Origin of the sequence: Pseudomonas kitaguniensis, assembly GCF_049199985.1 — a bacterium.
In the GTDB taxonomy this organism is placed as follows: domain Bacteria; phylum Pseudomonadota; class Gammaproteobacteria; order Pseudomonadales; family Pseudomonadaceae; genus Aquipseudomonas; species Aquipseudomonas kitaguniensis.
On the sequence record NZ_JBLZPT010000002.1, the window covers coordinates 113,769 to 278,418 of the forward strand.

The 164,650-nt window shown below is 59.1% G+C and carries 148 protein-coding genes, 5 tRNA genes and 1 pseudogene (1 of these 154 running past the window's edge); 87 read left to right on the forward strand and 67 right to left on the reverse strand.

Features of this window, described 5'->3' with window-relative positions:
• The 6 genes from murJ to ispH all read left to right on the forward strand — a co-directional run.
• On the forward strand, positions 1-171 hold the 3' portion of the coding sequence (gene murJ / locus ACOZK9_RS04430; protein WP_058412779.1) for a murein biosynthesis integral membrane protein MurJ. 1,368 nt of this gene lie to the left of the window's left edge; 171 of the gene's 1,539 nt are visible here — the last part of the coding sequence; its start codon lies off the left edge, out of view; it ends in the stop codon at positions 169-171.
• 119 nt (positions 172-290) lie between these two features.
• Positions 291-1,229 carry a bifunctional riboflavin kinase/FAD synthetase gene (ribF, locus tag ACOZK9_RS04435; protein ID WP_058412778.1) on the forward strand — a complete coding sequence of 313 codons (939 nt, stop codon included), beginning with the start codon at positions 291-293 and terminating at the stop codon, positions 1,227-1,229.
• Positions 1,230-1,243: 14 nt separating this feature from the next.
• Positions 1,244-4,075: an isoleucine--tRNA ligase gene (gene ileS, locus ACOZK9_RS04440; protein WP_421555351.1), complete on the forward strand. Its 2,832-nt coding sequence runs from the start codon at positions 1,244-1,246 to the stop codon at positions 4,073-4,075.
• Complete coding sequence (gene lspA, locus ACOZK9_RS04445; RefSeq protein ID WP_064450637.1) at positions 4,068-4,580, forward strand: signal peptidase II; 513 nt, start codon at positions 4,068-4,070, stop codon at positions 4,578-4,580. The genes ileS and lspA overlap by 8 nt, the downstream gene beginning before the upstream one ends.
• A gap of 7 nt (positions 4,581-4,587) precedes the next feature.
• On the forward strand, positions 4,588-5,025 hold the full coding sequence (locus tag ACOZK9_RS04450; protein ID WP_172979809.1) for an FKBP-type peptidyl-prolyl cis-trans isomerase: 438 nt from the start codon (positions 4,588-4,590) through the stop codon (positions 5,023-5,025).
• 59 nt (positions 5,026-5,084) lie between these two features.
• Positions 5,085-6,032, forward strand: coding sequence for a 4-hydroxy-3-methylbut-2-enyl diphosphate reductase (gene ispH, locus ACOZK9_RS04455; protein WP_058412774.1), 948 nt, complete (start codon positions 5,085-5,087; stop codon positions 6,030-6,032).
• Here ispH and ACOZK9_RS04460 read toward each other — a convergent pair.
• Entirely contained in the window at positions 5,986-6,567 is a 582-nt protein-coding gene (locus ACOZK9_RS04460) for a GspH/FimT family pseudopilin (RefSeq protein ID WP_421555352.1), read from the reverse strand. The genes ispH and ACOZK9_RS04460 overlap by 47 nt on opposite strands.
• 206 nt (positions 6,568-6,773) lie before the next feature.
• On the opposite strand from ACOZK9_RS04460, the gene pilV reads away from it, so the two are divergent.
• The 5 genes from pilV to thiO all read left to right on the forward strand — a co-directional run bounded on the left by pilV (position 6,774) and on the right by thiO (position 10,086).
• Positions 6,774-7,259, forward strand: a complete 486-nt coding sequence (gene pilV / locus ACOZK9_RS04465; protein WP_421555353.1) for a type IV pilus modification protein PilV — start codon at positions 6,774-6,776, stop codon at positions 7,257-7,259.
• The gene (locus tag ACOZK9_RS04470) at positions 7,256-7,963 is read left to right on the forward strand and encodes a PilW family protein (protein ID WP_421555354.1); all 708 of its coding nucleotides are present in this window, start codon (positions 7,256-7,258) and stop codon (positions 7,961-7,963) included. Before pilV ends, ACOZK9_RS04470 begins: the two co-directional genes overlap by 4 nt.
• 7 nt (positions 7,964-7,970) lie before the next feature.
• A complete protein-coding gene (locus ACOZK9_RS04475) occupies positions 7,971-8,501 on the forward strand; it encodes a pilus assembly PilX family protein (RefSeq protein WP_421555355.1) in 531 nt (176 codons plus the stop codon).
• An 11-nt stretch (positions 8,502-8,512) separates the two neighbouring features.
• On the forward strand, positions 8,513-8,914 hold the full coding sequence (locus ACOZK9_RS04480; RefSeq protein WP_058412769.1) for a type IV pilin protein: 402 nt from the start codon (positions 8,513-8,515) through the stop codon (positions 8,912-8,914).
• Between the two features lie 62 nt (positions 8,915-8,976).
• The gene (thiO, locus tag ACOZK9_RS04485) at positions 8,977-10,086 is read left to right on the forward strand and encodes a glycine oxidase ThiO (protein ID WP_421555356.1); all 1,110 of its coding nucleotides are present in this window, start codon (positions 8,977-8,979) and stop codon (positions 10,084-10,086) included.
• On the opposite strand, the gene ACOZK9_RS04490 is transcribed toward thiO, so the two are convergent.
• Both ACOZK9_RS04490 and ACOZK9_RS04495 read right to left on the reverse strand, forming a co-directional pair.
• The gene (locus tag ACOZK9_RS04490; RefSeq protein ID WP_421555357.1) at positions 10,073-10,306 is read right to left on the reverse strand and encodes a PP0621 family protein; all 234 of its coding nucleotides are present in this window, start codon (positions 10,304-10,306) and stop codon (positions 10,073-10,075) included. The two genes, thiO and ACOZK9_RS04490, sit on opposite strands and share 14 nt — an antisense overlap.
• A gap of 123 nt (positions 10,307-10,429) precedes the next feature.
• Positions 10,430-11,455 carry an outer membrane protein assembly factor BamD gene (locus ACOZK9_RS04495; RefSeq protein ID WP_058412767.1) on the reverse strand — a complete coding sequence of 342 codons (1,026 nt, stop codon included), beginning with the start codon at positions 11,453-11,455 and terminating at the stop codon, positions 10,430-10,432.
• A gap of 149 nt (positions 11,456-11,604) precedes the next feature.
• Here ACOZK9_RS04495 and rluD point away from each other — a divergent pair, with 149 nt between their 5' ends.
• The 9 genes from rluD (at position 11,605) to ACOZK9_RS04540 (ending at position 18,523) form a co-directional block, all read left to right on the forward strand.
• On the forward strand, positions 11,605-12,567 hold the full coding sequence (gene rluD, locus ACOZK9_RS04500; RefSeq protein WP_058412766.1) for a 23S rRNA pseudouridine(1911/1915/1917) synthase RluD: 963 nt from the start codon (positions 11,605-11,607) through the stop codon (positions 12,565-12,567).
• Positions 12,564-13,289 (forward strand): peptidoglycan editing factor PgeF, encoded by a 726-nt coding sequence (gene pgeF, locus ACOZK9_RS04505; RefSeq protein WP_421555358.1) that lies wholly within the window; start codon positions 12,564-12,566, stop codon positions 13,287-13,289. Before rluD ends, pgeF begins: the two co-directional genes overlap by 4 nt.
• Before the next feature lie 131 nt (positions 13,290-13,420).
• Positions 13,421-15,985 (forward strand): ATP-dependent chaperone ClpB, encoded by a 2,565-nt coding sequence (gene clpB, locus ACOZK9_RS04510; RefSeq protein ID WP_058412764.1) that lies wholly within the window; start codon positions 13,421-13,423, stop codon positions 15,983-15,985.
• A 303-nt stretch (positions 15,986-16,288) separates the two neighbouring features.
• Positions 16,289-16,364 (forward strand) — tRNA-Asn (locus ACOZK9_RS04515).
• Positions 16,365-16,373: 9 nt separating this feature from the next.
• Positions 16,374-16,450, forward strand: a tRNA-Pro gene (locus tag ACOZK9_RS04520).
• A 5-nt stretch (positions 16,451-16,455) separates the two neighbouring features.
• Positions 16,456-16,531: transfer RNA gene (locus tag ACOZK9_RS04525), tRNA-Lys, on the forward strand.
• A gap of 94 nt (positions 16,532-16,625) precedes the next feature.
• Positions 16,626-16,702, forward strand: a tRNA-Pro gene (locus ACOZK9_RS04530).
• A 167-nt stretch (positions 16,703-16,869) separates the two neighbouring features.
• Positions 16,870-17,604 (forward strand): cysteine hydrolase family protein, encoded by a 735-nt coding sequence (locus ACOZK9_RS04535; RefSeq protein WP_058412763.1) that lies wholly within the window; start codon positions 16,870-16,872, stop codon positions 17,602-17,604.
• Between the two features lie 31 nt (positions 17,605-17,635).
• Positions 17,636-18,523, forward strand: a complete 888-nt coding sequence (locus tag ACOZK9_RS04540; protein ID WP_421555359.1) for a LysR family transcriptional regulator — start codon at positions 17,636-17,638, stop codon at positions 18,521-18,523.
• A gap of 68 nt (positions 18,524-18,591) precedes the next feature.
• Here ACOZK9_RS04540 and ACOZK9_RS04545 read toward each other — a convergent pair whose 3' ends face one another.
• The 14 genes from ACOZK9_RS04545 to ACOZK9_RS04610 form a co-directional block, all read right to left on the reverse strand.
• Positions 18,592-19,890, reverse strand: a complete 1,299-nt coding sequence (locus ACOZK9_RS04545) for an NAD(P)/FAD-dependent oxidoreductase (protein ID WP_058412761.1) — start codon at positions 19,888-19,890, stop codon at positions 18,592-18,594.
• Between the two features lie 60 nt (positions 19,891-19,950).
• On the reverse strand, positions 19,951-20,124 hold the full coding sequence (locus ACOZK9_RS04550) for a DUF3094 family protein (RefSeq protein ID WP_122251887.1): 174 nt from the start codon (positions 20,122-20,124) through the stop codon (positions 19,951-19,953).
• Between the two features lie 90 nt (positions 20,125-20,214).
• Positions 20,215-20,844 carry a DUF1780 domain-containing protein gene (locus ACOZK9_RS04555; protein ID WP_099235419.1) on the reverse strand — a complete coding sequence of 210 codons (630 nt, stop codon included), beginning with the start codon at positions 20,842-20,844 and terminating at the stop codon, positions 20,215-20,217.
• A gap of 26 nt (positions 20,845-20,870) precedes the next feature.
• A complete protein-coding gene (locus ACOZK9_RS04560; RefSeq protein WP_421555360.1) occupies positions 20,871-22,481 on the reverse strand; it encodes an ABC transporter ATP-binding protein in 1,611 nt (536 codons plus the stop codon).
• 1 nt (position 22,482) lies between these two features.
• A complete protein-coding gene (locus ACOZK9_RS04565) occupies positions 22,483-23,505 on the reverse strand; it encodes an ABC transporter permease (RefSeq protein ID WP_122250743.1) in 1,023 nt (340 codons plus the stop codon).
• The gene (locus ACOZK9_RS04570) at positions 23,505-24,575 is read right to left on the reverse strand and encodes a microcin C ABC transporter permease YejB (protein ID WP_058412756.1); all 1,071 of its coding nucleotides are present in this window, start codon (positions 24,573-24,575) and stop codon (positions 23,505-23,507) included. The genes ACOZK9_RS04565 and ACOZK9_RS04570 overlap by 1 nt, the downstream gene beginning before the upstream one ends.
• A 1-nt stretch (position 24,576) precedes the next feature.
• The gene (locus ACOZK9_RS04575; RefSeq protein WP_421555361.1) at positions 24,577-26,451 is read right to left on the reverse strand and encodes an extracellular solute-binding protein; all 1,875 of its coding nucleotides are present in this window, start codon (positions 26,449-26,451) and stop codon (positions 24,577-24,579) included.
• Between the two features lie 139 nt (positions 26,452-26,590).
• Positions 26,591-29,281 carry a TonB-dependent receptor gene (locus ACOZK9_RS04580; protein ID WP_421555362.1) on the reverse strand — a complete coding sequence of 897 codons (2,691 nt, stop codon included), beginning with the start codon at positions 29,279-29,281 and terminating at the stop codon, positions 26,591-26,593.
• A 212-nt stretch (positions 29,282-29,493) separates the two neighbouring features.
• Positions 29,494-29,895: an ExbD/TolR family protein gene (locus tag ACOZK9_RS04585; RefSeq protein WP_058412753.1), complete on the reverse strand. Its 402-nt coding sequence runs from the start codon at positions 29,893-29,895 to the stop codon at positions 29,494-29,496.
• Positions 29,895-30,599, reverse strand: coding sequence for a MotA/TolQ/ExbB proton channel family protein (locus ACOZK9_RS04590; protein WP_099235424.1), 705 nt, complete (start codon positions 30,597-30,599; stop codon positions 29,895-29,897). The genes ACOZK9_RS04585 and ACOZK9_RS04590 overlap by 1 nt, the downstream gene beginning before the upstream one ends.
• Before the next feature lie 61 nt (positions 30,600-30,660).
• The gene (locus tag ACOZK9_RS04595; RefSeq protein ID WP_058412751.1) at positions 30,661-31,494 is read right to left on the reverse strand and encodes an energy transducer TonB; all 834 of its coding nucleotides are present in this window, start codon (positions 31,492-31,494) and stop codon (positions 30,661-30,663) included.
• 480 nt (positions 31,495-31,974) lie between these two features.
• Positions 31,975-33,312: a metallopeptidase TldD-related protein gene (locus tag ACOZK9_RS04600; RefSeq protein ID WP_421555408.1), complete on the reverse strand. Its 1,338-nt coding sequence runs from the start codon at positions 33,310-33,312 to the stop codon at positions 31,975-31,977.
• On the reverse strand, positions 33,312-34,745 hold the full coding sequence (locus ACOZK9_RS04605; RefSeq protein WP_421555363.1) for a TldD/PmbA family protein: 1,434 nt from the start codon (positions 34,743-34,745) through the stop codon (positions 33,312-33,314). Before ACOZK9_RS04605 ends, ACOZK9_RS04600 begins: the two co-directional genes overlap by 1 nt.
• Positions 34,746-34,869: 124 nt before the next feature.
• The gene (locus tag ACOZK9_RS04610; protein ID WP_152748933.1) at positions 34,870-36,684 is read right to left on the reverse strand and encodes an ABC transporter ATP-binding protein; all 1,815 of its coding nucleotides are present in this window, start codon (positions 36,682-36,684) and stop codon (positions 34,870-34,872) included.
• A 536-nt stretch (positions 36,685-37,220) separates the two neighbouring features.
• Here ACOZK9_RS04610 and ACOZK9_RS04615 point away from each other — a divergent pair.
• Positions 37,221-37,436 carry a hypothetical protein gene (locus tag ACOZK9_RS04615; protein WP_003171680.1) on the forward strand — a complete coding sequence of 72 codons (216 nt, stop codon included), beginning with the start codon at positions 37,221-37,223 and terminating at the stop codon, positions 37,434-37,436.
• Here the strand turns inward: ACOZK9_RS04615 and yacG are convergent.
• From yacG to ACOZK9_RS04635, 4 genes are read right to left on the reverse strand one after another with little or no spacing between them, the layout of a single operon-like run.
• Positions 37,433-37,633 (reverse strand): DNA gyrase inhibitor YacG, encoded by a 201-nt coding sequence (yacG, locus tag ACOZK9_RS04620; RefSeq protein ID WP_005784677.1) that lies wholly within the window; start codon positions 37,631-37,633, stop codon positions 37,433-37,435. The two genes, ACOZK9_RS04615 and yacG, sit on opposite strands and share 4 nt — an antisense overlap.
• Complete coding sequence (gene coaE / locus ACOZK9_RS04625) at positions 37,630-38,253, reverse strand: dephospho-CoA kinase (RefSeq protein ID WP_058412748.1); 624 nt, start codon at positions 38,251-38,253, stop codon at positions 37,630-37,632. Before coaE ends, yacG begins: the two co-directional genes overlap by 4 nt.
• The gene (locus ACOZK9_RS04630) at positions 38,250-39,116 is read right to left on the reverse strand and encodes a prepilin peptidase (protein WP_152748934.1); all 867 of its coding nucleotides are present in this window, start codon (positions 39,114-39,116) and stop codon (positions 38,250-38,252) included. The genes coaE and ACOZK9_RS04630 overlap by 4 nt, the downstream gene beginning before the upstream one ends.
• Complete coding sequence (locus ACOZK9_RS04635; protein WP_058412746.1) at positions 39,113-40,321, reverse strand: type II secretion system F family protein; 1,209 nt, start codon at positions 40,319-40,321, stop codon at positions 39,113-39,115. The genes ACOZK9_RS04630 and ACOZK9_RS04635 overlap by 4 nt, the downstream gene beginning before the upstream one ends.
• Positions 40,322-40,520: 199 nt before the next feature.
• Here ACOZK9_RS04635 and ACOZK9_RS04640 point away from each other — a divergent pair, with 199 nt between their 5' ends.
• The 3 genes from ACOZK9_RS04640 to ACOZK9_RS04650 all read left to right on the forward strand — a co-directional run bounded on the left by ACOZK9_RS04640 (position 40,521) and on the right by ACOZK9_RS04650 (position 41,528).
• Positions 40,521-40,934: a pilin gene (locus ACOZK9_RS04640; RefSeq protein ID WP_122251210.1), complete on the forward strand. Its 414-nt coding sequence runs from the start codon at positions 40,521-40,523 to the stop codon at positions 40,932-40,934.
• Between the two features lie 64 nt (positions 40,935-40,998).
• Positions 40,999-41,071, forward strand: a tRNA-Thr gene (locus ACOZK9_RS04645).
• Between the two features lie 151 nt (positions 41,072-41,222).
• Positions 41,223-41,528: a DUF6388 family protein gene (locus ACOZK9_RS04650; RefSeq protein ID WP_099235433.1), complete on the forward strand. Its 306-nt coding sequence runs from the start codon at positions 41,223-41,225 to the stop codon at positions 41,526-41,528.
• 164 nt (positions 41,529-41,692) lie between these two features.
• On the opposite strand, the gene nadC is transcribed toward ACOZK9_RS04650, so the two are convergent.
• Positions 41,693-42,541, reverse strand: a complete 849-nt coding sequence (gene nadC, locus ACOZK9_RS04655; protein WP_421555364.1) for a carboxylating nicotinate-nucleotide diphosphorylase — start codon at positions 42,539-42,541, stop codon at positions 41,693-41,695.
• Positions 42,542-42,786: 245 nt separating this feature from the next.
• Here nadC and ACOZK9_RS04660 point away from each other — a divergent pair, with 245 nt between their 5' ends.
• From ACOZK9_RS04660 to ampE, 3 genes are all read left to right on the forward strand, one after another.
• The gene (locus ACOZK9_RS04660) at positions 42,787-44,940 is read left to right on the forward strand and encodes a DUF1631 domain-containing protein (protein WP_152748936.1); all 2,154 of its coding nucleotides are present in this window, start codon (positions 42,787-42,789) and stop codon (positions 44,938-44,940) included.
• Between the two features lie 61 nt (positions 44,941-45,001).
• Positions 45,002-45,565 carry a 1,6-anhydro-N-acetylmuramyl-L-alanine amidase AmpD gene (gene ampD / locus ACOZK9_RS04665; protein WP_122251203.1) on the forward strand — a complete coding sequence of 188 codons (564 nt, stop codon included), beginning with the start codon at positions 45,002-45,004 and terminating at the stop codon, positions 45,563-45,565.
• Positions 45,562-46,398 (forward strand): regulatory signaling modulator protein AmpE, encoded by an 837-nt coding sequence (gene ampE / locus ACOZK9_RS04670; protein WP_152748937.1) that lies wholly within the window; start codon positions 45,562-45,564, stop codon positions 46,396-46,398. The genes ampD and ampE overlap by 4 nt, the downstream gene beginning before the upstream one ends.
• Positions 46,399-46,409: 11 nt before the next feature.
• On the opposite strand, the gene ACOZK9_RS04675 is transcribed toward ampE, so the two are convergent.
• Both ACOZK9_RS04675 and cra read right to left on the reverse strand, forming a co-directional pair.
• Positions 46,410-47,186 (reverse strand): TatD family hydrolase, encoded by a 777-nt coding sequence (locus tag ACOZK9_RS04675; RefSeq protein WP_421555365.1) that lies wholly within the window; start codon positions 47,184-47,186, stop codon positions 46,410-46,412.
• 2 nt (positions 47,187-47,188) lie between these two features.
• On the reverse strand, positions 47,189-48,184 hold the full coding sequence (gene cra / locus ACOZK9_RS04680; protein ID WP_058412740.1) for a catabolite repressor/activator: 996 nt from the start codon (positions 48,182-48,184) through the stop codon (positions 47,189-47,191).
• Positions 48,185-48,476: 292 nt separating this feature from the next.
• Between cra and ptsP the strand changes: the two genes are divergently transcribed.
• From ptsP to ACOZK9_RS04700, 4 genes are all read left to right on the forward strand, one after another.
• Complete coding sequence (ptsP, locus tag ACOZK9_RS04685; RefSeq protein WP_421555366.1) at positions 48,477-51,341, forward strand: phosphoenolpyruvate--protein phosphotransferase; 2,865 nt, start codon at positions 48,477-48,479, stop codon at positions 51,339-51,341.
• On the forward strand, positions 51,342-52,283 hold the full coding sequence (gene pfkB, locus ACOZK9_RS04690) for a 1-phosphofructokinase (RefSeq protein ID WP_421555367.1): 942 nt from the start codon (positions 51,342-51,344) through the stop codon (positions 52,281-52,283).
• 11 nt (positions 52,284-52,294) lie between these two features.
• Positions 52,295-54,016, forward strand: coding sequence for a fructose-specific PTS transporter subunit EIIC (locus ACOZK9_RS04695; protein ID WP_152748939.1), 1,722 nt, complete (start codon positions 52,295-52,297; stop codon positions 54,014-54,016).
• 260 nt (positions 54,017-54,276) lie between these two features.
• Positions 54,277-55,818: an alkaline phosphatase D family protein gene (locus ACOZK9_RS04700; RefSeq protein WP_421555368.1), complete on the forward strand. Its 1,542-nt coding sequence runs from the start codon at positions 54,277-54,279 to the stop codon at positions 55,816-55,818.
• A gap of 47 nt (positions 55,819-55,865) precedes the next feature.
• Here ACOZK9_RS04700 and ACOZK9_RS04705 read toward each other — a convergent pair whose 3' ends face one another.
• A complete protein-coding gene (locus ACOZK9_RS04705) occupies positions 55,866-58,391 on the reverse strand; it encodes a PepSY domain-containing protein (protein ID WP_421555369.1) in 2,526 nt (841 codons plus the stop codon).
• 355 nt (positions 58,392-58,746) lie between these two features.
• Between ACOZK9_RS04705 and ACOZK9_RS04710 the strand changes: the two genes are divergently transcribed.
• Complete coding sequence (locus ACOZK9_RS04710) at positions 58,747-60,228, forward strand: M10 family metallopeptidase C-terminal domain-containing protein (RefSeq protein WP_421555370.1); 1,482 nt, start codon at positions 58,747-58,749, stop codon at positions 60,226-60,228.
• A gap of 44 nt (positions 60,229-60,272) precedes the next feature.
• Here the strand turns inward: ACOZK9_RS04710 and ACOZK9_RS04715 are convergent, their stop codons facing one another.
• From ACOZK9_RS04715 to ACOZK9_RS04735, 5 genes are all read right to left on the reverse strand, one after another.
• Positions 60,273-61,436: a type III PLP-dependent enzyme gene (locus tag ACOZK9_RS04715; RefSeq protein WP_058412733.1), complete on the reverse strand. Its 1,164-nt coding sequence runs from the start codon at positions 61,434-61,436 to the stop codon at positions 60,273-60,275.
• A 421-nt stretch (positions 61,437-61,857) separates the two neighbouring features.
• Entirely contained in the window at positions 61,858-63,015 is a 1,158-nt protein-coding gene (locus ACOZK9_RS04720; protein WP_053131666.1) for an osmoprotectant ABC transporter ATP-binding protein OsmV, read from the reverse strand.
• Positions 63,012-63,665 (reverse strand): ABC transporter permease, encoded by a 654-nt coding sequence (locus ACOZK9_RS04725; RefSeq protein WP_058412732.1) that lies wholly within the window; start codon positions 63,663-63,665, stop codon positions 63,012-63,014. Before ACOZK9_RS04725 ends, ACOZK9_RS04720 begins: the two co-directional genes overlap by 4 nt.
• 11 nt (positions 63,666-63,676) lie before the next feature.
• Positions 63,677-64,570, reverse strand: coding sequence for a glycine betaine ABC transporter substrate-binding protein (locus tag ACOZK9_RS04730; RefSeq protein ID WP_058412731.1), 894 nt, complete (start codon positions 64,568-64,570; stop codon positions 63,677-63,679).
• Between the two features lie 20 nt (positions 64,571-64,590).
• Positions 64,591-65,307 (reverse strand): ABC transporter permease, encoded by a 717-nt coding sequence (locus ACOZK9_RS04735; RefSeq protein WP_421555371.1) that lies wholly within the window; start codon positions 65,305-65,307, stop codon positions 64,591-64,593.
• A 331-nt stretch (positions 65,308-65,638) separates the two neighbouring features.
• Here ACOZK9_RS04735 and ACOZK9_RS04740 point away from each other — a divergent pair, with 331 nt between their 5' ends.
• The 9 genes from ACOZK9_RS04740 (at position 65,639) to ACOZK9_RS04780 (ending at position 78,232) form a co-directional block, all read left to right on the forward strand.
• A complete protein-coding gene (locus ACOZK9_RS04740; protein WP_058412730.1) occupies positions 65,639-67,222 on the forward strand; it encodes a peptide chain release factor 3 in 1,584 nt (527 codons plus the stop codon).
• A 592-nt stretch (positions 67,223-67,814) separates the two neighbouring features.
• Positions 67,815-68,333, forward strand: a complete 519-nt coding sequence (locus tag ACOZK9_RS04745) for an Hcp family type VI secretion system effector (RefSeq protein ID WP_058414387.1) — start codon at positions 67,815-67,817, stop codon at positions 68,331-68,333.
• An 80-nt stretch (positions 68,334-68,413) separates the two neighbouring features.
• Positions 68,414-70,468: a type VI secretion system Vgr family protein gene (locus ACOZK9_RS04750; protein ID WP_421555372.1), complete on the forward strand. Its 2,055-nt coding sequence runs from the start codon at positions 68,414-68,416 to the stop codon at positions 70,466-70,468.
• The gene (locus tag ACOZK9_RS04755) at positions 70,465-71,343 is read left to right on the forward strand and encodes a DUF4123 domain-containing protein (RefSeq protein WP_421555373.1); all 879 of its coding nucleotides are present in this window, start codon (positions 70,465-70,467) and stop codon (positions 71,341-71,343) included. Before ACOZK9_RS04750 ends, ACOZK9_RS04755 begins: the two co-directional genes overlap by 4 nt.
• The gene (locus ACOZK9_RS04760) at positions 71,343-74,822 is read left to right on the forward strand and encodes a T6SS effector BTH_I2691 family protein (protein WP_421555374.1); all 3,480 of its coding nucleotides are present in this window, start codon (positions 71,343-71,345) and stop codon (positions 74,820-74,822) included. Before ACOZK9_RS04755 ends, ACOZK9_RS04760 begins: the two co-directional genes overlap by 1 nt.
• 20 nt (positions 74,823-74,842) lie before the next feature.
• Positions 74,843-75,586 carry a hypothetical protein gene (locus tag ACOZK9_RS04765; protein WP_421555375.1) on the forward strand — a complete coding sequence of 248 codons (744 nt, stop codon included), beginning with the start codon at positions 74,843-74,845 and terminating at the stop codon, positions 75,584-75,586.
• A gap of 298 nt (positions 75,587-75,884) precedes the next feature.
• Complete coding sequence (locus ACOZK9_RS04770; protein ID WP_421555409.1) at positions 75,885-76,634, forward strand: hypothetical protein; 750 nt, start codon at positions 75,885-75,887, stop codon at positions 76,632-76,634.
• Between the two features lie 255 nt (positions 76,635-76,889).
• A complete protein-coding gene (locus ACOZK9_RS04775) occupies positions 76,890-77,468 on the forward strand; it encodes a hypothetical protein (protein ID WP_421555376.1) in 579 nt (192 codons plus the stop codon).
• Between the two features lie 20 nt (positions 77,469-77,488).
• Positions 77,489-78,232: a hypothetical protein gene (locus ACOZK9_RS04780; RefSeq protein WP_421555377.1), complete on the forward strand. Its 744-nt coding sequence runs from the start codon at positions 77,489-77,491 to the stop codon at positions 78,230-78,232.
• A 74-nt stretch (positions 78,233-78,306) separates the two neighbouring features.
• On the opposite strand, the gene ACOZK9_RS04785 is transcribed toward ACOZK9_RS04780, so the two are convergent.
• Positions 78,307-78,657, reverse strand: coding sequence for a hypothetical protein (locus ACOZK9_RS04785; RefSeq protein WP_421555378.1), 351 nt, complete (start codon positions 78,655-78,657; stop codon positions 78,307-78,309).
• A 63-nt stretch (positions 78,658-78,720) separates the two neighbouring features.
• On the opposite strand from ACOZK9_RS04785, the gene ACOZK9_RS04790 reads away from it, so the two are divergent.
• Positions 78,721-78,978 (forward strand): hypothetical protein, encoded by a 258-nt coding sequence (locus ACOZK9_RS04790; protein ID WP_122250508.1) that lies wholly within the window; start codon positions 78,721-78,723, stop codon positions 78,976-78,978.
• Between the two features lie 96 nt (positions 78,979-79,074).
• Positions 79,075-79,332, forward strand: a complete 258-nt coding sequence (locus ACOZK9_RS04795; RefSeq protein WP_421555379.1) for a hypothetical protein — start codon at positions 79,075-79,077, stop codon at positions 79,330-79,332.
• An 87-nt stretch (positions 79,333-79,419) separates the two neighbouring features.
• On the opposite strand, the gene ACOZK9_RS04800 is transcribed toward ACOZK9_RS04795, so the two are convergent.
• The 12 genes from ACOZK9_RS04800 to ACOZK9_RS04855 form a co-directional block, all read right to left on the reverse strand.
• Entirely contained in the window at positions 79,420-80,556 is a 1,137-nt protein-coding gene (locus ACOZK9_RS04800; RefSeq protein WP_421555380.1) for a hypothetical protein, read from the reverse strand.
• Between the two features lie 244 nt (positions 80,557-80,800).
• The gene (locus ACOZK9_RS04805; protein WP_058414375.1) at positions 80,801-81,772 is read right to left on the reverse strand and encodes a peptide ABC transporter ATP-binding protein; all 972 of its coding nucleotides are present in this window, start codon (positions 81,770-81,772) and stop codon (positions 80,801-80,803) included.
• Positions 81,772-82,740: an ABC transporter ATP-binding protein gene (locus tag ACOZK9_RS04810; RefSeq protein WP_058414374.1), complete on the reverse strand. Its 969-nt coding sequence runs from the start codon at positions 82,738-82,740 to the stop codon at positions 81,772-81,774. The genes ACOZK9_RS04805 and ACOZK9_RS04810 overlap by 1 nt, the downstream gene beginning before the upstream one ends.
• Before the next feature lie 10 nt (positions 82,741-82,750).
• Entirely contained in the window at positions 82,751-83,662 is a 912-nt protein-coding gene (locus tag ACOZK9_RS04815) for an ABC transporter permease subunit (protein ID WP_152746228.1), read from the reverse strand.
• A 10-nt stretch (positions 83,663-83,672) separates the two neighbouring features.
• The gene (locus tag ACOZK9_RS04820; protein WP_058414409.1) at positions 83,673-84,683 is read right to left on the reverse strand and encodes an ABC transporter permease subunit; all 1,011 of its coding nucleotides are present in this window, start codon (positions 84,681-84,683) and stop codon (positions 83,673-83,675) included.
• A gap of 73 nt (positions 84,684-84,756) precedes the next feature.
• Entirely contained in the window at positions 84,757-86,355 is a 1,599-nt protein-coding gene (locus tag ACOZK9_RS04825) for an ABC transporter substrate-binding protein (protein WP_421555381.1), read from the reverse strand.
• 80 nt (positions 86,356-86,435) lie between these two features.
• Positions 86,436-87,833, reverse strand: a complete 1,398-nt coding sequence (locus tag ACOZK9_RS04830) for an OprD family porin (protein WP_058414371.1) — start codon at positions 87,831-87,833, stop codon at positions 86,436-86,438.
• A 170-nt stretch (positions 87,834-88,003) separates the two neighbouring features.
• Positions 88,004-89,608, reverse strand: coding sequence for an ABC transporter substrate-binding protein (locus tag ACOZK9_RS04835; protein WP_058414370.1), 1,605 nt, complete (start codon positions 89,606-89,608; stop codon positions 88,004-88,006).
• A gap of 306 nt (positions 89,609-89,914) precedes the next feature.
• Complete coding sequence (locus ACOZK9_RS04840; protein WP_058414369.1) at positions 89,915-91,543, reverse strand: ABC transporter substrate-binding protein; 1,629 nt, start codon at positions 91,541-91,543, stop codon at positions 89,915-89,917.
• Positions 91,544-91,801: 258 nt separating this feature from the next.
• A complete protein-coding gene (locus tag ACOZK9_RS04845) occupies positions 91,802-93,403 on the reverse strand; it encodes an ABC transporter substrate-binding protein (RefSeq protein ID WP_421555382.1) in 1,602 nt (533 codons plus the stop codon).
• Between the two features lie 94 nt (positions 93,404-93,497).
• On the reverse strand, positions 93,498-96,035 hold the full coding sequence (locus tag ACOZK9_RS04850) for a hypothetical protein (protein ID WP_421555383.1): 2,538 nt from the start codon (positions 96,033-96,035) through the stop codon (positions 93,498-93,500).
• 796 nt (positions 96,036-96,831) lie between these two features.
• On the reverse strand, positions 96,832-97,542 hold the full coding sequence (locus ACOZK9_RS04855) for an SIMPL domain-containing protein (protein WP_058414367.1): 711 nt from the start codon (positions 97,540-97,542) through the stop codon (positions 96,832-96,834).
• Between the two features lie 204 nt (positions 97,543-97,746).
• Here ACOZK9_RS04855 and ACOZK9_RS04860 point away from each other — a divergent pair, with 204 nt between their 5' ends.
• The 3 genes from ACOZK9_RS04860 to ACOZK9_RS04870 all read left to right on the forward strand — a co-directional run bounded on the left by ACOZK9_RS04860 (position 97,747) and on the right by ACOZK9_RS04870 (position 101,370).
• Positions 97,747-99,009: an ATP-binding protein gene (locus tag ACOZK9_RS04860; protein WP_058414366.1), complete on the forward strand. Its 1,263-nt coding sequence runs from the start codon at positions 97,747-97,749 to the stop codon at positions 99,007-99,009.
• The gene (locus ACOZK9_RS04865) at positions 99,002-99,562 is read left to right on the forward strand and encodes a response regulator transcription factor (protein WP_003171731.1); all 561 of its coding nucleotides are present in this window, start codon (positions 99,002-99,004) and stop codon (positions 99,560-99,562) included. The genes ACOZK9_RS04860 and ACOZK9_RS04865 overlap by 8 nt, the downstream gene beginning before the upstream one ends.
• A 98-nt stretch (positions 99,563-99,660) precedes the next feature.
• A complete protein-coding gene (locus ACOZK9_RS04870; protein ID WP_421555384.1) occupies positions 99,661-101,370 on the forward strand; it encodes an ABC transporter ATP-binding protein/permease in 1,710 nt (569 codons plus the stop codon).
• 565 nt (positions 101,371-101,935) lie between these two features.
• Here the strand turns inward: ACOZK9_RS04870 and ACOZK9_RS04875 are convergent.
• Entirely contained in the window at positions 101,936-102,373 is a 438-nt protein-coding gene (locus tag ACOZK9_RS04875) for a Z-ring associated ZapG family protein (protein WP_004372274.1), read from the reverse strand.
• 147 nt (positions 102,374-102,520) lie between these two features.
• On the opposite strand from ACOZK9_RS04875, the gene ACOZK9_RS04880 reads away from it, so the two are divergent.
• The 3 genes from ACOZK9_RS04880 (at position 102,521) to zapE (ending at position 105,704) form a co-directional block, all read left to right on the forward strand.
• Positions 102,521-103,150 (forward strand): alpha/beta hydrolase, encoded by a 630-nt coding sequence (locus ACOZK9_RS04880; RefSeq protein ID WP_058414364.1) that lies wholly within the window; start codon positions 102,521-102,523, stop codon positions 103,148-103,150.
• Positions 103,151-103,174: 24 nt separating this feature from the next.
• Positions 103,175-104,530 (forward strand): tryptophan--tRNA ligase, encoded by a 1,356-nt coding sequence (locus ACOZK9_RS04885; RefSeq protein WP_058414363.1) that lies wholly within the window; start codon positions 103,175-103,177, stop codon positions 104,528-104,530.
• 79 nt (positions 104,531-104,609) lie between these two features.
• Positions 104,610-105,704, forward strand: a complete 1,095-nt coding sequence (gene zapE / locus ACOZK9_RS04890; RefSeq protein ID WP_122250501.1) for a cell division protein ZapE — start codon at positions 104,610-104,612, stop codon at positions 105,702-105,704.
• Positions 105,705-105,755: 51 nt separating this feature from the next.
• On the opposite strand, the gene ACOZK9_RS04895 is transcribed toward zapE, so the two are convergent.
• Both ACOZK9_RS04895 and ACOZK9_RS04900 read right to left on the reverse strand, forming a co-directional pair.
• On the reverse strand, positions 105,756-106,652 hold the full coding sequence (locus ACOZK9_RS04895) for a GlxA family transcriptional regulator (RefSeq protein ID WP_421555410.1): 897 nt from the start codon (positions 106,650-106,652) through the stop codon (positions 105,756-105,758).
• A gap of 246 nt (positions 106,653-106,898) precedes the next feature.
• The gene (locus ACOZK9_RS04900; protein WP_058414361.1) at positions 106,899-107,939 is read right to left on the reverse strand and encodes an NADP(H)-dependent aldo-keto reductase; all 1,041 of its coding nucleotides are present in this window, start codon (positions 107,937-107,939) and stop codon (positions 106,899-106,901) included.
• A gap of 248 nt (positions 107,940-108,187) precedes the next feature.
• On the opposite strand from ACOZK9_RS04900, the gene rplM reads away from it, so the two are divergent.
• From rplM to ACOZK9_RS04965, 13 genes are all read left to right on the forward strand, one after another.
• Positions 108,188-108,616 carry a 50S ribosomal protein L13 gene (gene rplM, locus ACOZK9_RS04905; protein WP_058414360.1) on the forward strand — a complete coding sequence of 143 codons (429 nt, stop codon included), beginning with the start codon at positions 108,188-108,190 and terminating at the stop codon, positions 108,614-108,616.
• 14 nt (positions 108,617-108,630) lie between these two features.
• Positions 108,631-109,023: a 30S ribosomal protein S9 gene (gene rpsI, locus ACOZK9_RS04910; RefSeq protein ID WP_003216038.1), complete on the forward strand. Its 393-nt coding sequence runs from the start codon at positions 108,631-108,633 to the stop codon at positions 109,021-109,023.
• Positions 109,024-109,289: 266 nt separating this feature from the next.
• Positions 109,290-109,886, forward strand: coding sequence for a ubiquinol-cytochrome c reductase iron-sulfur subunit (gene petA / locus ACOZK9_RS04915; RefSeq protein WP_058414359.1), 597 nt, complete (start codon positions 109,290-109,292; stop codon positions 109,884-109,886).
• Complete coding sequence (locus tag ACOZK9_RS04920; protein ID WP_058414358.1) at positions 109,886-111,097, forward strand: cytochrome b; 1,212 nt, start codon at positions 109,886-109,888, stop codon at positions 111,095-111,097. Before petA ends, ACOZK9_RS04920 begins: the two co-directional genes overlap by 1 nt.
• Complete coding sequence (locus tag ACOZK9_RS04925; RefSeq protein ID WP_058414357.1) at positions 111,097-111,876, forward strand: cytochrome c1; 780 nt, start codon at positions 111,097-111,099, stop codon at positions 111,874-111,876. The genes ACOZK9_RS04920 and ACOZK9_RS04925 overlap by 1 nt, the downstream gene beginning before the upstream one ends.
• A gap of 149 nt (positions 111,877-112,025) precedes the next feature.
• On the forward strand, positions 112,026-112,643 hold the full coding sequence (locus ACOZK9_RS04930; protein WP_058414356.1) for a glutathione S-transferase N-terminal domain-containing protein: 618 nt from the start codon (positions 112,026-112,028) through the stop codon (positions 112,641-112,643).
• Between the two features lie 17 nt (positions 112,644-112,660).
• Positions 112,661-113,080 carry a ClpXP protease specificity-enhancing factor gene (locus ACOZK9_RS04935; RefSeq protein WP_421555385.1) on the forward strand — a complete coding sequence of 140 codons (420 nt, stop codon included), beginning with the start codon at positions 112,661-112,663 and terminating at the stop codon, positions 113,078-113,080.
• 158 nt (positions 113,081-113,238) lie between these two features.
• Positions 113,239-113,988, forward strand: coding sequence for a FadR/GntR family transcriptional regulator (locus ACOZK9_RS04940; protein ID WP_058414354.1), 750 nt, complete (start codon positions 113,239-113,241; stop codon positions 113,986-113,988).
• A 314-nt stretch (positions 113,989-114,302) separates the two neighbouring features.
• The gene (kdgD, locus tag ACOZK9_RS04945) at positions 114,303-115,214 is read left to right on the forward strand and encodes a 5-dehydro-4-deoxyglucarate dehydratase (protein ID WP_058414353.1); all 912 of its coding nucleotides are present in this window, start codon (positions 114,303-114,305) and stop codon (positions 115,212-115,214) included.
• Between the two features lie 54 nt (positions 115,215-115,268).
• Positions 115,269-116,714 (forward strand): aldehyde dehydrogenase family protein, encoded by a 1,446-nt coding sequence (locus tag ACOZK9_RS04950; protein ID WP_421555386.1) that lies wholly within the window; start codon positions 115,269-115,271, stop codon positions 116,712-116,714.
• Positions 116,715-116,834: 120 nt separating this feature from the next.
• A complete protein-coding gene (locus tag ACOZK9_RS04955) occupies positions 116,835-118,202 on the forward strand; it encodes an MFS transporter (RefSeq protein WP_152746218.1) in 1,368 nt (455 codons plus the stop codon).
• Positions 118,203-118,213: 11 nt separating this feature from the next.
• Entirely contained in the window at positions 118,214-119,767 is a 1,554-nt protein-coding gene (garD, locus tag ACOZK9_RS04960) for a galactarate dehydratase (protein ID WP_122250499.1), read from the forward strand.
• Positions 119,768-119,956: 189 nt separating this feature from the next.
• Positions 119,957-120,898: an AEC family transporter gene (locus tag ACOZK9_RS04965; protein ID WP_058414349.1), complete on the forward strand. Its 942-nt coding sequence runs from the start codon at positions 119,957-119,959 to the stop codon at positions 120,896-120,898.
• A gap of 109 nt (positions 120,899-121,007) precedes the next feature.
• Here the strand turns inward: ACOZK9_RS04965 and ACOZK9_RS04970 are convergent, their stop codons facing one another.
• The 6 genes from ACOZK9_RS04970 to gatC all read right to left on the reverse strand — a co-directional run bounded on the left by ACOZK9_RS04970 (position 121,008) and on the right by gatC (position 126,234).
• Complete coding sequence (locus ACOZK9_RS04970) at positions 121,008-121,391, reverse strand: carboxymuconolactone decarboxylase family protein (RefSeq protein WP_099236991.1); 384 nt, start codon at positions 121,389-121,391, stop codon at positions 121,008-121,010.
• A complete protein-coding gene (locus ACOZK9_RS04975) occupies positions 121,388-122,434 on the reverse strand; it encodes a calcium/sodium antiporter (RefSeq protein ID WP_152750690.1) in 1,047 nt (348 codons plus the stop codon). Before ACOZK9_RS04975 ends, ACOZK9_RS04970 begins: the two co-directional genes overlap by 4 nt.
• Positions 122,435-122,492: 58 nt before the next feature.
• Complete coding sequence (locus ACOZK9_RS04980; protein WP_152750688.1) at positions 122,493-122,864, reverse strand: septal ring lytic transglycosylase RlpA family protein; 372 nt, start codon at positions 122,862-122,864, stop codon at positions 122,493-122,495.
• Positions 122,865-123,001: 137 nt separating this feature from the next.
• Positions 123,002-124,468, reverse strand: a complete 1,467-nt coding sequence (gene gatB, locus ACOZK9_RS04985) for an Asp-tRNA(Asn)/Glu-tRNA(Gln) amidotransferase subunit GatB (protein ID WP_152746215.1) — start codon at positions 124,466-124,468, stop codon at positions 123,002-123,004.
• A 10-nt stretch (positions 124,469-124,478) separates the two neighbouring features.
• Positions 124,479-125,930: an Asp-tRNA(Asn)/Glu-tRNA(Gln) amidotransferase subunit GatA gene (gene gatA / locus ACOZK9_RS04990; RefSeq protein ID WP_421555387.1), complete on the reverse strand. Its 1,452-nt coding sequence runs from the start codon at positions 125,928-125,930 to the stop codon at positions 124,479-124,481.
• A 16-nt stretch (positions 125,931-125,946) separates the two neighbouring features.
• On the reverse strand, positions 125,947-126,234 hold the full coding sequence (gatC, locus tag ACOZK9_RS04995) for an Asp-tRNA(Asn)/Glu-tRNA(Gln) amidotransferase subunit GatC (RefSeq protein ID WP_058414343.1): 288 nt from the start codon (positions 126,232-126,234) through the stop codon (positions 125,947-125,949).
• A 210-nt stretch (positions 126,235-126,444) separates the two neighbouring features.
• Between gatC and mreB the strand changes: the two genes are divergently transcribed.
• The 8 genes from mreB to tldD all read left to right on the forward strand — a co-directional run bounded on the left by mreB (position 126,445) and on the right by tldD (position 137,679).
• A complete protein-coding gene (gene mreB, locus ACOZK9_RS05000; RefSeq protein ID WP_002555108.1) occupies positions 126,445-127,482 on the forward strand; it encodes a rod shape-determining protein MreB in 1,038 nt (345 codons plus the stop codon).
• A gap of 139 nt (positions 127,483-127,621) precedes the next feature.
• On the forward strand, positions 127,622-128,767 hold the full coding sequence (gene mreC, locus ACOZK9_RS05005; RefSeq protein ID WP_122250496.1) for a rod shape-determining protein MreC: 1,146 nt from the start codon (positions 127,622-127,624) through the stop codon (positions 128,765-128,767).
• Complete coding sequence (gene mreD, locus ACOZK9_RS05010; protein ID WP_058414341.1) at positions 128,767-129,255, forward strand: rod shape-determining protein MreD; 489 nt, start codon at positions 128,767-128,769, stop codon at positions 129,253-129,255. The genes mreC and mreD overlap by 1 nt, the downstream gene beginning before the upstream one ends.
• A 51-nt stretch (positions 129,256-129,306) precedes the next feature.
• Positions 129,307-129,903, forward strand: a complete 597-nt coding sequence (locus ACOZK9_RS05015) for a Maf family protein (protein WP_058414340.1) — start codon at positions 129,307-129,309, stop codon at positions 129,901-129,903.
• A gap of 70 nt (positions 129,904-129,973) precedes the next feature.
• Positions 129,974-131,431 (forward strand): ribonuclease G, encoded by a 1,458-nt coding sequence (gene rng, locus ACOZK9_RS05020; RefSeq protein WP_058414339.1) that lies wholly within the window; start codon positions 129,974-129,976, stop codon positions 131,429-131,431.
• Positions 131,432-131,507: 76 nt separating this feature from the next.
• On the forward strand, positions 131,508-135,323 hold the full coding sequence (locus ACOZK9_RS05025; protein ID WP_421555388.1) for a YhdP family protein: 3,816 nt from the start codon (positions 131,508-131,510) through the stop codon (positions 135,321-135,323).
• 48 nt (positions 135,324-135,371) lie between these two features.
• On the forward strand, positions 135,372-136,220 hold the full coding sequence (locus tag ACOZK9_RS05030; RefSeq protein WP_421555389.1) for a carbon-nitrogen hydrolase family protein: 849 nt from the start codon (positions 135,372-135,374) through the stop codon (positions 136,218-136,220).
• Between the two features lie 16 nt (positions 136,221-136,236).
• Positions 136,237-137,679, forward strand: a complete 1,443-nt coding sequence (gene tldD, locus ACOZK9_RS05035; protein WP_058414336.1) for a metalloprotease TldD — start codon at positions 136,237-136,239, stop codon at positions 137,677-137,679.
• Positions 137,680-137,724: 45 nt separating this feature from the next.
• Here the strand turns inward: tldD and yjgA are convergent, their stop codons facing one another.
• A complete protein-coding gene (gene yjgA / locus ACOZK9_RS05040) occupies positions 137,725-138,246 on the reverse strand; it encodes a ribosome biogenesis factor YjgA (protein WP_058414335.1) in 522 nt (173 codons plus the stop codon).
• Positions 138,247-138,354: 108 nt separating this feature from the next.
• Between yjgA and pmbA the strand changes: the two genes are divergently transcribed.
• The 6 genes from pmbA to ACOZK9_RS05070 all read left to right on the forward strand — a co-directional run bounded on the left by pmbA (position 138,355) and on the right by ACOZK9_RS05070 (position 143,622).
• Complete coding sequence (gene pmbA, locus ACOZK9_RS05045) at positions 138,355-139,701, forward strand: metalloprotease PmbA (RefSeq protein WP_122250493.1); 1,347 nt, start codon at positions 138,355-138,357, stop codon at positions 139,699-139,701.
• A gap of 147 nt (positions 139,702-139,848) precedes the next feature.
• Positions 139,849-140,244, forward strand: a complete 396-nt coding sequence (locus tag ACOZK9_RS05050) for a hypothetical protein (protein ID WP_058414333.1) — start codon at positions 139,849-139,851, stop codon at positions 140,242-140,244.
• A complete protein-coding gene (locus tag ACOZK9_RS05055) occupies positions 140,237-141,613 on the forward strand; it encodes a class II fumarate hydratase (protein WP_421555390.1) in 1,377 nt (458 codons plus the stop codon). The genes ACOZK9_RS05050 and ACOZK9_RS05055 overlap by 8 nt, the downstream gene beginning before the upstream one ends.
• Before the next feature lie 27 nt (positions 141,614-141,640).
• Positions 141,641-142,084, forward strand: coding sequence for a hypothetical protein (locus ACOZK9_RS05060; protein ID WP_058414331.1), 444 nt, complete (start codon positions 141,641-141,643; stop codon positions 142,082-142,084).
• Between the two features lies 1 nt (position 142,085).
• Entirely contained in the window at positions 142,086-142,697 is a 612-nt protein-coding gene (locus ACOZK9_RS05065; RefSeq protein WP_122250491.1) for a superoxide dismutase, read from the forward strand.
• A gap of 31 nt (positions 142,698-142,728) precedes the next feature.
• On the forward strand, positions 142,729-143,622 hold the full coding sequence (locus ACOZK9_RS05070; RefSeq protein ID WP_421555391.1) for a ZIP family metal transporter: 894 nt from the start codon (positions 142,729-142,731) through the stop codon (positions 143,620-143,622).
• A 37-nt stretch (positions 143,623-143,659) separates the two neighbouring features.
• Here ACOZK9_RS05070 and ACOZK9_RS05075 read toward each other — a convergent pair whose 3' ends face one another.
• From ACOZK9_RS05075 to ACOZK9_RS05120, 10 genes are all read right to left on the reverse strand, one after another.
• Positions 143,660-143,932 (reverse strand): HPr family phosphocarrier protein, encoded by a 273-nt coding sequence (locus tag ACOZK9_RS05075; protein WP_058414328.1) that lies wholly within the window; start codon positions 143,930-143,932, stop codon positions 143,660-143,662.
• A gap of 16 nt (positions 143,933-143,948) precedes the next feature.
• A complete protein-coding gene (rapZ, locus tag ACOZK9_RS05080) occupies positions 143,949-144,806 on the reverse strand; it encodes an RNase adapter RapZ (RefSeq protein WP_058414327.1) in 858 nt (285 codons plus the stop codon).
• A gap of 2 nt (positions 144,807-144,808) precedes the next feature.
• Positions 144,809-145,273, reverse strand: a complete 465-nt coding sequence (gene ptsN / locus ACOZK9_RS05085) for a PTS IIA-like nitrogen regulatory protein PtsN (RefSeq protein WP_058414326.1) — start codon at positions 145,271-145,273, stop codon at positions 144,809-144,811.
• Between the two features lie 10 nt (positions 145,274-145,283).
• A complete protein-coding gene (hpf, locus tag ACOZK9_RS05090) occupies positions 145,284-145,589 on the reverse strand; it encodes a ribosome hibernation-promoting factor, HPF/YfiA family (RefSeq protein ID WP_058414325.1) in 306 nt (101 codons plus the stop codon).
• Between the two features lie 75 nt (positions 145,590-145,664).
• Entirely contained in the window at positions 145,665-147,158 is a 1,494-nt protein-coding gene (locus tag ACOZK9_RS05095) for an RNA polymerase factor sigma-54 (RefSeq protein ID WP_421555392.1), read from the reverse strand.
• A gap of 184 nt (positions 147,159-147,342) precedes the next feature.
• Positions 147,343-148,068, reverse strand: coding sequence for an LPS export ABC transporter ATP-binding protein (gene lptB / locus ACOZK9_RS05100; protein ID WP_004372092.1), 726 nt, complete (start codon positions 148,066-148,068; stop codon positions 147,343-147,345).
• A complete protein-coding gene (lptA, locus tag ACOZK9_RS05105) occupies positions 148,068-148,640 on the reverse strand; it encodes a lipopolysaccharide transport periplasmic protein LptA (protein ID WP_058414323.1) in 573 nt (190 codons plus the stop codon). The genes lptB and lptA overlap by 1 nt, the downstream gene beginning before the upstream one ends.
• On the reverse strand, positions 148,627-149,199 hold the full coding sequence (gene lptC / locus ACOZK9_RS05110) for an LPS export ABC transporter periplasmic protein LptC (RefSeq protein ID WP_058414322.1): 573 nt from the start codon (positions 149,197-149,199) through the stop codon (positions 148,627-148,629). The genes lptA and lptC overlap by 14 nt, the downstream gene beginning before the upstream one ends.
• A gap of 8 nt (positions 149,200-149,207) precedes the next feature.
• Positions 149,208-149,732 carry a KdsC family phosphatase gene (locus ACOZK9_RS05115; RefSeq protein WP_058414321.1) on the reverse strand — a complete coding sequence of 175 codons (525 nt, stop codon included), beginning with the start codon at positions 149,730-149,732 and terminating at the stop codon, positions 149,208-149,210.
• The gene (locus ACOZK9_RS05120) at positions 149,733-150,707 is read right to left on the reverse strand and encodes a KpsF/GutQ family sugar-phosphate isomerase (protein WP_058414320.1); all 975 of its coding nucleotides are present in this window, start codon (positions 150,705-150,707) and stop codon (positions 149,733-149,735) included.
• Positions 150,708-151,003: 296 nt separating this feature from the next.
• Here ACOZK9_RS05120 and ACOZK9_RS05125 point away from each other — a divergent pair, with 296 nt between their 5' ends.
• The 7 genes from ACOZK9_RS05125 (at position 151,004) to murA (ending at position 155,699) form a co-directional block, all read left to right on the forward strand.
• Positions 151,004-151,813 carry an ATP-binding cassette domain-containing protein gene (locus ACOZK9_RS05125; RefSeq protein ID WP_058414319.1) on the forward strand — a complete coding sequence of 270 codons (810 nt, stop codon included), beginning with the start codon at positions 151,004-151,006 and terminating at the stop codon, positions 151,811-151,813.
• Positions 151,813-152,610 (forward strand): lipid asymmetry maintenance ABC transporter permease subunit MlaE, encoded by a 798-nt coding sequence (mlaE, locus tag ACOZK9_RS05130; RefSeq protein WP_058414318.1) that lies wholly within the window; start codon positions 151,813-151,815, stop codon positions 152,608-152,610. Before ACOZK9_RS05125 ends, mlaE begins: the two co-directional genes overlap by 1 nt.
• Positions 152,610-153,077, forward strand: coding sequence for an outer membrane lipid asymmetry maintenance protein MlaD (gene mlaD / locus ACOZK9_RS05135; protein ID WP_058414317.1), 468 nt, complete (start codon positions 152,610-152,612; stop codon positions 153,075-153,077). Before mlaE ends, mlaD begins: the two co-directional genes overlap by 1 nt.
• A gap of 11 nt (positions 153,078-153,088) precedes the next feature.
• Positions 153,089-153,739, forward strand: a complete 651-nt coding sequence (locus ACOZK9_RS05140; protein WP_058414316.1) for an MlaC/ttg2D family ABC transporter substrate-binding protein — start codon at positions 153,089-153,091, stop codon at positions 153,737-153,739.
• Positions 153,736-154,041 carry an STAS domain-containing protein gene (locus tag ACOZK9_RS05145; RefSeq protein ID WP_058414315.1) on the forward strand — a complete coding sequence of 102 codons (306 nt, stop codon included), beginning with the start codon at positions 153,736-153,738 and terminating at the stop codon, positions 154,039-154,041. The genes ACOZK9_RS05140 and ACOZK9_RS05145 overlap by 4 nt, the downstream gene beginning before the upstream one ends.
• 114 nt (positions 154,042-154,155) lie before the next feature.
• Positions 154,156-154,410: a BolA family protein gene (locus tag ACOZK9_RS05150; RefSeq protein WP_058414314.1), complete on the forward strand. Its 255-nt coding sequence runs from the start codon at positions 154,156-154,158 to the stop codon at positions 154,408-154,410.
• A gap of 23 nt (positions 154,411-154,433) precedes the next feature.
• Entirely contained in the window at positions 154,434-155,699 is a 1,266-nt protein-coding gene (gene murA, locus ACOZK9_RS05155) for a UDP-N-acetylglucosamine 1-carboxyvinyltransferase (protein ID WP_058414313.1), read from the forward strand.
• An 80-nt stretch (positions 155,700-155,779) separates the two neighbouring features.
• On the opposite strand, the gene ACOZK9_RS05160 is transcribed toward murA, so the two are convergent.
• Positions 155,780-157,183 carry an MFS transporter gene (locus ACOZK9_RS05160; protein ID WP_058411191.1) on the reverse strand — a complete coding sequence of 468 codons (1,404 nt, stop codon included), beginning with the start codon at positions 157,181-157,183 and terminating at the stop codon, positions 155,780-155,782.
• 144 nt (positions 157,184-157,327) lie between these two features.
• Entirely contained in the window at positions 157,328-157,858 is a 531-nt protein-coding gene (locus tag ACOZK9_RS05165; protein WP_421555393.1) for a GNAT family N-acetyltransferase, read from the reverse strand.
• Positions 157,859-158,011: 153 nt separating this feature from the next.
• Here ACOZK9_RS05165 and proP point away from each other — a divergent pair, with 153 nt between their 5' ends.
• The gene (gene proP / locus ACOZK9_RS05170) at positions 158,012-159,514 is read left to right on the forward strand and encodes a glycine betaine/L-proline transporter ProP (protein ID WP_058411193.1); all 1,503 of its coding nucleotides are present in this window, start codon (positions 158,012-158,014) and stop codon (positions 159,512-159,514) included.
• Positions 159,515-159,566: 52 nt separating this feature from the next.
• Positions 159,567-160,073 (forward strand): GAF domain-containing protein, encoded by a 507-nt coding sequence (locus tag ACOZK9_RS05175; RefSeq protein ID WP_122250125.1) that lies wholly within the window; start codon positions 159,567-159,569, stop codon positions 160,071-160,073.
• 33 nt (positions 160,074-160,106) lie between these two features.
• Here ACOZK9_RS05175 and ACOZK9_RS05180 read toward each other — a convergent pair.
• Positions 160,107-160,903, reverse strand: a pseudogene (locus tag ACOZK9_RS05180) (AraC family transcriptional regulator).
• Between the two features lie 97 nt (positions 160,904-161,000).
• Between ACOZK9_RS05180 and ACOZK9_RS05185 the strand changes: the two are divergent.
• Positions 161,001-162,212: an MFS transporter gene (locus ACOZK9_RS05185; protein ID WP_421555394.1), complete on the forward strand. Its 1,212-nt coding sequence runs from the start codon at positions 161,001-161,003 to the stop codon at positions 162,210-162,212.
• Between the two features lie 66 nt (positions 162,213-162,278).
• On the opposite strand, the gene ACOZK9_RS05190 is transcribed toward ACOZK9_RS05185, so the two are convergent.
• The gene (locus ACOZK9_RS05190) at positions 162,279-162,599 is read right to left on the reverse strand and encodes a DUF2834 domain-containing protein (protein WP_122250123.1); all 321 of its coding nucleotides are present in this window, start codon (positions 162,597-162,599) and stop codon (positions 162,279-162,281) included.
• Positions 162,600-162,796: 197 nt separating this feature from the next.
• Between ACOZK9_RS05190 and ACOZK9_RS05195 the strand changes: the two genes are divergently transcribed.
• Positions 162,797-164,506 carry an amidase gene (locus tag ACOZK9_RS05195; RefSeq protein WP_421555395.1) on the forward strand — a complete coding sequence of 570 codons (1,710 nt, stop codon included), beginning with the start codon at positions 162,797-162,799 and terminating at the stop codon, positions 164,504-164,506.
• Positions 164,507-164,650: the final 144 nt, after the last annotated feature.

A 164,650-nucleotide genomic window follows, 5' to 3' on the forward strand; every position in this document is an offset into this window, starting at 1 on the left:
GCGGTCTTGCTGGTGCTGATGCATTTTATGCCCGCGTGGGATGAAGGCCACATGCTTGAGCGCTTCATGCGCCTTGGCGTATTGGTGGTTGCGGGTGTGGTGGTGTACTTCGGGATGCTGCTGCTGCAAGGTTTTCGCCTGCGCGATTTCAATCGCAAGTCGCTGAGTTAGCCACTTTGCCGCGATAAAACGGTTGTTTTATCGATTCGATCGATTTGGCCTGCGCTGTTGCCTGTCGTCCGAGGCCGGGTGTGGTTATAATCGACCACTTTATGAGCAAGAAGCGCGTTATGCAGCTGGTTCGAGGTCTCCACAACCTGCGCCCCCAGCATCGGGGCTGCGTCGCCACTATTGGCAACTTTGACGGTGTTCACCGTGGCCACCAGGCTATTCTGGCCCGGTTGCGCGAACGAGCGGTCGAGTTGGGTGTGCCCAGCTGCGTGGTGATTTTTGAGCCACAGCCGCGGGAATTTTTCACCCCGCAAACGGCGCCGGCGCGGCTGGCCCGCCTGCGGGACAAGCTGCAACTGCTGGCTGAAGAGGGCGTGGACCGTGTCCTGTGCCTGGCCTTTAACCAGCGTTTGCAAAGCCTCAGCGCCGCCGAGTTCGTCGACCGTATCCTGGTCGATGGCCTGGGCGTGCAGCACCTGGAAGTCGGCGACGACTTCCGTTTTGGTTGCGACCGCGTTGGCGATTTCGATTTCCTGCAACACGCCGGCGTCAACCAGGGTTTTACCGTCGAAGCCGCGCAAACCGTCGAACTGGACGGCCTGCGCGTGAGCAGCACCCAGGTGCGTAACGCCCTGGCCGCCGCCGACTTCGCCTTGGCCGAGCGTTTGCTCGGTCGCCCGTTCCGCATTGCCGGGCGGGTACTGCACGGCCAGAAGCTGGCGCGCCAATTGGGCACGCCAACCGCCAACGTGCAACTCAAGCGCCGCCGTGTGCCACTGACCGGGGTTTACCTGGTGAGTGTCGACATCGACGGCCAGCCGTGGCCGGGAGTCGCCAACATAGGCGTCAGGCCCACGGTTGCAGGTGATGGCAAGGCCCACCTGGAAGTTCACCTTTTGGATTTTGCCGGTGACTTGTATGACCGGCGTTTGACGGTGGTTTTCCACCAGAAGCTGCGTGAAGAGCAGCGTTTCGCCTCGCTTGAGGCGTTGAAAACGGCGATCAATGCGGATGTCGCCGCCGCCCGTGCACTAGCCGCACCTAGCGCCCATCGCTAACCGAAGAGCCTTAAATGACCGACTATAAAGCCACGCTAAACCTTCCGGACACCGCCTTCCCAATGAAGGCCGGCCTGCCACAGCGCGAACCGCAGATCCTGCAGCGCTGGGACAGTATTGGCCTGTACGGAAAGTTGCGCGAAATTGGCAAGGATCGTCCGAAATTCGTGCTGCACGACGGCCCTCCTTATGCCAACGGCACGATTCACATCGGTCATGCGCTGAACAAAATTCTCAAGGACATGATCCTGCGCTCCAAAACCCTGTCGGGTTTTGACGCGCCGTATGTGCCGGGTTGGGACTGCCACGGCCTGCCGATCGAACACAAGGTCGAAGTGACCTACGGCAAGAACCTGGGCGCGGATAAAACCCGCGAACTGTGCCGTGCCTACGCCACCGAGCAGATCGAAGGGCAGAAGTCCGAGTTCATCCGCCTGGGCGTGTTGGGCGAGTGGGACAATCCGTACAAGACCATGAACTTTACCAACGAGGCCGGTGAAATCCGCGCCTTGGCCGAAATCGTCAAAGGCGGTTTTGTGTTCAAAGGCCTCAAGCCTGTGAACTGGTGTTTCGATTGCGGTTCGGCATTGGCTGAAGCGGAAGTCGAGTACGAAGACAAAAAGTCCTCGACCATCGACGTGGCCTTCCCGATCGCCGACGACGCCAAGCTGGCCGAGGCCTTTGGCCTGGCAAGCCTGAGCAAACCGGCGGCCATCGTGATCTGGACCACCACCCCGTGGACCATCCCAGCCAACCAGGCGCTGAACGTGCACCCGGAATTCACCTACGCGCTGGTAGACGTCGGTGATCGCCTGCTGGTGCTGGCCGAGGAAATGGTCGAAGCCTGCCTGGCGCGCTACGAACTGCAAGGTTCGGTGATCGCCACCACCACCGGCACGGCGCTGGAACTGATCAACTTCCGTCACCCGTTCTATGACCGCCTGTCACCGGTGTACCTGGCTGACTACGTTGAGCTGGGTTCCGGCACCGGTGTGGTTCACTGCTCGCCCGCGTATGGCGTGGACGACTTTGTGATCTGCAAGAAGTACGGCCTGGTCAACGACGACATCATCAACCCGGTGCAAAGCAACGGCGTTTATGTGCCGTCGCTGGAGTTCTTCGGCGGGCAGTTCATCTTCAAGGCTGACCCTGCGATCATCGAAAAGCTGCGTGAAGTCGGTGCGCTGATGCAAACCGCCACCATCCAGCACAGCTACATGCATTGCTGGCGCCACAAGAGCCCGCTGATCTATCGCGCGACTGCGCAGTGGTTTATCGGCATGGACAAAGAGCCGGCCAGCGGCGAAACCCTGCGTAACCGTGCGATCAAAGCCATCGAAGACACCAAGTTCGTGCCAGCCTGGGGCCAGGCGCGCCTGCACTCGATGATCGCCAACCGCCCGGACTGGTGCATCTCGCGCCAGCGCAACTGGGGCGTGCCGATCCCGTTCTTCCTGAACAAGGAAAGCGGCGAGCTGCACCCGCGTACCGTCGAACTGATGGAAGTGGTGGCCCAGCGCGTTGAACAGGAAGGCATCGAAGCCTGGTTCAAGCTGGACGCCGCCGAGCTGCTGGGCGACGAAGCGCCGCTGTACGACAAGATCAGCGACACCCTCGACGTGTGGTTTGACTCGGGCACCACCCATTGGCACGTGCTGCGCGGTTCGCACCCGATGGGCCACCAGACCGGCCCGCGTGCCGACCTGTACCTGGAAGGCTCCGACCAACACCGTGGCTGGTTCCACTCGTCGTTGCTGACCGGTTGCGCCATCGACGACCACGCGCCGTACCGCGAACTGCTGACCCACGGTTTTACCGTCGACGAGACGGGCCGCAAAATGTCGAAGTCGCTGAAAAACGTGATCGAGCCGAAAAAGATCAACGACACCTTGGGCGCCGACATCATGCGTCTGTGGGTGGCTTCGACCGATTACTCAGGCGAAATCGCCGTGTCGGACCAGATCCTCGCGCGCAGTGCCGACGCCTACCGTCGAATCCGTAATACCGCACGCTTCATGCTGTCGAACCTGACCGGTTTCAACCCGGCCACCGATATCCTGCCGGCCGAGGACATGCTCGCCCTCGACCGTTGGGCCGTGGACCGTACCCTGTTGCTGCAGCGCGAGTTGCAGGAACACTACGGCGAATACCGCTTCTGGAACGTTTACTCGAAGATCCACAACTTCTGTGTGCAGGAGCTGGGTGGTTTCTACCTCGACATCATCAAGGATCGCCAGTACACCACCGCCGCCAACAGCAAGGCACGCCGCTCGGCGCAAACCGCGCTGTACCACATCAGCGAAGCGCTGGTGCGCTGGATCGCGCCGATCCTGGCCTTCACCGCTGACGAACTGTGGGAATACCTGCCGGGCGAGCGTAACGAATCGGTGATGCTCAACACCTGGTACGAAGGCCTGACCGAACTGCCGGCTGACTTCGAACTGGGCCGCGAGTACTGGGAAGGCGTTATGGCCGTGAAAGTGGCAGTGAACAAGGAGCTGGAAGTTCAGCGCGCGGCCAAGGCCGTGGGTGGCAACCTCCAGGCCGAAGTCACGCTGTTTGCCGAAGAAGGCCTGACTGCCGACCTGGCCAAGCTGAGCAACGAACTGCGCTTTGTGCTGATTACTTCCACCGCCAGCCTGGCACCGTTTGCCCAGGCCCCAGCGGATGCCGTGGCGACCGAAGTACCGGGTCTCAAGCTCCAAGTGGTCAAGTCGGCCTTCCCCAAGTGCGCCCGTTGCTGGCACTGCCGTGAAGACGTTGGCGTGAACCCTGAGCATCCGGAAATCTGCGGTCGTTGCGTCGACAACATCAGCGGTGCCGGTGAGGTTCGCCACTATGCCTAACGCTTCCAGCCGTTTCGGACGTCTGGGCTGGCTCGTACTGAGCGTGCTGGTGCTGGTCATTGACCAGCTCAGCAAGGCTCACTTCGAAGGCGCCTTACAGATGTACCAGCAGATTGTGGTCATACCTGACTACTTCAGCTGGACCCTGGCCTACAACACCGGCGCCGCTTTCAGCTTCCTCGCTGATGGCGGCGGCTGGCAGCGCTGGCTGTTCGCCTTGATCGCTGTGGTGGTCAGTGCGGTGCTGGTGGTCTGGCTCAAACGCCTGGGCCGCGATGACACCTGGCTGGCCATCGCCTTGGCACTGGTGCTGGGCGGCGCGCTGGGCAACTTGTACGACCGCATCGCCTTGGGCCATGTGATCGACTTTATCCTGGTGCATTGGCAAAACCGCTGGTACTTCCCGGCGTTCAACTTTGCCGACAGCGCCATCACCGTCGGTGCAATCATGCTGGCGTTGGACATGTTCAAAAGCAAGAAAACCGGAGAGACCGTCAATGACTGATCAGGTATTGGCTGAGCAACGCATCGGCCAGAACACGGAAGTCACTTTGCACTTCGCATTGCGCCTGGAGAATGGCGACACGGTCGACAGTACGTTCGACAAAGCCCCGGCGACCTTCAAGGTCGGCGATGGCAACCTGCTGCCGGGTTTTGAAGCGGCGCTGTTCGGTTTCAAGGCGGGCGACAAGCGTACCCTGCAGATTCTGCCCGAAAACGCCTTTGGCCAGCCTAACCCGCAAAACGTGCAGATCATCCCGCGTTCGCAGTTCCAGGGCATGGAGCTGTCGGAAGGCTTGCTGGTGATTTTCAACGATGCGGCGAATACTGAACTGCCGGGAGTGGTTAAAACCTTCGATGACGCGCAAGTGACCATCGACTTCAACCACCCGTTGGCCGGTAAAACCTTGACGTTTGACGTTGAAATCTTCGACGTTAAAGCGCTCTGATTGACGCCACCGGCTCCTGCACGATCCAATTTCCAGCCCTGCAAGGCACGAGGCACAGCATGCAAATCAAACTCGCCAACCCCCGTGGCTTCTGCGCCGGTGTGGACCGGGCGATTGAAATCGTCAACCGCGCCCTGGAAGTTTTCGGGCCGCCGATTTACGTGCGCCACGAAGTCGTCCACAACAAGTTTGTGGTCGAAGACCTGCGCGCGCGCGGCGCGATTTTTGTAGAAGAACTCGAGCAAGTGCCAGACGACGTTATCGTCATCTTCAGCGCCCACGGTGTTTCCCAGGCCGTGCGTACCGAAGCGGCCGGCCGTGGCCTCAAAGTATTCGACGCCACCTGCCCGCTGGTGACCAAGGTGCACATCGAAGTCGCGCGTTACAGCCGCGACGGCCGTGAATGTATCCTGATCGGCCATGCCGGCCACCCGGAAGTCGAAGGCACCATGGGCCAGTATGACGGCACCAATGGCGGCGCCATCTACTTGGTCGAAGACGAAAAAGACGTCGCCGCCTTGCAGGTGCATAACCCTGAGCGGTTGGCCTTCGTAACGCAGACCACCTTGTCGATGGACGACACCAGCCGCGTGATCGATGCGCTGCGCACACGCTTTCCGGCGATTGGCGGCCCGCGTAAAGACGACATCTGCTACGCCACGCAAAACCGTCAAGACGCCGTCAAGCAACTGGCCAACGAATGCGACGTGGTGTTGGTGGTCGGCAGCCCTAACAGCTCCAACTCCAACCGCCTGCGCGAATTGGCTGAACGCATGGCCACCCCGGCGTACTTGATCGACGGTGCCGAAGACCTGCAACGCAGCTGGTTTGACGGTGTTGAGCGTATCGGCATTACCGCCGGCGCTTCGGCCCCGGAAGTGCTGGTACGCGGCGTTATCCAACAATTGCAGGCGTGGGGCGCCACCGGCGCGGATGAGTTGGCCGGTCGTGAAGAGAACATCACGTTCTCGATGCCCAAAGAGCTGCGGGTTCGTTCGTTGCTGTAAGCCCTGCGGTGCCGGCAGAACCCCGGCACAACGCCTGCTCGGTTATTTCACTGCGCAGGCTGATGCGCCCGCTGGGCGCAAGCACCACCTGGAAGCGGCTTTGCGCCTGGCCCGCGTCACACACATGCACAGTGCCTGCGCGAAAACCGCCTGCGTTAAATATCGGCTCGCCCAACCCGCTGAAGCGCACTTGGCTCTTGACCGGCCCGTTACCCACAATCGGCACTCGCCCGCTGTCCTGACGCTCCAGCAGTACCGGGTTGTCGTCGTCCAAGTGGCCGCGCCCGCTTACGTCGAGTATCACTCGCCATCCCAGGCTCCAGTCCTCCTCCAGCGCATGAATGACCACTGCGCGATTGCGTGTAATGGCCTCGGTGCGAGCGTAACGCAGCCCACCGGCCAGCGCTTGGGCGGCAATCTGGCGCTGTTGCGAATCGAGCAGGCCTCTAAAATTCGGCACCGCCAAGTGCGCCAGGATGCTGCTCAAGACCAGGCTGAGTAGCAGTTCTATCAGGGTAAAACCTCGTTGCGTCATATGCTGTCCCTCCGTGGACGTGGTGAGTGTTTCGGGTGGCAGCCATAGGTATAGCTCGCGCCTTCCAGGCCTGAGTGATGGCCTTTATGTCCAAAGTATTTCCCTTTGTTCCGGGAGCAGCGCGAGTCAAAAACCGGCGCTAGTCTTGGGTCGCACAGCAGGGTTTGCCTGCTTTTTTTCGGCCTTCGACATGGATGACGACGGTAATGCCTGCTTGCCAGAACCTGAATTCCCCGCGCTTCTTGAACCGCCCGCAATCCGGCATGACCCTGATCGAGGTGCTGGTCGCCGTGCTGATTCTGGCGGTGGGCCTGCTGGGCGCGGCGTTGATCCAGCTCAACGCGCTCAAGTTCACCGACAGCTCAAGGATGATCAGCCAGGCCAGTTTCATTGCCTACGACATGCTCGACCGGGTTCGCGCCAACGCAGGCGCCGATTATTCATGGGGCCGAACCGAGCACGCGCCGCCCGGTAACGCGACCGCCAGCGTGCGCGACCTCGACCTGCATGATTTTGAAGCGAATATCCTCGGGTTTGCCGGGGAGGGCGGTAAAGGCGCCGTGGTGATCAGCGGCAGCGAGGTGACCGTCAGTATCAGTTGGGACGATGCCCGGGGCACCCACACCGAAGGCGCAAGGGAAACCTTCACCCTCACCAGTCGCATTGCCAGCGAGACAGGGGCGGTGCGATGAAGCGCTGTGCGCGTGGGTTCAGTTTGCTGGAGTTGTTGCTCGCATTGGCCGTCGGCTGGGTGCTGATACTCGGTGTCAGCCAGGTGGCAATCAGCGCTCGAACCACACAAGCCAGCCAGCAGGCCGCCATGTTGCTGCAGGATGATGCGCGGTTTGTACTGGGCAAGATGATTCAGGATATTCGCCAGGCGGGCATGTTTGGCTGCCTGTCGACGGCCTACATCGAAAACGCCCCGGCGGCCTTTGATCGGCCTGTCAGCGCCAGTGCTGCAGGCGGCTCCAGGTCACTGACGCTGGTGACTGTTGATGGTGCGGGCGAGGGTGGCAAGCCTGACTGGACGGTACTGTCCGACTGCACGGGCAGCGCTCAAGCCTATGTGGGCCGCTCGCCACCGGCCGCGCCTGGGCAGACGCTTTTTGCAATACGCCAGCTCACTTATACCTTTGAAACGCAGCAGTTGAAGGTCAGCACGCCTGCAGCGCCGGCAAAGACCGTGCTGGTGGATAACGTGCAGGCGTTTGACATCAGTTTCGGTGTGGCGGCCCGGCAAGGCTCGACGCGCGTGGTGCGCTACGACGCCAGCCCCGCTGACGAATCGCTGATACGCAGTGTGCGTATCCAGATGACGCTGCTGGACTCGACCGGGCGCGTGAAAAACCAAGCCTACAGCGTCGTGGCGGCGCTGCGTAACCGGTTGGGGTAGGGCGACCATGGCACGTTTTGGCGGTTATTACCTGCGGCAGACAGGCATGGTCCTAGTGATCAGCCTGGTGTTTCTGTTGGTGTTATCACTGATCGGTCTGGCATCGATGCAAGGGGCGGTGTCCCAGCAAAAGATCGCCGGAAGCCTATGGCATCGAAATCAATCATTTCAAAGCGCCGAGAGCGCTCTGAGGCTTGGCGAGTCGATTGTTCATCGGGCGGGAGGCGCGTTGCCTGTGTGCTCGTCGGTGAGCCTGTGTGCGCCGCCGCTGGAATCGTCTTCGGTGGCGGGTGCCGGGGCAAACCCTGTGTCAGCAGTGACGTGGGTTAGCTCGAAGGATGGCCTGTATGGCGTGCAATCGCTGGGTTTGGCGGTGGGGCTGGCGGGTTTGCCAGCTGAAACAAGTGCAACGGTTTACCGCGTGACGGCGGTGGGGCTCAGTGGTCAGTCGCGCACGGTGCTGGAAACGCTGTACGCACGGGTGGAGGAAGGTGAAGGCCTGATATTTCGTCGGGTTTTATGGCGGCAACTTCAATAAGGAACGTATCAATGGGCAAGGATTGCCAAGCTTTTACCCTGATCGAGTTGTTGATGGCTGTCGCGATTATCGCGTTTCTGGCCGGGATCGCTTATCCGGCATATACCGGTCAGGTAAAAAAGGTGTATCGCGCAGAAATCGTTGCGTTATTGATCGAGCAAGCTCAGTACCTCGAGCGTTTTTACACGCGCAACGGCACTTTTATTGATGCAACCGGCGTCAGTGCGGGCACTGATCGCTATAGAATCAGCGCTGCATTGAACCTTCAGGCATTTAGCCTGGTGGCTACGCCCGTCGTCGGCTCAGTCATGGCGGACGACCTGTGCGGTGAATTCAGCCTGACCAGCGCAGGCGTACGCAGCAACCTCGGCGCCGCGCCCGACATGTCGCGCAAAGCGTGTTGGGGGCAATGATGAGCGTGCTGCATGCGTGGGCGCCGGGTGCGCTTTTCCCTTTTTATCGGCTGGATCAAATGATGGCTAAGCAACAGCAAGTGGTGATTGTCGGTGGTGGCGTAATCGGGCTGTTGACCGCGTTCAACCTTGCCACACAAGGGCAGGCCGTCGTGCTGCTGGAGCGTTCAGGGCTTGGGCAGGAGTCTTCCTGGGCGGGCGGCGGGATTGTTTCGCCGTTGTACCCGTGGCGCTACAGCCCGGCGGTTACCGCGCTGGCTCATTGGTCGCAGGATTTTTACCCGCAACTGGCTGAGCGGTTATTCGCCGCCACCGGCGTGGACCCGCAAGTGCATACCACGGGCTTGTACTGGCTGGACCTGGCTGACGAAGCCGAGGCATTGGCGTGGGCTGCCCGCGAGGGGCGGCCATTGAGCAAAGTCGATGTGTGCGCCGTGCATGATGCGGTGCCGGTGCTGGGTGGCGGGTATTCCCAGGCTATCTACATGGCCGGCGTGGCCAATGTGCGTAACCCGCGCTTGGTCAAGGCGCTTAAAGCCGCGTTGTTGGCGCTGCCCGGCGTAACCGTTCATGAGCAGTGCGAGGTGAACGGGTTTGTTCTCGACGGTGACAGCGTGGTGGGCGTGCGCACGGCGGCAGGGCCGGTGCTGGGTGAGCATATCGTGTTGGCTGCCGGTGCCTGGAGTGGGGAATTGCTCGGCACGCTGGGTTTGTCGTTGCCGGTTGAGCCGGTCAAGGGCCAAATGATTTTGTACAAATGTGCGGCGGATTTTTTATCGAGCATGGTCCTGGCCAAAGGGCGCTATGCGATCCCGCGGCGTGACGGGCACATTCTGATCGGCAGCACGTTGGAGCATGAAGGGTTCGACAAGACGCCAACCGAGTCGGCACTGCAAAGCCTCAAGGCTTCAGCCGAGGCGTTGATTCCCGCGTTGGCGGGCGCCGACGTGGTAGGCCATTGGGCCGGCTTGCGGCCCGGCTCGCCGGAGGGCATTCCCTACATCGGCGAGGTCCAGGGCTTCAAAGGGCTGTGGCTCAATTGCGGGCATTACCGCAATGGCCTGGTACTGGCACCGGCCTCCTGCCAGTTATTTGCCGACTTGTTGCTGGGGCGTACACCGATCATCGACCCGGCGCCTTATGCGCCGCAAGGCCGGGTCAACGCTCGATAGACTTCGGGCCTTGTTCCAGGTGCGCCTGCGTGCAGTACCACCCTTGGCGCGAGCTGAGTGCGCGGTTCTGCGGCAAGTGCACGCCGCAGTGGGCGCAGCGCACCATCAAGGCGGCCTCGGATTCGCCGGAGCGTTGCTGTGTTGCGCCAGGGCTTTTGAATTTGCGCCACAACCATACTGCGGCGGCAATAACGGCAATCCAGAACAGTAGACGAACCATGATGGGAGTTTCTCGACAAGGAATGCGCCAGTTTAGCCAAGGTCTGGGCAGGCGCACAGCGCAATAATACCGGCCATGAAAAAGGGAGCCTCGCGGGGCTCCCTTTTACGTAGCGTCGAACGATCAGTCGAACACGCCGAAGGTCATGTAGCTGAACCACGAGCGGTCTTCGTTGTTGCCAAGGGCCTGTGGCGCCTCTTCTTCAATCACGTCGCCGTTTTCGTCATGCGGCTTGAGGTCCGAAGGAATCGCTTCTTTGGCGTCCTGGTACTGCTTCATCACGTCCTGGTTGGCGCGGGTTTCGCCCGGCGGCAACGGTGGGCGCGACTCGATCAGGCCCAAGGTGTACTTGCTCAGCCACGAACGGTTGTCGGCTTCAGCAACCTGAGGCACGAACTGGCCGTCTTTCAGGCTTGGGTGATCGGGGTAGTTGAGCTTCAGGGTTTCCAGGCTGGTGGTCGCCAGGGCGTCCAGGTGCAGGCGCTGGTAAGCCTCGGTCATCACCGCCAGGCCGTCACCCACGGAAGGGGTTTCCTGGAAGTTTTCTACCACATAGCGCCCACGGTTGGCGGCAGCGACGTAGGCCTGACGGGTCAGGTAGTAGTGGGCCACGTGAATCTCGTAGGACGCCAGCAGGTTGCGCAAGTAGATCATGCGCTGCTTGGCGTCCGGCGCGTAGCGGCTGTTGGGGTAGCGGCTGGTCAGCTGGGCGAACTCGTTGTAGGAGTCGCGGGCAGCGCCCGGGTCACGCTTGGTCATGTCCAGCGGCAGGAAGCGCGCCAGCAGGCCCACGTCCTGGTCGAACGAGGTCAGGCCCTTCATGTAGTAGGCGTAGTCGACGTTCGGGTGCTGCGGGTGCAGGCGGATAAAACGCTCGGCGGCGGACTTGGCAGCTTCCGGCTCGGCATTTTTGTAGTTGGCGTAGATCAGCTCAAGCTGTGCCTGGTCGGCATAGCGCCCGAACGGATAACGTGACTCCAGGGCCTTCAGCTTCGCTGTGGCGCTGGTGTAGCTATTATTGTCCAAGTCTTTTTGAGCTAATTGATACAGCTCGACTTCGCTCAGGTTTTCGTCGACGACTTCCTTTGTTGACGAGCAAGCAGCAGTCATGGCGAGGATGGCGATCAGCAGCAGGTGTTTCACTTGCATGGCGGCTTGCGTCCCTATGACGGCCGCTGTCTTGGGCGGGGCCGTCCTGTTATGATGAGCGCCCCGTTGAAAGCCTCGGGGCAAAAGACGCCGTATTTAACCACAAGCGCGCAGCCGAAACCAAAGGCTGTGCCACGCCTAGTCTGAGCATGTCCGATAAAATTGAACTTCGCGCAGAGGTGCCGTCCGAATTGGGCGGCCAACGCCTCGATCAAGTCGCCGCACAATTATTCGCTGAGCACTCGCGCTCGCGCCTTTCCGCCTGGATCAAAGACGGCCGCCTGACTGTGGATGGAGCGGTTATCCGCCCGCGAGACATAGTGCATGGCGGTACGATTCTTGAGCTGACCGCCGAGCAGGAAGCTCAGGGAGAATGGGTCGCTCAGGACATCGAGCTGGACATCGTCTATGAAGACGACGACATCCTGGTCATCAATAAACCCGCAGGCCTGGTGGTTCACCCGGCTGCCGGTCACGCTGATGGCACTTTGCTCAATGCCTTGTTGCACCACGTGCCGGACATCATCAATGTCCCGCGCTGCGGCATCGTGCACCGCCTGGACAAGGACACCACCGGCCTTATGGTGGTGGCCAAGACTATCCAGGCGCAGACGCAGCTGGTCACACAATTGCAGAGCCGCAGCGTCAGCCGCATCTACGAATGCATCGTGATCGGTGTGGTGGTGGCAGGTGGCAAGATCAACGCGCCTATCGGTCGCCACGGCCAGCAGCGCCAGCGTATGGCGGTGATGGAAGGCGGCAAGCAGGCCGTCAGCCACTACCGTGTGCTGGAGCGTTTCCGCTCCCACACGCATGTGCGGGTCAAGCTGGAAACCGGCCGTACGCACCAGATTCGCGTGCACATGGCGCACATTAACTTCCCGTTGGTCGGGGACCCGGCCTACGGTGGCCGCTTCCGTATTCCGCCGGCGGCCAGTGTGACCATGGTTGAATCGCTGAAATCCTTCCCGCGCCAGGCACTGCATGCACGTTTCCTGGAACTGGATCATCCGACGAGCGGTAAGCGGATGAGCTGGGAATCGCCTCTGCCAGACGATTTGGTCTGGTTGTTGTCGCTACTCAAGCAGGATCGCGAGGCGTTTATCGGATGAGTGACTGGCTGATGCCTGACTGGCCCGCGCCGGCTCAGGTTAAAGCCTGCGTCACCACCCGTGCGGGCGGCGTCAGTCTGGCGCCGTTCGACAGCCTCAATCTGGGCGATCATGTCGAGGACGACCTTGAGGCCGTCCTTGAAAATCGTCGCCGTCTTGGCCACGCCTTCACTATTCAGCCGGCCTGGTTACGCCAGGTTCACGGGGTAACCGTGGTCGAGGCTGACCCGTCGCGCATCGCCGAAGCCGATGGCAGTTGGACCAGCACGCCGGGTATTGCCTGCACGTCGATGACGGCTGATTGCTTGCCCGCACTGTTCTGCAACCGTGCCGGCACGCGCGTGGCCGCAGCGCATGCCGGTTGGCGTGGGCTGGCGGCGGGCGTGCTCGAAGCGGCCTTCGAAAGCCTGAATGCCGAGCCTGCCGACGTTTTGGTCTGGCTCGGCCCGGCGATTGGCCCGCAAGCCTTTGAAGTCGGCCCGGAAGTGCGTGAGGCGTTCGTTCAGCAACTGCCGGTCACTGCCCAAGCGTTTGTGCCAAGTCACAACCCCGGCAAGTACCTTGCCGACATCTACCAACTGGCGCGCCTGCGCCTTGCGGCACGCGGCATCACTGCCGTCTACGGTGGCGGTTTGTGTACCGTGACCGACCCACGATTCTTTTCTTATCGCCGCAGCCCACGCACCGGTCGATTCGCCTCACTTATCTGGCTTGAACGCTAGACTCTGCTGACTCACATCAACGTTTGCGCGCTTGAATCTTGCAGAATCCACCCCATCTATAGGGCTATCTGGCAGGTTTCTTTATTCAGGATGTGTTTGTAGCTCCGGCCTGCTCAAAAGGAAGGTGACTCATGCGTATTGATCGTTTAACCAGCAAATTGCAGTTGGCATTATCAGATTCTCAATCGTTGGCGGTCGGCCTCGACCACCCGGCCATCGAGCCTGCGCACTTGATGCAGGCACTCCTGGAACAGCAAGGTGGTTCTATCAAGCCCTTGCTGATGCAGGTGGGCTTTGACATCAACAGCCTGCGCAAGGAGTTGAGCAAAGAGCTCGACCAACTGCCGAAAATCCAAAACCCTACCGGCGACGTGAACATGTCGCAGGAGCTGGCGCGCCTGCTCAACCAGGCGGATCGGCTGGCTCAGCAGAAAGGTGACCAGTTCATCTCCAGCGAACTGGTGCTGCTCGCCGCGATGGACGAGAACAGCAAGCTCGGCAAGTTGTTGCTGGGCCAGGGCGTGAGCAAAAAAGCCCTGGAAAACGCCATCAACAACCTGCGTGGCGGTGACGCGGTGAATGACCCCAACCATGAGGAGTCGCGCCAAGCCTTGGACAAGTACACCGTCGACCTGACCAAGCGCGCCGAAGAAGGCAAGCTGGACCCGGTGATCGGCCGTGACGACGAGATTCGTCGCACCATCCAGGTGTTGCAACGCCGCACCAAAAACAACCCGGTGCTGATCGGTGAGCCTGGCGTGGGTAAAACCGCAATCGCCGAAGGCCTTGCCCAGCGCATCATCAATGGTGAAGTGCCGGACGGCCTTAAAGGCAAGCGCCTGTTATCGCTGGACATGGGCTCGCTGATCGCCGGTGCCAAGTTCCGTGGCGAGTTCGAGGAGCGTCTGAAATCCCTGCTTAACGAGCTGTCGAAGCAGGACGGGCAGATCATCCTGTTTATCGACGAACTGCACACCATGGTCGGCGCCGGTAAAGGCGAGGGCTCGATGGACGCTGGCAACATGCTCAAGCCAGCCTTGGCGCGCGGTGAGTTGCATTGCGTCGGCGCGACCACGCTTAACGAATACCGCCAGTACATTGAAAAGGACGCCGCCCTGGAGCGCCGCTTTCAAAAAGTGCTGGTGGAGGAACCGAGCGAAGAAGACACCATCGCCATTCTGCGTGGCCTGAAAGAGCGTTATGAGGTTCACCACAAGGTGGCGATCACTGACGGCGCGATCATTGCGGCGGCCAAATTGAGCCATCGCTATATCACCGACCGTCAGTTGCCGGACAAGGCCATCGATTTGATCGACGAAGCCGCCAGCCGTATTCGCATGGAGATCGACTCCAAGCCGGAAGTGCTCGACCGTCTTGATCGGCGCCTGATTCAACTGAAGGTCGAATCTCAGGCGCTGAAAAAAGAAGAGGACGACGCGGCCAAGAAGCGTCTGGAAAAGCTTCAGGAAGAAATCCTGCGTCTGGAGCGCGAGTACGCCGACCTCGAGGAAATCTGGACCTCGGAAAAAGCCGAAGTGCAGGGTTCTGCGCAGATCCAGCAAAAAATCGAGCAGTCGCGTCAGGAGCTCGAAGCGGCGCGGCGTAAAGGCGACCTGAACCGCATGGCCGAGTTGCAATACGGGGTCATCCCGGACCTGGAGCGCAGCCTGCAAATGGTCGACCAGCACGGCAAGAGCGAGAACCAGTTGCTGCGCAGCAAGGTAACCGAGGAAGAAATTGCCGAAGTGGTTTCCAAGTGGACCGGTATTCCGGTGTCGAAAATGCTCGAAGGCGAGCGCGACAAGTTGCTGAAGATGGAAAGCCTGCTGCATCAACGCGTGATCGGCCAGGAAGAGGCGGTGGTGGCGGTGTCCAATGCCGTGCGGCGCTCGCGTGCCGGCTTGTCCGACCCGAACCGTCCGAGCGGCTCGTTCATGTTCCTCGGCCCAACCGGCGTGGGCAAGACCGAGCTGTGCAAGGCCTTGGCCGAGTTTCTCTTCGACACTGAAGAGGCCATGGTGCGCATCGATATGTCCGAGTTCATGGAGAAACATTCCGTGGCGCGCTTGATCGGTGCCCCGCCAGGCTACGTGGGCTACGAGGAGGGCGGTTACCTGACCGAAGCTGTGCGGCGTAAGCCTTACTCGGTGATTCTGCTGGACGAGGTCGAGAAGGCTCACCCGGATGTGTTCAACATCTTGCTGCAGGTGCTCGAAGACGGCCGCTTGACCGACAGCCACGGGCGCACCGTGGACTTCCGTAATACGGTGATCGTGATGACCTCTAACCTGGGCTCGGCACAGATCCAGGAACTGGTTGGCGATCGTGAAGGCCAGCGCGCCGCTGTGATGGACGCACTGACCACGCACTTCCGCCCGGAATTTATCAACCGGGTGGATGAAGTGGTGATCTTCGAGCCGTTGGCGCGTGATCAGATTGCCGGTATTACCGAGATCCAGTTGGGGCGTCTGCGCAGCCGCCTGGCTGAGCGTGAGTTGTCGCTGGAGCTGAGCCGCGAAGCATTGGACAAGCTGATCGCGGTCGGTTACGACCCGGTGTATGGCGCGCGGCCACTGAAACGCGCGATTCAGCGCTGGATCGAAAACCCGCTGGCGCAGTTGATCCTGTCGGGCAGCTTTATGCCGGGCACCAGCGTCACGGCCACGGTGGCAAACGACGAAATCGTCTTCAATTAAACCCAAGCCGTATGGCTTGCCGGAGAAGGCCTCGCGTTGCGGGGCCTTTTTTTTCGATAGGGCGTTGAACTGTAAGGCAAAGGCTTGTAAAGTGCGCCCCGCAGCAACGTCAGCCCACGGGTTTCTTCTCCCCAAGGAGAAATCAGAAAGAAGCGCAAATCATTGTCTTAAAAGCAATTTAAAGGGTTGACAGGGGTTTTTAAGATTGTAGAATAGCGCGCCTCGGAGGCACGAACGTAGCGATACGGACGGACTGAAGAGAAGGTTTTACCGCAGTAAAAGTTGTACTTTGAAATATGTAGTTCCGTGATAGCTCAGTCGGTAGAGCAAATGACTGTTAATCATTGGGTCCCAGGTTCGAGTCCTGGTCACGGAGCCAATTTCAAACCGGGGTATAGCGCAGTCCGGTAGCGCGCCTGCTTTGGGAGCAGGATGTCAGGAGTTCGAATCCCCTTACCCCGACCATATTTGGGTCGTTAGCTCAGTTGGTAGAGCAGTTGGCTTTTAACCAATTGGTCGTAGGTTCGAATCCCACACGACCCACCATTTTTGAGACCAGTTAACGCTGGAATCGAATCTTAAGATCAGACGCCAAAAGCGCCGATCGAAGAAGGCGATCGCAAGGTCGCCTTTTGTTTACCGGGGTATAGCGCAGTCCGGTAGCGCGCCTGCTTTGGGAGCAGGATGTCAGGAGTTCGAATCCCCTTACCCCGACCATATTAAAAATCCTCGTATCGAAAGATACGGGGATTTTTTTTGCCTGTTTTTTCATCTGTCTTGTGCGGTTTTCGAACAAATATTGTGCTGATGGGTGCGTTGGTGCACACGAAGCGGCCTTCTAGACTCGGCGGCTCCAGCTGTTCACTCCAACAGGAACTCGCACCATGACCCTCACCGCTACCGCTCACCCCGTCCGCTCGTTGCCTGCCTTGCTCAAGTCCACGCTTGTCGGCCTCGGCATGCTGATGGGGCTCGGGCAATGTGCCGTCGCCGCCGAAACCTCAGCGAATCAGCAGCCGACCCTGCGCGCCATATTGGGCGCCAAGCCGACCGACCGCCTGGACCCGAAAACCACTGCACTGGTGGTGATCGACTTTCAGAATGAATACTTCACCGGCCGCTTGCCCATACCCGATGGCATGCACGCCTTGAAGAACACCCAGCGCCTGATTACGTTTGCCGACCAACACAACATCCGGGTCATTCATGTACAGCACATCGCCCCGGACGGCGCAGCGCTGTTCGCCAAGAATGGCAAAAGCGTTGATTTTCACCCGCTGATGCAGCCGCGCGTGCAAGACACGCTCGTGCAGAAGACCACGGTGAGCGTGTTTGCCAGCACTGATCTGGATGCGCAATTGACCAAGGCCGGCGTCAAAACCCTGATTATCACCGGCCTGATGACCCACGCCTGTGTTGCCGGCGCTGCCCGGGATGCCGCGCCGTTGGGCTATGACGTTGTGGTAGCATCCGATGCCTCCGCGACGCGGGCGATTACCCGTGCCGATGGCCGTTCGGTAACCAAAGATGAGCTGCACGACTCAGCGTTGGCTGAAATTGAAGACACGTTCGGTTCGGTGCTGACCACCTCGCAAATCATCGCTCTGCCGGTTAACTGATTTCACTGACACGCTTGGGATAGGCTGCTTCATGAACCAGTTATCCGCCATGCGCGCCTTTCGGTGCATCGTTGAAGCCAAGGGCTTTTCTGCAGCGGCAGAGCGCCTCGACACCACTCATTCGACGATTTCCCGACAGTTGCAGCAGTTGGAGATTGAGCTGGGTGCGCAACTGATCAACCGCAATACGCGGCGTTTCAGCCTGACGTGCGCAGGGGAGCAGTACTACGTGGCGTGCGTCGATATCCTTGAGCGTGTCGACGCCGCGTCCCAAGTCATTGCCCACGGCCATCAACGGCCTGAAGGCTTGCTGAGGGTGAGTGTGCCGCTGGTGGTCGGTACTCTGGATCTGCCGCATTGGTTGCCGGGCTTTCAGCTTGGCTACCCGAATATTGAGCTTGAGCTGTGTTGTGATGACCAGTTCGTCGACGTCGTTGCCGACAAATTTGATGTTGCAATCCGAATCGCCGGCGCCCTGGCGGACAGTTCATTGATTGCGCGCACATTAACTATTTCCCGGCAGGTACTGGTGGCTTCGCCGGGGTACATCGGCCGCTTCGGTCTGCCGCGCTCGGCGCAGGAGCTCGACAAACATCGCTTGCTGAGCTTCATGGGGGCCTCTTCGGTTTGGGCACTGAGCACGGCCCGTGGCGGGGAACTCAAGGTCACGCCATCGGGGCGTTTCAGGACCAATACCATCAGCGCGCTGCATGCGGCCACCTTGGCTGGCGCCGGCATTGCGTGTTTCACCCAGGCCACTGTGCACAACGATCTGGTGCAGGGGTTGCTGGTGCACGTCCTGCCCAATTATTCACTAGGCGAGCGCCACTATTACGCCCTCTACCCACAGTCCCGGCACCTGGCGCCGAAGGTGCGTGCGTTTGTCGACTATATGGCCGAGTTCTACCAAAAGAGCTGATTATCGTCCGCCCATAAAAAATCCCCCTGTCGAGCGACAGGAGGATTTTTTTGTGGCGGCGCAGTCGATCAGTGCAGCTTGAGCCTAGGCTCTGTGCCGCGCCCGATCCGGCTGCCCAGCATCAGCATGGCTGTGCGGAAGAACCCGTACAGCGCCATCTGGTGCATGCGGTACAGCGACACATAAAACATCCGTGCCAGCCAGCCTTCGAGCATCACACTGCCAGTCAGGTTGCCCATCAGGTTGCCCACTGCCGAGAACCGCGACAGCGAGATCAACGAGCCGTAATCGGTGTAGGTGTACGACGGCAAGTCCTTGCCCTCAATCCGCAGTTTCAGCGACTTGGCCAGCAACGAAGCCTGCTGGTGAGCCGCCTGTGCGCGTGGTGGCACGTTGCGGTCGGTGCCCGGTTGCGGGCAGGCGGCGCAGTCACCGAAGGCGAAGATGTTTTCGTCACGGGTGGTTTGCAGCGTCGGCAGCACTTGCAGTTGATTGATGCGGTTGGTTTCCAGGCCATCAATGTCCTTGAGGAAACCCGGTGCGCGAATACCCGCAGCCCAGACCTTGAGGCTGGCGGGAATCACTTGCCCGTTGCTGGTGATCAAGGCGTCGGCCGTGACTTCGCTGACTGCGGAGTTGGTCAACACGGTCACCCCGAGTTTCTCCAGGGTTTTATGCACAGGCCCGCCGATCCGCTCGGGCAGCGCTGGCAATACCCGTGGGCCGGCTTCGATCAAGGTGATGTGCATGTTTTCCGGCTTGATGCGGTCCAGGCCATACGCTGCCAGTTCATGCGCGGCGTTGTGCAGTTCGGCGGCCAGCTCGACACCGGTGGCACCGGCGCCGACGATGGCGACGCTGATTTTCTCTTCCACATCGGTCTGCCCGGCATGCGCGCGCAGGTAGTGGTTGAGCAACTGCTGGTGGAAGCGCTCGGCCTGTTTGCGGGTGTCGAGGAACAGGCAGTGCTGCGCCGCGCCTTCGGTGCCGAAATCGTTGGTGGTGCTACCGACCGCGATCACCAGGCTGTCATAGCCCAGCACGCGCGCGGGCACCAGCTCGCGGCCTTCTTCGTCGAGGGTCGCAGCCAGTTGAATTTTCTGCTGTTCACGGTCAAGCCCGCTCATGCGCCCCAGTTGGAACTCGAAGTGGTTCCATTTGGCCTGGGCGACATAATTCAGTTCGTCTTCCGAAGAGTTCAGCGAACCGGCCGCGACTTCGTGCAGCAGTGGCTTCCAGATATGGGTCAGGTTGGTGTCGACCAGCGTGATGCTGGCGGTACCGCGCTTACCCAGAGTCTTACCCAAGCGGGTAGCCAACTCCAGGCCGCCGGCGCCGCCGCCGACGATAATAATACGATGGGTCATGGGAGTATCTCGCAAGGCTAAAAGAAATCGGAGCAGTTACCCCCGCGAGCGCCAGGCAGCTCATAGCGTCAGGTAACTCAAAAGGCGGCTCAGCAGACCGAGCCCGATCACCACTACCAGCACCACACCAAGGAGCAGCCACGGCCTGAAAGGCTTGCGCTCGACCTGGTTTCGGGAGCGTTGCAGGTACTCTTCGACACGCTGTTGGTCATCGGGTTTCAGGCGGCTGGTCATACAAGCCTCGTCAGGTAGACGTTGCAAAAGGGCGCCACGTTACAGTCAGGGCATTTGGTGGCAGCGCCACAGGCTTGGCCGGTGGCCACGTCACAGGCTGATGCCGACGTCGAACACTATGCTGCGGCCCAGGTTGTTGCGCAAGAAATCCGGTGCTTGCGGGTGGGCGAACAGCACGCGGGCAAAGGTCGGCCCTACCAGTGACAGCGAGCGCCAGCCTTGGCGCAGGTATTCGGTGGGTGGCGGGAAATGGCTGTTGAGGTCGAGCACTTCGCGCTTGAGGCTGGTGAACGCGATGAGGTCCAGCTCGCTCAGGTCGATGCCGCGTTCTTTGTAGTTATGCGCTTTTTTGCGCAAGGTCGGTGCCAGGCGCAGCAAAAATGCATGCGCGGGAATACGCCGTGGCTTGGCTTCACGACGCACCAGTTGGCTCAACGAAAACGCACTGCGCCGGCGCAGCAATTCATCGCGCCATTCGTCGTTGAGGCGCCGGCCTTCATCCAGCACAAAAAACACCTCGAAACTGGCGTCGCGAAACAGCACGTCCGGCGGCTCTTGCCCGGCAGCGTGAAACTCTTCAGCCCGGTAGGGCACATTCAAGCCTTGCAGCAGGCGCTGGCAGACCCAACGCTCACGCTCCCATTTGCGGGCATTGGAGAGGAACGCGTTGGCTTGTTCGGCCGCTACGGTGAGCAGGCGTAAATAGTCTGAGTCATCCATGCGCCTAGCTTAGCGCTCAAATGTGATTATAAGAATAGAGCCTGCGGGGTTGCCGGCGCTCGTTTCAAGCTACTCGCGTGCAGCAGCTCGCGTGTGTACGGATGCTGCGGGTCGTCGAATATCGACTGCGCCGAGCCTTGCTCAACCACTTTGCCGTCCTTGATCACAATCATGTCGTGGGCCAGGGCGTGGACCACGGCCAAGTCGTGGCTGATAAACAGGTAAGTCAGCCCGTGCCTGGCCTGAAGCTCGCGCAGCAAGTCCACCACTTGTTTTTGCACGGTGCGGTCGAGTGCCGAGGTGGGTTCGTCGAGCAATATCAGCGCCGGTTCCATGATCAGCGCACGCGCGATGGAGATGCGCTGGCGCTGGCCTCCGGAAAACTCATGCGGGTAACGGTGGCGGCTTTCCGGGTCCAGCCCGACTTCTTGCAGCACCCGAATCACCGCGTCCTCACGCTCCTGTTCGGTACCGATGGCATGTGCCAGCAAGCCTTCGGCGATGATTTGTTGCACCGACATGCGCGGGCTGAGGCTGCCAAACGGGTCCTGAAAAACCACCTGCATCTGGCGCCGCAGCGGGCGCAGCAGGTCTTGGTTGAGCAGGCTCAGGTGTTTGTTGCCGAAGCGAATCTCGCCCTCGGAATCCACCAGTCGCAAAATCGCCTGGCCAAGTGTCGACTTGCCCGAACCGGACTCGCCGACAATGCCCAAGGTCCTGCCCTTTTTCAGCTCGAAGCTGACCCCGTCCACGGCTTTGATGTAGTGCCGCTCGCGGCTGAACAGCGGTTTTGGCAAGGGAAACCAGACCTTCAGGTTGTCGACTTCCAACAGGTTGTGCCGATAGTCGCAAGGCACCGGGCTGCCGTCGGGCTCGGCTTCGATCAATTTGCGGCTGTAAGGGTGTTGCGGGTTTCTGAACAGCGCGTCGCAACTGGCTTGCTCGACGATCTCGCCGCCGCGCATCACGCACACGTGCTGGGCAATTTTGCGTACCAGGTTAAGGTCGTGGCTGATCAGCAGCAGCGACATGCCCAAGCGCTGTTGCAGCTCGATCAGCAGTTCGAGGATTTTTTGCTGCACCGTCACGTCCAGCGCCGTGGTCGGTTCATCGGCGATCAGCAGTTCAGGTTCGTTGGCCAGCGCCATGGCGATCATTACCCGTTGCCGCTGCCCACCGGAGAGTTGATGCGGGTAGGCGTTCAGGCGTTTGTGCGGTTCACGAATGCCCACCAGCTCCAGCAGCTCAAGGGTGCGCGCACGCGCGGCGCGGTTTTTCAGGCCTTTGTGCGTGATGAGTATTTCGCTGATCTGCTTTTGCACGGTGTGCAGCGGGTTGAGCGAGGTCATCGGCTCTTGGAAGATCATCGCGATGCGGTTGCCACGCAAACTGCGCAATTGGCTGTCGCTGGCATTGATCAGGTCGATGCCGTCGTAGCGGATGCTGCCTTGCGTCTGCACGTCTTTGCCGGGCAGCAAGCGCAGGATCGAGTGCGCCGTCACCGACTTGCCCGAGCCGGACTCGCCGACCAGCGCCAGGCACTCGCCACGGCGAATGTCGAGGTTGACCCCGTGCACCACTTCCCGGCCGCCGAACGCCACGCGCAGGTCACGTATTTCTATCAATGTGTTGGTCATCTCAACTCCGGGGGTCGAAAGCATCACGGCAGGCTTCGCCGATAAACACGAGCAGCGACAAAATCAACGCCAGTGCACAGAACGCCGTGAGGCCCAGCCAGGGCGCTTGCAGGTTGCGCTTGGCCTGGCCGATCAACTCGCCTAATGAGGCGGTGCCCGGTGGCATGCCGAAGCCCAGAAAATCCAGCGCGGTCAGGGTCGAAATGGCGCCGGTCAAAATGAACGGCAGGTAAGTGAGGGTCGAGGTCATGGCATTCGGCAGAATGTGCCGGCGCATCAGCGCACCGTCGGTCAGGCCCAATGCCCGCGCCGCTTTGACGTATTCCAGGTTGCGCCCGCGCAGGAACTCCGCGCGCACCACGTCCACCAGCGCCAGCCAGCTGAATAACGCCATGATGCCCAGCAGCCACCAGAAACTCGGTGCCACGAACCCGGACAAAATGATCAGCAGGTACAGCACCGGCAGCCCGGCCCAGACCTCCTGCACGCGTTGGCCGATCAAGTCGGCCAGCCCGCCATAAAAGCCCTGCAAGGCCCCTGCGGTAATGCCTATCAAGGCGCTGACGGCGGTCAGAATCAGCGCAAACAGGATCGAGATCCGCGCCCCAAAAATCACCCGCGCCAAGACGTCGCGCGCTTGTTCGTCGGTGCCCAGCCAGTTATGCGTGGTGGGTGGGCTGGGCGAGGGTTCGCTGAGGTCGTAGTTGACCGTGTCGTAGCTGAACGGAATGGGCGCGAACAGCATCCAGCCGCCTTGATCGGCGATCAGTTTGCGCACGTAGTCGCTGCGGTAATCGGGCTCGAAGGGCAACTCGCCGCCAAAGTCGGTCTCGATGTATTCAGCCACAATCGGAAAATACCAATGGTCTTTGTAGTGAATCGCCAGCGGCTTGTCGTTGGCGATCAGCTCACCGCCCAGGCACAGCACAAACAGGCCGACAAATAGCCACAAAGACCACCAGCCACGGCGGTTGGCCCTGAAGTGGGCGAGGCGTCGACGGCCCAAGGGAGACAGGGTGAACATCAGGCAGTCCTCGCCGAAAAGTCGATACGGGGGTCGAGCAGGGTGTAGCAGAGGTCGCCAATCAATTTGATCAACAGCCCGAACAGGGTGAACAGAAACAGCGTGCCGAACACCACCGGGTAGTCGCGGGACACGGCGGCTTCGTAGCTCATGCGGCCAATGCCATCGAGGTTGAAGATGGTTTCGATCAGCAGCGAGCCGGCAAAAAACACCTCGATCAGCGCCTGGGGAATCCCGGCCACCACCAGCAACATGGCGTTGCGCAACACATGGCCGTAGAGCACGCGCTGTTCGGTCAAGCCCTTGGCCCGCGCCGTCACCACGTACTGGCGGCTTATTTCGTTGAGGAAGCTGTTTTTGGTGAGGATGGTCAGGGTGGCGAAACCGCCGATCACCAAGGCGCTGACCGGCAGCACCATGTGCCACAGGTAATCGCCGATTTTGCCGAAAAAGCTCAGGCTGTCGAAGTTGTCCGAGACCAGCCCCTGAATCGGGAACCAACTGACATAACTGCCGCCGGCGAATACCACGATCAGCAAGATCGCAAACAGAAACGCGGGCATGGCGTAGCCAATGATGATGGCGGTGCTGGTCCACATATCAAAGGTGCTGCCGTTGTGGATCGCTTTGCGAATGCCCAGCGGGATCGACACCAGGTAGGTGATTAAAGTGGCCCAGAGCCCAAGCGAGATAGTCACCGGCAGCTTTTGCAGGATCAGGTCGGTGACCTTGGCGCCGCGAAAGAAACTGCTGCCGAAATCCAGTTGGGCGTAGTTCTTGAGCATCAGCCACAAGCGCTCATGCAGCGGTTTGTCGAAACCGTAGTGCTTGGTGATTTCTTCGATCAGCGCCGGGTCAAGGCCTCGGCTACTGCGGCTGGCACCGGCATTCGCGGCGGCCATTTCGCCGCCGCCACCGCCCACGGCCGCGCCGCTGAAACCTTGCAAACGGGCGATGGCCTGATCCACCGGGCCGCCGGGAGCCGCTTGCACAATCAAAAAATTGACCACCAGAATGCACAGCAGGGTGGGGATGATCAGCAGTAAACGTCGACTGATGTAATGCAGCATCTCAATGCCCCTCCGACGGTGCGTTGGCCTTGCTGAAGTCGGCAGTGGTCAGCGCGGTTTTGCTGACTTCCCACCAGCTGTCCAGGCCCTCGTCAAACTTGGGCTCACGCGCAGGCCGACCGAAACGGTTGAGGTACACGGTGGGCGTGCCGACCGAGTAATAGTTGGGAATCATGTAGTAGCCCCATTGCAGCACTCGGTCGAGTGCGCGGGCGTAATGCACCATGTCGTCGCGATTATTCGCCTGCACCAAGCCGTCAATCAGCGTGTCGACGGCGGGGTCGCGCAGTACAAAGGCGTTGGAGGCACCCACTTGGGTGGCGCTGCCTGAGCCGTACATGTCATACATTTCGCGGCCCGGCGAAACGATGGGTTGGCCGCCGCGCGGGAACTGCACCACGATCATGTCGTAGTCGCGGGCGTTGACCCGGTTGATGTACTGCGCCGAGTCGATCTTGCGGATGTCCATGTTGATGCCGATCTGTGCCAGCGTACGTTTGAACGGCAGGATCATGCGGTCGAAACCGCCTTGACCGTCCAGAAAGGTAAACCTCAACTGTTGGCCCTGGTCATTCACCAGCTTATTGCCTTTGGGCTGCCAGCCAGCGGCCTTGAGCAGCGCCAGTGCCTGCAGTTGTTTGTCGCGGATATAACCGCTGCCATCGGTTTTGGGTGCCTGGTAAACCTGGTTGAACACCTCGTCCGGCACTTTGCCGCGCAACGGTTCGAGAATCTCCAGCTCGCGGGCGTCGGGCAGCTCGGTGGCGGCCATTTCGCTTTTGGGGAAGTAGCTTTGCTGGCGCACATAAAAATTGCGCATCATCTGTTTATTGGTCCACTCAAAGTCCCACAGCAGGCTGATCGCCTGGCGTACCCTGCGGTCCTGGAAAAACGGGTTGAGCAAATTGAACGCAAAACCTTGAGCGGTGCCGGGTTTTTCTTTCGCAAAAACGCCGCGTTGCAAGCGCCCGTCGGCCAGCGCCGGGCCGTCATAGCCAATGCTGAAGCCGGTGGCCGAAAACTCGCGGTTATAGTCAAACGCGCCGGCCTTGAGCAGTTGCCGGGCAATGTCGGTGTCGGCATAGAAGTTCACGGTCAAGCGGTCGAAGTTGTACAAGCCCTTGCTGACCGGCAAATCTTTGGCCCACCAGTTTTTGTTGCGCTCAAAACTGATGCTGCGCCCGGGGTCTACCTGGCTGACCGAATACGGCCCGCTGCCCAGCGGCGGTTCAAAGCCGCCGCCGGTGGCGAAGTCGCGCGTCTTCCAGCCGTGTTCCGGCAGAATGCGCATGCTCGCCAAATCCAGGGCCAGCGTGCGGTTCTGGTTGTTCTTGAAGTCAAAGCGAATTTGCAGCGGGTTTTCCACCACCATGTCTTTGACCTCGCCATACAGCATGCGAAAACTCAGGCTGCCTTTGGTCATCAGGGTGGTGTAGGTGAACGCTACGTCGTTCGCAGTGATCGGCGTGTCGTCGGCGAAACGCGCTTTGGGGTTCACGTAAAAACGTACCCACAGGCCGTCAGGGTCGCGCTCCATCTTCTGCGCGATCAAGCCATAGACGGTGTAGGGCTCGTCGAGTGAGCGAAACGCCAAGGGCGAATACACCCATTGATCAACCTGGATGACGCCGGTGCCCTGGTCGATGTACGGCACGATGTAATTGAATTGGCCGATTTCCATGGACGCTCGACTCAACGAACCGCCTTTGGGCGCGTTGGGATTGACGTAATCGAAGTGCTGGAAATTGTCCGGGTATTTGGGTGCTTCGCCATACACCGTCATGGCTTGGCTGGGTGCAGCATTCACGCTCATGCACACGCAAAACAACGCAGGCACCAGCAAAAAACGCAGCAGGGGCAGGATTAACGAACACATGATGGAGTTTCCTTGTACCGCGTGTTGAACCGTCGAGTGCGTGGAAAAATCCCCGGCGCTGCGTGTCGAAAAGCGCCGGGGTTTGCGAGCTCGCAATTTGCACCGGTACAGGCAGGAGTGGACCTGCACCGGTGTTCACTCAGAAGTGGTACGTCGCACGGGCAAAGAACGTACGGCCCATCGGGTCGCTGTAACGTGGGTCGTAGCCGCTCTGGAAGTTATAAGCCTGGTTGGAGAACGGCGGGTTGCGGTCAAACATGTTTTTAACCCCTACATCCAGGTCCACGGTTTTGTTGAAGGTGTAGCCACCGGACAGGTCCCACAGGGTGTAAGAGGCAACACGCGAGTGGGTCTCGGGGTCGGCGTCGTCGTAGCCGCTGGTAAAGCGGTTGACCAGCGAGGCACGGTAAGCGCCCAGGTTCCAGGTGCCGCTCAGTACGTGTTTCCAGCGCGCGATCATGCCCTTGCCTTCGAACGCGCCGACGTTGTCGGTGTAACTGCCGCCAATCGTGGTCTGGTAGTCATAACGCGACACGTAAGTGCCTTGCAGGCCCAGGCCGAACTGGCCGAACGGGGTGTTTGGGAACTTGTAGTCCAGCGACACATCGACGCCGCTGGTTTTGACTGCACCCAGGTTAGCCAGCCCGGTTTGCACGTAGTTGAGAGTGCCATCGGCGTTGCGGATGAAACGATCGGCGTAAGCGTTCGGGTCGTCAAACACGGTGGATTCAGGGAACTCGGCGATCTGGTTGGCGATGTGAATCCACCAGAAGTCCAGGCCCATCGACAAGTTGCGTACCGGTTGATAGACGAACCCCACCGTCACGTTACGGGCTTTTTCAGGCGACAGATTGGTGTTGCCGCCCGTGCGGTTATGGAACTGCTGACCACAATCGCGACCGGCGTTACCGCCCGCTTGCACCACACCGCCGGTGCACAGGTTCGGGTCGTTGTAATAACCCTGAGTGAAGGTGGTGTATTGCGGGTTGTACAGCTCATACAGCGACGGGGCGCGGAAGCCTTCGCTGTACGCGCCACGCACCACCACTTCTTTGAACGGCTGGTAGCGGAACGAGTATTTCGGGTTGGTGGTGCTGCCGAAGTCGCTGTATTTGTCGTGACGCACGGCGGCCGACAACTCCAGGCTGTCGAATACCGGCACGTTCAGCTCGGTGTACACCGCCTTGACGGTGCGGTCGCCCTCGACGCTGCCGTTGGGGTCGACGCCCAGGCTGGAAATGTCCGCAGCAAAGGCCTCGTAACTTTGATGGAATTTTTCCTGGCGGAACTCGCCACCAATCGCCAGGCCAGCAGGCCCGGCACCAAACCAGTCACCCACTTCACGGCTCATCCGGCCATCCAGCCCGGTCACGCGGCCCACAGAGGATGAGTACTGGCCATGGTATTGGTTGGCGTCAATCAGCGCCTGCCCGGCAGCGCTTTGCGGACCAAACGGGTTGATGATGCCGTCCGCGATGCCATTGATCATCGCCGCGTCACTGACATACCCGCCGGTGACGCTGGAAAGCACCTGGTTCTGGTTGTACGAGGCGCCAACGTTGTAATCCCAGCCCTTGGCCACGCCGTCAAAGCTCAGGACCAGACGCTGGCTGGTGTTCTGGTCTTTGGATTGGCGCCCGCCGGCTGCGGTTTCGCGCCAGTTAAGGTCGACCGGTTGGGTTGCGTCGAACGAGGCGTTGGTCGACGCAGGGGTGATGCCGTTGCCGGGAAAGTATGGCGAGGTCGGGTCCATGCTCAGGCCGGTCAAAGGTGCCGGGGCTATGCCGACTGCGTTGTTGTTGCGCGCCCAGAAGTATTCGAGGCTGACGCTGTCTTCATCGGTGATCTTGCCGGTGGCCTTGCCGAAGAAGGAGGTTTTTTCGGTCTCGGGCAACAAGTCCAGATAGTCGGTGGTGTTGAAGCGGCACACACCCTGGCGTGACACCAGGTTAGGCCCGTTACAGTTGCCGCTGGACAGCGGGTTAGTGGTCACACCGCCCTGGCTGTAGTTGGCCGGAAAAGAAGTGCCCGAGGTCTGGTCCAGACCACGGCCGGGTGCGTACGAGGTGGCAAAGGTGCGGTCCTTGGCCCTGAGGCTGTCTTGCTTGTTGTAGTTCATCACCGCCATCAGGTTGAAACGGTCTTGCTCCAGGTCACCAAAGCCCCAGCTTGCGCTCACGTCGTGACTGTTGCCGCCACCGCTGGCATCGGCGCCTTCGCCGCCCAGCGAAAGCGTGCCGTCGGTCATGGATTTTTTGGTGATGAAGTTGATCACGCCGCCAATCGCGTCAGTGCCGTACAAAGCCGATGCGCCGTCGCGCAACACTTCAACACGGTCAATGGCGGCGAAAGGGATGGTGTTCAGGTCAACCGAAGCGCCGTCGATGGCGTTGTTGCCCAAGCGCCGGCCATTAAGCAGTACCAGGGTTTTGTTGGAACCAATGCCGCGCATGTCGGCAAAGCTGGAGCCACCGGTGGACTGGCCCACGGAGCTGGCCGAGTTGCGCAGCGACTGGTTGCCCGTGACCCGCTGCATGATTTCAGCGGTGGTGGTCACGCCCTCACTGCGTAACTGTTCGGTGCGCAGAATGGTGATGGGCACCGCGGTTTCAGCATCGACCCGGCGAATCGCCGAACCGGTCACTTCCACGCGGTCAAGTTGCGTGGTGGTGGGGGCGGGCGCCGCTGTGTCGGTGCTCACGGTGGCTTCTGCGGCCTGCAACTGGCCTGCGGTGATCCCCATGGCAACCAGGTACAAGGGCACAAAACGATGCCGCCGAACACTTGCAACGAGCGGTTTGAGGGTGAAACCTGAACTCTTCATCTGCATGGTTGATTCCGACTTTATTGGATGTTTGTTGGAATGGTCTCGTGGACCTTCATGATTCCGTTTGGGCTTTGTCGACCCGGCGCAAAACACTTTCTTCAAGCAAGCCGTTCCCCTGCGGGGGCAAAAGTGCCCTTGCATGGCTTGTTACAGCGGGCTACGCAGTTCCTGCGGTAGCGCACATGCGCGCTACCGCAGGGGCGTGAAGTTGAGCGTTACCTTGCGGTCATCACCGAAATTTTGGTGATGCCGGAGCGCTCAATCGAGGCCATCGCCTTGGCGACCTGGCCGTAATTGACCGAAGCGTCGGCCTGCAACTGAACCCGCACTTCCGGGTCCTGGGCCTTCACGTCCTGCAGGCTTTTTTCCAGAAGTTCGGGGGCCACTTCGTTTTTGGCCAGGAAAAACTTGCCGTCCTGGTCGACGCTGACCACCACCGGGTCTTTCTTTTTCTCGGTGGCGACCGCATCGGTCTTGGGCAAGTTGATCTTGATGGCGTTGGTCATCATCGGCGTGGTCACGATGAACACCACCAGCAACACCAACATCACGTCGACCAACGGCGTGACGTTCATTTCGCTGAGCACTTCATCGCTGTCTTGGGTTGAGAACGACATCAGCTTGCCTCCCGCACGGGCGAGCGCTTGGCGGAGATGGCCTGGCGGTCGATGGCAAAGTCGCTGCGTTGGGCGAGGGCGTCAAAGTCATGCGCGAAATCGTCCATGTTGGCCGATGCGAGTTTCAGGCGACGCAGGAAGAAGTTGTAAATCAGCACCGCAGGCACGGCGACGGCAATGCCCACGCCGGTCGCGATCAGCGCGTGACCGATCGGCCCGGCGACGGTTTCAAGGCTGGCGGAGCCGCTGGCGCCGATGCTTTGCAGGGCTTCCATGATGCCCCAGACCGTGCCGAACAGGCCGATAAACGGCGCGGTGCTGCCGATACTGGCGAGAATCGCCTGGCCACTTTCCAGCGCGCGGCGTTCTTTTTGAATCTGCTGGCGCAGGTTGCGCTCCAGGCGGTCGGCGCGGTTGATGGTGTGGGCCAACTGCTGTGTATTGCGCGGCGTGTCATCGATAATCATCGCTTCAAAACCGCTGTTGGCGATGCGCGCCAGCGAGCCTGGGTATTGGCTGGCGTGTTCAGCGGCAGTCAACAGATCCGGCGCGGCCCAGAAGACCTTGGTGAACTGGTTGTTCTGGGATTTCTGACGCAAGTATTGCGATGACTTGATGAGCAACAGCGCCCAACTGATCACCGAAAACAGCACCAATGCCCAAAGTACCCCCGGGACAATCATGGAAGACAGAGACTCGTTCATGGCTATACCTCGCACTGCGGTTTAATAACGCGGCTTAAATGAATGTCGGCACTCGACTGGGTTATTCCGGTAACTTGAAAGCGATTGTCTGCGTCGCAAACCCTTCTATCGGGGTATCCCCGCGTTTGGCCGGCACAAACTTCCAATTGCGTACAGCCTCAACGGCGGCGTCATCCAGGGCTTGTTTGCCGCTGGACTTGATCACCTCCACAGAACCTGCGCGGCCGTTGGGCAGCACTTTGATGCGTAGCCCCACCGACCCTTCCCAGTTGCGCCGTAATGCCAGGGACGGGTATTCCGGTGGCGGGTTGCCGAGGCTGGCCAACCCGGACACCGCGGCGGTTTCCTTGACCGGCCCGGGTGCCGCCGCGGGTGCTGCAGGCGCCGGTGTGGGCGCAGCTGCGGGCGCTGCCGGAGCGGCCGGTGCCGGTGGCGCGGGCTTGACCGGCTGCGGTTTTGGCAGCGGCTTTGGCTTGACCACAGGCTTGGGTTTCTCGATAGGCTTGGGTTTCTCCACCGGTTTTGGCGGTGGTTCCTTTACCGCATCTTCATCTTCCTGCGGCGTCTCCGGTTCGGGCGGCGGTGGCGGCGGTGGAGGTGGAGGGGGTGGCGGCTCTTCTACAGGCGGTGCCGGTGGCGCCGGGCTGGTGAGTTCGACCGTCATCTCCGGGATCTCGGGCGGCGTCACCAATGGGGCTGCCTTGGCCTGCTGAAAAAACCACCAAGCACCGCCGTGCAACAGCGCAACCACGGCGATCAACAGCAACATGTACGGCTTGCTCAGCCCGCCCGGTTGCGACGCGTTAGGCACATGCCTGATACGCATCCACTGCTGCATCCGCTCGGCGCCGATGAGTGGCTCAGGCCGCTCTTTGTGTTTTACCTCGTCACTCATTAAGAGTCCCTCGACTAAAAGAAGGGCAATAAGGCTCCGTTCGCCCTTGCACGCAGGGACGAGAACTAATCATTTCATTTAACAGTTATAAAAATGGGCGCCTGTACAAGTGATAACTCACCGGTGCAATGCATTGGCCACTATGGCGAGAGAGTAATCATTACAGCTCCTTTCTTGTTGTGAATTGGATCCAGTAATAGTGGGTGTATTACGCTTGTTACATTGTTCATAGCAACAGCTATGCCAAAAATGCCGATTCAGGTTTTTTGTAAGTGTTTCTATATAAACGGCCAGTGATTTTTTCAGGCATGCGTTGATTACAAGTTTCAAGGCTATTGAAGTTGTATGTTTTGACAGTCTTGGCGGGGCCATTAAACACGTGACTGTCCTACAATCCGCTCATGTTCTCGGAAACGCTCAAGGCAGTGCACCATCCTTACAACGCACTGCCATTTAGTAGTGCGGTGCGCGGCGCGTTATTTATAAAGTCAGTGTCAGGTGCTCTAAAAGAGCACCCGGAACAATGCGGCTGCCGAGTTGCCTGCGCGCGTAAGTTGCGGCGTCGATGCACAAGACCTGTTCGCGGGTCAGCGCCAATAAATTAGCCCCCAGCAGGTTGTACACCGTGTCATCAAACCGCATGGTTTCAACCGGGCCGGCGATGTGCCCGTTCTCTACCCAAAAGGTGGCGAAGCGCGTCATCCCGGTGAGCCTCGCGGCCCCGCTGTCTGAGTAGTTCAAATACCACAGGTTGCTGATGTACAAGCCGGTGCCCAGCTCGCGCAACACCTGCGCAGTCGCCAGCTCGCCGGGCGCCATCACTAATGAATGCGGCATTTCTTGCTCGCCTGCACCGTTGCCGTGCAGCGCATATTCGGCAGCCGAGCGCGAGTTGGCCAATTGGCCGACCAACTGCCCTGCTTCAATCAAATTGACGTCTTCGGCCAGTACGCCGTCGTGGCTGAAACCCGGCTCAAAGCCGGTGGACGATTGTTGGCGCAGGCTGACCCGTGTCGAGAGCTGTTGCTTGCCTAACTGCAACTGTTGCAGTGGGCTTTGTCGGGTCGCGAGCGCCTTGGCCGAAAACGCGCCGTAACTGAGCATGCCGAGTATTTCATCGACTGCCGCCGGGGCGAGGTAGGCACGGTATTGGCCGGGTTCGAGCTTGATTCGCGGCTTGTTCAGGTGTTCCAACTGCTCGCGAGCGTGCCCAAATAAATCGGTTAATGCCTGGGTATCCCACTGCGCCGAACCGTAGGTGGTTTTGACCGCTTCACCGCTGGCATTGAACAGGCTCCAGTCAAACAACGCGTTGGCGCATTGATGCCAGCCATACGCGCCCCAACTGCTGGCGAACCCGCGGTACAACGTGCCCGCGGCGTAAATGCCGACCATGTCGAGGCCTTGGCTGAGCCGGTAGATCGTGTCGATCACCTGTTGCATCGGCGGCACAAAACCCGGCACATGGCGCTCGGATTGCCAGTCCTGAGTGTTGAGCAATAAATAAGGGTCGGCGGGCAGCACGTCGAGTACATCGCGCAATTGCTGCAGGGTTTCGCCCAACTGCGCGACATCGTGTTCGAACGCGCCGCTGAGGTTTATTTGTGTGCTGCTGTGTCGTTCGTTGCGGATCACGCGAAGCGTCAATTCGATTTGCAGCACAGGGTAGGCCTGGCGCACTTTGCCGTGATTGAAACGTACAAACTGGCTGTCTTCAGCCTCGTACTGCAGGGTGAAATGTTCATCGGCGCGCAACTGGCGCGTGAGCCACTGTTGCAGCGCCTTGAACTCAACGGCGAATGGGCACTTGTTATTCATCATGCCTGGCCTCCGAACACATCAATTTCGCTGAACACGCAGGCCGGCGACGCATGGCCCACGGTGACCGCCTGGTTGGGTTCGCCTTTGCCGCAGTTGGCCGTGCCCATCACCCGAAGGGTCGATGCATCGCCCACGGCGCGTAAATTGCGCCAGAACTGTGATGACACGCCGCGATAATTGGGGTTTTTGACGACCGCTCCCAACTCACCGTTTTCGATCAATTGGCCCCATTCGCAGCCGAACTGGAACTTGTTGCGCGCGTCGTCGATCGACCACGACCGGTTGGTGGCCATGAGAATGCCGTGTTCGATGCCGCCAATCAGTTGCTGCATGCTTTGATCGCCAGGCTCGATGTTGAGGTTGGCCATGCGGTCAATCGGAGCGCGGTTCCAATTGCACGCGCGGCTGTTGGCAACGCCCGGCAAGTCACTGCGGGCCTGCGACAGCGCGCCGCCCATGGGCCGTTGCAAAATCCCCTGCTCGATCAACAGGTGTTTTTCGGCCTTAAGGCCCTCATCGTCATGGCTGTAACTGACCAGTTCGCCGGTCACATTCGGGTCGAAGCTGACATTCAGCAGTTCCGAGCCATAGCGGTAATGGCCGAACATATCCGGCGTGACAAAGCTGGTGCCAGCATAGTTGCGCTCATCCCCCAGAATACGGTCCAGCTCCAGCGGGTGACCGATGGACTCGTGGATTTGCAGGATCATTTGGTCCGGCATCAGCAGCGCGTCGCGCACGCCGTTCGGGGTGTTGGGGGCCATCAGCAGTTGCAAGGCCTGGTCCGCCACGCGCTGCGCTTGCTCCGTAAAACCTGACTCGGTGACCAGGCGCGCACTGCCTTGCTGCGCCAATTGATAGGAGCGGTGCTGGCTCTCGTGGCCATCAAATGCAGTGACGGCCAGTGCCGGAAACAGTTGTTGTTGTGTGCGCTGAATGTCGTTGCCCTGGTTATCCAGGTACAGCTGTTGTTCGCGCACCACGCGCACACTGCAGGACCACTGCACCAGTCGCGGGTCCTTCGGCACTTGCTGCGAGGTTTGCATTAACAGTGCCAGCCACTCGGCAGTGTTGGGGAGCGGCGTGTCCAGTTCGGGCGAGCGGTAATGGGCGTGCACGCCTTGCACGTACGCCGTGGTGTATTTCAACAAGCCGCGACCGCGCAGTGCCTGGGCCGTTTGGGTGGCGCGATCCAGTGCGTAGCGCAATCCGGATTGGCTGATGTCACTGGTGGCGGCAAAACCCTGTTGGCCATCAACGTGCACACACACCATTACCCCGCATTCATTGCGTTGGGCGGGTGGCTCAATAATGTTTCGGGTCACAGCCAAAGACTGCGATTGTTGTTCAACCAGGCGCAGTGAAATAAAGCCAGGTACATGCTCACACTGTTGCATAAATCGCCTGAGTGAAGACTGGGCGGTACTCATCAATTGACGGTCCTTCTTCAGCGCAAGACCTTGAACTTAGTCCAGGGTCTTATCAGTTAGTTAACATCTATACACATAAAGTTATAAAGGGTGCCGCGCGAACCGCCGCACTGCAGGGTGTTTATCAGGTGACTAACACGTCATGTTCTGGCGCATCGGTTTGGCTCAACAAGCCGTCCGATTGATGCTGCCATAGCCGGTAATACAAACCGCGAAGTTCAAGTAGTTGATGATGGCTGCCGTCTTCAACAATCAAACCGTTGTCCAGCACAATAATGCGGTCCAAGTGAGCGATAGTTGACAGTCGGTGCGCCACGACCACGACAGTTTTGCCGGCCATGATGTCGTCCAGGCTGCTTTGAATCAGGCTTTCGGTTTCTGAATCGAGGCTGGCGGTGGCTTCATCGAGTACCAGAATAGGCGCGTTCTTGAGCAACGCACGTGCAATGGCAATGCGTTGGCGTTGGCCGCCCGAGAGTTTCACCCCGCGTTCGCCGATCAATGCGTCGTAGCCGTCCTGCATATTCAGGATGAACTCATGTGCATGCGCACGCCGGGCTGCCTGCACGATTTGCGCTTCGCTGGCGAGTACGTCGCCGTAGCCAATGTTTTCGCGCAGGGTGCGGTGGAACAGGCCGGGTTCCTGTGGGATCAAGCCAATTTGGCTGTGCAGCGATTGCTGGGTCATCTGCTGAATATTGGTGCCGTCGATTTCGACGGTGCCAGCTTGCGGGTCGTATGAACGCAGCAGCAGGTTGAGCAGTGTCGACTTGCCTGAACCGGAAAGGCCGACCAGGCCTACCCGCTGGCCGGGGCGAATATGCAGGTTGAAGTGTTTGAATATCGGTTTGCCAGGGCCGTAGGCGAAGTTCACGTCGCGAAACTGAATCGAGCCTTTTTGCACAGTGGTCGGCAGGGCGCTCGCCTGGTCCGGCATTTCGTGCGATTGCAACAAGGTATCGAGGCTGTTTTCGATATTGCCGGTGCACTCGAAGAAGTGCATGAACTGCATGCTCAGGAAGCTGCATTGGGCCACGATCATCAGGCCCAGTGTCGCCACCATCACGAACTGCCCTACATCGATTTTGCCCACATGCCACAAGTACAGCGCCAAGGCGACCAGGCCGACGCGCAGCACAACCGACAGACTGTCCTGCAACAAGCGGATTTTTTCCTGATAGAAAAACGAGCGTTGCGCCGCCTGTTTTTCACGGGTCTGGTAACGGCTCAGGTAGCCGAGCTCAAAGTCCTGGCGGGCGAACAGGCGGATGCTGCTCAAGTTGCTCACCGCGTCGACGATCTTGCCGGTGGTGATACTGCGTGCCTGAGCATGCGTGGCCGCCAACACCTGAGCCTTGCGTGAAAGCACAAACGCCAACAGCGTGTACGCCACTATCCATACCAGCAAGCCCAGGCCCAGCCAGGGTGACGCCTGTGTCAGCAGCGCCAGGCTGGTGAGCAACACGACTAAAATCGGCAGCATCTCGATTGCCAGCGACCAGGTAATTTCCAGCAGGCCAATACTGCCTTCACCGATGCGATGCGCCAGGCTGCCGGCAAAGTGCTCGCCGAAATAGCGCGCCGAATGGCGCTGCAAGTAGGCAAACAAGTCACGCACGATGCGAATTTTCTGATCCGGCCGCATCATGATCATGCACAGCGTGGCGCCCCGTGCGCAGAGCATTTGGGCCACGGCGAGCCCGCACAACAACCCCAGTGAGGGCAGGCTGGCGGTTAACAGGTCAGCCTGCTCCCACGCACCCTCGCTCACCGCGCTGGTGATGCGGCCAATCGAATAGGGCATCAGCGTTGCGAACAGGGCCGCGCCCACCTGCAACACCACGATTGCCCAGTGCCAGCGCGGATACAGCCGTATGTAATGCCACACAAAGGCCCACGGCCGTTTGGGAGGAACGGTGATAGCGTCAAATTCCGACATGACAGACCTTTTTTCAAAGCAAAGCTATCCGCGTCGGCTGCGCGAGAAGTCGCAGCCAAGTGAGGGCACTCAAAAAGGACGGGTGCGTCTATCCAGCACCCATGCAAACGCAGGGCGCGGCGACGCAGTTGAGGCTATGTGTCGGTGCCTGAAGGGGCAGGCATATCGCAGGAGGGCAAATACAGGCCAAACGCGAGGGGCAAAAGGCGGAGTTCTGTTAAGCGCGTGCGTACATCGGACATCGTTCTAATTCCTTTAAAACAGCCAATCATTGACATGACTTTTGGTCAGTCTTTGCACTGAAGGTGGACGGCGTTTACGTCTTTGCTTGCAATTGGTGCGGGTTGCGCACTCTGGAAGGCGTGATTCCAGCAAAAGAACTGCTCGCGCGGTTTTATAAGAAAAATGTATGCCAAGTTGTGTCGAGGCTGACAAAGAAACGTAGAAAGGCCGACGATTCGCGGCGTTGACCCAGATCAAATCCCGCGCAGCCGCGCAGGCTCATGCTCTGCAAAATTTTTCCGGGAGCACGGATCATGAGTGTTTACGAATGGGCGCGGCAGGAGTTGCGCAGAAGCCAGGACGCCGCACAGGAAATCGGCTTTGACCCAGGCTTGACCCTGCGCGCGATGCTCAGTGCAGTGGTGCAGCAGAGCAAAGGCGTGCGCAGTTTCGAGGACCTGGCCGACGAGCTGCAATACCTTGCAGAAAACCTCGACGACCAGCAGGAATACGCCTTTATGCGGCCTTAATGGCGCGGCGGCAGGTCTTCGGAGAACAGTTCGTCTTCGGCATCCGGGGCCACCGGAATCTTGTGTTCCTCGGCCGCCCAGGCGCCGAGGTCGATGAGTTTGCAGCGGTCCGAGCAGAACGGCCGGTTGAGGTTGGCCGCTTTCCATTCCACGGGTGCACCGCAGGTTGGGCAGTCGACGGTCAAGGGTTGGCTCATGATCGGCCTCCACGCAAAGTAAGGTAAAAGTGGTGCAGTCGCTCGACCTCGCTGTGCAGCCAGGCAAGGTCCTGGTCATTGACCAGTACGTCATCGGCATGGTTCAGGCGGTCTTCGCGGCTGGACTGCGCCTGCAAAATCGCCTGCACCTGGTGTTCGCTGATGCCGTCGCGCAGCAGGGTACGCTGAATCTGCAGTGATTGGGGCGCGTCGATCACCAGAATGCGCTGGGTCATGCTGTGCTGGCCCGACTCGACCAGCAGCGGCGACACCAGAATCGCGTAGGGTGACCGCGCGCGCGCCAAGTGGCTGCGAATCTCCTCGCCAATCAGCGGGTGCAGCAAGGCTTCCAGCCAGCGCCGCTGTTGGGGTACTTCAAAGATCAGTGTGCGCAACGCAGCGCGGTCCAGCGTGCCGTCAGGCCGCAGCACGCCTGCACCAAAGTGCTCGGCGATGCGCGCCAGCGCCGGGCGGCCAGGCTCGACCACCCAGCGCGCCGCATGGTCGGCGTCGACCAGGTCAATGCCCAAGTCGATAAAGTGCTGGGCGGCAGCGCTTTTACCGCTGCCGATGCCGCCTGTAAGGCCAAGGATCCAGGGTGTTGCAACAGAAGTGGTCATCTGAAACCGACAGACTGCAAATAGAAGTCGGTTATTTGACCACCCCAGAGCAATGCAATCCAGCCGCCAATTGCCAGGCATGGACCAAACGGCATCGGCGTCGACGCCTTCGACTTGCGCAAACGCATCAGGATCAAGCCTGCTGCTACCCCGAGCAGTGACGACATCAGCAACGTCATCGGCAGAATCTGCCAGCCTCCCCAGGCACCGAGCAACGCCAATAACTTGAAGTCGCCATAGCCCATGCCGTCCTTGCCGGTGATCAGCTTGAACAGCCAGAACACCGTCCACAGGCTTAAGTACCCGAGCACCGCGCCCCACAGTGCTTCGTGCAACGGCACCAGCCCATCCAGGCCATTGACGATCAGCCCCAGCCACAACAGCGGTAATACCAGCACATCGGGCAATAGTTGATGGTCGATGTCGATCAGGCTCATCGCCAGCAAGCCCCAGCTCAGCAGCAACACCGCGCCGGCTTGCCAGCCGAAGCCGAAATGCCAGGCGACTGTCGCCGAGATCAGCGCGCAGGCCAACTCGGTGAACGGGTAACGCGCACTGATCGGTTTATGGCACTGCGCGCAACGCCCGCGCAGAATCACGTAGCTGAGCAGTGGGATGTTTTCCCACGGGCGAATCGGTTGGCTGCAATGCGGGCAGCAGGAGTGGGGGTACATCAGGTTATAAGTCGGTTGCGCAGGATCAGCCGGCAAACCGAGCACTTCCAGGGCTTGGGCGCGCCAGTCGCGTTCGAGCATTTTCGGCAGGCGCCACACCAGCACATTGAGGAAGCTGCCGACGATCAAGCCGAGCACCAGCGCGATTGCGACAAACAACCAGGGGTGTTCACTCAGCAGCAGGCTCAAAATGCCGACCCCAATTGGAAGACCGGCAGGTACATGGCGATGACCAATGCGCCGACAATGCCGCCCAATACCACCATGATCAGTGGCTCCATCAAGCTGGTGAGGTTATCCACCAGGTTCTCCACATCGGCCTCGTAATGATTGGCGACTTTTTCGAGCATGCTATCCAGCGTGCCCGATTCTTCACCAATCGCCGTCATCTGGATCGCCATGCCTGGGAACAGCCCGCTGGTGGCCATGCAGTGGTGTAACTGCATGCCTGTGGATACATCGTGACGCATATGTTCGATCGCCTGTTTGAACAACCCATTACCGACTGCCCCCGCCACGGAATCCAGCGCCTGCACCAACGGCACGCCCGCTGCAAACGTGGTCGAGAGGGTGCGGGCAAAGCGCGCGACGGCAGTTTTTTTCAGCAGTGTGCCTGCCAAGGGCGTATTCAACAAACCGGCGTCTACCGCGTGACGCAAAACGGGCGATTGCCGATACGCCTGGCGCAGCGCGGCCGCTGTCGCGCCCAAGCCAAGCAGGAGCATCCACCAGGCGTATTGCAGGAATTCGGACAAGGCAATCACACTCAAGGTAAACCCGGGCAGTTCGCCGTCGACCCCGGCAAACAGGCTCTGAAATTGCGGCACCACGTAGACCAGCAAGATCGTGCTGACCACGCAGGCGACCACTATCACCGCGATAGGGTAGGTCATGGCCTTTTTGATGCGCGCCTTGAGCAACTGGCTTTTTTCCAGATGAATTGCCACGCGCTCCAACAGGGTTTCCAGGGCACCTGCCTGTTCGCCGGCGGCTATCAGGTTGCAATACAGGTCATCGAAATAGCGCGGTTGCTTGCGCAGTGCTGCCGCCAGGTTATTGCCCGCAGCAATCTCCTGTTTCAAGCCGTTCACCAGCGCGCGCATCAGCCGGTTGTCGAAGCCTTCGCGAATAATATCGAACGCTTGCAGCAGCGGTATGCCCGCCCGTAACAAGGTCGCGAGCTGGCGAGTAAACAGGGCAATATCAGCGGGCTTAATGGGCGGGGCGAAGCTTGGCAGGCGCGCGTGCTGCTTGCGCACACGGCCGGGGCAAATCCCTTGCTGGCGCAGTTGCGCCTTGATCAACGCCAGGTCATGCCCCACGGTTTGCCCGCACACTCTGCGCCCTTTGCGGTTAATGCCTTCCCAGGCGTAGATCGTTGCAGCGTCATTCATGTCACGTTCCGCACACAGGTAGTCGAAGCCTCAGCGTAGTCAGGTAGCGGCTGCGAGCAGGCAACTGATGCAGGTTAAAATGTCAGATTGTGCGTCTTGCACGCGATAGGCCGTTCGCGGATGAGTACACTGGCGCCGTTGTAAAATGCGGGGCGCAGGACGCGCCTTGTTATGGGTTTTATTCTGGAGAGTGAATGTGATACGTCATAAAGGCTTTACCTTGATCGAGTTGTTGATCGTCGTGGCGATCATCGGCATTTTGGCCACCATCGGTTTGCCCATGTATACCAAGCACCAGGCCAAAGCCAAGTTCACGGCGGGGTTGGCCGAAATCAGCGCGCTGAAGGCAGGCTACGAAGACACCCTCAACCAAGGCAGCGTACCCACCCTGGCCTTGATCGGTGGCACCAGCCCCACCGCCAACTGCAAGATCGAGGTGACAGGCGATGTCGCGAGCGGTGCCGGTGCCATCAGCTGTGAAATCCTTGATGCACCCGCGCCCGTACTGGGCAAGACCATCACCTTGACGCGCAGCGCCACTACGGGCTGGAAGTGTGCCACCACGGCCGACGCGCAATACGTTGCCAAAGGCTGCGGCGCCGACGCACCGTAGCGCCTGTCGGGCGGTGGGCGAGTTAGTTGCCGCATGCCCAATGCGGTGCTAGCTTTAGCCCACAGCCCGTGTAGCTCAGCCGGTAGAGCAGCGCACTCGTAACGCGAAGGTCGCAGGTTCGATTCCTGTCTCGGGCACACAGGCAAGACTGTTTCAAAGGCAACGTTTTCAGATGATCCCAGAATGGTTCTGAAGGCCAGACGAGCCGGTATTTGCACCCGCTCTTCAGTATCTGCGCAACCTTGATGACCCAGATGCATCCCCATTCCTTGATCTAAAGAGAACAACATGACCACGACTGAATTGACCCAAGAAGCACGGCACCAACAAGCTCTCGACAAATACCTCGATGAGTCGCCGCATCTGAAAGAAGAGATCAAGGACCTGAGTGCTGACGACCAGCGCGACCAAGTCCAGTGGGCCTTCGAGGATGAGGCGGAAAGCCAGGGTTATCAGCCTTGGGAACTGAGCCTCAAGTACACCTCGACACCGGAAGAATTCGAAGCCGCACGGCTGGCCTTGCACAAAGAGGCAGCCGAGGTACTGGGTGTCGAATGGGATGAGTATTGCGAGATGAATAACCTGATTGTCTAAGCGCCAAACCCGCAGCCCGCTCGCTGTGGCGCGCGGGCTCGCTCGCGCTGGGCTGCGCAGTGGCCCCAATACAGGCACCGCGCAGTTTCAGTTAAACCAGGTTGTTTGGTTCAGGGCCACTTCGTGCCCCAACGCGAACAAGCCCGCGCGCCATAACCAGCCTCTCAAAGGCTAAGGCGCATCGACAAATCCACCGCCTTCACATCCTTGGTCATCGCGCCGATGGAAATATAATCCACCCCGGTTTCAGCGATAGGCAGCAGCGTGGTTTCATTGATCCCGCCACTGGCCTCCAGCTTGGCCTTGCCGGCATTCAAGCGCACGGCCTCACGCATGTCATCCAGGCTCAGTTCATCGAGCATGATGATGTCGGCGCCCGCCGCCAGTGCTTCGCGCAATTCACTCAGGCTTTCCACTTCGATTTCCACCGGCTTGCCCGGCGCAATTTTGTGCGCGGCGGTAATCGCCTGCGCAATACCGCCGCACGCAGCGATATGGTTTTCCTTGATCAAAAACGCGTCGTACAAACCAATGCGGTGGTTATGGCAGCCACCACAGGTCACCGCGTACTTTTGGGCCAAGCGCAGGCCCGGCAGGGTTTTGCGGGTGTCCAGCAGTTGGACCTTGGTGCTGGCGACAACGTCCGCCAGAAACCGCGCGCGTGTGGCGACGCCTGACAAGGTCTGCAAAAAGTTCAGCGCGCAGCGCTCGCCACTCAGCAGTGAACGTGCCGGACCTTCGAGGTGAAACAGCGCCTGGTTGGGGCTGACACGCTCACCGTCCGCCACCTGCCAATGCACTGCCACGCGTGGGTCGAGCTGGCGGAATACCGCGTCTACCCAAGCCGTACCGGCGATAACAGCCGCCTCGCGCGTGATGATGGTGGCTTTGGCCAGCCGTTCAGCGGGGATCAGTTGCGCGGTGATGTCGCCGCTGCCGATGTCTTCCTGAAGTGCGCGGCGCACGTTGGCTTCGATTTCGGCGGTGAGGTCGGCAAGACGCAGATTCGGCATAACAGGCTCCACAAACAAAGTGCCAGGAGTATAGAGGCAGAGTGCCTTTGAACCCATACCACCCATTCATTTGCAGCCCAATGGCAGAGTTTGCTGGCACAACTGCACTCATTTGCAAGATAATCTCGCGCCTTGCAATTGGCGTCATAGCTTTGACGTCTTGGTGGTAGCCGGTTTTTTGCAGTGCCCAATGGGCGCTGCTTCCGATCTTCCCCCGAACAACACCGCCGTTTCAGGAGGCCAGGATGCAATTTGTCGGAAAGGTGGTGCCCATCAACACAGCACAGGCCACGCCATCGCCGCTCGCGCGCCTGCCGGTGGTGTTGCTGCAAGTTCGCGACAAGGCTGCCCAACAGTTGCAGCAAGGTTTGCAGGACCTGTTCGATAACGCCGACGACACCCTGTTCGAAATGGCCGACAAGGCGCGCAGTAACGTCGACCATCACATTTTTTTTGAAGCCATGCGTGACCTGCGCCTCAAACGCAAGAGTTTCGAGCGCGTGTTCATGGAGCAACTGTTTGCCGCGTTCGCCAGCCTGGGCCAGAGCGGGCAGGGTGAGCCGCACCTGGTGCCGGTGGTGTCTTACGAAGCGACGCCCGGCAATTCAAGGGACGATCTGGAAAAAGCCACAGCGTTGCAGGCCATGCTCGGTCGAGTGCGACATCGCGATGGCTTGGCGTTGGGGCAGTTGACCGCGCGCTTGAGTGCGCTGCTTGGCAAACCCCTGGACGAGCGCGATAACCCGTTGGGCCCGGCGCTGCTGTGTGAATTTTTTTTGCGCGCGGGGCGCAGCCTGGGGGTGGAGATTCGCGTCAAGCTGATCATGCTCAAGCTGTTTGAAAAATACGTGCTCAGTGACGCCGGCCCGTTGTACTTCGAAGCCAACCAACTGCTGGTCGCCACCGGCGTTTTGCCTGAACTCAAGGCGGTGCCATCACGCCGCTGCGGCGGGCGTGCGGCCCGCGAGCGGCGTGAGGGCAGCGTGCCGAGCGTCGACCCGCCGCATGATGAAAACGGCCAGGCTGCCTTCGCCGCGTTGCAGAAACTGCTCGCCGCCGTGCGTGGCAGCGTCGCGCCCACCCTGGAAGCCAGCGCCGAACGGCAGCCGATTGCCACGCGCGACCTGCTGCGCCTGCTGTCGCATTTGCAGCAATATGTGCCGGGGCCCGAAGCCGAAGACGATTTTGACCTGCGCAACCAGCTTGGGCAGTTGTTGACCCGCGTCAGTGTCAAGAGTGGCAAGTCGCGCGTGGTGGAAGACGCCGATGAAGACGTGATCAACCTGATCGCCCTGCTGTTCGAATTCATCCTCAACGACCACACGGTGCCTGAGGCCTTCAAGGGCTTGATCGCCCGCTTGCAGATCCCGATATTGAAAGTGGTGGTGCTGGACAAGAGTTTTTTCAGCCATGCCAACCACCCGGCGCGGCGCTTGCTCAACGACATTGCCGCCGCCGCCATGGCCTGGAGCCCGCACGCTGACTACCAGCGCGACAGCCTGTACCTGCATATCGAGCGGGTGGTGCAGTGTTTGCTGAATGAATTCGTCGAAGACCTGACGATTTTTACCCCGTTGTTGGCACAATTCAGCGCCTTTATGGCCGATGAGCGGCGACGCAGCGAATTGCTTGAACAACACACCTATGAGGCTGAGGTTGGGCATGTGCGCACGCATACCGCCCGTCAGCATGTAGCCGATGTGCTCAACCGGCGGTTGCTGGGCAAGGTGCTGCCGCAGTTCGTGCTGCAGTTTGTTCAACAGGCCTGGAGCCAAGTCTTGTTGCTGGCCTGCCTTAATCACGGCGAAGCATCGGTGCAGTGGCAGGCGGCGGTGCGCACCCTGGACGAGTTGGTCTGGAGCGTCGGCCTGCACAAAGACGCCGAGGCTGCCCGGCGCCTGTTGGAGCAACTGCCGGGGTTGCTCACGGCATTGCGCAACGGCTTGAGCAACGCGGCGTTCGATTCCGTCAGTACCCGCGGGTTTTTTGTCCGATTGCAAGCCCTGCATATTCAGTCATTCGACGGCGAGAACCCCGACACCCGGGTCAAGGTACGCGAGCCGTTTTCACTCAGCCCCGGTTTGCCGGCGCCGCTACACAGCCTGTCGAGTGATGACCCGGACCTGCTCAAGGCCCACCGGATGCGGGTCGGCGGCTGGTTTGAGTTCCAGCAAGCCCCCGCGGGCCTGGTGCGCTGCAAGCTGCTGGCGATCATGGCGCCGGCCAACCGCTATATTTTTGTCAGCCGCTCAGGGCTTAAAGTCCTTGAGAAAGACGCCGGCCAATTGGCCCTCGCGTTTAAGCGTGGCGCACTGCGCGCGCTGGACGATGGCCTGCTGTTCGACCGCGCGCTGGCGTCGGTGATGGGCAACTTGAGGCAACTCAATCGCGGCAAGTGATCGCAACCGCAGGGCTGAACGCGGCATACTGGTAACACCTCGTCTCATTAAAGGAACCCGTATGCAGTTGGACCCCGCCAGCGGTTGGTGCCAGGGCATTCGTCATTGCCCTTCACCCAACTTCAACGAGCGCCCCGCAGGCGAAATCTCACTGTTGGTGGTGCATAACATCAGCTTGCCCCCGGCGCAGTTTGCCACCGGCAAGGTGCAGGCGTTTTTCCAGAACCGCCTGGATGTCACGGAGCATCCCTACTTTGAAGGGATTGCCGACCTACGTGTGTCTGCGCATTTTCTGATTGAGCGCGACGGCACGGTGACGCAATTTGTGTCGTGCCTGGATCGCGCCTGGCATGCCGGCGTTTCGAGCTTTGAGGGGCGTGAAGTGTGCAATGACTTCTCCTTGGGGATCGAGCTGGAGGGCACGGACGAGCTAGCCTTTACCGATGCGCAATATGTGTCGCTGATCGACCTGACGCGCCAGTTGCTGGTGGCCTACCCGAGCATTACCCAGCAGCGTATTTGTGGCCACAGTGATATCGCCCCGGGGCGCAAGACCGACCCGGGCCCGGCTTTTGATTGGGCGCGCTTTCGCAGCGCCTTGCAGGATGGAGGACAACCACGATGAGTTTTTTGGTGTTGGTGTTGGCGGTGTGGGTTGAGAAATTTTCGGCCTTGCGTCGGCGGTTGCAGCGCGACGGCGGCTGGTTGCGTGAGCTGGCCAAGCTGGAATCGAGCCCGCGCATGGGCAAACAGCCTTGGTTGATTCTGATGCTGCTGGTGTTGTTGCCGGTGGCCTTGCTGGCGCTCTTGCTATTGGTGCTGGAGCCGGTGGCTTATGGCTTGCTGGCGCTGCCGGTGCACTTGCTGGTGGTGATTTACAGCCTGGGGCGTGGCGATTTATTGGCCGGGCTCGGGCCGTTTCGCGATGCGTGGCGACGTGGCGACCTGCAAGCCGCCGAGCATGTGGCCGAGCGCGACCTGCAGATTGCCGCCGAGAATGGCGAGCAACTGCTGGAGCGCGTTCAAGCGCACGTGTTGTGGCAGGCTTACCAAAGCTTTTTCGCGGTGATTTTCTGGTACTTCCTGCTCGGCCCGGTCGCCGCGCTGGCCTATCGCCTGCTGGCGCTTGCGAGTGAACACAGCCAGAACCTGTTGGTCGCCGAGCGTGCCGGGCAATTGCGCCACGCGTTTGACTGGGTGCCGGTACGCCTGCTGGCGGCGAGTTTTGCCCTGGTGGGTAACTTTGTCGCGGTCGGCCGGGTGATGCTGCATGAACTGCTGAGCTGGGACATCAGCGCCGCACAACTGGTGGAAAAAGTCGGCTTGGTGGCGGCTGAAATTCCGCCGCCGGTGGTGGGTGCCGACGGCATCAACAGTCTTGATCGCCTGTGGGAATTGCTGCTGCGTGCGGCAGTGCTGTGGTATGCAGGCTTTGCGATCTGGACCGTACTGCCCTGATGCCTTTCACTTTACCAATTGAACAGCGCGCGCGCCGTGCGCGTACTCGTCTCGGCCAGCAATAAGGGGCTGATGCGCATACGCTCGGCCAAGACGGTGCAGATGTCCGGCAGGTGTTGCGGGCTGTTGCGCTGGCCGGGGTACATGGCGGGCGCCATGTCCGGTGAGTCGGTTTCCAGCACCACGGCGTCCAGCGGCAGTTGCGGCAGCACTGTGTGCATGCGCAACGCCTGAGGCCAGGTCGCCGCACCGCCCAGGCCCAGTTTGAAGCCGAGCTTGATGTACTCGCGGGCTTCCTCAACGCTGCCGGCGAACGCATGGACAATACCGCCGCGTGGCACGCGGATGCGCTTGAGCGTGGCGATCACCACCGCGTGGCTGCGGCGCACGTGCAGCAGTGCCGGGAGCTGAAAGTCCACCGCCAGTTTCAGTTGGGCTTCAAACAGGCTTTGCTGGTGCTCGCGATCGAGGTGTTCAACAAGGTAATCCAGGCCAATCTCGCCCACTGCGCAGAGTTGGCGGTGACCGCTCAGGCGGGTCAGCCACTCGCCCAGTTGCGTCAGGTCGGCGGCGCGATGCTCATCGAGGAACACCGGGTGCAAGCCAAAGGCTGCGAATAAACCTTCATCCGCCTGCACCACGTCCCACAGCCGCTGCCAGTGTTGCTGCGACACGCCCAACACCACCATGCGCTGCACCCCGAGTTGGCGGCTGCGGGCAAGGACTTCACCGCGATCACTGTCAAAATCCGCGAAGTCCAAGTGGGTGTGGGTGTCGATCAGCTCCACGCTCAGGCCTCGTGAATTCGCTGCTTGAAGGTTCGGCCGATGGCCTGCACGCCTGGCGTGTACTGTTCTTCCTCAATGGCAGCCAGGGCCAGGCGCAGGGCGGTGTCGGCGATCAGCTGATGTTGCTGAGCCATGGCGTTTACCGGCAATGGCAGAAAATCGAGTAGTTGAGTGTCACCGAACGTGCCCAGGCGCAGTGGCTGCGACTTGAGCGGAAAGTCATGCAGCGCATCGAACACGCCTTGCAGCAGCACGTAGGAAGTGGTCACCAGCGCGTCAGGCAAATGCCCCAGTTGCTCCAGCAGTTTTTCCATCAGCTGTCGGCCGCAGTCGCGACTGAACGCCTCGCCTTGTTCGACGATGATTTCGCCGCTGAAGTCGTGCAGCGCTTCGCGAAAACCTGCGGCGCGTTCCTGGCTGATGCTCAGCTCGGGGCGCGCACCGATCAGCGCGATCTGCTTGGGCAGCGGTTGCAACAGGCTGCTGGTCAGTTGCTGGCAAGCCTGGCGGTCGTCGCTGACCACTGAACAAAACTGCTCAGGCTCCATGACCCGGTCGATGGCAATCACCGGCAGGCCTTTGGCTTGCAGTTCGCGGTAGCTGTCATCGCCGGCCGGCAAGCAACTGGCAACAAACAGCGCGTCGCAGCGCCGAGCGCGAAACAGTTGCAGCAGTTGGCGCTCGCTGTCCGCCTCGTCGTCGGAGCTGGCGATCAATAACTGGTAACCTCGCGCCCGCGCACCTTGCTCCAGGAGCTTGGCGATGCGTGCGTAACTGGGGTTTTCGAGGTCCGGCAGGATGAAGCCCAAGGTGCGCGTATGCCGACTGCGCAGCCCCGCCGCTTGAGGGTTTGGGGTAAAACCATGAGCTTGAACCACCGCGCGCACCCGCTCGACGGTTGCGCTGCTGATGCGTTGCTGTTCGGCTTTGCCATTGATGACATAGCTGGCGGTGGTCACGGACACACCGGCGAGACGTGCAATATCACTGAGTTTCAAACCGGGATTTCCTTGTTTTTTAGAGCCAGCCCCGACATTTTGTCCAATCGTAACCGATTACGGCACACGACCAATGGGCAGGCTCAAGCGCCGAGTGGTCCTTCAAGCTTGCATAATTAACGCGTAACCTGCCATAAATTCTAGATTAAACGTTTCAGCCAGCGTATTTTTACGACGTTCGCGACTGACTGGCTACTGCCAACTGACCAATCAGTCATTTACTTTGAACGCCTTGTGCGGATTTATTCAAAACAATACCTAGTGCGCCCATCGCACTAACTAGGAGAACGGCATGCTTGAGCTCACTGTAGAGCAGATATCCATGGGCCAGGTGGCTGTGGACAAATCTGCTGCCTTGCACCTGCTCGCTGACACACTGGTGGCCGATGGCCTGGTCGCCGAGGGCTACCTCAGCGGCTTGCAAGCCCGTGAAGCCCAAGGCTCGACCTTTCTCGGCCAAGGTATCGCCATCCCGCATGGCACCCCGGAAACCCGCGACCAGGTATTTTCGACCGGCGTGCGCCTGCTGCAATTCCCCGAAGGCGTGGATTGGGGTGATGGCCAGATCGTCTACCTGGCCATCGGCATTGCCGCCAAGTCCGATGAACACCTGCGCCTGCTGCAGCTGCTGACCCGCGCGCTGGGTGAGACCGACCTCGGCCAGGCGCTGCGCCGTGCCGGTTCCGCCGACGCCTTGCTGAAACTGCTGCAAGGCGCGCCGCAGGAACTGGCGCTGGATGCGCAGATGATCAGCCTCGGCGTGTCCGCCGATGATTTTGAAGAACTGGTATGGCGCGGCGCACGCTTGCTGCGCCAGGCCGACTGTGTGAGCAACGGCTTTGCCGCCGTGTTGCAACAGGTTGACGCACTGCCACTGGGCGATGGCCTGTGGTGGCTGCACAGCGAGCAGACGGTGAAGCGCCCCGGCCTGGCATTCGTCACCCCGGACAAACCCATGCGTTACCTCGGCCAGCCGCTCAATGGCCTGTTTTGCCTGGCCAGCCTCGGTGAAGCGCACCAGGCTTTGTTGGAGCGTTTGTGTGCCTTGCTGATTGAAGGTCGCGGCCAGGAATTGGGGCGTGCCACCAGCAGCCGCGCGGTGCTTGAAGTGCTCGGCGGCGAACTGCCGCCTGACTGGCCGAGCGCGCGCATTACCCTGGCCAACGCGCATGGCCTGCACGCGCGGCCGGCGAAAATCCTCGCGCAATTGGCGAAGAGTTTTGACGGCGATATTCGCCTGCGGATCATTGATGGCCCGGTGGGCGCTGTGTCGGTGAAAAGCCTGAGCAAGTTGCTAAGCCTCGGCGCTCGTCGCGGCCAAGTGCTGGAATTTGTGGCCGAGCCGACGATTGCCGGCGATGCCTTGCCCGCCTTGCTGGCGGCGGTAGAAGCAGGCCTGGGCGAAGACGTCGAGCCGCTGCCGACCGTGAGTGCGCAACCTGCAACGGTGGAGGTCGAACCACAACCGGTGATCAGCGCGCCGCAGGCCGGCAGCCAACTCCAGGCCATCGCCGCCGCGCCCGGCATCGCTATCGGCCCGGCACATATCCAGACGCAACAGGTGTTCGATTACCCCTTGCGCGGCGAGTCCTCCGCCATCGAGCGCCAGCGCTTGCAGGATGCGCTGAGCGACGTGCGCCGCGATATTCAGGGCCTGATCGAGCGCAGCCAAGCCAAAGCCATTCGCGAAATTTTCATCACTCACCAGGAAATGCTCGACGACCCGGAGCTGACGGACGAAGTCGACACCCGCCTCAAGCAAGGCGAAAGCGCTGAAGCGGCGTGGATGAGCGTGATCGAAGCCGCCGCCAAGCAGCAAGAGTCGTTGCAGGACGCCTTGCTCGCCGAGCGCGCCGCAGATTTGCGTGACGTTGGCCGCCGCGTGCTGGCACAACTGTGTGGCCTGGAAACCGCGCAAGAGCCGAGCGAACCTTACATTCTGGTGATGGACGAAGTCGGCCCTTCGGACGTTGCACGCCTGGACCCAGCCCGCGTTGCTGGCATCCTCACTGCGCGTGGCGGCGCCACGGCGCACAGTGCAATCGTTGCGCGTGCCTTGGGCATTCCCGCTTTGGTCGGCGCAGGCGCGGCGGTGCTGCTGCTGGCTTCCGGCACGCCGTTGTTGCTCGACGGCCAGCGCGGCCGCCTGCATGTGGCCCCTGATGCGGCCACGCTGCAACGCGCGACCGTGGAGCGCGACACCCGTGAGCAACGCCTGCAAGCCGCCTCGGCGCAGCGCCATCAACCGGCGTTGACGCGTGACGGCCACGCCGTGGAAGTGTTCGCCAACATTGGCGAAAGCGCCGGTGTTGCCGCAGCGGTAGAGCAGGGCGCCGAAGGCATCGGTTTGCTGCGCACCGAATTGATTTTCATGGCGCACCCGCAGGCGCCGGATGAAGCCACTCAGGAAGCCGAATACCGCCGCGTACTCGACGGCCTTGGAGGTCGCCCGCTGGTAGTGCGCACCCTCGACGTGGGCGGCGACAAACCGCTGCCTTATTGGCCGATTGCCCAAGAAGAAAACCCGTTCCTCGGCGTGCGCGGTATTCGCCTGACCTTGCAACGCCCGCAGATCATGGAAGCGCAACTGCGCGCGCTGCTGCGCTCGGCGGATAACCGCCCGCTGCGCATCATGTTCCCCATGGTTGGCAGCGTCGATGAGTGGCGTGCAGCGCGTGATATGACCGAGCGCTTGCGCCTGGAAATTCCGGTGGCCGACTTGCAACTCGGGATCATGATCGAAGTACCTTCCGCTGCGTTGCTCGCGCCGGTCTTGGCCAAGGAAGTCGACTTTTTCAGCGTCGGCACCAATGACCTGACCCAGTACACGCTGGCCATCGACCGTGGCCACCCAACCCTGTCGGCGCAGGCCGATGGCTTGCACCCGGCGGTGCTGCAACTGATCGACATCACCGTGCGCGCCGCGCATGCCCATGGCAAATGGGTGGGCGTGTGCGGCGAATTGGCGGCGGACCCGCTGGCCGTGCCGGTGCTGATCGGGCTGGGTGTGGATGAGTTGAGTGTGTCGGCCCGCAGCATTCCTGAAGTGAAGGCGCGGGTGCGTGAATTCAGTCTGAGCGAGGCCCAGGGCCTGGCGCAAAAAGCGCTGTTGGTGGGTTCGCCCGCTGAAGTGCGTGCCCTTGTGGAGGCCGTGTAAATGGCGAAGATTTTATGCCTGACGCTGAACCCGGCGTTGGACCTTACGGTACGCCTGGCGCGGCTGGAGCCGGGTGCAGTCAACCGTAGCGAAACCGTGCTCACGCATGCCGCCGGCAAGGGTGTGAACGTGGCGCAGGTGTTGGCCGACTTGGGCCATAACGTGAGCGTGGGTGGGTTTCTTGGCGCGGCCAACCCCGAGGCGTTTGATGCATTGATCGCCAGCCGTGGGTTTGGCGATGCGTTTATCCGCGTGCCGGGTGAAACCCGCAGCAATATCAAGATTGCCGAACAGGATGGCCGGGTTACCGACATCAATGCGCCGGGGCCAGAGGTCAGTGAACAGGCGCAAGAGGCGTTGCTCAAACTGCTCAAGGTGGTCGGCCCGGCGTTCGACGCGGTGGTAGTCGCCGGCAGCTTGCCGCGTGGCATCAGCCCGCAGTGGTTTCAGGGCTTGCTTGCGCAACTTAAAGCACTGGGTTTGAAAGTCGCCCTGGACACCAGCGGTGAAGCGCTGCGCGCCGGTTTGAAGGCTGGCCCGTGGTTGATCAAACCCAACACCGAAGAACTCACCGACGCGCTGGATTGCCCCACCGATTCGATCGTGCAACAGGCCGAGGCCGCCGAGCGTTTGCACGCCCAAGGCGTGGAGCATGTGGTGGTGTCGCACGGTGCCGACGGCGTCAACTGGTTCAGCCCGGGCACCGCGCTGCATGCCACGCCGCCCAAGGTCAGCGTGGCCAGCACGGTCGGCGCCGGCGACTCGTTGCTGGCCGGGATGCTGCACGGCTTGCTGAGTGTTGATCTGCCGGAAACCACCCTGCGCCGCGCCACGGCGATTGCCGCGATGGCTGTGACGCAGATCGGTTTTGGCATCAGCGATGACGCGCAGTTGGCGCATCTCGAAAGCGGCGTCCATGTGCGCGCGCTGACAGAACAATAAGAGGGTTTGTGATGAAATTAGCCATTGTTACTGCCTGCCCGAACGGCATGGTCACCAGTGTGCTGTGTGCGCGTTTGCTGGACGCCGCCGCGCAACGCATGGGCTTGCGCACCAGCGTTGAAGTGGTGGACGTGCAGCGGCCCGAGCGCCAGTTGTCGCAGGCCACGCTCGACGACGCCGAATGGGTGTTGCTGGTCAGCAGCACACCGTTGGACATGCAGCGTTTTGTCGGCAAGCGGGTGTTCCAGAGTACGCCCGCGCAGGCGTTGGCGGATGTCGACGGCGTGCTGCGTCGGGGCGCCGAAGAGGCGCAAATCTACGTCGCCAGCCAAGCCCCGGCGGCGGCTGCGAACGCCCCGCGTATCGTCGCGATTACCGCATGCCCGACCGGCGTGGCCCACACCTTCATGGCCGCCGAAGCCTTGCAGCAAACGGCCAAGCGCCTGGGCTATGACTTGCAGGTCGAAACCCAAGGTTCGGTCGGCGCACGCACGCCGTTGAGCCCGCAAGCGATTGCCGATGCCGACGTGGTATTGCTGGCGGCAGACATCGAAGTCGCCACCGAGCGCTTCGCCGGCAAGAAGATTTACCGTTGCGGCACCGGCATTGCCCTCAAGCAATCTGAAGCCACGCTCAACAAAGCCCTCGCCGAAGGCGCGGTAGAAAGTGCGGCCAACGGCGCGGTGGCCAAGAAGTCGGAAAAAACCGGCGTCTACAAACACCTGCTCACCGGCGTGTCGTTCATGTTGCCAATGGTGGTGGCAGGCGGCTTGTTGATCGCTTTGTCGTTTGTGTTCGGCATTCATGCCTTTGAAGAAAAAGGCACCTTGGCGGCGGCACTCAAAACCGTCGGCGACCAGGCCTTTATGCTGATGGTGCCGCTGCTGGCGGGCTACATTGCCTACTCGATCGCCGACCGCCCCGGCATTGCGCCCGGCATGATTGGCGGGTTGCTGGCGGGTACGCTGGGCGCCGGTTTTATCGGCGGTATTTTTGCGGGTTTCCTTGCTGGCTACTGCGTTAAATTTATCTCGCGCGCGGTGCGCTTGCCGCAAAGCCTTGAGGCACTCAAGCCGATCCTGATCATCCCGTTGCTGGCAAGCCTGATCACCGGCCTGGCGATGGTCTACCTGATCGGCCCTCCGGTTGCACGGTTGCTGACCGGCCTGACTGATTTTCTCAGCACCATGGGCACCACCAACGCGGTGCTGCTGGGCATTTTGCTGGGCGGCATGATGTGTGTTGACTTGGGCGGGCCGATCAACAAGGCCGCGTATGCGTTTTCGGTCGGCTTGCTGGCGGCGTCCAGCGGTGCACCGATGGCGGCTACCATGGCTGCGGGTATGGTGCCGCCGATTGGCATGGGCATAGCGACCTTGCTGGCGCGCCGCAAGTTTGCCCAGACCGAGCGTGAGGCGGGCAAAGCGGCGATGATTCTGGGCATGTGCTTTATCTCTGAGGGCGCGATTCCGTTTGCGGCCAAAGACCCGCTGCGGGTGATCCCGGCGAGCATCGCCGGTGGCGCGTTGACCGGCGCTCTGTCGATGTACTTCGGCTGCAAGCTGGCGGCGCCACACGGCGGCTTGTTTGTGCTGATCATTCCTAACGCGATGAACCACGCGCTGCTGTATTTGCTGGCGATTGTGGCCGGCAGTGTGCTGACGGGGTTGGTGTATGCGCTGACCAAGCGCCCTGAGGCGGTCGAGTTGGTGGTGGCTCCGGCGCAGGTCTGAGGCGCTTGCCCCACGAATCCGAGCCCGCGTGCGGCCATCGAGGTTTAACCGGGCGCTTCTCAGATCAAAGGCAGATTTGCTTTTTGTGGGAGCGGGCTTGCTCGCGATGCAGGCACCTCGGTACATCAGCAATACCCAGTGGATGCCATCGCGAACAAGCCCGCTCCCACAGTTGATTTGCATCGGCCTGTAATCAGTGTCACATCCGCTTCATGCGCCCGTGCTTAAGTGGCCCTTTTGATACTCAAGAGGGCACCTGCATGAGCCACTTCGACCTCGGCCGTCGCCGCGTGATGCAAGCCGTTGGCGCCGGTCTGTTGTTGCCGGGCCTGGCACCTGCGGTGATTGCCTCGGTGAAAGACCGGCCGCAACTCACCGACGGCGTGCAGTCCGGCGATTTGCTCGGCGACCGCGCGATGATCTGGAGCCGCAGTGACCGCCCCGCGAAAATGGTCGTGGAGTGGGACACCCGCAGCGTGTTCAGCAACCCGCGCAAATTCATCTCGCCGCTGGCCGACAGTCGCACCGACTTTACCGCGCGCGTCGAACTCACCGGGTTGCCCGTCGACCAAGCGATTTTCTACCGCGTGCACTTTGAAGACGCCCAGACCGGCGTCGCCAGCGAGCCGTGGTTCGGCCACCTGCGCAGCGTGCCGCAACAACGCCGCGACATTCGCTTTGTGTGGAGCGGCGACACCGTTGGCCAAGGCTTCGGCATCAACCCGGACATCGGCGGCATGCGTATTTACGAAGCCATGCGCTTGCGCTTGCCGGATTTTTTTATCCACAGTGGCGACACGATCTACGCCGACGGCCCGGTGCCTGCACAACTCACCGTGGAAGACGGCCGCGTCTGGCGCAATATCACCACCGAAGCCAAGAGCAAAGTCGCCGAAACCCTCGACGAATACCGCGGCAATTATCGCTATAACTTGCTCGATGAAAACGTGCGCCGCTTTAACGCCGAGGTGCCGCAGATCTGGCAGTGGGACGACCACGAGGTGATCAACAACTGGTCGCCGAGCAAGCAACTCGATGAGCGCTACACCACCCGCGACATCAATACCTTGGTCGGCCGCGCGCGCCAGGCGTGGCTGGAGTATTCACCGATGCGCCGGCAGAGCGCCGACGGCGGCGGGCGCATTTATCGCAAACTCAGTTACGGCCCGTTACTGGATGTGTTCGTGCTCGACATGCGCAGCTATCGCGGCCCCAACGACGACAACCTGGGCGGTGAAAAACCGTTCATGGGCCGTGAGCAACTGGACTGGCTCAAGCGTGAGCTCAAGGCCTCTCAGGCGCAGTGGAAGGTCATCGCCGCCGACATGCCCATTGGCCTCGGCGTGCCCGACGGTGAAGTCAGCCCCGGCGTGCCGCGCTGGGAAGCCATCGCCAACGGCGACCCCGGCCCGGCGCAAGGCCGTGAGCTGGAAATTGCCGAGTTGTTGGGTTTTTTGCGTGCGCAGAAGGTGCGCAACCATGTGTGGCTGACGGCCGACGTGCACTACTGTGCGGCGCATCATTACCACCCGGACCGCGCGGCGTTTCAGGATTTCGAAGCGTTCTGGGAGTTCGTCGCGGGGCCCTTGAACGCCGGGAGTTTCGGGCCTAACCCGCTGGATAAAACCTTTGGCCCGGAAGTGGTATTCGAGAAGGCGCCCCCTGCGCAGAACACATCGCCGTTTGCCGGCTTTCAGTTTTTTGGCGAAGTACACATTGATGGGCAGACGGCCGAGTTGACCGTGACCTTGCGTGACCTGGACGGGGTCTCGGTGTTCGAGCAAACGCTGCAACCTGCCTAACATGATCGTTCCTTACGCGCAGCGTGGGAACGATCATTTGAGGTGGCTCAGTACACATCGCGGCGATAGCGGCCTTGCTCAATCAAGCGCTCCACCGCTTCGCTGCCCAGCACCTCGCGCAGCACTTGATCGACGCCCGTCGCCATCCCTTGCAAGCTGCCGCACACATAAATGGCGGCGCCGTCCGCCAGCCATCTGCGCAGCACATCCGCCGATTCGCGCAGGCGGTCCTGTACGTAGATTTTCTCGGCTTGGTCGCGGGAAAACGCCAGGTCCAGCAGCGCCAGATCACCGCTCGCCAGCCAGCCTTGAAGCTCATGCTGGCACAGGTAGTCGTGGGCAATATTGCGCTCGCCGAAGAGTAACCAGTTGCGTTGCCGGCCCTCGGCAATGCGCGCTTTGAGCAAGCTGCGCAGCCCCGCGAGGCCGGTGCCGTTGCCCAACAGTATCAGCGGCACCGGTGCTTGCGGCAGGTGGAAACCACTGTTGCTGCGCAGGCGCAAGCTGATGCCTGAACCGATGGCGGCGTGTTCGGTCAGCCAGCCGGAGCCCAGGCCCAGGCTGCCATCGGGGTGACGTTCCTGGCGCACGATCAACTGCAACACGCCGTCACTCGCGATCGAGGCGATCGAGTATTCGCGCAGGCCCAGCGGCACCAATGCATTGACCAAAGCTTGTGCGTGCAGGCCGACCAAGTGCGCGCGGTTGTGCGGCAGTTGGCGGGCGGCGAGGGCTTGGCTGAGCGTTTGCGCCGTGCCGTCGATCAGCACGCCGTCACTGCCCTCCAGGCCCAAGCCTGCGAGGAAGTGCTCGATGGCCGCTGCGCTGTTGCGTGGCAGCACGTCCACCAGGTCGCCGGCCGACCAGCTGTGCGGCGACGGCGGTGTGAGGCTGAGCAAGTAGATGGCTGCACCGACGCTGTCGCGGTTGAGCAGGGCGCGCGCGCTCAGGGTCCAGTGTTCGAACGGTGCCGTTTGCCAGGCCGCCGCCGGGGCGTGGCCGGTGAGTTGGCCCAGTTGCTGTTGCCAGGTCAGCAAGGCTTGTGTGTCGCCGCTGTCGACTTCCACCGGGGCGAACAGCGGGTTGCCGCCCTGGTGGGTCAGCCAGAAGTGCAGGCGCCGCGCAAAGCCGCAGAAGTGTTGGTACTGGCGATCACCCAGCGCCAGTACCGCGTAGTTCAGGCCTTTGAGGGACAGGTCCTGACCGAGCACACTGCGTTCGAAACCACGGGCGCTGTCAGGCGCTTCGCCGTCGCCGAAGGTGCTGACCACAAACAGCGCATTGTGCGACTCGCGCAGCGCATCCTGGCTGATGCTAGCCAAGGGCTGCACGTTTACCGGCAGCCCGGCCGCCTGCAGTTGCCCGGCAGTTTGCCACGCAAGCTGCTCGGCGAAGCCGCTCTGGCTGGCAAAGCCGATCAACCAAGCCGGGGCGTCGCTGTGGTTGGCACCAAGGCCTTTGCGCGCATCCCGTACCTGGCGTTTTTTGCGGCGACGGTCGAGGTACAGCAGCCAGCCGGTGATAAAGAACAGCGGCATGCACAGCGCGCTGACGGTGAGGATGATGCGCCCCGCCAGGCCGAAATAACTGCCGGTGTGCAGCGCATAAATACTCGTCAGCAGTTGCGACTTGAGGGTTTTGCTGGCGTAGCGGTCGTGGCGTTGCAGCTCGCCAGTGGCCGGGTCGAGGGTGATCTGGTTGGTGGCGCGGTCATGCGGCGATGATTTGAGCAAGTAATACACGGTAGCCGGTTGCCCGGCGACGGCCGGCATACGAATGTTGTAAGCGCTCAGTTCAGGCCCTGCGTTGCTGTAGATGCTGCTCCAGATAGCGTCGTAATTGGCCACCGGCGCCGGGCCTTCGGGTGCCGGGCCGCGCTTGCGCATGCGTTCATTGTTCGGTGCGTCGGAGAGCAGTTTGGTCAGCCCCTGGTTGTACCAATCGTAGGACCAGGACAGGCCCGTCAACGCTGCCAACAGATAGAACAGCAGGCACCATGTGCCGAATACCGAGTGCAAATCCCAGTTGAAACTGCGGCCCTTTTTACGCCAGTCGAGTGTCAGCCAGGCACGCCAGCTCGCCACTTGGCGCGGCCAGCGCAGGTACAGGCCGGAGAGGCAGAAGAACAGCAGGATCAGCGTGCAGGCGCCAGTGATTTGCCGCCCGGTTTCGCCCATGGCGAGGAAGCGGTGCAACTGCAGCACAAAGCCGAAGAAGTCCTGCCCGACGGCGTCGCCCATGTAATCGCCGGTGTACGGGTCGAAGTAGCGCATCTGGCCACGGCGCTCGCCCGGCGGCGCGCTGAAAAGCACGCGCGCGGCGTTGCCGCTGTCGCTTTCCACCCACAGCATCGCCACGTTTTTGCCTTCGGTCGCCTGCAGCTTGCGCACCAGTTCGGCAGGCGGCAGCACGCCGGCTTCACGCTTTTGCACGCTGAGTACCGTGGGGTTAAGCGCCCGTAGAATTTCATCCTGAAACGACACCGCCGCCCCGGTGATCCCCATCAACGCCAACACCAGCCCGGCGGTAATGCCGAAGAACCAGTGCAACTGGAACAGGGTTTTCTTCAACACGTCTGACGGCCTCGCTGAGCGATTAGTAGGTTACGGCGCGCATTATGCCGTGGGTTATCGAGAAATATTCTGTTTTGCGCACAAATGCTCCACGCAATGGCCCGTGGGCCACGAAATCGGCGCGGCGATACTCAATTGTTTGTGAGAAGGCACCGTTCATATCCGCAACGCTACAGCTACTGCCTATTCCTCCTACGGTCACGAACGCCGGTGAGCTACAGCAGAAGTTGGCCGTATCGAATACGTTTGCGGACAACGCTGATAAGCCCGTGGCGGTACTCGTGGCACGCTCGTGCCTCGTTTCCAAAATGGATTGCACGTTGCCCTCAAGGCACGCCAGGAGTATCTCTTTATCATGCGAATCAATCAGGCGCCGGTTTCTACCGGATATGACGTTGTTCAACGAGCTCACGAAGAAAATAAACGCGGCGGTGAAAAAAGGTCTGAAGATGAGGACCCATCGCTGACCAGCGCACAGGCTGCAGATCGGCTTAACCGCGCCGGCAGCCGCTGGCGTGACAGCAACCGGAATGGCAAGACTGAGCTTTCATTTGAATTTACCACTGCACCGCCACGCGGCTTCAGAGAATTCAAGCGTATAAACAGCAAGTCCGGGATCGACAAAGTCTTGCCGCTGAGCTTGTTGCACAAAGCACTTATCAACAAGGCGCATCAAGAGTATGCCGATGTTGCCAATCTGACTTTCACCGAACAAGCACGCGGCGCCAGTGAGGGGCATCTGACCTACAGAGGTTTCGGCATTGGCAACAACGCCTCGACCATTTTGGGCTCTGCTCAAAAACCGAACCCGCGCTACCCAGAGGCACAGGGCGCGGTCTGGCTACGTCTTGCAGAGCAGACGAGCGGACCGCGCAACCCGGCTAACGCTGATAAAAATGACATGATTAACGAAAAATGGCGTTCAGTCATGATCCATGAGCTAGGGCACGGCCTTGGTTTGGATCATCCGCACGGTGATGAAAATGAAAGGCTTGAGCCGCAGTATTATGCGGAGGATTTGAGAACCTACACGGTCATGAGCTACGCCACGCCCTTTCTGAACGACGCTGAGGAGAGTGTCCACCCCGTCAGCCTGATGATGGATGACATGCGGGCAATCCAGGCAAAATATGGTGCCAACTACGCCACGCGCAACGGTAATACCACTTACGGTTTCAACTCCAATACCGATCGTGACCAGTACAGCCTGAAAACGGCCCAGGACAAACCATTGTTCAGCGTGTGGGATGGCGGTGGCTGGGATACCCTCGATTTTTCCGGGTTCAGCCAAGATCAAACGATCAACCTCAATGCGGGCTCGTTTTCTTCAGTGGCAGGGTTGCAGGGTAACGTCGGTATCGCCCATGGTGTGACGATTGAAGAGGCCAGAGGTGGCCAAGGCAAGAATACGTTGATCGGTAATGCGGCCTTCAATGTCCTGCGGGGCGGCCGCAGCGACGACATTGTTTATGGCGGCAGTGGCGGGGCGCAGATGTGGGGCGGGGCGGGTGCCAATACCTTTGTGTTTGATGCCACGTCCAGTGGTAAGCCTAATCTGGTCATGGACTTCGTCAGCGGCAAGGACAAACTCGACCTGTCTGGCGTGAGCCGACAATCAGGTCCGCTGAACTTTGTTTCCAGGCTGCCGATTGATCGCAGAAAACAACAAGACCCGAACAACCCGACGTTTATGACTAAACCGGGTGATGTGCTGGTGAACTACGACCCCAGGGTTCAGCGAACGCTTTTAAGGATGGACACCACGGGGGATGGCAGGCTGGACCTGCAGATTTTTGTCACCGGCAAAGTAGATGTCCGCAAGGATATTTTTGTATAAAAAAAGCCCATGACACGTCATGGGCTTTTTGCTGGCGGTGCTGCTTACACGTAGAACGACTTCAGCGGCGGAAAGCCGTTGAACTCAACCGCGCTGTAGCTGGTGGTGTAGGCACCGGTCGACAACCAGTACATACGGTCACCAATTGCCAGGTTCAGCGGCAGGCCGTATTTGTAGTTTTCGTACATGATGTCGGCGCTGTCGCAGGTTGGGCCGGCGATCACCACTTCTTCCATCTCGCCTTTTTTCTCGGTCCAGATCGGGAACTTGATGGCTTCGTCCATGGTTTCGATCAGGCCCGAGAACTTGCCCACATCCGTGTACACCCAGCGCTCGACGGCGGTGCGCGATTTGCGCGCAACCAGCACCACTTCGCTGACCAGGATGCCAGCGTTGGCGATCAACGAGCGGCCGGGTTCCAGGATGATTTCCGGCAGGTCATCGCCGAAGTCTTCCTTGAGGAAGCGGATGATTTCTTCGGCGTAGGTTTCCAGGCTGTTGGTGCGGGTGATGTAGTTGGCCGGGAAGCCACCGCCCATGTTGATCAGTTTCAGCTGAATGCCGTCTTCTTCTTTCAAGCGTTCGAAGATTACTTTGACCTTGGCGATGGCGGCGTCCCATACGCTGATGTCGCGCTGTTGCGAACCGACGTGGAACGAGATGCCATAAGGCACCAGGCCGAGGTCACGCGCAAGAATCAGCAGGTCCATGGCCATGTCGGTCTGGCAGCCGAATTTGCGCGACAAAGGCCAGTCAGCCGTGGTCGAGCCTTCGGTGAGGATGCGCACGTAGACTTTCGAGCCCGGTGCGGCCTTGGCAATGTTGCGCAGGTCGGCTTCGGAGTCGGTCGAGAACAGGCGCACGCCTTTATCGAAGAAGTAGCGAATGTCTTTGGATTTCTTGATGGTGTTGCCGTAGCTGATACGGTCGGGGCTGACGCCACGGTCCATGACCTTGTCCAGCTCGTAGATCGAGGCGATGTCGAAGCTCGAGCCTTTGTCTTTGAGCAGGTCGATGATCTCGACGGCCGGGTTGGCCTTGACGGCGTAATAGACTTTGGCAAATTCGAAACCGGCGCGCAGGTCATCGTAGGCCTGGCTGATCATCGCGGTGTCGATCACCACGAACGGGGTTTCCTGTTTGTCGGCGAACGCCTTCATTTTGTCAAAGGTGGCGCGCGCGAAATAATCTTCGACGTTGATCGACATGCTGGGAACTCCTAAGGGCAAACTGGTTTGATCAATGGGTGCAAATGAACGTCCTCCGTATCCCCACTTTGGTTCGCCTACTTCCCAAGGCATGTCGCCGAAAGCAAAAAGGCCATGGGAGTAACCGCTCCCTTGGCCTTGCTGTCTCGTCGTCAGTACTTGAGCCGGATGGATCGTTTCCAGCATGGACGTTCGGCGCGAACTTTAGGACGTGAGAGACCATAGATCAACTAAAAATGTCGCGTTTTTGCACGCGTTCGTCGCGCAGCGACGTTCAGCTACTTATGTAACCGACAGGTATGACGAATTGATGTTCCCCGAATGGGTTAAATCCACGGTATTTCGCTGACATACCAGAGAGCAAAATGTGGGAGGGAGCAAGCCCCCTCCCACATTTTGATCCCTGGTGTGTCAGTTCAGATCAAGCCAGAGCTGTTTCGGCTGGCGAAACAATGCTGGTCTTGCCGCCACGCGATTTACCCGAACTCAAGTACTCGGCAATCGACTCTTGAGTCACTTCACCGAGGAACACGCGTTCGGCATCCATCACCGGCAGCCACGAGCGGTTGAACTCGTACATGCGCGACAGCAGGATGCGCAAGTGTTCGTCGTACGCCGCGGTGGCATTGAACTCGCGCAAGTACTGGCCGCAGGTGCCGGTTTGACGGTGCAGGTCGCGACGTCGTACATAGCCCAGTGCCTTGTTCTCGGCGCAGGTCACCACCACGTAACGGCGGTCGGTTTCGTCCATTAATTCCAGTGCCTCGGCCACCGGGGTTTCCGGGCTCACCGACGGTGCGTTGTCCGCTGCGTCCTCGGCTTTCACCAGCAGCAGGCGCTTGAGGGTGCTGTCCTGGCCGACAAAGTTGCTGACGAATTCGTCAGCCGGGTGCGCCAGCAGCGTGTCCGGGTGGTCGATCTGCAGCAGCTTGCCGGCGCGGAAGATTGCGATTTTGTCGCCCAGCTTGATGGCTTCGTCGATGTCGTGGCTGACCATGATCACAGTCTTGTTCAGCGCGCGCTGCATCTCGAAGAACTCATTCTGGATCATCTCGCGGTTGATCGGGTCGACCGCGCCGAACGGCTCGTCCATCAGCAGCAACGGCGCATCCGCCGCCAGCGCACGAATCACGCCGATACGTTGCTGCTGGCCGCCCGACAGTTCACGCGGGTAGCGATGCAGGTACTGCTTGGGCTCCAGCTTGATCATGCTCATCAACTCACGGGCGCGGTCGTGGCATTTCTGTTTGTCCCAGCCCAACAGCTTGGGCACGACCACGATGTTTTCCTCGATGGTCATGTTCGGGAACAGGCCGATTTGCTGGATCACGTAACCGATGTTGCGACGCAGGGTCACTTCGTCGAGGTCGGTGGTGTCTTCGCCGTTGATCAAAATCTTGCCCGAGGTGGGCTTGATCAGGCGGTTGATCATTTTCAGCGTGGTGCTCTTGCCGCAGCCCGACGGGCCGAGGAATACGCAAATCTCGCCTTCGTTGACGGTCAGGCTTACGTCGTTCACGGCAGACACTGTTTTGCCGTTGCTTTGAAAAGTCTTGGTCAGGTTTTGAAGTTCGATCATTTGAGCAGTCCTTTTGGAGTCAGCGAGCGTTGCAGCCATTGCAAAAGCAGGTCGGCGAAGATGGCCAGAAGACTGACCAGTACGGCGCCGACAACCAGCATCGACATGTCGCTACGGCTGATGGAAGCCAGAATCAGTACACCCAGGCCACCGGCGCCGATGGTGGCGGCGATGGTCATCACGCCAATGTTCATCACCACGGCGGTGCGCACACCGGCGAGGATCACCGGCACCGCGATGGGCAATTCGACCATGCGCAGGCGCTGGGCGAAGGTCATGCCGATGCCTTTGGCGGCTTCGCGAATGCCCGGTTCCACGCCGGTCAGGGCCAGGTAGGTGTTACGCATGATCGGCAGCAGGGAGTAGAGGAACACCGCGGTAATAGCCGGCATTGGCCCCAGGCCCTGGCCGAATTTGGAGTAGAACGGCAGCAGCAGGCCGAACAGCGCAATCGACGGTACGGTGAGCAGCACCGTAGCGCTGGCTTGCAAGGGCCCCGCGAGCGTCGGGAAGCGCGTCATCAACACGCCCAGCGGCACGCCAATAAAGATCGCCAGCAGCACCGCGATGCCGACCAAGGTGATGTGCTGCAAGGTCAGGTGCAGGACTTGTGCCCAGTCAAGATGGGAAAAGGCGTTTAAAAATTCCATGTCTTCTCCTCTTAGTTGATCGGGTGTTGGCGCAGGAAATCGGCGGCAACAGCGGACGGGCTTTCATGGTCGACGTCGACCCGCGCGTTCAACTGGCGCATGGTTGCGTCGTCGAACAGCGCGGCCAGCGGCGCAAGGTCGGCGGCCAGTTGTGGGTGAGCATCCAGGTACACCTGACGCACCACCGGGGCTGCGGTGTAGTCCGGGAAGTAATGCTTGTCGTCTTCCAGCAGCTTCAATTTGAAGGCGTTCAGGCGACCGTCGGTGGTGTAGACCAAACCGGCAAATACCTGGCCATTACGCAGCGCGGTGTAGACCAGGCCGGCGTCCATCTGGCGCGTGTTTTCGCGCGTCAGGTTCATGCCGTACAGCTTGACCATGCCGCCCATGCCGTCGGAACGGTTGGCGAACTCGGTGTCCAGGGCGACCAGGCGTGTGCCTTTGGTTTTTTCGGCCAGGGCTTGGGTCAGGTCGCTCATGGTGTTGATCTGCGGGAATTCCTTGGCCACATTTTCCGGCAACGCTAACGCGTAGGTGTTGCTGAATTTCGACGGCGACAGCCAAACCAGGCCTTTTTTTGCGTCGAGTTCTTTGACTCGGGCGTAGGACTGTTGGCTGTCGAGCTTCTCGTCGACGTGGTTGTAGGCCACCAGCGAGACGCCGGTGTATTCCCAGATCAGGTCCAGTTGCCCGCTTTCCTGGGCACTGCGCGCCAGGTTGCTGCCCAGGCCACCGGTTACTTGGGTGTCATAGCCCTTGGTGCGCAGGTACTGGGAGGTGATTTCGGCGAGCAGGGTTTGTTCGGTGAACACCCGGGCGCCGATGCGAATGACGGGTTTTTCTGCGGCTTGCGCAAAACCTGCAAACAGCAGGACGCAGCTCAGTATCAGTGTCAGTTTTTTCATATCAATTCCTTTGCCGAGCCTTAAGACGGACGCAACCCGCGTTCCAGCCAGAGGCGGCTGGCCATGGTCACCAGACCGTCAAGCAGCAATGCCAGCAACGCGGTGCACGCGGCGCCGAGTAGCAATTGCGGCTGATTGTTCAAGGCGATGCCGGGGAAGATCAGGCTGCCCAGGCTGTTGGCACCAATCAGGAACGCCAGCGGTGCGGTGCCCACGTTGATCGCCAGGGCCACGCGTACGCCGCCGATGATGATCGGCACGGCGCTGGGTAATTCCACGCGAAACAGCACTTGGCGCGGCGTCATGCCGATGCCGGTGGCGGCTTCTTTCAGTGAACCCTGTACGTTTTTCAGGCCTTCGTAAGTGTTACGCACGATAGGCAGGAGGGAGGCGAGGAACAGCGCGAAGATGGCCGGGCCACTGCCAATGCCGAGGACGCCGAGGGCGATGGCCAGTACGGCCAGGGGCGGGACGGTGTTGCCGATGTTGAAGATCTGCATGAAGCGTTCTGCGCGCCCGACCATGTTCGGTCGGCTGAGCAGGATACCGGCGGGGATGCCCACAATCAGGGCGGCCAGCATGGAGACCAGGACGAGAATCAAATGAGCTTGCAGGTAAAACAACAAATCGTCGCGGTACAGTTCGATCGTGTTGATGCCGATCCAGTGGACCAGCAGGGCCAAGAGGGCGACGACAACCGCTCCTCCTATCAGCCCTTTGCCATAGCGAATAGCCACAGGCGGACTCCTTTTTTCTTTTGTCGGCGAACACATTTCCGAGCGGCAATGCCATGCATGGCTGCCTATGAATGAGTTCGCGAAAAGCAGCTCGCCGATACCGGCAACGCGGTATGCGATCGAGCCATGAGCGCAGCCTCGTCAGGCTAACTTGCTGATTTATCAGCCCCTGTTCCGAGTGCGGTAGCAGGGGAGTGGACGTCTCTACCTTTTAAAAGGTTCCACAGTTGGCAGCATTTAGCCACCCCCAATGGGCTGAACGGTGGTCTGGCCCCTGGGGTTTGCGCTATACTCGCCGCCCTTTTTTGACTCACCTGCCAGGCGATTTCCCATGACCCACCAGGCCGCCGAAGTCGCGAAACGCCGCACTTTCGCCATTATTTCCCACCCCGATGCCGGTAAAACCACCATCACCGAGAAGCTCCTGCTGATGGGCAAGGCAATCGCAGTGGCCGGCACGGTGAAATCCCGCAAATCCGACCGCCATGCGACCTCCGACTGGATGGAAATGGAAAAACAACGGGGTATTTCCATTACCACGTCGGTCATGCAGTTCCCGTATCGCGACCACATGGTCAACCTGCTCGACACCCCGGGCCACGAAGACTTCTCCGAAGACACCTACCGCACCCTGACCGCGGTGGACTCGGCCTTGATGGTCCTCGACGGCGGTAAGGGCGTTGAGCCACGTACCATTGCGCTGATGGACGTGTGCCGCCTGCGTGACACGCCAATCGTCAGCTTCATCAACAAACTCGACCGCGATATTCGCGACCCGATCGAGTTGCTCGATGAAATCGAAGCGGTCCTGAAGATCAAGGCCGCGCCGATCACTTGGCCAATTGGTTGCTACCGCGACTTCAAGGGCGTGTACCACCTGGCCGACGACTACATCATTGTCTACACCGCCGGCCATGGCCACGAACGTACCGATGTAAAAATCATCGAGAAGCTCGACTCCGACGAAGCCCGCGCCCATTTGGGTGACGAGTACGACCGGTTTGTCGACCAGTTGGAATTGGTGCAGGGCGCCTGCCATGCGTTCAACCAGCAGGAATTTCTCGACGGCCAACTGACCCCGGTGTTCTTCGGTACGGCCTTGGGCAACTTCGGTGTCGACCACGTGCTCGACGCCGTGGTGAACTGGGCGCCGAAGCCTCTTGCGCGCGTGGCCAACGAGCGCACCGTGGAACCGGTCGAAGAAAAATTCACCGGCTTCGTGTTCAAGATCCAGGCGAACATGGACCCCAAACACCGCGACCGTATCGCCTTCATGCGCATCTGCTCCGGCAAATACGACAAAGGCATGAAGATGCGCCATGTGCGCACCGGCAAGGATGTGCGCATCGGCGACGCCCTGACGTTCTTCTCCTCCGAGCGTGAACAGCTTGAAGAAGCGTTCGCCGGCGACATCATCGGTTTGCACAACCACGGCACCATCCAGATCGGCGACACCTTCACCGAAGGCGAAACGCTGGGCTTTACCGGTATCCCGCACTTCGCCCCGGAACTGTTCCGCCGCGTACGCCTGCGTGACCCGCTCAAGTCCAAGCAACTGCGCCAAGGCCTGCAGCAGCTCGCGGAGGAGGGCGCCACCCAGGTGTTCTTCCCGGAGCGCAGCAACGACATCATCCTCGGCGCCGTCGGTGTGCTGCAGTTCGACGTGGTCGCCAGCCGCTTGAAAGAGGAATACAAGGTTGAGTGCTCGTATGAGCCAATCACCGTGTACTCCGCGCGCTGGATCGATTGCAGCGACAAGAAGAAGTTGGAGGAATTCTCCAATAAGGCTGTGGAAAACCTGGCGATCGACGGCGGTGGTCACCTGACCTACCTGGCCCCGACACGGGTTAACCTGGCGTTGATGGAAGAGCGCTGGCCGGACGTGAAATTCCGTGCGACGCGCGAACACCATTAAGGTCTGAGCGCTACGAGGAAGGGCGAAGCTGTGATGGCTTCGCCTTTTTTATTGAGCGAGAGTGATGTTTAACGCTTTCATTTGCATTAACGCGCGTGCTGCACTTGCGGTGTTAATAGGAAATAGAGCTTCTTGAATTTGGAAATAAAAGATTTATTAATTATGTGTCGTAATGTTTCATAAGTTCGGTGGCTTGAGCGACAAGCTGCATTGTTCGTGCGTGAATATCTTGGTGCTGACTGATCTGCAAGCATCGCTTATGCTCTCCCTCTTAGTTGGAGGCATGATCAAAAAGTCAGGCAACTAGTTGCGCAGTAGTCTGTGGAAAAACCTGTGGATAGATCCCTGCAGGCTTTATACATAAAGGCGCATAGGCGAGTGCGCAGGAAGTTGCGCACCACTGCGCAAGAAGTTGCTCAACATTCACGGTTTTCTCTACGCAACTTGTCCGCACATGCCGCTAACACGTCCACGGCACCCCCGGGTTATATACGAAATAATTAACGTGGCACGGTATTTGATACGTGCTTAGTTACCCACCGGGCGATTTCGCCTCCCGGGCATTCTTATTTATCCAGCAAGGAGCATCTCCATGGCTACGCCAGCGTATATGTCCATCACGGGCACCAAACAAGGCCTGATCACCGCCGGTGCTTTCACCGCCGATTCGGTTGGCAACACCTACCAGGAAGGTCATGAAGACCAGGTCATGGTTCAGGGCTTCAGCCACGAAGTGATCATCCCGCGTGACCCGCAGTCCGGCCAGCCTACCGGCCAGCGCGTACACAAACCGGTCAAAATCACCAAGGTATTCGACAAGTCCTCGCCTCTGCTGCTGGCGGCGCTGACTTCCGGCGAGCGCCTGACCGAAATCACCATCCAGTGGTACCGCACCTCGGCTGCCGGCACCCAGGAACACTACTTCACCACCAAACTTGAAGACGCGATCATCGTCGACATCAAGGACTACATGCACAACTGCCAAGACCCGGCGAACTCGCACTTCACTCACCTGGAAGACGTCGAATTCACCTACCGCAAAATCACCTGGACCCACGAAGTATCCGGTACTTCGGGTTCCGATGACTGGCGTTCGCCGGTCGCTGGCTAAGCCTGGCTGACCGTTGCACACATCGGCCAGCACTGCTGGTCGATGTTGTTTTCAGCATTGCATGACACAAGGAACAAGGGATGTTCGCGCCGGCCAATCAGACTCACTTCAGCCTGACCATCGAGGGGCTGGCAAACGACCTTCAAGTTTTCAGCCTGAGCGGTCGCGAGGCGATCAGCCAACCGTTCGCGTTCGAGATTGAACTGGTCAGTGAACAGCCGTCCCTCGACCTCGAAAGCCTGCTGCACAAACCGGCCTTTTTGCAGTTGTCACCTGACGGCAGCGGCATTCACGGGCAAATCTACCGGGCCGCCCAGGGCGATTCCGGCAAGCGCCTGACGCGCTACGCCGTGACGCTGCGACCGCAGCTCTCCTACCTGGCGCACCGCATCAACCAGCGCATCTTCCAGAACCTCACGGTGCCGAAAATCATTGGCCAGGTCCTTGAAGAACATGGCATCCAAAGCAATGCCTATACCTTCCACCTCGGCACGATTTATCCCGAGCGCATTTACTGCGTTCAATACGATGAATCGGACCTGCATTTCATACAGCGCCTGTGCGAGGAAGAAGGTATTCACTACCACTTTCAGCACAGCGCCAGCGGCCACAAACTGGTGTTCGGCGATGACCAAACGGTGTTCCCGAAACTCGCGCCCGTGGCCTACCAGCAAGACTCCGGCCTGGTCGCAAACGACCCGGTCATCAAGCGTTTCGACCTGCGCCTGGAAACCCGCACCAGCCGCACCACACGTCGCGATTATGACTTTGAAAAACCGCACATCACCCTTGAGTCCGACAGCCGCGGCGACGCCCAGCCCGACCTGGAAGACTACGATTACCCCGGCCGTTTTATCGACCGCACCCGCGGCAGGCACCTGGCCAAACGCGGGCTGGAGCGGCACCGTGCGGACTACCAACTGGCCGAGGGTAAAAGCGACCAGCCATTGCTGGTCAGCGGCCACTTCCTGGCCCTGACCCAACACAGCAAAGCCCGCTGGAACGACCTCTGGCTGCTCACCGAAGTACTCCACGAAGGCAAACAGCCGCACGTGCTGGAAGAGTCGGTGACCAGCGACACCACCGCGCTCAAAGACGACTTCCATCAGGGCTATCGCAACCGCTTCCTGGCGACCCCGTGGGACGTGCCGAACCGGCCACCGTTGAAACACCCGAAACCGCGCATCCTCGGCAGCCAAAGCGCCGTGGTCACCGGCCCCAAAGGCGAAGAAATACACTGCGATCAATACGGTCGCGTCAAAGTGCAATTTCACTGGGACCGCGACGGCCAGGCCGACGATAAAACCAGCTGCTGGCTGCGCGTTTCGTCCGCCTGGGCTGGCGCGCATTACGGCGGCATCGCCATTCCGCGTATCGGCATGGAAGTGCTGGTGACGTTTCTTGAAGGCGACCCCGACCAGCCACTGATCAGCGGCTGCCTGTACCACAAGGAAAACGTCGTCCCCTACGACCTGCCCGCCAACAAGACACGCAGCACCTTCAAGACCCTGAGTTCGCCCGGCGGCAGCGGTTTTAACGAGCTGCGCATCGAAGACAAAAAAGGCCAGGAACAAATCTTCCTGCACGCCCAGCGCGACTGGGATGAAAACATCGAGCACGACCAAAAAATCAGAGTCGGCAACGAACGCCACGACACCGTTGAAGCCAACACCTACAGCGAATTCAAGACCGAGGAACACCACACCGTCTACGCCGACCGCAAAGTTGAAGCGCGCGCAGACGACCACCTGACGGTTGCGGTGAACCAACACGTCAAAATCGGCACCGGGCATTTCGTTGAGGCGGGCCAGGAGATTCACCTGAGCAGCGGCTTGAAGGTGGTGCTGGAAGCCGGCAGTGAGCTGACGCTCAAGGCCGGTGGCAGTTTTATCAAGATTGATGGCAGCGGCGTGGTGTTCAGCGGGCCGGTGGTGAATGTGAATACCGGTGGCAGCCCTGGCAGCGGCACACCGGCGGCGCCGTTGTTGCCGGGGCCGTTGAAACAGGCGGATGCGGATGTGCCGGGTCAACTGTTGGTGCCGGCGCAGCGGCAAGCGTTGATGCGTGCAACGCCGCGCTGTGAGATCTGCGAGCAGGCTGCGAAGGAACAAACCGAGAAGGACCGTGCGAAGTGACTAACCCTTCACCCGCCAACTTTGTGCTAATCGACGGTGTGTTGCGGCCCGACGCGATTAAACATTTGTACCAGCGCGGCGAACCACTTGAGATCGTGCCGCTGTACATCGGCACGCGCTGGCAAGAACTGCACGATGTAGGCCCCATTCTGGTATCGCTGCAAGGCTCATCCTCGCTCATCAATGACATTTGCCAAAGTGCCTTTCAGCAAGCCGACGCCAGCCTGCTTTACAGCCGCGCGCCTATGCCCAGTATTGCAGCGCACCTACGGCGTTTTATCGCGCCACCGGATGTGCTGGGGGGTAATGGGTTACTGCGGTTTGCTGACCCGTTGGTGACGCGTTACTGGTTGGGCAGTCATCAGGGCGAGCACCTGGATGCCGTCTTGGGACCGATTGAGGCGTGGCATATTCCCCAAATACCGCATTCATGGGAGCTTGCGCAGCCCTGTGAATGGCGAAGTGTATTGCGTGGTGCAACACCTCCTGAATGGGTGAATACCTACGCCCAGTTGGGAGAAGCTCAGTTGGCTGCACTCGACCAGGCTGCGCGCTGGCGATTTATGGAGCGCCTGAACCAAAGTTTCGAACAGAGCCACCCAGAACGGATAGCCAAGTTGGACCCGGTCAGCCGCACGCAGTGGTTCGATCAACGGCTGGATGAGGCCGACACCTGGGGCCTGTCCAGCGAGCGCAGCCTGGCCATCTGGGTCGAGTACAGCTTGCGCTGGGGCACCGGGTTTACGGTTCGCCCCAATTCGCCCTATCAGCAATGGCTTGCCAGCACCGCCGTAGCACTCAAGCTGGCTCCAGAGTTACGTATCCAGCAGATGGATAACGACTGCCTGGCCATCGAAATCGACGAGGAAGTGTGATGACGCAGCCCGCCACAGCCGCTCAACTGAAACAGGCCAACCGTAACCAGGCGTTCCAGAATACCTCGATGGCCAAGGGGCAGTGCCCGTTGATGCAAGGGGAAGTGGCGATTTTCCCGGTTCGATACGCCTTGGACGAATCACCAAAAAAAGGCAGTGCTCAGGGACCCAATCCGCTGCCGTCCAACTGGTCTGGCGGCACGCTGCCACCCTTGCAGAGCCGCAGCTACACCTTGCGCCAACTGCGCGATGGCTGGATTTATGTGTGGAACAGCACCGAAAAAACCTTCCATGAATATCAGGTCAAGGGCGAAATGCTCACGCGCCACACATGGACCGACGGCCAGCTGAATAAAGACGTCCGCAACAATCCGGGCACCACACAACCCTATCTGACATACCCCCGCAACAGCCAACTGCGCATCGCCTACTCACCTGTGCAATGGACCTGGCGCATGTGCGAGTTGATGCGCAGCCGCGCCACCGAGCAAACACAATGGATGCGCAAGGTCGATCTGCCGACGTACTGTACGCAGGCAAAAGTCAGCCACGGGGCAGCCATCACCGAGCTGGGCAAAAGCGTGGCGGACATTCTGGTTGCCGGCGAAAAAGCCCCGACCTTCACCAGCACTCTTCTGCCGACCCAAGCAACCGAGGCTGACGCACCGTTCAAGCCGGCCTTCGAGGAGGCACTGGTGCGCGGCAGAGTTCCGGCGCAGGACACGGCGCTCTTCGTTGCGCTGGATGACCCTCTGGCGCTGGTCGACGACCTGAACATGAACCTGATCGGGCGGCTGATGGAGCAGAGCCAGTTCGAAGCGCTGCACCAACACAAACTGCAAAGCGCATTTGCCGTGCAGAATTTATGTGGGCTGAATACCGACGCGCTGATTCCGTCATCAATCAAAGACCCGATTCAGCGGCAAGCCTATACCGACGATCTGTACGCGCTGCTCAGCACCAATGATCAAGTGGAACGCGGCAAGGACCTGGTGTCTGGCATTGAAGCACCCTTGGTAGAGATGGGCGCCGCCTCGATAATCAGCGCGTCGCAAACACTGTTCACCTCCAAATGGGGCAAACTGCCGGAACACACTGCCTGGCAAAGCGCTGTCGAGGAATGGAACGCCAAGCGCCTCTGGCGTGAGGATGTGCGGTTTGATGAGGTGCAACAGTACCTCAGCCAAACCACGCGTGAAGCCTTGCAGTTGCAGCAACATATTCAGCGTAGCGAAGCAGACTTGCTGACCTGGCTCGACCAACTGAGCCCGTCTGCCGAGGCCGTTTACCACGACACCTGCAACGAAGAGCAAGCGACTCAGTTGCTCGAAACCGCCCACGCCCTTTACACCGCATTGGGCAACGCGCAGGCCGGGCAAACGTGGTTGTGCGAGCAGGCGAAAAAACCGACCAAACTGTTCGGCCTTGCGCTGTTCAACTTCAACCCGCACGTTGCCAACTTGATCAAGCAGGTGACGCACAACTTCAGCACCACCGGCAACCTCGACGACCAGGGCCGCGAAGGCGATGGCGGTTCTGCCGCGCTGTCGCCCACGTCCGCAGGCGATGCCACCAGCCTCGCTACCCGCACGGGGGAAATCAAAGCGGTATTCGACCTGGAACTCGTCAAGAACAGCAAGCTTTACAAAGCTATGAGCGACGCGGCAAAAGCCGCCATGACCACCCTGATCAAAGTCGCCAATAACCAGGCCAAAGACGCTTGGCACGGGCTGAGCGGCCTGCTTTTACCGGCGATGAAGCAACAACTGGGCTTACTGCTCGCCGTGCCCCAAGTATTAATTTCTACCGAAATTTCCAGCGCGACCCAACTGGTGTTCAACCCGACCTACCAGCGCGACTTCCAGGCTTGGGCGCTGAAGGTTGCAACCCTGCAGAAAAAGATAGACGGCGACAAACGCATCGTCCATCGCCCCGGCACGCCGCATGATCAACGCTCCGCGCGCATTTCATTACAAGCCCACGAAGCCCAACTTAAAAACCTGATGCTGGAACGCCCCAATCAAATCGTCGCCAAGGCATCCGGCAGCACGCGCCTGAATGCAGGGCTGCCGACGATAAATCAATGGCTCGCCGACCTCGGACAATCAGAAGTCATCGCGCAATTGAAACTGACGGGAACCCATGCTTACCTGGACCGCACCCGGGCCTGGATGAACCAGAACCTGGGGAACGCCCTACCCGTTTTGCTGGTAGGCCTGAATGTGTGGAACGTGTTTAATAGTGCGAATAAGGCATACAACGATGGTCAGTTCTCAGCGGATGAGTGGCGTACGGTGGGTGCGAATGCTGGGTATGCGGCGAATGCGATAGCGGCGTTATGGGTGGGGCCGGCTTGGAGTCGGGCAGGGGGGATGATGGCTGAGGTGGGCCAAAAGACTCGCAGCTTGGCTCAATCGTCTTATAAAAGTTGGCTTTCAGAAGCAAAAGACGCTGCGGCTACCGGAAATAGCGCCAAAGCCACTGTTGCCAACGAAATGGCAGCGGCTTCGAAAGGTCTGATTTTGCGCACGGTGACGTGGGCTGCTTTGGGGGCCATTGCGGCGGGACTGGAGGCTTGGCAGATTTCCAAGGATGCCAGCGGCGCCACTAGTAAAGAAGAAAGCGCGTTACTTTGGGCGAAGTTTGGTGTTGTTTTCGGAATGTCCTTTATTGCAACAGGCCAACTAGTTGGCGCAGCCCTTGGCTCTTTTTTCGGATTTGCCTGGGTTATGTCTACACCGGTGACGATCATTTTGGCGATCTTAGGGATCGCATACTTGATGATCACAATGGTAGCCAACAGATACAAGCGCGAGGGGCTGCGTCTGTGGCTGTTCCGGTGCAGTTGGGGGCGTGAGACTGAATCAAAATGGCTGGGCGATGAGGGGCATCCCAAACAAATGCAAGCCTTATTGGAGACCTTGCAAAGGCCCAGCGTATTGGGACGAGCCTTATATTACGGCGGTGGCAGTACGCCAAGAACGTGGCTGGGCTTCTGGGTACAAATCCAAGTGCCCACAGCGTTGGTGGGTAAAGACATCACCTTGCAACCTGCGATGGTTGAGAAAAAGTACTTGTTTTCCGATAACAAACTGCAAACTACTGCAACAGGTTTTTATGAGCAGCTGCTCCACGGTAATTGGGTAGATCCTAAGCAACTTGGACTGCTACCCGATGGTCCTGGCGGCACAATTGGCCTGACAGATTTTGTATATAAGAACACAGAACAGCACCGTGTTTGGCAGGCATGGATTGGGACATCAACAGCCAGCCCAATTTTTGAGCTTGAGGTTAAATATCCTGCAGGCGTGCTTCAGCGTAATGATGGGCGGGGTTATTTATTTCGATTAGCGCTAGAGTGGGCCTCGAGCGAGGCGGATCGTGCTAACAATGCGTTCAGCGGCGAACTGACGGAAAAAGACGATATAGTACTGAGGCTGAATGGCACACAGCTACTGAAACTTCCCGTTCCTTCTTAAATTAATTAATGAGTCTTGCGATGTTGAACTTTAGCAAATCACTTGAACTTCCTCCCCAGCTTCAGTGGAGGTATGAGAATGAGCCAGAGTTGTTGGCGTGGACGATTCGGGCTCGAAATTATAATACATTTGTTGCTAATTTAATGTTTGCATTTATGGTTGCGCTTATATTCGGAGGCTCTCTAATTATGTATTCAGTCTATGAAGGGATGAGCCAGCCTTGGCGAACTCTATCCTGCATATTTTTCTTTATTTTTATATCATTTACAATTTCCTGCATGACTCACCAGCGAATGAATTTTGCGTATCGCTTTACTAAGTCGGGCTTAGAGTACTGTGAATGGAAAGATTTCCCTAAGTGGGCACTGACATTCTTAAAATGGTTTTCCGTGGTCACTGCAGTTATTTTTATCTACTTGGCAACCATCGATCCAACATTCTTGATTGGAGCGTTGGTCGGGCCCGGTGGTATGGGTTTGATATACCTCTCGATGGCAAGTTCCAAGAATTTTCAACGGATGCATACAGAATACCACCATTACTTCTTACATTGGAGAGAGCTTACAAAGTCCACAGAGGCCACCAATAGAGTTATGATAGAGCTTGAGTATAAAGTGCCGAAGAAAGACTCTATTTATATGACTATAGGGCGACAGTATGTTTTTTTTACGTCGAAACAAAAAGAGCAGGTTTGTCAGATTGTTAAAAGTAACCTGCTATCTAGCACTCCCTACGTCGTTGAGAAAGTAGACGTCTTAAATTAATTTTTATGCTAAATTTTTATTTTTTTGAAACGTGCTACTGAGCGGCACTATTTTTCGCTAAGTGCTGATTATTTAGCACAGGCGATCTGTATTAAATTTATATATGGCGGATGTGAGCTGGAGAACGGGCGTGGTTATCTATTCGATTAGCGCTAGAGTGGGCCTCGAGCGAGGCTGATCGTGTTAATAATGCTTTCAGTGGCGAGCTGACGGAAAAAGACGATATCGTGCTGAAGCTGAATGGCACCCAGCTATTGAAACTGAATGTTCCTTCTTGAGTTAATTGATGAATCTTACGATGTTTAACTTCAAAAAATCGCTTGATCTACCTCCTCAGCTTCATTGGAAGTATGCAAATGAGCCAGAACTGTTAGCCTGGACGATCCGGGCGCGCAACTACAATACCTTTGTGGCGAATGCAATGTTTTGGTTCTGTTTTATCGCTATAACAATTGGCTCTATTTTACTATATCGAGACGCGAAGAGTGATCTGTTGTTCAATGGAGTATTAACTATATCGTTTTTTGCAGTCGTAAACACCGCCTTAATATCAATTACACATCAGCGCATGAATTTTGCCTATCGCTTTACTAAGTCAGGAGTAGAGCATTGCGAATGGAAAGATTTTCCTAAGTGGGTACTGACGTTTTTAAAGTGGTTCTCCGGCATCACTGCAATTATCTTTATTTACCTGGCAACCATTGATCCGACTTTTTTGATCGGCGCACTCATAGGGCCAGGCGGCATGGGATTGATGTATTTGTCGATGGCACACTCCAAAAGCTACCAAGAGATGCATACTCAATACCATCACTACGCTTACAGGTGGGAGGAAATCACTCAGCTTGCCATTGCCACCAACAGAGAAGTAGTTGACTTAAAGTACAGTGTCACTCAAGAGGGAAATGATTTCAAAACTAATTGGAGTCTCAATATTTTTTGTAAGCGAAAACAAAAAGAAAGCATAGCAAATTTTATTAGGCCGTACTTGTCGCCAAACGTACCATTTATCAAAGCCAAGGTTAATGTACCTATGAGCACTGACTAGTAGTAAAACGCTATTTTTCAGGCGAAATGAATAATAAAGGAGGCAATTACTCTAATCTTCAAGATGGCTGGGTGTTGGTTTAGCTTAACATCGAGCGATGTCTACGCCGGTGGATATCTTAGGGGGCGCATATTTGATGATCACTATGGTTGCCAACCGCTAAAAACGCGAGGGCTGCGCTTGTGGCGTTTCCGGTACAGTTGGGGACGTGGGCCTGAGTCAAAATGGCTGGGCGATGAGGGGCATCCCAAACAAATGCAAGCCTTATTGGAGACCTTGCAAAGGCCCAGCGTATTGGGACGAACCTTATATTACGGCGGTGGCAGTACGCCAAGAACCTGGCTGGGCTTCTGGGTACAAATCCAAGTGCCCACAGCGTTGGTGGGTAAAGACATCACCTTGCAACCTGCGATGGTTGAGAAAAAGTACTTATTTTCCGATAACAAACTGCAAACTACTGCAACAGGTTTTTATGAGCAGCTGCTCCACGGTAATTGGGTAGATCCTAAGCAACTTGGACTGCTACCCGATGGTCCTGGCGGCAAAATTGGCCTGACAGATTTTGTATATAAGAACACAGAACAGCACCGTGTTTGGCAGGCATGGATTGGGACATCAACAGCCAGCCCAATTTTTGAGCTTGAGGTTAGATATCCTGCAGGCGTGCTTCAGCGTAATGACGGGCGTGGTTACCTATTTCGATTAGCGCTAGAGTGGGCTTCGAGCGAGGCTGATCGTGCTAATAATGCCTTCAGCGGCGAACTGACGGAAAAAGACGATATAGTACTAAGGCTGAGTGGCACACAGCTACTGAAGTTGCCGGTTCCTTCTTGAATTACTCAATGAGTCTTACGATGTTCAACTTCAGCAAGTCGATTGATCTTCCTTCTAAGCTCCAATGGAAGTATGAAAACGAACCAGAAATGTTAGGTTGGACAATTCGTGCGCGAAATTATAATACATTTGTTGCTAACTTAATGGTTTTGTTTTTGGCTGCGTTAATATTTGGGTGTTCACTAATTATGTATTCAGTGTATGAAGGAATGAGCCAGCCTTGGCGAATGCTGTCCTGCGTATTTTTCTTTTCTCTAATGATGTTAGTTCTTATGAGTGTCACGCATCAGCGAATGAATTTCGCTTATCGCTTTACAAAGTCTGGAGTGGAGTACTGCGAATGGAAAGATTTCCCTAAGTGGGCACTCACATTCTTAAAATGGTTTTCCGTAATCACTGCAATTATTTTCATCTACTTGGCAACCATCGATCCAGCATTCTTGATTGGCGCGTTGATCGGGCCCGGTGGTATGGGTTTGATGTACCTCTCGATGGCAAGCTCCAAGGGTTTTCAGCGGATGCATACAGAATATCATCATCACTTCTTACATTGGAGAGAGCTTACAAAGTCCACAGAGGCAACCAATAGAGTCATGATAGAGCTTGAGTATAAAGTGCCGGAGAAAGGCTCCATTTATATGACTATAGGGCGACAGTATGTTTTTTTTACGTCAAAACAAAGAGAGCAGGTTTGTCAGGTTATTAAAAGCAACCTGCTGCCTAGCACTCCCTACGTCGTTGGAAAAGTAGACGTCTTAAATTAATTTTTACGCTGGATTTGTTTGGTTTTTTTGCAACGCGCTACTGAACGACGCTGTTTTTCGCTAACGGCTGATGATTAAGCCAGGTCGATCTGCCGACGTACTGCACGCAGGCAGGAGTCAGCCACTGGGCAGCCATCACCGAGACGGCAAAAGCGTGGCCGATATTCTGGTGCCGGCGAAAAAGCCCCGACCTTCACCAACACTCTCATGCCGCCCCAAGCAACCGAGGCTGACGCATTGCTCAAACCGGCCTTCGATGAAACGTTGGTACGCGGCAGGGTTCCGGCGCGGTAAGCGGCTGATCTACGTGTTGAGCGAAGCCGCGATTGCAGCAACAACTGCTCCAAACCGCCCACGCGTTTTACACCGCCTTGCGCAACGCACAAGCCAACCACCAACAGCATCTGCGCAGTCAATTGGCGCAAACCCCACATCCGGTCTAGCGTTTCCCCTACCACACCCATTCACCGACGGAACAGGAGACCAGCGTGCGTATAACTCAACGCATCATCCATTTGATGCTTCTGGGAGCCTTGGGACTCTCCACCGGCTGGGCGCCCTCCGGGGCATTGGCAGCCGCAGGAGCGCCTGCCTGGAAAGACACCGGCCCGGTCACCAAGCGAAAGCAGAACGAGGTGAATTCCGGTGGCTGGCAACCGCAAGTTCAGCCTGCGCCCAAGGAGGATGCAGAAAACCCCTACAACGAGGGCGAAGACAGTGAAACGTATGACGACGGTGACACGTGAGGTCTGGCGCAATTCGGGCATTGGGGCTAGCGTTTAACCCGGCGACGGTAAACCGCTGTCGCGCGGGATTCATCTACTGACTGGGCGGAATCGACCATGAGTATTTTTCAACGGGTAGTGTTGTTGATGAAGGTGTTGGTGCTGTTGTCGTTGGGGATGTCGACGGCTTGGGCGCATAACCCGCCGCAGGGTAGCCAGGCGGGGTTCTCGGCGGCGCAGACGGTGCAGGGCAAAGGCCTGCAACTGGCGAAGTCGGAATCCGAGGCAGGCGACCAGGACCAGGGTGGCAGCAAGGACGACGACGATCAGCAGGCGCCGGATGACGATGCGGATCAAGGCGACAGCGATACGTAAGACCAATTGAAAACCGCCCTTCGCGCCAGGCTGTCATGTGTCCTGGCGGGAAGGGCGGGATAACGCGAATCTGCTGATGGCTATCAATCAGCTGATAGCGTCAAAGTAGTCGTAGCTCAGGATGTGTTCTGTCGAAAGCCCTGGCTCTGGGGTATAGCGGGTGCCTTTTGCTGCCGTAAATTTAATACCTGCGCTGCCGAGAGAGATGTCGCGCTCGCCGGCTGTTTCAGCATGGGTCGTGTAAACCGTGTTGCGCATCGTCACATACCCTTTCAAGTCGTTTTTCATTGCGCTGAGCGATTCATTTATTTGGGTAGGCGTGAGGTTGAGTTTCTTTTCCAGACGCACACCCCAGCGAGTCAGGCAAACTTCCGCAAAGTGGCGAACAATCTGGCCGGGTTGTGCATACACCTTCGATCCTTGATTGCCATTGGGGGCAGCGTTACCCACTAATGTTGCATGGCGCCCGGGCATTGGGTAAATGTGCATGTTGGTTGCGTTGTCACAGTCGGGCACCACGCATGCAAACCCCATGGAACGCTCATCCCTGGCGTAGAACGCCACGTACTCTTTCACGTTACTTCCGAGTTTTACCCGGCTCTGCTGGAAGTTCAAAGCCCCCGGAACAGGGTCGACCGCAAAGATATTAACCGGCACATTTTTTAATGCGTTGTCGTTGAGCATCGCATTGGCCAGCATATGGCAACTGATCCCTCCGCGGCTCCAACCCACCAGGTTGACTTGGGTGGGAATGATGCCGTCTTTTCGAAAGGTCTTGATGATTTGCTCTTGCAACTGCTGCTGCGTGACTTTGCGCGCGCCGTAATCATACGTGCGCCAGTACCAACTGCCGGTCACCTTGACGTCCTCAATCGGGATGCCGGCTTTTTGCAGTTGGTTGTAGTTTTCTTCGGTTAGTTTTTCTCGTTGCCAGGTGAAGCTTCCTTTCAGGATATTCATGGCGTGGGTCACGTTCTCCTCCCAGCCGTAACCCAGGGCAGCTCCCTTTACTTGGAGGTAGTTACCTGACGCTGTGAACAGCTCATCGGCTTGTAAATTGCCGCTGCCGGGCCCGTCGATAACAATCCATTCGGCGAACTCTTTACTGAGGCTTTGCGTATTTTGCGCGAGTGTTGAGATCAGTTCGCCGTTCCAGTAGCTGGCGTTGCTGTCATCAAATTTAGTTGAGCCGGTGCCGCAGAAAAAAACTGTGAAGGTGGTCATGAGCGCCTACCCATCCGTTGGATAAAAGTCGTGGGCTCATCAAAAGGCAGATAGGGTTTTACGGCTACTGTGAGAACTGACAGGTTGTTAGATTGCTTTCGAATAGTTAACGGTGTTTATCACTGGTAAACCGTGGTGATAGGCAAAAAAAGCCCCTCCCGCCAAGCTGATGCGCAACCTGACGGGAAGGGCTGTAGAGCACGTGTCATGCACCGGGTTTACCCCGGCGCATTTTTGTTACGGGTCAGGCCACAAATTGCTCCGCGTAGTGGCATGCCACCTGGCGGTTATCCAAGGCGCGCAACTGCGGCTCTTCGCTGCTGCAACGCGCGGTCGCGTACGGGCAGCGTTTGTGGAACGCGCAGCCAGACGGCGGGTTCAGCGGGTTGGGCAGTTCGCCGACGATCTTGATCTTTGGCTTGTTCGGGTCCGGGTGAATGGTCGGGGTGGCCGACAGCAACGCCTGCGTGTACGGGTGCAGCGGGCGCGCGTAGATGTCTTCCTTGGGGCCGACTTCCACCGGGCGGCCGAGGTACATCACCATCACGTCATCGGCGACGTGTTGTACCACCGCCAGGTTGTGTGAGATGAACACGTAGGCGGTGTTGAATTCCTGCTGCAGATCCATGAACAGGTTCAGCACCTGCGCCTGGATCGACACGTCGAGGGCCGAGGTCGGTTCATCCGCCACCAGCACTTTAGGTTGCAGCATCATCGCGCGGGCGAGGGCGATCCGCTGGCGCTGGCCACCGGAGAACATGTGCGGGTAGCGCTGATAATGCTCGGGGCGCAGGCCCACCTGCTTCATCATCGCCTGGACTTTCTCGCGGCGTTCGGCGGCGGACAGGTTGGTGTTGATCAACAGCGGCTCGCCGAGTTGGTCACCGACTTTCTGGCGTGGGTTCAACGAGGCGTACGGGCTTTGGAACACCATCTGCACGTCTTTGCGCAGTTGCTTGCGCTGGGCCTTGTCGGCGCCGGCAACTTCCTGGCCGGCGATTTTCAAGGAGCCCGAAGACGGCTCCTCAATCAACGTAAGCGCGCGCGCCAGGGTGGACTTGCCGCAACCCGACTCGCCCACCACGGCGAGGGTCTTGCCGGCTTCCAGTTCAAACGACACACCGTTAAGCGCGCGTACCAGAGCATGGCCCTTGAACAGGCCACGGGACACTTCGTAGTGACGGGTAAGGTCGCGGGCGGTAAGAACGACGGCCATTACGCCACCTCCTGGTTCAAGGGGTAGAAGCAGCGCGCAAGGCTGTGGCTTTTCGGATCAAGGCCGGGGCGCTGCGCACGGCAGGATTCCTGCACATACGGGCAGCGCGGCGACAGCAGGCAACCCTGCGGGCGGTCGTAACGACCGGGCACGATGCCCGGCAGCGTGGCCAGGCGCGTGGCGCCCAGGCTGTGCTCTGGAATCGCCTTGAGCAGCGCTTCGCTGTACGGGTGCGCCGGGATGTCGAACAACTGCGGCACCTGGCCGACTTCGACGGCTTGGCCAGCGTACATCACGCACACGCGCTGGGCGGTTTCAGCCACGACTGCGAGGTCGTGGGTGATCAGCACCAGGCCCATGTTTTGCTCTTTCTGCAGGGCCAGCAGCAGTTCCATGATCTGCGCCTGGATGGTCACGTCCAACGCAGTGGTCGGCTCATCCGCGATCAGCAGTTTCGGCTCGCCGGCAATCGCCATGGCGATTGCCACACGCTGGCTCATACCGCCGGATAATTGGTGCGGGTAGGCATCCATACGGCTGGCAGCGCCGGGGATTTCGACTTTTTCCAACAGTTCGATGGCACGTTTGCGCGCTTGCTTGCCGGACATTTTCAGGTGCAGGCGCAGCACTTCTTCAATCTGAAAGCCCACGGTGTAGCTGGGGTTCAGCGCGGTCATCGGGTCCTGGAACACCATCGCCAGGTCTTTGCCGACGATTTGGCGGCGCTGGCGGTTGCTCAGCTTGAGCATGTCCTTGCCGTCAAAGTTCAGCGCGTCGGCGGTGACGATGCCGGGGTGCTCGATCAGGCCCATCAGCGCCATCATGGTCACGGACTTACCCGAGCCAGACTCGCCAACAATCGCCAGTACTTCGCCTTTGTCGACGCTGATGTCGAGGCCATCGACCACCGGCACGGCGGTTTTGTCGCCGAAGCGCACATTGAGATTCTTGATTTCTAACAGTGACATGGGAATCTCCTCAGGCGGCGTTCTTGAGTTTCGGGTCCAGCGCATCGCGCAGGCCGTCACCCATCAAGTTGATTGCCAGCACGCTGAGCAAAATGGTCAAACCCGGCAAACTCACTACCCACCAGGCGCGTTCGATGTAGTCACGGGCCGACGCCAGCATGGTGCCCCACTCAGGGGTTGGCGGTTGTACGCCAAGGCCCAGGAAGCCCAGCGCCGCGGCATCGAGGATCGCCGAAGAGAAGCTCAAGGTAGCCTGAACGATCAGCGGCGCCATGCAGTTAGGCAGCACGGTGACGAACATCAGGCGTGGCAGGCCAGCGCCGGCGAGGCGGGCGGCCGTCACGTAGTCGCGGTTCAGTTCGCCCATCACCGCAGCACGGGTCAGACGCACATAGGACGGCAGGGAGACGATCGCGATAGCGATCACGGTGTTGATCAGGCCAGGGCCGAGGATCGCGACAATCGCAACCGCCAGCAGCAGCGACGGCAGGGCCAGCATGATGTCCATCAAACGCATGATGGTTGGGCCAAGCATGCGTGGGAAGAAGCCAGCGAACAGGCCTAGCAGGATGCCCGGAATCAGCGACATGACGACCGACGACAAGCCGATCAGCAACGACAGGCGCGAGCCCTGGATCAGGCGCGAGAGCAAGTCACGGCCGAGTTCATCGGTGCCGAGCAGAAACTGCATCTGCCCGCCTTCCAGCCACGACGGCGGGGTGAGCAGGAAGTCGCGGTATTGCTCGCTCGGGTTGTGCGGTGCAACCCAAGGGGCGAACAGTGCGCAAAACACGATGATGATCATGAATAACAGGCCGGCAACCGCGCCTTTGTTCTTCGAAAAGGCTTGCCAGAATTCTTTGTAAGGGGACGGGTACAGCAGGCTTTGATCGACTGCTACCGCTTGCGTAGGTGTGGTCATGGTTATGATCTCAGCGCTGGTGACGGATGCGTGGGTTGGCGAAGCCGTAGAGCACATCCACGACGAAGTTCACCAGGATCACCAGGCAGGCGATCAGCAGGATGCCGTTTTGCACCACCGGGTAGTCCCGCGCGCCAATCGCTTCGATCAGCCATTTGCCGATGCCGGGCCACGAGAAGATGGTTTCGGTCAGGACCGCACCGGCCAGCAGCGTGCCGACTTGCAGGCCGACCACGGTGAGCACCGGGATCAGCGCGTTACGCAGGCCGTGCACGAACACCACGCGCGCCGGCGACAGGCCTTTGGCCTTGGCGGTACGGATGTAGTCTTCACGCAGTACTTCGAGCATCGACGAACGGGTCATCCGCGCGATCACCGCCAGCGGGATGGTGCCGAGCACGATGGCGGGCAAAATCAGGTGGTGCAGGGCGTCAAAAAACGCGTCGGGCTCGTCAGCCAGCAGCGTGTCGATCAGCATGAAGCCAGTGCGCGGCTCAATGTCGTAGAGCAGGTCGATACGCCCGGAAACCGGGGTCCAGCCCAGGCTTACCGAGAAGAACATGATCAGGATCAGGCCCCACCAGAAGATTGGCATCGAATATCCCGCGAGGGAGATGCCCATCACCCCGTGGTCGAACAGGGATCCTCGTTTCAAGGCCGCGATCACCCCGGCCAACAGGCCCAGGATACCGGCGAACAACAGGGCGGCCATGGACAGTTCCAGGGTCGCCGGGAAGAGGGCGGTGAATTCGGTCCATACGCTGGTGCGGGTGCGCAGGGACTCACCGAGGTCGCCTTGGGCGAGCTTGCCTACATAGTCGAAGTATTGCGCATACAACGGCTTGTTAAGGCCAAGGCGTTCCATTGCCTGTGCGTGCATCTCGGGGTCGACGCGGCGTTCGCCCATCATCACTTCTACGGGGTCGCCAGGAATCATGCGAATTAACGCAAACGTCAGCAACGTGATGCCGAAAAACGTGGGGATCAATAACCCCAATCGGCGGGCAATAAAACTAAACATCGTGTTGTGTACCTCAATCAGCCGGTTAGGCAGGTTCGGCACCGTCAATGTCGACGGTGCCGAGCGTCTCTTATTACTTCACCTGGGTGGTGGCGAAGTTATTTGTAGTCAGAGGGCTTTGGGTAAAACCCTCGACGTTTTTGCGCATGGCGGTGAACATTTTCGGGTAAGCCATGGGAATCCATGGTTGGTCCTTGCCGAACACGTCGAGTGCTTGTTCATAGAGTGCAGCGCGCTGAGCGGGTTCAGCATTTGCGCGCGCTTTGTCGATCAGGTCCTGAAACTCTTTGTTACACCAGCGCGCGTAGTTTTCGCCGTTTTTCGCTGCATCGCAACTCAGGTTCGGCGTGAGGAAGTTATCCGGGTCCCCGTTATCCCCCGCCCAACCAGCGGAAACCATGTCGTGCTCGCCGTTTTTAGCACGCTTGAGCATCTCGCCCCATTCCATGACTTTGATATTCACCTTCAAGCCAATCTGCGCCAGATCCGCCTGCATGCGCTGGGCGCCGAGCATCGGGTTAGGGTTGGTTGGGCCGCCGCCGTTACGCGTGAACAGGGTGAACTCGGTACCTTCCGGTACGCCGGCTTCCTTGAGCAAGGCGCGCGCCTTGTCGAGGTCACGTGGCGGGTTTTTCAGCTTGTCGTTGAAGCCCAGCAGCGTTGGCGGGTAAGGGCCGGTGGCGTCGACCGCGTTGCCTTTGCCGTACAGCGAAGTGTTATAGCCGGACTTGTCGAACGCGATGTTGATTGCGTGGCGCACCCGCGCGTCGCTCATGTACTTGTGCGTGGTGTTCAAGGCGGTATAGGCGGTAGTCATTGCCGCCAGTTCCGCGACCTTCAGGTTCGGGTCGGCTTTTACGCTCGGCACGTCATCGGGTTTTGGGTACAGCGCGATCTGGCACTCGTTGGCCTTGAGCTTTTGCAGGCGCACGTTGTTGTCGGTGGTGATGGCCAAAATCAGCGGATCAGCCGGCGGCTTGCCACGGAAGTAGTCCGGATTGGCCTTGAAACGCACTTGGGCGTCTTTGGCGTAACGCGTAAAGATGAACGGCCCGGTGCCGATTGGCTTGGCGTTGAGGTCGTCGGTTTTGCCGGACTTGAGCAACTGGTCGGCGTATTCGGCGGAGTGGATCGAGGAAAACGCCATGGCCAGGTCGGACAAAAACGGTGCTTCAGGACGGCTCAGGGTGAAGACCACGGTGTGATCGTCGGTCTTGGTCACGCTTTTGAGCAGCTCCTTGAAGCCCATACTTTCAAAGTACGGGTAGCCCACGTTGGACTTGTTGTGCCAAGGGTGGTTTGGGTCCAGTTGGCGCTGGAAACTCCAAAGCACGTCATCAGCGTTCATGTTGCGCGTGGGTTTGAAGTAGTCGGTGGTGTGGAACTTGATGTCTTCTCGCAGGTGGAACGTATACGTCAGCCCATCAGCGCTGATTTCCGGCAGGTCTTTGGCCAACGCAGGCACCACTTCGGTGGTCCCGGGCTTGAAGTCGACCAAGCGGTTAAACATGGTTTCCGCAGCGGCGTCAGCGGTCACGGCCGTGGTGTACAGGACCGGGTCGAAACCCTCCGGGCTGGCTTCGGTGCAGACCACCAAGGGTTTGGCCGAAACGCCGATCGCCACGCTCAACAGCGCAGCGGCAATGGCAGCTTGTAACGGGAGCATTTTCATTCAGAGCCCTCTGCAATCGATGGGACCAGACAAACGTCAACGGCGGGCTCGTCCTGAGCCCGCCGTTTACCTGGTGCTAATTAAAGAATGTTGAACGGGATGGTGGTAACCAGACGGAACTCACGCAGGTTGCCGTCAGACTGGTTTTCGCTGGCGCGGTGCGTTACGTACGTTGCACGAACGGTGGTCGCTTTCAGCGGGCCGCTCTGGATCGCGTACGACGAACCTACGCCGTATTCCTGGTGCTTCTCGCCGTCCTGGGACTGGATACCGTCGTACCCTTTACCGACCACGCCGCCGTTGCCGGTGTAGTGAGTGCCGTCGATACCCCAGCCACGTGCCGAGTAGATGTTGAACTTCAGGCCTGGCACGCCGTATTCGGCCATGTTGATGCCGTAGGCAACCTGGAACGACTTCTCGTTCGGACCGTTGAAGTCAGACGTCAGGGAGTTGGCCAGGTAGATACCGTTGGTTTCGTGCAGGTAGTCGAAGTACTCGTTACCGTTCACGGCCTGGTACGAGAAGGTCAGGCTGTGAGCCTGGTGGGTCAGGCCGAACGACAGCGAGTAGGTGTCGTTGTCGATCTTGCCCATCAACTTTTTGCCTTCGTCGACGGTTTTGTAGTAGTTCAGGCCGGTGGTCAGGCTCAGCACTTGGCTATCGCCCAACTCGTGGGTAGCGCCGAAGTAGTACTGGTTCCAGAAGTCTTTGACTTGAGCGCCGAAGAAGCTGGTTTTCAGGCTTTTGAATGGCTGCCAGTTCACACCGCCGGTGTACACGTGGTCGGTTTCCACGCCGCTGCTGCTGTATTCACTGCGGAATTTAGACAGGCTTTGCTCGGTACGCGGCGATACGCGATCGAAGTAAGCGCCCTGGAACGACAGGTTGCTGAACTCTTCGCTGTTGAGCGCAAAACCTTCAAAGCTCGACGGCAGGGCACGGTTACCGATGGTGTCGATGATGCCGCTGCTGAAGTTCTGGCGACCGGCGGTCAAGGTGGTGTTCGACACACGGAACTTGACGTTGGCCAGGCCCAGTTTGCTCCACTGGCCTACGGCATCGCCGTCGGAGTCAGCCAGGGTACGGTTGGAACCGCCCTTGATGTCACGCTTGCTCTGGTCCAGCGCCACTACGTTGTAAGCCGCAACTTCGGTTGCCACGCCCACGGTGCCTTGGGTGAAGCCCGAGGAGTAGTTAAGGATGGTGCCCTGCAGCCAGTTGGTACGGTAGGCGTCAGTACGTGCTTCACCGTGTTTCTGGTAAGTGAACTTGCCGCCGCGGAATCGCTGTTCGTTGGAGAACCAGTTACGCGTCGTACCGCCCAGGCTTTGACCGTCGATAAAGCCTTTGGCTTCGCTTTGGGCGCTGCTGGCGGCCAAGGTGGTGGGTACGAAGTCCTGGCTCTGCGTTTCAGCGTAGGCAGTTGCCGTGATGGAGCTGATGGCCAGGGCCAGAAGCGCTTTGCTGCTCAGTTTCATGGGTGAAGCTCCTTTGGTTCTCTTTTTAATGCCGGTCTTATTAGGTGAACCGGCTATTGGGTGTGTAACTCGATCAAGCCTTTGCAAACGTTTGCCGTGGGAAATTTCCCAACAAATGGCTGCACGTTTGCAGGAGAGCTAACATCGCTCTCCACAATCCGGTTAATTTCTTAGGGTGTGATGCTGACGCCCGAGAACACATTGCGGCCGAAAGGGCTGACTTTAAAACCCTCTACTTTGGCGCTTAACGGCTGGTTAACCGTCGAGTGCGCGATAGGTGTAATCGGCACCTGTGCCTTAAGCAATTGTTGCGCCTGTTTGTACAAAACCGTCCGTTGTTCGCGATCGGTGACCACTTTGGCTTGCTTGACCAGCTTGTCGTACGCCGGGTCACACCACATTGAGTAGTTGTTCCCGCCGATGGCGTCGCAGCTGTAAAGCGTGCCCAGCCAGTTGTCCGGGTCACCGTTGTCGCCGGTCCAGCCAATCAGGCTCACATCGTGCTCACCGTTCTTGGTGCGCTTGATGTATTCGCCCCATTCGTAGCTGACGATCTTGACCTTGAGGCCGATTTTGGCCCAATCGCTTTGCAGCATCTCGGCCATCAGCTTGGCGTTGGGGTTATACGGCCGTTGCACCGGCATCGCCCACAGGGTGATCTCGGTGCCTTCTTTTACACCGGCAGCCTTGAGCAGTGCCTTGGCTTTTTCCGGGTTGTAGGCGGCGTCTTTGATGGTGTCATCGTAGGACCACTGCGTCGGTGGCATGGCATTCACCGCCAGTTGCCCCGCGCCTTGGTAAACAGCGTTGAGAATGCTCTGCTTGTTCACCGCCATGTCCAGCGCCTGGCGCACTTCGAGCTGGTCGAAGGGTTTGTGGCGCACGTTGTAGGCGATGTAGCCGAGGTTGAACCCAGGCTTGGTCAGCAGTTGCAGGTGCGGGTCGGCCTTTAGCGCGTCTACGTCGGCCGGGCGTGGGTGCAAGGTGATCTGGCACTCGCCGGCTTTGAGCTTTTGCACGCGCACCGACGCGTCCGTGTTGATCGCAAAAATCAGCTGGTCGAGCTTCACGCGGCTCGGGTCCCAGTACTGTTTGTTGCCCACGTAACGGATCTGCGAGTCTTTCTGGTAGCGCTGGAACACGAACGGCCCAGTGCCGATCGGCTTCTGGTTGATGTCGCTGGCTTTGCCTGCTTTCAACAATTGCTCGGCGTATTCGGCCGACAGAATCGAGGCGAAGCTCATGGCGATATTTTGCACAAACGCCGCGTCAACCGTGTTCAGGGTCATCACCACGGTGTACGGGTCGGTTTTCTCGACCTTGGCGATGTTCTTGTTCAGGCTCATCCCGTTGAAGTACGGAAACTCAGTGGGGTAGGCCTTGCGAAACGGGTGTTCCGGGTCAAGCATGCGGTTGAAGGTAAACAGCACGTCGTCGGCGTTGAAGTCGCGTGTGGGCTTGAACTCCTTGTTGCTGTGAAACTTCACCCCTTCGCGCAGATGGAAGGTGTAAGTCAGGCCGTCTGGCGAAATATCCCACTTGGTTGCCAGCCCAGGTACCACATTGGTCGCGCCTTTTTCGAATTCAACCAAGCGGTTGTACAACGGCTCGGCCGCGTCGTTATCGGTGGCGGTGGTGTACTGCGCAGTGTCAAAACCTGCCGGGCTGCCTTCGGAGCAGAACACCAGGCTCTGCTTGTCGGCGGCTTGGCCCATCGTGGCCGCAGCCAAAAGGCTGGTGCCAAAAATTGCGGATAGAACGGTGGTATGGCGCATGACGATCCCGATCCTTGTTTGTAGTTGTCACCAGCGAACAATCACCCTGTCATTCGCACAGGGTGACATCACTGATCCCACACACAGCAAGTGCCTTTCTCAGAATGAAGCCTCTGCTGTCCTACGACGTTATGGGTCGCGGAGCGTGCAGTAAATGCGTCAAAACTGACTGACTTTGTAGGTAATGGAGCCGCAAGCCGCAGTTCATTACTGTAGGAAAAGTAATGAACGGGGCTGTGGCCTTTTTCCTACGGCCTGGGCGGATGCAATAACGGCGACGTTATGAACCGTCGCCGTCAATGTTCCTTATTTGCCGCTTACGCTAACGCCATAGAAGGAGTTCAAGCCAAATGGGCTGATCTTGAAGTCCTGCACGGTATTGCGCATGGGTTGATACACCGTCGAGTGCGCGATAGGTGTCATCGGGACTGCATCTTTGAGGATATGTTGCGCCTGCTTGTACAGCTCGGTGCGTTTGGCGACATCCGACGTGGCCTTGGCTTCTTTCACGATGCCGTCGAATTTTTTGTCACACCATTTGGAGAAGTTGTTACCGGCCAGCGAGTCGCAGCCGAACAGCACGTTCAGCCAGTTGTCCGGGTCACCATTGTCGCCGCTCCAGCCAATGATCATGGCCTGGTTCTCACCACCTTTGGAGCGCTTGATGTACTCGCCCCACTCGTAGCTGGTGATTTTTACGTTCAGACCGATCTTCTTCCAGTCGTTTTGCAGCATTTCAGCCATCAGCTTGGCGTTCGGGTTGTACGGACGCTGAACCGGCATGGCCCACAAAACAATCTCGGTGCCTTCTTTGATGCCCGCTTCCTTGAGCAGCGCTTTGGCCTTCTCGGGGTCGAACTTGGCGTCTTTGATGGTGGTGTCATACGACCACTGGGTCGGCGGCATGGCGTTGACCGCCAGTTGGCCTGCGCCCTGATACACGGAGTCGATGATCTGCTGCTTGTTCACCGACATGTCGAGTGCCTGACGCACGCGCAGGTCAGCCAGCGGGTTAGGCTGGTCGCTGCCCTTGACCTTGTCCATGACGTTGTAAGCGATGTAGCCCAGGTTGAAACCAGCCTGATGCGGCAGTTTCAGGTCCTTGTCTTCGCCCAGCGCCTTAAGGTCGGCCGGACGCGGGAACAGGGTGACCTGGCATTCGTTTTTCTTGAGCTTCTGGATACGCACCGACGGGTCAGTGGTGATGGCGAAGATCAGGTTATCGATCTTCACGTCTTCAGGTTTCCAGTAATCCTTGTTGCCGGTGTAACGAATGTTCGAGTCTTTCTGGTAGCTCTTGAATACGAACGGGCCGGTACCGATTGGCTTCTGGTTGATATCGGCGGCTTTGCCTTCCTTCAACAGTTGGCCTGCGTATTCGGCGGACTGGATCGAGGCGAAGCTCATGGCCAGGTTCTGGATGAAAGCCGCGTCCACGGTGCCAAGGGTGAACTTGACGGTGTGGTCATCGACTTTCTCGATGTTCTTGATGTTGGTGTCCATCCCCATGTCCGTGAAGTACGGGAACTCGGTGGGGTAGGCTTTGCGAAACGGATCGTCCTTGTTGATCATGCGGTTGAACGTGAACAGCACGTCATCGGCATTGAAGGTACGGGTCGGTTTGAAGTACGCGGTGGTGTGGAACTTTACGCCGTCGCGCAGGTGGAAGGTGTACGTCAGGCCGTCCGGGGACACGTCCCAGTTGGTCGCCAGCCCAGGAATCACAGCGGTGCCGCCGCGTTCGAACTGGGTCAGACGGTTGAACATGGTTTCGGCCGAAGCATCGAAGTCTGTTCCGGTGGTGTACTGGCCTGGGTCAAAACCGGCCGGGCTCCCTTCGGAGCAGAACACCAGGTTAGTCGCCGCGTGGGCGAAAGGAGCGGCTGCCATAAGGCCAGCGCTCACTAAAAGCGGAAGGACTGCGTGTTTGAGCATGTTGGCCTCATGATTTGTTGTCATTTTTGATGGTGAGGGCGACCTCGTGAGTCGGCCTGCGGATACTTATGCAGGGGCCATACCCATTGCAAGATGCTGAACCGTTACGAGGCTTAAAGTGTGGTACGAACGTACAGGAATGTCGCATTTATGAAAGTTTGTACATAAATGCATATATATAGAGGTTTTTTTCGGTGCGTCAGGCGCACCGAAAAGGCCCAACCGAGGTCGTTTTCGCACTCGGTTGGGGCGTAGCTGTTACTTATCCAGACTGACACCGTAAAACGGCGTCAGTCCGAAGGGACTGATTTTGAAGTCGTGTACTTCCTTTCGAAGTGGCTGGAACACTGTGGAGTTCGCAATAGGCGTTATAGGTACCTGTTCCTTAAGAATTTTTTGCGCCTGTTGATACCACTTGATGCGCTGGTCGCGGTCGCTGCTGACTTTCGCTTGCTGTACCAGTTTGTCGTATTCAGGGTTACACCACTTGGCGTAGTTGCTGCCCTTGATTGCGGCACAACTGTAGAGCACGCCGAGCCAGTTATCCGGGTCACCGTTATCGCCGGTCCAGCCATAAATCATCGCGTCGTGCTCGCCGTTTTTGGCGCGCTTGATGTACTCACCCCACTCATAGCTGACGATGTTGGCTTTGATGCCGACTTTCGCCCAATCCTGCTGAATCATTTGTGCCGACATGCGTGCATTCGGGTTGGAAGCGCGCTGTACGGTCATCGCCCACAGGTTGATCGTGGTGCCGGGTGCAACGCCTGCTTCTTTCAGTAGCGCCCGCGCCTTGGTGGGGTCGTAGGGTGCGTCTTTTATCGTCGGGTCATAAGACCACTGCGCGGGTGGTAACGCGTTCTGCGCCAATTGCCCGGCGCTCTGGTAGACCGCCTTGATGATTGCCGGCTTGTCGATGGCCATGTCCAGCGCCTGGCGCACCTTGAGCTGATCGAGTGGCGGATGGGTCACGTTGTACGCCAGAAAGCCGAGGTTGAACCCGGCTTGTTGCATCACGCGCAGGTTCGGGTCTTGCTTCATTACGTCGATGTCGGCGGGGCGTGGGTAACCGCTGACCTGGCATTCGCCGGCCTTGAGTTTCTGCAAGCGCGAGGCGGCGTCCGGGGTGATCGCGAACACCAGGTTGTCGAGCTTCACATCGTCGGGTTTCCAATACTGTTTATTGGCGACGTAGCGAATCTGCGAGTCCTTCTGATAACGCTTGAACACAAATGGCCCGGTGCCCACGGGTTTTTGATTGATGTCCGAGGCGGCGCCTTCTTTTAACAGTTTGGCGGCGTATTCGGCGGATTGCACAGAGGCAAAACTCATCGCCAAATTTTGCACAAACGAGGCATCGACGTTGTTCAGGTTGAAACGCACGGTGTGCTCGTCAAGTTTTTCGACGCTTTTGATCGTGGTGTTCAAACCCATGTCGGTGAAGTACGGCGACTCGGACGGGTAGGCCTTGCGAAACGGGCTGTTGGCATCCAGCAGGCGATTGAAAGTGAACAGCACGTCATCCGCGTTGAAGTCGCGGGTAGGGGTGAAGTAGTCGGTGGTGTGGAACTTGACGCCATCACGCAAATGGAAGGTGTAGGTCAGGCCGTCGTTGGATACATCCCAGCGTGTGGCCAGGCCAGGTTCGACTTCGGTGCCGCCACGCTTGAACTGGGTCAGGCGGTTAAACACGGTTTCGGCCGAAGCATCGAAGTCAGTGCCGCTGGTGTACTGGCTGGGGTCGAAGCCGGCGGGGCTGGCTTCGGAACAGTAGACCAGGGTGCTGGCGGCCTGGGCCATTGGCATAAAGGCCATCAAGCCTGCGGTGAGGATGAGCGGTTTTAACGCGATTCTTTCCATGGAGACCCCTGAAATGGCAGGCCTATAAATGGCCTGAACAAAAACGACGGTCACCGAGGTTACCGCCGTTTAGGTGTGTCAGGTAGTCACGCGGTTATGCCAGGTTAGTAATAGTCGTAGTGCTCAGGTTGAAAGGCGCGTTTTTCTCGATGATGTACGGGTTTGATTGTCCGTCGATATGATTGCTTTCAACAATGTGGAAGGTTCTGCGCGCACGGACCTCTATGTCGGGAATAACCTCGGCATCTTTATCCAGATCGAGCAATATCATCACCGCCTCGTATTCGACCTGAGCTCCCTGGATCAGGGGGTCGTAGGTGATCACATAATGTGTGCCTGTGCCTTTGAAGCCAACATGATCTTGTAGTTGGTTAATTTTCAACTCAACCGAGGTCGGGGCGACACTGCCCTGATGAGCGACCTCGGAGATGCGTGAACGCAGGTTGGCGTCGGGTACAGCGTCTTCGAACTGCGAAAGGCGCTTGCGCAACGTTTCACCCTCAGCGGTGCCGGTGCCATCCAACTCCACAGTGGTATAACCATCCGGTTGCTTGATGCGGACAGTGTAGTGGTCACGGTTCAAATCTTTTATAAAGTTGGGCGAATAGCTCGTGGCGCTGTGCTCGTTGGGTTGCGCCGTTTCGCTTGGGTAAACCTCGAAGTTATTTTCTTCGACGGTCGAGGACACCGTGAGCTTTCTTTTTAAGACGCCCGCCTCTTCAAAGTTACTCACCGATTGTTCATAGGCCGTAGCGTTGTTGTAATTAAACACGGCATCAAACTTATCGGCGCCACTGGTTTTGGGATCGCCTAAAATTTCGAACGCGTCTGAAAATTTGGCGCCCGTCTTCAGGTCGTTACTTGGGGTGGGCGAGGGCGTGCGCACCCATGGCCACTTACCCCCATCGTTACTCGCTGCTTGCCACTGCCCATCACCCGTCGCGTGAGCCGTAAGCACAGGTTTGCGCGTTTTGGGGTCAATAATTTGAACGTACTGGTCACTGAGTTTGAAATCACTTCTGATCTCATACACCCTGTTGGAGCCCGTGTCGTCGGTATAGCGGATAAACCAGTGGTCTCCGGCATTCGTTGCATCTTTGATCTGGTAAATGCCTTGGGTGTTGGGCGTGGCATGTTCAATCAGTTGCTCGCCGTTCGGCACCGCGTACTCGCTGATATTTCTGGCCTGGCTGGGCTGCAGTCGATTAACGGTAGGCGGCGTGTCGTTTAACGTCGTGCCTATATCACTCTCGTTCGACGCCTTGGGCGCTCGCACTAAATTAAAATCGCTGGTCTGTTCATTAAATTTCCAGCCGTATTGCTGGGGCGTGGCGAGCTTAACGGCGGCCGGCAAATCACCCAGCCCCGTCTCTATTGCAGAGGGCGCAAGTTCGTGTGCCAGTTGCAAGCCTGATATGACCGCTGCCGCATTGCCGCCCACCCGGTCGTCGGCCGTCATCCCATTCAGGGAGTCATGAATGCCAAAGACGATATTGCCCGTGTTGCCCACGACAGGGACGTAACCGAAAGTGTTGCTCCACAGCTCTTTGGCGCCCTTCCAATTTTGCTGCGAGGAACCAAATACCTCAGTTTGGTCTGCCCACACGGCGTTTTTGGTGTTGACCGCCTGATAACTGGCAGCAATACCGGTGTTCAAGTTGCCGAAGTTTAAATAATAATCGGCATCGCGCGATTGGGTATAGTTGAAGGTTTCCCACACCGGTACATCTTTATCGGAGAGGGCACCGGAGCGCCCGCGGTAGGTGGCAAGGTTACCGATAATAAGGTTGTCGAGCACATCCGCAGCCTTTGGCCAGTGTGTGTTTTTGCTGCTTTGCCGGTCGCTGGCATTGAAACTACGCACTATTGCACTGCGGTTGTTTTTAGCCCAGTTGGCAAAGTCCTTATCATCGTGTATTTCATTCACCGTGCCATTCTTTAAATCAATCATCAGGCCTTTATTGGGGCGGTGATCGTAATCGCCGTGATAGTTGACCTCGGGCACAAAGGCATACCCGGCCATCGGGTAGCCGAATATATTGGGAATGACCACATTGCCGAGTTTATCAAGTGTGCGGTCGATTGCTTCCCGACTGCCAGGTGTCAGTTTTTCAAAGCTGGCCTTGTCGTCACGCAGGCTTTGCAAGGTGCCCCGCACTACATACGCGTCGGCTTTACCCGAGCGCTTTGCCAATGCACCCGACACATCCCGCAGGGGCTCGGATACCTCATTTTCCCAATGGTCCTGGAGCGTGCTGCCCACCGACTCCAGGTCCTCAATCCGGCGTTTGTCTTGTTGCTCGATATGCATGGAGTGGAAATTGATCGGACCGTCTCGCGGTGCTTTATCGTGCGCCAGCGCACCCGCGGCTATTTCCCATGCAAAGTAGCTACGTTTATCACTGTTGGTCAGCGTCGTCGGGCTCCCTACGCCGACATAGGTGTTGAACGTGACCGTGATTTTCTCCTGCGGGTCGAACCCTGCTGCCAATACCCCACCGCTGAAGTAACCCGCAGGCTGCAGGAACTGACGACTTTGCTGGAATTTGAGATTGCTTTCGCCTTCACTACCGCTTTCTATGTTGGCGAGCTGCTGCACGATACGACCCGCGTACGCGTCGGTCAGTTGCACTCGCTCTTTCTGCGTCAAGTTCGCGTTGGGCGGCGTTGCTGTGGTTGACCCATAAATGACGTTCTTGGCCGCATCGGACTCATGCGTGGGGCCAGTTGCTGAGGCGTCAATTGAGCGCGTGTGACGTGCAAAAGAGGGTGTTGAACTAGTTGAACGCGATTGCTCGGCGGTTGAAGGTGGCTGGGGTATTGCTAACGTGTGTAATAGGTAAGACGGACTTATATTCATGTTCAGCTCGTTCTACTCATGGGTATTATAAAGAGGGTCGGTCAGTGCACTGTAATAGTGACGGCCGCGACGGTTTTATAGCGCAGTGCGAAGGGTGATGTTTAGTGAGGGCCTCTCATGATCTCACCGTCACTTTATTAGTGTTCGCGCTGCGTTAATTTATATAAATGACAGGAGTAAGCGACTCTAGTGATTATGCGTTACTGACAGATGGGTGGCTGTGTGAATGCGACTGGTTCCACACCAGGCTGTAAAAAAATTCCATAAGTGCTGGCCTACAAACTTCGGAAAAAAACCTACGTTTAGTCGCGAACATCGGACATGCCGTTCAATGTTCAGTCGTACACTTAGTTAAACTCTCATGTGGCGACATCCGGCACTTTTAATGCGCTACGGCGCTTTTTTGTAGGTGCCGTGGTTATAAAAAGAGGACGTTGCAGAGTGCGTTGAAGGCGCTGGGGGATTAAAGGTGTCAGGCGGCGGTTCTGCCAAGTCCGTTCCACCAAACTGCGCACAAAAAAACGGCGCAAACCTTCAGGCCGCGCCGCTTTCGTGTCGCAAAAAAGCCTTATTGCAGCACTTCGATCACCCCGTCGGCGCTCATGCTCACTTGGCTGGTACCTGCCTCCACTTGCGGCGTCGGCGCCGAATCCATCATCGCCGCTTTCAGCATCATCCCGCCACGCGCGAATGGCTGTGGGTAGCCGTTGGTGTTGAAGTTCAGATTGACGATCTTGTAACCCTTTCCGCCCAGCGCATCGGTCGCCAATTGCGCGCGCGCCTTGAATGCGCCAACCGCTTCCTTGAGCAAGGCATCTTCGCTGGCCTTGCGTGTGGTGTCGGCGATCGCGAAGTCCATGTTTTCCATTTTCAGGGTATTCAGCAGCTCGCCGGTGAGCTTGGAGAGTGCCGGGAAGTCCGCGCTTTCCAGGCGCAGTTCGGCGCGTTCACGCCAGCCGGTGATCTTCTGGTTCTTGTTGTCGTAGATCGGGTAGCTGTTGCGGCTGCCCTGGCGCAGGGTCACGCCTTTGACTTCGCGGGCCTCGCCAAGCGCCTTGTTCATCGTAGTGGTGATTTCGGCGGCGAGCTTGGCCGGGTCGCTGTTCTGCGACTCGGTGTACAGCGTGACGATCATCTTGTCGCGGGCAACTTCTTGGCTGACCTCGGCGCGCAGGGAAATCTGGTTGTAATTCAATGCATCGGCGGCCATGGCCGGAAGGCTGGCCACGGCGCTTGCGCTGAGGGTCAGAACGGCTGCAGTGCGAGTGAAACGAGACATGGAAGCTCCTTGAGGAATGCGTAGTGGGTATGACTGTAGACGGGAGTGTCGGGTTCTTCGGGTTTACATATTCACTACAGGTTGTCGTGGCGCCGACGAGCGGTAGTTTGCCGGCCTGCGTCAAAGGGCCACACACCCAATGCCCGAGGCGGCGCTTCGTTTATACTCCTGCCGATCCGCCTGCAGCGCTCACCGGGAGAGCTCATGCTCGCCGCCGTAAAACTGACTTCCGCCACACGCCAGAATCTTTGGCGCCTGACGTTCATTCGCACCCTGGTACTGGCCGCACAGGCCGGCTCCGTCGGGCTCGCGTATTGGTTCGACCTGCTGGCGCTGCCGTGGCTTCCACTTGGCGTGACCCTCGGTTTCTCCACGGTGCTGTGTGTGTTCACGGCTATTCGGCTGCGTACCACATGGCCTGTGACCGAACTGGAATACGCCCTGCAACTGGCCTGCGATCTGTTTATTCACAGTGTGTTGCTTTATTTCTCAGGGGGTTCCACCAACCCCTTTGTTTCTTATTATCTGGTGCCGTTGACCATCGCTGCCGTGACCTTGCCGTGGCGCTATTCGGTGGTGCTGTCGGGCATCGCGCTGACCCTGTACACGCTGCTGCTGGCGCGTTTCTACCCGCTGCAAACGTTCCCCATCGCGCGCGAGAACCTGCAGATCTACGGGATGTGGCTGAGCTTTGCGCTGTCTGCTGCGGTCATCACCTTTTTCGCCGCGCGCATGGCCGAAGAGCTGCGCCGTCAGGAAGAGTTGCGCGCCATTCGCCGGGAAGAGGGCCTGCGTGACCAGCAACTGCTGGCTGTCGCCACCCAGGCTGCCGGCGCCGCGCATGAACTCGGCACGCCGCTGGCGACCATGAGCGTACTGCTCAAGGAAATGACCCAAGACCATCATGACCCGGCTCTGCAAGATGACCTCAGCGTGTTGCAGGAGCAGGTCAAGCAGTGCAAGCAGACCTTGCAGCAGTTGGTGCGCGCCGCCGAAGCCAACCGCCGCCTGGCAGTTGAGATGCAGGACGTGACCCGCTGGCTCGACGAGGCTTTGAACCGCTGGCACCTGATGCGCCCCGAGGCCAGTTACCGTTTCCACCTGCTGGGCCAGGGCAGCGTGCCGCGCATGGCGCCGCCGCCGGACCTGACTCAAGCGCTGCTCAACCTGTTGAACAACGCCGCCGACGCCTGCCCCGAAGGCCTCGGCGTTCAGCTCGACTGGGACGCGGAAAACGTCACCATCAGCATTCGTGACCACGGTGCGGGCGTGCCGTTGGCCATTGCCGAGCAGATCGGCAAGCCATTTTTTACCACCAAGGGCAAAGGCTTCGGCCTCGGCCTGTTTTTGAGCAAGGCCAGCGTGACCCGCGCGGGCGGCTCAGTGAAGCTCTATAGTCACGAGGAAGGCGGCACGCTCACCGAGCTGCGCCTGCCGCGTGTCGCACGAGGAGATATCGATGAGTGACGAGATCCAAGTCGAAGGCGAAGAACTGCCGCACCTGTTGCTGGTAGATGACGACGCCACCTTTACCCGCGTCATGGCGCGCGCCATGAGCCGTCGCGGCTTTCGCGTGAGCACCGCAGGCTCTGCCGAAGAAGGCCTGACTATCGCCCAGGCCGATCTGCCGGACTACGCCGCGCTCGACCTGAAAATGGACGGCGACTCCGGCCTGGTGTTGCTACCCAAGTTGCTGGAACTCGACCCGGAAATGCGTGTGGTAATCCTCACCGGTTATTCCAGCATTGCCACCGCCGTCGAAGCCATTAAGCGCGGCGCCTGCAACTACCTGTGCAAACCTGCGGATGCCGACGACGTGCTGGCGGCCTTGCTGTCCGAACACGCCGACCTCGACACGCTGGTGCCGGAAAACCCGATGTCGGTGGACCGCCTGCAGTGGGAGCACATCCAGCGCGTGTTGACCGAACACGAGGGCAATATCTCTGCCACCGCGCGCGCCCTCGGCATGCACCGGCGTACCCTGCAACGCAAGCTGCAGAAGCGCCCGGTACGTCGCTGAACGCCGGTTGAACGAACTGCTTCAGGCTGCACGGAGCCGTGAACCGATCGCTTAAGATCGGTTCCAACGCCTGTCATTTCCCCTATCGAGCCTGAAGAATGAATCAGAACGCTGAGTATTCCGCGGTCAATGACGCAGTGCGTGGGCAGTTTTTTCGCCGAACCTGGGCGATGATCACACCCTATTGGCGCAGCGAAGAGAAGGGCAAGGCCTGGTTGCTGCTGGCGGCCGTGATTGGCTTGTCATTGTTCAGTGTGGCGATCTCCGTGTGGATCAACCATTGGTACAAAGACTTCTACAACGCCCTGGAAAAAAAGGACACGGCCGCCTTCTGGCAGTTGATCGGCTATTTTGGCGGTATCGCGGCGGTGGCCATTTTGGGGGCGGTGTACCGTTTGTACCTGACCCAAATGCTGACGATCCGCTGGCGTGCCTGGCTCACCGAAAAGCACTTTGCGCGCTGGCTTGCCGACAAAAATTACTACCAGCTGGAGCAGGGCGGATACACCGATAACCCGGACCAGCGGATTTCCGAAGACCTCAATACTTTCACTTCCAGTACCTTGAGCCTTGGCCTGGGGCTGCTGCGCAACGTGGTCAGCCTGGTGTCGTTCTCGATCATCCTGTGGGGTGTATCGGGCAGCATCGAGGTATTTGGCATCACCATCCCCGGCTACATGTTCTGGTGCGCATTGCTCTACGCCGCCGTCGGCAGTTGGCTGACGCACCTGATTGGCCGTCGCCTGATCGGCCTGAGCAACCAACAACAACGCTTTGAAGCGGACTTGCGTTTCTCGATGGTGCGTGTGCGCGAGAACGCCGAGAGCATCGCCTTGTACAACGGCGAGCCGAATGAAAACCAGCGCCTGAGCGCGCGCTTCGGCAAGGTCTGGCACAACTTTTGGGACATCATGAAAGTGTCCAAGCGCCTGACCTTCTTCACCGCCGGCTACAGCCAGATCGCGATCATCTTCCCGTTCATCGTCGCCGCACCGCGTTACTTCACCGGCAAGATCGAGCTGGGCGAGCTGATGCAAATCAACTCGGCGTTCGGCAACGTGCAGGAGAATTTCAGCTGGTTTATCAGCGCGTACTCCGAGCTTGCCGGCTGGCGCGCGACCAGTGATCGTCTGCTCAGCTTCCAGCAGGCCATGCGCGAAAACGAGCAGCGCGCCCCGGCAATCGATGTGCGCCCCGAGGGCGAGCGCCTGGTGGTGAAAGACTTGGGCATGGACCTGGCCGATGGCCGCCACTTGCTCACAGACGCCGAGATGACCGTGGAGCCGGGCCAGCGGGTAATGCTCAGCGGGCGTTCCGGCAGCGGTAAAAGTACCTTGCTGCGCGCCATGGGCCATCTGTGGCCAGCGGGCCACGGCAGCATTCGCCTGCCGGCGGCACGTTACCTGTTCCTGCCGCAAAAGCCCTACTTGCCGATTGGTACGTTGAAGGCGGTGTTGAGTTATCCACAAGACGACAGCGTTTACCCGGCGCAACGTTATGCACAGGTGCTGGAAACCTGCCGCTTGCCGCATCTGGTCAGCCGTCTTGATGAGGCCAACCACTGGCAACGCATGCTTTCGCCAGGCGAGCAGCAGCGCCTGGCCTTCGCCCGCGCGTTACTGTTTGCACCTCAATGGCTCTACATGGACGAGGCCACGTCAGCGATGGATGAAGAGGATGAAGCAACTTTGTATCAAGCCTTGATTGATGAATTGCCGGGGCTGAGCATCGTCAGCGTCGGTCATCGCAGCAGCCTCAAGCGCTTCCATGGACGCCATGTGCGCATCGAGAGTGGCCAGCTTCAATAACAGCAACCCGCTTAAGGCCAGACATGCCAGTGTGGAAGTTTGAGACCCAATGAAGTGGCCTTATGTGAAGTGTTGATTGATGAGTTGCCTGGGTTGGGCACTGTCAGTGTGGGAGGGGGCTTGCTCCCGATGGCGGTGGATCAGTCAGCACATTTGTAGCTGACAGACCGCTATCGGGAGCAAGCCCCCTCCCACAGTAGCTCTTCGCTGTGCTTGCGACAGCGGCCCAATGAAGCGGCCTCATATGAAGTATTGATTGATGAGTTGCCAGGGTTGGGCACTGCCCGTGTGGGAGGGGGCTTGCTCCCGATGGCGGTGTATCAGTCAGCCTGTTTGTAGCTGACAGACCGCTATCGGGAGCAAGCCCCCTCCCACAGTGGATCTTCGCTGTGCTTGCGACAGCGGCCCAATGAAGTGGCCTCATATGAAGTGTTGATGGATGAGTTGCCTGGGTTGGGCGCTGCCCCCTCCCACAATGGATCTGCACAATGTTGGAGATTGTGGCCCAACAAAAAAGCCCGGCTGATCATCGATCAGCCGGGCTTTTTTGGTGCTTGAAAATGACTTACTTCTTCAAGCCGTAATGCTCATCCAGCATGCCTGGGGCGTTCGGCGTTTTTGGCGCGTAGTCCCGTGGTGGCTCCTGGTTTTCCCGCGGCGGGGTCAGGCGCTCGCGTGGAGCTTGCGGTGCATCGGAGTGCAACGCGGCCAGCAGACGCTGACGGGTGATGTCGTCGAGGGCCAGGCGGTTTGCGCCATCGGCGAGGTGATCCTGTACGTCCTGGTAGCTCTGAGTGAGCTTCTTGACCAGGGTTGCGGTGCTGTTGAAGTGGGTAACAACCTCGTTCTGATAACTGTCAAAACGTTCCTGAATGTCATCCAACTGACGCTGCGTGCGGTTAGGCGCGGCATTCGGCAGCAGGCGAGCAACCAGGAATCCAATGGCGACACCGGCAACCAGGGCAAGAGTCGGCAACAACCAAACTAAGAGCGAGTGTTCCACGAGTCCTTCCTCTATAAACGGCTTTGCTTTACGTTAACGGCTCGGACCTGCGCTGTATACCGCGATTAAGCTCGCAAGCATGCCATGCACAGACTTTTAGCTAGACGAGTCGACCCTTTGAGAGGTCACGGAGTTCATTCCTTGCTCATGCGTGAAACCCCCGTTCTGATCGATGGCCCGGTTGGCCAATTGGAAGCCCTGTACCTGGATCACCCCGAGCCACGTGGCCTGGCGCTGATCTGCCACCCTAACCCGGTGCAGGGTGGCACCATGCTGAATAAAGTTGTATCGACCCTGCAACGCACCGCCCGCGATGCTGGTTTGATTACTTTACGTTTCAATTACCGTGGCGTCGGTGCCAGCGCCGGCACGCACGACATGGCCACCGGGGAAGTCGACGATGCCGAAGCTGCCGTCACCTGGCTGCGCGAAAAACACCCGGAGTTGCCGATCACCTTGCTCGGGTTTTCCTTCGGCGGTTATGTGGCCGCCAGCCTCGGCGGGCGCCTGGAAGCCAAGGGTGAAAAACTGGCGCACCTGTTCATGGTCGCCGCTGCGGTGATGCGTCTGCGCGACAGCGACGTGCTGCCGCAAGGCTGCCCGTTGACGCTGATCCAGCCACAAACCGATGAAGTGGTCGACCCGCAGCTTGTCTACGACTGGTCTGCTGCCTTGAATCGCCCCCATGAGCTGCTGAAAGTGGCAGAATGCGGGCACTTTTTTCATGGCAAGCTGACCGATCTCAAGGATCTGGTGCTGCCGCGCCTTTCGAATTGATAGCTGCCTGATAAGCGATTACCCATGACCACTCGTACCCGTATTCTCACCGGCATTACCACCACCGGCACGCCGCACCTGGGCAACTACGCCGGTGCGATTCGCCCGGCTATCCTCGCCAGCCAGGACGCGAATGCCGACTCTTTTTACTTCCTGGCCGACTACCACGCCCTGATCAAATGTGATGACCCGCAGCGCATTCAGCGCTCGCGTATGGAAATCGCCGCGACCTGGCTGGCCGGTGGTCTGGATGTGAATCGGGTGACGTTCTACCGTCAGTCCGACATCCCTGAAATCCCCGAGCTGACCTGGCTGCTGACCTGCGTTGCCGCCAAGGGCCTGCTCAACCGCGCCCACGCCTACAAGGCCTCGGTGGACAAAAACGTCGAAACCGGCGAAGACCCGGACGCGGGCATCACCATGGGCCTGTACAGTTACCCGGTGCTGATGGCAGCGGACATTTTGATGTTCAACGCGCACAAAGTGCCGGTGGGCCGCGACCAGATCCAGCACGTGGAGATGGCCCGCGACATCGGCCAGCGCTTCAACCACCTGTTCGGCAAGGGCAAAGAATTTTTCACCATGCCCGAGGCGTTGATCGAAGAAAGCGTCGCCACCTTGCCGGGCCTCGACGGTCGCAAGATGTCGAAGAGCTACGACAACACCATCCCGTTGTTCACCAGCGCCAAGGAAATGAAAGACGCCATCTCGCGCATCGTCACCGATTCGCGCGCGCCCGGTGAAGCCAAAGACCCGGACACTTCGCACCTGTTCACCCTGTACCAGGCGTTTGCCAGCCAGGCGCAGGAACAAGAGTTCCGCGCTGAACTGCTGCAAGGCCTGGGCTGGGGCGAGGCGAAGAATCGCTTGTTCCAACTGCTCGACGGCCAGTTGGGCGAAGCGCGTGAGCGCTATCACGAACTGATGTCGCGCCCATCGGACATGGAAGACCTGCTGCTGGTCGGCGCCAAGAAGGCCCGCGCCGTGGCGGCGCCGTTCCTCGCCGAGCTGCGTGAGGCGGTGGGCCTGCGCACGTTCGTCGAGCCGGCGGCTGCGCCGGTCAGTGCTAAAAAGAAAGCCGCGAAAGCCGCACGGTTTGTGAGCTTTCGCGAAGACGACGGCAGCTTCCGTTTCCGTTTGCTGGCCGCCGATGGCGAGCAACTGCTGTTGTCACGCAACTTTGCCGACGGTAAAGCGGCTGGCGCAGTGACAAAGCAGTTGCAAAACGGCGACGCGCTGGACGTGCGCACAGAGGCCCAACGCTTCAGCGTATGGCTGGACGGCGCTGCGGTGGCCGACAGTGCCGCGTTCGCCGACGAAGCGTCGCGTGATACCGCCATTGCCGCGTTGCGCGTTGCGTTGACCCCAACCGAGGATTAACCCGACCAAGGGTTGATTGCCATTATCCAGGGCCGTCGTTACAGTGACGGCCCGTTTTTGTTGCCTTGCTAACGAAATTATGACGCCCCTAGAACGATATCAAGCTGATCTGAAACGCCCTGAATTCTTCCATGACGCTGCCCAGGAAAACGCGGTGCGGCATCTGCAGCGCCTGTACGACGACCTGGTCGCGGCTTCGCAGAACAAGCCAGGGTTGCTCGGCAAGCTGTTTGGCAAAAAAGACCACACGCCGGTCAAAGGCCTGTACTTCTGGGGTGGCGTCGGCCGCGGGAAGACCTACCTGGTAGACACCTTCTTCGAAGCGCTGCCATTCAAGGAAAAGGTGCGCACGCACTTTCACCGCTTCATGAAGCGTGTGCACGAAGAGATGAAAACCCTGCCGGGCGAGAAAAACCCGCTGACCATCATCGCCAAGCGGTTCTCCGACGAAGCGCGGGTGATCTGCTTCGATGAGTTTTTCGTCTCCGACATCACCGACGCCATGATCCTCGGCACCCTGATGGAAGAGCTGTTCAAGAACGGTGTGACCCTGGTTGCCACGTCGAACATCGTGCCCGACGGCCTGTACAAGGACGGCCTGCAACGTGCGCGCTTCCTGCCGGCCATCGCGCTGATCAAGCAGAACACCGAGATCGTCAACGTCGACAGTGGCGTCGACTATCGCCTGCGTCACCTTGAGCAGGCCGAACTGTTCCACTTCCCGCTGAATGAAGCAGCGCATGAAAGCCTGAAGAAAAGCTTCCGAGCGCTCACGCCGGAATGCACGCAGGCGGTGGAAAACGACAAGCTGATGATCGAGAACCGCGAAATTATCGCGCTGCGTACCTGCGATGACGTGGCCTGGTTCGAATTCCGTCAACTGTGCGACGGCCCGCGCAGCCAGAACGACTACATCGAATTGGGCAAGATCTTCCACGCGGTGATCTTGAGCGGCGTGGAGCAGATGAGCGTCACCACTGACGACATCGCGCGCCGTTTTATCAACATGGTCGACGAGTTCTACGACCGTAACGTCAAGTTGATTATTTCGGCGGAAGTCGAGCTCAAAGACCTCTACACCGGCGGTCGCTTGAATTTCGAATTCCAGCGCACGTTGAGCCGCTTGCTGGAAATGCAGTCCCACGAGTTCCTGTCGCGCGGGCACAAGCCGTAAACACGCCACCGTAAAAAATGGGGGAGGGAGCAATCCCCTCCCGCATTGGGTTCAGGCGGCCTGCTGGAACTGCTGGCGGTACTGGTTCGGCGATAGCTCGGTGTGTTGCCTGAACAGCCGCGCAAAAAAGCTCGCATCGTCATAACCCACCTCATAACTGATGGTCTTGATGCTTTTGCGGCTGCCCGAGAGCAGCCCTTTGGCCGTCTCGATACGCAGGCGTTGCAAGTAGTGCAGCGGCTTGTCACCCGTGGCGCTCTGGAAGCGGCGCATGAAGTTGCGGATGCTCATGCCGTGTTCGCGGGCGACGTCTTCGAAGCGAAACTTGTCGGCAAAATGCTCTTCAAGCCAGTGTTGAATTTGCAGGATGATCACGTCCTGATGCAGCTTCTGCCCACCAAAACCAATGCGCCCCGGCGCGTAGCTGCGCTGCACTTCGTAGAGAATGTCGCGGGCCACGGCCTGGGCGATGGTGGCGCCGCAGAAACGTTCGATCAGGTAGATGTAGAGGTCGCATGCCGAGGTGGTGCCGCCGGCGCAATACAGGTTGTCGGCGTCGGTCAGGTGTTTGTCCTGATTGAGCTGCACCTTGGGGAAGCGTTCGCTGAAGGCTTTGAAGAAGCGCCAGTAAGTGGTTGCCTCCTTGCCATCAAGCAGCCCGGCTTCGGCCAGCCAGAATACGCCAGTGGCTTCACCGCAGAGTACCGCGCCGCGGGCGTGTTGTTCGCGCAGCCAGGGCAGCACTTGCGGGTAGCGCGCGCACATGGCGTCGAAATCGTCCCAGAAGGCCGGTAGCACGATGATGTCGGCGTCTTCCAGGCCGCCGTCGACCGGCATGATCACGTCGCTGAAGCTGCGCACTGATTGGCCGTCGGGGCTGACAAGGCGCGTTTCGAACGCCGGGGTCAGGCCCAGGCCTTGCTGTTTGCCGTAACGCAGGCTGGCCAGGTGGAAGAAATCCTTGGCTTGCATCAGGGTTGAAGCGAATACCCGATCAATCGCCAAAATGCTGACGCGCCGTAACGGCGTGGAGATTTGGTTGGACATAATTTCATTTATTCTTATAGGGGAAAGTGGTCACCAGACGGCTGGATCGTCTTATTTTTTACCCCGTGTGTCCAGTGCCCCATGCTGTCATCGGGGCATCGGCTCCGTTTGATGAGGGTTCCCCGCCTGGGAACCCTCAGTTAGCGATTAAGGCGCAGGGTTTGGATGATCCTTCTGAATTGCCTCAATCCCCTCCAGCACCTCTTTGGAGAGTGTCAGGTCGGCACTGGCGATGTTGCTGTCCAGCTGCGCAAGGCTGGTTGCACCGATGATATTGCTGGTCACAAACGGCTGTTGCGTGACGAATGCCAGGGCCATTTGCGCCGGGTCCAGGCCGTGCTCGCGCGCCAGTGCCACGTAACGGCTGCACGCGGCTTCCGACTGCGGGTTGAAGTAGCGGCTGAAGCGGCTGTATTCAGTCAGGCGGGCTTTTGCCGGGCGGGCGCCGCCTTCGTACTTGCCGCTGAGCATGCCGAACGCCAGCGGCGAATACGCCAGCAAGCCGCATTGTTCGCGAATGGCGACTTCCGCCAGGCCCACTTCAAAGCTGCGGTTGAGCAGGTTGTAGGGGTTCTGGATCGACACGGCGCGGCTCCAGCCACGGGCTTCGGCCAGGGCCAGGAACTTCATGGTGCCCCACGGGGTTTCGTTGGACAGGCCAATGTGGCGGATCTTGCCGGCCTTTACCTGTTCGTCCAGCGCTTCGAGGGTTTCTTCCAGTGGCGTGAGGTCGTCTTCGTCCTTGTGTGTGTAGCTCAGTTGGCCGAAAAAGTTGGTGCTGCGCTCGGGCCAGTGCAACTGGTAGAGGTCGATCCAGTCGGTTTGCAGGCGCTTGAGGCTGGCGTCGAGGGCTTCGACGATGTGTTTACGGTTGTGGCGCAGGTAGCCATCGCGAATGTAGTCGATGGTATTGCCGGGGCCTGCGATCTTGCTGGCGAGCACCCAGTCGGCACGGTCACCGCGGCTTTTGAAGTAGTTGCCGATGTAACGCTCGGTGGTGGCATAGGTGTCGGCCTTGGGCGGCACCGGGTACATTTCCGCCGTGTCGAGGAAGTTGATCCCTGCGGCTTTGGCCCGCTCGATCTGTGCAAAGGCCTCTGCTTCGCTGTTCTGCTCGCCCCACGTCATGGTGCCCAGGGCAATCGCGCTTACGTTCAGATCGGTTCGGCCCAGCTGTCGATAATCCATCAGGTGCTCCTTCGGGGAAAACAATCATAAAAGCAGGTTGAAATTTTTTTCGCAATCTGCATAATTGCCCACCTCTTTCTGCAGTGGAAGTGATGCGCCGCCTGCCGAAGAATCTTGCCGTTGAACGGACGCGCCGACCCGAGCCCCCGATAGCGTCTGTATCCGGCTGCCTTTGACTTGTCAAAGTACGCACTATTCAGTAAGATCCGCCGTCTAATTTACAGGGCGGCCCCTGAGGCTATTAAAGAATGACAACTTTTACTGCAAAACCGGACACCGTCCAGCGCGACTGGTTTATCGTCGACGCCGCTGGTCAGACTCTGGGTCGTCTGGCCACTGAAGTCGCCAGCCGTCTGCGTGGCAAGCACAAGCCTGAGTACACCCCTCACGTTGATACCGGTGACTACATTGTCATCATCAACGCCGAGCAGGTACGTGTTACCGGCAACAAAGCGCAAGACAAAATGTACTACCGTCACTCCGGTTTCCCAGGCGGCATCAAGTCTTCCAACTTTGAAGGCCTGATCTCCAAGAAGCCTGAGGCCCCGATTGAAATCGCGGTTAAAGGTATGCTGCCGAAGGGCCCACTGGGTCGCGATATGTTTCGCAAGCTGAAAGTCTATGCGGGCGCTGTACACCCTCATGCTGCTCAGCAGCCCCAAGAACTGAAGTTTTAACGGAATAGTTCATTATGTCGGCGACTCAAAATTACGGCACTGGCCGTCGCAAAACCGCTACCGCACGTGTTTTCCTGCGTCCGGGTACTGGTAACATCTCGATCAACAACCGCACTCTGGAAAATTTCTTCGGTCGCGAAACTGCCCGCATGGTAGTTCGTCAGCCGCTGGAACTGACCGAGACAGTTGAAAAGTTCGACATCTACGTCACCGTTATCGGTGGCGGTGTAAGTGGTCAAGCTGGCGCAATCCGCCACGGTATCACTCGCGCTCTGATGCAGTACGACGAAACCCTGCGTGGCGCTCTGCGCAAAGCTGGCTTCGTAACTCGCGATGCTCGTGAAGTTGAACGTAAGAAAGTCGGTCTGCGTAAAGCGCGTAAGCGTCCGCAGTACTCGAAGCGTTAATTCGCTTTACGTTCCACAAAAACGCCCAGCCTCCTTACGGAGCTGGGCGTTTTTTATTGCCTGCGATTTGTGCATACCTTTGGCCGTGACAACGTGCCACATCCGTAGACCCCCTATACTGCAAGGCCTGGAGCCGCGCTGCGGGGTAATTCCCTTGTAAGTGTGTGGGCTTTTCATTACCATCCTGCAAAATTTTTATAAGTTCAGCGTTAATACTTAGTAGACGCCTGATTTAACAGGCCAAAAAGCTGATGGGAGAGGACTGAATGAGCAATGACGGCGTGAATGCAGGCCGGCGTCGCTTCTTGGTAGCCGCCACGTCCGTGGTGGGTGCTGCAGGAGCGGTGGGGGCTGCGGTCCCGTTCGTGGGGTCATGGTTTCCCAGTGCCAAGGCGAAAGCCGCAGGTGCACCGGTGAAGGTGAATGTCAGTAAGGTCGAGCCAGGTCAGCAAATGATTGCTGAGTGGCGCGGTCAGCCGGTTTTCATTGTTCGTCGTACTGAAGAAATCCTCGGGAATCTGAAGAAAATCGAAGGCCAGTTGTCTGACCCCGATTCAAAAAATTCCGACCAGCCCGCCTACGTTGATAAGGAAGTCCGTTCGATCAAACCAGAGATTCTGCTGCTGATCGGTATCTGCACCCACCTCGGCTGCTCGCCAACCTTCCGCCCTGAAGTTGCGCCTGCCGACCTCGGCAAAGACTGGGTCGGCGGTTACTTCTGCCCTTGCCACGGCTCCCACTACGACCTGGCCGGCCGCGTCTACAAGTCCCAACCTGCACCGTTGAACCTGCCGGTTCCGCCACATCATTACGAGACTGACAATGTCATTGTCATTGGCGTCGACGAGGGGGAGAAAGCCTGATGAGCAAGTTCATGGATTGGGTGGATGCACGCTTCCCGGCGACCAAAATGTGGGAAGACCACCTCAGCAAATATTACGCGCCAAAAAACTTCAACTTCTTCTACTTCTTCGGTTCACTGGCACTGCTGGTGCTGGTCAACCAGATCATTACCGGCGTGTGGTTGACGATGAGTTACACGCCCTCGGCGGAGGAGGCGTTCGCCTCTGTTGAGTACATCATGCGTGACGTCGAGTACGGCTCGATCCTGCGCTTGCTGCACTCTACCGGCGCGTCGGCGTTCTTTATTGTGGTTTACATGCACATGTTCCGTGGCTTGCTCTACGGTTCGTACCAGAAGCCGCGTGAGCTGGTGTGGGTGTTCGGCATGCTGATTTACCTGGCGCTGATGGCCGAAGCGTTCATGGGTTACTTGCTGCCGTGGGGCCAGATGTCGTACTGGGGCGCACAGGTGATCATCTCGCTGTTCGGTGCGATCCCGGTCATCGGCAACGACCTGACCCAGTGGATTCGGGGTGACTACCTGATCTCCGGCATCACCCTGAACCGCTTTTTTGCGCTGCACGTGGTGGCCCTGCCGATCGTGATTCTTGGCCTGGTGGTGCTGCACATCCTGGCGCTGCACGAGGTGGGCTCCAACAACCCGGACGGCGTCGACATCAAGAAGTACAAAGACGAAAACGGCATCCCGCTGGATGGCATTCCGTTCCACCCGTACTACACCGTGAAAGACATTGTGGGTGTGGTAGTGTTCTTGTTTGTGTTCTGCTCGATCGTGTTCTTTTTCCCGGAGATGGGCGGGTATTTCCTCGAGAAGCCCAACTTTGAGCAAGCCAACGCGTTCAAGACGCCTGAGCACATTGCCCCGGTCTGGTACTTCACGCCGTTCTACGCGATCTTGCGCGCGATTCCCGACAAGCTCATGGGCGTGATCGCCATGGGCGCCGCCATTGCGGTGTTGTTCGTGCTGCCGTGGCTCGACCGAAGCCCGGTCAAGTCGATGCGCTACAAGGGCTGGCTGAGCAAAATCTGGCTGTGGGTATTCTGCATTTCGTTCGTGATCCTGGGCGTGTTGGGCGTATTGGCGCCAACCCCCGAGCGTACATTGCTGTCGCAGGTCTGCACCTTCCTGTACTTCGCCTACTTCATTCTGATGCCGTTCTACACCCGGCTCGAGAAGACCAAACCGGTTCCGGAAAGGGTGACTGGCTGATGAAAAAATTATTGGTTGCACTCGTGTTTGCGGCGCTGCCGCTGCTGTCCTTCGCGGCCGAGCATGGCGCGGAACTCGAAAAAGTCGATATTGATGTGTCCGACAAGGCCGCCATGCAGGATGGTTTGCGTACCTTCACCAACTACTGCATGGGCTGCCACAGCGCCAAGTTCCAACGCTACGAGCGGGTTGCCGATGACTTGGGCATCCCGCATGACGTAATGCTCAGCCACGCGGTGTTCACCGGCGCAAAAATCGGCGACCACATGAGCATCGGCATGCAACCGGCAGACGCCAAGGCCTGGTTCGGTGCGGCACCGCCAGACCTGACCCTGGTGGCGCGTGTGCGCGGCACTGACTGGCTCTACGGTTACCTGAAATCGTTCTACGAAGACCCGGCGCGGCCGTATGGCGTGAACAACAAAGTCTTCCCGAATGTCGGTATGCCTAACGTTCTTGTCGGCCTGCAGGGTCGCCAAGTGGTAGGATGCAAGCAGGTTCAGGTCGTTGAAGACGGCAAGAAGCAATATGACCCGTTGACCGGCACGCCTCTGACACATGAAGCATGCGATCAACTGACTATATTGCCCAAGACCGGTACGCTGAACGCAGAGCAGTTTGACGAGAAGGTCAAGAATCTGGTGACCTTCCTGGCTTACTCGGCCAACCCGGTCAAACTGCAACATCAGCGCATCGGTACGTATGTGTTGCTCTACCTGGCCTTCTTCTTCGTATTCGCTTACCTGCTTAAACGCGAATACTGGAAGGATGTGCATTGATCCAACCGTAAGCAATTGCTGTTAATCTTGCGCGCCCAGCGGCATCTCTGAACACGTAGCGCTCTGGTTCAACCAGGCACTGCAGGGATGCTCTCTGGGCGCGCTCGTTTTTGAGCTTTCGATAATTTCAACAAGCGAGGAGGACCGCCATGGGCGTGACCAACCGGTTGGCCTGTTACTCCGACCCCGCCGACCACTATTCCCACCGAGTACGCATCGTGCTCGCAGAGAAGGGTGTCAGCGCCGAGATCATCAGTGTGGAGGTGGGTCGTCATCCGCCGAAACTGATCGAAGTGAACCCTTACGGCAGCTTGCCCACCCTGGTCGATCGTGACCTGGCGTTGTGGGAGTCAACCGTGGTGATGGAATACCTGGATGAGCGTTACCCGCATCCGCCTTTGCTGCCGGTGTATCCGGTGGCACGTGCCAACAGCCGCCTGCTGATCCATCGGATCCAGCGTGACTGGTGCGGGTTGGTGGATGTGATTCTGGATTCACGCAGTAAAGAAGCTGCCCGCGTCGTGGCGCGCAAGGAATTGCGCGAGAGCCTGACCGGTGTTTCACCGCTGTTCGCCGACAAACCTTTTTTCCTCAGTGAGGAACAAAGCCTGGTGGATTGCTGCCTACTCCCCATACTCTGGCGCTTGCCGATTATGGGTATTGAACTGCCGCGGCCAGCCAAGCCGCTGCTTGATTACATGGAGCGCCAGTTTGCGCGTGAGGCTTTCCAGGCGAGTCTGTCTGGTGTCGAACGCGATATGCGCTAAGGCTTAAGGAGCCGCTGATGAACTCCAGTCGACCGTACCTGGTCCGCGCGCTCTATGAGTGGATTGTGGACAACGATTGCACCCCGCACATGCTGGTCAACTCAGAATTTCCTGCGGTTCAGGTACCGCAGGGTTTTGCCAGTGATGGGCAGATTGTGCTGAACGTATCACCGAGTGCCGTGCGCCACCTGCACATGGACAACGAAGCGGTAAGCTTCGAAGGGCGTTTCGGCGGCGTGCCGCATACGCTGTTCGTGCCGATTGGCGCGATTCTCGGGATCTACGCCCGCGAGAATGGCCAAGGCATGGTGTTCGATCTGGAGTCGCCTTTCGAGGAAGACGAAGCGATCGAACGCGAGGGCAGTGATGAGGCGCCACCACCGGATTCCGAGCCGCCGCGCCCGACCGGTCGGCCGAGCCTCAAAGTGGTGAAGTGAACGGCTTTGCCTTCGGCTAAGTCTGAAAAATGCCTCGACCTGTGTCGGGGCATTTTTTTTACGTAAAGGATATGGATGAAAGTCGTGACGCAACGGTGATCGTACAACAGCCATGGGCTATGATGCGTACTCAAGTTCGCCGAGAAAGATGATCTGCCATGGAAAACCCCAACACCGCCCCGCGTCTTCCCCGCAAGCGCCGCAGCCTTGCCCAGGAATTGGTCACGGTGTTGTCCGAGCAGATCCGCGACGGCCAACTCAAACGTGGCGATAAATTGCCCACCGAGTCGGCAATCATGGAAGTCCATGGGGTCAGCCGCACGGTGGTGCGCGAAGCCATCTCGCGGTTGCAGGCCGCCGGGCAGGTCGAAACCCGCCACGGCATCGGCACCTTTGTGTTGGACACGCCAAGCCCGAGCGGTTTTCGGATTGACCCCGCCACCGTAGTGACCTTGCGTGACGTGCTGGCGATTCTGGAACTGCGTATCAGCCTTGAAGTGGAGTCTGCCGGCTTGGCGGCGTTACGCCGTAGCGACGAGCAACTGGCCGCCATGCGCGCGGCGCTCGACGCGCTGAATGAAAGTGCGGCACACGCAGGTGACGCGGTCGCGTCAGACTTCGCGTTCCACCTGGAAATTGCGCTGTCGACCGGCAACCGCTATTTCACCGACATCATGACCCACTTGGGCACCAGCATCATTCCGCGTACACGCCTGAATTCGGCGCGGCTGGCGCACGATGACCAGCAGCACTACATGAGCCGCTTGAGCCGTGAGCATGAAGAGATTTATGAGGCCATCGCGCGCCAGGATTCGGACGCCGCGCGAGCGGCCATGCGCCTGCACTTGACCAACAGCCGCGAGCGGCTGCGCCATGCCCATGAAGAGGCAGAAGCGCAGCGCAACTGAAAGCCGCAACAGATCTAATGTGGGCGCTGGCTTGTGTGGGAGCCGGCTTGCCCGCGATGGCATCACTTTGGTATGCCTGAAACACCGTCGCGCCTGCATCGCAGGCAAGCCAGCTCCCACATTTGATCCCCAGTGTCAGCACACTATTGAGTAGACCCCATTGGCGAGTGATTCGGGTGGAAGGCGCGTGCCTGAGATAAACCCCGATGAATTACAGTTGACGAATTATTTTATAGTTGTACGATGACGTACGACATCACCAAAAACCAACAATAACCTTTCGACAGAAAGTTTTCGCCCAGGGTGTTCGAATAATGAATCCACAAGAACTGAAGTCCATCCTCTCCCACGGTCTGCTGTCTTTCCCCGTGACCGATTTCAACGCGCAGGGTGACTTCCACCAGGCGGGCTACATCAAGCGTCTGGAATGGCTTGCCCCTTACGGCGCGACGGCCTTGTTCGCAGCTGGCGGCACCGGTGAGTTTTTCTCCCTGGCTGCCAGCGAATATTCGCAAGTGGTCAAGACCGCTGTTGATACCTGCGCCACCAGCGTGCCGATTCTCGCCGGTGTCGGCGGTTCGACCCGTCAAGCTATCGAGTACGCTCAGGAAGCTGAACGCCTCGGCGCCAAAGGCTTGCTGCTGCTGCCGCACTACCTGACCGAAGCCAGCCAGGACGGCGTTGCCGCCCACGTGGAAGCGGTGTGCAAGTCGGTCAAGATCGGCGTGGTTGTGTACAACCGCAACGTCTGCCGCCTGACTGCACCCCTGCTGGAACGCCTGGCTGAACGATGCCCGAACCTGATCGGCTACAAGGATGGCCTGGGTGACATCGAGTTGATGGTGTCGATCCGCCGTCGTCTTGGCGACCGTTTCAGCTACCTCGGCGGCTTGCCGACTGCAGAGGTTTACGCCGCTGCCTACAAGGCTTTGGGCGTACCGGTGTACTCCTCGGCGGTGTTCAACTTCATTCCAAAAACCGCGATGGACTTCTACCACGCGATCGCCAAAGACGATCACGTCACCGTGGCCAAGATCATCGACGACTTCTTCCTGCCTTACCTCGATATTCGCAACCGTAAATCCGGTTACGCCGTGAGCATCGTCAAAGCCGGTGCAAAAATCGCCGGCTATGACGCAGGCCCGGTCCGCACGCCGCTGACCGATCTGCTGCCGGAAGAATACGAAGCCCTGGCCGCGCTGATCGACAAGCAAGGTCCGCAGTAACTTATCTACAAGGCCGCTGAGTAATCAGCGGCCTTTTGCGTCAGGAGAAGATTTGTGTCCCAAGCCAAGCGTTTTGAAAACTACATCAACGGCGAGTGGGTGGCCGGTGCCGACTATTGCGTCAACCTCAACCCGTCGGAGTTGTCTGATGTCATTGGCGAATACGCCAAGGCTGACGTAGCCCAAGTCAACACCGCCATCGACGCCGCTCGCGCCGCGTTCCCGGCCTGGTCGACGTCCGGTATCCAGGCGCGTCACGATGCGCTGGATAAAGTCGGCAGCGAAATCCTCGCGCGCCGCGAAGAGCTCGGTACCCTGCTGGCGCGGGAAGAGGGCAAGACCCTGCCCGAAGCCATCGGCGAAGTGACCCGCGCCGGTAACATCTTCAAATTTTTTGCCGGTGAATGCTTGCGCCTGTCGGGCGACTACCTGCCCTCGGTGCGCCCGGGCGTCAATGTTGAAGTCACCCGCGAAGCCTTGGGTGTGGTCGGTTTGATCACCCCGTGGAACTTCCCGATTGCGATCCCCGCGTGGAAAATTGCCCCGGCCCTGGCCTACGGCAACTGTGTGGTGATCAAACCCGCCGAATTGGTGCCGGGTTGTGCCTGGGCCTTGGCCGAAATTATCTCGCGCGCAGGCTTCCCGGCCGGTGTGTTCAACCTGGTGATGGGCAGCGGTCGTGTGGTCGGCGATGTGCTGGTCAACAGCCCGAAAGTTGATGGCATCAGCTTCACCGGTTCGGTGGGCGTGGGTCGTCAAATCGCCGTCAGCTGCGTGTCGCGTCAGGCCAAAGTGCAGTTGGAAATGGGCGGTAAAAACCCGCAGATTATTCTCGACGACGCCGACCTCAAGCAGGCCGTCGAGTTGTCGGTACAGAGCGCGTTCTACTCCACCGGCCAGCGTTGCACGGCGTCCAGCCGCTTTATCGTGACCGCCGGTATTCACGACCAATTCGTCGCGGCCATGGCGGAGCGCATGAAGTCGATCAAAGTCGGCCACGCCCTGAAAAGCGGCACCGACATCGGCCCGGTGGTTTCCCAGGCCCAGTTGGATCAGGACTTGAAATACATCGACATCGGCCAAACCGAAGGCGCGCGGCTGGTCAGCGGCGGCGGCCTGGTGACGTGCGATACCGAAGGCTACTACTTGGCGCCAACCCTGTTTGCCGACAGCGAAGCCGCCATGCGCATCAGCCGTGAAGAGATCTTCGGCCCGGTGGCCAACGTGGTACGCGTCGCCGATTACGACGCGGCGCTGGCCATGGCCAACGACACCGAGTTCGGCTTGTCGGCCGGTATTGCCACCACGTCGCTGAAGTACGCCAACCACTTCAAGCGCCACTCGCAGGCCGGGATGGTGATGGTCAACCTGCCGACTGCCGGCGTGGACTATCACGTGCCATTCGGTGGCCGTAAGGGCTCCTCCTATGGTTCGCGCGAGCAGGGTCGCTATGCGCAAGAGTTCTACACCGTGGTGAAAACCAGCTACATCGGTTCGTAACACGCAACACCCGTGGTTCCTGCTGTGTGCGGGAGTCGGGCAAGCCCGGCTCCCACACAACGCGCTGCACAACACAACTTGATTACCCGCAAAAAAAATAATTAGTGGGAGTACTTTTTCATGCAAGCGACCAAGCCGACCCATGTCCGCTATTTGATCCTGCTCATGCTGTTCCTGGTGACAACGATCAACTATGCCGACCGGGCCACCATCGCGATCGCGGGCTCCAGCCTGCAAAAAGACCTCGGCATCGACGCGGTCACCCTCGGTTACATCTTCTCTGCATTCGGTTGGGCCTACGTGGCGGGGCAAATCCCCGGCGGCTGGCTACTCGATCGTTTCGGCTCGAAAAAAGTCTACGCACTGAGCATCTTCACCTGGTCGCTGTTCACCGTGCTGCAAGGCTATGTCGGTGAATTCGGGATCTCCACCGCCGTCGTTGCGCTGTTTATGCTGCGCTTCATGGTGGGCCTGGCCGAAGCGCCGTCCTTTCCGGGTAACGCACGCATCGTGGCGGCCTGGTTCCCTACGGCTGAACGCGGTACCGCTTCGGCGATCTTCAACTCGGCGCAATACTTCGCCACGGTGCTGTTTGCACCGCTGATGGGTTGGATCGTTTACAGCTTCGGCTGGCAGCACGTGTTTATCGTGATGGGCGCAATCGGCATTGTCTTCTCGCTGGTCTGGCTGAAAGTTATCCACAGCCCGCGCCAGCACCCGATGATCAACGCCGCCGAGCTCGATTACATCGCCGCCAACGGTGCCATGGTCGATATGGACCAGGACAAAGGCAAGGGCAAGAAAACCGACGGCCCGAAGTGGGATTACATCCGTCAGTTGCTGACCAACCGCATGATGCTTGGCGTTTATCTGGGCCAGTATTGCATCAACGGCATCACGTACTTCTTCCTCACCTGGTTCCCGGTGTACCTGGTGCAGGACCGTGGCATGACCATCCTCAAAGCCGGTTTCGTGGCTTCGCTGCCGGCGATCTGCGGCTTTATCGGTGGCGTGCTCGGCGGCGTGATTTCCGATTACCTGCTGCGCAAAGGCCATTCCCTGACCTTCGCCCGCAAGGCGCCGATCATTGGTGGCCTGCTGATTTCGAGCAGCATCGTGGCCTGCAACTACGTGGACATCGAGTGGATGGTGGTGGGCTTCATGGCCTTGGCCTTCTTCGGTAAAGGCGTTGGCGCACTCGGCTGGGCGGTGGTTTCCGACACCTCACCGAAACAAATCGCCGGCCTCAGTGGCGGCTTGTTCAACACCTTCGGTAACCTCGCATCGATCACCACGCCTATCGTCATCGGCTACATCATCGCCACCACCGGTTCGTTCAAGTGGGCCTTGGTGTTCGTCGGCGCCAACGCGCTGGTAGCGGTGTTCAGCTACCTGGTGATTGTCGGCCCGATCAAACGCGTGGTGCTCAAAGAGCCGCCAAGCAGCCAAGGGCCTGAGTTGACCCACCTTACCGAAGCGCATTCCTGAGGGGCTATGTAATGCAGTTGATTGAACATGCCGACTCGCCGCGCTCGATTCGTTTGCACGCGCGCGACAACGTGGTGATCGTGGTCAATGACCAGGGCGTACCGGCCGGGACCGAGTTCCCGGACGGCCTGGTGACCGTCGAATTTATCCCCCAGAGCCACAAAGTGACCCTGGAAGATATTCCCGAAGGCGGTCAGATTATTCGCTACGGCCAAACCATTGGTTACGCCCTGGCGCCGATTGCGCGCGGCAGTTGGGTGCAGGAAGATCAACTGCGCATGCCCACCGCGCCACCGCTGGACAGCTTGCCGCTGTCCACCGACGTGCCGGAAACCCAGGCGCCGCTGGAAGGCTTTACCTTCGAGGGTTACCGCAACGCCGACGGCACCGTGGGCACGCGTAATATTCTCGGAATCACTACTACCGTGCAGTGCGTCACCGGTGTGCTGGACCACGCGGTCAAGCGCATCAAGGATGAGTTGCTGCCTAATTACCCGCACGTGGATGACGTGGTGGCGCTGACCCACAGTTACGGCTGCGGCGTGGCGATTACCGCGACCGATGCGTATATCCCGATCCGCACGGTGCGCAACCTGGCACGCAACCCGAACCTGGGTGGCGAAGCCTTGGTGATCAGCCTGGGGTGCGAGAAATTGCAGGCCGGGCAGGTGATGCACGACAACGACAGCTCGGTCGATTTGAGCGAGCCGTGGTTGTATCGGTTGCAGGATTCCAGCCACGGTTTTACCGAGATGATCGAGCAGATCATGGCGCTGGCTGAAGCGCGCTTGAAAAAACTCGACCAGCGCCGCCGCGAAACCGTGCCGGCCTCCGAGCTGATTTTGGGTATGCAGTGCGGCGGCAGTGATGCGTTTTCCGGCATCACCGCCAACCCGGCGCTGGGCTATGCCTCGGATTTGCTGTTGCGGGCCGGGGCGACGGTGATGTTTTCCGAAGTCACCGAAGTACGCGATGCGATTTACCTGCTGACGTCGCGCGCCGAGAGTAAAGAAGTGGCGCAGGAGCTGGTCAGGGAAATGGACTGGTACGACCGTTACCTGGCCAAGGGCGAGGCTGATCGCAGCGCCAACACCACGCCCGGCAACAAGAAGGGCGGGTTGTCGAACATCGTCGAGAAGTCCTTGGGCTCCATCGTCAAGTCCGGCAGCAGCGCGATCAATGGCGTGCTTGGCCCTGGCGAGCGTTTCAAGCGCAAAGGTCTTATTTTTTGCGCAACGCCAGCCAGTGACTTTGTTTGCGGCACCTTGCAGCTGGCGGCCGGGATGAACTTGCATGTGTTCACCACCGGGCGCGGCACGCCTTACGGGCTGGCCATGGCGCCGGTGGTGAAAGTCTCGACGCGTACGGAGCTGGCGCAACGTTGGCCGGACTTGATCGACATTGACGCCGGGCGCATTGCTACCGGGCGCGCGACGATCGAGGAGTTGGGTTGGGAGCTGTTTCACTTCTACCTGGACGTGGCCAGCGGCAAGAAGCAGACGTGGGCCGAGCAGCTCAAGCTGCATAACGACATCACGTTGTTTAACCCGGCGCCGATTACTTGAGACCGAGTCGCCGCCATCGCGAGCAAGTCGAATCGTCGCACCGCCGCTCCCACACCCGACCGAGTTCCAGCATGAGAATGCAGTCAAGTGTGGGAGCGGGCTTGCTCGCGATGGCGGCCTACCAGACGTCACCGGGTCGTATGGCTTATCATTAGCCAACTAACGACGCTCACCAAGGTTCTCCCCGGCATGCTGGCTATCTTCCTCACCACCCTCACCATCACCGCGCCGGTGTTTGCCATGCTGTTTCTGGGTGTGCTGCTCAAGCGCATCAACTGGATCAACGACAACTTTATCCACACAGCTTCCTCCCTGGTGTTCAACGTCACCATGCCGGCGCTGCTGTTCCTGGGCATCCTGCATGCCGACCTGCACTCGGCGCTCAAGCCGGGTTTGCTGATTTATTTTGCCGTCGCCACGTTGCTGAGCTTTGCCCTGGCCTGGGGTTGGGCGATTTTTCGTTGCAAGCGTGAAGACCGCGGTATTTACACCCAGGGCGCGTTTCGCGGTAATAACGGCGTTATCGGCCTGGCGCTGGCGGCCAGCATGTACGGCGACTACGGCATCTCCCTCGGCGCGATTCTCGCGGCGCTGGTGATTCTGTTTTACAACACGCTGTCGACCATCGTGCTGGCGGTGTACAGCCCGGTGATCAAGTCCGACCCGTGGAGCATCTTTAAAAGTGTGGTGGCCAACCCGCTGATCATCAGCGTGGTGGTAGCCGCGCCGTTCGCCATTTTCAAGATCGGCCTGCCGGGGTGGCTGCAGTCGTCCGGTCAGTATTTGGCGGACATGACCTTGCCGCTGGCACTGATCTGCATCGGCGGCACCTTGTCGTTGGCGGCGTTGCGCAAAAGCGGCAGCATGGCCCTGAGTGCCAGCCTGGTGAAGATGATCGGTTTGCCGCTGGTGGCCACGTTCGGCGCGTGGCTGTTGGGCTTCCGCGGACCGGAACTGGGGATTTTGTTCTTGTACTTCGGTGCGCCGACCGCGGCGGCCAGCTTTGTGATGGCCAGGGCGGCACAGGGGAATCATGAGCTGGCGGCGGCGATTATTGTGATCACCACCTTGATGGCGGCGGTGACCACCAATATCGGGATTTTTGTGTTGCAGGCGGGTGGCTGGATCTGAGTTTTGGGGTGGGGTTGAGGGCCTATCGCGAGCAAGCCCGCTCCCACATTTTAATGTGTGAACAGATCAAAATGTGGGAGCGGGCTTGCTCGCGATAGCTATCTAACAGTCACTGCCGCTCTGCCTGATAGCTATCAATCACTTCCTGCGCCGCCCGAAACGCGTCAATCGCCGCCGGCACCCCGGCATACACCGCGCAATGCAGCAGCGCCTCGCGAATCTCTTCTACCGTGCACCCATTGTTCAGCGCGCCGCGCACGTGGCCCTTGAGTTCCTGCGGGCATTTGAGCGCCGTGAGGGCGGCGAGGGTGATCAGGCTGCGCGTCTTCAGCGGCAAGCCCTCGCGGTTCCAGACGCTGCCCCACGCGTGTTCGTTGACGAAGTCCTGCAGCGGCTGGGTGAACTCGGTGGCATTGCCCAAGGCGCGGTCGACGAACACATCGCCCATCACCTGGCGACGCACTTCAACGCCGGGCTTTTTCTGATCGGTCATTGCGATTCCCTCGTGTGTTGGCGGCGCCAGGCGCGCAGCGTGTTGAACAACAAGAAAGCCACCAGCACTGGCAAAACGTAATACAGCATCAGGTGTTCAAGCGTGTTCGCCAGCGGCATGCCGGTGGTGAACGCCATCACATGCAGGCCGTACGCAAGGTACAAACCCAGCAGCACCAAGCCTTCGGCGCGCGTCACGCGGTAACCGCTGTAGAACACCGGCAGGCACAGCACGACCGCGCCGAGCATCACCGGCAGGTCGAAGTCCAACGCGTTGGGCGACACCGACAGCGGCGTGGGCGCGAGCAGTGCAGTCACGCCCAGCACCCCGAGCAGGTTGAACACGTTGCTGCCGATCACGTTGCCCACGGCAATCTCCCGCTGGCCGCGCAGGGCGGCGATCAGCGAAGTGGCAAGGCATGGCAGCGACGTGCCGACACCGATCAGCGTCAGGCCGATGATGCGCTCCGACAGGCCCAAGTCGCTCGCCACCGCCACCGCCGCGCCCAGCAGCAAATGCCCCGCCAGTGCCAGAATCAACAGCCCGCCGAGCATCAGCAATACGCTGCTCAGCCAGGGCGCTCTGGTCACTGTGTCGAGGGTGCGCGGGCGGCGGGAATGGCGGGTCTGGTAGTGCAATACACCGAGGTAGGCCATCAGCGCGACCAGCAACAGCACGCCGTCGATTGGCGTCAGGTCTTCATTGGAGGCCAGGGTAAACACCAGCAAACCGGCGAAGATCATCACCGGGATGTCCAGGCGTACCAGTTGGCGCGACACGCGTAACGGAATGATCAGTGCTGCCAGGCCCAGGGTCACGAGGATATTGAAGATGCTGCTGCCGATCACGCTGCCCACGGCAATATCGGTATTACCGGCCAGGGTGGCTTGAAGGCTGACGGTCATCTGCGGCGCGCTGCTGCCGAAAGCAACGATGCTCAGGCCGATGATCAGCGGGCGCACCTTGAGGCTGGCCGCCAGGCGCACGGCGGCGCGCACCAGGATTTCGGCGCCGGAAATCAGCAACAGCAAGCCGCTGACCAGTTCGATCAGGCTCCAGGGCGAGAGGGCGGTTAATCCGAAAATGGCCGGGCTCCTTTATTTAATTGCTCATGGCCTGCACACGTACGCGTGCTGTACCAGTGCCGAGCATACCGAGTTGTTCGGCGGCCCTGCGTGAAACGTCGATCAGGCGCCCGCGAGTATGCGGGCCGCGATCATTAATGCGTACCACGACAGATCTGCCGTTGGCGAGATTGGTCACCTTGACCTGCGTGCCGAAGGGCAGGCGCCGATGGGCGGCGGTCAGGGTGTTCTGGTTGAAGGCTTCACCGCTGGCAGTTTTGTTGCCATGGTGCTTGGCGCCGTAATACGAGGCGGTGCCGCTTTCGTCGTAGCCGTTGGGGTCGATGAGGCCGCTGGCGCAACCGGCCAGTAGAGAGAACAGGGCCAGCAGGCCGAGTAGGCGCTTCATTTTCACTGTGCCCCGAAAGTCATGTCGTCACCGGCAGAGGTAGGAGGGGGCTTCCCACAAAAAGCCCCTTCCCACACAAACCTTTGCAACAAGGGCCCGAGTGGGGCGTGAAACCCCGCCCAGGCCATTCACTGCGATCAGCCTTCGAGCTTGCTTTTCAGCAGTTCGTTTACCTGTTGCGGGTTGGCTTTGCCTTTGGAGGCTTTCATTGCCTGGCCGACAAAGAAGCCGAACATTTTGCCGCGCTTGGCTTCGTCTGCCGCGCGGTATTGCTCGACTTGTTCGGCATTGTCGAGGAGTACTTGGTTAAGTACCTCATCAATCTGGCCGCTGTCAGTGACTTGTTTGAGACCTTGTTCTTCAATAATCCAATCAGCGCGACCTAGGCCAGTCACCAAGCTTTCCTCGCCGGAAGACATTATTTCAAAAATCTTCTTCGCGATCTTGCCAGAAATGGTTTTGTCGCTGATGCGCAGCAACATACCGCCTAGCTCTTCGGCGCTGACTGGTGCGTTACCGATATCGACGTCCATTTTATTCAACAGGCTGCCCAGCTCTACCATCACCCAGTTGGCCGCCAGCTTGGCGTCGCCGGCAATGCTCACGACCTTTTCGAAGTAGTTGGCTTGTTCACGGCTGGAGGCCAAAACGCTGGCATCGTAGACCGACAGGCCGAACTGCGCCTGGAACCGCTCGCGTTTTTGCTGCGGCAATTCCGGCAAAGTGGCGCGCACGTCATTCAGGAACGAATCCTCGATGACCACCGGCAACAGGTCCGGGTCGGGGAAGTAACGGTAGTCGTTGGCTTCCTCTTTGCTGCGCATGGCGCGGGTTTCGTCTTTGTTCGGGTCGTACAGGCGCGTTTGCTGGATCACCTTGCCGCCGTCTTCGATCAGTTCGATCTGGCGGCGTACTTCGCTGTTGATCGCCTTCTCGATGAAGCGGAACGAGTTAACGTTCTTGATCTCGCAGCGGGTGCCGTATTCGGCCTGGCCTTTAGGGCGGATCGACACGTTGCAGTCGCAACGCAGCGAGCCTTCGGCCATGTTGCCGTCGCAGATGCCCAGGTAGCGCACCAGCGCGTGGATCGTCTTGACGTAGGCCACGGCTTCCTTGGCGTTACGCATGTCCGGCTCGGACACGATCTCCAGCAACGGCGTACCGGCGCGGTTCAAGTCGATACCGGTGGCCCCCGGGAATTCTTCGTGCAGGCTCTTGCCGGCGTCTTCTTCCAGGTGCGCGCGGGTCACGCCGACACGTTTGATGGTGCCGTCTTCCAGCGGGATGTCCAGGTAGCCCTTGCCGACAATCGGCAACTCCATCTGGCTGATCTGGTAGCCCTTGGGCAGGTCCGGGTAGAAGTAGTTTTTGCGCGCGAACACGTTATGCTGGCCGATCTCGGCGTCAATCGCCAAGCCGAACATCACCGCCATGCGTACCGCTTCCTGGTTCAACACCGGCAGCACGCCGGGCATGCCCAGGTCTACCAGGCTCGCCTGGGTGTTCGGCTCGGAACCGAACGTGGTGGCGCTACCGGAGAAAATCTTCGATTGGGTGGCGAGCTGGGTATGAATCTCCAGCCCGATCACAACTTCCCATTGCATAGTGTTCTCCTCAGAAGCCGGTAGGGGTGCGGGTGTGCCAGTCGGTGTTCAACTGGTACTGGTGCGCCACATTGAGCAGGCGGGCTTCCTGGAAATACGGGGCGAGCAATTGCACGCCGACCGGCAGCCCATCGACAAAACCTGCAGGCATCGACAAGCCCGGCAAGCCCGCGAGGTTGGCGGTGATGGTGTACAGGTCTTCCAGGTACTCGGCGATCGGGTCGCCGGTCTTGGCGCCGATCTTCCAGGCCGGGTTCGGCGTGGTTGGGCCGAGGATCACGTCGACTTCTTCAAAGGCCGCCATGAAGTCGTTCTTGATCAGGCGACGGATTTTTTGCGCCTTGAGGTAGTACGCATCGTAATAGCCGGCCGACAGCGCGTAGGCACCGACCATGATCCGGCGTTGTACTTCCACGCCGAAACCTTCGCCACGCGAGCGCTTATAAATGTCGGTGAGGTCTTTCGGGTTTTCGCAGCGATAGCCGAAACGCACGCCGTCGAACCGCGACAGGTTGGACGAGGCTTCCGCCGGTGCGATCACGTAGTACGCAGGAATCGCGTGCTGGTTGTTCGGCAGGCTGATTTCCTTGATCACCGCGCCGAGCTTTTCCAGCTCTTTGACGCTGTTGTGCACCAATTCAGCGATACGCGGGTCGAGGCCGGCGCTGAAATACTCTTTCGGCACGCCGATACGCAGGCCCTTGATCGACGTATTCAGGCTGGCGCTGTAGTCCGGTACTGGCTCGTCGATGCTGGTGGAGTCCTGCTTATCGAACCCGGCCATATCTTGTAACAAAATCGCGCAGTCTTCTGCGGTACGCGCCAACGGGCCGCCCTGATCCAGGCTCGACGCGTAGGCGATCATGCCCCAGCGGGAAACGCGACCGTAGGTCGGCTTCAAACCGGTGAGGTTAGTGAAGGCTGCAGGCTGGCGGATCGAGCCGCCGGTGTCGGTGGCGGTGGCGGCCGGCAAGAAGCGCGCGGCAACGGCCGCAGCCGAACCGCCGGACGAGCCGCCCGGCACGTGCGCAAGGTTCCACGGGTTTTTCACCGCGCCGTAGTAGCTCGACTCGTTGGCCGAACCCATGGCGAATTCGTCCATGTTGGTCTTGCCCAGCGTCACGGCGCCAGCGGCAGCCAGCTTGGCGACCACGGTGGCGTCATACGGTGCTTTAAAGTTGTCGAGCATTTTGGAGCCGCAACTGGTGCGAATACCCTGAGTGCAGAACAGGTCTTTGTGGGCGATTGGAGCACCCAGCAGCGGGCCATTTTCACCGTTGGCGCGACGTGCGTCGGCGGCCTTGGCCTGGCTCAGAGCCAGATCTTCAGTGAGGCTGATGAAGCTGTTGACCGCAGGATCAAGCTCGGCGATACGCGCCAGCAGGGTCTTGGTCAGCTCTTCGGAAGAAAACTTTTTGTCGGCGAGACCGCGGGCGATCTCGGCCAGAGTCATGTGATGCATTGCAGGCTCTTTCCCTTTAGTCGATGACTTTCGGAACCAGGTACAGGCCGTTTTCGACCGCTGGCGCGATGGACTGGTAAGCCTCGCGGTTATTGCGCTCGGTCACGACGTCTGCGCGCAGGCGCTGGCTGGCTTCCAGCGGATGAGCCAGGGGCTCGATGCCGTCGGTATTCACGGCTTGCATGTGGTCGACCAGCCCGAGAATGCTGTTCAGGGCTGCGGTGGTCTGTGGAAGATCGGCTTCATTAAGGCCCAGGCAGGCCAAATGAGCGATTTTTTCCACGTCGGAGCGTTCAAGCGCCATGGGATTCTCCAGTGGAAAACAGAACGGAAGCTATCCGTGTGTTAGATTGTAGGAACACTACCGCATTTCTACGGTCATATGGCCGCGATTGTGGGGGTTGGTGCACAGAAAGTCGGCCAATTTAGCACATTGGCGCCTTGCCCAAAATCCCTGTCGTTGTTAGAGTTTGCCGCACTTTTTTACCCACGCGTTGCCTAGGGTCCTTTCCCCATGTTCAAGAAACTGCGTGGCATGTTTTCCAGCGATCTTTCCATTGACCTGGGCACTGCCAACACCCTTATTTACGTGCGCGAGCGCGGTATCGTCCTGAATGAGCCATCGGTTGTGGCCATTCGGACCCACGGTAATCAGAAAAGTGTCGTTGCCGTTGGCACCGAGGCCAAGCGCATGCTCGGCCGAACACCCGGCAATATCGCTGCCATTCGTCCGATGAAAGACGGCGTAATCGCCGACTTCAGTGTCTGCGAAAAGATGCTGCAGTACTTCATCAACAAGGTTCACGAAAACAGTTTTCTGCAGCCGAGCCCTCGTGTGCTGATTTGCGTTCCGTGCAAATCCACCCAGGTGGAGCGTCGCGCCATCCGTGAGTCGGCACTCGGTGCCGGTGCCCGCGAAGTGTTCCTGATCGAAGAGCCAATGGCCGCTGCGATCGGTGCCGGCTTGCCGGTTGAAGAAGCGCGCGGTTCGATGGTGGTGGATATCGGTGGTGGTACCACTGAAATCGCCCTGATCTCGCTGAACGGTGTGGTGTATGCCGAATCCGTGCGTGTCGGCGGCGACCGCTTCGACGAAGCGATCATCACCTATGTGCGTCGTAACTACGGCAGCTTGATCGGCGAGTCCACCGCCGAGCGTATCAAGCAGGAAATCGGCACCGCTTACCCGGGCGGCGAAGTTCGCGAAGTTGATGTTCGCGGTCGCAACCTGGCCGAAGGCGTTCCACGTGCTTTCACCCTGAACTCCAACGAAGTGCTGGAAGCTCTGCAAGAGTCTCTGGCCACTATCGTTCAGGCAGTGAAAAGCGCGCTGGAGCAATCGCCGCCGGAACTGGCTTCCGATATTGCCGAGCGTGGCCTGGTACTGACCGGTGGTGGCGCTTTGCTGCGCGACCTCGACAAGTTGTTGGCCCAGGAAACCGGCCTGCCGGTGATCGTCGCCGAAGACCCGCTGACCTGCGTTGCGCGTGGCGGTGGTCGTGCACTGGAAATGATGGATAAACACACCATGGACCTGCTCTCCAGCGAATAATATTGCCGGGACGGTTCATGCATCGCCCGCAGGCAGCACTTTGCAGTGCTGCCTGTTGGCGTTTATCTTCTTCAATCTGCATCCAGGCCGGTTTGATGCCGTATGAATAAAGACAACGTTTGCCTGGGAGGAGCGGCTTATTAAACCGCTTTTCGCCAAAGGCCCCTCATTGGGCGTGCGCTTATTGGTGCTGGTCGTGCTTTCGGTCGCGCTGATGGTGGTCGATGCCCGCTTTGCACTGCTCAAGCCGGTGCGTAGCCAGATGTCGCTGGTGTTGATGCAGACTTACTGGATCACCGACCTGCCACAACGGCTCTATCAGGGCGTGGCCAGCCAATTCGGCAGCCGCACCGAGCTTGTCGCCGAGAACGAAAAGCTCAAGACTGAAAACCTGCTGTTGCAGGGGCGCATGCAGAAGCTCGCGGCCCTCACCGAGCAGAACGTTCGGCTGCGCGAGCTGCTCAATTCTTCCGCGTTGGTCAATGAAAAGGTCGAAGTGGCCGAGTTGATCGGCATGGACCCCAACCCCTTTACCCATCGCATCATCATCAACAAGGGTGAGCGCGACGGTGTGGTCCTCGGCCAGCCGGTACTCGATGCCCGTGGCCTGATGGGGCAGGTGGTTGAATTGATGCCCTACACCTCGCGGGTATTGCTGCTGACGGACACGACCCACAGTATTCCGGTGCAGGTTAACCGTAACGGCTTGCGCGCAATTGCCAGCGGCACCGGTAACCCGGAACGCCTGGAGTTGCGGCATGTGGCCGACACTGCCGACATTAAAGAAGGCGACTTGCTGGTCAGCTCCGGCCTGGGCCAGCGGTTCCCGGCGGGTTACCCGGTGGCGACGGTCAAGGAAGTGATCCACGATTCCGGCCAGCCGTTTGCCATTGTCCGCGCGGTGCCAACCGCCGCCCTGAACCGCAGCCGCTACCTGCTGCTGGTGTTCAGCGACAACCGCACACCGGAAGAGCGCGCTAACGACGCCGCCCAGGCGCAGGAAGCGGAAGACAAGCAAAACGGCACTGTACAGACGATTCCTGCCACGGTGCCGAAACCGGCGTTCGTTGGGCCACCCGCACCTGCCCCGGCCACGGCGGCGCCAGTGGCGACGCCGGTGAAACCTGCGGCCCACAGCGCACGCCAAGCCAAACCGGCCGCTAGCAAACCGACTGCAACCACGCCGGCAGCCACAATCCCTGCGGCCAAACCGCCTGCCGCCACCACGCCGGCAACTCGGCCCGCAGCCGCAGCGCCTGCAACCACGCGGCAGAGGGAGGAATAATGGCCGGTACACATCCGCACAATGGCTGGATCGTCTGGCTGACCTTCGCCATTGGTTTGCTGCTCAGCGTTTCGCCGTTGCCGCAATTCATGGAAATCCTGCGTCCTTTATGGCTGGCATTGCTGCTGGCATTCTGGTCGCTGATGCTGCCGCACAAAGTCGGGATGGTCACGGCAATGTGTCTGGGCTTGGCGGAAGACGTGCTGTATGGCACCTTGCTGGGCCAGAACGCGTTGATCCTGACTTTGATCACCTTCCTGGTGCTGTCGTTGCAGCAGCGGCTGCGTATGTTTCCCATGTGGCAGCAATGCCTGGTGATCCTGGTTATTTTTGGCCTGGCGCAGTTGGTGCAACTGTGGCTCAGCGCCTTGACCGGTAACCGCCAGCCGACTTTGGCGCTGGTGCTGCCAGCCCTGGTCAGTGCGTTGTTATGGCCATGGGTCAGTTTCGGTCTGCGTGGGTTACGTCGTCGCTATAAAATCAATTGAATGGATTGCGAGGCTCTGCCTGGTTATCGAACCCTACAGGGAGAGTCTGCAATGAATACGCTTTATCTGGCCTCAGGCTCCCCAAGACGGCGTGAACTGCTAACCCAGATCGGTGTGCCCTTCACCGTGGTCAGCGCCGCTATTGATGAAACTCCTTTTACACATGAACCCGCTGTTGCCTACGTCGAGCGCCTCGCGCGCGGCAAGGCAGCGGCAGGTTTTGCTGCGCTTGAAATAAACTCGGGCGCTTGCGTGCTGGGTGCGGACACGGCGGTGATTGTTGATGGGCAGATCCTCGGCAAGCCGGTCGACCAAGCCGATGCCCTGGCGATGTTGATGGCGTTGGCGGGGCGCGAGCATGAAGTACTCACCGCCGTTGCCATTACCGATGGCCTGCGCTGCGAAACGCGTTGTGTCAGCAGTCGCGTAAGGTTTCGCGACGTTTCTGTCGAGGAGGCTACAACCTACTGGCACAGCGGCGAACCTCAAGACAAGGCCGGCGGCTATGCTATTCAAGGGCTTGGGTCGGTGTTTGTGGCCGGGCTCAATGGCAGCTATTCCGCCGTCGTCGGCCTGCCAGTGTGCGAAACCGCGCAACTGCTCGACCAATTCGACATACCCTGTTGGCAAAACCTTACCGCGCGCTGAACGCCGTATTCCAGCGCCAAGCCTTGAGCGATCGGTCACTATTGTGAAAACGCCTGAACGAGACCCAGCCATGAGTGAAGAGATTCTGATCAATATCACGCCGATGGAATCGCGCGTGGCGGTGGTAGAGAACGGTGTTCTGCAAGAAGTGCACGTTGAGCGCACCCAGAAGCGCGGGATTGTCGGCAATATCTACAAAGGCAAGGTCGTGCGCGTATTGCCGGGCATGCAGGCGGCATTCGTCGACATCGGCCTGGACCGCGCCGCGTTTATCCATGCTTCGGAAATTTCCCTGCGTGAAGGCCCGACGGTAGAAAGCATCAGCGCCTTGGTACACGAAGGGCAGAGCCTGGTGGTGCAAGTCACCAAGGACCCGATTGGTTCCAAAGGTGCGCGGCTGACCACGCAGCTGTCGATTCCTTCGCGTTACCTGGTGTACATGCCGCGCACCGCGCATGTCGGCATCTCCTTGAAAATTGAAGACGAAGCCGAGCGTGAGCGCCTGAAAAAGGTGGTCAGCGACTGCGTGGCCGCCGAGGGCATCAAGGAAGCGGGCGGCTTTATCCTGCGCACTGCCGCAGAAGGCGCCGGCGCTGATGAAATCCTCATGGACATCCGTTACCTGCGGCGTCTGTGGGACCAGATCGGTGCACAGATCAAAACCATCGGCGCGCCCAGCGTCATCTACGAAGACCTGGGCCTGGCCCTGCGCACCTTGCGTGACCTGGTCAGCCCGAAGATCGAGAAAATCCGCATTGATTCGCGGGAAACCTTCCAGCGCACCACGCAATTTGTCGCCGAGCTGATGCCGGAAATTGCCGACCGACTGGAACATTACCCTGGCGAGCGGCCGATCTTCGACCTGTACGGCGTCGAAGACGAGATTCAGAAGGCCCTGGAGCGCAAAGTGCCGCTCAAGTCCGGCGGCTACCTGGTGGTGGACCCTGCGGAGGCGATGACCACTATCGACGTCAACACGGGCGCATTTGTTGGCCACCGCAACCTCGAAGAGACCATCTTCAAGACCAACCTCGAAGCTGCCACGGCGATTGCCCGCCAACTGCGCCTGCGTAATCTGGGCGGCATCATCATCATCGATTTCATCGACATGGAAGACCAGGATCATCAGCGCCAGGTGCTGCGCACCCTTGAAAAGCAGCTGGAGCGTGACCACGCCAAGACCAACATCATCGGCATCACCGAGCTTGGCCTGGTGCAGATGACCCGCAAGCGTACCCGCGAAAGCCTCGAGCAAGTGCTGTGCGAGCCGTGCAGCAGTTGCCAGGGCCGCGGTAAATTGAAAACCCCGGAAACGGTTTGCTACGAGATTTTTCGCGAAATCCTGCGCGAAGCGCGTGCCTACCAGGCCGAAGGTTATAGAGTGCTCGCCAACCAGAAAGTGGTTGATCGTTTGCTGGACGAGGAGTCCGGTAACGTCGCTGAGCTGGAGCTGTTTATCGGGCGCACGATTCGCTTCCAGGTCGAAACCATGTATTCCCAGGAACAATACGACGTGGTGCTGCTCTGATCCCCAATCGCCTTATTTTCATGAGAATGGCAGACCTTGATCTGCCCTCCGTTAACTGCCTTGAGGGTCGTCTGACATGGAGCGTCTGATACGCTTTTTTGCCGCTTTGACCCGTTGGGGCCTGGGCTCGTGCGCGTTGCTGCTGGTATTGGCGGCGGTGTATGTGAGCCTGGGTCGTGAATTGACCCCGCTGGTGGCGGAATACCGCGCCGAAATCGAAGCCAAAGTTCAGGCGGCAGTGAATACGCCCTTGCGAATCGGCAGTCTCGAAGGGCGCTGGAGCGGCTTTGCGCCGGTGGTGCTGGCGCACGACGTGATGGTCGGCGAGGGCAGCAGTGCCTTGCGCCTAGACGAGGTCGAAGTGGTGCCGGACCTGTGGGCCAGCCTGATGGCGCGCGAAGTGCGCATCGCCCACCTGCAGGTCAGCGGCCTGCAGGTGAGCGTCAAAGAAGACAAGGACGGCCACTGGGCGCTGCAAGGTTTGCCGTTACAAGACGACCAGCCGCTGGACCCTGCGCAAGCGCTGCAGCGTTTGCAGCGGGTGCAGCGTATTTCGGTGTTGGACAGCCAGGTTACCTTGCAACCGTTCGATCAGGCGCCGATGACCCTGACGTACGTAGGCTTGAGCCTGCACACCGGCGGCGCCCGCCAGCGCCTTGACGCGCGCCTGACGTTGCCCGACGGCCAGCCGCTGGCGTTGAGCTTGCGCACGCGTATCAACGCCAGCCAGTGGCAAGACGGCGAAGTCCAGGCCTATCTGAGCCTGCCCCAGAGTGACTGGGCCAAATGGATTCCGGCCAAGCTGACCCAACAATGGAAGCTTGCGCAGTTCAAGGCGGGCGGCGAGTTCTGGCTGACCTGGGCCAAAGGCACGGTGCAGAACGCTGTCGTACGCCTTAATTCACCCGAAATGAAAGGCAGCTACGCCGAACGCAAGCCGGTGCACATCGAGAACCTTGCGCTCACGGCCTACCTGCAACGCAGCGATAGCGGTCTCCACGTGCTGTTTGATTCGCTGGCGATGAGCCTCGGCGACACGCGCTGGGAATCACGCCTGCAACTGCAGCAGCAACTGGCCACCGACAACGATCTGGAAGTCTGGAAGTTGCAAGCTGATCGTCTTGACCTGACGCCCATTACGCCGCTGTTGAATGCGCTGGCGCCGTTGCCCGAAGGCCTTGGCAAAGCCATCGCGCACCTCAACGCCACGGGTTTGCTACGCAACGTAATAGCGAATTTTCGGCCTGCAGACAGCAGCGACCAGAAAGTCAGTTTTGCCGCCAACCTGGAGCGCGTCGGCTTCGATGCGTATTTCGGTGCGCCGGCCGCACGTAACGTGTCCGGCAGCATCAGCGGCGACCTGGGCCACGGCGAATTGCGCATGGACAGCAAGGACTTTTCGCTGCACCTGTCGCCCATTTTCGCCAAGCCTTGGCAGTACATTCAAGCCAATGCACGCCTGACCTGGACGCTCGATAAACAAGGCTTCACGCTGATTGCGCCCTATATCAAAGTGCTGGGTGAGGAAGGCAAGGTCGCTGCGGACTTCCTGATTCGTCTGCATTTTGACCACAGCCAGGAAGACTATATGGACCTGCGCGTCGGCATGGTCGATGGCGATGGGCGCTTCACCGCCAAATATTTGCCGGCAGTGTTGAGCCCGGCGTTGGATGAGTGGTTGCGTACGGCGATTCTCAAAGGCGCGGTTGATCAAGGTTTCTTCCAGTACCAGGGCTCGCTGAACCACGATGCGCTGCCGGCTTCGCGCAATATCAGCCTGTTTTTCAAGGTGCACGATGCTGAGCTGGCCTTTCAGCCGGGCTGGCCGCATGTGAGCAAGGTCAATGGCGAAGTGTTTGTTGAGGAGAGCGGCGTGCGCATCCTCGCGAGCAAGGGCCAATTGCTCGACACCAAGGTCAAAGACGTTTACGTGAATATTCCTCACGCGCCTGCCGGCAAGGACAGCCATCTGCTGATTACCGGCGGCTTTGCAGGCGGCTTGGGCGATGGCTTGAAGATCCTTCAGGAAGCGCCGATCGGCACTGGCTCGACGTTTGCCGGTTGGAAAGGCGAGGGTAGCCTGCAGGGTAAACTGGACCTCGATATTCCACTCGCCAAGGGCGTTGAGCCGGCGATTGTAGTGGACTTCCAGACCGATAAAGCCCGCCTGCAATTGGCCGACCCGACCCTGGACCTGACTCAGCTCAAAGGCAATTTTCGCTTCGACAGCGCCAAGGGGCTGAGTGGCCAGAATATTTCGGCTCAGGCGTTCGACCGCCCGATTACCGCGCAAATCTTTGCCGACGGCACGCCGGGCAACATCAGTACACGGGTCATGGCCAAGGGCCAAGTCACGGTCAAGCGGCTGTCGGACTGGTTGAATGTCAGCCAGCCGTTGCCTGTGTCCGGCGACATTCCCTATCAATTGCAACTGATCCTGAACGGCGCTGATAGCCAACTGATGGTCAGCTCTAACATGAAGGGCGTTGCGGTCGACCTGCCGGCACCCTTCGGCATGCCCGCCAGTCAAGGGCGTGACAGCGTGTTCCGCATGACCTTGCAAGGCCCCGAACGTCGCTACTGGTTTGGTTACGGCGAACTGGCGAGTTTCACCTTTGCGTCGCCGCCCGACAAATTTAACGACGGCCGCGGCGAGTTGTTCCTCGGCAACGGCAATGCGGTGCTGCCGGCTGCCAAAGGCTTGCGCATTCGGGGTGTGCTGTCCGAGCTGGACATAGACCCGTGGAAAAAACTCGCAGGCCGTTACGCTGGCAATGATCCAGGCGGCAGCGCCAAGCAACTGCTCAGTGGCGCCGATTTCAAGGTGGGCAAGCTGACCGGCTTTGGTACCGAGTTTGATCAGGTCAATTTGCAGCTTGATCGCAAGTCCACTGGCTGGGGCTTGCAGTTCGACAGCCAGCAGGCCAAGGGCAGCGTAAACCTGCCGGACGCGAAGGGCGCGCCCATAGCAATCAACCTGCAATACGTGAAGCTGCCGGCAGTGGACCCGACGGTTCAGTCGGACGAAAATGCGCCGGACCCGTTGGCTGATATTGACCCCAAGGATATTCCGGCACTCGACATTGCCATCAATCAGCTGTTCCAGGGCCCTGATTTGGTGGGCGCGTGGTCGTTGAAGCTGCGCCCAACCGCGAAAGGCTTGGCCTTCAACAACCTCGACCTCGGCCTCAAGGGCATGCAACTGGTGGGTGCCGGTGGCTGGGAAGGTTCGCCGGGGGCCAGTAGCAGTTGGTACAAGGGCCGCCTGGATGGCAAGAATATCGCCGACGTGCTCAAAGGCTGGGGCTTTGCACCGACGGTCACCAGCGAGGATTTCCACCTGGACGTCGATGGCCGTTGGCCGGGTTCGCCGGCCTGGGTCGGGCCCAAGCGTTTTTCCGGTAGCCTGGATGCGGCGTTCCGTAAAGGTCAGTTGGTTGAAGTGGAAGGCGGCGCCCAGGCGCTGCGAGTGTTTGGGTTGCTCAACTTCAACTCCATCGGCCGGCGTTTGCGTCTGGACTTCTCCGACCTGCTCGGCAAAGGCTTGAGCTATGACCGGATCAAAGGCTTGCTCGCGGCCAGTGACGGTGTGTTCGTCACCCGTGAACCCATCACCATGACCGGGCCGTCCACCAACCTCGAACTCAACGGCACCCTGGACTTGGTAGCCGACCGTGTGGATGCCAAGCTGCTGGTCACGTTGCCGGTGACCAACAACCTGCCGATTGCTGCGCTGATTGTGGGCGCGCCAGCCATTGGTGGAGCATTATTTTTGATCGACAAGTTGATCGGCGACCGTGTTTCGCGCTTCGCCAGCGTGCAATACAACGTGCAAGGTCCTTGGAAAGATCCGAAAATCAGCTTCGACAAGCCCTTTGAAAAACCAAACTGAGTGCCTGTGGAGTAGCATCGCCACAGGCCCATTACGGAGCGTCGGCCAATGTCCTTTGCGGTAATTCAAATGGTCAGCCAGAGTGATGTGCTGGCTAACCTGGCCCAAGCGCGGCGCTTGCTGGAGCAAGCGGCGGCGGGCGGTGCTAGGCTGGCGGTGCTGCCGGAAAACTTCGCTGCCATGGGCCGTCGCGACGTGGCTGATATTGGTCGCGCCGAAGCATTGGGTGAAGGCCCGATACTGCCATGGTTGAAACAGACCGCCCGCGACCTCACCTTATGGATAGTGGCCGGCACTTTACCGTTACCGCCCCAAGACCAACCTCACGCCAAGTCCAACGCTTGCTCGCTGCTGATCGATGACCGGGGCGAAATCGTCGCCCGCTACGACAAGCTGCACCTGTTCGATGTCGACGTCGCGGATGTTCGCGGTCGTTACCGTGAATCTGACGACTATGCTTTTGGCAGCAACGTAGTTGTGGCGGATACGCCGGTAGGGCGATTGGGCCTGACGGTGTGTTACGACTTGCGCTTCCCGGAGCTGTACAGCGAGTTGCGCGCGGCGGGGGCTGAATTGATTACCGCGCCCTCGGCGTTCACGGCGGTTACCGGCGCCGCGCATTGGGATGTGTTGATTCGTGCGCGGGCCATCGAAACCCAGTGTTACCTGCTGGCGGCAGCGCAAGGTGGCGTGCACCCAGGACCACGCGAAACGCATGGCCACGCGGCGATTGTCGACCCTTGGGGCCGTGTGCTGGCGCAACAGGATCAAGGCGAAGCGGTGTTGCTGGCCGCGCGCGACAGCAGCGAACAGGCGTCGATACGGGCGCGCATGCCGGTGGTCAACCATCGGCGCTTTTTCTCGCAGGGCGCGCAGCGGCCTGCTTCGGAACGATGAATTTAAGGCCAAACCTATGAGCGAGTTGTTGTCCTCAGTCAGTGAACACCTCCTGGCACCCGGTGGCGTGACCATCGAAAGCTTGCAAACCGTGCTCGGCGATCTGGCCGGGCCAGGCATCGACGCGGCCGACCTGTATTTTCAGGGGCAGATTTCCGAGTCCTGGGCGCTCGAAGACGGCATCGTCAAGGAAGGCAGCTTCAACCTTGATCAAGGTGTAGGCGTGCGTGCGCAGTCCGGTGAAAAAACCGGTTTTGCCTACAGCAACGCAATCACGCTGGAGGCCTTGGGGCTGGCCGCGCGTGCCGCGCGCTCGATTTCCCGCGCGGGTCAACATGGCACGGTGCAGGCGTTCAGCACCCAGGACGTGGCGCAGTTGTACGCACCGGATAACCCGCTGGAGGTGATCAGCCGTGCGGAAAAAGTCGATTTGCTCAAACGAATCGATGCGGCCACCCGCGCCCTCGACCCGCGTATCCAGCAAGTGACCGTGAGCATGGCCGGTGTGTGGGAGCGCATTCTGGTGGCCTCCACCGACGGCGGGCTGGCGGCGGATGTACGGCCGCTGGTGCGCTTTAATGTCAGTGTGATCGTCGAGCAGAATGGTCGCCGCGAGCGCGGCGGCCACGGCGGTGGCGGGCGTACCGACTACCGTTATTTCCTCGCCGAAGACCGTGCCATGGGTTATGCCCGTGAAGCACTGCGTCAGGCGCTGGTCAACCTGGAAGCGATTCCGGCACCGGCGGGCACATTGCCGGTGGTGCTGGGTTCGGGTTGGTCCGGCGTGTTGCTCCACGAAGCGGTGGGCCATGGCCTGGAAGGCGATTTCAACCGTAAAGGCAGTTCGGCCTACAGCGGGCGCATGGGCGAAATGGTCGCGTCCAAGCTGTGCACGATTGTCGATGACGGCACCTTGGCCGGTCGCCGTGGCTCGCTGAGCGTCGACGACGAAGGCACGCCGACCGAGTGCACCACCCTGATCGAAAACGGCGTGCTCAAAGGCTACATGCAAGACAAGCTCAACGCGCGCCTGATGGGCGTTGCGCGCACCGGTAACGGCCGGCGCGAGTCCTACGCGCACTTGCCGATGCCGCGCATGACCAACACCTACATGCTCGGTGGCGAAAGCGACCCGGCGGAAATCATCGCCTCGGTAAAACGCGGTATTTATTGCGCCAACCTTGGCGGCGGCCAAGTGGACATCACCAGCGGCAAATTCGTGTTCTCCACCAGCGAGGCGTACCTGATCGAAGACGGCAAAATTACCGCGCCGGTCAAAGGGGCAACGTTGATTGGTAACGGGCCGGAAGCCATGAGCAAGGTGTCGATGGTCGGTAATGACCTGTCGCTGGACAGCGGCGTGGGCACCTGCGGGAAAGACGGGCAGTCGTTGCCGGTGGGTGTCGGCCAGCCAACCTTGAAAATTGATGCGATCACCGTGGGTGGCACGGGCTCGTAAGACGTGGAGCTTCGGGTGGCGAAGACCGCCACCCGCGGAAGAGGATCAGCGCAGGCCGCGTTGAGTCTCGTCCAGCTCACGGATGTATTTGAAAATTTTACGGCTGGTGGCCGGTGCCTTGTTTTGCGCCAGTTCGTGCTGGGCCTGACGAATCAGGGAGCGCAATTGCTGGCGGTCCGCGTCCGGATATTCCAGTACGAACTTCTCCAGCACCGCGTCATCGCCCGAGATCAGGCGGTCACGCCAACGTTCCAGGTTATGGAAACGTTCGTTGTACTGGCGAGTGGAGGCATCCAGTTGATCAAGCAATGTGAGGATCGCGTCAGTGTCCTGGTCGCGCATCAATTTGCCGATAAACATGATGTGCCGTTTACGCGCGATATTCGCGGTGTGCTTGGGCGCATCCGCCAGCGCCCGACGCATTTCGTCGGTCAAAGGCAGTTTTGCAACCAAATCCGGCTTGAGCGTTGTAAGGCGCTCGCCAAGGTCAACCAGAGCATGCAGCTCGCGTTTGACTTGGGTTTTGCTTTTCTCCCCATCGAGGGAGTCGTCGTAAGAATCAACCATGGTGGCAGTCCGCAAAGAAACGCCGCCATGATAACCAGTCGGGGGCCGCTTGTCCGGCCCGGTCGCTCGATGGCCTTAACCGAAAGCAGAATTTGAGTGGAGAAAACCATGAGTGCAGCCCAAAGCGTCGGTCCGCAAGCGTTACCGGCACTGCAGGAACAAGTCGAGCAGATCCTTGCCGAGGCCAAGCGCCAGGGCGCCAGTGCCTGTGAAGTGGCGGTGTCGCTGGAGCAGGGGCTGTCGACGTCGGTGCGCCAGCGAGAAGTGGAAACCGTCGAGTTCAACCGTGACCAGGGGTTTGGTATCACCTTGTACGTCGGCCAGCGCAAAGGCTCGGCCAGCACCTCGGCAAGCGGCCCGGAAGCGATTCGCGAGACCGTCGCCGCGGCGTTGGCGATTGCCAAGCACACCTCGGAAGATGAAAGCTCGGGGCTGGCCGACAAGGCGCTGATGGCCAAGGACTTGAAAGATTTTGATCTGTTTCACGCCTGGGACATCACGCCCGAGCAAGCCATTGAGCAGGCGTTGACCTGTGAAGCGGCGGCGTTCGACGCTGATGCGCGCATCAAGAATGCCGATGGCACCACCTTGAGTACCCATCAGGGCTGCCGCGTTTACGGCAACAGCCACGGTTTTATCGGCGGTTACGCCTCCACTCGCCATAGCTTGAGCTGCGTGATGATCGCCGAAGCCGACGGTCAGATGCAGCGTGACTACTGGTATGACGTTAACCGCAAGGGTGAGTTGCTGGCAGACCCGGCCAGCATTGGCCAACGTGCCGCGCAACGTGCGGCGAGCCGCTTGGGCGCGCGCCCGGTGCCGACCTGTGAAGTGCCAGTGCTGTTTTCGGCCGAACTGGCGGGCGGCTTGTTCGGCAGTTTCCTCAGCGCGATTTCCGGTGGCAACCTGTACCGTAAATCGTCGTTCCTTGAAGGCGCACTCGGCCAGACGCTGTTTCCCGAGTGGCTGACCATTGATGAGCGTCCGCACCTGATGCGCGCCATGGGCAGTTCGTCGTTCGACGGTGATGGCCTGGCGACTTATGCCAAGCCGTTCGTCGAGAAGGGCGAGTTGGTGTCCTACATCCTGGGCACTTATTCCGGTCGTAAACTCGGCCTGCCAAGCACCGCCAACTCAGGTGGCGTGCATAACCTGTTTGTAACGCATGGCGACGAAGACCAGGCGGCGCTGTTGCGGCGTATGGGCCGTGGCCTGCTGGTGACCGAGCTGATGGGCCACGGCCTGAATATGGTGACCGGTGATTACTCTCGTGGCGCCGCAGGTTTCTGGGTGGAAAACGGCGAGATTCAATTCGCCGTCCAGGAAGTGACCATCGCCGGCAACATGCGCGACATGTTCAAGCAGATCGTCGCCGTGGGTAATGACCTGGAGCTGCGCAGTAATATTCGCACGGGCTCTGTGCTGATCGAGCGAATGACCGTCGCCGGCAGCTAACCCTCCGACGCTTCACTAAAAGGCGCGCCATCCAACCGATGGCGCGCCTTTTTTTGTGCCTGTGTCACACGTGGATTAACATGTCACTCTTGTTTTGATTCTCAATATCATTTAATAATAAATATCATTACCGAATGAGTGTGGATCATGAGTTCTGTCCTGCATGAGGATCCGTACCAGGAAAGCTGGCGCTGGATGAGTCGTCAGATTCGCTGTGGCCTTGCCCCGGATGAGCCGCGCCTGATCGAGCATTACCTCAATGAGGGGCGATACCTGGCGTGTTGCAGCGCAACGCACCCGTGGACGATTGCCGAAACCTCATTCCGACTGCTGCTCGACACCGCCAGCGATATCGCTTTGCCCTGGCATTGGCGATCCCTGTGCCTGGACCAGGCGTGGCGCCCATTGCGCGACCTCGAAAAACTCTCCCACTGTGCCTGCCGCCTCAAGCGCTGGCAGGCTTTTGCCTGGCAATTGGCGACCTGCCAATTGCTGCCTTCCCTTTCCGTTTCTGACCTGGTGCAAGGATCTAACGATGAGTAACACCCGTATCGAACGCGACAGCATGGGCGAACTGCAAGTGCCTGCCGAGGCCTTGTATGGCGCCCAGACCCAGCGCGCGGTGAACAACTTCCCGATCAGCCACCAGCGTATGCCGGCGCAATTCATCCGTGCCCTGATCCTGGCCAAGGTGGCAGCCGCCAAGGTCAACGTCGACCTGCAACAGATCAGCGCGGCGCAGGGCAAAGCCATTGTCGATGCTGCCCAAGGCTTGTTGGAAGGCGATTACATGCCGCATTTCCCGGTGGACATCTTCCAGACCGGCTCCGGCACCAGTTCCAACATGAACGCCAACGAAGTGATTGCGACCCTGGCCAGCCGTTTGCTGGGCGAGGCGGTCAACCCCAATGACCACGTAAACTGCGGCCAGAGCAGCAACGACATTATCCCCACCACCATTCACGTCAGCGCAGCGTTGGTTTTGCATGAACAAACGTTGCCGGCTCTGCTGCACCTGGTGCAAGTGATCGAGCGTAAGGCCGAAGAAGTTCACCCGTTTATCAAGACTGGCCGCACCCACCTGATGGATGCCATGCCGGTGCGCATGAGCCAGGTGCTGAATGGCTGGGCGCAACAGCTCAAGGCCAATATCGGCCATTTGCAGGACTTGCTGCCGAGCTTGCAGGCCCTGGCTCAGGGCGGCACCGCCGTGGGGACCGGGATCAACGCACACCCAGAATTTGCCGCGCGCTTCAGTCAGCAACTGAGCAGCCTGACCGGCGTTAACTTCACGCCAGGCAAAAATCTGTTCGCGTTGATCGGCTCCCAAGACACCGCCGTGGCGGTGTCCGGCCAATTGAAGGCCACCGCCGTCTCGCTGATGAAAATCGCCAACGACCTGCGCTGGATGAATTCCGGCCCGCTCGCAGGCCTCGGTGAAATCGAGTTGGAAGCCCTGCAGCCTGGTTCGTCGATCATGCCCGGCAAGGTCAACCCGGTGATACCGGAAGCTACCGCGATGGTCGCTGCGCAAGTTATCGGCAATGACACGGTGATTACGGTGGCGGGTCAGTCCGGCAATTTCGAATTGAACGTGATGTTGCCGATCATCGCCCAGAACCTGCTCAGCAGCCTCGAACTGCTGGCCAACGCCAGTCGTTTGCTGGCCGACAAAGCCATCGCGAGCTTCAAGGTCAATGAGGCCAAGCTCAAGGAAGCGCTGTCACGCAACCCGATTCTGGTCACGGCACTCAACCCGATCATTGGTTACCAAAAAGCCGCTGAAATCGCCAAGAAGGCCTATCAGCAAGGTCGACCGGTGATTGATGTCGCCCTCGAACACACCGACTTGCCCCGTAGCCAACTGGAAATCCTGCTGGACCCGGAAAAGCTCACGGCTGGCGGCGTGTAATTACCGACTCTGCTTTGGAGGCTCACCATGGAGCACTGGAAACGCACGATCGAACGCGCCAATCGCTGCTTTATGCAGGGCGAGTTGGTCGACGCTCGCGAGGCCTATTTGCAAGCCCTGGCCCTGGCTCAAGTGTTATTCGAACGCTGGGCGGATGCTGACGAAGCAGTGGCGGCTTGCGTCATTTCCCATCACAACCTGGCGGACTTGCACCTGCGCCTTAACCAGCCCGAGGAAAGCGCCGAATACCTTTGCGCCATCCACCAGCGCTTGTTGCAAACGCTGCAGGACACACGCCTCAGCCCGCAATTGCGCGAGGCGGCGCTGCGCCAAAGCAGCAAGACCTACGTCGAACTGTTGAATTTTATCAGCGATCACGGTGAGTACCCGCGTACTCACCGCCTGCTGGGCGGCACCGCTGCGCACGCGGGTGCGGCGACTCGCAACAGTCCTTATTACGGAGCACATTGATATGTCCTACACCTTGCCTGCCTTGCCCTACGCCTACGACGCCCTGGAACCGCATATCGATGCGCAGACCATGGAAATTCACTACACCAAGCATCACCAGACCTACATCAATAACCTCAATGCGGCGGTCGAGGGCACCGAATTTGCCGGCTGGCCGGTCGAGAAGCTGGTGGCCAGCGTTCAGCAATTGCCGCAAACGCTGCGCGCCGCAGTCATCAACCAAGGCGGCGGCCACGCTAACCATTCGCTGTTCTGGGCGGTGATGTCACCCACCGGCGGCGGTAAACCCGAGGGCGTACTGGGCCAGGCGATAGAGGCTCAGTTGGGCGGTTTCGAGCGGTTCAAAGAGGCCTTCACCAAGGCCGCGTTAACCCGTTTCGGCAGCGGCTGGGCTTGGCTCAGCGTCACCCCACAAAAGACCCTGGTAGTAGAAAGCAGTGGTAATCAGGACAGCCCGCTGATGAACGGCAACACGCCGATCCTCGGCCTGGACGTGTGGGAGCATGCCTATTACTTGCTGTACCAGAACCGTCGCCCGGAATACATCAACGCGTTCTACAGCGTTATCAATTGGCCAGAAGTCGCCGCCCGCTATGAAGCCGCCTTGGCCTGACTTTCCCCTCCAACACGACCTAAGGCCGACTATGGGCACTGAAACACTGGCGATCAGCAGCGTGCGAATGTTTCGTTATGCGTTTGGCTCGCTGCTGCTATTGGCAGGTACTGCATTGCTGGTGGCCAACGGGATAGCTTGGCTCGGCTTGGAGCCACGCATACTGCGTGCCTTGCAGGGCGGGTCGATCTGCGCGCTTGGCACGGCGCTCGGCGCGCTGCCGGTATTGGTTATTCGTCGTATGCCGGTGGCGCTGAGCGATACCCTGTTGGGCTTTGGTGCCGGAGTGATGTTGGCGGCGACGGCCTTTTCGCTGATCGTGCCGGGCATTGCCGCCGCTGAAAGCCTCGGCCTGTCGCCTTGGGGCGCGAGTGGTTTGATCAGCCTTGGCATCATGCTAGGGGCATTCGGGCTGTATTTGGTCGACCGCAAAGTGTCCGGCGCCAGCCCGGAGATGCTGGTGGGCGCGCCGGGTAAACCGGTGATTCCCCCGCGCATCTGGCTGTTCGTGTTTGCGATCATTGCCCATAACATCCCGGAAGGCATGGCGGTGGGCGTTTCCGCAGGCGGGGGCATGCCGGATTCCGACAGCTTGGCCATGGGCATAGCCCTGCAGGATGTGCCGGAGGGTTTGGTGATTGCGCTGGTATTGGCGGGGGCAGGCATGTCGCGCGCCAAGGCATTTTTGATCGGTGCCGCGTCAGGCCTGGTCGAGCCGGTGTTTGCCGTGCTGTGCGCTTGGCTGGTGAGCTTGGCCGAAGTATTGCTGCCCTTGGGGCTGGCGTTGGCCGCGGGCGCGATGCTGTTGGTGGTCACCCATGAAGTGATCCCCGAATCGCGGCGTAATGGCCACGAAAAGCTCGCCAGCCTTGGCTTGTGCATCGGGTTTTGCTTGATGATGGTGATGGATACCGCATTGGGCTGAGGCCATTGCGGCCTCGTACCTGCCTCGGTGGGTGAGTTTACTCACCCTCATCAAAGAAGTTATTGATCAGCGCCACCAGTGCGTCCATGGCTTCCTGTTCTTGCTCGCCTTCGGTCTTCAGGTGAATCCTGGTGCCTTTGCCGGCGGCCAACATCATCATCGCCATGATGCTTTTGCCGTCGACCATGGTTTCCGGCGTGCGCCCGGCGCGGATCTGGCAGGGGAATTGCCCGGCAACACCGACGAATTTTGCCGAAGCGCGGGCATGCAGGCCCAGTTTGTTGATGATTTCAATTTCCAGAGCGGGCATCGCGCAGGTGTTCCTTTCAGCTAAGGTCGCGGTGGCGAACCTGGACGTTCTTGAGGGTTTGTTGCAGCACCTGGCCCAACCGTTCGGTCAGGTAGACGGAGCGATGGTGGCCGCCGGTGCAGCCGATGGCAATGGTCACGTAGGCGCGATTACTCGCGGCAAAGCGTGGCAGCCATTTGAGCAGGTAACTTGAGATGTCCTGATACATCTCTTCGACATCCGGTTGCGCGGCCAGGTAATCGGCCACGGGCTTATCCAGCCCGGACTGTTCACGCAGCTCTGGTTTCCAGTAAGGGTTGGGCAGGCAGCGCACATCAAACACCAGGTCGGCATCCACCGGCATGCCGCGCTTGAAGCCAAAAGACTCAACCAGAAATGCCGTACCAGGCTCCGGTTGATTCAACAGCCGCAGCTTGATCGCATCACGCAACTGATAGAGGTTCAGGCCTGTGGTGTTGATCTTGAGGTCGGCGAGGTCAATGATCGGCCCGAGCAGGTTGGTCTCGTCCTCAATGGCTTCGGCCAACGAGCGGTTGGCGCTGCTGAGGGGGTGCCGCCTGCGTGTCTCGGAGAAGCGCTTGAGCAGCGTTTCTTCATCGGCATCCAGGTACAGCACATCGCAATGAATATGCTTGGCGCGCACTTCCTCAAGCAATTGCGGGAAGCGCACCAGATGGCTGGGCAGGTTACGCGCGTCAATCGACACGGCAACCAACGGTTGCGCCAGTTCGGTGTGAATCAGCGCGCGTTCCGCCAGTTCCGGCAGCAGGCCGGCCGGCAAGTTATCGATGCAATAGAAGCCGCTGTCCTCAAGAACGTTGAGGGCGGTACTTTTACCCGAGCCGGAACGGCCGCTGACGATGATCAAGCGCATGATTACTGCCCGTTTTGTTCGTCCAGGACAACCTGATAGAGCGCCTCGTTGCTACTGGCACTGCGCAGTTTGTCGCGTACTTCCTTGCGGTCCAGCATGCTGGCGATCTGCCGGAGCAGCTCCAGGTGTGCATCGGTAGCGGCTTGCGGGACCAGCAGAACGAACAGCAGGTCGACCGGCGCACCGTCGATGGCGTCGAAATCGATGGGTTTTTCCATGTGCAGCAGGGCACTGACAGGCGATTCACAGCCTGGCAGGCGACAGTGCGGGATGGCGATGCCGTTACCAAAACCGGTCGATCCGAGTTTTTCACGGGCAATCAGCGACTCGTAAACAACTTGCTCATCCAGGTCAGGCACTTCGCGGCTGATCAGTTTGGCAATTTCTTCGAGGGCTTTCTTTTTACTGCCGCCCGGCACGTTCACGAGGGAACGGCCGGGGGTCAGGATGGTTTCAAGTCGGATCATGGGGGGAGAGTTAACGACCTGTACCTTGCATCAGGTGCAGATTCTTTTCCTTATGCTTTATGAGTTGGCGGTCCAGCTTGTCGTAGAGCGAGTCAATCGCCGCGTACATGTCGTCATGTTCCGCATTGGCGACGACCTTGGCATTCGGTATGTGCAGGGTGGCCTCGATTTTCTGCTTGAGCTTGTCGACCTCCATGATGACCTGCACGTTGGTGATCTTGTCATAATGCCCCGCAAGCTTGTTCAGCTTGCTCTCGGTGTACTCACGCAGGGGCTTGGTGACTTCCAGCTGGTGTCCACTGATGTTGACTTGCATACAGCTTCTCCTTCGTTGCCAGTGCATAAAGCGACAGGCAGAAATGCCTGCCACTGGAACGCTGTGGCCCGCCCGTCACATCAAACGTTTACGCTCGCTGGAAGGCGCGATCCCAAGGGACTCGCGGTATTTGGCGACGGTTCGACGGGCGACCTGAATGCCTTGTGCCTCCAGTAAACCAGCGATCTTACTGTCACTCAATGGCTTTTTCTGATTTTCCGCGGCAACCAGTTTTTTGATGATCGCGCGGATCGCCGTGGACGAGCATTCACCGCCTTCGGAGGTGCTGACGTGGCTTGAGAAAAAGTATTTCAACTCATAAATACCGCGAGGGGTATGCATGAATTTTTGCGTGGTAACCCGCGAAATCGTTGATTCGTGCATGCCCACCGCTTCGGCGATGTCGTGCAGTACCAAGGGTTTCATCGCCTCGTCGCCATATTCCAGGAAGCCGCGCTGGTGCTCGACGATCTGGGTAGCCACTTTCATCAGGGTTTCGTTGCGGCTTTGCAGGCTCTTGATGAACCAGCGCGCTTCCTGCAACTGGTTGCGCATGAAGGTGTTGTCGGCGCTGGTGTCGGCGCGGCGCACAAAACCAGCATATTGCGGATTGACCCGCAGGCGTGGCACCGATTCCTGGTTCAGCTCCACCAGCCAGCGCTCGTTGTCTTTGCGCACGATCACATCGGGAACCACATATTCAGCTTCACTGGACTCGATCTGTGAGCCCGGGCGCGGGTTGAGGCTCTGTACCAACTCGATGACCTGGCGCAGGTCATCTTCCTTTAGCTTCATGCGGCGCATCAGTTGGCTGTAATCGCGGCTGCCCAGCAGGTCGATGTAGTCGGTTACCAGGCGCTGGGCTTCAGCCAGCCAAGCGGTTTTGGTAGGCAGTTGGCGCAGTTGCAGCAATAAGCACTCGCTGAGCGTGCGCGCGCCGATACCGGCAGGCTCGAACTGTTGGATCCGGTGCAGGACGGCTTCGATTTCATCCAGCTCAATGTCCAGCTCCGGGTCGAAGGCCTCAAGAATTTCCTCAAGGCTTTCGTCCAGGTAGCCCTGATTGTTGATGCAGTCGATCAGCGTCACCGCGATCAGGCGATCGGTATCCGACATCGGTGCCAGGTTCAGTTGCCAGAGCAAGTGGCTCTGCAAGCTTTCGCCAACAGACGTACGGGTGGTGAAGTCCCACTCGTCATCATCGTTGCTCGGCAGGCTGCTGGCGCTGGTCTGGTAAACGTCTTCCCACGCAGTGTCCACGGGGAGTTCGTTGGGAATGCGTTCATTCCATTCGCCGTCCTCAAGGTTATCCACCGTAGGGGCGGTTTCCTGGTAGGAGGGTTCCTGCACATCAGCGTTGGGTTTTTGCTCGATGTTATCGGCCAGCGGGTCTGCATTATCGAAGTCGTCGCCTTCTTCCTGGCGTTCGAGCATCGGATTGGACTCCAGGGCCTCCTGGATTTCCTGTTGCAGGTCCAGGGTCGACAATTGGAGCAGGCGGATGGCCTGTTGCAGCTGCGGTGTCATCGTCAGCTGCTGGCCCATTCTCAGGACTAGCGATGGTTTCATGGCAGGGGCTTAACACCTTATTCGCCGGCGCAATGCGCCATCCACGACAGGGCGCGTGAGCGCCAAACATAAGCAAATTATATGCCTGATATCCAGTGCTTTGCCTAGAGCGCGGTAACAATAAAAAAATCGAGCTTTTTATTGACTCCCGCGCACCCAGGCGCAAGGCCGGACACCGCCGTACTTACAGGCGGAACTCGTGGCCCAGGTAAACTTCCTTGACCAGTTCGTTGGCCAGGATGGTGGCTGAGTCGCCTTCGGCAATCAGCTGGCCATCGTTGACGATATAAGCTGTTTCACAAATATCCAGAGTCTCACGCACGTTGTGGTCGGTGATTAGTACACCGATGCCCTTGGCCTTGAGGTGATGGATGATCTGCTTGATGTCGCCAACCGAGATAGGGTCAACGCCAGCAAACGGCTCGTCCAGCAGGATAAATTTCGGCGCAGTGGCCAGCGCACGGGCGATTTCTACACGGCGACGCTCACCACCCGACAAGCTCATGCCGAGGTTGTCGCGAATATGGTTGATGTGGAACTCCTGCAGCAGGCTTTCCAGTTCCTGGCGGCGGCCGTCACGGTCGAGTTCCTTGCGGGTCTCAAGGATCGCCATGATGTTATCGGCGACCGACAGTTTGCGGAAGATCGACGCTTCCTGGGGCAGATAGCCGATACCTGCGCGCGCACGACCGTGCATCGGCTGGTGGCTTACGTCCAGGTCGTCGATCAATACGCGGCCTTGATCCGCCTGGACCAGCCCCACAATCATGTAGAAGCAAGTAGTCTTGCCGGCACCGTTGGGGCCGAGCAGGCCGACGATCTGGCCGCTGTCGATCGACAGGCTGACATCGCGCACGACCTGGCGGCTTTTATAGGCCTTGGCCAAATGCTGGGCTTTCAGGGTTGCCATTAATTGGCCTTCTTCGCAGCGGGTTTAGGCGCAGGGGCGGCGGCGTCTTTCTGCTTCGGCTGGATAACCATGTCGATACGCGGTTTCGGCGTACCGATTTTCGCGCCGGTCGCACGACCCGCCTGAGCGATCTGCTTCACCGTGTCGTAGGTGATTTTTTCACCGTCGGTGGTGTTGCCATCGCTGCTCACGACACGCGCTTGATCGATCAGAATGATGCGATTTTGCTGGGCGTGATACTGGATGGTCCTGCCGTAGCCCTTCATCGGGGCAGGGTCTGCGGCGGCCTGCTTCTGTTCGAAGTAGGCAAGGTTGCCCACCGACGTTACCACGTCGATCTCGCCCGCCGGGGTACGCGTGAGCGTCACTGTATTGCCAGTGATTTTCATCGAACCTTGGGTGATGATCACGCCGCCGGTGTAGGTGGCCACGCCTTGTTTGTCATCCAGCTGAGCATCGTCAGCCTGAATGTGGATCGGTTGCTCGCTATCGTTCGGCAGAGCCCAGGCGCTCACGCTTCCCAGTGCTGCGCCCAGACTGAGCAAAATAGGGAGAGTTTTAACGAGCCTCATACTGTCCTCTTACGTTCGATAGCAGGTGTATCCTGCTTTCTTTCAAATACGCTTTCATTCCCTTGCCAGTCGATACACCGCCAGCGCCGTCGATTCTAACGTCTTGCTCGGTCTGCGCATATTGCTGTTGTGGGAAAACGGTCATGCGACTGCTGGTAATGATGGTGTCGCGGTTCTGGTCGTCAGTGCGCGCAACGCGTACCGAGTCGATCAGTTCTACCTGCGTACCGTCCGGGTTGACCTCGCCACGCTTGCTGGTGACGTGCCACGGAAATTCGGTGCCACGGTAAAGGTTCAGGTCCGGGTTGGTCAGCAAGGTGACTTCGGAGGCCTTCAAATGCTCGACTTTGTCCGAAGTCATTTCGTACTGCACCTTGCCGTCTGGCAAGAACTGCACGCTGTAGGCGTTGGTCGCGTAATAGTCGATAGCGCCTTCATCCACCTGTGCAACAGGCTTGTCGAGGAAGCGCTCCGGGCTGATATTCCAGTAGCCCACCGCCAGGAACAGCGCGGCGATCACTCCGAATAACAGGAAGTTGCGAATCTTTTTGCTCAGCATAAAACGCTCTATAGGTAGGCGGCGTGGGCCGCTTCAAGACTGCCTTGGGCGCGCAGGATCAACTCGCAGAACTCGCGGGCTGCACCTTCACCGCCTCGTGCGCTGGTAATGCCATGCGCATGTTCACGCACAAAAGCCGCAGCATTCGCGACGGCCATGCCCAGACCCACCCGGCGAATCACCGGCAGGTCGGGCAGGTCGTCACCCAGGTAGGCGACCTGCTCATAGCTTAGGTTGAGTTGGCCAAGAAGCTCGTCCAGAACCACCAGTTTATCCTCGCGGCCCTGATACAGGTGAGGAATCCCGAGGTTTTGTGCGCGGCGTTCTACAACCGGTGTTTTTCGACCACTGATAATCGCTGTTTGCACGCCGGCCGCCATCAACATTTTGATGCCTTGGCCGTCGAGGGTATTAAACGTCTTGAATTCGCTGCCGTCTTCGAGAAAGTACAGGCGGCCATCGGTCAGCACGCCGTCGACGTCGAAAATCGCCAGTTTGATGTTTTTACCGCGTTGCAGCAGGTCGCTGGTCATTTACATCACTCCCGCACGCAGCAAGTCGTGCATGTTCAGGGCGCCGATCGGGCGGTCGTCGCTATTGACCACCACCAGTGCGCCAATCTTGTGGTCTTCCATGATCTTCAGCGCTTCGGCTGCAAGCATCTCGGGGCGGGCGGTCTTGCCGTGTGGCGTCATCACCGCATCAATGGTTGCCGTGTGAATATCAATAGTGCGGTCCAGCGTGCGGCGCAGGTCACCGTCGGTGAACACCCCGGCCAGGCGCCCGTCGGCTTCCAGGATAACGGTCATGCCGAGGCCCTTGCGGGTCATTTCCATCAGCGCGTCCTTGAGCAAGGTGCCACGCTGCACGTGGGGCAATTCGTCACCCGAATGCATGACGTTTTCAACTTTCAGCAGCAGGCGACGGCCCAGGGCGCCGCCAGGGTGCGAAAACGCAAAGTCTTCAGCGGTGAAGCCGCGAGCTTCCAGCAGTGCCACGGCCAAGGCATCGCCCATGACCAGCGCAGCCGTCGTCGAGGAGGTTGGCGCCAGGTTCAGTGGGCAGGCTTCATGCGCTACATGCACGTTCAGGTTCACTTCGGCGGCCTTGGCCAGCGTGGACTCCGGGTTGCCGGTGACGCTGATCATTTTGATGCCCAAGCGTTTGATCAGCGGCAGCAGGGTCACGATTTCGTTGGTAGTGCCGGAGTTCGACAACGCCAGGATGATGTCATCCTTGGTGATCATGCCCATGTCGCCGTGGCTGGCTTCGGCCGGGTGCACAAAAAAAGCCGTGGTGCCGGTGCTTGCCAGTGTGGCGGCGATCTTGTTGCCGACGTGGCCGGATTTACCCATGCCGAGCACGACGACACGGCCTTTGCTGGCCAGAATCATTTCGCAGGCGCGTACGAAATCCGCGTCGATATGGGCCAGTAAACCCTCTACGGCTTCAAGCTCGAGACGGATAGTGCGTTGTGCGGATTGAACAAGCTCGCTGGATTGGCTCATGTCTGAAATCGTATAGCCTGACGAAAAGGCGGCGATTATAGCGGTAATGATCAATTCCCTCACGCAAGTTCGTCAGGCTTTATTCGGCAGGTGCCGAGATTCGTACTCAGCAGCGTTTTTTGCCTGTCCTTAATCTGAACGAGCGCTGTTCCGGCCTTGGGGGCTTCCTGTCAGCGGTGATATAGTTCGCCGCCAGTTCGGTCCGCCAACATCATGTAGCTAAATATTACGCGTTCGTGCAAACGAAAGTCGCAACCGTGGTGTCTGAGTGAAAGGCTGCATCCCAAGGAGATTAGATGAGTGCCGATAACGCCTACGCGGTCGAGCTGAAGGGCCTTACCTTCAAGCGCGGGACGCGCAGCATCTTCAATAACGTCGATATTCGCATTCCCCGCGGCAAGGTCACGGGCATAATGGGGCCTTCCGGTTGCGGTAAGACCACCCTGTTGCGCTTGATGGGCATGCAACTGCGGCCCAGCGCCGGCGAAGTGTGGGTCAACGGTCAGAACCTGCCGAAGCTTTCGCGCAGCGATCTGTTCGATGCGCGCAAGCACATGGGCGTGTTGTTCCAGAGTGGCGCGCTGTTCACCGACCTCGATGTGTTCGAAAACGTAGCGTTCCCACTGCGGGTGCACACCCAGCTGTCGGACGAAATGATTCGTGACATTGTGTTGCTGAAACTGCAGGCCGTGGGTCTTCGCGGTGCCGTCGACTTGATGCCCGATGAATTGTCCGGTGGCATGAAGCGCCGTGTTGCGCTGGCGCGAGCCATTGCCCTCGACCCGCAGATCCTCATGTACGACGAGCCGTTTGTTGGTCAGGACCCAATCGCCATGGGCGTTTTGGTGCGCCTCATCCGCCTGCTCAACGACGCGCTGGGAATCACCAGTATCGTGGTTTCTCACGATTTGGCCGAGACCGCGAGCATCGCTGACTACCTTTATGTAGTCGGCGATGGTCAAGTGTTGGGGCAGGGCACGCCTGAAGAGCTGATGAACGCCGACAACCCGCGTATTCGCCAATTCATGACCGGCGATCCCGACGGCCCGGTGCCTTTTCATTTTCCGGCAGCGGACTACCGCTCAGATCTTCTGGGGAAGCGCTGATGCGCAAAACATCTTTACTCGAAAAGGTTCGCCTTTTTGGTCGCTCCGGTATCGACATTGTCGGAGTGCTGGGGCGTTCGACGATTTTCCTGTTTCACGCATTGCTTGGCCGTGGCGGCATCGGCGGCGGTTTCGGCCTGTTGCTCAAACAGCTGCACTCGGTAGGCGTGATGTCCCTGGTGATCATCGTGGTCTCCGGGATTTTCATCGGCATGGTGCTGGCGTTGCAGGGCTTCAATATTCTCGCAAGCTACGGTTCGGAGCAGGCGGTGGGGCAGATGGTTGCGCTGACGCTGTTGCGCGAACTCGGCCCGGTGGTGACGGCGTTGCTGTTTGCCGGGCGTGCAGGTTCTGCACTGACCGCCGAGATCGGCAACATGAAGTCCACCGAGCAGTTGTCCAGCCTTGAGATGATCGGCGTGGACCCGCTCAAGTACATCGTTGCCCCACGCCTGTGGGCCGGTTTCATTTCCCTGCCGCTGCTGGCGATGATTTTCAGCGTGGTCGGTATTTGGGGCGGTTCCTGGGTCGCGGTTGACTGGTTGGGCGTCTATGACGGCTCTTACTGGGGCAACATGCAAAACAGTGTGACCTTCAGCGGCGACGTGCTCAACGGCATCATAAAAAGCATCGTTTTCGCTTTTGTCGTCACCTGGATCGCCGTATTTCAAGGCTATGACTGTGAGCCCACTTCGGAAGGGATCAGTCGCGCCACCACCAAGACCGTTGTATACGCCTCGCTGGCGGTACTGGGCCTTGACTTCATTTTGACTGCCTTGATGTTTGGAGATTTCTGATGCAAAACCGCACTGTTGAAATCGGTGTCGGCCTTTTCTTGCTGGCTGGCATCCTGGCTTTACTGTTGCTGGCCCTGCGGGTCAGCGGCCTTTCGGCCAGCCCTACGGCCGACACTTATAAACTTTATGCGTACTTCGACAATATCGCCGGTTTGACTGTCAGAGCTAAAGTGACCATGGCCGGTGTAACCATCGGCAAGGTCACGGCAATCGATCTGGATCGCGACAGCTTCACCGGCCGAGTCACCATGCAATTGGACAAGAAGGTAGATAACCTGCCGACCGACTCCACTGCATCTATTCTCACCGCGGGTTTGCTGGGCGAAAAGTACATCGGTATCAGCGTGGGTGGGGAAACAGACCTGCTCAAGGATGGTTCGACAATCCACGACACACAGTCGTCGTTGGTGCTTGAAGACTTGATCGGTAAATTCCTGCTCAATACGGTCAATAAAGACGCCAAATGAGGAATCTGTTCATGATCTCTACCTTGCGACGTGGCCTGCTGGTGCTGCTGGCAGCACTGCCGATGATGGCCAACGCGGCGGGTTCTGCGCACGATCTGGTGCAGGACACGACCAACAGGATGTTGGCTGACTTGACGGCCAACAAAGAGCAGTACAAGCAAGACCCTACCAAGTTCTACGAAGCGTTGAATACGATTGTTGGCCCGGTGGTCGATGCCGAAGGCATTTCCCGCAGCATCATGACGGTCAAGTATTCGCGCAAGGCTACGCCTGCGCAGATGCAGACCTTCCAGGAAAATTTCAAAAAGGGCCTGTTCCAGTTCTACGGCAACGCTCTACTTGAATACAACAACCAGGGTATTACCGTTGCTCCAGCCGGTGATGAGTCGGGTGATCGCACCAGCGTCAACATGACCGTCAAAGGCACCAACGGCGCTGTTTACCCTGTGCAATACACGCTCGAGAAGGTCAAGGGCGAGTGGAAGCTGCGTAACGTGATCATCAACGGCATCAACATCGGCAAGCTGTTCCGTGATCAGTTTGCTGACGCCATGCAGCGCAATGGCAACGACCTGGACAAGACCATCAATGGTTGGGCCGGTGAAGTCGCCAAAGCCAAAGAAGAAACCGACAAACAAGCTGCCGGGAAGCCTGCGCAATGACCGAGTCGGCTGTTCGTCTTGGCGACGCTGGCGAGTTGTTCCTCAGTGGCGTGCTGGATTACCGCACCGGGCCTGACCTGCGCAAGCAGGGCCAGGCGCTGATCGATAGCAGCACCGCGCCCGCGCTGGTGGTAGATTGCTCTGCGGTCACCAAATCCAGCAGCGTTGGTTTGTCGTTGTTGTTGTGCTTCATGCGTGATGCGCAAGCGGCCGACAAACCGCTGAGCATCCGTGCGATGCCCGAAGACATGCGTGAAATAGCCAAGGTTTCCGGTCTGACCGAGCTGTTGGCACACCCTTAATAGCCATTATCAAGAAAGCCCCCCGTCAGAGTCCTGCTATGCGGGGTTCGCAGGCGCGGGGCTTTTTTGTATGATGTGCGACCCGTGCGCACTTGGCGCCGATAGAGGTTGAGCATGCAGGCCTACGAAGTTAAGAGTTTCCTTGAAGAAAAGCTGCCGGAAAACCTTTCTTCACAAGTGCAGGTTGAAGTTGAAGGCGAAGGCTGCAACTTCCAGCTGAACGTGATTAGCGATGAACTGGCGGCACTGAGCCCGGTCAAGCGTCAACAGCAGATCTATGCCCATTTGAACCCGTGGATCACCGATGGCAGCATCCACGCGGTCACTATGAAATTTTTCAGCCGCGCGGCCTGGGCCGAGCGCACCTGAGCCCCCAAGGCGTCGAGATTCTTATGGATAAATTGATTATTACCGGCGGTGCCCGCCTAGATGGCGAGATTCGCATTTCCGGTGCGAAAAACTCTGCCCTGCCGATTCTGGCGGCGACCCTGCTGTGCGATGGCCCGGTCACCGTGGCCAACCTGCCGCACCTGCACGACATCACCACCATGATCGAGCTGTTCGGTCGCATGGGCATTGAGCCGGTGATTGACGAAAAACTGTCCGTCGAAATCGACCCGCGCACGATTAAAACCCTGATCGCCCCGTACGAATTGGTTAAAACCATGCGTGCGTCGATCCTGGTACTAGGCCCAATGGTTGCCCGTTTCGGTGAAGCCGAAGTCGCTTTGCCTGGCGGTTGCGCCATCGGTTCACGTCCGGTCGACCTGCACATCCGTGGCCTTGAAGCCATGGGCGCGACCATCGACGTCGAAGGCGGCTACATCAAGGCCAAGGCGCCGGAAGGCGGCCTGCGCGGTGCGAACTTCTTCTTTGATACCGTCAGCGTGACCGGTACCGAGAACATCATGATGGCGGCTGCCCTGGCCAACGGCCGCAGCGTGTTGCAAAACGCCGCGCGCGAGCCGGAAGTGGTCGACCTGGCTAACTTCCTGATCGCCATGGGGGCCAACATCACTGGCGCCGGCACCGACACCATCACCATTGAAGGTGTCAAACGCCTGCACTCGGCCACCTACAAAGTGATGCCGGACCGTATCGAGACCGGCACCTACCTGGTGGCTGCTGCCGTTACCGGTGGCCGCGTCAAGGTCAAGGACACTGATCCGACCATCCTTGAAGCGGTGTTGGAAAAGCTCAAGGAAGCCGGTGCTGAAATCACTACCGGTGATGACTGGATCGAGCTGAACATGCACGGCAAGCGGCCAAAAGCCGTTAATGTGCGTACCGCTCCGTACCCGGCGTTCCCGACCGACATGCAGGCGCAGTTCATTTCCTTGAACGCCATTGCTGAAGGCACCGGTGCCGTGATCGAGACCATCTTCGAAAACCGCTTCATGCACGTCTACGAACTGCACCGCATGGGCGCCAAGATCCAGGTCGAAGGCAACACCGCCATCGTCACCGGTATCGACAAGCTCAAGGGCGCGCCAGTCATGGCTACCGACCTGCGTGCCTCGGCCAGCCTGGTCATTTCGGCACTGTGCGCTGACGGTGACACCCTGATCGACCGCATTTACCACATCGACCGTGGTTACGAATGCATCGAAGAAAAACTGCAGATGCTCGGCGCCAAAATCCGTCGCGTACCGGGCTAGTCCCAGGCGCTGCGAACACCACTACCGTGGGGGGGGGGGGGGGGGCCCCCCCCCCGGCGCTTCTATTTACAGATCAGTGCTTACAGGTCAGTGATTTCCTTGTGGCGTGGCACCAGCGCTTTCATCACGCTCCAGGCCACCAGATACGCCAACGCACAAATCGCAAACATGATCATGTAGCCGGTGTGGATGTCGTTGATTGACTTGTAGTAGTCAAACACCCACCCGCCAATCTTGGTCATCACCACACCGCCCAAACCACCCGCCATGCCGCCGATGCCAACCACCGAGGCCACGGTTTTTTGCGGGAACATGTCGGACACGGTGGTGAAGATGTTGCACGACCACGCCTGATGCGCCGAAGCGCCCACGCCGATCAACAGCACCGGCACCCAGAAACTGATATAGCCGAACGGCTGCGCCAGCAACACCACCAACGGGAACAGCGCGATCACCAGCATCGCCTTCATGCGCCCGTCATACGGTGCATCGCCGCGCGCCATGAAATAGCTGGGGAACCAGCCACCACCGATACTGCCAACCATGGTCATGCTGTACAGCACCGCCAGCGGCATCACGATGTCCGGGCCTTTCATGCCGTATTGCGCGGATAAATAGGTCGGTAGCCAAAACAGGAAAAACCACCACACGCCGTCGGTCATGAACTTGCCGAAGGCAAACGCCCACGTCTGGCGGTAGGTGAGCAACTTGAACCACGAGACTTTTTTCTGCGCCGCGCCGGCCGGTGCAGGCGTAACCGGCTGTACGCTTTGGTCGCTGCGGATGTAGGCGAGTTCTTCGGCCGAGAGGCGTTTCTGATCCTCGGGTTTCTGGTACAGCGCCGACCACACCGCCACCCACACAAACCCGAGCATGCCGATGACCATGAACGCCGCTTCCCAGCCCCACAGGCCAGCGATCAACGGTACGCAGATCGGCGCCAGAATCGCCCCCACGTTAGCGCCCGAGTTGAAGATACCCGTGGCCAGGGAACGCTCTTTTTTGGGGAAATATTCGGCGGTCGCCTTGATCGCGATCGGGAAGTTACCCGCCTCGCCAATCGCCAGCACCGCGCGTGAGAGCATGAAGCCGGCAATCGACACCGGGATCACCGCCAGGCCAATCGCGCCGCTGACGGCAGCGATGCCCTCGCCCATCGGCACGGCGAACGCGTGCATGATCGCGCCCGTGGACCAAATGGCAATCGCCACCACATAGGCAGCCTTGGTACCGATCTTGTCGACAAAGCGTCCGGCAAACAGCATCGAAATCGCGTAAACAAACTGGAACACCGCCGCAATGTTGGCGTAATCAGTGTTACTCCAGCCAAATTGCGTCGACAACTGCGGCGCCAACAGGCTAAGCACCTGGCGGTCGAGGTAGTTGACGGTGGTGGCAAAAAACAACATCGCGCAGATAGTCCAGCGATAGTTGCCGACGGCCTGGCCGACGCGATGGGCGTTGATGGGCTCACTCAGGTTCATGGCATCACTTTTTTATTTTTGTTAGATAGGACATATGTAATGTCATATGTCGTCGTACAACCAGCACTTTTATAGCGGGCTGCCTGAGCGCTGTCAATCGCAAAGATTGGCGCTCGCCGAGCTATTGCTGGGTTGTAAAAATGATCAGCCAGGCGTGGTTATAGGATGACAAATCCGAAACACCAGGCTCGGCGCTTGTCGAGGCACATCATCGAGCAGGCCGAAGCGTTGCAGGCCGAGCTTTTCCAGCACCCGAATCGAGGCCGCATGCTCGGGTCGTACCAGCCCGAACACCTCGGGCACACCGAGGGTTTGGAACGCCATCGTTAGCGCGTCGTGGCCCATTTCGGTGGCATAGCCCTGCCCCCACGCTTCAACGGCGAAACGGTAGCCGAGGTTGATGCGCCGCTCGGTCAGGTAGTTAAGCGGCGCTACGCCGCCAAACCCGATAACGTGCGCAGGCGCCTCGCAACGGGCAATTGCCCACCAGCCATAACCTTCGGCGGCCCATTGTTCGAGCCAGCGGTCCAACAGGCGTTGCGCCTCGGCAAGCGTGGTGAGCGGCCCGGCCGGGTTGAACACGTTAGTCTGCGGGTCACCGAAGATCGCGAACAATCGCTGCACATCGCTGTCCACGGGCTTACGGTAAATCAGGCGTGAGGCGGCGACAGGCATTCGGATAATTCCTTGGGTCAGCCGTGAAGTTCAATGCGTTTGCAAAAAAAGGCAAATAGCGGTGAATTATTTCATGTGCAGTTGTATCTGAAGTGACAGAGCGGTGCCATCGGGACGGTGGCACCACCCCTGTTCAGTTTTAGAGTGGCCCGGATGAAATTACGTAAAAAAAGCGTCAAACCGATCGGTTTGAAAGACATCACCATTGTTGACGATGCCAAAGTGCGCAAGGCGATCACCGCCGCCGCGCTGGGTAACGCCATGGAGTGGTTCGACTTCGGCGTGTACGGGTTTGTCGCCTATGTGCTCGGCAAGGTGTTTTTCCCCGACGCCTCGCCCAGCGTACAAATGATCGCCGCGTTGGCCACGTTCTCCGTACCTTTCTTGATTCGCCCGCTGGGCGGCCTGTTTTTCGGCGCCTTGGGCGATAAATACGGGCGGCAGAAAGTCCTCGCCGCCACCATCGTGATCATGTCCCTCAGCACCTTTGCGATTGGCCTGATACCCGGTTATGCGTCGATTGGCGTCTGGGCGCCGATCCTGTTGCTGGTGTGCAAAATGGCCCAAGGCTTCTCGGTGGGCGGTGAATACACCGGCGCCTCGATCTTCGTCGCCGAATATGCCCCGGACCGTAAACGCGGGTTCCTCGGCAGTTGGCTGGACTTCGGCTCGATCGCAGGTTTCGTACTTGGCGCTGGCGTCGTGGTGCTGATCTCCAGCGTGTTGGGCGAAGCCGAATTTGAAGCGTGGGGCTGGCGCCTGCCGTTCTTCCTGGCGCTGCCGCTGGGCATCATCGGCCTTTACCTGCGCCACGCACTCGAAGAAACGCCAGCCTTCCAGCAACACATGGACAAGCTTGAACAAGGCGACCGTGAAGGCCTGACCCACGGCCCCAAAGTGTCGTTCAAGGAGGTCGCCACCAAACACTGGCGCAGCCTGCTGACCTGCATCGGCATCGTCGCGGCCACCAACGTGACGTATTACATGCTGCTCACGTATATGCCGAGCTACCTGTCGCACAACCTGCATTACGAAGAAAACAGCGGTGTGCTGATCATCATCGCAATCATGGTCGGCATGCTGTTCGTGCAGCCGTTTATCGGCTTTGTCAGCGACAAGATCGGCCGTAAGCCGTTCATTATTGCCGGTAGCGTCGGCCTGCTGTTCCTGGCGATTCCGGCGTTTATGCTGATCACCAGCGGCAAGATCGGCCTGATCTTCGCCGGCCTGTTGATCCTGGCGATTATCCTTAACTTCTTTATCGGCGTGATGGCGTCCACCCTGCCCGCGATGTTCCCCACGCACCTGCGCTACAGCGCCTTGGCCAGCGCGTTCAATGTGTCGGTTTTGATCGCCGGTATTACGCCGACGGCAGTGGCGTGGCTGGTGGAAAGCACCAACGATTTGTTTATGCCCGCCTACTATCTGATGGTATTTGCTGTAGTCGGCTTGATTACCGGGCTGACCATGAAGGAAACTGCGAATAAACCTCTGCGTGGTGCGGCGCCGGCGGCTTCGGACATGGAAGAAGCCAAAGAGTTGCTGCAAGAACACCATGACAATATCGAGCAGAAGATTGAAGACATCGACGCCGAAATTGCCGAGCTTGAGGCGAAACGTAAAAACCTGGTGCAACAGCACCCACGGATTAATTAGGACCTGACGGTTCGTGGTGGCACCTGCCACCACGCCCTTGGAGTGTTACAACATGAATTCCAGCGTCACCCCAGCACATGCGCTTCTCAGCGCCGATGAACGTGCCGCTATCGCCGAAATAGAAGCCACTACCAGCATTTTGCAACTGGTCACCCGCCTGACCGGGATGAGATTCGCCAGCATCGCCAAGTTCACCGACATTGAATGGATCGTTTGCTCGGTGCATGACCCCATGGCAATGGGCATCAATGTGGATGACGTGCTTAACCTTGAAAACACACTGTGCAGTGAGTTTTGCATCAACCCGACGGCACTGTTTATCCCGCAAATCAGTCAAGATGGCCGTTATGCAACACGCCCGGTGGTCAAGCAATTCGCCATCGAGAGCTACGCCGGCGCGCCGATCTTTCTGCCTGATGGCCGCTTGTTTGGCGCGCTGTGTGCGCTGGATTCAAGGGCAATGCTGTTTGAAGACCCAAACCTGTCGGAAACCCTCAGCCTGTTTGCCCGGCTGATCGGCTGCATTTTCTACGCTAACTTGACCACGGCGGAGCAGTGACCGCCGGCTTGCCTCGTAGCGTGGCGAGGCCCGTTACCTGAAAAACTGACTCGGCGTCTTGCCAAACTGCTTCTTGAACATGCTGGTAAAGGCGCTTGGGCTGTCGTAGCCCAGTTCAACCGCCACATCAATAATCTTCTGCCCCAGCGCAATGCGTTCCAACGCCAACAGCAACCGCGCCTGCTGGCGCCATTGGCCGAAGGTCAGGCCGGTTTCCTTGCGAAACAAGCGCTGAATGGTTTTCTGATCAAGCTCAAGCCGATGACTCCAATCCGCCACGGTCGACGCATCGCCGGGGTCGCGTTGCAGTGCCTGGCAAATACGCTGGATGCGCAGGTCGGCGGGCTGCGGCAGGGACAACGGCAGCGCAGGCAGAATGGCCAGCTCGTCGAGGATCAGGCGCATGATGCGCGCGTCCCGCGAGTCCTCGGCGTACGGTGGTTGCACACTGACAGAGGCCTTGATCAGCTCGCTGAGCAAGCCCGAGGCAGGTTGGCAAAACTGTCGGGCCGCACGAACACACTGCGCATTTTCAGCGCGCCGACGCAACGCAGCGAATGCACCTGCCCGCACGGCATCCAGAAACCGCGATTGGGCGGCACCGTCCACTGGTTTTGCGCCGAGCGCACCACCATCACGCCTTCGATGGCATAGAGCAATTGGTGCTTCTCATGGCTGTGGTCGGGCACTAACCAATTCTCGGGATAGTCGGTGGCGGAACTGATGACAGCCCAGTCGCCCTGATCGATCTCCTGCAGAAATTTATCCAGTGATTTGATCATTTCGCCCTTTTCGCGACAGTTGCCGCCCGAATTGCGCGAGACAGGCATTTGCGGCGAATCTAGCATAAACTCCGAAATATTATGAAATGGGCAACGGGCTTAAGTACTCGCTGCCCCTGTTTGCTGCCTTGTATGGAATGCCTGCATGTCGAGCCTGTCCGCTTCACCCGCCGCTGCAACCAGCACGCCGCACATCAGCCCCTTGGTCATGCGCGTGCTCGGCGCGTGTGCCGTGGCGCATATGATCAATGACCTGATCCAGGCCGTGCTGCCATCGATCTACCCGATGCTCAAGGCCAACTACGGGCTGAGCTTTACCCAGGTCGGCCTGATCACCCTGACCTTCCAACTCACCGCGTCGTTGCTGCAACCGTGGATCGGCTACCACACCGACCGTCACCCCAAACCGTGGCTGTTGCCGGCGGGCATGGTGTGCACCTTGATCGGTATTTTGATGCTGGCGTTTGTCGGCAGCTTCCCGGCGATCCTGATGGCGGCGGCGCTGGTGGGCGTGGGCTCGTCGACCTTCCACCCGGAAACCTCACGCGTGGCGCGCCTGGCCTCCGGCGGGCGTTACGGTTTGGCGCAATCGACCTTCCAGGTCGGCGGCAACACCGGCAGCGCCTTTGGCCCGTTGCTGGCGGCGGCGATCATCATTCCATACGGCCAAACGCATATCGCCTGGTTCGGGCTGTTCGCGGTGTTGGCGATTTTGGTGCTGTACGGCTTGAGCCGCTGGTACCGCAACCACCTCAACCTGTTCAAGCTCAAGCAAGGCGGCAAAGCCACTCACGGCTTGTCCAAAGGCCGCGTGACGTTTGCCCTGGTGGTGCTGGCGCTGTTGGTGTTTTCCAAATACATCTACATGACCAGCATGACCAGCTACTTCACCTTCTACCTGATTGAAAAATTCCAGTTGTCGGTTGCCAGCTCGCAGATGTACCTGTTTCTGTTCCTCGGCGCGGTAGCCGTCGGCACCTTCGCCGGTGGCCCGATTGGCGACAAAATCGGGCGCAAGAAAGTTATCTGGTTTTCGATCCTGGGCGCCGCGCCCTTTACCATGGCCCTGCCCTACGTCGACCTGTTCTGGACGGCCGTGCTCAGCGTGATGATTGGTTTCATCCTCGCCTCGGCGTTCTCGGCCATCGTGGTCTTCGCCCAGGAACTGGTGCCGGGCAATGTGGGCATGATCGCCGGTGTGTTCTTCGGCCTGATGTTCGGTTTCAGCGGCATAGGCGCCGCGCTGCTCGGCCTGCTCGCCGACAGCCACGGCATCGAATACGTCTACACCCTGTGTTCGTTCCTGCCGCTGCTGGGGATTATGACGATATTGCTGCCATCGACCAAAGGCGTGTAACCGGAAGGGTGCGATCACCCTCTATGACACCCGACTGACGGATCGCGCCCTTGCCGGCTCGAACCGTCAGGGGTTCGTACTCGGACGCGACGCAAACCCATTAACGACGATGTACAACAACGGTCCCACCGAAACGAACACCGCCGTCAGCAACCAATACGGCACCACAGACGCGACCGACCGCCCTCGCTTGCGCGCATCCCGATACATCCACACACACGCCAGCGCAGCCATCAGGTACAGGTCGATCACCACCTGTGCCGTGTCCGGCCTCGACATCAGTTGCCGTCCAAAAGCCAATAGTGATTGCTCGGCCGTGAGCATCGTTGCCAGGGTATACAGCGAAAAGCCGAGCAAAGCGGTCAGAGCGATATAAGGTCTTTGCATGGTCTCTTCCTTGAAATAATAGACCCCTACCCTAGCGATAAGGCCGCCCCCTCGCAATGACCTCGCCAAGCTCCGGCTGCGCACACCTGTGGCGAGCGGGAATGCGCTGCGTTCCCGCAGCTACCCGGCGCTGGTTTTGTGAAATATCTGTACGTAGACTGCCGCCATACCTCCCACTTGAAGGCGGCTAAAGAAACGTGATGCAAGTTACCGAAGTCTCCATTGCTCAATTGCGCGCTGCGCTTGAAAGCGGCCACACCACTGCCGTTGAACTGGTGCAGGCCTACCTGGCGCGAATCGATGCCTATGACGGCCCGCAAACCGCGACCGCGCTGAACGCCGTCGTGGTGCGTAACCCGGACGCCCTTAAAGAAGCCGAGGCGTCCGACGCCCGACGCGCCAAAGGCGAAACCTTGGGTCCACTGGATGGCATTCCCTACACCGCCAAAGACAGTTATTTGGTGAAAGGCCTGACGGCAGCCTCCGGCAGCCCGGCCTTCGCCAAGCTGACCGCGCAACGCGATGCCTTCACCATCGAGCGCCTGCGTGCCGGCGGCGCCATCTGCCTGGGCAAAACCAATATGCCGCCGATGGCCAACGGCGGCATGCAGCGCGGCGTATATGGCCGCGCCGAAAGCCCGTACAACGCCGACTACCTGACGGCGCCGTTCGCCTCCGGCTCATCCAACGGCGCCGGCACCGCGACCGCAGCAAGCTTTGCAGCCTTTGGGCTGGCCGAAGAAACCTGGTCAAGCGGACGCGGCCCGGCCTCCAACAATGGCTTGTGCGCCTACACCCCGTCGCGCGGGGTGATTTCGGTACGCGGTAACTGGCCTTTGACGCCGACCATGGACGTGGTCGTACCTTACGCGCGCACCATGGCCGACCTTCTCGAAGTACTCGATGTCGTGGTCGCCGAAGACCCCGACACACGCGGCGACCTGTGGCGCCTGCAACCTTGGGTCGCCATCCCGGGCGTGGCCTCGGTGCGCCCTGCGTCCTACGCGCAATTGGCCGTCAACCGCGATGCCCTCGCCGGCAAGCGTTTGGGTGTACCGCGCATGTACATCAACGCCGACCCCGAGGCCGGCACCAGCGAAAAACCCGGCATCGGCGGGCCGACCGGGCAAAAGATCAACACCCGCGCCAGCGTCATCGACCTCTGGCAAGCCGCGCGCCAGGCACTGCAAGCCGCCGGTGCCGAAGTGATCGAGGTGGACTTTCCGCTGGTCTCCAACTGCGAAGGCGACCGCCCCGGCGCGCCCACGGTATTTACCCGTGGCCTGGTTTCGAAGGAATTTTTGCACGACGAATTGTGGGAGCTGTCGGCCTGGGCCTTCGATGACTTCTTGCGCGCCAACGACGACCCGACCCTGAACCGCCTGGCCGATGTAGACGGGCCGAAGATCTTCCCTCACGACCCGGGAACCCTGCCCAATCGCGAAGACGATTTGGCCGCAGGCATGGACCAATACGTGCGCATGGCCGAGCGCGGCATCACGCCATGGGATCAGATCAGCAGCCTGCCGGACGGCCTGCGCGGCCTGGAACAAACCCGGCGCGTGGACCTGGAAGACTGGATGGACACACTGGGGCTGGATGCAGTGCTGTTCCCTACCGTGGCGGATGTTGGCCCGGCCGATGCCGATGTCAACCAAACCTCGGCCGATATAGCCTGGAGCAACGGCGTCTGGGTGGCCAACGGCAACCTCGCGATTCGCCACTTGGGCGTGCCCACCGTCACCGTGCCGATGGGCGTGATGGCAGACATTGGCATGCCGGTAGGCCTGACGTTTGCCGGGCGAGCTTATGATGATTCGGCGCTGCTGCGGTTTGCCTGTGCGTATGAAGCCACCGGCAGTAAACGCCTGATCCCACCACGTACGCCGGCGCTGGCCGAGGGATAAACCGGGCCGCGCTGGCACGCCCTGAAGTCGCTCCAATCTCGCAAACAGAATGCATTCAACTGTGGGAGGGGGGGGGGGGGGGGGGGGGGGGGGGGGGGGGGGGGGGGGGGGTGATTAGTAATTTATATTAAAATAAAAGATAAA

Coding starts and splice junctions, on each gene's coding strand:
- ACOZK9_RS05050 (WP_058414333.1), top strand. CDS start 139,849: ATGAGTTCTGTCCTGCATGAGGATCCGTACCAGGAAAGCTGGCGCTGG.
- ACOZK9_RS05055 (WP_421555390.1), top strand. CDS start 140,237: ATGAGTAACACCCGTATCGAACGCGACAGCATGGGCGAACTGCAAGTG.
- ACOZK9_RS04725 (WP_058412732.1), bottom strand. CDS start 63,665: ATGGAATTTTTAAACGCCTTTTCCCATCTTGACTGGGCACAAGTCCTG.
- ACOZK9_RS04470 (WP_421555354.1), top strand. CDS start 7,256: ATGAAGCGCTGTGCGCGTGGGTTCAGTTTGCTGGAGTTGTTGCTCGCA.
- ACOZK9_RS04980 (WP_152750688.1), bottom strand. CDS start 122,864: ATGAAGCGCCTACTCGGCCTGCTGGCCCTGTTCTCTCTACTGGCCGGT.
- mlaD (WP_058414317.1), top strand. CDS start 152,610: ATGCAAAACCGCACTGTTGAAATCGGTGTCGGCCTTTTCTTGCTGGCT.
- ACOZK9_RS05070 (WP_421555391.1), top strand. CDS start 142,729: ATGGGCACTGAAACACTGGCGATCAGCAGCGTGCGAATGTTTCGTTAT.
- ACOZK9_RS04660 (WP_152748936.1), top strand. CDS start 42,787: ATGCAATTTGTCGGAAAGGTGGTGCCCATCAACACAGCACAGGCCACG.
- mreB (WP_002555108.1), top strand. CDS start 126,445: ATGTTCAAGAAACTGCGTGGCATGTTTTCCAGCGATCTTTCCATTGAC.
- ACOZK9_RS04885 (WP_058414363.1), top strand. CDS start 103,175: ATGACCACTCGTACCCGTATTCTCACCGGCATTACCACCACCGGCACG.
- ACOZK9_RS04710 (WP_421555370.1), top strand. CDS start 58,747: ATGCGAATCAATCAGGCGCCGGTTTCTACCGGATATGACGTTGTTCAA.
- ACOZK9_RS05165 (WP_421555393.1), bottom strand. CDS start 157,858: ATGCCTGTCGCCGCCTCACGCCTGATTTACCGTAAGCCCGTGGACAGC.
- mlaE (WP_058414318.1), top strand. CDS start 151,813: ATGCGCAAAACATCTTTACTCGAAAAGGTTCGCCTTTTTGGTCGCTCC.
- ACOZK9_RS05115 (WP_058414321.1), bottom strand. CDS start 149,732: ATGACCAGCGACCTGCTGCAACGCGGTAAAAACATCAAACTGGCGATT.
- ACOZK9_RS04775 (WP_421555376.1), top strand. CDS start 76,890: ATGCAAGCCTTATTGGAGACCTTGCAAAGGCCCAGCGTATTGGGACGA.
- pilV (WP_421555353.1), top strand. CDS start 6,774: ATGCCTGCTTGCCAGAACCTGAATTCCCCGCGCTTCTTGAACCGCCCG.
- ACOZK9_RS04855 (WP_058414367.1), bottom strand. CDS start 97,542: ATGTCTCGTTTCACTCGCACTGCAGCCGTTCTGACCCTCAGCGCAAGC.
- thiO (WP_421555356.1), top strand. CDS start 8,977: ATGGCTAAGCAACAGCAAGTGGTGATTGTCGGTGGTGGCGTAATCGGG.
- ACOZK9_RS04560 (WP_421555360.1), bottom strand. CDS start 22,481: ATGACCAACACATTGATAGAAATACGTGACCTGCGCGTGGCGTTCGGC.
- ACOZK9_RS05140 (WP_058414316.1), top strand. CDS start 153,089: ATGATCTCTACCTTGCGACGTGGCCTGCTGGTGCTGCTGGCAGCACTG.
- yjgA (WP_058414335.1), bottom strand. CDS start 138,246: ATGGTTGATTCTTACGACGACTCCCTCGATGGGGAGAAAAGCAAAACC.
- ACOZK9_RS04970 (WP_099236991.1), bottom strand. CDS start 121,391: ATGACCGATCAGAAAAAGCCCGGCGTTGAAGTGCGTCGCCAGGTGATG.
- proP (WP_058411193.1), top strand. CDS start 158,012: ATGAAATTACGTAAAAAAAGCGTCAAACCGATCGGTTTGAAAGACATC.
- ACOZK9_RS04715 (WP_058412733.1), bottom strand. CDS start 61,436: ATGTCGATCAACGTCGAAGATTATTTCGCGCGCGCCACCTTTGACAAA.
- lptC (WP_058414322.1), bottom strand. CDS start 149,199: ATGCTGAGCAAAAAGATTCGCAACTTCCTGTTATTCGGAGTGATCGCC.
- ACOZK9_RS04460 (WP_421555352.1), bottom strand. CDS start 6,567: ATGACGCAACGAGGTTTTACCCTGATAGAACTGCTACTCAGCCTGGTC.
- clpB (WP_058412764.1), top strand. CDS start 13,421: ATGCGTATTGATCGTTTAACCAGCAAATTGCAGTTGGCATTATCAGAT.
- ACOZK9_RS04605 (WP_421555363.1), bottom strand. CDS start 34,745: ATGAGTACCGCCCAGTCTTCACTCAGGCGATTTATGCAACAGTGTGAG.
- yacG (WP_005784677.1), bottom strand. CDS start 37,633: ATGAGCCAACCCTTGACCGTCGACTGCCCAACCTGCGGTGCACCCGTG.
- mreD (WP_058414341.1), top strand. CDS start 128,767: ATGGCCGGTACACATCCGCACAATGGCTGGATCGTCTGGCTGACCTTC.
- rpsI (WP_003216038.1), top strand. CDS start 108,631: ATGTCGGCGACTCAAAATTACGGCACTGGCCGTCGCAAAACCGCTACC.
- pfkB (WP_421555367.1), top strand. CDS start 51,342: ATGGCGAAGATTTTATGCCTGACGCTGAACCCGGCGTTGGACCTTACG.
- ACOZK9_RS05145 (WP_058414315.1), top strand. CDS start 153,736: ATGACCGAGTCGGCTGTTCGTCTTGGCGACGCTGGCGAGTTGTTCCTC.
- ACOZK9_RS04565 (WP_122250743.1), bottom strand. CDS start 23,505: ATGTTCACCCTGTCTCCCTTGGGCCGTCGACGCCTCGCCCACTTCAGG.
- ACOZK9_RS04880 (WP_058414364.1), top strand. CDS start 102,521: ATGCGTGAAACCCCCGTTCTGATCGATGGCCCGGTTGGCCAATTGGAA.
- ACOZK9_RS04650 (WP_099235433.1), top strand. CDS start 41,223: ATGACCACGACTGAATTGACCCAAGAAGCACGGCACCAACAAGCTCTC.
- ACOZK9_RS05095 (WP_421555392.1), bottom strand. CDS start 147,158: ATGAAACCATCGCTAGTCCTGAGAATGGGCCAGCAGCTGACGATGACA.
- lptB (WP_004372092.1), bottom strand. CDS start 148,068: ATGGCAACCCTGAAAGCCCAGCATTTGGCCAAGGCCTATAAAAGCCGC.
- ACOZK9_RS05120 (WP_058414320.1), bottom strand. CDS start 150,707: ATGAGCCAATCCAGCGAGCTTGTTCAATCCGCACAACGCACTATCCGT.
- ACOZK9_RS04765 (WP_421555375.1), top strand. CDS start 74,843: ATGTTGAACTTTAGCAAATCACTTGAACTTCCTCCCCAGCTTCAGTGG.
- ACOZK9_RS04740 (WP_058412730.1), top strand. CDS start 65,639: ATGACCCACCAGGCCGCCGAAGTCGCGAAACGCCGCACTTTCGCCATT.
- pmbA (WP_122250493.1), top strand. CDS start 138,355: ATGAGTGCAGCCCAAAGCGTCGGTCCGCAAGCGTTACCGGCACTGCAG.
- ACOZK9_RS04590 (WP_099235424.1), bottom strand. CDS start 30,599: ATGAACGAGTCTCTGTCTTCCATGATTGTCCCGGGGGTACTTTGGGCA.
- ACOZK9_RS04835 (WP_058414370.1), bottom strand. CDS start 89,608: ATGCGCCATACCACCGTTCTATCCGCAATTTTTGGCACCAGCCTTTTG.
- ACOZK9_RS05185 (WP_421555394.1), top strand. CDS start 161,001: ATGTCGAGCCTGTCCGCTTCACCCGCCGCTGCAACCAGCACGCCGCAC.
- ACOZK9_RS04745 (WP_058414387.1), top strand. CDS start 67,815: ATGGCTACGCCAGCGTATATGTCCATCACGGGCACCAAACAAGGCCTG.
- ACOZK9_RS05190 (WP_122250123.1), bottom strand. CDS start 162,599: ATGCAAAGACCTTATATCGCTCTGACCGCTTTGCTCGGCTTTTCGCTG.
- ACOZK9_RS04815 (WP_152746228.1), bottom strand. CDS start 83,662: ATGACCACACCTACGCAAGCGGTAGCAGTCGATCAAAGCCTGCTGTAC.
- lptA (WP_058414323.1), bottom strand. CDS start 148,640: ATGAGGCTCGTTAAAACTCTCCCTATTTTGCTCAGTCTGGGCGCAGCA.
- gatB (WP_152746215.1), bottom strand. CDS start 124,468: ATGCAATGGGAAGTTGTGATCGGGCTGGAGATTCATACCCAGCTCGCC.
- ACOZK9_RS04540 (WP_421555359.1), top strand. CDS start 17,636: ATGAACCAGTTATCCGCCATGCGCGCCTTTCGGTGCATCGTTGAAGCC.
- ispH (WP_058412774.1), top strand. CDS start 5,085: ATGCAAATCAAACTCGCCAACCCCCGTGGCTTCTGCGCCGGTGTGGAC.
- tldD (WP_058414336.1), top strand. CDS start 136,237: ATGAGCGAGTTGTTGTCCTCAGTCAGTGAACACCTCCTGGCACCCGGT.
- gatC (WP_058414343.1), bottom strand. CDS start 126,234: ATGGCGCTTGAACGCTCCGACGTGGAAAAAATCGCTCATTTGGCCTGC.
- ACOZK9_RS04900 (WP_058414361.1), bottom strand. CDS start 107,939: ATGGATTATCGACAGCTGGGCCGAACCGATCTGAACGTAAGCGCGATT.
- ACOZK9_RS04495 (WP_058412767.1), bottom strand. CDS start 11,455: ATGCAAGTGAAACACCTGCTGCTGATCGCCATCCTCGCCATGACTGCT.
- ACOZK9_RS04935 (WP_421555385.1), top strand. CDS start 112,661: ATGAACTCCAGTCGACCGTACCTGGTCCGCGCGCTCTATGAGTGGATT.
- murA (WP_058414313.1), top strand. CDS start 154,434: ATGGATAAATTGATTATTACCGGCGGTGCCCGCCTAGATGGCGAGATT.
- ptsP (WP_421555366.1), top strand. CDS start 48,477: ATGCTTGAGCTCACTGTAGAGCAGATATCCATGGGCCAGGTGGCTGTG.
- ACOZK9_RS05015 (WP_058414340.1), top strand. CDS start 129,307: ATGAATACGCTTTATCTGGCCTCAGGCTCCCCAAGACGGCGTGAACTG.
- ACOZK9_RS04635 (WP_058412746.1), bottom strand. CDS start 40,321: ATGAATGACGCTGCAACGATCTACGCCTGGGAAGGCATTAACCGCAAA.
- ACOZK9_RS04925 (WP_058414357.1), top strand. CDS start 111,097: ATGAAAAAATTATTGGTTGCACTCGTGTTTGCGGCGCTGCCGCTGCTG.
- ACOZK9_RS04795 (WP_421555379.1), top strand. CDS start 79,075: ATGAGTATTTTTCAACGGGTAGTGTTGTTGATGAAGGTGTTGGTGCTG.
- rapZ (WP_058414327.1), bottom strand. CDS start 144,806: ATGCGCTTGATCATCGTCAGCGGCCGTTCCGGCTCGGGTAAAAGTACC.
- gatA (WP_421555387.1), bottom strand. CDS start 125,930: ATGCATCACATGACTCTGGCCGAGATCGCCCGCGGTCTCGCCGACAAA.
- ACOZK9_RS04830 (WP_058414371.1), bottom strand. CDS start 87,833: ATGAAACTGAGCAGCAAAGCGCTTCTGGCCCTGGCCATCAGCTCCATC.
- ACOZK9_RS04810 (WP_058414374.1), bottom strand. CDS start 82,740: ATGTCACTGTTAGAAATCAAGAATCTCAATGTGCGCTTCGGCGACAAA.
- ACOZK9_RS04490 (WP_421555357.1), bottom strand. CDS start 10,306: ATGGTTCGTCTACTGTTCTGGATTGCCGTTATTGCCGCCGCAGTATGG.
- ACOZK9_RS04595 (WP_058412751.1), bottom strand. CDS start 31,494: ATGAGTGACGAGGTAAAACACAAAGAGCGGCCTGAGCCACTCATCGGC.
- coaE (WP_058412748.1), bottom strand. CDS start 38,253: ATGACCACTTCTGTTGCAACACCCTGGATCCTTGGCCTTACAGGCGGC.
- ACOZK9_RS04700 (WP_421555368.1), top strand. CDS start 54,277: ATGAGCCACTTCGACCTCGGCCGTCGCCGCGTGATGCAAGCCGTTGGC.
- ileS (WP_421555351.1), top strand. CDS start 1,244: ATGACCGACTATAAAGCCACGCTAAACCTTCCGGACACCGCCTTCCCA.
- ACOZK9_RS04480 (WP_058412769.1), top strand. CDS start 8,513: ATGGGCAAGGATTGCCAAGCTTTTACCCTGATCGAGTTGTTGATGGCT.
- ACOZK9_RS04965 (WP_058414349.1), top strand. CDS start 119,957: ATGCTGGCTATCTTCCTCACCACCCTCACCATCACCGCGCCGGTGTTT.
- ACOZK9_RS04805 (WP_058414375.1), bottom strand. CDS start 81,772: ATGGCCGTCGTTCTTACCGCCCGCGACCTTACCCGTCACTACGAAGTG.
- hpf (WP_058414325.1), bottom strand. CDS start 145,589: ATGCAAGTCAACATCAGTGGACACCAGCTGGAAGTCACCAAGCCCCTG.
- ACOZK9_RS05025 (WP_421555388.1), top strand. CDS start 131,508: ATGGAGCGTCTGATACGCTTTTTTGCCGCTTTGACCCGTTGGGGCCTG.
- ACOZK9_RS05125 (WP_058414319.1), top strand. CDS start 151,004: ATGAGTGCCGATAACGCCTACGCGGTCGAGCTGAAGGGCCTTACCTTC.
- ACOZK9_RS04825 (WP_421555381.1), bottom strand. CDS start 86,355: ATGAAAATGCTCCCGTTACAAGCTGCCATTGCCGCTGCGCTGTTGAGC.
- nadC (WP_421555364.1), bottom strand. CDS start 42,541: ATGCCGAATCTGCGTCTTGCCGACCTCACCGCCGAAATCGAAGCCAAC.
- ACOZK9_RS04870 (WP_421555384.1), top strand. CDS start 99,661: ATGAATCAGAACGCTGAGTATTCCGCGGTCAATGACGCAGTGCGTGGG.
- ACOZK9_RS04575 (WP_421555361.1), bottom strand. CDS start 26,451: ATGTGTTCGTTAATCCTGCCCCTGCTGCGTTTTTTGCTGGTGCCTGCG.
- ribF (WP_058412778.1), top strand. CDS start 291: ATGCAGCTGGTTCGAGGTCTCCACAACCTGCGCCCCCAGCATCGGGGC.
- ACOZK9_RS04720 (WP_053131666.1), bottom strand. CDS start 63,015: ATGATCGAACTTCAAAACCTGACCAAGACTTTTCAAAGCAACGGCAAA.
- rplM (WP_058414360.1), top strand. CDS start 108,188: ATGACAACTTTTACTGCAAAACCGGACACCGTCCAGCGCGACTGGTTT.
- ACOZK9_RS04930 (WP_058414356.1), top strand. CDS start 112,026: ATGGGCGTGACCAACCGGTTGGCCTGTTACTCCGACCCCGCCGACCAC.
- ACOZK9_RS04760 (WP_421555374.1), top strand. CDS start 71,343: ATGACGCAGCCCGCCACAGCCGCTCAACTGAAACAGGCCAACCGTAAC.
- ACOZK9_RS04865 (WP_003171731.1), top strand. CDS start 99,002: ATGAGTGACGAGATCCAAGTCGAAGGCGAAGAACTGCCGCACCTGTTG.
- ACOZK9_RS04780 (WP_421555377.1), top strand. CDS start 77,489: ATGTTCAACTTCAGCAAGTCGATTGATCTTCCTTCTAAGCTCCAATGG.
- ACOZK9_RS05060 (WP_058414331.1), top strand. CDS start 141,641: ATGGAGCACTGGAAACGCACGATCGAACGCGCCAATCGCTGCTTTATG.
- ACOZK9_RS04535 (WP_058412763.1), top strand. CDS start 16,870: ATGACCCTCACCGCTACCGCTCACCCCGTCCGCTCGTTGCCTGCCTTG.
- ACOZK9_RS04600 (WP_421555408.1), bottom strand. CDS start 33,312: ATGAATAACAAGTGCCCATTCGCCGTTGAGTTCAAGGCGCTGCAACAG.
- ACOZK9_RS05175 (WP_122250125.1), top strand. CDS start 159,567: ATGAATTCCAGCGTCACCCCAGCACATGCGCTTCTCAGCGCCGATGAA.
- ACOZK9_RS04730 (WP_058412731.1), bottom strand. CDS start 64,570: ATGAAAAAACTGACACTGATACTGAGCTGCGTCCTGCTGTTTGCAGGT.
- rluD (WP_058412766.1), top strand. CDS start 11,605: ATGTCCGATAAAATTGAACTTCGCGCAGAGGTGCCGTCCGAATTGGGC.
- ACOZK9_RS04695 (WP_152748939.1), top strand. CDS start 52,295: ATGAAATTAGCCATTGTTACTGCCTGCCCGAACGGCATGGTCACCAGT.
- ACOZK9_RS05150 (WP_058414314.1), top strand. CDS start 154,156: ATGCAGGCCTACGAAGTTAAGAGTTTCCTTGAAGAAAAGCTGCCGGAA.
- rng (WP_058414339.1), top strand. CDS start 129,974: ATGAGTGAAGAGATTCTGATCAATATCACGCCGATGGAATCGCGCGTG.
- ACOZK9_RS04750 (WP_421555372.1), top strand. CDS start 68,414: ATGTTCGCGCCGGCCAATCAGACTCACTTCAGCCTGACCATCGAGGGG.
- ACOZK9_RS04570 (WP_058412756.1), bottom strand. CDS start 24,575: ATGCTGCATTACATCAGTCGACGTTTACTGCTGATCATCCCCACCCTG.
- ACOZK9_RS04955 (WP_152746218.1), top strand. CDS start 116,835: ATGCAAGCGACCAAGCCGACCCATGTCCGCTATTTGATCCTGCTCATG.
- ACOZK9_RS05065 (WP_122250491.1), top strand. CDS start 142,086: ATGTCCTACACCTTGCCTGCCTTGCCCTACGCCTACGACGCCCTGGAA.
- ACOZK9_RS04475 (WP_421555355.1), top strand. CDS start 7,971: ATGGCACGTTTTGGCGGTTATTACCTGCGGCAGACAGGCATGGTCCTA.
- ACOZK9_RS04860 (WP_058414366.1), top strand. CDS start 97,747: ATGCTCGCCGCCGTAAAACTGACTTCCGCCACACGCCAGAATCTTTGG.
- ACOZK9_RS04580 (WP_421555362.1), bottom strand. CDS start 29,281: ATGCAGATGAAGAGTTCAGGTTTCACCCTCAAACCGCTCGTTGCAAGT.
- ACOZK9_RS04820 (WP_058414409.1), bottom strand. CDS start 84,683: ATGTTTAGTTTTATTGCCCGCCGATTGGGGTTATTGATCCCCACGTTT.
- ACOZK9_RS04545 (WP_058412761.1), bottom strand. CDS start 19,890: ATGACCCATCGTATTATTATCGTCGGCGGCGGCGCCGGCGGCCTGGAG.
- ACOZK9_RS04610 (WP_152748933.1), bottom strand. CDS start 36,684: ATGTCGGAATTTGACGCTATCACCGTTCCTCCCAAACGGCCGTGGGCC.
- ACOZK9_RS05030 (WP_421555389.1), top strand. CDS start 135,372: ATGTCCTTTGCGGTAATTCAAATGGTCAGCCAGAGTGATGTGCTGGCT.
- ampE (WP_152748937.1), top strand. CDS start 45,562: ATGAGTTTTTTGGTGTTGGTGTTGGCGGTGTGGGTTGAGAAATTTTCG.
- garD (WP_122250499.1), top strand. CDS start 118,214: ATGCAGTTGATTGAACATGCCGACTCGCCGCGCTCGATTCGTTTGCAC.
- ACOZK9_RS04555 (WP_099235419.1), bottom strand. CDS start 20,844: ATGGATGACTCAGACTATTTACGCCTGCTCACCGTAGCGGCCGAACAA.
- ACOZK9_RS05075 (WP_058414328.1), bottom strand. CDS start 143,932: ATGCCCGCTCTGGAAATTGAAATCATCAACAAACTGGGCCTGCATGCC.
- petA (WP_058414359.1), top strand. CDS start 109,290: ATGAGCAATGACGGCGTGAATGCAGGCCGGCGTCGCTTCTTGGTAGCC.
- ACOZK9_RS05160 (WP_058411191.1), bottom strand. CDS start 157,183: ATGAACCTGAGTGAGCCCATCAACGCCCATCGCGTCGGCCAGGCCGTC.
- ACOZK9_RS04585 (WP_058412753.1), bottom strand. CDS start 29,895: ATGTCGTTCTCAACCCAAGACAGCGATGAAGTGCTCAGCGAAATGAAC.
- ACOZK9_RS04940 (WP_058414354.1), top strand. CDS start 113,239: ATGGAAAACCCCAACACCGCCCCGCGTCTTCCCCGCAAGCGCCGCAGC.
- zapE (WP_122250501.1), top strand. CDS start 104,610: ATGACGCCCCTAGAACGATATCAAGCTGATCTGAAACGCCCTGAATTC.
- kdgD (WP_058414353.1), top strand. CDS start 114,303: ATGAATCCACAAGAACTGAAGTCCATCCTCTCCCACGGTCTGCTGTCT.
- ACOZK9_RS04845 (WP_421555382.1), bottom strand. CDS start 93,403: ATGGAAAGAATCGCGTTAAAACCGCTCATCCTCACCGCAGGCTTGATG.
- ACOZK9_RS04615 (WP_003171680.1), top strand. CDS start 37,221: ATGAGTGTTTACGAATGGGCGCGGCAGGAGTTGCGCAGAAGCCAGGAC.
- ACOZK9_RS04770 (WP_421555409.1), top strand. CDS start 75,885: ATGTTTAACTTCAAAAAATCGCTTGATCTACCTCCTCAGCTTCATTGG.
- pgeF (WP_421555358.1), top strand. CDS start 12,564: ATGAGTGACTGGCTGATGCCTGACTGGCCCGCGCCGGCTCAGGTTAAA.
- lspA (WP_064450637.1), top strand. CDS start 4,068: ATGCCTAACGCTTCCAGCCGTTTCGGACGTCTGGGCTGGCTCGTACTG.
- ACOZK9_RS04840 (WP_058414369.1), bottom strand. CDS start 91,543: ATGCTCAAACACGCAGTCCTTCCGCTTTTAGTGAGCGCTGGCCTTATG.
- ampD (WP_122251203.1), top strand. CDS start 45,002: ATGCAGTTGGACCCCGCCAGCGGTTGGTGCCAGGGCATTCGTCATTGC.
- ACOZK9_RS04800 (WP_421555380.1), bottom strand. CDS start 80,556: ATGACCACCTTCACAGTTTTTTTCTGCGGCACCGGCTCAACTAAATTT.
- ACOZK9_RS04550 (WP_122251887.1), bottom strand. CDS start 20,124: ATGACCAGCCGCCTGAAACCCGATGACCAACAGCGTGTCGAAGAGTAC.
- ptsN (WP_058414326.1), bottom strand. CDS start 145,273: ATGATCCGACTTGAAACCATCCTGACCCCCGGCCGTTCCCTCGTGAAC.
- ACOZK9_RS04920 (WP_058414358.1), top strand. CDS start 109,886: ATGAGCAAGTTCATGGATTGGGTGGATGCACGCTTCCCGGCGACCAAA.